205 protein-coding genes, 7 tRNA genes, 3 rRNA genes and 10 pseudogenes (1 of these 225 cut by a window edge) are annotated in these 208,688 nt (G+C 34.9%); 104 read left to right on the forward strand and 121 right to left on the reverse strand.

Translation table 11 applies throughout. The features are described 5' to 3' along the window. Positions 1-173 carry the final stretch of a tRNA (adenosine(37)-N6)-threonylcarbamoyltransferase complex dimerization subunit type 1 TsaB gene (gene tsaB / locus QUS22_RS00630; protein WP_289513071.1) on the forward strand. The gene continues 445 nt to the left of window position 1, outside the view, so the window shows 173 of its 618 coding nt (coding positions 446-618); its start codon lies off the left edge, out of view; it ends in the stop codon at positions 171-173. Between the two features lie 7 nt (positions 174-180). On the opposite strand, the gene QUS22_RS00635 is transcribed toward tsaB, so the two are convergent. Continuing rightward, positions 181-801: a hypothetical protein gene (locus QUS22_RS00635; protein ID WP_289513265.1), complete on the reverse strand. Its 621-nt coding sequence runs from the start codon at positions 799-801 to the stop codon at positions 181-183. A gap of 274 nt (positions 802-1,075) precedes the next feature. Between QUS22_RS00635 and QUS22_RS00640 the strand changes: the two are divergent. Together QUS22_RS00640 and odhB are read left to right on the forward strand one after the other, a co-directional pair. Then, positions 1,076-1,786 (forward strand): annotated as a pseudogene (locus QUS22_RS00640) (class II aldolase/adducin family protein). Between the two features lie 586 nt (positions 1,787-2,372). Next, entirely contained in the window at positions 2,373-3,554 is a 1,182-nt protein-coding gene (gene odhB, locus QUS22_RS00645; RefSeq protein ID WP_289513072.1) for a 2-oxoglutarate dehydrogenase complex dihydrolipoyllysine-residue succinyltransferase, read from the forward strand. A 1,232-nt stretch (positions 3,555-4,786) separates the two neighbouring features. Here the strand turns inward: odhB and QUS22_RS00650 are convergent. After that, entirely contained in the window at positions 4,787-4,963 is a 177-nt protein-coding gene (locus QUS22_RS00650; RefSeq protein ID WP_289513073.1) for a hypothetical protein, read from the reverse strand. Between the two features lie 448 nt (positions 4,964-5,411). Beyond that, entirely contained in the window at positions 5,412-5,723 is a 312-nt protein-coding gene (locus QUS22_RS00655) for a hypothetical protein (RefSeq protein WP_289513074.1), read from the reverse strand. Between the two features lie 737 nt (positions 5,724-6,460). On the opposite strand from QUS22_RS00655, the gene secA reads away from it, so the two are divergent. Beyond that, on the forward strand, positions 6,461-9,121 hold the full coding sequence (gene secA / locus QUS22_RS00660; RefSeq protein WP_289513075.1) for a preprotein translocase subunit SecA: 2,661 nt from the start codon (positions 6,461-6,463) through the stop codon (positions 9,119-9,121). A 456-nt stretch (positions 9,122-9,577) separates the two neighbouring features. On the opposite strand, the gene QUS22_RS00665 is transcribed toward secA, so the two are convergent. Then, entirely contained in the window at positions 9,578-10,573 is a 996-nt protein-coding gene (locus QUS22_RS00665; protein WP_289513076.1) for a ribonucleotide-diphosphate reductase subunit beta, read from the reverse strand. A gap of 131 nt (positions 10,574-10,704) precedes the next feature. Between QUS22_RS00665 and QUS22_RS00670 the strand changes: the two genes are divergently transcribed. Then, positions 10,705-11,043: an outer membrane protein assembly factor BamE gene (locus QUS22_RS00670; protein WP_289513077.1), complete on the forward strand. Its 339-nt coding sequence runs from the start codon at positions 10,705-10,707 to the stop codon at positions 11,041-11,043. A gap of 645 nt (positions 11,044-11,688) precedes the next feature. Here QUS22_RS00670 and QUS22_RS00675 read toward each other — a convergent pair. After that, on the reverse strand, positions 11,689-12,339 hold the full coding sequence (locus QUS22_RS00675) for a hypothetical protein (protein ID WP_289513078.1): 651 nt from the start codon (positions 12,337-12,339) through the stop codon (positions 11,689-11,691). A gap of 815 nt (positions 12,340-13,154) precedes the next feature. Beyond that, complete coding sequence (locus QUS22_RS00680; RefSeq protein WP_289513079.1) at positions 13,155-16,145, reverse strand: phosphoribosylformylglycinamidine synthase subunit PurL; 2,991 nt, start codon at positions 16,143-16,145, stop codon at positions 13,155-13,157. A 107-nt stretch (positions 16,146-16,252) separates the two neighbouring features. On the opposite strand from QUS22_RS00680, the gene QUS22_RS00685 reads away from it, so the two are divergent. The 17 genes from QUS22_RS00685 (at position 16,253) to ruvC (ending at position 28,886) form a co-directional block, all read left to right on the forward strand. After that, positions 16,253-19,000 carry a PD-(D/E)XK nuclease family protein gene (locus QUS22_RS00685; protein WP_289513266.1) on the forward strand — a complete coding sequence of 916 codons (2,748 nt, stop codon included), beginning with the start codon at positions 16,253-16,255 and terminating at the stop codon, positions 18,998-19,000. Positions 19,001-19,649: 649 nt separating this feature from the next. Beyond that, positions 19,650-21,074 carry an Asp-tRNA(Asn)/Glu-tRNA(Gln) amidotransferase subunit GatB gene (gatB, locus tag QUS22_RS00690; protein WP_289513080.1) on the forward strand — a complete coding sequence of 475 codons (1,425 nt, stop codon included), beginning with the start codon at positions 19,650-19,652 and terminating at the stop codon, positions 21,072-21,074. Positions 21,075-21,475: 401 nt separating this feature from the next. Continuing rightward, positions 21,476-21,784, forward strand: coding sequence for a hypothetical protein (locus QUS22_RS00695; RefSeq protein WP_289513081.1), 309 nt, complete (start codon positions 21,476-21,478; stop codon positions 21,782-21,784). Between the two features lie 96 nt (positions 21,785-21,880). After that, complete coding sequence (locus tag QUS22_RS00700) at positions 21,881-22,060, forward strand: hypothetical protein (protein WP_289513082.1); 180 nt, start codon at positions 21,881-21,883, stop codon at positions 22,058-22,060. Between the two features lie 60 nt (positions 22,061-22,120). Then, entirely contained in the window at positions 22,121-22,336 is a 216-nt protein-coding gene (locus QUS22_RS00705) for a hypothetical protein (protein ID WP_289513083.1), read from the forward strand. A gap of 366 nt (positions 22,337-22,702) precedes the next feature. Further along, entirely contained in the window at positions 22,703-22,987 is a 285-nt protein-coding gene (locus tag QUS22_RS00710) for a hypothetical protein (RefSeq protein WP_289513084.1), read from the forward strand. A 205-nt stretch (positions 22,988-23,192) separates the two neighbouring features. Beyond that, complete coding sequence (locus QUS22_RS00715; RefSeq protein ID WP_289513085.1) at positions 23,193-23,642, forward strand: ankyrin repeat domain-containing protein; 450 nt, start codon at positions 23,193-23,195, stop codon at positions 23,640-23,642. After that, a complete protein-coding gene (locus QUS22_RS00720) occupies positions 23,633-23,935 on the forward strand; it encodes an ankyrin repeat domain-containing protein (RefSeq protein WP_353477710.1) in 303 nt (100 codons plus the stop codon). Before QUS22_RS00715 ends, QUS22_RS00720 begins: the two co-directional genes overlap by 10 nt. Continuing rightward, a complete protein-coding gene (locus QUS22_RS05475) occupies positions 23,929-24,042 on the forward strand; it encodes a hypothetical protein (protein WP_353477711.1) in 114 nt (37 codons plus the stop codon). Before QUS22_RS00720 ends, QUS22_RS05475 begins: the two co-directional genes overlap by 7 nt. Before the next feature lie 117 nt (positions 24,043-24,159). Next, positions 24,160-24,462 (forward strand): 50S ribosomal protein L21, encoded by a 303-nt coding sequence (gene rplU, locus QUS22_RS00725; RefSeq protein ID WP_289513087.1) that lies wholly within the window; start codon positions 24,160-24,162, stop codon positions 24,460-24,462. 10 nt (positions 24,463-24,472) lie between these two features. Continuing rightward, positions 24,473-24,742, forward strand: a complete 270-nt coding sequence (rpmA, locus tag QUS22_RS00730; RefSeq protein ID WP_289513088.1) for a 50S ribosomal protein L27 — start codon at positions 24,473-24,475, stop codon at positions 24,740-24,742. 9 nt (positions 24,743-24,751) lie between these two features. After that, positions 24,752-24,828: transfer RNA gene (locus tag QUS22_RS00735), tRNA-Ile, on the forward strand. A 62-nt stretch (positions 24,829-24,890) separates the two neighbouring features. Further along, positions 24,891-26,063, forward strand: a complete 1,173-nt coding sequence (gene metK, locus QUS22_RS00740; RefSeq protein ID WP_289513089.1) for a methionine adenosyltransferase — start codon at positions 24,891-24,893, stop codon at positions 26,061-26,063. 190 nt (positions 26,064-26,253) lie between these two features. Next, positions 26,254-26,733, forward strand: coding sequence for a thiaminase II/PqqC family protein (locus QUS22_RS00745; protein WP_289513090.1), 480 nt, complete (start codon positions 26,254-26,256; stop codon positions 26,731-26,733). A gap of 181 nt (positions 26,734-26,914) precedes the next feature. Further along, positions 26,915-27,571: a thiaminase II/PqqC family protein gene (locus QUS22_RS00750; RefSeq protein WP_289513091.1), complete on the forward strand. Its 657-nt coding sequence runs from the start codon at positions 26,915-26,917 to the stop codon at positions 27,569-27,571. Between the two features lie 7 nt (positions 27,572-27,578). Continuing rightward, the gene (locus QUS22_RS00755; RefSeq protein ID WP_289513092.1) at positions 27,579-28,397 is read left to right on the forward strand and encodes a cytochrome c oxidase subunit 3; all 819 of its coding nucleotides are present in this window, start codon (positions 27,579-27,581) and stop codon (positions 28,395-28,397) included. After that, on the forward strand, positions 28,398-28,886 hold the full coding sequence (gene ruvC / locus QUS22_RS00760; RefSeq protein ID WP_289513093.1) for a crossover junction endodeoxyribonuclease RuvC: 489 nt from the start codon (positions 28,398-28,400) through the stop codon (positions 28,884-28,886). A 118-nt stretch (positions 28,887-29,004) separates the two neighbouring features. On the opposite strand, the pseudogene QUS22_RS00765 reads toward ruvC, so the two are convergent. The 3 genes and pseudogenes from QUS22_RS00765 to QUS22_RS00775 form a co-directional block, all read right to left on the reverse strand. Then, positions 29,005-30,196 (reverse strand): annotated as a pseudogene (locus tag QUS22_RS00765) (IS4 family transposase). A gap of 1,159 nt (positions 30,197-31,355) precedes the next feature. After that, positions 31,356-31,553, reverse strand: a complete 198-nt coding sequence (locus tag QUS22_RS00770; protein WP_289513094.1) for a hypothetical protein — start codon at positions 31,551-31,553, stop codon at positions 31,356-31,358. 26 nt (positions 31,554-31,579) lie between these two features. After that, positions 31,580-32,029: pseudogene (locus QUS22_RS00775) on the reverse strand (ankyrin repeat domain-containing protein); the annotation flags it as partial. A gap of 306 nt (positions 32,030-32,335) precedes the next feature. Between QUS22_RS00775 and QUS22_RS00780 the strand changes: the two are divergent. Continuing rightward, entirely contained in the window at positions 32,336-33,358 is a 1,023-nt protein-coding gene (locus QUS22_RS00780; RefSeq protein ID WP_289513095.1) for an NAD(P)/FAD-dependent oxidoreductase, read from the forward strand. 305 nt (positions 33,359-33,663) lie between these two features. Here the strand turns inward: QUS22_RS00780 and QUS22_RS00785 are convergent, their stop codons facing one another. Then, complete coding sequence (locus QUS22_RS00785; RefSeq protein ID WP_289513096.1) at positions 33,664-33,813, reverse strand: JAB domain-containing protein; 150 nt, start codon at positions 33,811-33,813, stop codon at positions 33,664-33,666. Positions 33,814-33,908: 95 nt separating this feature from the next. Further along, positions 33,909-34,115, reverse strand: a complete 207-nt coding sequence (locus QUS22_RS00790) for a hypothetical protein (RefSeq protein WP_289513097.1) — start codon at positions 34,113-34,115, stop codon at positions 33,909-33,911. A gap of 363 nt (positions 34,116-34,478) precedes the next feature. Here QUS22_RS00790 and secG point away from each other — a divergent pair, with 363 nt between their 5' ends. The 4 genes from secG (at position 34,479) to dcd (ending at position 38,247) form a co-directional block, all read left to right on the forward strand. Then, the gene (secG, locus tag QUS22_RS00795) at positions 34,479-34,799 is read left to right on the forward strand and encodes a preprotein translocase subunit SecG (RefSeq protein WP_353477712.1); all 321 of its coding nucleotides are present in this window, start codon (positions 34,479-34,481) and stop codon (positions 34,797-34,799) included. Beyond that, positions 34,799-36,403, forward strand: coding sequence for a CTP synthase (locus tag QUS22_RS00800; RefSeq protein WP_289513099.1), 1,605 nt, complete (start codon positions 34,799-34,801; stop codon positions 36,401-36,403). Before secG ends, QUS22_RS00800 begins: the two co-directional genes overlap by 1 nt. A 41-nt stretch (positions 36,404-36,444) precedes the next feature. After that, entirely contained in the window at positions 36,445-36,861 is a 417-nt protein-coding gene (locus QUS22_RS00805) for a nucleoside deaminase (RefSeq protein ID WP_289513267.1), read from the forward strand. 828 nt (positions 36,862-37,689) lie between these two features. Continuing rightward, positions 37,690-38,247 carry a dCTP deaminase gene (gene dcd, locus QUS22_RS00810; protein ID WP_289513100.1) on the forward strand — a complete coding sequence of 186 codons (558 nt, stop codon included), beginning with the start codon at positions 37,690-37,692 and terminating at the stop codon, positions 38,245-38,247. 539 nt (positions 38,248-38,786) lie between these two features. Here dcd and pheT read toward each other — a convergent pair. From pheT to QUS22_RS00825, 4 genes are all read right to left on the reverse strand, one after another. Further along, positions 38,787-41,120, reverse strand: a complete 2,334-nt coding sequence (pheT, locus tag QUS22_RS00815; protein WP_289513101.1) for a phenylalanine--tRNA ligase subunit beta — start codon at positions 41,118-41,120, stop codon at positions 38,787-38,789. 192 nt (positions 41,121-41,312) lie between these two features. Further along, positions 41,313-41,447: a type II toxin-antitoxin system RelE family toxin gene (locus QUS22_RS05480; protein WP_353477713.1), complete on the reverse strand. Its 135-nt coding sequence runs from the start codon at positions 41,445-41,447 to the stop codon at positions 41,313-41,315. A 72-nt stretch (positions 41,448-41,519) separates the two neighbouring features. After that, a complete protein-coding gene (locus QUS22_RS00820) occupies positions 41,520-41,690 on the reverse strand; it encodes a hypothetical protein (protein WP_289513102.1) in 171 nt (56 codons plus the stop codon). A gap of 307 nt (positions 41,691-41,997) precedes the next feature. Further along, complete coding sequence (locus QUS22_RS00825; RefSeq protein ID WP_353477714.1) at positions 41,998-43,104, reverse strand: D-alanyl-D-alanine carboxypeptidase family protein; 1,107 nt, start codon at positions 43,102-43,104, stop codon at positions 41,998-42,000. 577 nt (positions 43,105-43,681) lie between these two features. Between QUS22_RS00825 and QUS22_RS00830 the strand changes: the two are divergent. After that, positions 43,682-44,193 (forward strand): annotated as a pseudogene (locus tag QUS22_RS00830) (gamma carbonic anhydrase family protein). 16 nt (positions 44,194-44,209) lie between these two features. Here the strand turns inward: QUS22_RS00830 and QUS22_RS00835 are convergent. From QUS22_RS00835 to QUS22_RS00845, 3 genes and pseudogenes are all read right to left on the reverse strand, one after another. Continuing rightward, a pseudogene (locus QUS22_RS00835) lies at positions 44,210-45,112 on the reverse strand (Rpn family recombination-promoting nuclease/putative transposase). A 54-nt stretch (positions 45,113-45,166) separates the two neighbouring features. Continuing rightward, entirely contained in the window at positions 45,167-45,343 is a 177-nt protein-coding gene (locus tag QUS22_RS00840) for a hypothetical protein (RefSeq protein ID WP_289513104.1), read from the reverse strand. A 1,125-nt stretch (positions 45,344-46,468) separates the two neighbouring features. Continuing rightward, positions 46,469-46,705 (reverse strand): hypothetical protein, encoded by a 237-nt coding sequence (locus QUS22_RS00845; protein WP_289513105.1) that lies wholly within the window; start codon positions 46,703-46,705, stop codon positions 46,469-46,471. A gap of 252 nt (positions 46,706-46,957) precedes the next feature. Between QUS22_RS00845 and QUS22_RS00850 the strand changes: the two genes are divergently transcribed. The 11 genes and pseudogenes from QUS22_RS00850 (at position 46,958) to ubiH (ending at position 57,640) form a co-directional block, all read left to right on the forward strand. Continuing rightward, positions 46,958-49,495, forward strand: a complete 2,538-nt coding sequence (locus QUS22_RS00850) for a valine--tRNA ligase (RefSeq protein WP_289513106.1) — start codon at positions 46,958-46,960, stop codon at positions 49,493-49,495. Between the two features lie 357 nt (positions 49,496-49,852). After that, positions 49,853-50,137 carry a hypothetical protein gene (locus QUS22_RS00855; RefSeq protein WP_289513107.1) on the forward strand — a complete coding sequence of 95 codons (285 nt, stop codon included), beginning with the start codon at positions 49,853-49,855 and terminating at the stop codon, positions 50,135-50,137. A 163-nt stretch (positions 50,138-50,300) separates the two neighbouring features. Continuing rightward, positions 50,301-50,468: a hypothetical protein gene (locus QUS22_RS00860; protein WP_289513108.1), complete on the forward strand. Its 168-nt coding sequence runs from the start codon at positions 50,301-50,303 to the stop codon at positions 50,466-50,468. Between the two features lie 526 nt (positions 50,469-50,994). Next, positions 50,995-51,150 (forward strand): hypothetical protein, encoded by a 156-nt coding sequence (locus tag QUS22_RS00865; protein ID WP_289513109.1) that lies wholly within the window; start codon positions 50,995-50,997, stop codon positions 51,148-51,150. A 185-nt stretch (positions 51,151-51,335) separates the two neighbouring features. Further along, positions 51,336-52,574, forward strand: a complete 1,239-nt coding sequence (locus QUS22_RS00870; protein WP_289513110.1) for a hypothetical protein — start codon at positions 51,336-51,338, stop codon at positions 52,572-52,574. A gap of 149 nt (positions 52,575-52,723) precedes the next feature. Then, complete coding sequence (gene pyrF, locus QUS22_RS00875) at positions 52,724-53,401, forward strand: orotidine-5'-phosphate decarboxylase (protein ID WP_289513111.1); 678 nt, start codon at positions 52,724-52,726, stop codon at positions 53,399-53,401. 510 nt (positions 53,402-53,911) lie between these two features. Beyond that, complete coding sequence (locus QUS22_RS00880; RefSeq protein ID WP_289513112.1) at positions 53,912-54,220, forward strand: hypothetical protein; 309 nt, start codon at positions 53,912-53,914, stop codon at positions 54,218-54,220. After that, positions 54,180-54,614: pseudogene (locus QUS22_RS00885) on the forward strand (phage major capsid protein). The gene QUS22_RS00880 and the pseudogene QUS22_RS00885 overlap by 41 nt, the downstream one beginning before the upstream one ends. A 76-nt stretch (positions 54,615-54,690) precedes the next feature. Then, a complete protein-coding gene (locus tag QUS22_RS00890; protein ID WP_289513113.1) occupies positions 54,691-54,843 on the forward strand; it encodes a hypothetical protein in 153 nt (50 codons plus the stop codon). Positions 54,844-55,405: 562 nt separating this feature from the next. Next, positions 55,406-56,422, forward strand: a complete 1,017-nt coding sequence (locus QUS22_RS00895; RefSeq protein ID WP_289513268.1) for an Mrp/NBP35 family ATP-binding protein — start codon at positions 55,406-55,408, stop codon at positions 56,420-56,422. 60 nt (positions 56,423-56,482) lie between these two features. Next, the gene (gene ubiH, locus QUS22_RS00900) at positions 56,483-57,640 is read left to right on the forward strand and encodes a 2-octaprenyl-6-methoxyphenyl hydroxylase (protein ID WP_289513114.1); all 1,158 of its coding nucleotides are present in this window, start codon (positions 56,483-56,485) and stop codon (positions 57,638-57,640) included. A gap of 21 nt (positions 57,641-57,661) precedes the next feature. Here the strand turns inward: ubiH and QUS22_RS00905 are convergent, their stop codons facing one another. The 3 genes from QUS22_RS00905 to QUS22_RS00915 all read right to left on the reverse strand — a co-directional run bounded on the left by QUS22_RS00905 (position 57,662) and on the right by QUS22_RS00915 (position 58,758). Continuing rightward, positions 57,662-57,871, reverse strand: coding sequence for a hypothetical protein (locus QUS22_RS00905; protein ID WP_289513115.1), 210 nt, complete (start codon positions 57,869-57,871; stop codon positions 57,662-57,664). A 21-nt stretch (positions 57,872-57,892) separates the two neighbouring features. Beyond that, positions 57,893-58,204, reverse strand: coding sequence for a hypothetical protein (locus QUS22_RS00910; protein ID WP_289513116.1), 312 nt, complete (start codon positions 58,202-58,204; stop codon positions 57,893-57,895). Between the two features lie 359 nt (positions 58,205-58,563). After that, positions 58,564-58,758 (reverse strand): hypothetical protein, encoded by a 195-nt coding sequence (locus tag QUS22_RS00915; protein ID WP_289513117.1) that lies wholly within the window; start codon positions 58,756-58,758, stop codon positions 58,564-58,566. A 191-nt stretch (positions 58,759-58,949) separates the two neighbouring features. Here QUS22_RS00915 and glpX point away from each other — a divergent pair, with 191 nt between their 5' ends. Next, positions 58,950-59,879 carry a class II fructose-bisphosphatase gene (gene glpX, locus QUS22_RS00920; RefSeq protein ID WP_410543813.1) on the forward strand — a complete coding sequence of 310 codons (930 nt, stop codon included), beginning with the start codon at positions 58,950-58,952 and terminating at the stop codon, positions 59,877-59,879. A gap of 219 nt (positions 59,880-60,098) precedes the next feature. Continuing rightward, positions 60,099-60,695, forward strand: a complete 597-nt coding sequence (locus QUS22_RS00925; protein ID WP_289513118.1) for a hypothetical protein — start codon at positions 60,099-60,101, stop codon at positions 60,693-60,695. A 157-nt stretch (positions 60,696-60,852) separates the two neighbouring features. On the opposite strand, the gene ychF is transcribed toward QUS22_RS00925, so the two are convergent. Continuing rightward, on the reverse strand, positions 60,853-61,947 hold the full coding sequence (gene ychF / locus QUS22_RS00930; protein WP_289513119.1) for a redox-regulated ATPase YchF: 1,095 nt from the start codon (positions 61,945-61,947) through the stop codon (positions 60,853-60,855). Between the two features lie 100 nt (positions 61,948-62,047). Here ychF and QUS22_RS00935 point away from each other — a divergent pair, with 100 nt between their 5' ends. Further along, positions 62,048-62,263 carry a hypothetical protein gene (locus QUS22_RS00935; protein ID WP_289513120.1) on the forward strand — a complete coding sequence of 72 codons (216 nt, stop codon included), beginning with the start codon at positions 62,048-62,050 and terminating at the stop codon, positions 62,261-62,263. 792 nt (positions 62,264-63,055) lie between these two features. Beyond that, positions 63,056-64,231 carry a CCA tRNA nucleotidyltransferase gene (locus QUS22_RS00940; protein ID WP_289513121.1) on the forward strand — a complete coding sequence of 392 codons (1,176 nt, stop codon included), beginning with the start codon at positions 63,056-63,058 and terminating at the stop codon, positions 64,229-64,231. Here QUS22_RS00940 and QUS22_RS00945 read toward each other — a convergent pair. Next, complete coding sequence (locus QUS22_RS00945; protein WP_289513122.1) at positions 64,215-65,690, reverse strand: hypothetical protein; 1,476 nt, start codon at positions 65,688-65,690, stop codon at positions 64,215-64,217. The genes QUS22_RS00940 and QUS22_RS00945 overlap by 17 nt on opposite strands. A 1,130-nt stretch (positions 65,691-66,820) precedes the next feature. Here QUS22_RS00945 and gap point away from each other — a divergent pair. The 3 genes from gap (at position 66,821) to QUS22_RS00960 (ending at position 69,749) form a co-directional block, all read left to right on the forward strand. Next, on the forward strand, positions 66,821-67,861 hold the full coding sequence (gap, locus tag QUS22_RS00950; RefSeq protein WP_289513123.1) for a type I glyceraldehyde-3-phosphate dehydrogenase: 1,041 nt from the start codon (positions 66,821-66,823) through the stop codon (positions 67,859-67,861). After that, the gene (gene tatC, locus QUS22_RS00955; RefSeq protein WP_289513124.1) at positions 67,858-68,616 is read left to right on the forward strand and encodes a twin-arginine translocase subunit TatC; all 759 of its coding nucleotides are present in this window, start codon (positions 67,858-67,860) and stop codon (positions 68,614-68,616) included. Before gap ends, tatC begins: the two co-directional genes overlap by 4 nt. A 920-nt stretch (positions 68,617-69,536) precedes the next feature. Beyond that, on the forward strand, positions 69,537-69,749 hold the full coding sequence (locus QUS22_RS00960; RefSeq protein WP_289513125.1) for a hypothetical protein: 213 nt from the start codon (positions 69,537-69,539) through the stop codon (positions 69,747-69,749). A 1,434-nt stretch (positions 69,750-71,183) separates the two neighbouring features. Here QUS22_RS00960 and QUS22_RS00965 read toward each other — a convergent pair. The 6 genes from QUS22_RS00965 to QUS22_RS00990 form a co-directional block, all read right to left on the reverse strand. Then, positions 71,184-74,129: a YhdP family protein gene (locus tag QUS22_RS00965; protein WP_289513126.1), complete on the reverse strand. Its 2,946-nt coding sequence runs from the start codon at positions 74,127-74,129 to the stop codon at positions 71,184-71,186. Further along, entirely contained in the window at positions 74,122-74,559 is a 438-nt protein-coding gene (gene rnhA / locus QUS22_RS00970) for a ribonuclease HI (protein ID WP_289513127.1), read from the reverse strand. Before rnhA ends, QUS22_RS00965 begins: the two co-directional genes overlap by 8 nt. Before the next feature lie 192 nt (positions 74,560-74,751). Further along, the gene (locus QUS22_RS00975; protein ID WP_289513128.1) at positions 74,752-75,639 is read right to left on the reverse strand and encodes a heme o synthase; all 888 of its coding nucleotides are present in this window, start codon (positions 75,637-75,639) and stop codon (positions 74,752-74,754) included. A gap of 1 nt (position 75,640) precedes the next feature. Continuing rightward, positions 75,641-77,191, reverse strand: a complete 1,551-nt coding sequence (ctaD, locus tag QUS22_RS00980) for a cytochrome c oxidase subunit I (RefSeq protein WP_289513129.1) — start codon at positions 77,189-77,191, stop codon at positions 75,641-75,643. 15 nt (positions 77,192-77,206) lie between these two features. Further along, positions 77,207-77,971: a cytochrome c oxidase subunit II gene (coxB, locus tag QUS22_RS00985; RefSeq protein ID WP_289513130.1), complete on the reverse strand. Its 765-nt coding sequence runs from the start codon at positions 77,969-77,971 to the stop codon at positions 77,207-77,209. A gap of 531 nt (positions 77,972-78,502) precedes the next feature. Then, positions 78,503-79,948 carry an HlyD family type I secretion periplasmic adaptor subunit gene (locus tag QUS22_RS00990; RefSeq protein ID WP_289513270.1) on the reverse strand — a complete coding sequence of 482 codons (1,446 nt, stop codon included), beginning with the start codon at positions 79,946-79,948 and terminating at the stop codon, positions 78,503-78,505. Between the two features lie 304 nt (positions 79,949-80,252). Between QUS22_RS00990 and fabG the strand changes: the two genes are divergently transcribed. Beyond that, a complete protein-coding gene (fabG, locus tag QUS22_RS00995; RefSeq protein WP_289513131.1) occupies positions 80,253-80,987 on the forward strand; it encodes a 3-oxoacyl-[acyl-carrier-protein] reductase in 735 nt (244 codons plus the stop codon). 99 nt (positions 80,988-81,086) lie between these two features. Then, on the forward strand, positions 81,087-81,434 hold the full coding sequence (locus QUS22_RS01000) for a TrbC/VirB2 family protein (protein ID WP_289513132.1): 348 nt from the start codon (positions 81,087-81,089) through the stop codon (positions 81,432-81,434). Between the two features lie 13 nt (positions 81,435-81,447). On the opposite strand, the gene QUS22_RS01005 is transcribed toward QUS22_RS01000, so the two are convergent. The 8 genes and pseudogenes from QUS22_RS01005 to QUS22_RS01040 form a co-directional block, all read right to left on the reverse strand. Continuing rightward, positions 81,448-82,740 carry a M48 family metalloprotease gene (locus QUS22_RS01005; protein ID WP_289513133.1) on the reverse strand — a complete coding sequence of 431 codons (1,293 nt, stop codon included), beginning with the start codon at positions 82,738-82,740 and terminating at the stop codon, positions 81,448-81,450. Positions 82,741-82,802: 62 nt separating this feature from the next. Continuing rightward, positions 82,803-83,465, reverse strand: a complete 663-nt coding sequence (gene ribB / locus QUS22_RS01010; protein WP_289513134.1) for a 3,4-dihydroxy-2-butanone-4-phosphate synthase — start codon at positions 83,463-83,465, stop codon at positions 82,803-82,805. Between the two features lie 3 nt (positions 83,466-83,468). Beyond that, positions 83,469-83,963, reverse strand: coding sequence for a transcription elongation factor GreA (gene greA / locus QUS22_RS01015; RefSeq protein WP_289513135.1), 495 nt, complete (start codon positions 83,961-83,963; stop codon positions 83,469-83,471). 9 nt (positions 83,964-83,972) lie between these two features. After that, entirely contained in the window at positions 83,973-85,514 is a 1,542-nt protein-coding gene (gene atpA / locus QUS22_RS01020) for a F0F1 ATP synthase subunit alpha (RefSeq protein ID WP_289513136.1), read from the reverse strand. Then, positions 85,511-86,071: an ATP synthase F1 subunit delta gene (gene atpH, locus QUS22_RS01025; RefSeq protein WP_289513137.1), complete on the reverse strand. Its 561-nt coding sequence runs from the start codon at positions 86,069-86,071 to the stop codon at positions 85,511-85,513. Before atpH ends, atpA begins: the two co-directional genes overlap by 4 nt. A 438-nt stretch (positions 86,072-86,509) precedes the next feature. After that, a pseudogene (locus tag QUS22_RS01030) lies at positions 86,510-86,803 on the reverse strand (TrbC/VirB2 family protein); the annotation flags it as partial. Between the two features lie 364 nt (positions 86,804-87,167). After that, positions 87,168-88,286 carry a molecular chaperone DnaJ gene (dnaJ, locus tag QUS22_RS01035; protein WP_289513138.1) on the reverse strand — a complete coding sequence of 373 codons (1,119 nt, stop codon included), beginning with the start codon at positions 88,284-88,286 and terminating at the stop codon, positions 87,168-87,170. Positions 88,287-88,369: 83 nt separating this feature from the next. After that, a tRNA-Arg gene (locus QUS22_RS01040) sits at positions 88,370-88,444 on the reverse strand. Between the two features lie 190 nt (positions 88,445-88,634). On the opposite strand from QUS22_RS01040, the gene QUS22_RS01045 reads away from it, so the two are divergent. From QUS22_RS01045 to QUS22_RS01055, 3 genes are all read left to right on the forward strand, one after another. After that, complete coding sequence (locus QUS22_RS01045; RefSeq protein ID WP_410543817.1) at positions 88,635-88,931, forward strand: TrbC/VirB2 family protein; 297 nt, start codon at positions 88,635-88,637, stop codon at positions 88,929-88,931. 116 nt (positions 88,932-89,047) lie between these two features. Beyond that, positions 89,048-89,374, forward strand: a complete 327-nt coding sequence (locus tag QUS22_RS01050; protein WP_289513139.1) for a TrbC/VirB2 family protein — start codon at positions 89,048-89,050, stop codon at positions 89,372-89,374. A 164-nt stretch (positions 89,375-89,538) separates the two neighbouring features. Further along, on the forward strand, positions 89,539-89,835 hold the full coding sequence (locus QUS22_RS01055; protein WP_410543814.1) for a TrbC/VirB2 family protein: 297 nt from the start codon (positions 89,539-89,541) through the stop codon (positions 89,833-89,835). A 646-nt stretch (positions 89,836-90,481) separates the two neighbouring features. Here QUS22_RS01055 and ygfZ read toward each other — a convergent pair. Next, entirely contained in the window at positions 90,482-91,279 is a 798-nt protein-coding gene (gene ygfZ / locus QUS22_RS01060) for a CAF17-like 4Fe-4S cluster assembly/insertion protein YgfZ (protein ID WP_289513140.1), read from the reverse strand. Between the two features lie 153 nt (positions 91,280-91,432). Between ygfZ and QUS22_RS01065 the strand changes: the two genes are divergently transcribed. Continuing rightward, entirely contained in the window at positions 91,433-91,714 is a 282-nt protein-coding gene (locus QUS22_RS01065; RefSeq protein WP_289513273.1) for a co-chaperone GroES, read from the forward strand. Positions 91,715-91,814: 100 nt separating this feature from the next. Then, positions 91,815-93,467 (forward strand): chaperonin GroEL, encoded by a 1,653-nt coding sequence (gene groL, locus QUS22_RS01070; protein ID WP_289513141.1) that lies wholly within the window; start codon positions 91,815-91,817, stop codon positions 93,465-93,467. A gap of 263 nt (positions 93,468-93,730) precedes the next feature. On the opposite strand, the gene QUS22_RS01075 is transcribed toward groL, so the two are convergent. Next, positions 93,731-94,069, reverse strand: coding sequence for a hypothetical protein (locus tag QUS22_RS01075; RefSeq protein ID WP_289513142.1), 339 nt, complete (start codon positions 94,067-94,069; stop codon positions 93,731-93,733). A gap of 437 nt (positions 94,070-94,506) precedes the next feature. Between QUS22_RS01075 and QUS22_RS01080 the strand changes: the two genes are divergently transcribed. After that, positions 94,507-95,778 carry an MFS transporter gene (locus tag QUS22_RS01080; protein ID WP_289513143.1) on the forward strand — a complete coding sequence of 424 codons (1,272 nt, stop codon included), beginning with the start codon at positions 94,507-94,509 and terminating at the stop codon, positions 95,776-95,778. A 512-nt stretch (positions 95,779-96,290) separates the two neighbouring features. Here QUS22_RS01080 and QUS22_RS01085 read toward each other — a convergent pair. The 32 genes from QUS22_RS01085 to carA form a co-directional block, all read right to left on the reverse strand. Next, positions 96,291-97,751, reverse strand: a complete 1,461-nt coding sequence (locus QUS22_RS01085) for a TrkH family potassium uptake protein (protein WP_289513144.1) — start codon at positions 97,749-97,751, stop codon at positions 96,291-96,293. Between the two features lie 27 nt (positions 97,752-97,778). Then, positions 97,779-98,795 carry a substrate-binding domain-containing protein gene (locus QUS22_RS01090; protein ID WP_289513274.1) on the reverse strand — a complete coding sequence of 339 codons (1,017 nt, stop codon included), beginning with the start codon at positions 98,793-98,795 and terminating at the stop codon, positions 97,779-97,781. A 593-nt stretch (positions 98,796-99,388) separates the two neighbouring features. Continuing rightward, positions 99,389-99,829, reverse strand: a complete 441-nt coding sequence (gene rplQ, locus QUS22_RS01095; protein ID WP_289513145.1) for a 50S ribosomal protein L17 — start codon at positions 99,827-99,829, stop codon at positions 99,389-99,391. A gap of 7 nt (positions 99,830-99,836) precedes the next feature. Further along, positions 99,837-100,904, reverse strand: a complete 1,068-nt coding sequence (locus tag QUS22_RS01100) for a DNA-directed RNA polymerase subunit alpha (RefSeq protein WP_289513146.1) — start codon at positions 100,902-100,904, stop codon at positions 99,837-99,839. A 21-nt stretch (positions 100,905-100,925) separates the two neighbouring features. Further along, positions 100,926-101,312 (reverse strand): 30S ribosomal protein S11, encoded by a 387-nt coding sequence (gene rpsK / locus QUS22_RS01105; RefSeq protein WP_289513147.1) that lies wholly within the window; start codon positions 101,310-101,312, stop codon positions 100,926-100,928. Positions 101,313-101,336: 24 nt separating this feature from the next. Next, on the reverse strand, positions 101,337-101,705 hold the full coding sequence (gene rpsM, locus QUS22_RS01110; protein WP_289513148.1) for a 30S ribosomal protein S13: 369 nt from the start codon (positions 101,703-101,705) through the stop codon (positions 101,337-101,339). Between the two features lie 59 nt (positions 101,706-101,764). Then, positions 101,765-102,415: an adenylate kinase family protein gene (locus tag QUS22_RS01115; protein ID WP_289513149.1), complete on the reverse strand. Its 651-nt coding sequence runs from the start codon at positions 102,413-102,415 to the stop codon at positions 101,765-101,767. Then, entirely contained in the window at positions 102,412-103,740 is a 1,329-nt protein-coding gene (gene secY / locus QUS22_RS01120; protein ID WP_289513150.1) for a preprotein translocase subunit SecY, read from the reverse strand. Before secY ends, QUS22_RS01115 begins: the two co-directional genes overlap by 4 nt. Positions 103,741-103,743: 3 nt before the next feature. After that, entirely contained in the window at positions 103,744-104,214 is a 471-nt protein-coding gene (rplO, locus tag QUS22_RS01125) for a 50S ribosomal protein L15 (RefSeq protein ID WP_289513151.1), read from the reverse strand. A gap of 2 nt (positions 104,215-104,216) precedes the next feature. Then, positions 104,217-104,729 (reverse strand): 30S ribosomal protein S5, encoded by a 513-nt coding sequence (gene rpsE, locus QUS22_RS01130; protein ID WP_289513152.1) that lies wholly within the window; start codon positions 104,727-104,729, stop codon positions 104,217-104,219. A 12-nt stretch (positions 104,730-104,741) separates the two neighbouring features. Further along, positions 104,742-105,113, reverse strand: a complete 372-nt coding sequence (gene rplR / locus QUS22_RS01135) for a 50S ribosomal protein L18 (protein ID WP_289513153.1) — start codon at positions 105,111-105,113, stop codon at positions 104,742-104,744. Between the two features lie 5 nt (positions 105,114-105,118). Beyond that, positions 105,119-105,664 carry a 50S ribosomal protein L6 gene (rplF, locus tag QUS22_RS01140; protein WP_289513154.1) on the reverse strand — a complete coding sequence of 182 codons (546 nt, stop codon included), beginning with the start codon at positions 105,662-105,664 and terminating at the stop codon, positions 105,119-105,121. A gap of 16 nt (positions 105,665-105,680) precedes the next feature. Continuing rightward, the gene (gene rpsH / locus QUS22_RS01145; RefSeq protein WP_289513155.1) at positions 105,681-106,076 is read right to left on the reverse strand and encodes a 30S ribosomal protein S8; all 396 of its coding nucleotides are present in this window, start codon (positions 106,074-106,076) and stop codon (positions 105,681-105,683) included. A gap of 20 nt (positions 106,077-106,096) precedes the next feature. Continuing rightward, a complete protein-coding gene (rpsN, locus tag QUS22_RS01150; RefSeq protein ID WP_289513156.1) occupies positions 106,097-106,405 on the reverse strand; it encodes a 30S ribosomal protein S14 in 309 nt (102 codons plus the stop codon). Between the two features lie 16 nt (positions 106,406-106,421). Continuing rightward, the gene (rplE, locus tag QUS22_RS01155; RefSeq protein WP_289513157.1) at positions 106,422-106,955 is read right to left on the reverse strand and encodes a 50S ribosomal protein L5; all 534 of its coding nucleotides are present in this window, start codon (positions 106,953-106,955) and stop codon (positions 106,422-106,424) included. A gap of 6 nt (positions 106,956-106,961) precedes the next feature. Continuing rightward, a complete protein-coding gene (gene rplX, locus QUS22_RS01160) occupies positions 106,962-107,279 on the reverse strand; it encodes a 50S ribosomal protein L24 (protein ID WP_289513158.1) in 318 nt (105 codons plus the stop codon). Next, positions 107,279-107,638: a 50S ribosomal protein L14 gene (gene rplN, locus QUS22_RS01165; RefSeq protein WP_289513159.1), complete on the reverse strand. Its 360-nt coding sequence runs from the start codon at positions 107,636-107,638 to the stop codon at positions 107,279-107,281. Before rplN ends, rplX begins: the two co-directional genes overlap by 1 nt. Positions 107,639-107,647: 9 nt before the next feature. Continuing rightward, the gene (gene rpsQ / locus QUS22_RS01170; protein WP_289513160.1) at positions 107,648-107,881 is read right to left on the reverse strand and encodes a 30S ribosomal protein S17; all 234 of its coding nucleotides are present in this window, start codon (positions 107,879-107,881) and stop codon (positions 107,648-107,650) included. After that, complete coding sequence (gene rpmC, locus QUS22_RS01175; RefSeq protein WP_289513161.1) at positions 107,874-108,077, reverse strand: 50S ribosomal protein L29; 204 nt, start codon at positions 108,075-108,077, stop codon at positions 107,874-107,876. Before rpmC ends, rpsQ begins: the two co-directional genes overlap by 8 nt. Before the next feature lie 11 nt (positions 108,078-108,088). Then, positions 108,089-108,502 carry a 50S ribosomal protein L16 gene (rplP, locus tag QUS22_RS01180; protein ID WP_289513162.1) on the reverse strand — a complete coding sequence of 138 codons (414 nt, stop codon included), beginning with the start codon at positions 108,500-108,502 and terminating at the stop codon, positions 108,089-108,091. Between the two features lie 11 nt (positions 108,503-108,513). Next, entirely contained in the window at positions 108,514-109,134 is a 621-nt protein-coding gene (gene rpsC / locus QUS22_RS01185) for a 30S ribosomal protein S3 (protein WP_289513163.1), read from the reverse strand. Between the two features lie 38 nt (positions 109,135-109,172). Then, positions 109,173-109,523 carry a 50S ribosomal protein L22 gene (gene rplV, locus QUS22_RS01190; RefSeq protein WP_289513164.1) on the reverse strand — a complete coding sequence of 117 codons (351 nt, stop codon included), beginning with the start codon at positions 109,521-109,523 and terminating at the stop codon, positions 109,173-109,175. Between the two features lie 5 nt (positions 109,524-109,528). Continuing rightward, complete coding sequence (gene rpsS / locus QUS22_RS01195; protein ID WP_289513165.1) at positions 109,529-109,813, reverse strand: 30S ribosomal protein S19; 285 nt, start codon at positions 109,811-109,813, stop codon at positions 109,529-109,531. A gap of 3 nt (positions 109,814-109,816) precedes the next feature. Next, positions 109,817-110,641, reverse strand: a complete 825-nt coding sequence (rplB, locus tag QUS22_RS01200) for a 50S ribosomal protein L2 (RefSeq protein ID WP_289513166.1) — start codon at positions 110,639-110,641, stop codon at positions 109,817-109,819. 1 nt (position 110,642) lies between these two features. After that, on the reverse strand, positions 110,643-110,930 hold the full coding sequence (locus QUS22_RS01205; RefSeq protein WP_289513167.1) for a 50S ribosomal protein L23: 288 nt from the start codon (positions 110,928-110,930) through the stop codon (positions 110,643-110,645). After that, entirely contained in the window at positions 110,927-111,541 is a 615-nt protein-coding gene (rplD, locus tag QUS22_RS01210) for a 50S ribosomal protein L4 (protein WP_289513168.1), read from the reverse strand. Before rplD ends, QUS22_RS01205 begins: the two co-directional genes overlap by 4 nt. A gap of 2 nt (positions 111,542-111,543) precedes the next feature. Continuing rightward, positions 111,544-112,269, reverse strand: coding sequence for a 50S ribosomal protein L3 (rplC, locus tag QUS22_RS01215; RefSeq protein ID WP_289513169.1), 726 nt, complete (start codon positions 112,267-112,269; stop codon positions 111,544-111,546). 9 nt (positions 112,270-112,278) lie between these two features. Next, the gene (rpsJ, locus tag QUS22_RS01220; RefSeq protein WP_289513275.1) at positions 112,279-112,620 is read right to left on the reverse strand and encodes a 30S ribosomal protein S10; all 342 of its coding nucleotides are present in this window, start codon (positions 112,618-112,620) and stop codon (positions 112,279-112,281) included. A 13-nt stretch (positions 112,621-112,633) separates the two neighbouring features. Then, entirely contained in the window at positions 112,634-113,809 is a 1,176-nt protein-coding gene (gene tuf / locus QUS22_RS01225; protein ID WP_289513170.1) for an elongation factor Tu, read from the reverse strand. A 78-nt stretch (positions 113,810-113,887) separates the two neighbouring features. After that, a tRNA-Gly gene (locus tag QUS22_RS01230) sits at positions 113,888-113,959 on the reverse strand. Between the two features lie 4 nt (positions 113,960-113,963). Beyond that, positions 113,964-114,045, reverse strand: a tRNA-Tyr gene (locus QUS22_RS01235). A 114-nt stretch (positions 114,046-114,159) separates the two neighbouring features. Then, the gene (gene carA, locus QUS22_RS01240; protein ID WP_289513171.1) at positions 114,160-115,302 is read right to left on the reverse strand and encodes a glutamine-hydrolyzing carbamoyl-phosphate synthase small subunit; all 1,143 of its coding nucleotides are present in this window, start codon (positions 115,300-115,302) and stop codon (positions 114,160-114,162) included. 218 nt (positions 115,303-115,520) lie between these two features. Between carA and QUS22_RS01245 the strand changes: the two genes are divergently transcribed. Next, entirely contained in the window at positions 115,521-116,018 is a 498-nt protein-coding gene (locus tag QUS22_RS01245) for a hypothetical protein (protein WP_289513172.1), read from the forward strand. 90 nt (positions 116,019-116,108) lie between these two features. Here QUS22_RS01245 and fmt read toward each other — a convergent pair whose 3' ends face one another. From fmt to QUS22_RS05490, 8 genes are all read right to left on the reverse strand, one after another. Continuing rightward, entirely contained in the window at positions 116,109-117,017 is a 909-nt protein-coding gene (gene fmt / locus QUS22_RS01250) for a methionyl-tRNA formyltransferase (RefSeq protein ID WP_289513173.1), read from the reverse strand. A 27-nt stretch (positions 117,018-117,044) separates the two neighbouring features. After that, positions 117,045-117,410, reverse strand: a complete 366-nt coding sequence (rplT, locus tag QUS22_RS01255) for a 50S ribosomal protein L20 (protein ID WP_289513174.1) — start codon at positions 117,408-117,410, stop codon at positions 117,045-117,047. A 20-nt stretch (positions 117,411-117,430) separates the two neighbouring features. Further along, on the reverse strand, positions 117,431-117,637 hold the full coding sequence (rpmI, locus tag QUS22_RS01260) for a 50S ribosomal protein L35 (RefSeq protein WP_174133090.1): 207 nt from the start codon (positions 117,635-117,637) through the stop codon (positions 117,431-117,433). A gap of 95 nt (positions 117,638-117,732) precedes the next feature. Continuing rightward, positions 117,733-118,176, reverse strand: a complete 444-nt coding sequence (locus tag QUS22_RS01265) for a PAS domain-containing protein (RefSeq protein WP_353477716.1) — start codon at positions 118,174-118,176, stop codon at positions 117,733-117,735. Between the two features lie 209 nt (positions 118,177-118,385). Beyond that, positions 118,386-118,703 carry a MerR family transcriptional regulator gene (locus QUS22_RS01270; protein ID WP_289513176.1) on the reverse strand — a complete coding sequence of 106 codons (318 nt, stop codon included), beginning with the start codon at positions 118,701-118,703 and terminating at the stop codon, positions 118,386-118,388. Continuing rightward, positions 118,700-119,008, reverse strand: coding sequence for an integration host factor subunit alpha (locus tag QUS22_RS01275; protein ID WP_289513177.1), 309 nt, complete (start codon positions 119,006-119,008; stop codon positions 118,700-118,702). The genes QUS22_RS01270 and QUS22_RS01275 overlap by 4 nt, the downstream gene beginning before the upstream one ends. Positions 119,009-119,468: 460 nt before the next feature. After that, the gene (locus tag QUS22_RS01280) at positions 119,469-119,651 is read right to left on the reverse strand and encodes a hypothetical protein (RefSeq protein WP_289513178.1); all 183 of its coding nucleotides are present in this window, start codon (positions 119,649-119,651) and stop codon (positions 119,469-119,471) included. A 303-nt stretch (positions 119,652-119,954) separates the two neighbouring features. Further along, positions 119,955-120,251, reverse strand: coding sequence for an MFS transporter (locus QUS22_RS05490; RefSeq protein ID WP_353477705.1), 297 nt, complete (start codon positions 120,249-120,251; stop codon positions 119,955-119,957). Between the two features lie 487 nt (positions 120,252-120,738). On the opposite strand from QUS22_RS05490, the gene QUS22_RS01285 reads away from it, so the two are divergent. Then, positions 120,739-121,050, forward strand: coding sequence for a hypothetical protein (locus QUS22_RS01285; protein ID WP_289513179.1), 312 nt, complete (start codon positions 120,739-120,741; stop codon positions 121,048-121,050). 801 nt (positions 121,051-121,851) lie between these two features. Here QUS22_RS01285 and QUS22_RS01290 read toward each other — a convergent pair. Further along, positions 121,852-122,652 carry a uracil-DNA glycosylase gene (locus tag QUS22_RS01290; RefSeq protein ID WP_289513180.1) on the reverse strand — a complete coding sequence of 267 codons (801 nt, stop codon included), beginning with the start codon at positions 122,650-122,652 and terminating at the stop codon, positions 121,852-121,854. Further along, entirely contained in the window at positions 122,642-123,181 is a 540-nt protein-coding gene (def, locus tag QUS22_RS01295) for a peptide deformylase (protein ID WP_289513181.1), read from the reverse strand. Before def ends, QUS22_RS01290 begins: the two co-directional genes overlap by 11 nt. 139 nt (positions 123,182-123,320) lie before the next feature. On the opposite strand from def, the gene ftsA reads away from it, so the two are divergent. The 4 genes from ftsA (at position 123,321) to QUS22_RS01315 (ending at position 128,687) form a co-directional block, all read left to right on the forward strand. Next, positions 123,321-124,559 carry a cell division protein FtsA gene (ftsA, locus tag QUS22_RS01300; protein WP_289513182.1) on the forward strand — a complete coding sequence of 413 codons (1,239 nt, stop codon included), beginning with the start codon at positions 123,321-123,323 and terminating at the stop codon, positions 124,557-124,559. Positions 124,560-124,851: 292 nt separating this feature from the next. Beyond that, the gene (map, locus tag QUS22_RS01305; protein ID WP_289513276.1) at positions 124,852-125,634 is read left to right on the forward strand and encodes a type I methionyl aminopeptidase; all 783 of its coding nucleotides are present in this window, start codon (positions 124,852-124,854) and stop codon (positions 125,632-125,634) included. 842 nt (positions 125,635-126,476) lie between these two features. Next, a complete protein-coding gene (locus QUS22_RS01310) occupies positions 126,477-127,649 on the forward strand; it encodes an NADH-quinone oxidoreductase subunit D (protein WP_289513183.1) in 1,173 nt (390 codons plus the stop codon). A gap of 714 nt (positions 127,650-128,363) precedes the next feature. Then, a complete protein-coding gene (locus tag QUS22_RS01315) occupies positions 128,364-128,687 on the forward strand; it encodes a hypothetical protein (protein ID WP_289513184.1) in 324 nt (107 codons plus the stop codon). Between the two features lie 138 nt (positions 128,688-128,825). Here QUS22_RS01315 and guaB read toward each other — a convergent pair whose 3' ends face one another. Next, the gene (gene guaB / locus QUS22_RS01320; RefSeq protein ID WP_289513185.1) at positions 128,826-130,280 is read right to left on the reverse strand and encodes an IMP dehydrogenase; all 1,455 of its coding nucleotides are present in this window, start codon (positions 130,278-130,280) and stop codon (positions 128,826-128,828) included. A gap of 251 nt (positions 130,281-130,531) precedes the next feature. On the opposite strand from guaB, the gene QUS22_RS01325 reads away from it, so the two are divergent. The 5 genes from QUS22_RS01325 to QUS22_RS01345 all read left to right on the forward strand — a co-directional run bounded on the left by QUS22_RS01325 (position 130,532) and on the right by QUS22_RS01345 (position 133,182). Further along, on the forward strand, positions 130,532-131,413 hold the full coding sequence (locus QUS22_RS01325; RefSeq protein ID WP_289513186.1) for a tetratricopeptide repeat protein: 882 nt from the start codon (positions 130,532-130,534) through the stop codon (positions 131,411-131,413). Positions 131,414-131,751: 338 nt separating this feature from the next. Next, positions 131,752-132,036, forward strand: coding sequence for a hypothetical protein (locus QUS22_RS01330; protein ID WP_289513187.1), 285 nt, complete (start codon positions 131,752-131,754; stop codon positions 132,034-132,036). Next, a complete protein-coding gene (locus QUS22_RS01335; RefSeq protein WP_289513188.1) occupies positions 132,008-132,397 on the forward strand; it encodes a hypothetical protein in 390 nt (129 codons plus the stop codon). The genes QUS22_RS01330 and QUS22_RS01335 overlap by 29 nt, the downstream gene beginning before the upstream one ends. Positions 132,398-132,684: 287 nt before the next feature. Then, positions 132,685-132,879: a hypothetical protein gene (locus tag QUS22_RS01340; RefSeq protein WP_289513189.1), complete on the forward strand. Its 195-nt coding sequence runs from the start codon at positions 132,685-132,687 to the stop codon at positions 132,877-132,879. A 229-nt stretch (positions 132,880-133,108) separates the two neighbouring features. Then, a tRNA-Pro gene (locus tag QUS22_RS01345) sits at positions 133,109-133,182 on the forward strand. Between the two features lie 757 nt (positions 133,183-133,939). Here QUS22_RS01345 and QUS22_RS01350 read toward each other — a convergent pair. Both QUS22_RS01350 and polA read right to left on the reverse strand, forming a co-directional pair. Further along, on the reverse strand, positions 133,940-134,992 hold the full coding sequence (locus tag QUS22_RS01350; RefSeq protein WP_289513190.1) for a hypothetical protein: 1,053 nt from the start codon (positions 134,990-134,992) through the stop codon (positions 133,940-133,942). A gap of 50 nt (positions 134,993-135,042) precedes the next feature. Then, the gene (gene polA / locus QUS22_RS01355) at positions 135,043-137,628 is read right to left on the reverse strand and encodes a DNA polymerase I (RefSeq protein WP_289513191.1); all 2,586 of its coding nucleotides are present in this window, start codon (positions 137,626-137,628) and stop codon (positions 135,043-135,045) included. A gap of 169 nt (positions 137,629-137,797) precedes the next feature. Here polA and QUS22_RS01360 point away from each other — a divergent pair, with 169 nt between their 5' ends. Beyond that, on the forward strand, positions 137,798-137,965 hold the full coding sequence (locus QUS22_RS01360) for a hypothetical protein (protein WP_289513192.1): 168 nt from the start codon (positions 137,798-137,800) through the stop codon (positions 137,963-137,965). Positions 137,966-137,984: 19 nt separating this feature from the next. Then, positions 137,985-138,137, forward strand: a complete 153-nt coding sequence (locus QUS22_RS01365; protein ID WP_289513193.1) for a hypothetical protein — start codon at positions 137,985-137,987, stop codon at positions 138,135-138,137. Positions 138,138-139,811: 1,674 nt separating this feature from the next. On the opposite strand, the gene hslU is transcribed toward QUS22_RS01365, so the two are convergent. Together hslU and hslV are read right to left on the reverse strand one after the other, a co-directional pair. Continuing rightward, positions 139,812-141,302, reverse strand: coding sequence for an ATP-dependent protease ATPase subunit HslU (hslU, locus tag QUS22_RS01370; RefSeq protein ID WP_289513194.1), 1,491 nt, complete (start codon positions 141,300-141,302; stop codon positions 139,812-139,814). A 1-nt stretch (position 141,303) separates the two neighbouring features. Then, a complete protein-coding gene (gene hslV / locus QUS22_RS01375; RefSeq protein WP_289513195.1) occupies positions 141,304-141,858 on the reverse strand; it encodes an ATP-dependent protease subunit HslV in 555 nt (184 codons plus the stop codon). Between the two features lie 105 nt (positions 141,859-141,963). Here hslV and gshA point away from each other — a divergent pair, with 105 nt between their 5' ends. After that, positions 141,964-143,124, forward strand: a complete 1,161-nt coding sequence (gene gshA, locus QUS22_RS01380) for a glutamate--cysteine ligase (RefSeq protein ID WP_289513196.1) — start codon at positions 141,964-141,966, stop codon at positions 143,122-143,124. Positions 143,125-143,135: 11 nt separating this feature from the next. Here gshA and QUS22_RS01385 read toward each other — a convergent pair whose 3' ends face one another. The 4 genes from QUS22_RS01385 to QUS22_RS01400 form a co-directional block, all read right to left on the reverse strand. Beyond that, positions 143,136-143,987, reverse strand: coding sequence for a hypothetical protein (locus QUS22_RS01385; protein WP_289513197.1), 852 nt, complete (start codon positions 143,985-143,987; stop codon positions 143,136-143,138). Between the two features lie 82 nt (positions 143,988-144,069). Then, a complete protein-coding gene (gene hemH, locus QUS22_RS01390) occupies positions 144,070-145,053 on the reverse strand; it encodes a ferrochelatase (protein WP_289513198.1) in 984 nt (327 codons plus the stop codon). Then, positions 145,050-145,445 (reverse strand): hypothetical protein, encoded by a 396-nt coding sequence (locus QUS22_RS01395; protein ID WP_289513199.1) that lies wholly within the window; start codon positions 145,443-145,445, stop codon positions 145,050-145,052. The genes hemH and QUS22_RS01395 overlap by 4 nt, the downstream gene beginning before the upstream one ends. Next, on the reverse strand, positions 145,438-145,725 hold the full coding sequence (locus QUS22_RS01400; RefSeq protein WP_289513200.1) for a hypothetical protein: 288 nt from the start codon (positions 145,723-145,725) through the stop codon (positions 145,438-145,440). The genes QUS22_RS01395 and QUS22_RS01400 overlap by 8 nt, the downstream gene beginning before the upstream one ends. A 232-nt stretch (positions 145,726-145,957) precedes the next feature. Between QUS22_RS01400 and ndk the strand changes: the two genes are divergently transcribed. Continuing rightward, complete coding sequence (gene ndk / locus QUS22_RS01405; RefSeq protein WP_289513201.1) at positions 145,958-146,377, forward strand: nucleoside-diphosphate kinase; 420 nt, start codon at positions 145,958-145,960, stop codon at positions 146,375-146,377. 61 nt (positions 146,378-146,438) lie between these two features. Here the strand turns inward: ndk and QUS22_RS01410 are convergent, their stop codons facing one another. Then, positions 146,439-147,320, reverse strand: coding sequence for a zinc ABC transporter substrate-binding protein (locus QUS22_RS01410; protein ID WP_289513202.1), 882 nt, complete (start codon positions 147,318-147,320; stop codon positions 146,439-146,441). On the opposite strand from QUS22_RS01410, the gene QUS22_RS01415 reads away from it, so the two are divergent. The 5 genes from QUS22_RS01415 (at position 147,312) to uvrB (ending at position 154,167) form a co-directional block, all read left to right on the forward strand. After that, complete coding sequence (locus QUS22_RS01415) at positions 147,312-148,052, forward strand: metal ABC transporter ATP-binding protein (RefSeq protein ID WP_289513203.1); 741 nt, start codon at positions 147,312-147,314, stop codon at positions 148,050-148,052. The genes QUS22_RS01410 and QUS22_RS01415 overlap by 9 nt on opposite strands. Further along, positions 148,049-149,482, forward strand: a complete 1,434-nt coding sequence (ubiB, locus tag QUS22_RS01420; RefSeq protein ID WP_289513204.1) for a 2-polyprenylphenol 6-hydroxylase — start codon at positions 148,049-148,051, stop codon at positions 149,480-149,482. Before QUS22_RS01415 ends, ubiB begins: the two co-directional genes overlap by 4 nt. Positions 149,483-150,105: 623 nt before the next feature. Beyond that, entirely contained in the window at positions 150,106-151,338 is a 1,233-nt protein-coding gene (locus tag QUS22_RS01425; protein ID WP_289513205.1) for a cytochrome b, read from the forward strand. After that, the gene (locus QUS22_RS01430; RefSeq protein ID WP_289513206.1) at positions 151,338-152,102 is read left to right on the forward strand and encodes a cytochrome c1; all 765 of its coding nucleotides are present in this window, start codon (positions 151,338-151,340) and stop codon (positions 152,100-152,102) included. Before QUS22_RS01425 ends, QUS22_RS01430 begins: the two co-directional genes overlap by 1 nt. 94 nt (positions 152,103-152,196) lie before the next feature. Further along, the gene (gene uvrB / locus QUS22_RS01435; RefSeq protein WP_289513207.1) at positions 152,197-154,167 is read left to right on the forward strand and encodes an excinuclease ABC subunit UvrB; all 1,971 of its coding nucleotides are present in this window, start codon (positions 152,197-152,199) and stop codon (positions 154,165-154,167) included. A 12-nt stretch (positions 154,168-154,179) separates the two neighbouring features. Here uvrB and tnpC read toward each other — a convergent pair. From tnpC to QUS22_RS01455, 4 genes and pseudogenes are all read right to left on the reverse strand, one after another. Next, positions 154,180-155,580: pseudogene (tnpC, locus tag QUS22_RS01440) on the reverse strand (IS66 family transposase). A gap of 212 nt (positions 155,581-155,792) precedes the next feature. Next, a complete protein-coding gene (gene ruvX / locus QUS22_RS01445; protein ID WP_289513277.1) occupies positions 155,793-156,260 on the reverse strand; it encodes a Holliday junction resolvase RuvX in 468 nt (155 codons plus the stop codon). Further along, entirely contained in the window at positions 156,260-158,044 is a 1,785-nt protein-coding gene (locus tag QUS22_RS01450; RefSeq protein ID WP_289513208.1) for a ribonucleoside-diphosphate reductase subunit alpha, read from the reverse strand. The genes ruvX and QUS22_RS01450 overlap by 1 nt, the downstream gene beginning before the upstream one ends. A 56-nt stretch (positions 158,045-158,100) precedes the next feature. Next, positions 158,101-159,174 (reverse strand): methyltransferase, encoded by a 1,074-nt coding sequence (locus tag QUS22_RS01455; RefSeq protein WP_289513209.1) that lies wholly within the window; start codon positions 159,172-159,174, stop codon positions 158,101-158,103. A 349-nt stretch (positions 159,175-159,523) separates the two neighbouring features. On the opposite strand from QUS22_RS01455, the gene QUS22_RS01460 reads away from it, so the two are divergent. After that, positions 159,524-162,315: ribosomal RNA gene (locus tag QUS22_RS01460) — 23S ribosomal RNA — on the forward strand. A 66-nt stretch (positions 162,316-162,381) separates the two neighbouring features. Beyond that, a 5S ribosomal RNA gene (rrf, locus tag QUS22_RS01465) occupies positions 162,382-162,488 on the forward strand. A 14-nt stretch (positions 162,489-162,502) separates the two neighbouring features. Here rrf and QUS22_RS01470 read toward each other — a convergent pair. The 3 genes from QUS22_RS01470 to rpmH all read right to left on the reverse strand — a co-directional run bounded on the left by QUS22_RS01470 (position 162,503) and on the right by rpmH (position 163,348). Next, positions 162,503-162,775, reverse strand: coding sequence for a hypothetical protein (locus QUS22_RS01470; protein ID WP_289513210.1), 273 nt, complete (start codon positions 162,773-162,775; stop codon positions 162,503-162,505). A gap of 86 nt (positions 162,776-162,861) precedes the next feature. Beyond that, positions 162,862-163,206 (reverse strand): ribonuclease P protein component, encoded by a 345-nt coding sequence (rnpA, locus tag QUS22_RS01475; RefSeq protein WP_289513278.1) that lies wholly within the window; start codon positions 163,204-163,206, stop codon positions 162,862-162,864. Between the two features lie 7 nt (positions 163,207-163,213). Beyond that, positions 163,214-163,348 (reverse strand): 50S ribosomal protein L34, encoded by a 135-nt coding sequence (rpmH, locus tag QUS22_RS01480; RefSeq protein WP_289513211.1) that lies wholly within the window; start codon positions 163,346-163,348, stop codon positions 163,214-163,216. Positions 163,349-163,473: 125 nt separating this feature from the next. Here rpmH and pstC point away from each other — a divergent pair, with 125 nt between their 5' ends. The 5 genes from pstC (at position 163,474) to QUS22_RS01505 (ending at position 167,535) form a co-directional block, all read left to right on the forward strand. Further along, positions 163,474-164,574, forward strand: a complete 1,101-nt coding sequence (gene pstC / locus QUS22_RS01485) for a phosphate ABC transporter permease subunit PstC (RefSeq protein ID WP_289513212.1) — start codon at positions 163,474-163,476, stop codon at positions 164,572-164,574. Between the two features lie 109 nt (positions 164,575-164,683). Then, entirely contained in the window at positions 164,684-166,126 is a 1,443-nt protein-coding gene (gene atpD / locus QUS22_RS01490) for a F0F1 ATP synthase subunit beta (RefSeq protein ID WP_289513213.1), read from the forward strand. Between the two features lie 5 nt (positions 166,127-166,131). Continuing rightward, a complete protein-coding gene (locus QUS22_RS01495) occupies positions 166,132-166,464 on the forward strand; it encodes a F0F1 ATP synthase subunit epsilon (RefSeq protein ID WP_289513214.1) in 333 nt (110 codons plus the stop codon). A 26-nt stretch (positions 166,465-166,490) separates the two neighbouring features. Continuing rightward, positions 166,491-167,135, forward strand: a complete 645-nt coding sequence (fsa, locus tag QUS22_RS01500) for a fructose-6-phosphate aldolase (RefSeq protein ID WP_289513215.1) — start codon at positions 166,491-166,493, stop codon at positions 167,133-167,135. Positions 167,136-167,322: 187 nt separating this feature from the next. Next, positions 167,323-167,535 carry a hypothetical protein gene (locus QUS22_RS01505; RefSeq protein ID WP_289513216.1) on the forward strand — a complete coding sequence of 71 codons (213 nt, stop codon included), beginning with the start codon at positions 167,323-167,325 and terminating at the stop codon, positions 167,533-167,535. 253 nt (positions 167,536-167,788) lie between these two features. On the opposite strand, the gene QUS22_RS01510 is transcribed toward QUS22_RS01505, so the two are convergent. From QUS22_RS01510 to QUS22_RS05605, 9 genes and pseudogenes are all read right to left on the reverse strand, one after another. Continuing rightward, a complete protein-coding gene (locus QUS22_RS01510) occupies positions 167,789-169,525 on the reverse strand; it encodes a hypothetical protein (protein ID WP_289513217.1) in 1,737 nt (578 codons plus the stop codon). 63 nt (positions 169,526-169,588) lie between these two features. Further along, on the reverse strand, positions 169,589-169,792 hold the full coding sequence (locus QUS22_RS01515; protein WP_289513218.1) for a hypothetical protein: 204 nt from the start codon (positions 169,790-169,792) through the stop codon (positions 169,589-169,591). 208 nt (positions 169,793-170,000) lie between these two features. Continuing rightward, positions 170,001-171,365: a reticulon family protein gene (locus QUS22_RS01520; RefSeq protein ID WP_289513219.1), complete on the reverse strand. Its 1,365-nt coding sequence runs from the start codon at positions 171,363-171,365 to the stop codon at positions 170,001-170,003. Positions 171,366-171,465: 100 nt separating this feature from the next. After that, positions 171,466-171,657 (reverse strand): hypothetical protein, encoded by a 192-nt coding sequence (locus QUS22_RS01525; protein WP_289513220.1) that lies wholly within the window; start codon positions 171,655-171,657, stop codon positions 171,466-171,468. Between the two features lie 182 nt (positions 171,658-171,839). Then, a complete protein-coding gene (locus QUS22_RS01530) occupies positions 171,840-172,049 on the reverse strand; it encodes a hypothetical protein (protein WP_289513221.1) in 210 nt (69 codons plus the stop codon). 72 nt (positions 172,050-172,121) lie between these two features. Next, on the reverse strand, positions 172,122-172,259 hold the full coding sequence (locus tag QUS22_RS01535) for a hypothetical protein (protein WP_289513222.1): 138 nt from the start codon (positions 172,257-172,259) through the stop codon (positions 172,122-172,124). Positions 172,260-172,303: 44 nt separating this feature from the next. Continuing rightward, positions 172,304-172,699 carry a hypothetical protein gene (locus QUS22_RS01540; RefSeq protein ID WP_289513223.1) on the reverse strand — a complete coding sequence of 132 codons (396 nt, stop codon included), beginning with the start codon at positions 172,697-172,699 and terminating at the stop codon, positions 172,304-172,306. A gap of 242 nt (positions 172,700-172,941) precedes the next feature. Then, the gene (locus QUS22_RS01545; protein WP_289513224.1) at positions 172,942-173,661 is read right to left on the reverse strand and encodes an ankyrin repeat domain-containing protein; all 720 of its coding nucleotides are present in this window, start codon (positions 173,659-173,661) and stop codon (positions 172,942-172,944) included. Positions 173,662-173,702: 41 nt separating this feature from the next. Next, positions 173,703-174,787 (reverse strand): annotated as a pseudogene (locus QUS22_RS05605) (phage terminase large subunit); the annotation flags it as partial. A gap of 115 nt (positions 174,788-174,902) precedes the next feature. On the opposite strand from QUS22_RS05605, the pseudogene QUS22_RS05645 reads away from it, so the two are divergent. Then, positions 174,903-175,891: pseudogene (locus QUS22_RS05645) on the forward strand (alpha/beta hydrolase family protein). 127 nt (positions 175,892-176,018) lie between these two features. Here QUS22_RS05645 and QUS22_RS01565 read toward each other — a convergent pair. The 4 genes from QUS22_RS01565 to QUS22_RS01580 all read right to left on the reverse strand — a co-directional run bounded on the left by QUS22_RS01565 (position 176,019) and on the right by QUS22_RS01580 (position 179,718). Next, complete coding sequence (locus QUS22_RS01565; RefSeq protein ID WP_289513228.1) at positions 176,019-177,506, reverse strand: DegQ family serine endoprotease; 1,488 nt, start codon at positions 177,504-177,506, stop codon at positions 176,019-176,021. A gap of 3 nt (positions 177,507-177,509) precedes the next feature. After that, the gene (gene hflC, locus QUS22_RS01570) at positions 177,510-178,382 is read right to left on the reverse strand and encodes a protease modulator HflC (RefSeq protein ID WP_289513229.1); all 873 of its coding nucleotides are present in this window, start codon (positions 178,380-178,382) and stop codon (positions 177,510-177,512) included. Positions 178,383-178,384: 2 nt separating this feature from the next. Next, entirely contained in the window at positions 178,385-179,422 is a 1,038-nt protein-coding gene (gene hflK / locus QUS22_RS01575) for an FtsH protease activity modulator HflK (protein ID WP_289513230.1), read from the reverse strand. 83 nt (positions 179,423-179,505) lie between these two features. Further along, complete coding sequence (locus QUS22_RS01580) at positions 179,506-179,718, reverse strand: hypothetical protein (protein WP_289513231.1); 213 nt, start codon at positions 179,716-179,718, stop codon at positions 179,506-179,508. Positions 179,719-179,876: 158 nt separating this feature from the next. Between QUS22_RS01580 and QUS22_RS01585 the strand changes: the two genes are divergently transcribed. From QUS22_RS01585 to QUS22_RS01600, 4 genes are all read left to right on the forward strand, one after another. Continuing rightward, positions 179,877-181,277: an actin-bundling T4SS effector WalE1 family protein gene (locus tag QUS22_RS01585; protein ID WP_289513232.1), complete on the forward strand. Its 1,401-nt coding sequence runs from the start codon at positions 179,877-179,879 to the stop codon at positions 181,275-181,277. Positions 181,278-181,472: 195 nt separating this feature from the next. Beyond that, positions 181,473-181,808, forward strand: coding sequence for a divalent-cation tolerance protein CutA (cutA, locus tag QUS22_RS01590; RefSeq protein WP_289513233.1), 336 nt, complete (start codon positions 181,473-181,475; stop codon positions 181,806-181,808). After that, positions 181,799-181,873 (forward strand) — tRNA-Gln (locus QUS22_RS01595). The genes cutA and QUS22_RS01595 overlap by 10 nt, the downstream gene beginning before the upstream one ends. A gap of 18 nt (positions 181,874-181,891) precedes the next feature. Then, the gene (locus QUS22_RS01600; protein WP_353477706.1) at positions 181,892-182,482 is read left to right on the forward strand and encodes a hypothetical protein; all 591 of its coding nucleotides are present in this window, start codon (positions 181,892-181,894) and stop codon (positions 182,480-182,482) included. Here the strand turns inward: QUS22_RS01600 and QUS22_RS01605 are convergent. After that, the gene (locus QUS22_RS01605) at positions 182,479-182,790 is read right to left on the reverse strand and encodes a hypothetical protein (RefSeq protein WP_289513235.1); all 312 of its coding nucleotides are present in this window, start codon (positions 182,788-182,790) and stop codon (positions 182,479-182,481) included. The genes QUS22_RS01600 and QUS22_RS01605 overlap by 4 nt on opposite strands. 901 nt (positions 182,791-183,691) lie before the next feature. On the opposite strand from QUS22_RS01605, the gene QUS22_RS01610 reads away from it, so the two are divergent. The 11 genes from QUS22_RS01610 to QUS22_RS01660 all read left to right on the forward strand — a co-directional run bounded on the left by QUS22_RS01610 (position 183,692) and on the right by QUS22_RS01660 (position 193,424). Next, complete coding sequence (locus tag QUS22_RS01610; protein ID WP_289513236.1) at positions 183,692-184,018, forward strand: hypothetical protein; 327 nt, start codon at positions 183,692-183,694, stop codon at positions 184,016-184,018. 533 nt (positions 184,019-184,551) lie between these two features. Next, positions 184,552-184,716, forward strand: coding sequence for a hypothetical protein (locus tag QUS22_RS01615; RefSeq protein WP_289513237.1), 165 nt, complete (start codon positions 184,552-184,554; stop codon positions 184,714-184,716). Between the two features lie 126 nt (positions 184,717-184,842). After that, positions 184,843-185,010, forward strand: coding sequence for a hypothetical protein (locus QUS22_RS01620; RefSeq protein ID WP_289513238.1), 168 nt, complete (start codon positions 184,843-184,845; stop codon positions 185,008-185,010). Between the two features lie 733 nt (positions 185,011-185,743). Continuing rightward, positions 185,744-185,896 carry a hypothetical protein gene (locus QUS22_RS01625; protein WP_289513279.1) on the forward strand — a complete coding sequence of 51 codons (153 nt, stop codon included), beginning with the start codon at positions 185,744-185,746 and terminating at the stop codon, positions 185,894-185,896. An 85-nt stretch (positions 185,897-185,981) separates the two neighbouring features. Next, on the forward strand, positions 185,982-186,554 hold the full coding sequence (locus QUS22_RS01630) for a recombinase zinc ribbon domain-containing protein (RefSeq protein WP_289513239.1): 573 nt from the start codon (positions 185,982-185,984) through the stop codon (positions 186,552-186,554). A gap of 285 nt (positions 186,555-186,839) precedes the next feature. Beyond that, entirely contained in the window at positions 186,840-190,175 is a 3,336-nt protein-coding gene (dnaE, locus tag QUS22_RS01635; RefSeq protein ID WP_289513240.1) for a DNA polymerase III subunit alpha, read from the forward strand. A 48-nt stretch (positions 190,176-190,223) separates the two neighbouring features. After that, a complete protein-coding gene (rpsF, locus tag QUS22_RS01640) occupies positions 190,224-191,006 on the forward strand; it encodes a 30S ribosomal protein S6 (RefSeq protein WP_353477717.1) in 783 nt (260 codons plus the stop codon). Then, the gene (rpsR, locus tag QUS22_RS01645) at positions 191,006-191,281 is read left to right on the forward strand and encodes a 30S ribosomal protein S18 (RefSeq protein ID WP_289513242.1); all 276 of its coding nucleotides are present in this window, start codon (positions 191,006-191,008) and stop codon (positions 191,279-191,281) included. The genes rpsF and rpsR overlap by 1 nt, the downstream gene beginning before the upstream one ends. A gap of 7 nt (positions 191,282-191,288) precedes the next feature. Continuing rightward, positions 191,289-191,831, forward strand: coding sequence for a 50S ribosomal protein L9 (rplI, locus tag QUS22_RS01650; protein ID WP_289513243.1), 543 nt, complete (start codon positions 191,289-191,291; stop codon positions 191,829-191,831). A gap of 225 nt (positions 191,832-192,056) precedes the next feature. Next, positions 192,057-193,349, forward strand: coding sequence for an adenylosuccinate lyase (purB, locus tag QUS22_RS01655; RefSeq protein ID WP_289513280.1), 1,293 nt, complete (start codon positions 192,057-192,059; stop codon positions 193,347-193,349). Then, a tRNA-Met gene (locus QUS22_RS01660) sits at positions 193,349-193,424 on the forward strand. The genes purB and QUS22_RS01660 overlap by 1 nt, the downstream gene beginning before the upstream one ends. A 1,029-nt stretch (positions 193,425-194,453) precedes the next feature. On the opposite strand, the gene QUS22_RS01665 is transcribed toward QUS22_RS01660, so the two are convergent. The 4 genes from QUS22_RS01665 to rpmG all read right to left on the reverse strand — a co-directional run bounded on the left by QUS22_RS01665 (position 194,454) and on the right by rpmG (position 196,011). Then, positions 194,454-194,618 carry a hypothetical protein gene (locus QUS22_RS01665; protein ID WP_289513244.1) on the reverse strand — a complete coding sequence of 55 codons (165 nt, stop codon included), beginning with the start codon at positions 194,616-194,618 and terminating at the stop codon, positions 194,454-194,456. Positions 194,619-194,728: 110 nt separating this feature from the next. Continuing rightward, positions 194,729-194,884 carry a hypothetical protein gene (locus tag QUS22_RS01670; RefSeq protein ID WP_289513245.1) on the reverse strand — a complete coding sequence of 52 codons (156 nt, stop codon included), beginning with the start codon at positions 194,882-194,884 and terminating at the stop codon, positions 194,729-194,731. Positions 194,885-195,509: 625 nt separating this feature from the next. Beyond that, on the reverse strand, positions 195,510-195,785 hold the full coding sequence (locus QUS22_RS01675; RefSeq protein WP_289513246.1) for an XRE family transcriptional regulator: 276 nt from the start codon (positions 195,783-195,785) through the stop codon (positions 195,510-195,512). Between the two features lie 25 nt (positions 195,786-195,810). Continuing rightward, positions 195,811-196,011: a 50S ribosomal protein L33 gene (gene rpmG, locus QUS22_RS01680; protein WP_289513247.1), complete on the reverse strand. Its 201-nt coding sequence runs from the start codon at positions 196,009-196,011 to the stop codon at positions 195,811-195,813. Between the two features lie 162 nt (positions 196,012-196,173). On the opposite strand from rpmG, the gene QUS22_RS01685 reads away from it, so the two are divergent. The 5 genes from QUS22_RS01685 (at position 196,174) to QUS22_RS01705 (ending at position 202,961) form a co-directional block, all read left to right on the forward strand. Beyond that, entirely contained in the window at positions 196,174-197,949 is a 1,776-nt protein-coding gene (locus QUS22_RS01685; protein ID WP_289513248.1) for an Rne/Rng family ribonuclease, read from the forward strand. An 83-nt stretch (positions 197,950-198,032) separates the two neighbouring features. Further along, positions 198,033-199,955 (forward strand): molecular chaperone DnaK, encoded by a 1,923-nt coding sequence (gene dnaK / locus QUS22_RS01690; RefSeq protein WP_289513249.1) that lies wholly within the window; start codon positions 198,033-198,035, stop codon positions 199,953-199,955. Positions 199,956-200,055: 100 nt separating this feature from the next. Continuing rightward, positions 200,056-200,340, forward strand: a complete 285-nt coding sequence (locus tag QUS22_RS01695) for a BolA family protein (protein ID WP_289513250.1) — start codon at positions 200,056-200,058, stop codon at positions 200,338-200,340. A 7-nt stretch (positions 200,341-200,347) separates the two neighbouring features. After that, positions 200,348-201,589, forward strand: a complete 1,242-nt coding sequence (gene metC / locus QUS22_RS01700; protein WP_289513251.1) for a cystathionine beta-lyase — start codon at positions 200,348-200,350, stop codon at positions 201,587-201,589. Then, positions 201,564-202,961 (forward strand): Mur ligase family protein, encoded by a 1,398-nt coding sequence (locus QUS22_RS01705; RefSeq protein WP_289513252.1) that lies wholly within the window; start codon positions 201,564-201,566, stop codon positions 202,959-202,961. The genes metC and QUS22_RS01705 overlap by 26 nt, the downstream gene beginning before the upstream one ends. Before the next feature lie 157 nt (positions 202,962-203,118). Here the strand turns inward: QUS22_RS01705 and QUS22_RS01710 are convergent, their stop codons facing one another. The 4 genes from QUS22_RS01710 to rlmB form a co-directional block, all read right to left on the reverse strand. Beyond that, on the reverse strand, positions 203,119-203,241 hold the full coding sequence (locus QUS22_RS01710) for a hypothetical protein (RefSeq protein WP_289513253.1): 123 nt from the start codon (positions 203,239-203,241) through the stop codon (positions 203,119-203,121). Positions 203,242-203,719: 478 nt separating this feature from the next. Beyond that, a complete protein-coding gene (locus QUS22_RS01715) occupies positions 203,720-204,256 on the reverse strand; it encodes a cytochrome c oxidase assembly protein (protein ID WP_289513254.1) in 537 nt (178 codons plus the stop codon). Continuing rightward, the gene (locus QUS22_RS01720; RefSeq protein ID WP_289513255.1) at positions 204,257-204,970 is read right to left on the reverse strand and encodes a Bax inhibitor-1/YccA family protein; all 714 of its coding nucleotides are present in this window, start codon (positions 204,968-204,970) and stop codon (positions 204,257-204,259) included. 94 nt (positions 204,971-205,064) lie between these two features. Then, positions 205,065-205,820 (reverse strand): 23S rRNA (guanosine(2251)-2'-O)-methyltransferase RlmB, encoded by a 756-nt coding sequence (rlmB, locus tag QUS22_RS01725; protein ID WP_289513256.1) that lies wholly within the window; start codon positions 205,818-205,820, stop codon positions 205,065-205,067. A 92-nt stretch (positions 205,821-205,912) separates the two neighbouring features. Here rlmB and QUS22_RS01730 point away from each other — a divergent pair, with 92 nt between their 5' ends. Next, entirely contained in the window at positions 205,913-206,425 is a 513-nt protein-coding gene (locus tag QUS22_RS01730; RefSeq protein ID WP_289513257.1) for a Smr/MutS family protein, read from the forward strand. A gap of 596 nt (positions 206,426-207,021) precedes the next feature. Here the strand turns inward: QUS22_RS01730 and QUS22_RS01735 are convergent. Next, positions 207,022-207,564 carry a DNA polymerase III subunit delta gene (locus QUS22_RS01735; protein ID WP_289513258.1) on the reverse strand — a complete coding sequence of 181 codons (543 nt, stop codon included), beginning with the start codon at positions 207,562-207,564 and terminating at the stop codon, positions 207,022-207,024. A 221-nt stretch (positions 207,565-207,785) separates the two neighbouring features. Between QUS22_RS01735 and QUS22_RS01740 the strand changes: the two genes are divergently transcribed. After that, positions 207,786-208,688, forward strand: a 16S ribosomal RNA gene (locus tag QUS22_RS01740); the annotation flags it as partial.

The raw sequence follows: 208,688 nt of genomic DNA on the forward strand, positions 1-208,688 counted from the left end.
AGTGTCTGAACACTGGAACAACAAGAAATGATTGCATTACATACATGGATTGCAATTTACCAGAACTAAATGCTAGCCATGCAGGGCTATTAGTCCGTCATAGACTAGAAAATAAACAAAAATTAAATGACGTTGAAGCTCTATATTTAAGTGAGCCTCAGTATATAAAATAATTATAGATTATTCTTTTTCGTAAACACCATTAACTGGACTAAATTTATACATTTGACTTGTTATTTCTTCGGCTACTTCTTTTATGCTCATGTTTGAATTTTCTATCTCTATAGCTCTTGGTGGTATAAATAAATTATAAGCTCTAAATTTTTCTATAATGCTACTTACGTTATTAAACTTTCTATTTTCCCTTTGCCTTTTTAGTTTAATGCGCTTTTGTAAAGTAGGTAAACAACACTTGAGCACTATGGGAATAATTTTTGTACCCATTCTTCTACCGAGCTCTACTACTGAGTTATACATCTTTATGTTGTAGTCATTATTTTTCATCAACTCATCGATAAATATATAATTTTTTGAGTGAATAGGATAAGCTTCTATTACCTGAAGCATAATTTGTGCAACGTTGTATATTCCATCTTGTACTTCTTCAGGGATTGGGTCATGTTCAAAAACTTTGTTATATATAGAGCGAACTTGAGTGTTATTAGAAAAGTTGTTGTTTACAATCAGTGCGTCTATCATATTGGATAATTCTATTGCTGTAGAAAGCTTACCACTTCCTGAAAAGCCGATAATATATACGAAAAATCCTGTTATCTGTTCCTTTGTGTTAAAGTTTATCATATTATTTATAATGTTGAAATCTATATTCATAATAACATGAAACTTAAGCTTTAAAACATTTGAAACATTATATAGAAAATTATTTTAATGATTAAGGTATTATGTAATTTAGAAACATAAACTCCATATAGGCTATATAGGTTGTGTAATAGCGAATTATTTACTAAGAATTAACAGCTCCTTTTCCTGATTTACCTCACTTCAAACTAAAATTACTAGTTTACTATGAGTCTTTTTTCTTGTATAAGCCTTTAGCAGGTCTTAGTTAGAAATTGTGTTGCTGAAAAAGAGCGAGGTAAAAAGGGACTTAGTCTACGCCTATCAGGTTTTGTCTTACCTTAAATTGGATGATTGTACATATGCTCACCTATCGGTGCACTCTGAGGATAAAAAGTCGTTTTATATTTATCCATTTGGTATTCGCTTTAATGAAGTGAACGAAAATTCATTAATAAAAGTATCGCTTGATGGAAATGTAATTGAGGGCAAAGAATATTAATATAATAAAATGGGTTATATAATCCACGGCTTTATTTATAAAGCAAGAAAAGATATTCAAGCAATTTTCCACCTACATACACCTTCTATTGTGGCAGTTTCCTCTCTCAAAGAGGGGCTACTTCCAACGAGTCAATGGGCACTACACTTTTATAATACAATATCTTACCATGATTATAACTCTCTGGCACTTGATGATGGAGAAGGAGAGAGATTAATAGCTGATCTGAAAGAAAATTTTGTGATGTTAATGCGCAATCATGGATCTATAACGTGTGGTCGGACTATACAAGAAGCAATGTTTTATACATATCACTTAAAAAAAGCATGCAAAACTCGATGTTTAACTTTAGCGATGAATAGGGAGTTATCAATTCCAAGTAAAGAAATTTGCTCAAAAGCCTTAAAGGATCTTTTGTCTTTCGAAAGTAATCTTGGTCAGAGAGATTGGCACGCATGGGTTAGGCTACTTAAAAGTAAGTTATAAAGGATTTTTCACACTACCATCTGTCATCCAAGTATGTAACACTGGGATCTAGATCAAACTTCAGCGTCATGCGCTGAAATGACACCTTACTGTCTAGTTCATGAATTGCTTTAGCTATAAATATTTAAGAAATTTACTAAATAGAAAAAAAAGGCAAAGAACCCCACTAATAGCGAGTTTTAACCTTCTAATACTTTAAATTGGCGCTGTAATAATTTGTTGACGCTTAATTTAAGCGCGATTTGGTTGAATGTAGAAAAAATTTAAAAGATACGCAGCCCCAATAATTTGATGTAATCCGCCAAAAAATACTTTAAGTTTTTTACTGAATTTTTTCATTGAACCCGCGCGGATCAAAAACAAGTTCTTAGTCAGAAACACTCTATGCCATGACAAGTGGGCTGGCAAAATTTGTCAAGTAATTTTTGTAGCTCTTATGGCCTAGCGTTACGTGCTGGAATGACATTTGGGAGTATGTTACCCGTTTTTTGCTTCTAAATGATAAAAGATCTAATAAATTTATTAGTTTATTATATGTTTCTTTTCATGTATAAAATTATAGCAAGTTTGTACGAAAGGTCGTTTTATGAGCAAAATTATAGAAATTAGAGCACCAAAAACTCTTGGTGGTGAATCGGTCACAGAAGGTATAGTGAAAATAAAGAAAAATATTGGTGAAGCAGTAAAAGTAGATGACTTGATTTTTGAGATTGAAACTGACAAAACAGCACTCGAATTAGCTGCAGAAGCTTCAGGACAAATAACTGAATTTTTCGTAAAGGAAGATGATGTAATAAGTCCTGATCAATTGTTAGCAAAACTTTCCACAGGGGAAGTAAAAGAGGAAGCGAAAAAAGAAGATAAAGGCGAAAGTTCTACTAAAAAAGACGCTCCGTCAGCCCGCAAAATTATGGAAGAAAATGCCATCAGTGCTGAAAGTGTCAAGGGAACTGGTATGGGGAATAGAATAACAAAAGCAGATGTGATAGGCCATACAAGCAAAAATCCAAGCGCTGAACAACCTGTTATAAAGCGATATGAACTGCCAAAAAGTACAGCAAGTGGAGAGCGAAAGGAAGAACGAGTAAAAATGAGCAAAATAAGGCAAGTGATTGCTGCTCGTTTGAAGGCGTCGCAAAACACTGCTGCAATACTGACCACGTTCAATGAAATTGACATGAAAAATATCATGGATCTTAGGGCAAAATATAAGGAAACTTTCGAAAAGAAATATGGGATAAAGCTTGGTTTCATGTCGTTTTTTATAAAGGCAGCGGTGCAAGCATTGAAAGAGATCTCTGAAATTAATGCTGAAATCTCAGGCGAAGAAATCATATATAAACATTACTATGACATAGGAGTTGCTGTTGGCACTGATAAAGGCCTTGTTGTACCAGTTATTCAGAGTGCCGATCAGATGTCATTTGCGGAAATCGAGTTAACTTTAGTTGCTCTTGGCAAAAAAGCCCGAGAAGGCAAGTTACAAGTATCAGAAATGGAAGGTGCAACATTCACTATTTCAAACGGCGGAGTATACGGTTCACTTCTTTCCACTCCGATAATAAACCCTCCGCAATCTGGAATACTTGGAATGCATTCAATACAAAATAGGCCAGTTGCTGTAGGTAATACAGTGGAAATCAGACCTATGATGTACATTGCTCTCTCTTACGACCACAGAATAGTTGACGGCAAAGGAGCAGTAACTTTCCTTGTTAAAATAAAAAATTACATAGAAGATCCAAACAGATTAGTTTTGGAAGTGTAAAAAGTGAGTTGCTGTCAGTCTAGTATTGCTAAGAACCTAAATATCATCCAGTTCTGCCAGCAATTTAGCAGCTTCATGATGATCAGAACTGTAATGTTTTTTAAAAGATAGGTAAAGACTGTTCAAACAACTTCTTTTTTTTTCTTATGATCACCTAAGTACCCATGGTGATAACTAGGCTTGTCAGTGTAATAGCAACTTTGAAATGATCAGGGCCATAATGTTTTTTGAAAACAGGTAAAATACGTTCAAACAACTTTTTTTTCTTAGGGTTACCTATAAGTGACACCGATGCTTGTTAGTAGTGTAGCAACTAGAAAAGAATCAGAGCTATAATGCTTTTAAAGACAGGTAAGTCCTGTTCAAGTCATTCCTTTTGTTTCTTATGATCATCTAAACTCCTATAAACGCCACCTAGGTTTACTAGTATTATAGCAATTGTAGAATGACCAAAACCATAATGCTTCTCTTGAATTGCTAAAGCTGCTCAAGCAGCTCCTTGCGTCTTCTAGAATTACTAAAGTCATAGTACCCATTATACACTCATATTAACAAATCTACAAGATAAGTTTTCTCTATTGTTTGCTTTTCTGAAGGTTCCAAAGGTTTTTCTTCTAACCCAATTATCTATATGTGATAGAAATGCTTCTAAACGCGGCGATAACTGTCGTTTCTTAGCATAACCTTCTAATTTTCACTGCCGTGAGAAAAACTCTCTTGTAATAGTTGAAAAACAGTTTCTATGTCTTCTTTAATTTTTCCACCTTCCTCTGACTTTAGCCTAATGACATCTTGTACTAAACAGTGAGTAAAAATACTATCTCACTCTGCTCATTGGATACTAGCATAGAATATGCTTAATAATATAGATAATACTTCTTCAAAAGGTTTTTCCTCAGAATTGTTTTCTACAATTTCGAGAAATATTCTGAGCAAATCTTTAGAAAGATCATTATTTAAATATGTACAAGCTACTAACAATTTGCTTGCTAGTTTAGACTCATTATAAATTGCGTCCATTGTGATATCCTAAGTAATAAACACAGATTAATGATTAAAATCCTTAGGCAGTGTTTTATGAAATAATAAATAAAGCTTCCTCTCCGCATAAATTTCTAAGTACCGTAAGATAGTTATTTTATTTCCTTTATGTAAGCGCAAGCCTAAGCCAAAGCCAGAGGTAATTTACCTAATTTTTCTGCTAGTACATCTATATTTGACCTATCACTTTCTTAAATCTGACCCAAAATTTTTTTTATGTATGATTCTGATTCTGGAGAAGTAAAAACGTCTACAACTATACTTCCTTGTGGCCATTCAGTATTACGAGATGTAACTATTATTTTACCACCTTTTGCAGGTCTGAGCTTAGAAATGACTTCATAATTTGGTATATTATCATAAATCAATAACCACCTTCAAGTTTAGAATCTTCTAGCCAGCTTCTCACATAACAAGCTTGCTGTGCAGCGGGATTTTGTCTTCATCGCAAATAATATTTAATGTCCTCCCTAACTTAACATACTCACTGATTAGCTGATCCTCATCTTTCGCACTCAACCAACATATTCACTTATATTTTTCCCCATGTTTTGAATAAAATCTAACACCGACTGCGTTTTACCTACTCCGCCTAAACCCTGCAAAGTAACTAATATGACTAGCTCGTTTTCTGTTTTTAGACGATCTAATATTTTTTCATTGAGATATTCTCGTTCAATGAAATTTCCACTAGCTATTTTAAGTGGAATGTTCCACTATTCAAACAGATCTTCTCTAGGTTTTAGACTGTAAAGATGTTCCATAGCTTCCTTTAAAATAATCGTTTTTTCTTATTAGGTAAGGAACTTTACTACCCTATTTTGCCTGCCATTTTTCTACCTTGTCATATATACAGACAAAAACCTTATCAATATCTTCTTTTCCTGATATTTTATATATATTCCCTATTTCTTTCTTAATTTCTTTCTTAAGAATATTATCTAATTCTGAATGATTAGGTTGATTAACTACAAACCTTAGTCTAAGTAAAAAATCTTCTATTTCACTTTCACTACCGCAACTGAAGTATTTTTTCAGCTCAGTATGATTTCTTACTTTATAGCACGTTCCTTTTCGACGTTCATAAATATTTAAAGTTTTGTCATCTGTTAACTTTGACTCTTCCAAATACTATTCCAATGTTTCTACGCTGCCCTCTTTTCTGTAACTTTTTTTAAGTTCACATTAACATTAGTATGAACGTTAAGTATAATACCACTATTCTGAAACTCAGTGCTTTGCTTAATCTTAAGATCAGATTCAAAAAAATATTTGTTTAACCCGAAATCTTCTTCCTGTTACTTTCTATCGTTTCCATCAATAAACAAATCTTCAAAAGTAATACTTGCTAATGAACTATGGTTATTACGGTGCTTAGCTTGAACTAAGATAGTTCTCGATTTATTTCCTGATCTTTACATTAAAAACAAATATTATCAAAGGCCCCAAAACCTTTTATGTTTGATGCTAACCAAAAGTCAATTTTACTACTTAACCCACGAAGTAGTTACAAAATTAGTAATTTTACTTCATACTTACAACCATGATCACCTGTTGATGCACTATCTCTCTTCTTAAATGAAAAATTGCTAAGTACTTCAGACTGTTTATTTTCTACTTTCATAATCCACTAAAGACTACAAGTAACTTCATTCTATAAAAAGCTAAAGTCTACCAAACACCTAAAATAATGCAATATAGTCTTTACATGTTGATAGAAGGGCTTCAAAAATTAGGAATTGCTTAGCAAACTCTTAATTCTTGGTTTAAATAAGACTTTCCAAAGATTTTCTAAATCTAATATATCATTGCTGCGGGCTGTGTTTATTAATATAATCTAAAATTAAGTCGATATTACTTAATTTATGCCAGATTCTATTTTAGCTTTAACAGCTGTCCTTATATTCTTCATTTTCACATTGTCGCTTCTTTTTATAAAAAGGACATTTGGATCTACAAATAAGAAGATAATAAAGTCCTTCAGAAAAATTGCTCAGCAAATAAATGCGCTAGAGCAAGATATGCAGAGCTTATCTGATGAGGAGCTTGCTGGTAAGACTGAGGAATTTAAACGGGAATTGAAGAACGGAAAAACACTAAATGACCTTCTCATACCTGCATTTGCAGTTGTGCGCGAGGCATCGCGAAGATTTCTTGGTATGAGACACTTCGACGTTCAGTTGATCGGTGGAATGGTGCTTCACAATGGTATGATATCAGAAATGAAGACAGGAGAAGGAAAGACACTTGTTGCAACTTTAGCTGCATATCTTAATTCTTTGGAAGGAAAAGGCGTGCACGTCGTAACTGTTAACGACTACCTTGCAAAACGGGACACAGAATGGATGAGCAAGTTATATAATTCTCTTGGGATTTCTGTTGCATTCATTACGAATGATTTAACAGATAAAGAGAGGAAAGAGGCTTATAGTGCAGATATCTTGTATTCAACAAACAATGAACTAGCTTTTGATTACTTGAGAGACAATATGAAATTTTCTCGAGAAGATATGGTTCAGAGAGGCTTTAATTACGCAATAGTAGACGAAGTAGACTCCATATTGATTGATGAAGCGCGTACTCCGCTTATTATTTCTGGTCCAGTTGAAGAGAACAATCAAATATATAAGCACATAAATAGAATAGTTACTAAATTAGTTGGTTCTGATTATGAAGTAGATGAAAAGAGTAGGGCGGTATTCCTTACTGAAGATGGTATTTCACGAGTGGAGGAACTACTCAGGTCATATAATCTCATTCCTGAAAATTCTTCTCTCTATGATACCACCAACATGGTAATGACTCACTATATAGACCAGGCGTTACGTGCGCATAAGCTTTTTACTGCTGATAAAGATTATATAGTAAAGAATGGCAAGGTAATAATTATCGATGAGTTTACTGGACGTATGATGGAGGGCAGGAGATATTCTGATGGCCTTCACCAGGCACTTGAAGCAAAGGAGAATCTTGAAATTCAGCGTGAAAATCAAACTTTGGCATCGGTCACATTTCAGAACTACTTTCGTATGTACAATAAACTTTCTGGTATGACGGGAACAGCAGCAACAGAGGCGGAAGAATTTCGCGATATATATAAACTAAATGTAGTGAAAATACCAACCAACGTGCCTGTAAAAAGAATAGATCTTGATGACGAAATTTATGGTACAGAAAAAGAAAAATTTAATGCTGTGTTAAAGTTTATAGAAGAATGCCACAAACGCCTTCAACCGGTCCTGGTTGGCACGGTAAGCATTGAAAACTCTGAGAAACTTTCTGTGCTTTTACGAAACAATTCTCTTAAGCACTCAGTGCTAAACGCTCGTTATCATGAACAAGAGGCATATATAATAGCACAAGCTGGAGTGCCAGGCAATATCACCATAGCAACCAACATGGCAGGGCGTGGAACTGATATTCAGCTTGGTGGAAACGCTGAAATGATTGCAAAGGTAGAACTAAAGAAGATCAAGAATGACGATGAAAGAGAGAGAAAATACCAAGAAATAGTCGAGAGGGTAAAAAAAGATAAGGAAATTGCTATAAAAGCTGGTGGTTTGTGCGTTATTGGAACAGAAAGACACGAAAGCAGGAGGATAGATGATCAATTACGTGGCCGTTCTAGCCGTCAGGGTGATCCTGGGCTTTCTAAGTTCTTTTTATCTCTTGAAGATGATTTAATGAGAATATTTGGCTCCGATAGAATGAGAAGTTTTTTACAAAGAGTGGGGCTAAAGAACAACGAAGCTATTCATCATCCATGGATCAATAAAGCACTTGAGAAGGCACAAAAGAAAGTTGAAGCTCGAAATTATGATGTGCGAAAGTCTTTACTTAAGTTTGATGATGTAATCAATAACCAACGTAAAGTTATTTTTGAACAGAGAAATCATATCTTAGGCAATGCAATCAATGATTTGTTTGAAGTATATAGTGAAGTAAATGAGGGCATAGTAGAAAGTATAGTACAAAGTGGTTATTATGAAGATTATGTTGAAGATATTGCCAAAGAATTCCATACGAGGTATGGGATAACACTCAATAGAGAAAACTTGGCAAAGTTTTTGAACAAACAAGAAGCTTTGGATTATATAAATAGTGATATACAGGGGTTTTTTGCCGAGAAAGAAAAATATTTCAATAGTCAACAAACTACAAATTTATGGAATATAATAGTGAAGCAAGTGATGATTATGACACTTGATCATTTATGGAGGGAACACCTTTCAATTCTTGAAAGTTTAAGGCAAAGCATAAATTTGCGTGCCATGGGACAAAAAGACCCGCTGAATGAATTTAAACGCGAGGCCTTCTTGATGTTTGAGTCAATGCTTGAGAAGTGGAAAGAACTTACCATTCACCGCCTAGCGCACTTTAAGTTGGCAGATGACCAAGAAATAGGCAATAGGTTACACCCTACTAAAAAGGACAATTTTCCCAAAGTTTCAAGAAACGACAAGTGCCCTTGTAACTCTGGGAAGAAGTACAAACACTGCCACGGAGCAGTTATTGTGGTAAATTAGCATCAGTGGTCTGTGCATGCTGATACTTAGCCTAACCTCACTTAACTCGCTGTCTAATAAGCGCTCTGGTTTTATTCGCTGAGAAGGTCCAGGTTCTTCCTCTGGTGGTTTCGTTGGTTTATTAAGTATGTACTTCTTAACTCTTTTGGCTCACTTAACTGCGATACCTACTCCAATTGCATCTACAATTGAAAATGATAGTGCTGTAATTCCTATTATTGCTGCTATTTCCATAATCATTAAATAATTTAAACTAAACACTTTGCTCCTTTTATACTTACAGCTTTTTTAGGTTTATCTTGTATCCTGAATTTATATAAGCAGCCTATATACTATAAATAGTATGTCAATCGATTTATTTTACAGAACTGGTGTCTTCAGCTTAGCATTATTTACTTAGATTCCAGATACTAGTACAAGCTACTTGGATGACAGTATGTAACACAAGGAGTCTAATTAGCGCTCTTTATTGTCAGTATCGTTTTCAGCAAAAGCTTCTTCCCATGTGCCTTGAGTTGCTGCACGGCTATATTCAGTTACTCTATTTTCAAAGAAATTCGTATGCTCTACGCCATTTAGTATTTCATCAAGCCACTGAAGGGGATTATTATTAATATTATATATGGGTTTCAGACCCAATTGCGTTAACCGTCTATTTGCTATGTAGCGTATATAATTGCGGACTTCTTCCGCAGACAGCCCTTCAACGTCTCCTAAATCAAAAGCGAGCTTTATGAATTCATCTTCAAGTCCAACAATAGTGCGACATGCAGAGTATAATTCCTCTTTGAACTCATCATTCCAAATTTCATTATTCTCTTTAATAAAAGTATTAAATAAATTAATAATTGAATTGGTATGCAAGGTTTCGTCACGTGCTGACCAAGCGATTATTTGTCCCATGCCTTTCATTTTTCCAAAGCGTTGGAAGTTGAGCAGAATTGCAAATGATGCAAATAACTGCAGCCCTTCAGTGAAGGCACCAAATACTGCTAAAGTTTTAGCTACGTGTTTTTTATCGTGTTTTTTACTTTCCTCAAATTCCAACATGTATTCATACTTCTTTCTCATAGCATCATACTTCAAAAATGCTTGATACTCACTTTCTGGCATGCCAATTGTATCCAAAAGATAAGAGTAAGCTGCGATATGTATGGTTTCCATGTTAGAAAAGCTTGCAAGCATCATACATATTTCTGTTGGTTTAAGTATATTTGAATAATGTCTCATGTAGCAGTTGTTTACTTCAATGTCTGCTTGAGTGAAGAACCTAAAAATCTGAGTCAGTAAATTTTTTTCCATATTTGAAAGCTTAGTTTTCCAATCTTTTACATCGTCAGCAAGTGGAACTTCTTCAGGTATCCAATGTATCCTCTGTTGCTGTAGCCACGCATCATATGCCCAAGGGTAATGAAAGGGTTTATATATTGGATCTGCTTCTAACAATGACATATGATACCTATTATTTCCTGAAGTAAATACAATATTAAGCGATATCAAAAATCAGTCAATTTAACTTTTGAAAAATTTGACTACAGGTAGTTTATTAGTGTATCGTAATTTCACAACGATTTATCAAAGAGATGCGAGCATTAATATTCCCTGTTTTACTATTTTTAATAACCTGCACACACACTATTCACAATCACGGAGCTCCGGGCATTAGTGTTAAATTGTGGAGCAAGGTAAAAGTAGGTGACGATAAAGAAAAAGTGGTTCACATTTTAGGGTCACCAACATTAATATCTAAATTTGATGAAAATGTTTGGTATTATATCTCATATAAAATTAAACAATCTAATTTCTTAGGAAAAAGAAAATATAGCAGTAAGTCTCTGCAGGTTTCATTCGATCAGGACGCTAAAGTTACAAGTATAAAAGAAGTTGATGTTTCAGAAAGATCTTTAGCTGTTATTGATTGAAAATCCGCTGACTATAGAGTTTTTTTATTAGTCGGCCCTTCTTTGTCATCCAAATAGCTTAACTGCTTGGATCTAGCTTTCCATATCGAAAATGTTCATTGTAACATAAGGCCATTTATTTCAGAAAATATTATATTGCTTGACAAATTTTGCCAGCTTCACTGCCATAGCGTTAAGGGTTTTTATAACTCTAAAATTTGTTTTTGATCTGCAGGTTCAATGACAAAATTCAGTAAAAAACTTAGGATATTTTTTAGCCGATTACATCAAATTATTGGGGCTGCATGTCTTTTAAATCTTTTCTACGTTCAGCCAAACCGCGCTTAAATTAAGCGTTAGCACATTATTACAGCGCTAGTTCAAAGTATTAGAGGCAAAGCCTCGCTACCCGGGGTTTCTTTACCTTTTTTTTCTATTTAGTAAATTTCTTAATGTTTAGATTGGTTGCAATTAGAGAGATGTCATGCAAGTAACTAGCAATGTTCTTTTTTCCGGATTCGAGTGTCAAGCGCTGGAATGATGCCGTCATAATTGAACAAGTGTAGGCTACTTGGATGACGCTGCCATAAAGAAACCAGTATCAGCTACTTGAATAGGATAATGCTTAGATGACAGAAAATAATGTAAGCAGTCTGTTGTAAGATTTTACCTATTTAAAATAAAGTCTAATGTCACTTCACGCCAAATGTGATAATATTCAATGGGTAAGCCGTTTATTGGGCTACATTTATATGCTGCACGCATTGCGCTGTCTGCTATTGACCTGAAAAGTGGATTATTTTTATAGGAACTACTGTCCACTACATCAGCCATAACTATTTCACCTTGATTGGATAATAATAAGTTAATTTTTATACTAAAATTTTCTTTGTAAGCTATGCTTTCAGGAATGCTCCAACATTTTGTAAGCTTGTTTCTTATAGAATTAATAATTTCTGCTACAACTAACTCGTTCTTTTTACCTTCAACACTCTTTTCACTTTTTATTTCATTTTTTGTTTCTCTAGGCTTTACAGCCTCCCTCAGTTTTTTTTCTACACTTTTTTTTCTTCTTGGAATTGGGGTAAACTCTTCACTTTTGTCGGTTTCTATCATTTCAATGATTTGCCTTATTTGTGCTGTTCGTTTCATAACAGCAGTATTAAATTGTTCAATTGACTTTTTTTTTCTTTGTGGTGTAGGGATAAATTCTGTTACTGACGTATCGTTTGTTTGAGCTTTGGTTGAAGGCAATGAAAAAAGCAGAACACAGCATAAGGATAAGAAAAAAACATAGTTAAAACAGAGAAAACGCATGTGTTAAAACCTACTTTACTGGTTTAAAGCTAATATTATGCATAAAGTCAATATATTTCGGTCAATTTAAAGCAACTCCTACGAAATGCCCTGCCAATGAAGTAAGCAAGAGAACTTAATATGTAAAATTATTGCGACTGATTTGAATTTACTCAATAGTCAGCACTAGCAAATCTGGCTATTGTAGTTTCAAAAATGCTGAATTACTATCAGAAGCAGATTACGCAAAAAGCTTAATTTTCTTTTTACCCAACAGGATAAATATGCTGATGTAAGTAAGCGGATGCTTGATATTGATGCATAAGAAAATTTAAAAGCTAAATTTCTAGTATATATTGATAGACATTTGCTTACAGAGAATTTGCATAGTAATCCAATACATACAACGGCACTATCAATTACTGATGCTATGATTAAAGTAATGAAATTTGTTATATGAAAGTCGAGCTTAGACTTCAATTTTTCAAAAATAATTATGCTTGAGAGAAGAGATAATAAAATTGCTGAATATGAAGCCAGTATCATCACACTAAAACTTTGCCATTTTAAAATACAGCATAACACTGTACACATTATTAAACCGTGCGAAGCTTTTTCTTTACCATAAAATTAACCATTGAATTTACAACTAAAGCAGCTCCCGTAAACAAGGAAGAATATATCATCAATTTACTTGAATTGTTGAGTAAAAAAAGACTAATAAACAAAGAGAATCGATAAAATAAACATAGTAATCTATCCAGAAGCAATAACATACATTTATTCTAAACAGACGTTACAATATAGTAAAAGAGTTATTTAACATAATCGAAAAATTATTTTAAACTGGCATAGCTGTTCCCTAAGTCTTTCAGATCTACTTTTAAGATATCCTTTATGTTTAAAACTTTCTCCTCTGTAACTTTGCCGATACATGAGAAAACTATATCTTTAAACAATTCTTCAAATCTTTGCTGATTTTGTTGGGCAACTGTTACTAATATTCTACTTTGGGATTCAGAAAACATTATTATCTTATTTATTACATCTCTGTTATACATTTCCTCTATTGGCACTAGTGAAAGATCGATTTCAGCACCGAAATCTCCCGCAATTAGCGATTTTGCCAGAGCAATAACCAGACCTCCAAGATTTAGTGCAATTGCAGAGGCAACTATGCCATCTTTTATTGCACGATTGTAACGCTCATACAACTTCTTGGCGCTCTTTGCGTCAACTTTTGGTACATTGTTATTGCCTATTCCACTGTATAATTGATATTCAGATCTACCAAGTTCGTCGTAGGTTGTACCAAGCACGTATATTAAGTCTCCTGGCATTTTCACATCAAGAGACACCGCATCTTCAATATTTTCTATAATGCCAATTGCTGAAATCAGTAGTGAAGGCGGTGCAGATATCATCACTTTCTTTCCATCTTCATCATATCCCTTAAAGTCATTAAACATACTGTCTTTTCCAGATATGAATGGTGTTTTAAATGCAGTTGCAAAGTCATAACAAGCTTCTGCAGCTCTTTTTAGTTGCCACAGCCTTTCTGGATTATAAACGTCACACCAGCAAAAATTATCGAGCAATGCTAGATGATCTATATTTCCTCCTATAGCTACATAGTTACGTATTGCAGTATCAATTGCGCATGCTGCCATATGATAAGTGTCAATTTCTCCATAACTTGAGCCAAACCCTAGCGATTTTACAATACCTTTGTTTGAGGAAAGAACTGGTCTTGAGACAATAGCTTCGCTGCACACTCTTCCCTTGCCCTGCAATGGTTTTAGCACTGACGATCCTTGAACTTCATGGTCGTATTGCACCACTATGAACTCTTTGCTGCAAATGTTTGGTCTACTCAGCATCTCTTTTAGTTTAACTTCTAGACTTAGTGTTATTCCAGCGTTGTTCGTTGGAATAACAGTAGCCTCCTTAGGCAACGGCTTTGTCTTTAAATGCATTTTGGGATTACCGTCATGCAAAAACTCAGTTTCCATATCCATTATTACCATTCCTTTAGAACGTTGAACAACAGCTCTACCACTTTCATTAAACTCTCCAATTACGCTGACCTCCACATCGTGTTTTTTCATGATTTGCTGAAACATAGGTAGATTTTCTTCTGGTACTGCTAAAGTCATCCTCTCTTGTGATTCTGATATCCATATTTCCCATGGAGCCATGCCATCGTTTTTAAGTAGAACCTTGCTTAAATCAACCTCGAATCCATCCTTTCCCATTTCGCCGATAGATGATGATAGCCCACCTGCTCCGTTGTCTGTTATTGCGTTATAAAGACCAAGGTCTCTTGCTTCTATGACGGCATTGGATAATTTTTTTTGTGTTACAGGGTCACCAATTTGTACAACTGTTGAAGGGCTATTCCCCGACAGCGCTTCTGAAGAAAATGTTGCACCGTGAATCCCGTCTTTTCCAACTCTTCCACCGATAATTACAATCTTATCGCCGTTTTTGGGCTTTTTGATGTGTGAAGGTGCATTATTTATACTGCGCGGAATAATTCCAACACTTCCGACAAAGACCAACGGCTTTCCACAAAATCTATCGTCAAAATATACCGATCCAAGTTGTGTTGGAATGCCAGAGCAATTGCCAGCAACATTAACACCATGAATCACTTCTTCCATTATATATTTTGGTGGTAAAATCTCATCAGTACGCTCCTTATCCTTATAAAATTTACCTTTTGCTCCTTTGGCAAAGCAAAAATAATAGGTATTCATTATAGGCTCCGCACCTTTACCAAAACCCACTATATCACGATTAACTCCAAGCACTCCAGTCATTGCTCCACCAAACGGATCAAGAGCTGAAGGACTATTATGAGTTTCAACTTTATCGACAATCAAATAATCGTCATCGAAGATTATTCCTCCTGCATTGTCGGAGAAAACTGATACGCATATGTTAGAATTTATCTCACGCGTTGCACGCTTAATGTAATGTGCATACAGGCCGTCTTCTATTTCATCAATGGGAGAACAGAAGATGTTGTGTTTGCAATGTTCAGACCAAGTTTGCGCTAGGGACTCAAGTTCAATGTCGTATGGGTTTCTACCAAGTTTATTGAAGTAACCCTTTATAGCTTTCATTGCTGTGAGAGAGAGGCCTAAAGCGCCATTACCATCGATTCCATCTCCGCTGATCTTTTCAAGCTCTTGGTCACTCACGTTGAGGTTGACAAGCTTAGCAGCTAGTGTTATTTCAGTGGTTTTTTCTGCCATCCTAGTGTTTCTTGTCATCCAAGTAATTGACATTGGGATCCATTCTTTTTTTTTCTGGTCACGCGCTGGAATGACATCTTGTAATTTACCGTGATGCCTCCAATAGCAATTGCCGTTTTCTTTATAAATAAGTGTGCAATACTCAGTGACAGGATTGAATTCTCGTTTTATATCATCTTCGGTCGGTGTGCTTCCTTTACCCAAGATCAGTTTTGAACTTCTTGCTTTGATATAAACATTTTCGTCAATGTGGCCTTTGCTTATTAAATACTCTCTAACAATCTGTTTTGCTGTATTACCTACATTATCGGTCATGCTAGGCAAGAAACTTATCTCCAAGCCCCACTTAGCTTGTGGTTCTATGAAATCATATTGAACTTCTTCGATGCCTTCATCGTAGAAATAATAACGGCAGTCTTGTATGGTTCCATTATAAAATAGCCTACAAATTTCTTCATGTAATTCTGATGGTAATTCTTTGCTTATGTCAATCGAATAAACATTGACTAGCCATCTGCGACCAACTTGCTCACATTTGTTTAGAACTTCTATTCTGATGCTTATCATGTAATATTGTGAAAGATTTTAATATATAATAGCATAAGAAACTGTGAGCACATTTATATTTTGAATAATTTCTGTACAATAAAGCATCTTATTAATTGTCATTTTTTGTGGGAAGAGTTTTTACCATTAATGTGGATGAATCCTTTTTCGATGTGCTGGTTCAGCATATATTTTACGAATATGAAAAAGAAAAAATTTCCGAAATAAAAATCATACTTCCTTGCAAAAGCGATGTAATAGCATTGCTAAGTGCATTTAAGAATTATAACGCTAAAAAATGCGTAGTTTTGCCAGAGATAGTTTTACTAGAAAACATTGATGAGGAAGATTTAATATTAAATCTTGATAGGGTTAAAGTTATCAAGCCAATAAAAAAAACACTACTATTGATTCAATTCATATTGGAGTGGAATAAAAAAAATAACGACAATTTTCCCATAGATTTAGCTTATAGCCTGCCATTACTACTTCAATGTACCCAAATAACAGATTATTATCAATTTGATGAGCATTCTAAAAAAATAGAGAATTTCATAAACTTACTTATTGAAACTTGGAGTAATACTTTAAAGGATTTAGGAGTGGTGGATATATTACAACATAAAAATGACTACATAAACAATATGATAGTTTCCTTACAAAAGGATCAGCATATAATCTTTGTTGGAATTGGGAAGGGTGAAATCTATAAATTATTGATTAAAGCTATATATGAATTACCGTTTGGAAAAATAATTTTACCTAATTTGAATTTGAAAATTAAAGAGAAAGATTGGAAATCACTTGATAAAAAGCACTATCAATATTGTCTGAAAGATCTACTAGATTACTTAAGCATAAGCAGAGAGGGTGTGAGCTTCTTACTGGAAGCACTCCCTTGCATCATTCCAACGCGTGACGTTAGAATCTGTGATCAGAGGACTGAGATAGCAGAGAAGCCTGCAGAATATCTAGATTGCATCTTTGATACAACTGCTGATCTAAGCAAAGTTAGTAATGGATACATAGGGAACATTGAGGTCATCACTTGTAATTCTACGGAGGAAGAAGCACAAGTGATATCATTAATTATAGAGAATGAAGGTTATGAAAACGTTTCTTTGGTTGTCTTTGATAAATTACTTGCAACTCGTATTGCATATTTATCAAGGTACACATCGGAAAACTATTCTTATATAACACTTCTGCTTTATAGTATAGAAGCTTTGACCTCCAATTGGAATAGTGTGGCATTACTTTCGCTACTTAAACATAGGCTGGTAACTTTTGGTTACACTCAAGAAAAGTACACTCGGATTTTATCTGAGTTCGAGATAGAAGTATTACGTAACTTTAATACAAACGGTCTTAAAGATATTATAAGTGCTACTAATACTTATAAAAAACTAAAATATAAAGAGGATATATTAGTCATTATCAATAAGTTAGAAGCTATATTTAACCCTTTACTTAATTGTATGAATTGCTCTATTTCTGATGTGGTAGCAGCTCATTTGCAGTGCATTAATGTGCTTTCTAATGTAAATTTTTCAGAGCTGAATAATGAAGTAGGTAATTTTGCCTATAATTTTTTGAATGCATGTGAGGGTATAGAAATTAAGTGTTCCTTAGAGTTATATAGCCAAATCCTGACCTCATTTTTAAAGAAAGAGTTTTTTTCTGTAGCAAGTGACTTGAATAGATTCAGTTTATATCACAATAAAGTTGTAATAATCGCCGGATTTAATGAAACACCAAGTTTTCAAAGCCCTTTTTTGAATGCACTAACAAGAGAAAAATTCAACCTTCCTTCTATAGAAGAGGAGCAGGGGTATTTTTTGTATACTCTGCGCAATTTGTTTGGTGCAAGCAAAGTTTATATTACAAGATCGCTGAGCAATAGGAAGCCAATTCTATTACAGCGTTTGGAGATTCTATTACAGGAATCAAAATACCCTTATCGCGATTGGCTGAGAATATTGAATACGCCTGAAAGTGTTGCTCCATGTACTCAGCCTATGCCAAAACCTCGAGCTGAAGTCAGAGAAGAAAAAATGCAGGTGATATCTTGCACTGCAGTAGAAAAACTGATTCGTAACCCTTACTCATTTTACGTTGAATATATACTAGGTCTTAGACAGTTAAGAGACTTAAATTTCAAACCATCGATATTAGAGTTTGGCACTATGGTGCACAACATTCTTGAGAGATATTTGCGCGACAGAAAGTCACCGATGAATATCGCACGAGAAGTGTTCTCAACTAACCAGTTTAATTTTTCAAATATGTGGTGGGTAAGGCTGGAAATGGTAATTCAATCTTTTGTCGAATTTGATAAAGCTAGAAACAATCACGTTGAGTTGGAAAAGAGCTTTTCCTATCCAATATCTCATGTTGGTGCCATTCCAGCGCGTGACGCTAGAATCTATATTTCTCGTGATGGTAGATTTCAGAGTCAAAGCACTGGGATGACAGAAAAGTTACGAGAAATTTTACTGACAGCAAGATGTGATAGAGTTGAATATCTGCCAGATGGGCAAATAGCAATTATAGACTATAAGCTTGGTTCACTACCTTCTCATGAGGAAGTTATGTCAGGATTTTTTCCACAATTAATTTTACAAGCTTTAGCAGTGGAATACACAACCAAAAGGGAAGTTTCAGAACTTGCTTATTGGAAATTTGACTATGATAAAATGAAAGTTATTCCTTTGAAGGATTATAGACAAAAAATGCATGAATTTCAAAATGATCTGCCAGATTTTCTGTCTAGTTATTTGAAGGATACCACTCCCTTTATTGCCTCTCCGTATCTCAATAAATTCCTGAGATTTAACAGCTATAAACAATTAGAAAGGGTAGGGGAGTGGTTGTAAAATTTAGCTATAATTTATCAGATAAGTTGTAATAATTGAGACTTAATCTGATATAGTGAGTAGTGTCATCTAAGTAGCCTTTTCTTCCTACCGTCCAGGTAGCGTGACACTTATTAACTATAAAATTTAAGAAAATATTTAAAAAACTTACCAGATAGGAAAAAAGGCAAAAGAAGCACCAGGTAGCGATTTTTGACCCTCTAATACTTTAAATTGGCGCTATAATAATTTGCTGACGCTCAGTTTAAGCGCGGTTTGGCTGAACGTAGAAAAGATTTAAAAGATATGCAGCCCCAATAATTTGATGTAATCTGCAAAAAAAATACCTTAAGTTTTTTACTGAACTTTTTCATTGAACCCGCGCAGATCACAAACAAGTTCTGGAGTCAGAAATACCCTTAATGCCATGATAATGAAGTTATTAAAATTTGTCGAGTAGTTTTTGTAGCTCTCATAGCTTAGCGTCACGCATTGATTGCTTACTATATAATATCGTAATAATATCGTACAATGTTCATGCAATTGTTGCGGTATGATGATCTTAAATCATAGGTTAAAAAATTAAGATAAAAATATAAAAACATGAGTTTTGTTTTGACTTTTTGTGTTAATTTTGCAGAATGTTGAGATTATTACTTGAATCGAATACATGACAAAAGAGGATTGGGAAGCGGTAATTGGACTTGAGGTGCACGCTCAAGTTTCTTCTAAGGCAAAGCTATTTTCTAGTTCATCAACTGAGTTTGGTGCTGAACATAACACTCAAGTCTCTCTAGTTGATGCAGCAATGCCAGGTACACTACCAATACTAAATTACTATTGTATAGAGCAGGCAATACGCACCGGTCTTGCGCTTTCAGCAGAAATTAACAAGAGCTCTTATTTTGACCGGAAAAATTATTTTTATCCTGATTTACCGCAAGGTTATCAAATAACTCAGTTCTTTGAGCCGATAGTTAAAAACGGCAAAGTATTTATCAACAATAATGAAAAGGAAATAAGAATCGCGAGGATTCATTTAGAGCAGGATGCGGGGAAGAGCATTCACGAAGAAAGTAAAACTTACGTGGATTTAAATCGTGTAGGGGTTGCTTTAATGGAAATTGTTTCGGAGCCGGATTTTAGGTCATCTCAAGAAGTTGCTGAATTCATGAAAAAATTGAGGCAGATTTTGCTTTATATTGGATCATGTGATGGTGATATGAAAAAGGGATCACTTCGTTGTGATGCAAATGTTTCTGTCCACCCAAAAGGCAGTAGCGTATTTGGCACTCGTTGTGAAATAAAAAACCTAAATTCAATACGTTATCTCATGCAAGCTATAGATTATGAAATACAAAGACAAATTGAAATTCTCGAAAATGGAGGGAAAATAAGTCAAGACACCTTATTATTTGATGTTGCTTTGGGAAAAACAAAAGTGATGCGAAACAAAGAGAATGCAAGCGACTATAGATATTTTCCTGAACCTGATTTGCTGCCTGTTGAGATAAGCCAGGACAAAATTGATTCTGTTAAATCATCTTTGCCTGAGTTGCCAGAACAGAAAAAGCTGCGATACATTGAAAAATTGGGTATCAACAAATATGATGCAGATGTCATCACTTCCGATAAAGCAATTGCTGATTATTTTGAAGAATTGGTAAAAAAGCACGATTCAAAGCTCGCTGTTACTTGGCTAACTGTGGAACTTTTCGGTCGTTTGAATAAAGCAGGTATTGATATTGTGAGTTCTCCAATAAAGGCAAACGCCTTATCCGAGCTCCTCAATTTTATCGTTTATGGAACAATCTCTGCTAAGCTTGGCAAACAAGTTTTTGATATTATGTTTGAAACTGGTAAATCAGCATCTCTAATTATAGAAGAGCAGAACCTGAGGCAAATAACCGATAAGGGTCAAATATCAGAAATTATTGACAAAATCATCAATAGCAATCAGGATAAGGTTCAAGAGTACAAAAGCGGCAAAACAAAATTATACGGATTCTTCGTCGGTGAAGTTATGAAATTTACAAAAGGAAAAGCCAGTCCTGATGTCGTGAATTCGATTTTGAGTGAAAAATTGAGTAGTTAGCTGCGCTTTTTTATTTGCATTGGTAGCATATCTCGTAGATATTTTCAGATCTACGCCAAGATAGCTATATATCAGGGCATATACGTTTATTACTTTTTTAGCATTTTCGGCACCGTCTTTAAAATTATGTGAGGTTGAGGATGCTTAAAAGATCGTCCTACTCGGCGGTTAAATGAACCTTTCCTAGTATTATGTACCAGGTGGAATGGATAATGCTGCTTCTCAAATGTGCAGTAGATAGGGAGTATTCTTTTTATCTATTCATAGAGAAGAAGTTAGCTAAAGATTTTGATGACATCGTTCTTTGTCATGAACAAGACTGGAAAATAATACATAGACTCATACAAAACCAAGCACAAGAAAGGTAGAAACAAAAAGATCAGAATAGGTGAATTATTAACGTGAAAAAGGATGGTGCATTTGGCTTGATAAAATATCTAATTTCTTATTTAAAGATCAAAAGTAACGGAGAGTTTAAGGGTGAAATAGAGGATTTTGTTATTGTTACAAATGCTGACTTTGATTCCAAGGATTTGATATCGCATCCGGGCAGAAAACTAAGAATGATGTTGAGTGGAAAGAATAAAGGAAAAGAAGTTTCAGTGATAAGGATAGACACAAAAGATGAGTTTCTGTATATAGGTAATGGTGCAGATATAAATTTGATAGTAGTATTATCCCATACTTGCAGGAAAATAAGGATTTTATAAAACATGAGATAGGTAGAGAAGTCAGCAATGAAGAAATAGAAGACTTTTTAAATAAATTAGTATTTGCAGTCAATTTGCCAAGTAAAACCGAACTGTATGAAATCATTAAGAGAATTTTGCAAGGAATTCAGCAATACCGATGTGGAACACTTCTGCAGTCATTACCAGGATAAAGCGCTGACTTTGATGAAGAAAGAAGAAGAGGAATCTCTATCATACAAGCAAGCGAAAGCCTTACTGGAAAAAATAAGAGAGGAAATTTTAGGAGCAGTATAGTTGAAATAATAGAGCCAGTGGCATCTTTTACTGGAAGAAGCAGTGAATTAAAAGCCATAAATGATGCACTATAAAGGAATATGGTCAGGCAAGCAGATTAGTGGTCTTGGGGGGATAGGTAAGAGTGAGTTGGCTAGAAAATATGCTTACAAATACGGAAAAGATTATTATGGTAATGTTATCTGGATCAATGCTAAAAACTTTGAGTATATAACAAATTCTTTCTTTGGGTTAGCTAAAGACAAGAAAGTAGGCATTTTTCCTAAAGATAAATAGGAAAGAGACAAGATAATAGAAACTCTTGTTAAAGGAATATATGCTTTCTTTGCAAGAAGGGGAGGAAAAAGCCTGTTCATTTTTAATAATGTTGAGGGATATGAGGACATTAAAAGTTTTTTACCTTCATGCTTACACCATAAACATAAAAAACCTTATGTTCTAATTACTTCTCGTAATAAAGATTGGAGAATAGCAGAAGACGAGGGAAAAATAAAAACAATACAGCTAGGTGTATTCAAAGAATACGTAGGCTGTCAGGTTTGTCAAGAGTGCCTCAAATATAAGAGATAATTTACAAGATAAAGAAACAAAAAAAACTAACAGAGGAATTACAATATTTCCCACTAGCTTTGGGACAAGCAGTTGCATACATATAATGAAAGCAATATTGTATTAAGTTGTAGAGGCAAAGAAAGAGTTGAAGTTAGTGACTATCTGAAAAGATATGAAAAAGAAGCGGAGAAACTGCTCGACTTTGAGTCCAAATATAAAAGTGATCGCTATACTGAAACAACATTCATAACTTGGAAAATTACAATTGACACTATAGTAAAAAGAGAATGTGGGCCAGAAGCATTGAAGATTCTAGAAGTAATAACTTATCTTTCTCCTGACAATATTCGTATAGGAGAAATTTTTTCAAGTTGATAGCAGAAGATAAGGAAAAGCCATAGGAGGCTGTTGAGCTACTCGATAGATATTCAATGATTGACTTAAAAGAAGGAGTAGCAAACATTCACAGACTAGTGTAAAAAGTAACTGAGTTGAATTTACAAAAGGAAGACCGGGCAGAAGAAGTTCTTAGAAAAGCTCTAGAATTGATAAACAGTGATTATATAGCAATTGTCATATTGTGACTATTTGGAAATATGCAAGTAAATATGATAAGTTGATTGATGATTTTTATTTTCTTCCTATTTATAGTGAACAAAAATATACGCCATTACATTTACTTGCTGAGAGTGGTGACTACGAAGCAGTGAAGATCCTATTAATACATATAGAAGAAAGATACACAAGTAGACTGAGCAAGGTTGTTAATACTGAAGACGGAGATGGCTATACCCCCTTACACCTTGCTGCTTATAGCGGGAAATTAGGTGTGGTCAAATGTCTTACCAGTAAAGGTGCTGATGTTAATGTTAAGGATAAATACGGTAATACTCCATTGCATATGGCTGTTGAAGGTGGAAAGCTGGCTATAATAGAACATCTTATTAGAAATGGTGCTGATGTTAATGTTGAAACAAGTATGATGAGACTCCACTATGTACTGCTATTCGGAGTAGAAAACTGGAAATAGTGAAATATTTCTTTTATAAAGGTGCCGACATCGATAAATATAACGGTACTCTATTACATTTAGCTGTTTGTAGTAGAAAACCTGATATAGTAAAGTATCTTATAAGCAAAGGGGTCAATGTTAATGCTAAATACCATAAAATGCCATTACATCTAGCTGCTTCACGTGGACTAGGTAGGGCAATATTTTCTATTCAAAAAGGCGGCAATATTAATACTAAGAGTAAAAATGACAACACTGCACTACACTTAGCTGCCGTAATGGGAAAAGTTGCTGTAGCAAAATACTGCTAACACACAACGTAGATGTAAATGCTAAGAATAATGAAGGAATGACAGCATTGCATCATACTGCTAAATATAATCACCAAAGGGCTTGTGGAGTTATTTTTAGCTCATGATGCAGTTCATGTGCCTATTGAAGGCGTCAGATGCAGCTTGAGAGGAAAATTATTTACCTTGACATCATATATGACGTCCTTTACGATTAAAGTTAACAATAAAAGTGTATATTTGTTATGTTTGCGGTGATTGAAATAGGTGGAAAGCAGTATCTAGTAAAAAAAGGTAGTGTAATAAAAGTAGAAAAACTAGAAGCTGAGGAAGGAAAGGAGATAGAGATTGATAAGATAGTTTGCCTTTCAAACAACGGTTTATCTTATTCACCTAATGCTACTGTTAAAGCTAAAGTGCTTGAGCAATGTAGAGGGAAGAAAATTTTAATTTTTAAAAAGAAGAGAAGAAAAAATTATCGTAGAAAAACTGGTCATAGACAGTATATAACTGTTCTTCGTATCAATGAAATTAATCTTCAAAAATAAGAGGTAAGATATGGCAACCAAAAAATCAGGTGGTAGTTCATGTAATGGTAGAGACTCCGCAGGTCGTAGGTTAGGGGTAAAAAGGAACGGGAAAGTTATTCCTGGTAATATAATTGTCCGTCAAAGGGGGACAAAATTTCATCCTGGAAGGAATGTTGGTATAGGTAAGGATCATACGATCTTTGCTAAAATAGAAGGTTGGGTCAAATTTAGAAAGTCGGCAAATAAAAAGATTTTTATTGATATCTTGCCTGCAGCTAATGTACAAGCTTCAGCTTAAACAAATCAGGGGTCTGTAGCTCAGGTGGTTAGAGCGCACGCCTGATAAGCGTGAGGTCGGAGGTTCAACTCTTCCCAGACCCACCATTTTGTTCGTTCAGACTTTTTTCTATAGCAACTTTGATATTATGTATAAGCAAACTTAACGCATGAGTTTAAATAAAAATTTAATAACCAGTGAATCAGTTGCAGCCGGTCATCCAGATAAAGTTGCAGATCAAATTTCAGATGCAATACTTGACGAATACCTTTTTACTGACTCTTTCTCACGAACTGCAATAGAGACTTTAGTTACCAAAGATAATGTTATCGTAGCGGGAGAAGTGTTCGGGCCTAACATCGAAAATGGCAAAATTGAAAATACTGTAAGGGATACAATAAAAGATATTGGTTACGAGCACGATGGATTCCACTGGAGAAAAGTGAAAGTAAATATATTACTGCATGAGCAATCAAATGATATTGCTATAGGGGTGGATAAAGGTGCTGGGGATCAGGGCATAATGTATGGCTATGCAACAACAGAAACAGAGAGCCTCATGCCGGCGCCCATTTTTTATGCGCACTTGATTTTGAAAAATATCATGAGTGTAGTTAAAGAAGCAAAACTTGGTCCTGATGCAAAATCGCAAATTACTTTGGCATATGAGCATAACCTTCCAGTACGTGCTGAAAGTATTATCGTTTCAATACAGCACCCTGAAGATCTGGATCAATTAAAAGTAAAGGAAATTATTTATCCTTATATAGTTTCATCTTTACCTAAAGGGTGGATGTGTTCTGAGGAGAATCTCCTGGTCAATCCAACTGGTAGGTTTATTATTGGTGGACCAGTTGGTGATTGTGGGTTAACTGGACGAAAAATTATGGTTGATAATTACGGAGGTTACATTCCACACGGTGGAGGGGCGTTTTCTGGAAAAGACGCAACAAAGGTTGACAGATCTGCAGCTTATATGGCAAGATATCTTGCTAAAAATATTGTTTTTGCAGGTTTGGCCGAGCGCTGTCTTGTACAGCTTTCCTATGCAATTGGTGTATCAAAACCTACTTCATTCTACATTGATACGTTTGGTACAAATATGGTAGATGAAAGAAAGATCAAAAAGCTTATCGAAAATAACGTAGATTTATCAACTAAAGGTATCATCAAGCGTTTACTACTTAACCGTCCTATATATAAACGTACAGCCTGTTATGGACACTTTGGTAAAAAATCAGAAGAAGATGGTGGATTTTCTTGGGAAAACATAGATTTATCTGGTGCTCTTTGTAGAGAATTTAATATGGAAAACAGCAGAAAAATTTCTTTGGGTTGCTAATTTTTGATTTTATAGCTCAATACTGATATACTAACTCACATAGTAATTATACTACATTAATAACAATCTCTATACTTACAAGGTTTGCAAAGTGTGTAACAGAGCAAAAGAATAATTCTACAATATAGTTACAAGAGAATCATCTGACCTTATTGGTAGAATAAAAGAACATTCTTTTAATATTGAGTCAATGAACAATACGCTAGATTATGAAAAATTTAAATTTTGCCTTCAACAAGATTTTTTGTATGTAGCGGATTGCAATCGCGCCTTATTGATTATTGCGGCTAAAGCTAATGATACTGAGATAATGGGTAAATTAACTTGTGTAGCCGTTGGCACTTTTGCTATACAAAATTACTATAGAGAACATTTTATAGATTGTTATTTATCCGGCAACCACAAAAAGTCAAGGTCTTGCTCTGCTTTTACTGACTTCTTCATGCGTGTTGCATATCATAACTCTGTTGCTGAAGCTTTAGCAGCATCTTACCCATGTTTTTATATATATCAAATCGCTGTTTGTCACCTTGTAAAAGGTAACACTAACCCTAACAACAGATATCAGAAATGGATAGATTTTTTTGGTACTGACATGACAAATAACATAATTGATGATATAATTAAAATTATGAATAAGCTATATAAAAAATACAGCGAAGATGAATGAAAAATTTTGTTGGAATTCTTTCGTAATGGATTAGAGCTTGAACCGGCGCTCTGGGATGAGGTGTATTATTCTAATATCTCAAAATTAAGGAATGTTAGCAGTGAATCATTCATGTTAACTTAATTTTATTGGTACTGTAATGTTCAGTAGTATAATTAGGAACTGTTATGGGTCAAACCTTTTGAGGTGTATAGTTAATCACCCTTTTAATGTTGAATTGATAAACGACACTTTAAACATAGAGAGTTTTAAGTTCTATATCCAGCGGGACGCATTATTTTTAGACGACTATGTTCGCACCACATTAATTACCGTATCTAGAATGAAAGATTATGATAACATAATCCTACTTACTAAAGTGGCACAATGGTCAATAGCTGCCAATAAGTTTTTATATAACCGCTACTTTACTACATACAGTGTAAGACATGGAAAGAAATCTCCTGTGTGTTTCAACTTTACCAACTTTCTGTTATCTATTTCATATAGTGCTACTTATGAAGCTATAACAGTTTTGTATTCTTGCATGTTTATATACAAGACTGTCATTGATGATATGAAAAGGGGGTTCAAGAAAAATAACAGATATAAAGATTGGTTTAATTTTTATAGCAGTTATTCAATAGAGTCTAGATGCGACATCTTGGAAAATATTGTTCATGAGTATTGCAAAAGGGTAGGGGGAAATGAAACGAGCAGAATGCTTGAATTATTTAGAATAAGTGCACAATTTGAGCTAGACTTTTGGAACAACACATATTATTTTCTAAAATGCAATCAAGTTTCTAGGAACATTGACAATTTTAAGCTAGTTTGTATGCTTAATACTTATCTCTGAAGATGGTATGAAAAGTAAAGAACATGATTTTCATTTGGTAGACCCAAGTCCTTGGCCAATTGCTGTATCAGCAGCAATCCTTATTCTTGCACTTGGGTTAGTTGGCATGCTCCATAAACAAATTTCTGGAATATTTGGTCTGGTTTTAGGAACCTCTGCAGTACTGTGGATGTTGTTTTATTGGTGGAAAGATGTAATAAAAGAAGCAATTTATGATAGATGCCATACTGCCATTGTTAAGCATGGACTCAAGTGTGCAATGTACTTGTTTATCCTTTCAGAGGTTGTATTTTTTATAGTGTTTTTTTGTTCATTCTTTAAAGCCTGGCTCAATCCGGTTTTTTTATTTGAAGCGTTTTCTCCTACAAAGAGAATTGAATGGCCTCCTGAAGGCATTTTGCCTCCTAATCCATGGTCGTTACCGTTCATGAATACGTTAGTATTATTACTTTCTAGTACAACAATTACCTCAGCACATCATTTTTTGCTCGAAGACGATAAGAAAAGCATGATCAAAATGCTGTCCATGACTATACTACTTGGAATATTTTTTGTAATAGTGCAAGCAATAGAATATCATGAAGCAAGTTTTTCTTTACAAGAAGCGGGAATCTATGCATCCAATTTTTATATGATTACTGGTTTTCACTGTGCACACGTTATAATAGGAATAATATTCGTGTCAGTGTGTTTGTTTAGAGCACAAAAAGATCAATTTACATCTCAGGATCATTTGTGCTTTGAATTTGCTTCTTGGTATTGGCACTTTGTAGATATAGTCTGGATATTCTTGTTTGTATTCCTTTATTGGCTAAGTGTTTTTTAAGTGGTTAAAATAATAGGTCTCGATCCGGGAATAAGTAAAACTGGGTGGGCTATTATCGATCTGAATGAAAAAAATAATATCGAGTTTCTAGGAAGTGGCACTATATCAACTGACAGTAAGCTTAATACAGGTGAACGCCTGCATATAATTTTTGAGCAATTAAAGAAAGTAATTTCTCTGTATTCTCCAGACGAAGCTGCAGTGGAAAAGATTTTTGTTAATAAGAATCCGAAGTCTTCGCTAACTTTAGGGTATGCAAGGGGAGTTGTAGTTTTAGCGTTAAAAATAACAGAGCTAACTATAAATGAATACGACGCAAACTATATAAAAAAAAGCATCACCGGAAATGGCCATGCTGGTAAGAGTCAGATTATATCCATTGTGAAACAGATAATTAAAAATTTAAATATAAAATGTCACCATGCTGCTGATGCTCTTGCTGTAGCAATTTGTCATGCTTATACAAAAGATTCTTGCTTTGTAGGGTAGTTTTCATGTAAGATGTAGTCAAAAATCTCTGGGTTCCAGCGTCCAACTGTACACACGTTGTAGTTTGATAGCAATCTTGTATCCGTGTTCAGCCAACAGCGTCAACTTAAGGGCCTCCTTAGCAAACTCTCTTAAAGACATGATGGCGTTTGGGCTTATCTACCTTGTTGCAGCTATATAATCGCCCTTGGTCGGACCTTACACGTATACTTGTTATATCAAAAAGGGCTTGAAAGCTTGTTGGCGAACAATTTCCAACAAACACTTGATAGAGTTTCTGCCTCATTACACCAAATAAAACTGAAAAAATTAAACGATACTCAGTAATTTTATCTGGGTTCTAAGGCACTTGAGCATCACACATGTAAAGCGATAATATTACACATGACTAAATTCGCCCAAAATTCTTGTAATGTAGTCTCTAAATTTATTCCAGAAAAATTTCCTAATTCTGCACCTATTTTGAGTTGTTTATAACACTCCTCTATATTCCATCTTAATACATAAGCTTTGCTAATAGCTTCCAAAGTAAATTTTTCTCGGTCAAGAAGTGAGATAATCAATACTTCTGTTTCTCCACTGGAGAACGTGAGCACTATAACTCTTACTCTTTGTCCTTTTATTTTATTTTCTAGCTTTTTGTTTTCTAGTATAAAATCAAAATCTCATTCTCCAGACAAAATTTGTTCCCATAGCTTGCTATAATTTCTTGTTTGCAAGAGAAAAATAAAATCTACTTCCAAATCATAATGCTGCTGAATGAATTTTACTGAAGGATAACCACGATCGTAGATAAATAATAATCTATCTTGATTTAATGAACGCATTTGAGTGACAACTTCGGGTAATTGCTCTTCCGCCAACGTTTGTTCACCTACATTCCAAGCCGCAAGGCGAACATGGCCAAACTCGGATACAATTTCCTCAGAGCTGGGTAGTCTTATACCATAACCATCTGCTGCAACAAGTCTGTAACCTCTCCAAGCTCCATACTCGGGTTCATCTTGATAGGCTGTTTGGATGCTTAGCTCCAGTAATTCTTTGAACCCTGTGTGATAAATCTTATATCTTGCTTTAGAAAAAGCTTACTTTGATGGCGGAACTTTACTAGTCAATGGATCCATAAGTTCACATTCTATTCCTAAACTTTTTTTAACTAACTTTAAAATCATAGAAAATACTATCGTAAAAGGAAGTTTTCTTGTTCGCGTGCAACTGTTTTTTCCAACACAATGGATTTTCTGAAAAGTTTTCGAGTATATTATATTTTCAATTCGTAGAATAAGATTTTTCCTTTTTGCATGTTTCACCTAAAAAGGACACATTTTTAACTTCTTTGTCAAAAGAAAAATAGAAACAAAAGTGCTGTTTATTGCAGCTTTTGGATAATTTAATGGTAAAAATTTTAGAGAGAAATTTTATGTACAATCACTGACATTTTCCCTTAAGTTGACTCCATTGGCTGAACGCTTATCAACTAATCTAAACTATAAACATTGAGAAATTCACTAAGTGAGAAAAAGGCAAAAAAACCCGCAGTAGCTAGTTATTAACTCTTTATTTTAAAATTTGACGTTGGGTAATGTCTTGAACGCTTTATAAGCGCTTTTCATCTCGCATAAGTAAAAACCTAGAAATTTTATAAAGACATAAGGTGCACATAGTGCAAAAAATTAAACAATAATACGCCAAATACAAGTTTTCTTGTCCTTCTAATTTGCTCAGATTGAGAAGTTAGATAATAGCCCTAGTCCTGTATGGTAATGAGGTAGGTGAGGTTTGTCAAGGAGCTTTTTTATTTAATTCTTAGCTCCATTTCTATGGCTTAAAAAAATCTGGATTCTGGTATTATGCGCTAGAATTCAGAAGAAAAGAAATATGGATCTGAGTGTCAAGCTACTTGGATGACAGAGCTCCATTAAGGAAGTTTGTAGTAACTTCTATTCAGCCTTTTTATAGAACCTGAGGACACCTTAGCACTTGGACCATCAGACTTAAAGCCGGAATCATACTCTCTATTGAAGTTAGAAGATGTTGTTGTTTTCAAACATCTTAATCCTTCCTTTATGCTATTTGCTGATGCCTGATTAGAAAAAAAACAGAACCATGAGCTTTATTGAGGCAGGGATTAGATATGATATTTTTAGGCATTCTTTCTCAACTCCTTGCTTGAAGAGTTTGTTATGGCGTTTTTACGTTGGTATGACTACCGTTTAACTTTCCTCTATTTTGAAGAGCAGTAGTACATTGTTGTTGATGAGGATGAAGAGTATCGCAATTTTTAAATATCTTCATTCTTTTCTTTACGCTATTTACTGACACTTGATTAGTAGAAGAACCAGAATCATACGCCTTGTTGAAGCTAGGGTTAGACGTTTTATTTTCAGGCCTCTTTTTTACAGGAGGAGCTTGAAGTCTTGTTTGTAAATTAGCAGGCTTTGGCGATATTGATGGCTTCTCTATATTTGGCTAGCAGCTTGACAAAGCTACAATTTTGGAATCTTGTTGGCCTGGGTCATTATCAAATCTGTAACCACTGTCAGGAATACCGCTTCCTTTTTTACTGTCCGATTGAGGATTTGAAAGTGTTTGGTGTTCACTTTTGTCATTATCCCAATTCCAAGTGTCATCACTATTAATACTCAATACACTATCACTACAACTCATATGAACGTTATCATCATGTAACTCATCTATATTTTCGTAAATATGCTCTTGATTATATTATGATCACAATCTCCATATTCCCTTTCACGTAATGTTTCTTCTATCTTTTTGCAGAAAGATACATATCCGTTCTTATTTTTCTGATCTTCCATAACGCTTTGTGGTAAGTTATACTCTACCCTACCAAGTTCTGTTCCTGCTTTTAATAAGAAGTCAATAATCAGTAAGTCATCTCCACAAGAAAACCTTCTATAGAAATCTCCAGTTAAAGATGAATTCTTCTCATCAACCGAAAAATTTTTAATTACAAACGTCAATGGAGTTTTTCCATGTTGATCTTTTGAATTGACATCAATTTTATATTTAATAAATAACCTTACCATTTCTTGATTGGAATTTTTTGCAGCATGATGTAATACGGTATTGACTTCTTTATCACGTATTTGACCTATATCGAATGAATTAGATACTTTTTTAAGTAGGCTAAGCGACTTTTTACGATTTTTGCTTTATTGTTTGCTGTAGCTTTGACTATTAGATTATTCTTAATACTCATGACATTTATTTCACTATTAATTAGTAGAGTTAGTATATTATTGTAATTACATAAAAATTTATTTCTTCTTTAACCTGTGGCTTTGCCTAGTACAAAACAAAGAAAATCTACTAGACTGGGAAGAAGAACGCTAACTCATATGTTTCCCAATTTTTTTCAAATAATACTCTACATAAATTGACTTTGTTAACAAAACCAACTAATCTCTAAATAAATTACTACCTGAATGGAAAGCATTGAAACTGACATAGTAATAATAGGTGCAGGGCCTGTTGGAATATTTACTGCTTTTCAAGCAGGGATGCTTGATATGAGATGTCGTATAATAGATATTTTGAATCAAGCGGGGGGGCAATGCACTGCTCTTTATCCAGAAAAACCGATATACGATATACCTGGTTATCCTGTGATTACTGCTCAAAAACTAATTGAACGATTAATGGAGCAGGCTTCGCCATTTGAGCCTGTTTACCATTTAAGTCAAAGAGTAGAAAAAATTGCGGACAACGGCGATCAAAGCTTTACTGTAATAACAAGTACAGGTATAGAGGTGAAATGCAAAGCTGTTATCATTGCCGCAGGTAATGGAGTGTTTGAACCTAACCGCCCACCTCTTGGTGGTATATTAGAGTATGAAAATAAATCTGTATTTTATAGCGTAAATAAAATTTCTGATTTTCAGGATAGAACCATAGTTATTGCAGGAGGGGGAAATTCTGCAGCTGATTGGACCATAGAACTTTCTAGAATTGCAAAGAAAATTTATATGATACATCGAAGAAAAGAATTTCGTTGCACTCCTGAAACTAGAAACAAGTTAGAATCACTTGAAAGCAACGGGAAAATAGAGCTTGTAGTGCCATATCAATTACACGAACTAGCCGGAAATAATGGGCGATTAAGCGCAGTGATAGTAAAAAACATTGTCTCTAAGGAAGAAAAAGAAATACCTGCTGATTTTTTACTGCCATTTTTTGGGTTGTCGATGAATCTGGGTCCAATAAGCAATTGGAACATACAGCTAGAGCATAGCCACATAGTTGTTGACCCTACTACACTTAAAACCAGTAGAAATAGGATATATGCAATCGGAGATATAGCTACTTATTCAGGCAAACTAAAGTTGATATTAAATGGTTTTGCTGAAAGCGCCATGGCTTGTTATGACATATACAAAGTCATCTATAATTCCCCAGTCAACTTTCAATATTCAACTTCAAAGGGAATTAAGGGGAAAGAAAGTGAGTAAAATAGCCCGAAGTCATGTCGCCCGTAGGTATCTATTTTCGAAGGCAGTTCGTTAATCACCTCAAACATAAAGGTATCTGCAAGTAGAAACGAAAAACTACTTGACAAAGTACAAACAGCCTCATTACCCTCTGGCAGAGGGGCTGGGGCGCTTGTCAAGTAGCTTTTTACAGCACAACTATCTACTTTAATTTTAATGTTGTTTTTTTCTACCACACCACTGCTAGCAGAATAACGATAATCTAAGTTACTATAGCTATTAAAAGCTTTTACAACAATCTGTTTTCCTTGAAACTAAAATAGCTATTAAATGTAATAAATGTGGTCTATTAATTCTATTTCTACACCCTTACAAGTCTCTGTTAGTTGCCTGGTGAGAGATATAACGCTATTTGAATGTTGCGTATCTCTGCCTGGATGGTTGTGAGATATTACAATGGATGTTGAACCAACCAAAAGAGCACGCTTGATGATTTCTCTAACATAAAGAGGTGTTTAATCTATTGTACCAATATTTTGTAGGTCTTCCGCTATTACACAATATTTTTTATTTATGTAGATGACGCAAAATTTTCCTTGTTGAGGCTTACTATACTTATTCTTAAATAATCAAGCAGTTTTTTACAGTTATTGATTATAAGCAGGTCCTTTATTTCCTCTCTTGCAGAAGGAACAAAAGCTTGTTTTACACAAAAGATGGCAGATATAGCCGCATTGTTAACTCCATCACTACTTTGTAGTGTTTCTAAAATCATCAATAAAAACTTTATTCAAGCTGCCAAATTCTCTATCAGACTCCTTACCACCGGCTTTACATCAATTCTACTATATGCTGAATACAAAATGTGCTCCAAAATTTCATAATCTAGTAGCGATTATCTATTATCTGAAATAATTTTCTCTCTTAGGCGCTTTCTATGCCCCTTTTGTAATCTTTCACCACTAATAAATTGTTTGCTGTGTATCTCCTATAATAAGAAATTAGATCCTTAAGTAAAATACTTAATAAAACTCTTTATCACTCCTGCGTGTGACTCTAGCTACTTGAGTGACAGGTATTTATAAAAACTTGACTTATGTACTTTACGCTCCTAAAATCCTTATTTTCAGCCCTACTTATAATGTCAGTAATGATACTAAGTGTATTTCAAATAATATTGGTTGCTATGCTAGTAATTTTAGTACTCTTACAGCCTCCTGGGAGTAGTTCACTAAGTGGTTTTAGCAGCTCGCAACAGGGGCTCAATTCAATGATTCCAGTCAAATCTTCTGCAAAGCAGCTTAGCAAAATAACGGCTATAGTTGCCGGATTGTTTATTATGAATACACTGCTATTATCAGGACTGTGTTCAAAAGACGTATATAAAAAGTCAATTGCAGAGAAAATTGCATCAGAAAAAAAACAAAAAAACAAATCTATTTCTGTCCCCTTTGAAGATTAATGAAAGAAGCTAAATTTATCTTTGTAACAGGTGGGGTTGTTTCATCACTTGGCAAGGGTTTAGTTGCTTCAAGTGTAGGCGCTCTTCTTCAAGCTCATGGCTTTAAGGTCCGCATCAGAAAACTTGACCCATATCTGAATATTGATCCTGGAACAATGAGCCCAACTCAGCACGGGGAGGTATTCGTTACCGAAGATGGTGCAGAAACTGATTTAGATCTTGGGCATTATGAACGTTTTACTGGAATTAAAGCAACCAAAGACGACAATATAACAACTGGTAAAGTATATCATGAGTTATTGAAGAAAGAGAGGCGCGGTGATTATTTGGGCAAAACTGTACAAGTCATTCCTCATGTGACAGATTTGGTCAAGTTGTTTATTTTTAATGGTACGGAAGGTTTAGATTTCGTAATATGTGAAATAGGTGGAACTGTAGGCGATATTGAAAGCCAACCGTTTTTAGAAGCCGTGCGTCAAATTAGCTATAAGCTTGGAAAACAAAGAGTTATCCTTATCCACCTGACTTTAATACCATATCTTACTGCAGCGCAAGAACTAAAGACAAAACCAACACAGCATTCAGTCCGAGAGTTAAATTCCGCGGGGTTACAACCAAATATTATATTGTGTCGTAGTGAGAAGGGAGTTTTCAACAATCAAAGAGGGAAAATAGCCAACCTCTGTAATGTTTCTTTACCTAATGTAATATCTGCTCCTGATGTGAGCCATATATATGAATTACCAGTCCTATATAATCAATGTGGACTTGGCACACAAATTTTGGAACATTTTCACTTAAATAAGCCAAAACCAAGCCTAACTGAGTGGGATCAAATAGTACACTCTATGAGACACCCAACACAGGAAGTCACTGTATCTATAGTAGGAAAATATACTGAATTTCCTGATGCTTATAAATCACTGGTTGAAGCATTAAACCATGGTGCAATTAGTAATAAGGCTAAGATAAAAATAAACTGGGTTAACTCAAGGGAAAAGAGTGGAGAACCTATCGACAAAAAACTCATAGAAGAGAAATTACAGAATTCTCATGCAATCCTTGTTCCAGGCGGATTTGGTGATGATGGAGTAGAGGGTAAAATATCGGCAATAAGTTACGCTCGCATGCACAATATCCCATTTTTCGGAATATGTCTTGGTATGCAGCTTGCGGTTGTTGAATTTGCTTGCAACGTCATTAAGCTTGAAGATGTACACTCTGAAGAATTTTGTACCTGTAAACATCCAATCATTAAACTAGCTGGTGGTAAAAACTTTGATCTTGGTGGTACTATGAGACTTGGAGCATATAGATGTAATATAAGCCCAGGTTCCAAAATGGCAGGTGCGTATAGTGATATTACTATCTCGGAAAGGCATAGACATAGATACGTAATTAATTTAGATTATAAAGATGATTTAGAAAAAAATGGGTTGATATGCATTGGTATATCAGAAGATGGAACGTGTATAGAAGCAATAGAGCTAGAGAATCACCCATGGTTTATCGGTGTGCAATTTCACCCAGAATTTCAATCAAAGCCGTTTTCTCCTCATCCTCTTTTTGTATCGTTTATTAAAGCAGCAGTTAATAAAATATAAAAAAAGAAGATTGACAGAGAAAAGTGTTTAAATATCGATACATGGAGCTTGCCATAGAGCAAGCAAAACTCGCTCAGAAAAACGATGAAGTTCCCATAGGGGCTGTAATAGTTAGTGAAAGCAATATCATTTCCTTTTCACACAACACATCCAATGATCCAACTGCACATGCAGAGATGTTAGTGATCAGACAAGCATGTGAATTGCTATCAACTTCAGCGCTTTATAACTCTGATATATATGTAACATTAGAGCCGTGTCCGATGTGCGCTCAAGCTATCTCCCTTGCAAGAATTAAACGGGTATACTTTGGAGCTTATAATCTAAAAGGTGGAGGAATCGAAAACGGTGCTAAGATATTTCAATTTTGCAGCCATATCCCTGAAGTTTACGGTGGAATATTAGAAACAGAATGCGCTTCTTTGCTAACGGATTTTTTTGAGAAACTAAGAGACTAATTAAATCTACCAATTATCGTTAGACTTCCCTGTCATTCTAACTCGTGATGCACAAAAGATGTCATCTAAGTGGCCTAACTACTTGTATCTAGCTTTCCACGCAACCTCATCAAAAATGTTTATTTTAATATAAGACCATTTATTTCAGAAAATATTATATAAAAAGTTACTTGACAAGCTTCACCAGTCCCCTTAACCATGGCGTTGGGGTTATTTTATTTAACTTCCCAATATGTGCAGATTAAAACGGCAAGAAAACTTGTGCTTGGTGTGCTATTGTTTAATTTTTTCACTACTTGCACCCAATGTCTTTATAAATCTTACCTAGGCTTCTAGGTTTTTTCCTATATAAGCTGAAACGCGCTTATAAAGCATTCAAGACATCATCCAACGTCAAATTTTAAAATAAAGAGTTAATAACTAGCTACTGCGGGTTTTCTTTGTCTTTTTTTTCTGCTTAGTAAATTTCTTAAACATTTAAACTAAGGTTAGTTGCAGTTTAAAAGCAGCTAAATTGTAGTGTTTAGGACTTAAAAAAGCCAATACTGAAGATAGATATTAACCGGGGCTTCTTTGGCCTTGTTTTTACTTAGTAAATTTCTTAATGCTTATAGCTTAGGTTAGTTGCAGTTTTAAGGGTCCGAAAGAGGTGTCATCCCAGTATCTGAGCACTGAAATGACACCCTTCTGGCAGGCTCGAATCATAATTTCATACAGTTGTGTGTCGGCTACTTGGATGACAAAAATTGCTAATAATCCAACACTATAGTTTACATTTAAATTTTATTTTATATTATTGTAAGTATTACGTAACCTTAAGAGACAATTATGGCGGTTATGCCAGATAAATGGATAAAAGAAAAAGCTGAAAACTTTGGGATGATAGAGCCTTTTGTGGATAACAAAAGTAGTAAAGGTGTTATATCTTTTGGACTATCATCTTATGGGTATGATGCAAGAGTAGATAGTAAATTCAAGATTTTTACTAATGTCAATTCGGCTATAGTAGACCCTAAGAATTTTTCCGAGAATAGTTTTATAGATAAGGAAACAGATGTATGCATAATACCACCAAATAGTTTTATACTTGCAAGTACAGTTGAATATTTCCGTATACCAAGGGATGTACTGGTTATCTGTGTTGGTAAATCAACTTATGCAAGGTGTGGGATTATAGTAAACGTTACACCCTTAGAGCCTGGGTGGGAAGGTCATGTTACACTCGAATTTTCAAACACTACTCCACTTCCTGCAAAAATTTACTCTAACGAAGGGGCATGCCAATTTTTATTTTTAAGTGGTGAGAGCGAGTGTGAAAAATCATACGATGATATGAAAGGAAAATATATGAAACAGTATGGTATTACCTTGCCTCTGGTAAAATAACCATTGTTATTATATCATTAATATACCATATTTTTTCCTGTTTTCTAGCCCAAGTTTTTACTTCCGCACTTTCTTCATCTTTAATTATCATAAACTTGTAGCATATGGTTTGCTGTGTGCATCTTCTTAATAAAAACTTTAATTATTTATTATAAATGGCTGAATCTCTTGATTATTTCTTTGCTAAAAAGAAATGTTCAAAAAATCATGTTATACTACATAGTATATAAGAATCTAGATTTTCGAGCTGAGCGAAGTTGCCTAAGCTGGGAAATGGACCAGGAAAGATGGTTTTATAAATATATACTATTTATTATAGTAACTGTTCTTAGTGATACATGTAGCCTACATCTTGCTGCGATATTATAATTATCTTCTGTAAAGTTTAAAAGTTATAATACTCGAGAATATGGTTGAATAATCACCAGTAAAGGTGCGTAATTGTCAGTTTTTTAAGACACTCTAGAGCTGTTATCCTTTCCAAAATTTTCTATCCATTCTTTCTTAATCCACTATCTTAAACGCATACATCACTTTAGCTATACCCTCAAAGTCCCTCCGGTATTTTCATATACTAGATTAATTATAGCACTTGATTCTTTTTGGATTTTCTCTTCAGTTAAAGAGTGAGTTGGAGAGCAGAAAGTAACTGATAATGCTATAGACATCTTACTCGGCTCCATATTATTTTCATGATATACATCAAATACTAAAACTTCTGTGATGAGCTCTGAGCTTTTTTTTAATATATTGATTATCTTACCCGCTTCTATATCCTTATTTACAATAAACGCAAAATCGCGCTTTACACTTTGATATTTATAATCGATAAATTTTTTTCTACCTACAGGTAAATTTTCAATATTCTCTAGTATTACTTCAAAGCCTACAACTTTTTGCTTGATATCAAAAAAATCCAGTATACTCGGATGCAGTTCTCCAAAATAACCCACTATTTTACCTTTAAAAGAGAAGGTGCCTGATTTCCCTGTGTGGTAATATTTTTTTTCTGCTCTCTCTATCATTAAATCATCACAACAGACGTTAAAAAACTCCAAAGTTGCCACAAAATCAGCCTTTGCGTCAAAAACATCTATTTTCCTATCGGTGTTATAATGGTTTCGCGGCAAATTCTTTCCTGACCTAACTCCACTTAAAACATACTTAGGTTGATTGAGACTATCGTAAACTGGTCCAATTTCAAAAATTGCAAGATCAAGCGTTCCATAGGCAATATTATCTGCAGTGACTTGCAATAAATTTGGGATGATACTTGGCCTCATTATATTGAAATTGCTATTGAATGGATTATCAATGGTAAATAGCTTATCTAAGTAGCCAAGTTTTTCAGCTGTTGATTCACTCATAAATGACCAAGTGAGCACTTCGTGAAATCCTCTACTTGTCATCAAAATGCGCAGGTCATCATGCGTGCTGGTTTCTACCGTAACATTGCTTGTTAGTGGTTCTTCTTTTATTTTATCGTATCCATATATTCTTACTACCTCTTCAACTAGATCAGCAGGTATGGTGATATCTGGTTTCCAGCTTGGTACCTGTACATTCCAATTACTTTCAGTTCTTTTATCAATGCTGAACCCTAGTTTTGTTAAAATATCGAACGTCTCATCAGGCGATACAGGCACACTTCCAAAATTGCTTGCATCCTGGCAATCAAAGTTTACCTTAATATCAGCCCTATCCAAATTGCCAGCAGACACTACACTTGAGGCTTCTCCACCACATAAGTCTAAAATCATCCAAGCCGCAAGGCTTAGCCCATCAAGGGTAAACCCAGGATCAACTGAACGTGCAAATCTGTAGCTAGAGTCTGTGGAAATCCTCAGCTGTCTTGAAGATTTAGTAATAGAGATAGGATCAAACCAAGCAGACTCCAAAAAGATATCAGTGGTTTCAAGGGTACATTTACTGCACTTACCACCTATAATTCCAGCAATTGCATAAATATTTTTATCATCAGAAATAACGCTTATGTCTTTGTTTAGTAAGTATTCTTTACCATTCAAATCAGTAAATTTTTCTCCGTTGTTTGCTTTACGTACTACGAGCTCTCCTTCTATTTTTTTTGCATCATATGCGTGCATTGGGCGGCTAAAAGATATCAAAACGTAATTAGTAACATCAACTATTGCAGAAATGGAACGCATCCCTATCGATTCCAATTTATCCTTCAACCATTTTGGGCTCTCTTTATTTTTTACATTGGCAATGTATACTCCACTGATAAAACTTTCACTGTCGGTGACTTTAACATCAATTGGTGGTTCTATAGAATAGGTAAATTGTGGAACGCTTAAAGCCTTCAATGTTCCAATTCCAGTTGCTGCCAAATCTCGAGCTATTCCGTAAACGCCTAGGCAATCTCCGCGGTTTGGAGTAACATTTATATCAATCACAGGGTCACAATTGAAAAATTTATCTCCTACTTTATAATCATCAGGAAGCTCGATGATTCCTTCACTTTCCTCTTGAATCAATGCAAGTTCAGAAGCAGAGCAGAGCATTCCTTCACTTAGCACTCCTCGTATTTTTGTGGCCTTAATTGTAAAATCACTTTCCGGTAATGTGCTACCAGAAGATGCAAGTACAGTCTTCATACCTTCCCTAACGTTGTTTGCTCCACAGACTATCTGCAGAGTTTTACTTCCGTCACCTACTTTGCATAGCTTTAATCTATCAGCATTTGGATGAGACACGACTTCTAATACTTTCACAACAACAAACCCAGTCAATTTGGCATTGTTAATCACATCTTCTACTTCCAGCCCTATATGGCTTAACTTATCAGTAATTTCTTCTAAACTAGCATTGGTTTCTAAGTGCTCTAATAACCAGGATAACGTGAATTTCATCTACCTTTAAGGATATACTAAAGAAATTATTTTAGTATAAAATCTGGTGATTTTAAAGCTTATGATTTATTTATAATTAATTTTCTCTATCATACCTCCATACATCCAATCTTTATGTCTTTTTAAATTCTTCAATAAAGAAAGTGGGTTTAGTGGGTTTATAGAAACATATATTATTTATAGTAGATGTTTTTAACAATGCTTATAACTATCTTTCCTATGCCTTACTGCAGTAATGAGTACTGTATAATCTCGAGCATTTATTTGATGAATTATACAGTAATCACCAATACGCAACCTGAAATATCCTCTAAATCTGCCAGTAATGACTTTCTAATTTAGTGGAGTTAATTCTAAGGTGCTCTTATAATGCTTTATTTCCACTTGATATTTTCGTGATCAACATCTCCATTTGACGTCTTCATAATCAACTGTCTCTGCACCTGGAGTGTTACGCTTAATAGAAAGCTCAGCTAGTGCAATGTCTTCTCCATGTTCAATTGTTTCCTGTATGAACTCCTCTGCGAGCTCTTGAATGAACTGGTCTTTCACTTTTAGCCAAGCGAGCAAGATCACCTAAAGTTTCTTTACTGAGAGCTATGTTAATTCCTAAGTTAGCCATATGCTTTACTAAAGTCTACCACTATAGACATTTTACTACATCTTTTTTAATTTTTAAATAAAAAAAGTAGTTTATATATTAAAAATATATAGAAGAATTTTATTCTTTATGATATTACAAGAGGTGATTAAAAATAAAGAAGTTACGCCGGCAGCTGGATACTGAAGGAGGAATAATAAACGATATCAGCTCCATTATAATTTACAGTGCATTACAATTCGTGTCTAACTTTTTGGTATAGTGCTTTATTTAAACTTAAAACAACATCCTAAAAAACTTTTCTACGTAATTTAATTCCTGCACATCATTCACTGCATAAAGTGGTTCAGTTTGCTGCTCAACACCTGGTATTTCTATAAAAATTTTGCCCACTTCTTGCCCTTTTTTAATTGGTGCAGGTATCATATCTTTATATTCAACATGTACCTTAATTTTGCCATGCAAATTACGGTTGTAAGTTATGGTAACATCGTTTGCAACTGTGACGGGTACTTTCCTATCTTTTCCATATAGAACATTTATTTCCTCGACTACACTATCTTTAGCGAATATTTTCTTGGTATAGAAATGATTTAAGGAATATTGTATCAGTCTTTTTGCTTCTTCTATTCGCTCTTTCTCGGTATTTAAACCATTTACAACAGCAAAAATTCTCCTATCATTTCGTTTTGCAGATACTACAATCCCGTAACCACCAGCGTTTGTATAGCCGGTTTTTAATCCGTCAACCCCGATATCGTGGAAAAGTAGAAGATTTTTACTTTTTTGTAAAATGCCATTGTGTGTCAGATATTGTTCAGAAAATAAATTGTAATATTCAGGAAAATCGGTGAAAATCCTTTTTGCTAGTCTTACTAAATCTTTTGCACTCATAAAATGATTCTCATCCGGCCACCCACTCGAGTTGACAAAATGACTGTTGTTTAGATTCAATTCTTGTGCAACTTCGTTCATTTCAATCACAAAATTCTCTTCTGATCCCGCAATGCCCTCAGCTAGTGTTATGCAGGCATCGTTACCTGAAACTGTTATGATTCCTTCGAGTAATTCTTTCACCGTAACAGATTGACCTTCCTTCAAAAACATAGAAGAGCCCTTCCTTTCCCATGCTTTTCTATTTACTCGAAATTTATCTTCCATGTTTATTATTCCAGCTTTTAAATAATCGAAGGCTACATATAAGGTCATTAATTTGCTCATTGAAGAAGGAACAATTCTTTCATCGGAATTGTGCTCAAAAATGAACGAGTTTGAGGCTAAATCTAAAACTATTGCTTGCTTTGCTTTGGTTCTAAATTGATATGAATATGAAGAAAAAGGAAGTGAAAAAACTAACAGTAGAATTACCAATTTGCCCAATATGTCCATAGTTTTAAGTTTATAGTGCACTAATTAATAGTATAATTTTACAGGAGCATTTCAATAGATCTCTTGCGTAGTTTTTGGCAGCGTGTTGGATTCAATAAAAACGAAAAAAGTTGCTTGACAAGCTTTAACAACTGCATTACCTTGACATCAAGGGTATTTTCTAGCGGGTTACATCAAATTATTGGGGCTGCATATCTTTTAAACTCTTTCACATTCAGCCAAATCGTGCTTAAACTAAGCGTCAGTGAATTATTGCAGCGCCAATCTAAAGTATTAGAGGGTCAAAAATCGCTACTCGAGGTTTCTTTGTCTTTTTTTTTATTTAGTAAGTTTATTAACATTTAGATTAGTTTCAATTTAAGAGAGGTGTCATGCAAGTAGCTGACACCATCCTTTCTCCTCAATTCCAGTGTCTGGGCACTGGGATGACAGAAGAGGAGCACTGAGATGACAAGGTGGAGTATTTTTGGGTATCATCCAAGTCATTTGACACTGAAATCTAAGAAAATATTTCTTGTTTAGTAAGAAAATCTTACTTAAGTTGTATAACGCATAAAACCGCAGGCTCAATATGTACTACATTTTAAAATACAAAAACTATGAACCAAAAATAGATGAAAGTGCTTTTATCGCAGGTGGTTCACATATCATAGGCAGAGTTGAAATAGGAAGGAATGCGAGCATCTGGTTTTGCGTGATCAGAGGAGACGTTGGATCAATCAAAATAGGTGATGAAACGAATATCCAAGATGGAACGGTAATTCATGTGGATCGAAATCCAGATGGTGATACAATTATTGGCAATATGGTAACAGTAGGCCATTTTTGTGTGTTGCACGCATGCACGTTACATGATAGAGCATTCATTGGTATGGGCTCTCTGTGGTGGATCATGCGGTTGTGGAATCTGAAGCTATGGTAGCTGCTGGCTCACTAGTCACACATGGAAAAGTGATAAAAAGTAGAGAAATATGGGCTGGTAGGCCAACAAAATTCTTCAAAAAGATGCCGAATGAAGAAGTTAAGCATATTACACAATCAGCACAAAATTATGCCCTGCTAATAAAGGAATATAAAAATTGAAAGCATACGCGTTATGCTATTCAACTTGATCCTGCAACTCTTTGATTTCACTAATGGAAAGGCCAGTAAGCTTGATAACAGTGTTGACATCAACATGACCAGCATTGCTTTTGCAACTTCAATTTTTCATTCTTCTCTACCTTCTTTCTTACCTTTCTCTTCACCAATTTTGATGCCTTTTTCAGTGGCATCATCAAGTTTTTGAGCGAGGACAGCCTTTTCATCACTAATACACTTTACCTCTTGTTCATAGACAATAAATTCTTTTTCTGACCAGTTGAATCTATTTAGCTCTTCATATGCCTTTTTGATTAGGACATCACTACTTATTATTTTTTCCAATTCTTTTTCACTGGGTTCATCTGCATTCTTGAAGAAGTAGGTCCATTTTTCAATTATATTTTCTAACTGATCTTCCTTAGTCTTGGAAAATTTAGGTAACTCAATAAACGCAAAATAAAAATCTTTTAAATCATATACATTAGTATCTTCATCGTAAATAGTATGCTTTGATTTATATTCAGGCTTACCAGGGAAGAGAATACAATCTGCTATAGCGATTAAGATAATCTCTTTAAGATCCTGACATTGCTGATTTTTGTCAGCCTGCCTTGAGTAGGCTTTGGCAGCGTAGCATTGAGCACGTCTTGCAAAGTCTTTTGTTTTAGCAACCTGCATCTCGATTATCATTTGCACCCCATTTCCATCTCTACATAGGACATCAACAATACTTTATTCTAGAGGAAATTTCAGCATCCATAATAGTACTGAGGAACTCAATTTCTTTTATTTCATCCTTGCCAGCAAATCTCAAGATCTCGTTGAGAAAGTAAATAAGAATATCTTTATTTTTTTCAGTACTAAAGATGCGCCTGAAGGCTACATAATTTTTTGAATCTAGAAATTTAGAAAAAACTATAATAGATTCACTTAAAAAGTGTTAATAATTATACACTATTATTCGATTACTCGGCTATATTTTTAGCTCTAAACAAACTGTATCAAGCCGCTTTACAACATGCCCTATGTTCCTTGCCTCTTTTGCTTTATTAACTTCAGTACTAGGTTTTAATGCTAGATATGTAACACCACTCACTGCTAATGCAGATGCTACTGCTATACCAACTATTACCCAAATATCTAATCTCACTGTACATTCAAGTGCAGTAAATGCTCCCAACCAAGTAGCGAGACCCCATACCAACAGTAGCAGTTACCGTGCTCCATTGCCTCGTTTTGGTTGCACAATTGCTTTGTTTTTAGTTTCTAATTCAACTTTTTCACTCTCTAACTGCTTAACTTTAGCCTTTTGATCTTCCAAGTCTGCCTTTAACTTCTCAACATCGGCATTTGGTTGTTGTTATCTTAGTTGTGCTATTTCGTCAGCTTTAACTTGCAGCTGTTACTATAAATCTGCAAATTCCTTATTGAATTTACTTGCATTTAGTATATTATCTTTTAACTCTTCCTTAATCAACTTGACAATTTCACCCACATCTTTATTTTGACCAGTCTCTATTATAGATTTTATTTTGTCTTGTAGCTGTGTATAAAGTTGCTCTTTATTTTTTATACTTCTAATAAAGTATTTTCTATTATTTTGTTCTTTAAATTTTCATCATAGAAAGTCTTGACTTTGTCTGCTAACCTTGATCTATTGATTCAGTTAGGCCTTTTATTTTTTTACTTAACTCGTCAGTAAATAAACTATCAATTGCAGTACCAATTTTCTGATGTTCACCTGTTAAAAACAGTCTAGTTCAGTTTGTAAGCTTGCTCTTTCCTGCTCAGTTTCCTTCCTTTTGAGCTTCTAATTCTTCTTTTTCCTTCTCTAGCTGCTGAACTTTAGTATTTAACTCGTTTTTTCAGCTTCTAATTTTGTTTTTGCTGCCTCAGTTTCCTTCTTTGCAGTTTCTAATGCTGTTTTTGCCAGCTCAGCTTCAGTCAACTTAGCTTGTAGTTTTGCTTCTTTACTATCTAACTCCTCCTTCTTTGTAGCTTCTAATTGTGTTTTTAACGTCTCATCAGGATTTTGACTATCTTTTAATGTTGTATTCTTGCGTTAACTGGTCAACTTTAGCAATCAGTTGTGCTATTAACTGCTGCTGTAAACCCTAAACTTCTTGTGTATTTTGTTCTGCATTTTCGCGCTGCTTGTTTCCCGTCTTAGTAGGAGCTCCTGACCTTAAAGATGCAAAACTTGGTGAAGAACTTTTTAATGAAACGCTTCCTAATAGACCTTCTAGACATTTTTAACCTGATGATTCTTCCCCACTTAGTGATGCTCCCATACTTTTTTTTCTATGGGAGTAAGCTGTACTGTACGTTTTGCTTGCTGATTAGTAAGTTCAAGCATATTTTTTATGCCTGCTTTATTAGTAACAGAAGGTTTGTCCCCTTGTTTAATTAAGGGTATGACACGTTTATCTATTTCAATATATAACTCTTTATCATCTATATCTGTCTTAAAACTCCTACTATGATTTATACAATTCAATTTTTTTAGAATCATTTATAGTAACCCTTACTTTATTACCCTTAATCAACTCTAATTCAGTTCTTATAGTCTCTGATGGTGACATAAAAAACCCTAAACATAAAGCTATTACATAACACCTTTAAGAATTAAGGTCAAGTAATATTTTACATAAAATTATAGAGAATTTATGCTCACAAACAAATTTTGGCGGTATTTATAACAAATATTAAAATTGCCGTATTTGCTTAATTGTGCTAGCTTAAAGTTTAAAATTGAAAAATATTTATGCTAGAAGAAAAATACAGTTTTCAAGCAATTGAGAAAAAATACAACATATTATGGGAAGGCAGTAAAGTTTATAAATGGAGCGGTGAAAGGGATAACACTTTTGCTATAGATACACCTCCGCCAACAATATCAGGGAAACTGCATATCGGCCATATATTTAGCTATTGTCATACAGACTTTATTGCAAGGTTTCAGCGCATGCTCGGGAAAGATGTCTTTTATCCAATTGGATTTGATGATAATGGGCTTCCTACTGAAAGATTGGTTGAGCAGACCTACAAAACCCGTGCAAAAGAAGTTGGCAGAGAAAAATTCATAGAGATGTGCAATGAAGTTATTGAAAAATCAAAGCAGGAATTCAAGGAATTATTTAAATCAGTCGGCATTAGTTATGACTGGAGTTTAGAATATCACACGATCAGCAAGGAAACTGTGACACTTTCTCAAATGTCGTTTATTGATCTGTACAATAAAGGGTATGCATATAGAAAAATGCAGCCCATCCTTTGGGATCCAGTTGATAAGACGGCAATTGCGCAAGCAGAAATAGAAGACAAAGTTTTTGAGTCATTTTTAAATACGATAGTTTTTTCCGCTGAGGAAAATGAGCAGATCAAAATTGCAACTACGCGACCTGAGTTACTTCCAGCATGCGTCGCAGTTTTTTGCCACCCAGAGGATGCGCGCTATAGCCACTTAATTGGAAAAACAGCTACAGTAGCAATAACAGAGACGAAAGTTCCAATAATAGCCGATGATAAGGTAAAAATAGACAAGGGCACCGGGCTTGTTATGTGCTGTACATTCGGTGATGAGCTCGACATATATTGGCAGCAAAAGCATAACTTGCCGATGAAAATTATTATCGATCAAGATGGGAGGATAAACCTACATGATGTCATTCCAGTGCGTGATCAAGAAACAAAAGAATGGATCCCAGTGTCGGGCTACTTGGATGAAACCGTAGGAGCTACTTGGATGACAAGTAGTGTACTAAACGAAATAAATGGATTGAAGGTCACAGCAGCAAGAAAGAGAATAATCGAAATTCTAACCAAAAAGGGACTTTTGATAGAAAGGACTAGCATTTCTCATTCTGTTAAATGTGCAGAAAGATCTGGTGCGCTACTTGAAATATTGCCTACTTATCAATGGTTTATCAAGACCTTAGAGCAAAAACCTCAAGTATTAGATAAAGTTAGAGAATGCAATTGGCACCCAAGCAATATGCGTAAACGTATGGAAGTGTGGATAGAAGGACTAAATTGGGATTGGTGCGTCTCAAGACAGCGCTATTTTGGTGTGCCGTTTCCAGTATGGTATTCAAAACGTAAAGGAGAAGAGGGCCAAATCATTCTAGCTGAAGTAAAGGACTTACCTATAGATCCGTTGAAAGATTTGCCAAAAGGATATAGTAAAGAAGAGGTTACCCCAGATCAAGATGTAATGGATACTTGGGCCACAAGTGCGATCACTCCTCAGCTAAGTGCACTGGCAGTAAATAGTGAGTTTCACTTGCCAGGTCAACGTTATAATGCGATATTTCCTGCAGACCTGCGCAGTCAGAGCCATGAAATAATAAGAACTTGGGCTTTTTATACAATTTTGAAGGCACATTATCATGCGAACTCCCTGCCGTGGAAAAACATCATGATCAGTGGTTGGTGTTTAGCTGATGATAAAAAAAAGATGAGTAAATCAAAGGGTAACGTCATTACTCCTCAAGTAATACTTGATACTTATGGAGCTGATGTAGTGCGCTATTGGGCAGCAAATTCAAGGCTTGCAGTTGATACAGTCTATTCTGAAAACATATTCAGAATTGGCAAGCGCCTCGTTACAAAACTTTGGAATGCCAGCAAGTTTGTTTCCATGTTTATGGAGAAGCATCAAGCAGTAAGCATAAATTCCATCAGTGAGACAATGGATAAGTGGATATTGTCTAAGCTATACAAAGTTATAGAAAAAGCAACGAATAAGCTGTTGCAATTTGAATACTGCGAAGCTTTGGGTGAGGTAGAGGAATTTTTTTGGAAGGATTTTTGTGATAACTACTTGGAGTTGGCAAAAAAACGCGCATACGGAAATACAGTCAGCAGTGAAGCAAACACGAGTGCGAAGCAGAGTTTGACATATGCATTAAATATTATTTTGCGTCTATTTGCGCCTTTCTTGCCGTATATTACGGAAGAGGTATACCACCAGTTATATAGTCGTAATTCTGTGCACAATCAAAGCAATTGGCCAAATAAGGAAAAACTTATTTATGACAAACACTCTGAAGAAATGGGGGACAATTTCGTGCAGATATTAAACCTCGTGAGGAAAATGAAAGCGGATAATAATGTATCAGTTAAGCATTTGATAAAAAAATTAGTGATAAAAGCAAACGTACAAAAGGATAAGTTGAATCAATCTGCGCAGAATGATCTTCAAACGGTTTGCAATGCTGAAATAATACAGTGGAGTGAGGATGCACAAGCAGAATTTGTAACTGAAAATGGGAAATTTGTTGTAGATGTAAATTTATATTGATTTTTATATAAAATTAGCTTGACTCCCTTTAACATTCATACTACTATAACAATAATTCTACTCATGAGGGAAAATAGTAGGACATATATATAATAAAGCTAAAGCTTCGTATCTTATAGCTGGTGCTTTTGCTACTTTAGCATTAATTGCATCTGGAACCCTTACTGTAGCTCCTTATATTGGATTCTTATCTCCTATGGTCTTTAATATAGCTCTTCCTGCTGCCTTGAGTTTATCTATACTATCCGTTTTGGTGCTAGTGCTTTCATATAAGATGATTATTAATAATAAGAAAGTAGAGCTTGAGAAAAATAATTTGCTGCAAAAGAGCAGGAGTTAGCTGCTCAAACACAAGAATTGGAAGGTGAGCGTAAAGAAAAAGAGCAATTAGAAAAACTGTTAAGAGAAAAAGCTGAAAAATTAACTCAAGAAAAGCAAGCTTTAGAAAGCAGGATTGAAGAAGGGTTAAATAGGAAAGTAGGTCAGTTAAAAAAACAGCTAACTGATGCACAACAAAAAGATAATGCTACAAAAGAGTTAAGTGATAAAGATAATGAAATCCAAAAATTAAAAAGTCAGGTGTGTGCTCTTAATGATGAGAAAGAAGGGTTACTTAGTAAAAATGCAAAATTGAATATGTAAGTTAGGCCTGTTAAAGTGAAAAGAACAATTTTCTTCACTATACTGAAGAGTTACGTGATGAAAATACTAGACTTAATGAAGAAAAAGGTAGTTTACAAGAAAATTATATGAGACGAAGAAAGAACTAAGCAAATTAAACCATGCTGTGTTGGAAATAAAAGGATTGGCAACGAAGTTACAAAAAAGAAAAGGAAGAGTAAGACAATTCGGACTGGAATTTCAAGAGAAAAAGGAAAGAATAAAACAATTAGCAACGCAGTTAAGAGAAAAAGATTGGGAAATTTCTTTTCTAGAGGATAGGTTAAGAGATTCAAAGGAAAGAGAAGGATAATTAAGAAGAAAGTTAAACGATAAAGCACAGGAAGCAAAAAGATTAGCTACAGAATTAGAAGACTCGGTAACAGGGATCGTGGTAAGATTAACAAGTTAAAAAAATGTTTGAGTCAAAAAAACAAGAAAATAAATGAGTTGGAAAATAACGAAAACGTGATGAGGATGAATACGAGAAGTTAAGTGAGCAACTAGAGTGGATAAAGAAGAAGTTAGCTAATAAAAAACAGCAGTTTGAAGGAAAATTAGATGAAAGGGAGAAAAAGGTGTGAGAAGTAGTGCAAATAACATTTGAAACCGAGTTATGGAAACTAAGTTACATTCAAGATGCAGTACAAGGAGCAGTTCGTTTATTTACGGACAAGGTAATGAGAAATCTGCATATGACAAGCAGTAAACATTAACCAAAATTTGAAGAAACAGGTGAAAATAAGTTCGTTAATGGACAAACTTTCTCGAAACCAAAACCACCTTAAACATTCACACCTAAGAAACCAGAAAAAGCTCTTACTGGGGAATGTGCTGATATGCCTATATTTCCAATTGCAGAACCCACTGAAATAAATGCAATAAATAATTCAACTTCGAATGAATTAGGCCAAAGTGCACTTGAGTCGCAAGATCAACGAAAGTCTCCTAAAAAGCGGGATAAAGAAAATTTAGGGCCACGAAAAAGTCCCTGATATAAGTATTGACAATGCTAATCTATCGCTTCTTGCAGATATGAAAAACAGAGCGTACAAGTAGAACTTGCAACTGAAAATGGAAAGTGTAGGCGCAGAATTATAATAAGTGCTATTTTTAGGGGAAATTAGCTTGACCTAACCTAATTTTTGCCTTACCTTTGCTAAGGTTTGCTTGGAGGGATATGAACAATCTATTGAACAAAGCTAATGCGTCTTATCTTATAGCTAGCTCCTTGGCTACTCTTACATTAATTTTATCTTTGGTGCTTGCTGTAACTTCTAACGTACCTATTCTTCTCATTCTTACTTTGGCTATATTGTCTGCTTTGGTGGCCACGCTTTCACGTAGAATAATTAGGAATAATAGGGAAATGGAAACTGATAAAGATAAATTTGCTAAAAAAGCACTGGAGTTGGAAAATAAAATAACTTTAGCAAAAGAAGCTGGAAAAATTGCAATTAGACAAGTGGAGAAATTAAAGAATCAATTGCATAAATTAACGCAAAAGAAGCAAGGGTTGGAAAGGGAAATCGAAAGTTTAAATAGGGAAATAGATCGGTTAAAGAAACAACAAACAGATGCACAGCAAGAATTAGTGGAAAAATTAAAGAATCAATTGCATAAATTAACGCAAGAGAAGCAAGGGTTGGAAAGAGAAATCGAAAGTTCAAATAGGGAAATAGATCGGTTAAAGAAACAACAAACAGATGCACAGCAAGAATTAGTGGGGAAATTAAAGAATCAATTGCATAAATTAACGCAAGAGAAGCAAGGGTTGGAAAGGGAAATCGAAAGTTTAAATAGGGAAATAGATCGGTTAAAGAAACAACAAACAGATGCACAGCAAGAATTAAATGATGCTTCAAGAAAGTTAAATTACAAAGAAAATCAAATCCAAAAATTATACAAGGAAATAAAATTGCTAGAAGAATTGCTAAAAGAACCAGATAATCTACAAAGCGAGGTTAAAAGACTCACTGAAGAAAATAAAAATCTATCTAGAGAATTAAGAGAGAAATTGAAAGAGTTAGATAATTGCAATGATCTCCTCAAAAATCAGTATGCTGAGCTAGAAGAGATAATGAAAGGTTATGATAATAAGGAAAAAAATTTGTACAATTTACTTCTAGAAGAATCAAGTGAAAAGATAATCTATAAGGAAGCTTTGCAGAAGAAGAAAAAAGAAGAAATAGGTTTTATAAAAAAGACGATAGAATATGTGACAAGCAAAGTAGAAGAATTGTTAAAAGGAAGTGAAGAAATCAGACATGTTGATAAACAAGCAATATTACAAGCAATTATAAAAACACGTTCTTTATTGGAAAAACACGTCTTGCTCTATTTAACAGATGAAACTTCACGTGAAGAAGGAGATCCTGGATATAGAAGTATGTGTTCTACCCCGGAGAGATCTATGTGATAGACATCAAGCGGTATATACAAAATTTAAGTTAAATCTAGTTAATGCCTTATGGGTAAAGAATTCTTGCGGCCTTTCTGGGGGAAGAAGTTGCAAGATGCAATAATTGTTCTTACAGTCTACGCAAAGATTATGCAAGGAGGTATACAATGAACCCAATAGTATGTGCACTAGACACACAAGATTTGAATAAAGTCATATCTTTGGCTGATGTTCTACGTTATAAGGTTGGCATGATAAAGCTGGGGTTAGAGTTTTTTGCTGCTCATGGTCCTTCTGGGGTGAGAGAAGTTGCAAGGTGCGGTATACCAATTTTTTTAGATCTGAAATTGCATGATATTCCAAACACTGTAGCTAAAACAGTTGAAGCAATAAAGGTTTTAGGTGTTGAAATATTAACTTTACATATCAGCGGTGGAACAAAAATGCTTGAAGAAGCTCTAAATGTGATGCAAGGCACAAAAATGCAACTGATAGGAGTGACTATGCTCACTAGTATGAGTAATGATGATTTGAACGAACTTGGAGTAGCAAGAGAGGTAAAATCGCAGGTAATTTTACTTGCAAAGCTTGCAAAAAAAATTGGGATGCGTGGGATAGTCTGCTCTGCATTGGAAGCTCAAGAAGTGCGCAAAGAGTGCGGTAAAGACTTTAAGATTATTACTCCAGGAATTCGCATAGACCCAGGTCGGGATGACCAAAAAAGGACAGCAACACCAAAAGAAGCAATAAGTTCAGGAGCAGATTATATCGTAGTTGGTAGGCCGATTACAAAAAGTGAAAATCCTGCAAACAGTGCAGAGTTAATATTGAAATCGCTTACTTGATCGAGAATGAAAAGGAAATTAAAAAAGTGTTTGACATAAAAAACAGACATTATATAGTATTATTATCTTTCATATTTTTCCTCACTTAACTAAGTTAAGTGTATAGTTTAATGTAATGTGTGGTGCTATTCAAGTGGCACCACATGGTTATCTAGTCCATCTTCTCAAAAGATAAACAAATGATATCATCCAAGTAGTGTGATGCTCTAATGTACAAACATTGCAATTTGTAGGCAATTTGTGCATAGCAGGTGGTGCCATTCGAGCACGTGACGTACAACTGTACGAACATTGCGATTCGAGCCTGCCAGGAGAGTGTTAGCTACTTGCATAACATCATTTATTGTGCAAATTACCTTGTCAAAACAAATGTTTACACAGTTGTGTGCGTGATGTTGGAATCTAGATCTTTTCCTATAGTCAAGCTATAAGATAACATAAAGGGGAAACACTTATGGGTATCATTCCTATCTTATTTCCATTTTAATTTCACCTTAAAAGGAGGCTGTTATGTCACTTACCGACATTGCTTACCATATTAATGAATTAGTTTCATCATGGGAGCAATTTAAAATAATAAACGATCGCAGACTAAAAGAAATTGAGAGCAAAGGACGCGCTAATTCTGCAAAAATTGAGCATTTATACAAAGTAAATAGTGATATTGATAATTGCAAAGATCACTTGGATTTAAGTGAAACCGCAATTCAACGTCAAGAAGTAGGTACAGATTTTAGTACAAGCAATAAATATTTTTCTGATTATAATCCGCAAGGGAATGGAAAGCGGTTTATCGCACAAGACTCTAAGTGGAGATAATGCTGATATTGGAGGATATTTAATTACTCTGCATATTGTAAAACGCATAAACAAGCGTGTAACTGATTCGTCTCCAATCCTACAAATACGTTCTAATCAAAGAATCTCTACTGAGACATTGGATTATATTGTAGAAGATTATGACCGCGCTGATGCGGGTTGAGTGGTGAAACAGTAGGATGATAAAGATGGTGGCAGTAAATCTAAGTATGATTTTGCAAAAGACACAGATATGCCTAAAATTCAAAAGATTTCCATCACAACTTACGAGTTATACGTTCAACCTCAAATATCACAAAAGCTACATGATGATGCGTTTGTTGATGTTGAGAGCTTGCTGGTAAAAAAGATTGCCGAGACTTTTAGTAAGGAAGAAAATGAAGCCCTCATTTAAGGTGAGGGCACTTTTCAACCCAAAGGGATTTTAGCTTATGAAGACGGAAACAGTTATAATAAAATAGAGCAAGTTAATGCTGACAAACTTAGATAGTGATGCGATAATGATGTTGTATTACTCTATGGATAAATATTATTTCAAAAATGCATCGTTTTTGATAAATATAAGTACGTTGAAAGACACTAGGCTGCTTAAGCCTCAACAGGTCAATATCTTTGACAACTAAGTTTATTGCTTGCAGTTCAAGATACTTTAATATGAATACTAGTATATCAACCTACGATATGCCACCTGCACCAAACAAGCTGCCGTTAATTGCAATAGCGGATTTTAAACAAGCCTATAAGATCGTATAAGGTAAAGGGACGAGAATACTGAGAGACCCTTATACAAATAAACCTTATTTTAGATTCTTTATCACTAAGCGTGTCAGCAGAGAGGTTGAGAATACCAGCGCTATTAAATTGTTAAAGATTACAAGCTCAAGTAAGTATTAAAACTTCCATAGCATCATTCAAAACCATAGACTTCTTGCACAACCATATAAAAAACATCAGTGTCATTTCAGCGTCTAAATACTGGAATGACACTTTGCGTTTGAGACAAAACCTGATATAATATTTAAAACATCGCTTTTAGAACAAATGTTCGTACAGTTGTGTGTCGGAGCATTGTGGTAACACCCTTCTTGTTGGAGATTGCCCTCAAACAACACCATTTGTACAGTTATATGTAACGCATTGGATGGTATCAAAGAGTACTCAAATAACGGTTATATTAGAGATTTAATGATCAACGAAGAAGTCATAAGAGAGAGCTTGAGAGAAGTCATAGAACAAAAAAGTGGTAAAGATGTAGTCGCTCTTGGCATAGTATCATCAATAATTATTAAAGGTAGAGACGTTGGCTTTGCACTTGAAATTTCTAATGACACGCAAGCAAATGAAGAATTAAGAAGAAATTGTGAGCAAGCTGTTAAGGCTATACCAGGGGTAGGGAAGGTGACTGTGGTTGCCACTAGCCGAAAACAAGCTGGACAACAAAGAGCTAAATCGTGCATCGAAGGAGTAAAAAATACAATCGTTGTTGCCTCTGGTAAAGGGGGTGTTGGTAAATCCACAGTTGCACTAAACCTCGCTCTCTCGTTAGCAAAATTAAAACACAAAGTTGCACTAGTTGATGCAGATATATATGGTCCTTCAATTCCTAAAATGCTTGACGCTGAAAAGTCAAAACTAAAAATACAGGATGGTAAAGCAATGCCTGTAGAGAAGTATGGGCTGCATACTATTTCGATCGGCTATTTTATCGATAAAGATCGTGCAGCAATATGGCGTGGGCCTATGATCACAAAGGCGCTTTATAATCTACTAATGGGAACAAGATGGTCTAATATAGAATATTTGATAATTGACACGCCACCTGGAACTGGCGATGTGCATTTAAGTCTGATGGAAAATTTTAACTTAACTGGAGCGATAATAGTTTCAACACCACAAGAGCTTGCCTTGGTTGATGCACGCAAGATTTATGATATGTTTACAAAACTCAACGTATCGATTATCGGTATTGTAGAAAACATGAGCTATTTTATTCAAGATAACTCAAAAATATACATATTTGGAAAAAATGGCGCAAAAAAAATGTCCGAAGAGCTAGGAGTCAAACTCTTGGGCAAAGTTCCTCTAGATCCACAGATATGTCACGCTTCAGATTGTGGAAATCCTCTAATGCTAAGCAAAGATTTAGCAGGGGCTTATGAAGACATTGCTAAAGATGTTAGGTCTTTTGCATACAGTCTGTAAAGACAGTTTAAACTATTTTCAAAATAGATAAAATGTAATTTTAGGATTAGCGTAAATAAAATGAATTACGATGTAATCATTTCAGGTGGCGGGTTACTTGGGCTTATTACTGCAATTGGCCTCAGTAATGACTCTGTATCCGTAGCTGTGATTGAAAAAAATAATCTACCGCACGTAATTGATGACAATCGAGCATTTGCTATTTCTCAAGGGTCGAAAAAAATACTAGAAAAGTTAGGGATTTGGCAATTTGTAGAGAGTGAGGCTGAGCCTATATTTGATATATGCATATTAGATGGAAATAGTCCGATTACTGTACATTATAATCATAAAATGGTTGGTGCTGAACCAATGGGTTATATTATCAACAACGTTATTATATGGAACGCGATCAATAATAATTTTTTGAGTAAGCTAAATATATACTTTCCACGTTCATACAAGACAATTGCTTGTGATTCAGGGTGTGTGGAAGTTACTCTCGACAATAATCAGCAATCAATATCATCGCTACTTATCTGTGCTGAAGGCAAAAACTCTAAGTTACCAGAGTTGTTTTCTATGCCGGTAATGAAATTTGATTATAGACAAAGTAGCATAGTATTTAATGTAGAACATGAACTGCACCACCAAAACTTAGCTGTAGAGTGGTTTTTCCCTGGTGGGCCACTTGCAATTTTACCGATGAAAGGTGGTTATGCCTCTTCAATAGTTTGGACGGAAAGATCTGAAATTTCGAAAATGCTAATGAACCTACCTGAAGAGGAGTTTATCATAGAGCTCAAAAAAAGGTTTGGTTCTTATTTTGGGGAAATTAAATTAGAGGGTGAAAGAAAATCTTATCCTTTGAGCTTTGCTTTTGCAAAAAGGTTGCATAAAAGTAGAGTTTTACTTATCGGCGATGCAGCACATTCAATTCATCCAGTTGCAGGTCAAGGGCTTAATCTTGGAATTAGAGATGTAGAGAGTGTTATAAGGCAAATAACTGCTGCAAGAGCATCTGGTGTTGATATTGGCAGTAGTTACTTGTTAAAGAAAATTTCACGTGACAGATACTTTGATAATTTTACGATGGCACTTGCAACCGATGGATTAGATAGGATATTTTCCAATAGAATATTCTGCACTAAAGCGCTAAGGAATTTTGGCTTGATTGTAGTTGAAAATTCAGATTTCCTTAAAAAATACCTCATCCGACACGCTATGGGGCTTAGGTAAGCTATTGTTTTAGTTTGAAATTCAAAAATCTTGAGGTGTCATTTCAGGTGCCAGCGTTGAACTTACGTGTTCAACTTTATTCTCTCTCATCCCTCTATAGCTTGGTAATGTAGAATTTTTCATGTGTAATCCGGCAGCTATTACAACCAAAGCAGCTACAATACCACAAACTACTGCACCAGCCACAGATGCAACCATCACAGCAGCAGTGATTAATAATTCTGTGACCAATAACTCCAACGGCATCTTCTGTTAATGAAGTGTGAAAGTTATTCTTGTTTTCTTTATATTTAGTATCTTGTGTATTTGGTAGAGAAAATTGAGAATTTGTGAAGCCATTAGCTTTACTATAACCCTTGGCATGGCAGTTTTGCCAGAATTTATTTCTTTTGTTGATAAAGGTGCTGATTTATTACCAACACCTCCGTTGCTTTTTACGCTTAGTGTAGTAATAACCTGTTTCTCTTGATCATTCTGTATTAACACTGTCGCTACTACAGAATTATTTTCTGTAACAGCAGTACAGAATGCATCATCCTTCAACTGTTGATACAATATGTACAATTCACTTTCAAGATCTAGTTTTGATTGTTCTATATTAATATAGCAATAATTTGCTTTTTTTAATTATTTCTAAAAGACTTCTTATGCCAGCTTCTGGTATACCCGTCATATAGCCCAAAAGTAGCTTAACCCTTGCCACATTACAATCCATAGCGGCGTCACTCAGAGCCTTAACTTTTTCTTGTTAGGTAAATTTCTTATTATCTAAGAGTATCCCCATAACGTCAGTTTGTTCATTGTGAGCGGTTGCATTTAAAGCTTCTAGTATTTTTACATGATTCACGTAATCTAAAAATAACTCAAACTCTTGAACATCGCTTTAAATAATAGCGCTATTTAAAGCGCTAAGTTCTTCTTCTTCACAAATTTTTACTACCTAAAAGTACCCTTAAAACGTCAGCTTGCTTTGTTATTGAAGCGTGATCCAATAAAGTATTGGAAGCGATACCCTCGATATTGATTTTAATACCTGACTTCACAAGCAATTTAACAGCTCTTAGAAATATGTCACAATCGTTTAAAGTATCATCCTTTCTTAAACGGATAATATCCATAAATACACCACCTTACTTTAGCTTCTTGACAATTCCCCCTACCTTTTTATAAGCTAAATTATCAGTCATGTCAGACCTTACCACTATTGCTACATGCCTGTTATATCAATTTCCCTGCAATCAGTCAAAGAATCTTGCAGTTTCAAATGGCATGATATATATTAAATGCATTATTTGTAATTCTTGAGCGAATGATAGAAGATTTAGCCTATAAGTTAGTTAAAGTAACCGAATCTGCAGCACTTGCTGCATATAAATTAGCTGGTTCAGGTGATGAAAAAAAAGCTGATCAAGTTTCAGTTGATGCAATGCGGATGGTGCTAAATTCCATGGAAGTAAATGGTACAATTGTAATTGGTGAAGGTGAGAGAGATAAGGCACCGATGCTATATATCGGGGAGAAGGTTGGCACAGGAAGTGGCCCTGAGATTGACATTGCCGTTGACCCGCTCGAAGGCACCACAATCTGTGCTCATTATAAACAGGGGGCAATGTCTGTTCTTGCCGCAGCAAAAAGAGGTAATTTTTTACACGCACCTGATGTTTATATGGAAAAAATAGCAGTAGGAAAAAACCTTCCAGAAGGTGTAGTTTCATTAAAAAATAGTATTGAGAAGAATCTAGAAAATCTAGCCAAGGCAAAAAAATGTAAAGCAAGTGATCTCACGGTAACTATACTTAACCGTAAAACGCATAATGAACTAATAGAGAAAATCAGAAAGTTAGGGGCGAGAATTAAACTAATAGATGATGGCGATATTGCTGCTGTAGTCTCACTAATCAATGGCAATCATGACATGTACATCGGTATCGGGGGAGCACCAGAGGGAGTGCTTGCAGCTGCAGCACTAAGCTCGATAGGCGCGCAAATGGAGGGAAGATTAGTACTTGACACGGATCAGTTAAGAGAAAGGGCAAAAAATTTGAATATCCATGATCCAGAAAAAATCTACACCGTAAAAGACATGGCAGGAGGTGAATCAGTGTTTATTGCAACCGGGGTAACAAGTGGAGAACTTATGGATGGAGTTAAATTTAGTCATAACACCTATTCAACTAGTTCATTAATAATTCTACCTAATAAGCTGATAAAGTTGCAAACAACACAGAACTTAAGTTAATTTCCTTAATTTTAGCATACCAAAACATATTATCAGATTTTGATAATTTTTAGATCTTGTGAAGAATCAATGTGATGGTCCTCAAGATGTTATAAATTATAATGGAGGTAAAGAGGCGAATCCTTTTGATAAAATAGCAAAATATTATGGAAGAAATAAAAACGTCTTCCTTTTTATTCTATGTTGCTGGATAAGGAACAATCAGAAAAGGTGATCGATATGATAAATAAGAAGTGCGATGTCCAGGCTAAGGAGAAGTTTGTAGAGAGGATGAATACATATTTAGATAGAATTAGCACAGGGAAACGTAATGCAAAGGAGTTTTTAGGTAGTGATCTAGCTGCTTTCTTCAACGGGTATCATGTGCCATGTCCAGGACACGATCGCAATATTCATAAAAATCTTAATATCAACATTACTAAACCTAAGCAGGATTTAGAAACTAGCAGTTTTTTCAGCAGAACGACTGAAAGAATTAAAGAAGAGAAAAGCGAGGTAAAAAGAGTAAAAATATATAGTAATAATAAAAGAATATTAACAATTGAGAAGAATGATAAGCAACAGAGGAATTACTCTTTTACAAAAGAAGCAACATGTAAACTTGAAATTAGTTGGAGTACAAAAGATGAGCCGGAACAAGGCGCTAATTGTACAGTTGTTTTAAATATAAATTCTGGTCCAATTAGTATTGGAAAGTCAATTATTGGTGGTAAAGATGTTGAACCAAAGAAAATTTTAGAATTAGCTATGAAAAATGAGGCTGTGCTCATAGAGGGTAAAGCTTTACATGAAAGCTTCAGCAGAAAGTTTAATTAAGCAAACGCCATGTGAAAAGAAGAGTACAGGTCACGCAAGAATATCGTTGTATCTATTTCTGGCGCACATAGTTTTCTCTTCACGTAGGAACGACTGTAGGAGGGGTTTCTTCTCTTCAGCAAAAAGCTTTTTAGCTAAGAAGAGGTAGGTTAGTCTGTTACACATTAAACCTAAAGTGCATTATATCGCCATCTTGTACAATGTAATCCTTGCTTTCGAAGCGAATTTTGCCTGCATCTTTGCAATCTGATTTGCTTTTATATTTTACGTAATCGTCAAAGCTTATTGTTTCTGCTCTTATAAAGCCTTTTTCAAAATCAGTGTGAACCACACCTGCTGCTTTGTCAGCTGTTGACCTTATCTTTATTGGCCATGCACGTGCCTCTTTTGGCCCCACAGTAAAGAAAGTTATCATACTCAGCACTTCATACATAATACGCACTACTCCATCAAGTCCTGACTCTTTCAAGCCAAATTCTGACAAAAAGCTCTGCTTTTCTTCTTCACTATCAAGATTTGCTATATCTGCTTCAAGTTTTGCTGAAATACAGTAAAATTTACTCCTGTTTTCTTTTGCCATTTTTTCTACCTTTTTAGACAGTTCATTTCCAGTTATGATGTGTGTATCTTCAACATTACAGACATACACAACAGGTTTTGTTGTCAATAATTGAAGTGGCTTCATTTCGACTTTGTCCATATTTCCTAAACTTCTTGCAGGTCGACCCAATTTTAGGGTAGCTAAAACCTCCTGCATTAAATCAAGCTGTCTTTTTAGCTCTTTACCACCTTGCTTTGCTTTCTTTTCTAGTTGAGGTAACCTTTTTTCTATGTTATCAATATCAGCTAGGATTAATTCCATTTCTACCACTTCAGCATCTGATATTGGATCTATTTTGTTGTGCACATGGCTGATATTGCCATCCGTAAAGCATCTGAGCAAATGAATGATAGCATCAACTTCTCTGATATGACTCAAAAACTTATTACCGAGCCCTTCACCTTTGCTTGCGCCCTTTACCAGACCTGCAATATCTACAACTTCTAATTGGCTGTAGATTACCTTCTCTGAACCGGCAATTGCTGCGATTTGTTTTAAACGCTGATCTCTTATTGGCACTTTGCCGATATTTGGCTCGATTGTGCAGAAAGGGTAATTTGCAGCTTCTGCTGCACTTGATTGTGTAAGCGCATTAAATAAGGTTGATTTTCCTATGTTTGGTAATCCAACTATGCCACAGTTAAAGCTCATATTTACTATGTCAAACTAATAATTATTGCATGATTTAAAAGTTTTTGCTACACTTAACTAGTTACTTATTAACAATTTTGTTAGTACAATAGTATATAGCTTGAATAAGGTAAGAATTATGATTACTGTGCCTAGAAAATGGGAATTACCAAGTGATTTCCATAATGTTAAAGTTGGAATAAAAAGGTTCAAGGTCCCAATGCAAGAAGTAACTTCTTCAAATAGTAATCCTTACCCTGACAATTTCTATATAGGGAAAGCGATAGCTGATGGAAGCTGTTTTTTTGACTCATTCAGGCAAGGTTTAAAGCAGTAAAAGGGAATAAAAAAGTCACTGTAGAACAATTAAGAAATGTTTGTAAGGGATTTGCGCAAAATGACCCGCCAGAATGGTTTATAAGTGGAATTGCTAATAATTATAATAACAATGGCCAGCGCTACAGTGAGATTTGTAGATGCTTATACAGTAAACATTATGCGTAATGAAAGGTAGGGTGATCCTGACATTGAAGGCAGGGTACTTTGCAAAAAGTATGGTGTAAAATTGCATATTGTTGAAAAACATGGTGAAGTGTGGGGTAATTAAATTGTAAATGAGTCAAAGTCTAAGTCTGTAAATGATGTAAACTATGATGTCAATACCATACATATAATAAACGAAGGCCATGCTCATTTTAAACCATTGCTTAATAAAAATAAAAGTTTAGCGAAACAACTACAAGATGAAGCTAAACTTAAATAAGAAGACTTTCTATTAGCAAAAAAACTTCAAATAGAAGAGATTTTAGAATATTGTAATATTTCAAAAGACAGCCCTGAGAGAGCAAAGGGTGAAGAGAGATTTGATAAGTTATTGGCAAAAAATGCTGTGGAAAAATTAGTGATGTTGTAGGGCAGTGCGTTAGTGTATAAAACAAAACATTCAACGCTCTAAAAAGCAAAATTCTTTACCAAGCTATGGTATAGAAGAACCAAGAGTAATAACACCTCATCAACAGCAACAAATACCTGTAAAATAAATGTCATAGCCCTATATATTTTTATGTATGTCTTTTTTCAAAGATGTTTGCATTTCATATAATATGATTTGCAGTCAGTGCTAATCTAAATGCAAGTTGATCATGAGACTAGTTTAATCATTGATGCCGTAGAGAAATTTGGTGGTGAGGCAAGGCTTGTTGGCGGGTGTGTAAGGGACTCAATCTTGCAGAGCGATGTTCACGATATTGATTTAGCCACTAATCTGCTGCCTGACCAAGTAATTAAAGCTCTAAAACTCCATAATATAAAAGCTATTCCAACCGGCTTAAAACATGGAACTATTACTGCGGTGTCAAATCATAGACTCTTTGAGATCACAACTCTAAGGCATGATATTAAATCTGACGGGAGACATGCGAAGGTAGAATTTACCAATAATTGGCAAGCTGATGCTTCAAGGCGTGACTTTACATTTAACGCTCTATACGCAGACAAACATGGACATATATACGACTACTTTGGTGGCACTCAAGACTTAAAAGCGAGAAGGTTAACCTTTATAGGCAACGCTGAAGATAGAATTAAAGAAGACTATTTGCGCATTTTAAGAGCGTTTCGTTTTCATGCAAAAATATGTGTCGGGGATTTGAGTGATGAAATATTGAACGCATGCAAAAAGCATTCGCATATGATCCAAAACCTTTCTGGAGAGAGAATAAGAGACGAAATGTTTAAATTGCTGGAGTGCGATGATCCTGTTCCAACACTTAAGAACATGCAAAAATCTGATGTGTTACAAAAAGTTATTCCAAAAGAGGTAAAATGTGAAATTCTGTCTTCGTCACTTCTTTTCGGGACTGATGCACTAGTAAAATTAGCGTTACTCCTTAGAACTACCGAAAAAAATGACAGACTAAGTTTCGGAGAATACGTAAGCGAGTTTTTACGTTTTTCGAACAAGCAAAAGAAAAAGCTATTATTTTTACTATCCAATAATATCAAAACAGAACTTTCAGAAAAAGAGCAAAAAAAATACATATCTTTGTTTGGTAAGGAATTATATTGTGATTTGGTCAAAATTTGTGGTGTTGAATTTGGAATAAATGTTGATGGATACATTTCATTTACTAAGATATTTAACATTCCGAAATTTCCTTTATCCGGTGATGATTTGATAAATATAGGTTATCAGCCAGGAAAAAGTTTAGGTAGAAACTTAGAGTTGCTAAAACAATATTGGGAAGATAGCTCATACACTTTAACAAAAGAGGAATTGTTACTTTATGCTAAAAATTTGTTTTAACTGCTCTCTGACTGTTCACTAAATGTATTCTTGCAGTGCTGCTAGTGCAACTCATAAAAGAGTTGGGTGTGCTGTTTGTCTTTTCTAGTAATGAAAATTTATTGCCTATACTTTTTGCTAGCTTTTGGATACCACTTGAACCTAAAGATTTTGTCTCAGTTTCCATTGACTTTTCCAGAGCATTTTTAGGCAAAAAATCTATAAAAGACAGCACAAATTTTTCATTATATAGGTCATTTGCATACTTCTCAATGAAGTTTACTTTTTTTTCAGCAGTCAAAATAGAGGCTTCGAAAAAGATATCTTCCATGTCGTCTTTAAGTTTTACAAAGGATTCCTTAAGTTCTTTATTTATAGGTCTCAATTCTCCATTTTGCTCCTCTAAGAAGTCAATTTCCAATAGTAGCTCTTCTATCTGATGTTCTTGACCAATATAGAACAGGGTTAATGCTTCTTGTCCCCAGTTTACTTTCTCTAGTTGTTTTTTCAATTTCTCAACTTCAACTAATTGAGCAGCTAATTTGTTTGCGCTTAACTTTAAATTTTGATCTAATTCTTTATTTAACTCTATTAAACTACTTATTTTCTTAACTTTTTTCCCCACTTCTGCTTTATATTCTGCAAGTTGCAATTTTAATTGCTCCTTTTCTATTGTCACCTCAGATTTTCCCTCCTTAAGCTCTTCATTTTTAGACCTCAATTTCCCACTTTCCCCCTTTAGGAAGACGCTTTGTAAGCATTTAAGTTTCTGAATTGCATCCTCCAGTTTCTCCTTTAATTCTTCAACATCATCTTCGTATACCTCACAGTAATCATCCCAAACTAATTCACTTTCACTGTATACTTCAATATCAGAGGGATCTTTATTAGTGAATTCACTACTTATTTCAGAGCAAATTTCTTCATCTTCGCTCGTTGTTGCGCTCCCTTTTTCTGCAACTTCAGATTCTAAATCAACCTCAATATTTTTATCTATTGTTTCAACACAATCGTTCTGCATTGTCATATCTTGACAAACTACTCCATCGGTCTGAACTCCTCCATTTCTGCTCATTACTCTAGTTTGACTCTCTTTTTCTGCAACTTCGGGTTTTAAATCAACCTCAATATTTTTATCTATTGTTTCAACACAATCGCTCTGCATTGTCATATCTTGACAAACTACTCCATCGGTCTGAACTCCTCCATTTTTGCTCATTACTCTAGTTTGACTCTCTTTTTCTGCAACTTCGGGTTTTAAATTAGTTTGAACACTTCCATTCACTGCCTTAAAACCGTCAGTCTGAATTCCACTATTTCTAGTAACTTTATAATAATACAAAATATTTTCTGCCCATTTGTTCCACCTCTTTAGTAACATTCGTCCAATTGTTTTTAGGTACAACCAAGCAAATACAGTGAACCAGCTGTATTTTCTTTCTTCTTTTTTAACATCATTTTTATTGTCAGTGCTAAGCATAAAACAGCTCCATTTTTTAAACTCTAAAAACCTTCTTCAGACCAAAATTGAATTTTATTAACAATCACCAAAAGTAGCAATCAAATTATACGTACTAGTGTAAAATAATGTTAATACAGACATCAAGTTTAACTTAAGCATTTTTAATGTTAAGTAAGTATTTATATTTATGGCAAAATTTTGCATGTATAATGAACTTTAATTTGCCTCTTCTATTGCTCTTGTTAACGTCTCTTGTTCATGTGCTGACTCTTTACATTAACTACCTAGGCAGCTAAACTTGCGGAAAAAGTAACCAAGCTGATCTCCCATAGTTCAAAATGCTGCCTATAAGTTCACTTGGATCATACTGCCAGAGGAGCTTTATTTTATTTTTATTCAGATTTTCTTTAAACGCTCCAGGTAAGATATCAGGCCATTTTGTTCATCAACTATGTTAAAAACGCCTTGCATAGCCAGAAAAAACGCCGTTTTCTTCTACACTTTTTATTGACAACAACAAACAGAAACTTGCTATTCATAATCTCCTTGTAGATCATAATGTCGAAAGTTCCATTTCAAACAATTTGCAATGCACTGCGACACTAATACATGCAGTACTCTAGAAAAGGGAAGCACTTTTTTAGTTGCAAAATGATACAGATACTATAAAAGCAACAAAGATCTCAGTTCCCCTTTCTTGTCATTCCAGTGCTTCTCTTCTATCATCCTAGCATATAATGCACAACTGTACGAACATTATGATTCGAGCCTGCCGGCAGGGTATTATTCAAGTAGCTGAAACTGGGATGACATCGTCCTATTTCCTATATCCCAGTTTCAGCTACTTGGATGACATCTCTCTCAAACTCTTAAAACTGCAATCAATCTAAATACTAAGAAATTTACCAAATAGGAAAAAAGGCAAACAAAACACCAGGTAGTGAGTTTGACCCTCTAATACTTTAAATTGGCGCTGTAATAATGTGCTGACGCTTAGTTTAAGCTTGACTTGGCTGAATGTAGAAAAAATTTAAAAGACATGCAGCCCTAATAATTTGATGTAATTTGCATAAAATACCTTAAGTTTTTTACTGAACTTTTGAAATATCGAGTAATATTCTCTATAATTAAACTTTTTAGATGAAGAGATGAAAATTCGTGTAGGAATTAATGGCCTTGGCAGAATAGGCAGAAGTGTATTGCGTGCTATTTTTGAAGTAGAAAAATATGGTGAACAAATAGAAGTCGTAGCTGTAAATGGGTCACTCAGTGCTGAGCAGCACGCACATTTGATTAAGTATGATTCTGTTCATGGCAAATTTAATGGTGATATTGATTTTAACGAGCCTGAGAATTGGATTTTTATAAATGGCAGAAAGCTTTTTTTATATAGAGAACGGAGCCCTGAAAATATCCCTTGGAATGTCGATGTAGTACTCGAATGCACTGGCGCGTTCAACAAACGTGCAGAAGCAATGAGGCATAAAGCAGAGAAAATAATCGTCTCTGCTCCAGTTGTAGATAGCGATGTAACTATAGTTTATGGTGTAAATAACGATATGCTCAAAAAAGAGTATAAGGTGATATCAGCAGGTTCTTGTACTACTAATTGCCTTGCTCCGATTGTAAAAGTTCTACACTCTAATTTAGGTATAAAAAGCGGTTTTATGACTACTATACACGCCTATACAAACGATCAAAATGTTCTTGATAGTAATCATAAGGACTTACGCAGAGCAAGGGCTTGCGGATTATCTATGGTGCCAACTACAACTGGAGCAGCAAAAACAATTGGTTCTGTCATTCCTGAATTAAAAGGAAAGCTAGATGGTACTGCAGTCAGAGTTCCTGTTAGCAATGTTTCTATGGTCGACTTTACATTTACTACCAATAAAAAGGCAACGGCTGAAGAAATAAATGAAATGTTTAAAGATGCAGCTCTCTCCACATCATTCCAGCGCGTGACGCTGGAATCTAATTGGATAGCAAAAAACCCTTCTGTACTTTCTGTATGCAAGGAACCTTTAGTTTCAATAGACTTTGTGCACAACCCTTACAGTGCGATTGTGGATTTAGCCGGTACATATGTCACAGGTGATATCTATAGAGTTGCAGCATGGTACGATAACGAATGGGCTTTTTCACTGAGAATGTTAGACATAACATTATTGTGTTATAATAGAGTATGAACAGCAATCCATACAAATACGCTTCATTTTATGAGCATTTCGCAGAGCTAAGAAGAAGGGTTATTTCTTGCTTTCTATTTTTTTGCATTGCTTTTGGTTTTTGTTACTACTTTAAAGAAAGTATATATCGTTTTTTACTTGCACCTCTAATAGATATTACAAAAGATAGTGATGGCTTTTCTTTAATCTATACAGACTTAACAGAAGCGTTTTTTGTATATCTCCGAGTTGCATTAATGAGCGCACTTTTGTTCTCTTTTCCCGTGTTTGCATGGCAATTCTATATGTTTTTAGCACCTGGATTATATAAAAGTGAAAGGGCAGTGTTGTTACCATACTTAATTGCAACACCAGTTTTGTTTATAACGGGAGGCGCTGTAGTTTATTACTACATATTTCCTTTGGCCTGGAAGTTTTTTATTGCTTTTGAACATAGCAGCAAATCTTTCGGTATACCAATAGAGTTTATGCCGTCAGTTAGCGAATATTTAGACCTTGTTCTTCAATTCATGTTTGCGTTTGGCACTGCATTTCAAATTTCAGTCATACTCACGTTAATGGTTAAAGTCGGGTTACTTACCGCGCAAAGTTTATCAAATAAACGCAAAATTGCAATAGTGATAATTTTTATTATTGCTGCAATCTTAACTCCACCTGATGTACTAAGCCAAATAGGGCTTGCTGTACCAATGTTGATTTTATACGAACTATCCATCCTAGTGTGTAGATATATTGAAAAGAAGACAAAGGCTTAGATAATTAAAGTTACACGGACAGAGCATTTAAAGAACAAGTTTAATGAGCTGCTGAAGAAGAACGACTCTATAAATAACATTTCTTGCTCAAGCACGAGCACCTTTTTCTTGTTTGAGTATGTGAGTGACCTATAGTACCTTATGGTTTCTTGACTTTTTTGCTGAAATTATACGTAATACTTCAACTTAAGCTCTTATGAAGGTATTATATGTTAGGTTTAACAGAAGAACAAGAGAATTTGTATAATCGGTTAAAAAAGCAATAGGAGACCATGAAGATGTCGCTTGCTGTCTTAGCTACATTTCTTAATGACCAGAAAAGCATTAAAGCTGTTTTAGATGCGGCTGCTAATGAGAGGAATATATTATACAAAAGGTTCTTATTACACAGTTTCCAAAAAACAAAGCAAAAACTACTAATAAACCAATAATGATTGGTGGTGTTGTGGTGTTATAGCTGCGTTGGCAGTCGGTGGTAGATGTGCTTTGCCGCTAACGTTGGATTACCAACATTGCCTATATTTGACATAGCTGTAGCTACCGAGTTGGCAGTTGGATTGTTGCTGGTGGTATTACATATACAATATCAAAACCTAGTAATAAACTAGAAGAACACAGAACAAGGCTATCACTCTGACAGTATAAAGCATTACAGTTAAAATAAGTAGGAGGAAGAAGGAAAGACAATCTTCTTTCTTTTCTCAACCACTTCAAAGGTACTAATTTTCTTATTTAAACATAATTGGGGTTATTCACAGCATTAATATTTCCCTCTAAGTGCTAACCTGAAGGTTCGGCAAGTTGCGGGTTGAAAGGTGGGTTTCTTAATATCGAAAATTACATAACATATATTATGGAAATAAAGTAAAGATATTCAATTTGACTAGCACTGGAAAAGTAATTATACTGTTGTACAACTGATGGTGGTAATATATGATAGACCTTATAAATTTTTTCACGAAAATAATTTCTTCGAGGAAGGCATTAATTACACTATTTGTATAGATGGTAATTGCGTGGACGTTACCGGAAAACTTATCACACATTGTTATGTATCTGACGTTCCACATTTTCGTGAATACACCCTTTCTAGTAATGCGATAAGGAAAGAATCCGTATCTTTTGACTCGTAATGCTTAACAATAACTAAGTATTGGGCTACTGAAGTGCTTACCTTGTGACATACAAGGTAAATGAAAACAGTGGTTGATTGTTTGACTGTAAGGATAAGATAACATTTAAGGCAAGCTATGCAAATTCATCGTCATCTCAACAGGCCATTACTGTTAGTACTCAAAAAAAATAAGCAGTGAGGGCATGCCTAGGCCCAAAGTTTGCTACCCTGTTGAACAGGTACAATAGGATTACATATAATATAAGATAACAGAGCCATAGGTTCTCCTTCAGTAGCATCAGCAGATGACTACGAGTAGTTTATAAGTCTGAAATATAAGTTAATGAATTATTACAATTTTTACTAGGATAATAATATAGCAAAGATTTAATAGTGAGATGCGAGGAATGAGAAAAACAAAAATCATCATGGCTGCGTAAAAGATGGCACTTGCGGGCAATCTATACAAAGTTGTGAAGTTGGTAATACAGACATTTCTTTTTTTGATAATAACAGAAACTTAATTACCAAAGTGCCCATACTGTCAAAATATTCTTGTAAGAAATACGGAAATCGATTGTACAAAGAAGCCGAGTCAAAGCAGTTCCATTGTTCTCCGACTAATATATACGATATATTGCCTAACAGCTTTACCGTTAAGTACCAATATATAAATTGTACTGTAAAATACGATAACTTATCTGAGCAGGAACAAGATCAAATAGAAACGGACATTAAAACCGCCTAGAGGCATTTAAAGAAAAGTTTTACTTGGAAAAACAGCAACTTAAATTACGATATAACAGCTTATATTTTCAACAACAGAAACGATTATACAAAGTATAATGACTTTTTAGGTATAAACGAGGATGGTGGTCGTGGTTATATTACAAGAGGAGTAACAGATTGTCAGAATATTCTAACATATAAACAAAATTCCATGGATTTTGTTCTAGGCCATGAGCTAGATCACATATTTCAATTACGTTTTTCACCACCAGCAACAACCCAAACCTTGAATCTTGTTGATACTGAACTCATAGCAAATGTCATTGGACGAGAGGTGGAAGAAAAAAACCATAAAGCCATGCTTTAACAAAACAGAGTCGTACTTACAAAAAAGCCACATGAAATAGACAACACAAGTCCAGAGCAAAAACACACAGGCTCAAAAGAAGAACAAAGTAAGGTAGAAGAGGAAAACAGTAGCCAGCAAGACACTCAGCAACCCAGTAGCCTTGGCCATCCAATATTATTTCCAAGTATTCAGCTACATTATTGATTCTATTTCATCACTTTTCTCCTGGTTATTTGGATCTAAAGAGGAAGATCCTAATCAACAACCTGATCGAAAATCCGGTAATAATCTTTCTTTATTTGAGTTTGATGCTAATGAGTTAGGTCGCGATGTTAGGTCAAATAACCACTTATTAGACAATCATAATCATTTTTTCTATCTAAATTTCTTTTTCACACCGCCTTTTAAGCTGCTGATGATAGCTTCGTTAGTTTTAGTCATAGCGTGATCAAACACTCCCAATAATCTTTTCAACAGGCTTGGGGTTAGCGAAGAAATAGGATTAACAGATACGTTACTACTTTTGTCATCACCATTTGCTTTGTAGTCTATTGAAATAATTCCCCTACTTTTTCCACCAGTAAGAAGTTTTCCAATTATAGGAATTTTTAACAAAGATTTATTAATTGAGTACGCTGGTATTACTTGTCCTTCAACTTGGAATTTATAATCCTTGATATCAAGCTTGCCAATAGTGCTAATACCTAACTCCGCCCCTTCAAGCCAAGACTCTTCAATTTCAACAGTACCATCTTTGTATGAAAAAGGCGCATAGCATCTATAAAAGTATACACCTTCGTTTTTTATGGCATTTACGATACCTGGCAGTGAAGACATCGATAACAAGGTAGTAAGTAGTGGAGCATCTTTGATGTAGAAATTGCTAATAGATAACTTACCATAGTGTTCTCCACTTTCTCTCTGAGGAGATAGATAAAAAGACAATTTGCCGTTTTTGATTGATTTACTAATGCCTAAAGAACGCAAAAGCATACCTGAATTATCTGCATACATTTCGAGCCCTATTCCACTGTATTCTGCTAGCATATTACTGTTATCTTCCAAAAACTGTCCTGTAAATTGACTTCCATTGCAATCACCTTTAGTACAGATTATATTGAGCTTGGCATTTTTGATAACAACGCCTTCTCTCATAATTACATTGTCAACATTCATACTAACTTCTATGTCACTGTTTAACCCATTACTATTTTTACCAAGTAAACCCAAAATGTCACCCAAGTTAACTTTCTCACCATAAATAGTTATAATATTTTTTCCCTTGCCTAATTTAATTTCTATACTAAAATCATTATCAGGTAATTTAAAGTTGCTGGAATTCAAATATAAAGCTCCGTTTTCTACTTTTCCGCCAAATTTTATATCTAAGTCGCCCCCTACAACATCTAACTTGTCTATCAACAATTCACCAGCTCCTTTTAACCTTGTAGAAAACAAAATTTTATTGTGATCTTCAAAATGATTTTTCCACCCTAAGTAGCTTGAACGTGACTCAAGCTCTGATAAATCTATACTACCATTAACATACCCTGTTTTATCTTGATTTATCAGTGATTCTATATTTGCGTTGACGTAGCCATCATCAAGTTTTAGTATTTGAGCAGGTAAATCTCCGGTTAAATTCCAGGTAAAACCCTCATTTTTGTTGCTACTTTTTAGGTCAAATAACAGTTGTGTATTATTCACCATACCACTGCCATTTAAATCAAAAAAGTCTCTACCAAAATCAATCTTAATGTCGTATTTACCAAGACTTGCACCATAGATAACTAGGTCGTCAATTTCAGAATGAAAATTCGCTGAAAAATCTACTTTTTTGTCATCAGCATTTAAGTTAAAAATGCGAAAACTGAATACAGATTTTGCTATTCCACCTATCTTGTCCCTTGTAGTCTTAATTATATCATCCAGCTTAAACTTTATAGGCTCATATAAACCGTATGCATCACTTACAGCCTGACCATTAATGATTAGAATTGAATCTTCCTTATCGAGAGAGTTCATTTCAATATCACCGCCGTCAATAGTGAAATTCTGAAACTTAGCGTTATTCACAGTAATTTTGAGATTGTTGTTCCTGAGAATTAAATCACCATTTAATTCCTTTACTTGTTCAAAATCTTCATCAAATCTGACGCTGCCGTTTTCTATATCAGCAACAATCACAATGTCTGATAGATCATTATTAATTAAGCTGTTGATTTTACCGTTGAAACTTATAACTGTATTTACAATATCTCCATCAATATTATTACAATACCAGTTTTTAAATTCACTGTTCACTATACCATCTGGTATATAAGTACACAAATCTTTTGCAGCAAATTTACTAACATTAACTCTAAGCAGAGCATTATTTGTACTAAAGTTCATTTTGCCCATCAAAGAGAGATATGCACCGTTTAGGTTGAAGTGAAAGTTTTTTACACTAATGATTCCATCGCTATATGTTAAATTTACATTCACATTAGTCATAGCCAAGCTTTTATCCGAATGATTCTCTGTATTTAATACATATATATTCCCATCCACAACTTCATCTTTTCCATTAATTCTCATTGAAAAGTTTCCTTTGAATCCTATATCTTTACCCAAATTGTAATTTTTAACTAGCGTGGAAAACTCGCTAAATGGTTCCAATTTTAGGTTATAAAACGTTCCATGCATATTTAGCAAATTGTTGTGATTTTTTATTGTAATAGATAAATCACCCAAAACCCCTTTTTCATCTTTTGTATAAACATGAACATCCAAAATATTGGAATCTTCCCCCTTCCCTACGTATAGTTTGTCAATAAAAAATTCACCTTCCGTACTTTTGCTGATGGCAATGTTAATAATTTCAATTTTTGAACCTGCATTTAAGTCAAAAAAGAATTCCCTTACTACTTTCAAGGAATTTGTCAGATTAAAGTTGACTGCTTTAAAGTCAGTTTTTTCCTTGTTGATACACACATACACATTATCAGCTGAAACTTGAGAGAATTTTATATTAGCTTTAAGCAAGGAACTGAACTTAAAATGCACAAAAAGGTTAGGAATTTTTATAGAAAAATCAGGATGTGCTATTTTTAAGCCTGTAACGACTAGATACGGATCTTTGCCATTTTTCTGCCAAACAATTGAGGCATTTTCCATATTGACACCTGAGTTGGCAAACACTCTCGATATTTTATTCTTTACGCAAAAATTGATATAACTAATATTAATTTCTAAAGGACTCTCGCCTTTAAAAAAAATAAAGGAGCAAAATGTAAACAATAAAACTGTAGAAAATAATATAGTGATTTTTTTAAGCATCGATTATTGCTTTTTTTGCTAAACTATCAGCCTCCTCATTGTATTTATCGCCATCATGTGCTTTAACCCACTTCCAGTTAATCTCATGCTGTGAGGCAACATTATCCAATTCTTTCCATAATGTCATGTTTTTTACTGATTTTTTGTTACTTGTTTTCCAACCGTTCATTTTCCACGTATTTATCCATTTCGTTATGCCATATTTTACATAGAGGCTATCCGTATATAAATTAATATTACAAGAAAATTTTAATGCCTTCAGTCCATTGATCACTGCTGTTAACTCCATTTTATTGTTTGTAGTATTTTCCTCTCTACCATAAACATCCTTTCTATAATTTTGAAATAATACAATTGCTGCCCATCCTCCTATTCCAGGGTTACCAGAACACGCTCCGTCTACGTATATTGTCACTTCCTTTTTATCCATCTTTAACTGTACGAATTGATAAAGTATATAATTGCTTTTATGAAAGGACAATTTTAACTAAACCTATAGGTACAAAGGCAGTTTAAGCCACACCTTTAAATTTTATTATAGAAATACAGAAAAACGTAATAACGAGCACTACTAGAAGGAAAAATAAAAAATAGTTTTTATGTTTCTGCTGTGCTTTCATAGCTAAAAAAAATCAATGGAACAAAAAGTAATACTAGTAAACAGAAAAAACAGATAAGAAATTGAATAAGAAAACATTTTTTTCTGCGAGCTGTGATTCTTGAGCCTCGTAACAGATACGGCATACCAAATAAAAACACAACCTTCAAGGATTGCTATACTTAAGTATAGTAGAGCCTTTTTCAAGAATAGAGCTGGAAGCAAGCTAGTTAACACCAGCAGCACACTATAAATTAATATATATTTTCTTGTCTTTTCTGCGCCATACACAACATTAAACATTGGAATCGATGCTTTTGCGTAGTCCTCAGATTTATTTAAGGATAGAGCCCAAAAATGCGGTGGAGTCCACATAAAAATTATTAAGAATAGAATAAAACTTTCCCAGCTTACAGAGTTAGTCACAGCTGCCCAGCCAATCATTGGAGAAAAAGCACCTGATGCGCCACCGATAACGATGTTTTGCGGAGTGCGTCTTTTGAGCCAAATCGTATATATGAAGACGTAAAATAATATACTAATTGCAAGCAAAACAGCAGAAATATAGTTCACCGCTATTGCCATGATAAATACCGACAATACTCCAAGAGTTACACCAAATTCAAGCGCACTTTCTGCAGAGACTCTACCTGAAGGTATAGGACGATTTTTTGTCCTTTTCATGAGCAAGTCTATGTCTCTATCATACCACATATTTATGGCACCTGCAGACCCTGAACCAAGAGCAATACATATAACAGATACCAGCGCCAGAAAGGGATGCATGCTACCTGGTGCAGCAACTACTCCAGCAACTGCAGTAAATACTACAAGGTACATTATCCTTGGCTTCAGCAAACGCCAGAAATCCAATATTGTTGATTCAACATTTAACGAAGCATTTGTATACATTCTACTTTATCACTGGTGGTTTTTCGAAAGTATGAAAAGGTGGTGGTGCAGATATTGTCCACTCCAAGGTATCACCTCCCCAAGGATTATTTTCAGCTTTCTTGCCCCATTTGAAGAGATGTATAACTATAAAAACAAAAAACATAACTGAAATAAAAGACATGTATGAACCAACTGAGGATACATAATTCCAAGGAATGAACGCATCAGGATAATCGGGTATACGCCTTGGCATACCAGCTAATCCCAGAAAATGCTGAGGTAAGAAAGTGATATTAGTGCTAATAAAAGTGAGCCAAAAGTGTATTTTGCCTAGGTACTCATTGTATTGCTTACCCGACATTTTACTTATCCAATAATAAAAGCCAGCAAAGGCTCCAAACAATGCAGCCAGCGACATAACATAATGAAAGTGAGCAACAACATAATAGGTGTCGTGCAAAAGCTTATCTATTCCACCATGGGACAGAATTATCCCTGTTATACCGCCGCCAACAAACATGAAAATAAAACCTAATGCAAATAGCATAGGGGTTTTAAGCTCAACCGCTCCACCCCACATAGTTGCAATCCAGCTAAAGACTTTTACACCAGTTATAACACCAATGAAAATTGTGGTAGTGCTAAAAAATACAGCAGCATCTTCACTAAGCCCAACAGTAAACATATGGTGAGCCCAAACCATAAAGCCAAATACTGCTATTCCTATCATTGCATAAACCATTCCCATATAACCAAATACAGGCCTATGAGAAAAAGTTGACACGACTTGGCTTATGATGCCAAATGCAGGGAAAATAATTATGTAAACTTCCGGATGACCAAAAAACCAAAACAGATGTTGAAATAATACAGGATCACCCCCGCCAGCAGGATCAAAAAAGGAAGTACCAATATTGCGATCAGTAAGCAGCATAGTTATAGCACCAGCGAGTACCGGCAAAGCGACAATTAGCATAAACGACGTTAATAAAACAGACCAAACAAATAGTGGCATTTTAGTTAATGACATGCCTTTTGCACGCATATTAAATATGGTAACTATAAAGTTAATCGCTCCAACAATTGATGATATACCGGCAATATGGAGAGCAAGTATGGCAAGATCAACTCCTGCACTTGGGTGAGACATAATTTGCGACAAAGGTGGGTATAAAGTCCATCCTGTTCCAGGGCCTTCACCAGCAAATACTGAGAGGATAAGCAAAGTAAAAGATGACACTAACAACCAAAAACTTAGATTATTCATACGAGGAAATGCCATGTCTGGTGCGCCAATCATGAGAGGCACAAACCAATTACCAAATCCCCCCATTAGGGCTGGCATTATCATAAAAAATACCATTATTACCGCATGCCCTGTAACCATTACGTTATATAATTGATAGTTACTGTTGACGATATTAATGTGCATTAGCTGAGTGCGAATAACTACCGATAATAATCCACCAATAATTCCAGCTAATATGGAGAAAATAATGTACAGCGTCCCTATGTCTTTGTGATTAGTAGAAAATAGCCAACGTCTTATACCTTTTGGTACATTACCCATACTTATACTCCAAATTTAACTCACTAACTTTTTATTTTCGATCCACTTATTGAAGTCTTCTCTACTTACTGCCTCAACAACAATTGGCATAAATCCGTGACCCTGACCACATAATTCATAGCACTGCCCGTAATAAATACCTGGCTTTTTGACATTAAACCATGCTTCATTTAGTCTACCTGGTATTGCATCAATTTTTATACCGAAAGCTGGTATTCCCCAACTGTGTATTACATCCCCTGCTGTTACTTGCAAACGAACGTTAGTATTGATGGGTAAAACAACGTTATTATCAACAGAGAATAGTTTCAAATCTCCTTCGATAAAGTCATCTTTTCCCTTGAGATAGCTATCAAACGATACACCTTGATATTCTGGGTATTGATAACTCCAATACCATTGATGACCAATAACTTTTAGTGTTAAATCAAACTTTGGCACCTTTTCCTGTAGCTTAAGTAGTTCAGCATTTTTAAAGGCCAATACCCCAACAATAATCGTTGGTATAACAAACCAGACAATTTCTAAAAGGATATTATGACTAGTTTTACTTATATTCTTCACTTTACTCTTGCGAAAGCGAAATATTACATAAGCAAGCAGTGCCCACACGAAAAGCATTATTACAATCATCACACTCATTACAAATGAATGTGACTTAACTACAATCTCCATTATTTCAGTTGCAGGAGCAGGAAATCCAAATTGCCAAGAAGCAGGAGCAGAAGCAACTGATATATTCGAGTAAAATATTATCAATAATGTAAATAACTTCACCATACTTTTTATTTGTTTTCTGTAAAACTAGTGACACGCTGTATAATAGTATATATAAGCTTACTATGCAAATAGAGATTAGTGATGGTTAATAATTTTTTAGTATTCGATAGGTATAATAATAAGTACTAACTCGAGGAAAAAAGCATTTACATAAATCTATTTTAAGTTAAGTATTTACTTTAAGTAAATTCTATAATAAGTTTAATAGTGTCTGTTACTGCTAATAACCCTCTAGCCTCACACCTAAAAGCAGTAACAGACACTATCAAGCTTTATGACAAATCTATTCATCTGTAAATAAAAGGCCTGCCTTTATTATATAATAAACTACAATTTATTAACTAACTTTTAATATCCGTAGCAGCATACATAATTTATTGGAGTGTTGAAGCACTTGAAACTTGAAGTAAATGCACCTCAGCTTTCCGTAAAAGAAAGTTGAATTATTAGGCTCGGTAAACAAAATTTTTAGAAAAGTCAATAAAATCTTAGCACCACTACAAAAAAAATCTACTTACTTTAACAAGTTAGCTACCTTTCTATAAAAGACCTATCAACTGTTGCTATTATAGGTGTGAACAAGAATGATAGGAGAGTACGGGATTGAGTAACTATATACACTTCTGCCGGCATACCAGGGTATAGGTATACATTTTTGAACTGAGCAAGCTCTGACTTTGGTATTACCACACGTACTGAGTAATAACGTCCTAATCTTGGATCGTCGAGAGCATCAGGAGAAATATGGCTTACTATACCATTAATTAAGCTTAAACGACGTGCACTGTAAGCACTTAACCGGACTTTAACCTTAAACCCTTCTAATCCGTCAATAGAGACCACATTGCTATCTTTTTTTTGTGCTGTCAGTATCTCCTCTATATTTCTAGTCTGAATTTTAGCGTCTATTATTAAATCATCATTAGATGGTACTACGCTCATAATCGGAACTCCAGATTGTATCACACCACCTTCAGTATGGTACCTTATATCTGTAACTATCCCGTCCTGAGGCGATCTAATTACTGTGCGTGCTAATGCATCCTCTGCAACCATTAACCTCTCTCTTAAGTCAGCAATAGATGTACTAACTTCCTTAAATTCAGTATTCGCTCTTTCTTGAGAATCATTTCTCACGTTTATAATTTCTAATTCGTTCTCTCCAATCTTTTGCTGTACTTGAGATATTGCAGCACGATAATGACCAACTCGACCTTCAATTTCAGCAAATTGCTTTTCCAAAGCCAAAATATGTGGCTTGCCTATGTGGCCGCTATTAAAAAGCTGTCTCTTTGTTTCTAATTCCTCAGTTATTAAGTCATATTGTTTGAGAGCTGCATCCAGTTGAGAATTCAGCCCTACTAACTCATCATTTAACTGCTTTATGCGCTGTTGCAGTATGTCAGTTTTTCCTAATATACTCTTGCGTTGGGAATCAAATAATTTTACCTGATTTTTCATGACTTTGTTTGCAAGCTCATTGTTGAATAATTCTTTTATCTCGTTAGGAAATTCAATTGTGTCTAAATCTCCCCTAATAGCAATAAGTCTTGCTTCAGTTGCCAAAAGTGATAAGAGCTTTTCTTTGATTATACTCAAATTTGCCTTCTCGTTAACATCGCTTAACAAAACTAAAGGCTCATCTTTCTTAACTGCTTGGCCATCTTTGACCAAAATTTTACTTATTATCCCCCCGCCTAAGTGTTGAACTATTTTTCTATTCGAAGATACGATAACTTCTCCACTTGCATGCACTGCCCCATCAATTGGAGCTACAGCTGACCAAATACCACCTATTCCAAAAAAGATAAGTATTACTATCAGACCAAAAGATAGTGGTCCCCATGTTACTCTAAGGACCTCATTCACGTTATCGCTTTCACGTTTTAAAATAAAACTGATCATCGCATCAATCAATGCAAACGTTTTATCTAAAAATTTTAGATACTTCTTCTTTTTATTTTTTGTTCCTTGCATGTTTATATCATTACTTTGGCCAAGCAGACCTGTCAAAGGGAATCCAGCGCTAAGTTTTTTAACTTACTTATCATATATTATTGTGAACTTGCGTTAACGTTAAGATAACACACAAAAAAGAAGAATCCATGGCTTAAGTGCTTCACTTAAACTGTAGAACGCCAGAATAAACTATTTAGTAACAATTTCGCTATATTTTGATCTGGCTTAAGCTTTGATAAATATCCAAATTACTTGTGTCATGTGAAGGATCTATTGCCAACTAGTCAATGTTCTGTTAATAATCAGATAAAATGAGGTTATTATGTTTCAACTAGAAGGCAGAAAATTCCTGGTTACTGGTGCATCAGGTGGAATAGGGCAAGCAATTGTGGAAGTTATGTATAAAGCTAGAGCAACCTTATGTATTTCCGGCACAAGAAAAGAAGCCCTTGAAAGAATTGCTAAACAGCATGAAAAGAATATGTATGTACTTCCTTGTGACTTATTAAATACTGAAGAAGTAAATCAGCTAGTAAATAGAGCAAATGAGTTGATGGAAGGCTTTGATGGGCTAGTATGCAATGCAGGCATTACGCAAGATGGCTTATTGCTAAGAATGACAGATGAAGCATGGCACAAAGTGATTGATATTAACTTGAGCTCTACATTTAAGCTCAATAGAGAAGCATGTAAGAAACTAGTTAAGAATAATTGGGGAAGAATTGTAAACATTTCTTCAATAGTAGGGTTAACAGGGAATGCTGGGCAGGTAAATTATGCAGCATCAAAAGCTGGAATAATAGCCATGAGTAAATCTATAGCAAAAGAAGTTGCAAGCCACAATATAACGGTAAATTGCATTGCTCCTGGGTTTATAAATACTAAGATGACTGAAGTTTTAACCGAAAAACAAAAGAAAAAAATACTAGATAATATTCCAATGAAAAGAATGGGCACGGGAGAAGAAGTAGCAGCAGGAGTCCTATTTTTAGCAAGTGATGAAGCAAAATACGTAACAGGGCATGTTCTGAACATTAACGGAGGTTTATTTATGTAGTAGGACCTTGCTTGTGGACAAAATATAAGCTTTACTGTAAAATAAGTATATGTAAATTAAAATTATTTTTTACGCTGGTTTATTATTTAGAGGCAAGAAATGAGTCTTATAGTAAAAAAGTTTCTTAGTGTTTTGTGTGCAGTGCTACTTTTTTCTTTCTCAGGTTACGCAGCTGGAACTGGTAGTGTTAACATGGATGATACAGCTCAAGTAATATGCAATATTATCGGGTATATTTGGGGAATAGGTGGTCCACTCATGACGGTAGTAATAATTGGTGCATCTTTACTTGCAATATTTGGCAGAATGCCTTGGCCAGCTCTCTTTGCTTTAGGTATGTTTTGTGGTGTATTTTTTGGCGCTAAAACGATTATAATGAACGTTATACCTAATATGAGTGATAACGTAAAAGTTATGTTAGAAAAGTGTGGAACACAAAACCCGTAAGAGTGATAGTACACTAAAATACTTTTTGTTGTTCATTAAATTGCTTCATATCTTCAATTTGCAACAAGTAGGGGCTGTCTTTTGGTAAAGTTTTAACAGCTAGTTCAGCATATTTCACAAATTGCTTCAAATTACCTTCAATACAAGCCTTTTTTGTTAAAGAAAAATAATGCATTGCCATATCAGCATTACGTTTATACGCTATGCTTAAATACTTCCAGACGAAGGCATCATTTGGTTCTACACTCACAATTTGCTCCAGGTAAAAAATTGCCTCCTTTACATCACCGTGTAATAATAAAGTATGAGATAACGCAAGTTTTACTAAATAACTGTTCTTCTCAGATAAATACTTAAGCGATTCTTCATACGTTTTTATTGCTTCTCTTAGATTGCCAGCTTTATACAGCATTTCTGCTTTTAATTCATATAAGTATGGATCATTACGTGACTTTTGAACCAGTGAATCAACTATAGCAATTGCCTCTTTTATCTTCCCTTGTCTATAGTGAACTATAGCACTTACATATTCAGAATTACCCGCATATTTATTGGATAACACACGGATAGAAGAAAAGAAAGAATCTAGCTTTGTAACCATACGTTTAAACCTTAGTAATTTATCTGCAAGGATTGGTTTTATATTGTTTTTAACCTTATAATTCTGTACAGTAAATATGCGCTTATCACTAAATGGATGAGTACGGAAATAACCTTCCGTATTTTCATGCTCAATACTTTTGAAATAGTTAAAAACCTCTTTCATACCTGAATTATCATAACCAGATTCATCAAGGTATCTTAAAGCATAGCTATCTGCTACACTTTCTTGCTCTTGAGAATAGTTAAAAAACAACCTTGAGCTGAGTGCTACACCACTCAGCAAAATTGCACTGGCAACCTGGGGATTAATGATAATAGTAGAAACCAACCCTACCACGTAACTGATCATTGCTATTGATTGAAAATAGCCTATAGCACCGCTCATCTGCAATATATGACCAGCAGATATATGAGCAATTTCATGTGCTAATATGCCAAGCAAAACGTAAGGCTCAGTTGAATATTGCAAGAGCCCTAAGTGAATGAAAATACTATTATTAATCACGAAAGCATTAATAGAATTATCATTAATTATGAAAACTTTTATTCGGTCACCACCAATACCCGCAGCAGAAAATAAGGGCTGTGCTAATTCTTTCACCATTGCCTCTACTTCACTATCTCTAATAACGTTAACAGAGTAAGCGCTATTACAGTATGCAAAAAAGAACAGTAAGGTAAAAAACTTAGCAATTTTAGACATGAAAATCCTGCGCTTGTATAAATTTTAGAAATTTTATATTTTAACACTTAAATTATACAAATTTATAAATGCTGGTTTGATTTTTTAACGTAGCTAATAAGTTTATCGATGGTAGTTAACCTAATCTTATGCTGTTCGGCAAATTTGAGCAACTGAGGTAAGCGCATCATAGAACCGTCGTCGTTCACTAATTCACACCCTACAGCTGCGTGATTAAGGCCGACTAACTTTGCTATTTCAACACTTGCTTCAGTATGACCGTTGCGTGCTAAAACTCCACCATCGTTTGCAATAATGGGAAAAACATGACCAGGAGTAATAATATCGTCTTTAGTGCTCCTCTCGTCAATAGCAGTAAGTATCGTACGTGTTCTATCATGAGCAGAAACACCTGTTGTAATACTATAACGTGCATCAATCGATGTGGTAAATGCAGTGTGGGGAGTAAGCTTTTCATCTACATTACTTCTTCTCATAAACTCAAGACCCAGCCTACTCATATGAAGTCTTGTCATAGCTAAAAATACAATGCCAGTACCATACCTAACCATGAAAGCTATATGTTCTGGTTCTATTTTTTCAGCTAAGATAATCAAATCACCTTCATTTTCTCTATTTTCATTATCGACTAAAATAAATAATTTACCAGAACGAGCATCCTCTAACACATCTCCCACAGAAGAAATACCAGATAGGCTAGTTGATGCATAGGTACCCTGTACCATAATTTACTTAAATTCAATCTTAACTATTTTATACAACTTCTCTCCACTTGGCACTACCACTTCCACATATTCGCCAACTTTTTTTCCGATTAAAGCACTGCCCAAAGGTGAACTAGTAGATATCAACTGCTGTGAGACATTAGCTTCATATTCACTTACAATTTTATAAACATATTCTACTTCACTGCCGTCATCATTTAACATACTCAATGTCACGGTTGCACCAAACATTACTGAGTCGCCGGACAAACTTTTCACTTCTATTACTTCTGCATGTGAGAGCTTGTTTTCTAACTCCATTATACGGCCTTCAATAAAACCTAACCTTTCTCGTGCAGCATGATACTCTGCATTTTCGGATAAATCGCCTTGATCACGCGCATCAGCAATAGCTTGTATAACGGAAGGTTTTTCTTCCTTTAACCTTTCAAGCTCGGCGTGCATATGTTCCAAACCTCCCCTTGTTATAGGAAACTTCTTAATAATGAATGAAGCCATAACCACTACCTAAACGCAATTAAATTGAGTAACAAAACTACTCACAATGTTAAAAACATCATCTTTTATACCATCACTCATGCTATTTGACAACTTTTTTAAAGTTCCAGGGTGCACAGTATGGAAATAGTTGATAAGATCATATTCGAATTTATTGATGTCACTTATTTGTACTTTGCTTAACTGATCATACAGATTGGAAAAAATGTACATCAGCACTACTTGTTCTTCTATTAACATAGGTGAGTGCTGTTTTTGCTTTAATAGCTCAATAAGATATTTACCTTTATTTAATGATAATTGGACACTAGCATCAAGATCAGAACCAAATTTTGCAAAATCCTCTAATTCTCTATACTGAGCTAAGCTTAGCTTTATAGAACCAGCGACTTTTTTCACAGATTTCAATTGTGCAGCAGAGCCGACTCGCGAAACTGATAAACCTATATTCACTGCAGGGCGAAATCCTTTATGAAATAATTCAGACTCAAGAAAGATTTGCCCATCGGTAATTGAGATCACGTTAGTTGGAACATATGCAGATACATCACCAGCCTGAGTTTCAATAATTGGCAAAGCAGTTAGAGACCCCTGCCCTTTTTCATCAGACATTTTGGCAGCCCTTTCAAGCAAACGAGAATGTACATAGAATATATCACCAGGATAAGCTTCGCGGCCAGGAGGACGCCTAAGTAGCAAGGACATCTGCCTATATGCTACAGCATGCTTAGATAAATCATCGTACACTACCAAGCAATGCATTCCATTATCACGGAAAAATTCTCCAATAGTGCAACCAGCGTAAGGTGCTAGAAATTGCATGGGTGCACAGTCAGATGCACTAGCAACAACTACAGTTGTATACTTTAATGCTCCACTCTCTTTTAGCTTATTTACCACTTTTGCCACTGTTGAAATTCTTTGTCCAATAGCAACATAAACGCAGTAAACTTTTTGATTTTCATCCGATTCGTCGTTAATTTTCCTTTGATTAATGATAGTGTCAAGCGCAACAGTAGTTTTACCAATTTGTCTATCACCAATAATTAATTCACGCTGTCCTCTACCTATTGGAATTAGTAGATCTATAATCTTAATTCCCGTTTGCAGAGGCTCATGTACAGATTTACGATCAATAATGCCTGGTGCTTTAGACTCTATGTCCATTCTATTCTTAGTTCTAATTTCCCCACCGTTATCCATAGGGTGGCCCAACGCATTTACAACTCTTCCCAGCAATTCATGCCCTACAGGTACCCGCATAACGTCACCACTGCATCTTACAGTATGCCCTTCTTTCACGTCACGATCATTACCAAGCACCACTATTCCAGCTGTATCATGATCTAAATCAAGAACTATTCCTTCTACACCACTTTCAAAAAATATCTTCTCACCGAATTTTGCTTTTTCAAGCCCGTAAACCAATGCAACACCGTCAGCCACTGAAATCACTTCACCTATACTTTCTCGCTTTATAGGATTATCAAACGCCTTGACCTTTTCTCTTATTATGTTTACTACCTCAGAAGCATTCATACTGTTTTTCATACACAATTCCTTATTTTCAATATTTCCATTTTACTCAAATCAACCATTCTATCTAAGTAACTTTTCAGTGAAGCATCGATCAAATTAAAGCCATATTTCACCACAAAACCACCTAGTACGGAAGGGTCAACCACATTATTTACTTTTATTATTTTACCAAGAAAGCTCAAAGATTCAGTAATTATTTTTATATCGGATTCCTTTAAAGTCTTTGCTGACTTTATAGTAATTTCCAATTCATTTTCATTTTCTCTTACAAGATTCAAGAATTTTTCTAATATAAGAATTAGTAAACTAGAGCGCCTGTTTGCAAGTACAACCATAATAAATTTCACTAAGCTCTCACTTAAATTTTTATTTATAGAAAGTATCGCTTCTTTTTTACGCTCAAGAGAAGTAATAGGATGAGATAGGTATGTAAAAATATCACGTTGATCTTTAAAAAAAGCCAACAAAAACTCTACTTCTTTTCTTATAATACCCAGCTTATTTTCTGAGATGTAAAACAGCGCCCTAGCATAAGACGAAATTAAATTATTGTATTGGGTCCTTTTCATATTAAATTACCTAATATAGCTCACACGAACTGCTCTATTGCTTGACCACAAGATCCAGCCTAAAAGGCTAGGTTCCAGCTGGCTTTGTTGCATGATAACTAAAAAAACTTAGTGGTTACTGACAAAATTCATTATAAAACAGCCATTTAGCTGTCAAAGGGAAATATGCCAAAAATAATGAGAGTCAGTAATCTAAGTTAAGTATAACAAATCTCTTGAAAAAGAGTGAAGTATTTTTCGTTTTACCAACAACGCAATCGAAAACTGGTATAAAATAGTCCAAAAATGCAGGGCTATTGATAGTGACAGAGTTGCAATATACCAAAACAATGAACTCTGTCGTTCAATTGCAATTATAGTTGTATCTGGTAAAAGCAATTTATTGGCAAAAGAATTTATCTTTTTTCGTCTACTCCACATTCGTCTATAGTAGAAACCTATACCACTAATTAATCTTGTCACGATAGCTTTCGTACCAAAAAACACAGCACAAAATACACCAAGTGCAAAAAGAGCTGGCCAAGGCATTCTGCCAAATATTGCAAGCAAAGCTGCACCTATTATCACTATGGTCATAAGAGGACTACCCATTCCCCAAACGTATTTAATGATATTGCATATTACTTTAGTGGTTGCATCAAGATCATTATCAGCAGCACTGCTCATATGAGAAAAGGAAGTAAATAGTATCATGAGAAAAACACTAAAAACTTTCCTAATTGTAGGGTTCATTCCTATACCTTAAACTTAGACATTGCAATTATATGTAAAATAGTATAACTTTTAATAAAACTAGCATAAAAATCAAGTAAGCTTACGTAGCAATTTTGAGAGCAATCTTCACCAAGAATGGTACTATCCAAGTAGCCGACACACAACTGTATGAACATTGTGATATGATACAATGTTACATAGTAAACAATGTCATTCCAGTGCCAGTTATTTGGATGACACGTTAATTGATTTATAGCAATTCTCCCACTGCAACACGGAAAGATACAAGTTCGTGCAGTTGTGCACTAACTACTAAGGTAATAGAGGTTAATTTAGAAATCTAATAATAATTAACTGCTTTTAATATCATTTAGTAAATTTCTTATTTTTTTTTTACTTTACTAAAGAACCCTTCAGATTGCTGTTGCATATTTGCATTTTCCTCTTCCTCAAGCACTTTTAATAGCTCAATTTGCTTTTTAGTCAAATTCTTTGGATTTAAAGTCTCAACTATCACCTGTACATACAAATCACCGAGAGCGTGTGAGTTCATATACGGCATACCTCTTTCCCTGCAACGTAGTTTGGTACCAGTTTGAGTACCTTCAGGAACTTTTACTTTTATTTTAGCCCCATCAATTGACTGGACATCAATTTCACCACCAAGAACTGCTAATGTCATTCTTATAGGCACTTTACAATGTAAATCTGCTTTATTTCGAGTAAAGATTTTATGTGGAGCGATTTTAACGTACACATATAGATCTCCACTTTTTCCACCTCTTGCTCCCACTTCTCCTTTACCACTTACCCTTACCTTAGCACCTTCTTCTATACCCCTCGGAATTGAAACTGATATATTTACTTCACCTCTTCTGCGTCCATTTCCACCGCATTTTTTGCATTTATTTTGTATTATTTCTCCTTCCCCATAACACGTAACACAAGTTCTTTCGATTGTAAAAAAGCCCTGCTGGGTCCTGATCCTACCGCTTCCTTGGCATGTGTGGCACTGAACTGGCTTAATTGCTCCTTCGCTACCTGTACCTTGACATGTGTCACATTTTACATTTGTGACATAATGTATAGGCGCTTGTATTCCTTTAAAAGCGTCTTCTAAAGCAATTTCAAGATCATAATGTAAGTCTGCCCCAGGCACTCCCATTGTGTTCCTTTTGGGTTTTGATCTACTTGAGCTACCAAACCCTCCACCAAAAAAGTCGTTGAATATGTCACTAAAATCCCCTGCAGAACTAAAACCTTGGCTAAAATCAAATCCACTACCTTCATGCCCGTAACTATCATAACCTGCTCTTTTCTCAGAATCAGACAGAACCTCATATGCAGCTGTTATTTCTTTAAACCTTTCCTCTGCTTCTTTATTACCAGGATTTCTATCTGGGTGGTACTTCAACGCTAATTTTTTATATGCTTTCTTTATCTCATCAATACTGGCATTTCTATCTACTCCCAGCAACTCATAGTAGTCTTTTTTATTCATATAATAGTTCAGTACTTAACCTTTAAAGATAGGTATTTTATACATTAATTTCAAGTGTGGCCCCTGTATATTTAAAAAATGGATGCACCCTGAGCGACTTGAACGCCCGACCTTTTGATCCGTAGTCAAATGCTCTAATCCAACTGAGCTAAGGGTGCCTTTCATAAAAGGAACTTTAGCAGATTTTATAACTTGTTTCAATTAGTTTGGCTAAATAAAATAGGGCACTACAAACCAAAAGCTAAATTGATAGCATGATAAATTTACCAATGTTCTTAACTTAAATTTAATACAGGCTAAGGATAATCTGGCATAAAATAAAAATAATTGGAGGCATAGTGAAAAAAAATTCTTCTATTTATAGCTTTAATTCTCTCTTGTGCACTTGATACAAATGCTGCAAGTAAGACTTCTCCCACCCCAGCAAACAATGAAACATCAACAGTAATATGCAAAATAATAGACTATACTCACAGCTTGGGTGGACCTATGATCATGATAGTGATAACAGGTGCAGCTTTGCTTGCAATATTTAGCAGAATGCTGTGGCCAGCACTTTTTGTGCTTGATGCATTTACTGCTGTGTTCTTCGTAGCCCCTGCAGTTGTAAAAGCAATAAAACAAGATACAATGGTATGCAGATAGAGCCTTCCAGTAATTCTACAGACCTCAAAAAATTTTAAGTAAGTGGTACTTCTAGTATTATTTACTTAAATTTAATCAAAGTGAAGTAGAATAAAACAAAAGTTATTGGAGGTATAATGAAAAAATTTCTTCTACTTGTGGCTTTGATCTTTTCCTTTGCGTTTGATGCGAGTGCTACTAATGGTAACCGTACTTTCACTTCTTACACTTCAACAGTTGATCCAACATCAACAGTAATATGCAATATAATAAAATATACTCAAGGTCTAGGCGGGCCAATGATCACGATAGTGATAATTGGTGCGGCTTTGCTTGCGATATTCGGTAGAATGCCATGGCCAGCACTTTTTGCACTCGGTGCATTTACTGCTGTGTTTTTCGGAGCTCCTGCAGTTGTAAAAGCGATAGCACCAGGTAAAGTAGAAGCATGTCCCACTTCGTAGGAGTGTACTAGCCTTCCTTTAAAGGATCTACAAATCAAAGGTACTAAAAGCTTTGAAAAAAGTTAGGTAAATGATGCTTTTTGCATCATTTACTCAAACCTAATAAAAGTGAAGCAGCATAAAATAGAAATCATTGGAGGTGTAATGAAAAAATTCTTCTATTTGTGGCTTTAATTCTCTCCTTTGCGTTCGACGCAAATGCTGCTGTTGATCAAACATCAAAAGTGATATGCAGTATAATAGGCTATACTCAAGGCTTAGGTGGACCGATGGTTACAATAGTAATAATAGGTGCAGCATTGCTTGCGATATTTGGTAGAATGCCGTGGCCTGCGCTTTTTGCACTCGGTGCATTTACTGCTGTGTTTTTTGGTGTTCCTGCAGTTGTAAAGGCAATAACAGGACAAGAGGCATGCTGCTCTACTGGTCAAACATGGGATTCATCAACCAAGAACATGTAAAACACCATAAGTGCTACAGCTTGAAAAAAACACCAGCTAAATGGCTCTTCTTATAAAGAGCACCATAACTGTATGAACTTGTGACTTGAGAGCAGTCTCTGCTAGTAGGATAGCATCCTAGTACATCCTACGATGTTATCCAAGCATCCCCTATGATGTCATCCCAGTCTCAGCTACTTGGATTACACCTTCCTGGCAGGCTTGAATCACAATGCTCGTATAGTTGTATGTCAAGCGCTGGAGTGAACCCTATATGTTGTGTTTAACAAAAACAAATGCTCGTATTTGGCTTCATGTTAGCTATAAACACTAAGAAATTTACCAAATAAAAAAAAGCAAAGGAAACCCCGTGGCTAGCTAGTTATTCACTATCATTTTATAAGTTGGCGTTTTTAATGTCTTTAAGCGCCTAAACAAGTGCGTTTACAGCACTAGCTGGTAGTAGACAACAATGTAAAGGCATGAGGTGCACATAGTGCAAAAAATTAAACATGACACACCAAATATACTAAGTTTTTTTGTCATTTAATCTGTACAAAGAAGATAATAATTAGCTTCAGTACCATGATTAAGGGGAACGGTGAGAGTTTATCAAGGAGTTTCTTCATTTCTACATAAGGCTTTAATTATGACCTCTTACAACGTCCTAACGTACAGAGATTCTAACCCCTTCAGCATATAAATTTGTATGACTTTTTCCAGTATGAAGTAATGCAAGTCCAATATTGTCTACACTAGAGCGCAGTTCTCCTATTTCCTCATCACTTTCATTTGTTACTTTAGTACCAATATTTGGAAGCGCATTATCCCCCTCAACAAGATGAAGCTTTTTTCTAAATATTTCTTGTCTGCTCATTCGATTTACAACTTCCTGACCTATATAACACCCTTTGTAAAGGCTTATACCGTTTACCTTATCGATTAAACATTGCAGCGGAAATGACGAATTTTGCACCATATCTTTCGTTCCATCTGGAACAAGGTTTTGAATTCTAACTTTTTCATACTGAGTAAAATCCCCAACCGGTTCTTTTATTTCACCCTTAAGTATGACCCTCATTCCCAAAGATTTGTGCCTTGGGTCTTGAAAAATAACTTGTGACTCACTACTACACTTCGTTGACTTAGTATCAAACAAAACTCCAACCTTATATAGTGCACTAACGTCTTTGATCTCCACTCTCAAATAAGTTTTAAGCAAACATAGTTTCTCAATTATTTGCTGTAGGTGCATATTTTCACACTCTAAGAAAATATATTTATTATATTCAACAAGAAAGAAGTCATATAGATATTTTCCCTGAGGGCTAAGTAATAAAGAGTAAATAGCATTTTGGCTATCCAACTTATTAATATCATTCGTTATAATACCCTGCAGGAAATTCCTTGTATCTGGCCCATATAAAGCTATTATACCACGACTTGGTAATGGTATATAATTCATAAAATTTCTGTCAATAAACCCAAACTTTATTATATAACATCATATACATTTCGTCTTCTTATATTTTAAGAATTTTAGCCCTTGAAATCTAATTTACAAGTGCATATATAAACTTATAGGTTAATTTGTTGATGAGGAAAACAAATGTCAAGTATAAACTTAAGTGTATTAGATGATAGTGTTCTAATTAAGCCTATCAGTGAAGAAAAGCAGGGTGGAATTGTGCTCCCATCAAGTGCTGAAAAGAAACCTACTAAAGGTGAAGTTATAGCAACTGGTGAAGGTTCACGCAACTCAAGTGGCGGACGCATAGCTTTAACTGTAAAAGCTGGCGATAAAGTATTTTATCGCCAATGGGCTGGTACGGAGATAGAGCACGGTGATGAAAAGTTTATCGTAATGAAAGAGTCCGATATACTTGCTGTTGTCAAGTAGCAGCCTTTATTTTTACTAAACTAAACAAAGCACAGTATAGTGCATTGTAAGCGATTTTATTATAATTTTCTAAGTTTTTTATTAACAAGAGGTGACAAAAATGACTAATATAGTAGTGTCAGGCGAGCAGTTGCAGGAAGCTTTTCGTGAAGTTGCAGTAATAGTAGACTCAACGGTAGCAGTAACTGCAGGGCCTAGAGGAAAAACAGTAGGGATTAACAAGCCTTACGGAGCACCAGAAATTACAAAAGATGGTTACAAAGTGATGAAGGGTATCAAGCCTGAGAAACCACTGAATGCTGCAATAACAAGCATCTTTGCTCAAAGTTGTTCTCAATGTAACGACAAAGTTGGTGACGGTACAACAACGTGCTCAATACTAACTAGCAATATGATAGTGGAGGCCTCAAAATCAATTGCTGCCGGAAACGATCGTGTCAGCATTAAAAATGGAATGCAGAAGGCAAAGGATGTAGTATTAAAGGAAATTACATCAATGTCGCGAACAATTTCTTTGGAGAAAATAGATGAAGTAGCGCAAGTTGCAATAATTTCTGCAAACGGTGATAGGGGTATTGGTAATAGCATTGCTGATGCTGTTAAAAAGGTTGGAAAAGAGGGTGTAATTACTGTTGAAGAAAGTAAGGGTTCAAAAGAATTAGAAGTTGAACTTACTACCGGTATGCAGTTTGACCGTGGGTACCTCTCTCCATACTTTATCACAAACAATGAAAAAATGATTGTGGAGCTTGATGATCCATATATATTAATTACCGAAAAAAAACTCAACATTATCCAACCTTTGCTTCCTATTCTTGAAGCTGTTGTTAAGTCTGGTAAGCCTTTACTTATTATTGCAGAAGATATTGAAGGCGAAGCATTAAGTACTTTGGTTATCAATAAGTTGCGGGGTGGTTTAAAAGTTGCTGCAGTCAAAGCTCCAGGTTTTGGTGATAGAAGAAAAGAGATGCTTGAAGATATAGCAGTTTTAACTGGTGCTAAGTACGTCATAAAAGACGAGCTTGGAATCAAGATGGAAGATCTCACTCTTGAAGACCTTGGTACTGCTAAAAATGTTAAAATCACTAAAGACAATACCACGGTTGTCAGCGAAAATAGCAACTCTGACAGAGTGAAAGCTAGAATCGAGCAGATTAAATCTCAAATTGAAACTTCAACTTCTGACTATGATAAAGAAAAGCTAAGAGAGCGTTTAGCAAAATTATCAGGTGGTGTTGCTGTGCTCAAGGTTGGTGGAGCAACTGAAGTAGAAGTTAAAGAGCGTAGAGATAGAGTTGAGGATGCATTGCATGCAACAAGAGCTGCAATTGAAGAAGGTATAGTTCCAGGTGGTGGAGTTGCACTGCTTTATGCTTCATCTGTTCTTGATAAACTAAAGGGTAGAGGCGACGAAGAACAGATAGGTATAAATATTATCAAGAAAGTCCTCAGTGCTCCTATCAAGAGATTAGTTAAAAATGCTGGTCTTGAGTCTGCTGTCATAATTGATCATTTGATTAAGCAGAATGATAAAGAGCTTATATATAACGTTGAGGCTATGAATTACGCTAACGCATTTACTGCCGGCGTTATTGACCCAGCGAAGGTGGTTCGTATCGCCTTTGAAACGGCGATATCTGTTGCAAGTGTGCTAATCACTACTGAATCAATGATAGTTGATGTACCAAACAAAGAAGAAAACGCTTCATCTCCTATGGGTGCAGGCGGCATAGGTGGAATGAACGGATTCTAAGTATGAAACCTTGGGGCAAGAAATTTACTTGCTCCACGGTGCTCCAAGGGTATCATTTCAGCACTTAGACACTGGAATCCAGGAATTTTATTAAGTTAGTGAGTATAAAAGTAGTTGTTTTATGTTAAAATACAACGTTTTTGGTGATCATGGAAAGGCTGGGTACCAGTGTCAGCCACTTGGATAGTACCGTTTGTTGCACGAATCGCTCTAGCAAAACAAATGTTCGTACAGTTATGTGTCTGAGCGCTGGGATGGCGCCTTTATATTTGAGACAAAAGAGGTACTTTCTCCTCATTATTTTCAGCAATTTTTTCTTCTTTTGCTCCATCCATTGACGGTTCAACAGATTCTTCTTTTGGTTGCGTTATTTTACCTGCTATGTACTCCTTAGCTTGCTTAGCGAGTGTGATTACGATAGCTACTACAATTGCAGTTGAAATCATAAGTGCTAATGTGTTTATTTCCACCATGGATAAAGACTCCGGTGCTGCTGATAAAGATGTTAAGGAATCTACTTTACATATTGAAAAAGCACCACTCGTAGCAATATAAACCGCATCTACAACGTTTCCAATAAACAGCAAAGGGGTAAAGAACAAGAACTGATAGTCGTCGGGCTGTTGAGTTAACCTTTTCCATATTATTGAAAAAATGTAAGCTGCTGTTAATGGTATTATGGAAATAGCGTCAACGATACCACCTACTATACCTACTATTAGAGGTGATGGGATAGTAAGGCTTAAAAAAGGTTAATATAATAAGCGGGAGAGATATAATTGATAGTATCATAGAAATTACACCTATTGTTTTCAGGATAGATAGAAACCCTTTTGAATCTAAGAGTTTTTTAATTCCTTTAAATAACATAAAGAGAATACCTATAAATAGGCTATATTCATTATAACTTTGCCCATAATTTTAATAACATTTTAATTATCACATACCATAACAAAAAAGTCAAATCCATGCGCTCAGGTTGCAGCTTTACTAGATTATAAAAACTGGCTAAAATAGGCAACCATTTACAAATTGATTAGTGTACAATCAGCAAACAAGGGCGTTGATATCAGCTATTCTCTGCAGGATTGCAATATGGTATGACTACATACTCTTTACTGATTTGGCTAATATAATCAGCAGAGAGTTTTGTTTTGCGCAAGATATTTACAGTAACATACTGCAATTATTTGGGATTATAGGGCTGGGTGCAATGATAAGGCCATCTGGTGCATTCATATTTGGTCACGTTGGTGATAAGTATGGGAGAAGGATAGCACTAATAACTACCGTCTTGCTTATAATGATACCATCTAGTCTAGTTGCATTTGTTCCATGTTACAACCAAATAGGCATAACTTCTACTGTGTTGCTTATTGCGATTCATATAACACAAGGAATTGCACTTGGCGGTGAACAAGGAAGTTCTGTTTATCTCATAGAGCATTTATCTAATAGAAAAGATAGCTTAGGAATGTTTTTTGGAATGATGGGTTTTGGTCGTTCCATTGGTGTACTGCTTTCTGCGGTAATAATAATTATCTGCAAAAAAACTACTGATTTTAACGCTTGGGGTTGGAGACTGCCGTTTACTTTTTCAGCCGTTTTAGGATTAATTAGTGTATACAGTGTATATACATTGAGAGAAACTCCAGCATATGAAGAAAATCGAAAACAAAGAAATTTATCTAATCTACCAATAATAGAACTTATAAAGCATCACAAAAGAGCTCTTATACTTGCTATTTTAATAGCTATACCTGTTAATGTTGCTGTTGGGTTTACTGTATTTCTTCGAACAATTGCAAAAGAAATAGTATCGGTTGAAACGTATTTAATAACATATGTCAATGAAGCTGTGTTGATTATAACTAGTATATTGATGCCGATATCTTCAGTAGCATTTGGAATGTTGGCTGACAAAGTGGGGAAGGAGCGCATTGCAATCTTATTTATAGTAATTACAATGGTACTGTGTTGTCCTGTGTTATCTGTTGCGTATTATTATAAAAATTACCTTATGATTACGTTGAGCATAATGGTTCTTTCTATAATAGAAAGAGGTATAGTTCCCATAGGAATAGTCACATCTGAACTTTTTCCCACCAATGTTAGATTTAGTGGAGTGAGTTTATCACGCAACATCTCTTTTGCTTTGCATGGGGGATTTACTCCTATGGTATGCATTTGGATTACTACAACATTTCCTCAAGTAAATTTTGCAGCTGGGCTTTATATAATCTTTTGTTTATTGGTCAGTCTGGTGGCAATATCACAAATAAAACCACAAGACAAAAACTTTGATTGGTAAAAATCCTCGATTTTCTCTTGTATGATTTGATAGTGATCTTCACCGGGGAAATGTGTCCATTCCAGTGCCACGCGCTGGTTTCTTACCCAGTTCATGAATTGCCTTAGCTACAAACATTAAGAAATTTACTAAATAAAAAAAGAAGCCCCGTGGTGTGAGTTTTGACCCTCTAATACTTTAAATTGGCACCGCAATAATATGCTGACCTTTGTTTAAGCACGATTTGTCTGAATGTAGAAAAAATTTAAAAGACATGCAACCCTAACAATTTGATGTAACCCGCCAAAAAATACCCGAGTTTTTTATTGAATTTCGTCATTGAACCCGCACGGATCAAAAATAAGTTTTGAGTCATAAATACCCCTAATATCATAATTAGGGAGCTGCTAAAATTTGCTAAGGAATTTTTAGTTCTGTTTTTGTGGCTAAAAAAATCCGAATACCAATCAGCCAATTGGGTGATATCGCTTAGGCTATGTTCCTTTACCCCAGCTCAGTCCACTCCGATTAAGCTATTTTCTTCTGTTAAATAAGAACAAGCTGCCTATACAAAAATAGATTGGCAATATTTCAAGTCTGCCAAGCAGCATTAAAAACGACAGAAATAGCTTTACTTCGTTACTAAAAGAAGAATAATTACCTGAAGGTCCTATTAAGTTACTGAATCCTGGACCAGAGTTTGTTAGCGTTGCAGAAACTGAGCTAATGCTAGTTACAAAGTCTGTGTTACTTAAGTAAGACATCACTATTGATGATATAGCGAACGTTAATATGTAAATTGCAAAAAACGTAAAGACAGAGCGAACTTCATCATTTTCTAGGGTCTTATCATTAAATTTTACTCTATTATCTGCATCAGGGTTAAGTAAAAGATGAAAGTGATTTCCTATAGATCTCAGAAAAACAATTAAACGGAAGACTTTGATTCCACCACTTGCAGAACCACCACATCCACCAACAAAGGTTAGAAAAAAAGCTAAGACTGAAATAAAACTCCAATCTACGTAATTGCACACCACATAGCCAGTTGACGTGATAAAAGAAGTGATGGTAAATGTGCTGTCTATAAATGACAATGATATTCCTAAATTAACATTTTTATACAAACAAAAATAAGCAAATAAAGATGAGACAATAACTATTCTAACAAAGTAAAAGACCTGTTCATCATGGTAAATATATAATCGTCCTATAATTCTTAAATAGCTAAGAAAAGGCAGAGAACCCAAGATCATAAAGATGATCGTGATGGCTTTCAATATGGGATCATTATAGTGCCCTATGGAATCGTTATAGTTAGCAAATCCACCAGTTGATACAGCAGACATCCCGTGACATATTGCGTCAAATAATGGCATACCAGCCAAATAATAGAAAAATATGCATAGCAAAATTAAGCCATAATATATTGCAGTAGCATGAATCATTACACTTCGTGTGTTTGGTAATCTTCTTTTTGTAGCATCTGAATATTCAGAATAAAGTAAATTATTTAGACTCAGAACCTTAAGCATAGGAAAAACCGCAATTCCTACAGTGATTATACCAAAACCTCCTATGCCGTGCAGCATTGCTCTCCATAGCAGTATTCCTGGAGATTGCTTTTCGACATCACTAAATACAGTTGCTCCTGTTGTTGTAAGGCCAGATACCGTTTCAAACAATGCATCAACATAGCTCAGATTATCAAGGTAGAATGGAATAGCTGCAAATAGAGATAAAGCAACCCAGGTACAACTAGTAATCGCAAAAATAGCGGGCATTCCATGCAATCTAATTAGTCTACCTAATAAAATAAAAGTTGCGCCAGATGTAGAGGTAATTATGAACCCAGCTAGAAAATTTTTCCATTCGTAGCTCAGACACTTATTAGTAATAGCAGGAATGACCATTATTAAGCTAAATAACAATAAGAATACTCCAACAATAAATACAACTGAGCGGAAAGTTTGCAAGTGGTGATGATTTTCCATAGAGGTACCTTCTAGAAAAAAAAGATATTACGCTATATCATAAATTTTTTCTGCAACTTTCTTTATATTCTCATCTGAAAGCCGGATTAGACCGAGCCTAGATAGATATCCATCTTTAGTACTGATCGAATCTACAACTTCTCTAATGAATTCTCTTAATCCATCAACGGTATTCAAGTGTTCTTTCTTTATGTAAAGATATAGAGGCCTTGCTAATGTATATTCGCCCGACGATATATTTTCATAAGTTGGCTCAATCCCTGCAATTGTGCTTCCCTGTATTTTATCTTGGTTCCTCATTAAAAAGCTAAAACTAAATACCCCTAAGGCATTTTTGTTACTTTTCAATTTTTGTATTATTATGTTTTCATTAATACCAACTTCTATATACCTTCCATCATCCCTTATACTACTACAAGCTTTCTTTCTTTCTTCTGAATCCTTATAATTCTCTTTGAAAATTCCTGAATTCATACATGAGTATTGATCAAGCATAATAGAATTAATCACAGTTTCGTACGTGCCCATATTTTGATGTGGACCATAAATTTCAATTTCTGTTTCTGGTAAAACCTGATTTATATCAGACCAAAACTTCTTATTATTTTTTACTAGCTCACCATCTTCTTGGGAATATAAGGATAAAGCTTCAAATAAATCCTTTTTTGTAAAATCAAATCTATGGCTTTGGTTCGAATTTGCGACTACTACTCCATCATAGCCAATAATAACTTCCACCACTTCATTAACTTTATTCCTTTTACATAGCTCTCTCTCTGCATCTTTTATAGGACGAGATGAAGTGGCGATATCTGGCGTGTTTTCCCCCATTCCTGAACAAAACATTTTGAACCCTGGCCCACTTCCTATTGATTCCACAACTGGGGTCCTAAAGGAGAACACACGACTGAAGTCTTCAGCTATAAACGAGATAAAAGGAAAAACAGTTGAAGATCCAACAATTGTGATATATTTCCTTGCATCAGCGTTTGGCAGTGGCATAAACACTGTGAATATAAAAATCAAGAAGAAGGCTCTAAGCATCATTTTCGTTAAGAACATAAATCTATAATTATTATAATAAAAGACCAAACTAGCAAAGCCCTAATTTTTTTCTCTTGCATTACCTCCTATCATCTAAGCAGCGTGACACACAACTGCACGAACAGTGAGATTTGCAGGCAATTTGCGTGGCAGATGGCGTCACGTACCAGAACAACAACTTAAGGTATAACTTATAATTGGAAAATTTAGTCATAAATCTATTTTAGTAAATCTAAATTACTTTAGCCGTCACTCTTCAATTCAAGCATTTTTTATATAGACAGGTCCTTTCTTTAGAGAAAGAAAACATAAATCATACCTGACTGAATAATCTAAAAAAATAAGGTTTTTACTTAGAAAACATTTGGAGTAATTTACAATAGACTGACATTGAAGAGAAGATAGCGGTATCTTTTTTCCAAGTAGACTGCTCTAACTTCCATAAAAATCAGCTCTTTTTTTTAGATACAATTAAGCCAATTTCATCAAACTTACAACGATAACGGTGCTTTATAACATAATACCACTTCAGCTTAAAATATATTAAAATCAATAACTCACCAAAACAACCTATCATCAGAAAATGATAACAATTAACTTTTTGTAACTACTTTATTTCCTTCTCCGCTTCTTTTTTTACTTTTACTATAGACCTTACCCTTTGCTGCAATATCCCTATCAACTAGTTCTACCACTGCCATTAAAGCACAATCACCCTTTCGAGCGCCAAATCTTATTATTCTAGAATACCCACCATTACGACCATGATAACGACTAGCTAAAACATTCAATAATTTATCAACTGCTAACTCATTGTTATGAAGGCGTGAAAGTAAAAGCCTTCTACCATGCAAAGTATTTTTATTTTTAGCAACTGTAATAAATTTTTCTACATATGGACGAAGTTCTTTAGCTTTCGGTAAAGTAGTTATAATTTGCTCATGGTTAATTAATGAAATAGATAGATTCTTCAACATCGATAACCTATGCTCAGTGCAACGAGACAGTTTACGCTTTTTTATTACATGTTTCATATATCACCTAATCTTCATCAGTATGTTGTCTAGCCAATGCATCTATATCCTTAGGCGGCCAACCCGGGACATCCATACCTAAAGATAAGCCCAAATTACTCAAAACCGCTTTAATCTCATTCAAAGACTTCCTACCAAAATTGGCAGTTCTTAACATTTCACTCTCTGTTCTCTGCACAAGATCACCTATATAAGTAATATTCTCATTTTTCAAGCAATTATGTGACCTAACAGACAACTCCATTTCATCCACTTTACGCAATAAAACAGGGTCGTAACACAAATTTCTATAACCACTAGACGAAGAAATATGTGATTTTTTATAACCTGCATCAGAATTAATAAAAGGCTGAAGTTGCTCCTGCAATATCCTTGCAGCAGAATCAACAGCTTGACTTGGAGAAATTGTACCATCAGTCTCAACTGACAATATCAACTTATCCTTATCAGTAACTTGACCAACACGACTATTCTCCACCTTATATGAAACTCTGTTGACAGGACTATACAGAGCATTAACCGGAATGAAACCAATTAAGTCCTGCTCATTCATAAGCTTCAAAAACTCGTTTTCTTTAGATTTAATAACAGGAAGGTAGCCTTTTCCGCTAGCTACATATATAGTCATGTTGAGCTCTACATTCTGCCCTAGCGTACATATCAGTAAATCCTTATTAACAATAAAGCACTGATCATCAGTCTCTATCATACCAGCCAATACCTGACAAGGTCCTTTAGCACTCAAATTTAAGCATTTACTGGAAGTGCCATTCAATTTACACCTCAACATACCCATATTTAGTACTATATCAGTTACATCTTCCCTTACTCCTTGAACTGAAGTAAACTCATGAGTTACGCCTGCGATTTTTATTCCATAAACAGCACTACCTACAAGAGAAGATAACATCACACGCCTTAATGCATTACCTAACGTTAAAGCAAAACCACTCTCCAATGGCTCTAGTACTATATCACCTTTTCTATTTGAGTCACCTGGCACCACTTTAATTGAATTAGGTCTAGTCAACTTACCTAAATTGCCAAAAATAGAAACACTGTCATTATGATACATAAAATAACCTTTTCAAATATCCTATACTCTTCTTTTTTTCCTTAACCTACACCCATTATGAGGAATCGCAGTCTTGTCTGCAATTGAGGTTACTGTTAACCGACAGCCTTGAAGCGCTTTGACTGCAGCTTCAGCACCAAAACCAGGACCACGAATTATTATAGAAACAACTTTCATACCAAATTTCTCTACCGCAACTTTTGCAGCAGATTCTGAAGCCTTACCTGCAGCATAAGGCGTGGATTTTCTTGAACCTGAAAAACCATGCGCACCTACAGAAGTTTGGTATAAAGTGTTACCCTGGACATCAGTTACATTTATAAAAGTATTATTAAAAGTTGCGCGAATATGAATAACTCCAGTAACAAACTTTTTTGTACTTTTACCCACTGTTCTGGTCTTTTTCATTAAAACTCGCAATAACAATAAATTTTATTTCCTTCCAGCAATAGGCAACCAAGATCTACCTTTACGAGTTTTAGCATTGGTATGAGTTCTTTGTCCTCTCACAGGTAAACCTTTTCTGTGTCTTACCCCTCTATAGCATCCCATTTCCACTAAAGACTTTATATTCATAGCCACTTCTTTTCTAAGCTCACCCTCTATATTATAATTTTGCCTAATGAAACTGCTGACCTTTTCTATGTCTTTATCCCGCAATTCTGAAACACGCTTACCCTTATCAATTTCACAAGTACGGCAAATTGAGTTTGCAGTAGCAATACCTATACCATATATATAAGTTAATGCAAAAGGAACACATTTCTTTACTGGAACATTTACACCTGCAATACGTGCCACTGGTACTACGATACTTTATTAATAATAACTCTTAAGTTATACCATAAAATAACTTAGGGTCAAACTAAATTGCAAGAAATTTTGCTTTCAATCTCTTGCTTTACCTGAACAACATCAAGGTTAGCGTTAACCGTTAATAATCTGTCTTTATAATATTCACGTAAACTCTTTATTTGGATGTAGTACTCACTTATCCTTCTATGAATTGCAGACAAGTCAGAATCATCAATTCTCCTCTCTAGTCTTGCGCTTTTACATTTCATACAAACAAGATTATCATCATTTTTGAAAGAAGTTGCACTGTACACACCCTTACAGTCCAAGCACACAAGACGATTCTTTAACCTATCAATAGCAATCTTATCATCAAGCTGTAACTCAATAATAATATTCACATCTCTATTATACTTCTCTCGCAAAATTCTAGTTAAGAAAAGAGCTTGATTTAAATTTCTCGGGAAACCATCTAACAAAAAATTATCATCTACCAATGTAAGCTGGTCACGTAACAACTCACATATAACTTCATCTTGAATCAAATTACCAGATTCTACGGTATCTTTTATTTTTTTACCTAACTCGCCACCGCTAGATATAATATTTCTCAATAAATCCCCTACTGAAATTAACTTTAAGTTATACTTTGCTATTAATAGGTTTGATTGAGTACCTTTACCAGAGCCAGGAGGACCAAAAATTGTAATAATCATCTTAATTTCCTCGCCTTAGACTCATATTTCTTTATCCAGCTACCGTACCTATTTGAAAAGATATAGGATTGTATTTGCATAATAGTATCAGTAATAACGTTCACTATAATCAATAAGCTTGTTCCACCAAAAATAAATGGTATATCATAATAATATCTTATAATTTCAGGTACGGCACATATAACTACCAAATATGCAGAACCGATAAACGTTAATTTAAAAACTATATCTTGAAGGTAATCAGAAGTGTGTTTCCCAGGTCTTCTACCAGGTATAAAGCCACCATTCTTTTTAAGAAAATCAGCATTTTCTTCTGGGTTAAATATAAAATTAGTATAGAAAAAGTTGAAAAATACTATAAGTGCTAAGTAAGCTATAATATAAATTACTTTGTTTGCCATGAAGTAATTTAAAATAAAATCAGAAAAAACATGTCCCTTATAAAAATTTGCAATTGAAATAGGCGTCAGCAAAATTGAATTGGCAAAAATAGTTGGTATTACCCCAGATAAATTAATCTTTAATGGGATATAAGTAAAATCGTCATTATATAACTTTTTAAACTGCTTTTTAGGATATTGAACAATGACTTTTCTATAAGAAGACTCTATAAAAATAATCAAAAGTAACAGTAAAAAAAACAACGCAAAAATAAAAAGGATAATAAATAACGATATGCTACCGTTTTTATTTAACGTTAACAGGGATGAAAAAGCACTATGTAGCTCTGATATTATGCCTGTAAAAATGATCAACGAGATGCCATTACCTACACCACTAGCGCTGATTTGCTCACCAAGCCATATTAGAAACATCGTTCCACCTAAAAGGCTAAAGACTCCTACTGTACGAAACATAACACCAGGCCCAATCACAACCAATGTTCCTTCTCTATTCATTTTTTCTAACCCAATTAAAATAGTAATTGATTGAAATACACAAAATACTATGGTCATATAACGTATGTAAGAATTCATCTTTCGACGTCCTAATTCTCCATCATTTTTAACTTCATTCATTCCTTTGATGGCAGAAGATAATAACTGCATAACTATAGATGCAACTATATATGGCATAACACTTAGTGCTAGGATCGTCATCCTAGCCAATGCACCACCAGAAAATAAATTAAATACCCCAAAAACACCAGGACCTTCTTTAGGGAAGATATCATTAATTATACTAAGATTAATTCCAGGAATAGGCACATAAGTGCCCAAACGATAACAAATCAAAGCGATTAGCGTAAAAAATACGCGCTTTAACAAATCACCTTTATACAATAATGCAGGATCCAAGCTATTAAATACAGACTTGTTACTCATTATTTATGATAGTATTTTTACGCTACCACCAACTGAAGCTACAGATTTTTTTGCAGCTTCTGATGTAAAGTCAACATGAAACACACATTTTTCATTCAGCTTACCCTTATTAAGAAGCTTGATTCTATCCTTGACAGACTTTATAAAACCTAATTTATACAGCATTTCTTTGTCTATAACAGAGTTTTTTACTATTTTTTTAGCTTCCATTAAGCGCTGCACATCACCAACATTAATTATGGAGCATATATTTCTGCGTACAGGATTAAAACCCCTTTTAGGTAAACGAGTATATATAGACTGTTGCCCACCTTCAAACCCATTTATGGAAATACCACTCCTAGCCTTCTGTCCTTTATGTCCCCTACCAGATGTTTTGCCTTTGCCACAACCGATACCCCTACCTAGCAACTTAGGCTTCTTTTTTTTTGATAATTTAGTAAATATAGAGCTTAACTTTATAGTACTATTCATACCTACCTATTTCCAACTATCTCGCTAATCTTTTTGCCCTTTTTACTCGCCACTTGACGAGGAGATAACATATTGTCAAAAGCCTTAAACACTGCACATATAACGTTATGAGGATTATTTGACCTAGTAGACTTCGCTACTACATCTTTTATGCCTAGCACTTCAAAAACCGATCTAATCGCTCCACCAGCAATAATACCTGTTCCAGCTCTGGCCGCTCTTAAAACTATTTCACCAGAGCAAAACTTAGCTTTAATATCATGATGCAAAGTTCTACCTTCATGCAAATACACCCTAATCATCGACTTTTTTGCAGCATTTACAGCTTTTATTCTCGCTTCAGCAACTTCTGCATGCTTGCCCATTCCACATCCTACCCTACCCTTCGCATCTCCAACAACAACCAAAATTGAAAATGCAAACCTTCTACCACCTTTGGTAACTGTCGTTACTCTTCGTACTGAAACTAAAAGCTCCGATAAATCATCATTATTTTGTAAATTCTTTATAGTCATATTCAAACCCTTCTAAAACTTAAACCCAGAGCTTCGTAAAGCTTCAGCAAACTGAGAAACCAACCCTGTATACTTATATGCTCCACGATCAAACACCAACTCTTGTTCTAACTTCATATAAGATAGACGTTCAACCATTAAAGAAGAAACCTGTTTTATAGTTTCAGCGTTGACCTTTCCTTTACATACATCCCTAATTTTAGCATCCAAAGTAGACGCAGAAGCGAGAGTTACTCCTTTTTCGTCATTGATTAACTGAGCGTAAAAATGTCTATTAGATTTAAATATGGATACACGCAAACGCTTAACTCCATTAAGGAGCTTCTTTCTACTACGTAACTTCCTTTTTTCAAAATTACTTAAAAAATTATATAACCTTCTCATCTTAATTACTTCTTTTTACTTACAACTTTACGCAACATAAATTTACCTTGTATAACAATACCCTTACCTTTATAAGGGTCATATTTTCTAATCTTGCATATATCAGATGCTACCACATAGACTTTTTGCTTGTCCATACCACTAACCACTAAGTGAGTTGGTTTTACACACTTAATTTCAACATCTTTAGGCACCTTATACTTAACACTATGACTATAACCAAGATACAAAGTCAAATACTTATCATAACACTCAGCTTTATATCCAACACCATTAATCTCAAGATCAACAGAAAAACCATTAACCATACCATTAATGATATTGTTAATATTACTTCTATAAGTGCCCCATATGGGTTTTATTTTACCATAATTGTCTTTACTTTGATCAACGGAAAGCAACAACTGATTATCAACAACATTGCACACAACATTACTGCATAGCCTAAGCTCTTTTTCCGCCTTAGCGCTTTTTATTAACACCTTACCATCGCTGTACTCAACTGAAACACCAACAGGAATATTGATGGGCGCAGCACCTATACGAGACATAAATTCCTCCAATCACCTAAAACACACGACACAAAATTTCCCCACCAACTTTCAACTTGTGTGCATTGTAGTCTGTCATCACTCCTTTTGACGTAGACATAATAAAAATACCAAGCCCATTATACGCTTTAGCAATATCCTTGCATTGAGAATAACGACGACAACCAGGTTTTGATACTCTAACTATATCTCTAATTACAGGCAACTTCTTATAATACTTCAATCTTACAACAAAAGACGGTACATTACCTACAATTTCCTTTTGGTAATCAAGGATATATCCTTCATCCTTTAAGATCTTCAGTATAGCAGAATTCACTTTAGAAAAAAAAACTCTTGTTGTTCTATGCATTGCCAATTGAGCATTACGTATCCTTGTTAAAAAATCACCAATACTATCAGATAACGCCACAATATACTCCTTATATCATATTACCAACTAGACTTTGTAACTCCCGGAATTTTCCCAAAAGAACATAAATCACGCAAAACAATCCTACATAAACCAAACTTTCTATATACTCCTCTTGGCCTTCCAGTTAAAGCACACCTGTTTCTAACTCTGGTTCGAGAAGAATCTCTAGGCAACTTTTTAATTAACTTATTTTGAGCCGCAAACCTCTCACCAATAGGTATACTTTTATCATTCATTATAGATTTTAATTTTTCCCTTTTCTCTCTATGTTGATCGCACAATCTTACCCTACGAAGATTTTTTTGTATCATAGATTTTTTTGCCATATACCTCTTCTCTTAATTAATCAAAAAAGGGAAATTTAAAAGCTAGCAATAACTCTTTTGCTTCCTTATCACTAATTGCACTTGTTACAATATTAACATCCATACCTCTAATCTTACTTATTTTATTGCAATCTATTTCTAAAAATGAGACATGCTCCTTTATACCAAAGGAAAAATTACCATTACCATCAAATTGCTTTACACTAAACCCCCTGAAATCTTTTTCTCTTGGTAAAGCAATATATATCAACCTTTCTAAAAACTCATACATTTTATCTTTACGCAAAGTTACTTTACAACCGACTGTAGCACCTTTTCTAATCTTGAAGCCAGAAATAGATTTTTTTGCAGACATTGACACAGGCTTTTGCCCTGCAATTAAATGCAGGTCATTAAGCGGCTCATTGATTGCTTTGCTATCCGTGGCAGCATCTCCAACACCCATGTTAACACACACCTTGATAAGTTTAGGCACTTGCATTATGTTTTTGTAATTAAACTTATCCTTTAAGGATTCTACTACCCTATCCCTGTACAATTCCTTAAACATATTAATCTAGTCTATTACTTCGCCAGAAACTTTTGCAAAACGTACTTTTTTGCCATCTATAACCTTAAACCCTACTTTAGTTGGAGCTTTATACTTAGGGTCTAATATTGCAACGTTAGATATATCAATAGCTAATTCTTTATTTAATATACCACCACTACTACCAGCTTTTGGCTTAGTATGCTTCTTATTCACATTTACCCCAGAAACAACAACCTTTTTCTTAGCACCACACGTTACAACTCTGATTACTTTACCAATTTTTCCACAATCTTTACCAGTTAAAACTATAACGTCATCAGCACTTCTTATTTTCGCACTCATTACAAAACCTCTACAGCTAATGACATTAGCTTCATAAAAGAACCAGATGGCAACTTTTTTACTGGACCAAATACTCGAGTACCAAGCGGTTCACCTTGATTATTAACTAAAACTACAGCATTGCTAGAAAAACGAATCACAGAGTTGTCAGATTTTCTAATTCGATTTTTCACTCTAACAACAACTGCTCTATACACTTTTCCCCTTTCAACCTTCCCCTTTGGGTTGATAGTCTTAATAGACACAATAATTATATCACCTATGGATGCAGCCTTCCTACCACCTAATAAGCCAATACAAAGCACTTCACGCGCACCAGAATTATCAGCCACTTCTAATAATGAATTTTTCTGAATCATATAAATACCCTATTCAACTCGAACCACAACCCATTTTTTAGTAGCAGAAATAGGCTTGTGCTCTTGTATAAAAACCCTATCTCCTTCTTTGCAACTATTATTTTCATCGTGCGCTGTGTACTTTTTGTATCTCTTTATAACTTTTTTGTACAGTTTATCCTTATATACTCGCAACACTGAAACCTTAACAGTTTTATCGCACTCAGCCTTAGTTACAACACCACAAAAAACTTTCTTAGGCATTCCTTTCCTCTATTTTTCTTTCACTTAATACAGTCAAAACACGAGCTATACTCTTTCTTATCAAGGCAAAACGCGAAATATTATTACACTGACCCAACCTCTTTTGAAAAACCAAATTAACAAACTCTTTTCTCAAATTTACAAGAATTTCACGCAATTCCTGCGAGGATTTCAATCTAATATCAGCTATATCCATTGTAACTCCATTTAACTATGATTAGATACAAATTTACATTTTATAGGAAGTTTAGCAATTGCCTTCTCAAGCGCCAATTTTGCTAAATGTATGGAAACATCACTGCTAATTTCAAACAACACCTTACCAGGCTTAGCTTTAAACACCCAAAATTCAACACTACCTTTTCCTTTACCCATCCGTACATCTGCCGGTTTTTTACTAACAGGAGTATCAGGAAAAATTCTTATCCACACTTTACCAGAACGTTTTAACGTCCTAGATATTACACGTCTCACAGTCTCAATATGCTTAGACTGAACCCTACCTGCTTCTATAGCTTTTAAGCCATAACCCCCAAAAGATAGTGTGCTACCACCTTTCGTATTACCCTTAATTCGCCCTTTAAACATCTTTCTATACTTACTCTTTTTGGGAACAAACATTTCAATACACCTTAACTAACAATATAAACCCAAACCTTAACTCCTATAATACCATATATAGTTTTTGCTTCACAAAAAGCATAATCTATATTAGCACGTAAAGTATGCAAAGGCAAACGACCTTCTTTATACCATTCAGTACGAGCTATCTCAGCTCCACCAAGACGTCCAGAACAACTTACCTTAATACCCCCACCTCCCATTCTCAAACAACTTTGAATAGCTTTTTTCATCGCTCTTCTAAATGAAACACGTTTTTCCAACTGTTGTGCTATGCTGTTTGATATTAAAGTTGCATCTATCTCGGATCTTTTTATTCCTACTATATTCACCTCTACATTATTTTTTACTTTCTCAGCTATTTTTTGTTTTACCTTCTCAATATCCAAACCTTTTTTACCTATTATCACCCCAGGCCTAGAAGAATGTATCGTTACAGACACCAGATCAACTTTACGCTCTATAATTATTTTGGAAAGACCAGCATGCTTAAAAGACTCATTTATGTAACTGCGAATAGATAAATCCTGATGCAATTTCTCTTTGTAATCTTTATTAGCATACCAAATAGAATCCCAAGTATTAGTATTTATTTTCAACCTAAATCCTATAGGATTAACCTTTTGCCCCATATTTTACACATCCCTCACTAATTTTATACTCTTACAAATCACACAATTTCCTCTAACTTTATAGTCATACTACTATAACGCTTGCTAACTCTATTAGCCCTACCCATAGCTTTTGGATATACCTTACGCAAAGTAAAAGACTTGCCTATCAAAATTTCCTTTATATACAGATTATCGACATCCAACCCATAATTGTACTGAGCATTAGCAACTGCAGAATTTAACACTTTTCCTATAAGGGCAGCAGCCTTCTTTTCACAAAACCTCAACTGCACAGTAGCAAAAGAAACCTTCTTATCGCGTACTAAACTGGCAACCAAGTTTAACTTACGAGGAGTTGATTTTAAAGCCCTAGAACTAGCTTTAATTACTACATTCTTGTTTTTCATATCAATTACCTTCTTGCTGCCTTTTTATCGCCACTATGCCCAGTAAATTTACGAGTAGGTGAAAATTCACCAAATTTATGACCTATCATATTCTGATCATTCACATTAACAGGTATATAATCTTTACCATTATAAACAGCAAATTTTAAACCCAAACAATTAGGAAGAATTACAGAACCCCTGGAATGAATTTTTATCACCTTATTAATAGAACCCTCCTTTAAAGCTCTATTCACCAACCTTAGCACAGAAGGATGGCAAAAAGGTGGCTTCCACACAGACCTACTCATAAACTAACCTTTCAATTGTTTTATATACTTGTCACTAAATTTATTTTTCTTCCGAGTTTTCTTTCCTTTTGTTGAAACACCCCAAGGAGTAACAGGATGACGTCCACCAGAAGTCTTGCCTTCTCCACCCCCATGAGGATGATCCACTGGGTTCATAGCAACCCCACGAACAGTAGGCCTCACTCCCAACCATCTACTTCTTCCTGCCTTACCCAATTTTCTATTTTTACGATCAGGATTAGAAACTACACCAATAGTAGCCTTGCAAGAAGATAAAATCAACCTAACTTGACCAGACCTCAATCGTAATAAAACATAGTTGCCATCACGACCAACAATTTGTGCATAACAACCAGCAGCTCGAGCAATTACAGCACCATTACCTGGCTTTAACTCAACACCATGAACAAAAGAACCAACAGGTATACACTTCAATGGTAAACAATTGCCTGGCAATATATCAGAATCATCACCTGACATCACAATATCACCAGGCTTTATATTTTGTGGAGCCAATATATAAGATTTAGCATTATCACTCTTATATGATATTAACGCTAAAAAACCACCCCTATTTGGATCATACTCTATTTTTTCAACTATGCCCTGATCATTTCTGTTACGTTTAAAATCTATAATTCTATACTTCTTTTTGTGACCACCACCCTTATGACGAGTTGTAACTCTACCACAATTATTTCTCCCACCACTGGACTTTTTACCAAACGTAAGAGACTTTTCTGGCTTACCTATTGATAAACCAACTTTACTCACTAACACAGTTCCACGAGAGGACGGAGTGACAGGATTAAGAAATTTTATACCCATATTAAACACTCATTATATCTAATTTTTGACCATCCACTAAAGAGAAATAAACTTTCTTTTTTTGCTTTTCATAGCCATTCACACCTCTAAAGCGCCTACGTTTAAGTTTAACTCTAACAACATTTATAGAGGAAACATTGACATTAAATAGAAACTCTATTGCCGACTTTATTTTATGCTTATTTACATTTACGCAAACATACAAAGAATATTTATTAAACTTCTCCCTCAAAAAAGAGACTTTTTCTGTAATGATAGGATATTTTATTATATTATTATACTTAATCATAACAATCTACCTTCGAGATGTTTTAAAGCGTCGCTTGTCAACATTATGCATTCGTGATTTAATATATCAAAGACATTCAACCCAATAGGCTTGATCAAATTCACATGATGTAGATTTCTAGTAGCACGTAGCAACCCATCTCCATAATCACCAACTATCAAAAAGGAAGAAAATTTAAAGTTTCTAATATATTCACACATTTCATATGTTTTTTTCACATCAACATTCAAATTATCAAGAATAATTACTTGATTATTAAAATATTTTAGAGATAAAGCAATTTTTAAACCAAGTTTGCGTACTTTCTTATTAAGAGAATAGGCATGACTTCTAACAACAGGACCAAAAATAACTCCACCACCTCTAAATTGAGGAGACCGCAAGCTCCCTTGTCTTGCCCTACCAGTGCGTTTCTGACTATAAGGCTTAGCTGTTGTGCCAGAAACATCACTGATGCCTTTTGTTTTATGAGCACCAGCCCTTCTTTTTGCTAACTGCCACCTAACTATATCATGCAAAACACTCAATTTTTGCTCAACAGAAAATATCATAGGACTAAGATGAGCAATACCTACACTATCATTAGACAGATTAACTAATTTACATTCCATAACTAATTTACCAAACCACTAGCATCACCATCATTTGCATCTAACAGCAGACTTACTGGAAAAGGAACATCTTTATGTAAAGACTTTTTAACTGCATCCCTTACAAAAACATAAGAATTTCTAAACCCAGGAACATTATTGCCTTTTACAGCTATTATATTATTTTCATGATCGATAGATAATATCTTCATATTCTGTACAGTTACCCTACTACTACCTAAATGACCAGCCATTTTTTTTCCCTTAAATACCCTACCAGGATCCTGACATTGACCAGTAGAACCTTGTGACCTATGAGCAATAGAAACACCATGAGATGCCCTAAGCCCACTAAAATTATGTCGTTTTATCACACCAGCAAACCCCTTACCTACAGAATAACCTGTAATATCAAGATATTGACCAACCACAAAATGATTAATACCCACTCTTTTACCACACTCTATTCCTGAGAGATCACTTAATCTACTTTCATATAATTTACATCTACTACTTATTCCTCTCTCCTTTAAATACTCTAACTGCGGCTTTGCAATATTTTTAAAATCTCCAGTACCTAAAATAACTGAATTATAACCACACTTACCTTGCTCTTTTATATCAAGAACATAAGTTTCATCGAGATACAATAAAGTCACAGCCACGCGACCATTATTAGAGTATACAGCAGTGTGACCAATATTTATCATTAATAAACCAATTCTTTTTAGCGAATTTATCCTCTTCATTCTCCTCTCCTAAACTTTAACTTTCTTGATTTTTGAATCAACCTCTACTCCAGGAAGAGGAGAAGGGAAAGATGAACTTCCAAGCATTTGCATTATAGTAGGAGTGGGATTATACAAAACAATCAAACGTTTAGAAATCCTCTGTTCAAGTTGTTCACGAGATTTTTTATCAACGTGAGGAGATTTATTAACATTAAATTTAAAATTCCTTCTCGGTAATGCAACCGGACCAGATAACCTTGCACCAGAATGCTTTAATTTATCCTTAAATTCACGCACAAACTTTCTAATATACTCCTCTAATCTTGAACAATCAAAAGCTTCAATTTTAATATGTATCTCTTGCTCAATCTTAGTCACCAACTTACTCCAAAATTTCGGAAACGACACCAGAACCAACAGTTTTACCACCTTCTCTTATTGCAAAACGTAATCCCTTATCCATCGCTATCGATGCCTGTAATTCCACTTCTATACTTACATTATCTCCTGGCATTACCATCTCCTTTCCTTCCAGCAATTTTATACTCCCCGTTACATCTGTAGTTCTTATATAAAATTGTGGCTGATAATTCACAAAAAATGGTGTGTGCCTCCCTCCTTCTTCTTTCTTCAATATATACACCTCAGCCTTAAATTTCTTATGTGGCGTTATCGTTCCTGGCTTTGCTAATACTTGCCCCCTTTCCACTTCTTCTCTTTTTGTTCCCCTAAGTAATACCCCTATATTGAGTCCTGCACTTCCCTTATCCAGCATCTTCTTAAACATTTCAACACCAGTACATATCGTCTTTTGTGTCGCTTTTAGACCTATTATCTCCACCTCTTCACCTGTTTTTATTTCTCCCTTTTCTATTCTTCCTGTTACTACCGTTCCACGCCCCGATATTGAAAATACATCTTCAATTGGCATTAAAAATGGCAAATCCACAGGCCTTGGCTGATCTGGCACATACTCATCTAATGCTTTCATCAATTTATCCATTGACTTTTTACCATATTCACTATTCTCATCCCCTTCCAACGCCTTCAATGCTGAACCCACGATAACTGGTACCTCATCTCCAGGAAAGCCATACTTAGTTAACAATTCTCTAACTTCCATCTCCACCAAACTCATCATATCGTGATCAGCAACGTCGGCTTTATTTATATATACTACTACATGCTTAACACCAACTTGTTTTGCGAGTAGTATATGTTCTCTTGTCTGTGGCATTGGCCCATCAACTCCAGACACTACCAGTACTGCTGCATCCATCTGCGCTGCACCTACTATCATATTCTTCACATAGTCAGCATGTCCAGGACAATCAACATGTGCATAATGCCTCTTTTCCGTCTGATATTCAACGTGCGCCGTTGCTATTGTTATCCCTCTTTTCCTCTCTTCAGGTGCTTTGTCTATTTGATCGTATGCTACAAAACTTCCATAATATTTCGTTATCGCCGCTGTCAACGTCGTCTTCCCATGATCCACATGCCCTATTGTCCCTACATTCACATGTGGCTTCCCAAATGCTTCTACTATTTGTGTCATAATTTAAACTTTTCCACCTAAAATATAAATACATAAATAAATAATATGTTGATTTTATAAAAATACAACAAAAAAAAGAGCGGATAGTGGGATTCGAACCCACTTCACTAGCTTGGAAGGCTAGAGCTTTACCAATTAAGCTATACCCGCACAATGGAGGAGGTAGGATTCGAACCTACGTACGCAATGCGGACAGATTTACAGTCTGTTACCTTTAACCACTCAGTCACTCCTCCACAAAAACTTGTTAAGAGAGCACTACCCAAATACCTTATCTTAAGCTTTTATTATATTTAATGCTAAATATCTAAAACTAAAAAATCAAGCAATAAAACTTTATCTGACTAAAATCATGCAGACTTTTTTTTATACAACTCAATATTGTTAATAAAGTGCCTAAATAGATAATGTGAATCGTGCGTACCCGGCGCTTTCTCTGGGTGATATTGCACAGAAAAGACCGGGTAATTCTTCATCATTATTCCCTCTATACTATTGTCAAATAGAGAAATGTGAGTAATCTTGACATTACTTGGAAGAGAAGCTGAATCAACAAAAAAACCATGATTTTGGCTTGTGATCTCAACTTTTCCGCTACTTACATTGTAAACTGGGTGGTTACTTCCTCGGTGACCAGTATGCATCTTGATGGTTTTTGCCCCTAAAGTGATCGCAAGTAACTGATGACCCATGCATATGCCGAGAATTGGTATTTTGGATTTTATAACAACTTCTATCTCTGGCATTATACTCTCTCCTATTTCCTGTGGATCACCAGGACCATTTGAAAGCACTATACCATCCGGATCCATGTTTAATATTTTTTGAGCACAACCTCTCTCTGGCTTAATCAATTCGATTGCACAACCAAGCTCTATTAAGCGTGTAACTATACTAGCCTTTACACCGAAATCAACCGCCACAACTTTGTATTTTGCATTAGGATCGTTTTTAAAGTTATTATTTAAGCTGACTTTATTTATTATTCTTATTCCCCTTTTAGGGTTGTATTTATTTAGTTCACCCAATAGATCCTCTATTACCCGTGTGGCTTGATCATTATAGATTCCAGTGTCACACGCTAGAGGGCAGGTTAATGAACATATTATTCCATTTTGAGATCCATATTTTCTCAAATGTCTCGTCAAAGCTCTAGTATCAACTCCTGATATTCCAACTACATCATTTTTCTCTAACCAGTCATTTAAACTAATATATGAAGAAGGATGAGATGCAGGAGAAAGTTCACGCATAATTACACCACTTGCAAAAATTTTCTCTCCTTCATTATCTTTGTTATTTATCCCAATGCTACCAATATGAGGGAAAGTGAACGTTATAATTTGATCAGCAAAAGAAGGGTCAGTTATAGTATGCTGGTAGCCAGTTGTGCTAGTGGTAAAACAGACTTCACCTATACACTTGCCCTTTTTACCTACCGACTTTCCCAAAAAGCATTTGCCATCTTGTAAAACTAAAACCGCGTTTTGCACTTAAATTCTCTCCAATTGATTCAAAACGATATATAAGAGTTTTAAATGATACAATAAGTTAGAAAACCTCTTTCTAAAATTTTAAACCTAATCGTGAATTAGTAAAGAACAACATGAAAAACACTTTTTAATACACTCTTTTGCATAAAATATATCTTGGTTACTTTTGCACTTCATGTTAAATTAAATAGCTTATTAAGCAGAATGGGGAAGTTGTAATGCCTGATAATAAAAATCAATCTAAAGAAATAAATATCAAATTGCTTGCTATAGGGGCTGGTTTGCTATTATTCGTAATGATGCAGCCGTCGATTTTTCTTTTAGCAAAAATAGCTATAGGGCTAATTATGGTCTCAGTTGCAACAATAGCGATAAAAATTGCCTTAAAAACAATACTGAATGTTTTAGAAAACAAGCAGGCAGATCAAGCCCAAGCAGCGCAACAAACGACACAAAATAAAATTATAAACCTAGCTATTGGGCTAATGTCCATATTTGCAGCAGGGCTATCGATGCTAATTATAGCGAAAACCGGTTTAACCACAGCATGTACAGCTGTAGCTGCTTTAGTTCTATATGAATATGCTAAAGATGTAGCGACAGGTAAAGCCATAAACGACAAATTGGATAAGATAGTTGGGGATATAACTAATTTTGTTGTTGGCAATATTGAAAGACTTGTTCCTCCACAAAGCCGCCAGAACAGCCTGAATTAACAACTAACTTTGTGTACTGTTAATTAAGCGGGCTGCATTGCTCATCTGTGTTTCTGTTATTACTATAAGCTAATTATGTAAGGGTTATATTTATTCTATAAACTTTTTTACTGTACTGAATTTTAAGCCACGAACAAAATCTTCAACACTACAAGGACTTCTTCCTTCCATTTGTACAACTTTGGGAATTAAAGTGCCACTTCCCAAACTTATGTGCATATTATCATTAATAATCTTACCTCCTGCTGAAGTTAAAGAAACATTTGCTTCAAAATCAGCATCAAGTATTCTGACGCGTTTATTCTCTATCTTGACAAACGCCTTAGGATAAAATGCTTTAACTTTCCTATAAGCAACTTCACAAACATCACTCGCATAAATTTTATAGTCTTCCACTTTATTAGCGTAGCATGCATTATCATCGTTTTGTTCTAAGGGAACGTGTTTTTCAATTTTATTTAACACTTCCATCAATAAATCACTGCCTAGTTCAGACAATTTATCATGCAATGTCTTGTAATTGTCATTTTTTTCAATCATAAATTTTTTCTGTTTTAAAATGGGACCAGAATCCAAACCTTCATTCAATTGCATAATGCTAACCCCAGTTTCTTGGTCTCCTGCTAAAATTGCATGCTGTATAGGAGCTGCACCGCGCCATCTAGGTAACAGTGAAGGATGAACATTAATACAACCATACTTTGGAATATTCAAGATTTCTTTTGGAATTATTAATCCATATGCAGCAACGACTGCAATATCTGATTTAAAATTTTTAAACTTTTCTTGCTCTACCAAAGATTTTAGAGAAGTAGGAGTGCGTACCTTTATACCATTTTCTTCAGCAACCATATGTATTGGAGATTTTGTTAGTTTTTGTCCACGCCCTGAAGGTTTTGGAGCCTTGGTATATACTACTATTATCTCATTTTTCGACTTTAATAACAAGTTTAGTACACCAACAGCAAATTCCGGTGACCCCATGAAAATTACTCTCATGCCGCTAAATATCTTTGCTTAAGAAAATCAAGAATTTTCTGCTAATTTACTGCTTACAGTTTCTACTAATTTTGCGAAATCATCTTTATAATTAACAGCCATTTCAGCAAGAACTTTTCTATTTAAATTAACTCCGGCAAGTGTGAGGCCATGTATAAACCTACCATAAGTAAGCCCATGTCCTCTTACTGCTGCGTTAATACGTATTATCCACAGGCTACGAAAATCGCGCTTGCGATTTCTCCTGTCTCTGTAAGCATATTGTAATGCTTTTTCAACCCTTTGTAGCGCAATCCTGTAACAATTTTTTGCACGTCCTCTGTAGCCCTTTGCTAACTTTAATATTTTTTTGTGACGAGCGTGAGTAGTAACGCCGCGCTTTACTCTAGCCATTTTATTTTACCTCCATTTTGTTAAATACCATAAGGCATGTAAAGCTTAACTATACGCGAGTCAGATTTACCAAGAATTGTCGTACCGCGCTGATTGCGAATATTAGATTTGCTCCTCTTTACCATACCATGCCTTTTACCTGATTGAGTAGAAATGACTTTGCCCTTAGCTGTAAGATTAAAGCGCTTTTTAACAGAAGATTTGGTTTTCAATTTCATTTTCTTCATATCTCGAATAAACTATAAGTAATTTTACCGAAGAATCAAATAGCATTCAACCTAAAGTTGCAACACAACCACAATATGTAATTTAAAATTGTATATCAAAGGAGCTTAAATGTAATGACTCCCAATATATGCGTTATACTTTTTTTATTCCCAAGTGGCAACAATATTTGCCTCATTTTAACACTTTCACTTTCTTCCTCTTCATTGATTGGACACTTGCTATCTACTACAGTATCGAGTTTATCAATAACTGCATCTATTTTATATAGTTGTAAAAATGGTGCATCAATTGCATATTTATTATCAATACACATGTTTTTTTCAAAACCATAAAACTCAAAGGCCTTTTCTCCTGCATTTTCACAAATATAACTTTGATCATTAACCTCAATAATAAAACAATGCTGCCATGATGCCATTATTTCTGCAGTATCTATTTCGTGCCTTTCTGGCCAGTCTCTGTCTGGTCCTTTTACGTCGCTCCAATGCTGGGTCACTATATTTGCTATTCTTCTTTCTTTGCCTGTATAAACTTCCATTCTAACATCCACATACAAAACTAAGTTGAATCTACTGTGAATGTATTGATTTTTTCTTACCAAAAGGTGCGCATTACGGTTATTATGCACTTAGTGTGATAGTTTCTTTAACTGTTTCTTAACGTGAGTTCGCACTTTCTTGGTTAGCTTTCCAGCTATATGAACACAATTTACATACATTTGCACTGCGCTTATGATTGTTTGTTACTTTACTCACTATTTATTTTGCTAATTAAATAGTCTCTTAAGTCAGTAAGTTCTTGCAATAAATCCTTTGAATCGCGATTGATTTTTACATCATTATCAAGTTCTTTCTGTACTCCTTTTATTGTATATCCTTTATCATATAACATGTACTTTATTTTCTTTATGACCTCTATACACTTATGATCATATAGCCTTCTTCCCTTGAGTTTTATGGGCTTAATTTGATGAAATTGACTTTCCCAAAATCTTAAAACGTGCTGCTCTAAGTGCAACTCCTCAGCTACTTCTCCGATCGTGTAGAGTAATTTTTCTTTATTCATTGATTATTTATTAACTTTTTTATCACTTTTGAAGGTCTAAAAGAAACTGAATTTCTTGCCTGAATTACCACTTTTTTTGACGTGTTTGGTATATTCCCTGGCCTTTCCTTCTTTTTTTTAATCAAGAATGTGCCAAATGACGATATTTTTACTATTCCATCCTTTACTAAACTTGCCTTTATCTCATCCAATATATCATCTATTATTACAGCGGAGTCTTCTTTTGATAATCCAATTTCTTGATTGATATCTTCGGCTATTGTTGCCTTAGTTACTGTTATACCCTTTGTTATAACGTAATCCATAATTTGGTCAGTATTCAACATGTGAATATAATATAACAATCAACTCAAGGTTCAAGCTACTTATTTGGAGTATGTCTCTTTTGTAGCATAGTTTAAAATACTAGTGGCTGCTAACATTGTGAATATCGCAAGAGGTGCCATTTTATGATCTGAAAAAAGTGCCAAAATTGATACTATAATACCGCTCATGATAAATATAAATCCGTTGATAATAGATGACGATGTACTGATATATTTCCGCTTCACAATTTCACTGCAACAGTAAAATTAAGCATATGCCCTCCCACAAAAAACCTGAACATTAACATATAAAAGTATATGATGTGAACTGTTAAATGGCTGAATAACAAAATAATAATCGAAGTGCCTTTCAGCTGAGCAAAAGCAGAGGTTACATGTTTTCTATTTTCTCTAGGTTAGAGATTTGATCTGCAATTGTAGCACCAACTGCAAAGCCAAACTACAATATTGCAGTTCCTACACCTGACTCCATTGCATTGAGTTCTGAGTTGCTCAGTAGCCTTATAGCCAACAAGGTGTTAAGTGCCAGAAATGTTCCAAAAGTAATAGCACCCACCATTGAAGTTATCCAGATATCTCTTAATTTTAGCATTGTTAATACCGAGTATATTAATGTTTTCATAGAGCTTTTTATTAAGTTTTTTTCTAAACTGCTTTCTAAAAGCGTGTTTGGATAAAAAAACATAAGTGCAAACATCAACACACCAAATAATATTATGCATACAATCAGATTTTTCTAACCTGCACCTTTGGCAAGTAAGCTAGAGAAAAATATTTAAATTACCAGTGCATAAAAACTTGAAATCGTTTGCACTAGTGAAAACATCAGTCCAAAATTGGGTAAGAGGAAAACAGATGCTGCTTATATGAGCAGCACCAATAAAAACGAACGATGTTCTGGTTGCAATCAACACTTGCGACAGAATTAAATGGGCAAAGTTGTTACTATTAATATGACAAAAAACCCAAGGATCATAGTTGATACTGAGAAAGAATAAAATTTTTTACTAGAAAAAACATTAAACATTTTCCCATTAAAAAACTGTGAGATGGCGAAAGTCCAAGTATATACTGAATTAGCTAGTGCAATCTGCGTGATTGTGAGTCTCAGTTCTTTTTCGAGATCTACACTTATAAAGGTGTAAATTATCTCCATGTTGCTAAATATAACAACCAAGTTACTGATCAACCAAAAGAACCAAGCTTTAGCTTTGCTTTCCATAAGATTTATTTTTACAAGTAATTTATTAATAATTTAACGCTAAGTTTCTTTTAAAACCATAACTCTCTGGCAGAACTTAAGTATTACTCTTTTGAATGAAAATATTGATTAACATAAGTCAATATTTCATGTCTTAATGTTTTACGTATTTGTTCTAACATAGAACCAAAAGAAAATTAAAAAATTTTAAGAAGTAAATTGACTACTAAACACTTTGTTATACATAATTATTTAGTTTATTAATATTAAGAGATGGTGTGTATATAAATAGTATAAAGGTTTAGAAGTATTAAAAGAGATAATAAGTAAGTTTACTAAATGCTCCAACTGGAATGATCACATGCATGAAATTGGCAATTATCCAGCTATATCAGAATACAACACAGAAATAGACTTAATAGTGCTAGAGAAAAGAATACGCAAATTTGTTAATAACGATGATAATATTTAAGGAAAAGAAGCATTAAAGTATAAGAACTGTACCATCATGCTACCTCTAACGTTACTAGAACCAAATCAATTCGTAGAAAATTTGAAAAAACTAGAAAAAAGAATATCTAATGTCATTAAAGGCCTTAACAACTACAATGATCTCGTACGTGAAGTACAATATCCTGCTATTCATGGCTCCAATAATGATTTTATACAACTAACAAAAATAGCGGGTGGGTTGTCTGCTGCAGCAGGTTTTGAGTTTGTAGATAAGGAAAAGTTGCCCGACACATCTCTAGAAGTTCAAAGTACATCAAGAGTAGGAATACTTAGCTGGTTGGGTTCTTCTTCTTATTTATGTATATAAAGTGATACTCTTTTCATACTCTATTTTGAACTGAACGAAGAATATCACAACTTGAGTCGGTAGATAAGAATAAAGACCTTGTTGATAGCTAGAGTTGGTACATGTATCAAGTAAACTGTACGATGTTTCCATCTGTAATGGTGCTGGCAACAGCCTGGGCTTTAGAGCGTGATCTATGAAAACAGTGTTAAGTACTGGCATGATACTAATGGTTGATTTCACATTGGACTTCTTGCTTCACCTCTTGTCAAGCGCTTCTTTCTTGTTATCCCAGTGCGTGATATACAACTATACGAACGTTGTGATTCAAGCCTACTAGGAGGATGTTATCTAAGTAGCTGATACTGGAATGACACCATCATAAAGTGAACCAGTGTTGTGTTTGACACCTCTCTTGGACTCTTAAACTGCGATTAATCTAAATATTAAGAAGTTTACTAAATGGAGAAAAAAGGTAAAGGAACACCGAGTAGCGAATTTTGACCATCTAATACTTTAAATTGGTGCTGTAATAATGTGTTGACGCTTAGTTTAAGCGCTATTTGGCTGAATGTAGAAAAAATTTAAAAGACATGCAGCCTTAATGACCTGATGTAACCTGCCAAAAAACACCTGAGCTTTTTATTGAATTTTGTCATTAAACCTTCAGGTCAAAAACAAGTTTTGAGTCAAAAATAACTCTAGCCCCATGGTGAGGAAGCTGGGGAGATTTGTCAAGTAGTTTTTTTATTTAGTCTATTTTTATTGCCAGCCAGCTACTTGAATAACACAAATGGTAATTTACATTGCTCTATTGCATTACTAAACGTTTGTGCAGTTATGGGTATTATCGAGGTACTCCCTGATTTGCTTCAGATCTTCCCAAGCTAAAAGTTTTTGCGCTGGTTGACGAAGTAGGTAGGCTGGGTGAAATATAGCAGCTGTGGTAATTGAACGAGATAAATATTGGTTAGTATACGTGTGAAATCTGCCACGCAAAGTTGATATAGTTTTTGTGTTATCAAGAAGGCTATAACATGCAATTCCCCCAACCAAAATTAAAATCTTCGGTGAAATGAGTGCAATATGCTTTTCGACAAATGGCCTGCACATGTCAAGCTCTAGGTCGGTTGGTTTTCTGTTACCTGGTGGGCGCCAAAATACAGTATTGCTTATGTATACTTTAGTGCGATCAAGATTGATTGCATTTAACATTTTATTGAGCAACATCCCGCTCGCACCACAAAATGGTATACCTTGCAGGTCTTCATTTGCTCCTGGAGCTTCACCAACAAGCATAATCTTTGCATTTGGATTACCATTGGAAAAAACAGTATTAGTTGCAGTTTTTTTTATTTCGCAACCTTCAAATGATCTAACCACACTTCTTAGTTCATCTACACTAACACATTTACTTGCAAGTTTTCTTGCTTCAATTATCCAATCACTTGGAAACATGGATTGCTGCTCTTTTTTTTGGACTTCAGCTTGAATGGCAGGAGACTGTATAGGATTGTTATCTTTCACTTTTTCTACTTTTTTTTCCTCTTCATCTTCTGTTAGCGTACAATCAATGCCCTCTTCATGGTAAAATTTTAATAATTCTAGATCTTCATCGCTCATATTGCCTCTTAACCTTTTGTGCTTTCTTCATAGCCATATCATACTTCAATTTAGACAAATGTCTAATGTATAATATACCATTTAAATGATCTAGCTCATGCTGAACACATCTTGCAAGCCAACCACTGGCTTTTAGAGTCTGTTCTTCGTTATTTAAGTTTCTATATTTCACAGTTAAATACTTTGGGCGCTTGATTTCATGACTTTGCTCTGGAATTGAAAGGCACCCTTCTTTGAGAATTACTTGTTCATCGGATAATTCTATAATTTCAGGGTTAGTTATACAAAATTTGCCAGTTGATTCATATCCTGCTGGTCCACCTTCAGTATCCTTTAATTGAACATCCATGACAAAAACTCTTTTCAGTACTCCAATTTGCACTGCGGCAAGGCCAAGACCTTTTGCATCATACATGGTTTCGAACATGTCGTTTACTAATTCTTTAATTTTATCGTTTATATCTGTTACTTCGCTGGCGCGTGTGGTTAATCTTTCATCGGGAGCAATTACAATCGGTAATCTAGACATAAAATTATAATTCTATGTTTTATTTTTTCCTTTGTCCAGTATTTGGGGTATATTAGAATGTTGCTGTATTTTAATAATAGAAATATAAATTATTAAAGAAAGCTACAATTTAAATCAAATTGTGTAACAAGGTCAATTAATGTACTCTGCAGTAATAGTAAAACCAAAGAGAAACGTTTTTGCTGTTCTAGATATAGGTACAACAAAGATTATTTGTCTAGTTGTTAAGATCAGTAGCAATTTCAGCTATAAGATAACAGGAACAGGTTATAAAATTGCAGAAGGTGTAAACGGTGGATCAATAACTGATGTAAAACATGCAAATTACTCTATTTCGTCAACTGTAGGTTTAGCCGAGCAAGTATCAGAGGAAATTATAGACCAAGTATATGTTAATATAGCTGGATGTGGCATCTCATCTTTTTATGTCCATAATGAAATCATTGCAGCCAATCGTGAAATTTCTGATCGGGATATAAAAAGTGTAGTCTTTCAAACGTTTGAGAAATATATTGAAGGAAATGTTATCATTCACAATATACCACTAAAATATCACTTGGATGACATGACTGATATAAAAGAGGTCAGTGGATTGTATGGAAAAAGATTATCTACTGATGTTAATGTTGTCACTGCTTCGCGTCCAGCACTTACCAACATTGAGAATTGCATAACTAATAATAGTGGAATAAATATGGCTGGTTGCATCGCATCTTCATATTCTGCGGGTCTTGCCTGTCTAAGTGAAGATGAAAAAGAGCTTGGAACTGCTATTGTTGATATAGGGGGTGGGTGTACTGCAATTGGAATTTTCAAGAGAGGTAAACTCATGTATGCAAACAGCATTCCAATTGGTGGTGTCCATATCACTCGAGATATTGCTTATGGACTGTGTACTAGCATAGAACATGCAGAACGCATAAAAGTACTATATGGTAGCACTATTGTGACCTCAGTGGATGAGAATGAATATATTACAGTGCAAAATAATGAAAATGACGAACAGGCTCAAGTACCTAAGTCTGAACTTGTTGACATTATAAGACCAAGGGTCGAGGAGATACTTGAACTGGTCAAAGAGCAATTTCGGGAGCAGAAAGACCCAATTAATAAAGTAGTTATCACAGGTGGCACTAGTCGGCTGTCAAGCATGAAAGAGATTGCAGGCTATATATTCAATAAACAAGTTCGTATTGGGTGCCCTGAATCATGCAATGGTCTTGATGGCGAATATGATAAAAATCCTGTATTTTCTGCTTCCATAGGCTCTATCAAGCTAATAATTGAAACTTTTTATAAAAATAGTTCTGGTATGTTAGGGCAGGATGGTAAAATAAGTAAATTGTACCATTGGGTTAAATCGAAAGTTACAGTTTAGACTTTTGTTTTTTCTTATTATACAAGTAGTTGATACTGGGGTGGTACTTTCCCTGGTAGGCTCGAATCACAACTTCCATACACTACCATACGCGTTAAGTTAAGAAGATACCGCTTCTTAACTTGACACATATAGATGTGTGTCACGCATTGGCTTTTTGGTGGAAATACGTTTCAATAATTGTACAGTTATATGCTTAACACTAGGGCATGGGACTTACTTTGGTAACAGATAGGCTATAAACAGAACTGTTATTTTGTATAAAAATGTCTATAGTAATTATATGGAAAGTATAAACATAACTATACATTCACAAAAAGACTTTGAGTTTATGCGCAAAGCTGGCAGGTTAGCAGCTGAAACTCTTGATTTCATTACACCGCACGTAGAGGTGGGAGTGACAACTAACGAGTTAAATGATCTATGTCATGACTTTATAATCAAGGCAGGTGCAATTCCAGCGCCACTTAACTATAAAGGATACCCAAAGTCAATTTGCACCTCGAAAAATGCTGTTGTGTGTCATGGCATTCCTGATGATAAGCTACTTAAGGATGGAGACATTGTAAATATAGATGTCACGGTAATTTTAGACGGCTGGCATGGTGATACAAGCCGTATGTTTTGGGCTGGTAAACCATCGATAAAAGCAAAACGCTTATGTGATGCTACTTATGGTGCATTGATGGAAGCGATAAAACAAGTTAAGCCTGGTAATAAATTAAATGAAATAGGGCTTGCTATAGAAAAATACATTGAAGATTTTGGATATTCTATCGTGCGCAATTATTGTGGACATGGTATAGGAAAAGTCTTTCATGCCCCACCAAATGTACTACATTTTTATGATAAAGATGAAAATCTTGTCTTAAAGGAAGGTATGTTTTTTACAATAGAACCAATGGTCAACGCTGGAAAACATGAAACTCTGCTCAGTAAACTAGACGGTTGGACAGTAACAACACGTGACCTTTCACTTTCTGCACAATTTGAGCATACGCTTGGGGTAACAAAGGATGGTGTTGAAATATTCACATTATCGCCTAAGGAATGGCATTTTCCACCTTATAATTAAGCTACTTTACTTTGCAAATATTGCTGGTTAAGAAATAAGTCAGCAACCATAGGGTGTCCAACCATACGAACATTATGATTTGAAAACAGCGAGACAAAATAGAACTAAAAATTATTTGACAACCCTCGTCAGCCCCCTTTTAATGAAAGTAAAGCTAATTATTAATATTTTTTGTACAGATTAAATGACAAAAAAAACTTAGTATGCCTGACATGTCATGTTTAATTTTTGCACTATGTGCACCTCATGTTTTTATACGTTGTTATCTACATTGCCAGCTAGTGCTGTAAGTTGCACTTGTTTAGGCGCTTAAAGGCATTAAAAAACGCCAACTGATAAAATCATAGTGAATAACTAGTTAACATGGGATTTTTTTGTCTTTTTTTCTATTTAGTAAATTTCTTAAGTATTTATAGCTAAGGTTAGTTGCAGTTTAAGAATCCAAGAGGGGAGTTATGCAAGTAGCTGACACTGGAATCCAGGAATTTTATAAAGTTTGGTGAGTACAAAAGTAGCTGTTTTATGTTAAAATACAACGTTTTTATGATTATGGAAAGATTAGCTGACAGTGTCAGCTACTTGCATAACTCCCCCCTGGCAGGCTCTAATCACAATGTTCGTACAGTTGTATGTCAGCTACTTGGATGACATCATAGAAGCGCTGGGATGACAACTTAAATTACTCAGCATAACCATAAATTCAATTCGTTAATCCACATTAGGCCAGCTATAATTAGCTTTTGCTGTACCTTAGATACCACTATGCCTTCAGCATTTTAGGTTTCTAATTGACTTTCAACGTACTTGGGTCTATACAATTTTAATACCTTAAGCTATTAGACATGCCAGATCTAAAGACAATGATGTTAAATTTTGGACCTCAGCATCCGGCAGCACATGGGGTGTTGCGTCTTGTTTTAGAGATGGATGGTGAAGTGATCGAGAGGGCTGATCCTCACATTGGGCTTTTGCACCGCGGTACTGAAAAATTAATAGAACATAAAACGTATCTTCAGGCCTTGCCTTATTTTGATCGCCTCGATTATGTATCACCAATGTCGCAAGAGCACGCGTATTCACTATGTGTGGAGAAATTGTTGCAATGCGAAGTTCCAGTTAGAGCAAAATATTTGCGTGTCTTGTTTTGTGAACTCACAAGGATACTAAATCATCTACTGAATGTCTCTTCTCAAGCACTTGATGTTGGGGCGATGACTCCTCTTTTATGGCTCTTTGAAGAGAGAGAAAAAATATTGGAATTCTATGAGAGGGCTTCAGGTGCAAGGTTTCATGCGGCCTACATTAGGCCAGGTGGAGTTGCAGCAGATGTTCCAGAAGGTTTGATTGAGGATATTGCAAAATTTATGGATCAATTTCCAAAATATATAGATGATGTTGATGGGCTTTTAACAGAAAATAGAGTATGGAAGCAACGCACTGTAGGAATCAGTGAAATATCAATTAAGCAGGCGCTTGATTGGGGCTTTAGTGGACCAATGCTGCGCGCTGCTGGGCTTGCTTGGGATTTGCGAAAAAGCCAGCCATATGAGATATATGATCAGCTAGATTTTGATATACCGGTCGGCAAAAATGGTGACTGTTATGACCGTTATTTAGTGAGGATGGAAGAAATTAGGCAGTCCATTAGCTTGGTAAAGCAGTGTATAAAGAAAATGCCTGAAGGGCCGGTAAAAACTGAAGATAGAAAAATTTCTCCACCGCCAAGAGCAGAGATGAAAAAATCTATGGAGGCTCTCATTCACCATTTTAAGCTCTATTCTGAAGGATATCATGTATCAGAAGGTGAGGCTTATGCTGCAGTTGAGGCACCGAAAGGCGAGTTTGGAGTGTATATAGTTTCAGATGGTACTAATAGACCCTATAGATGCCGAATAAGAGCACCTGGTTTTGCACATTTACAAGCCTTAGATTTTATGGCAAAAGGGCACATGCTTGCTGACATTGCCGCAATTATTGGCTCACTTGATATAGTTTTTGGTGAGATTGATAGGTAAATTTTTAGCTATAGTTAACTACAAGCAAAGTTAATGATTCTGTTTCCTACATTTTCTTCCCTCTCCAACTCAGAATTTGAGTTCAGAGGATCTGATTTGATGGACATGTTGAACAAAAAGTAAAGAGTTTAGCAGTTTTTACTAAAGATTGTATTAATTTTTTAACTATATCCTTGACTTTTAGCAGAGTTTGTTATATTATTAATAAATAATATGATTAAAGTAAGGAAGGTCGTATGACTTTACTTCAAACTATTCGTAATATAAGCAAAAAAAGAACCAAATTAAAAAATTACAGGATTTCCTTAATGAGCAAAAAGAAATAGTAATTGACGAGAAAGTATTTAAATCAGTTTTATCAAAAGAATTTAATGTAGTAAGAAGCGGAATAATATACCTTATTTTGTACCATTGTATTAAATGTGGTATTGCAAGGTATGAAGTAGGAGATAAATTGTCATTTGAAAATCTAATAAATATTTTAGATAAAGCGATACATAGGTTTATTCCTCCTGAGGATTTTCACAGATTGATAAACTTTCAAGATCAAAGTGGGAATACATTATTGCATCAATGAGACTAAGGTAATAACCACCCTCCTCAAATATGGAGCAAATCCTTTGATAAAAAACGCAAATGGTGAAATTCCATTAGATTTAGCTAAAAAAGAAGTAGTGGATCTAGCTACAGAAGAAAAAACAAGAGAGATACTTATTGAAAGTATGGAAAAACAAGCTAACTCGAAGAAGTGGAGCGCTGTATATAATAGTTTATTTGGTATTATACCAGACGTTTTTCTTGGTGTTGGACTGGGTGTGTGGTGCTTTAGCAGATCCTTCGATGGCTATTATGTTAGGCACAGCAGCAGCATTAGCTCTTGTTGCTGGAATAGCTGCTGGATTGACTATATATTTCTTGAGTCAAGACCATGAACAAGCTAAAGCGATAGAAAGTGTTATTAGTGCTATTTTTAAATTATTTTCTGTTAATGGGGCTACACTTGTAGTAGTGGAAAATGGGAACAATCTACCTCACTAAGTCTGCTCTTTCATCATATGGCTTGGAAGCTATAGGATCTGTATTTTATAAAACCCAGGTTCCAACGTAATGCGCTGGCATGATATTGAATAAAGAGATCTACTCTGAACCAGCTGATAAATTGGACGTTTAATAAGCTTAATTTGGAACTTCTTGCGTAATGATTATATCGTGAGCATGGCTCTCTCTTAACCCTGATGCAGTGATAGTAACAAATTTGCAGTTTTTTTTCATCTCTTCTATACTCCTATTACCTGTATATCCCATTGCAGCTTGCAATCCGCCAATTAATTGATGTATTACACCTGAAGCTGGGCCTTTAAATGGAACTCTCCCTTCCACTCCTTGTGGAACTAATTTTAGTTTTGAGTCTTTATCTTGAAAATAACGGTTGGCAGAACCTCGTTTCATTGCACCGATAGAACCCATTCCTCGATAGCCTTTGTATGCTCTGCCCTTATACATGATAATCTCACCTGGGCTTTCGTCAGTGCCAGCAAAAAGTGAACCTATCATCACAGAGTCAGCACCAGCTGCAATAGCTTTTGCAACATCTCCTGAGTATTTTATTCCACCATCAGCAATCAACCTTACTTTTCTTGTTTTAAATGTTTCTGCAACATTTTGAATTGCAGAAAATTGTGGTACACCAACACCTGTAACTATTCTGGTCGTGCAGATTGACCCAGGTCCTATGCCAACCTTCACTGCATCAACACCTGCATCAATCAATGCTTCAGCAGCTTCTTTTGTGGCAATGTTGCCACCTACTAGCTGCACGCTTGGATACATCGCTTTTATTTCTCTAATGGTATTAATAACGTTTTCGGAATGACCGTGAGCGGTGTCTACAATAATCACATCAATTTCTTCTCCAATTAAAGCTTCAGACCTTTCTATGCCATCCTTTTTGCCAGTGCCAACCGCAGCAGCAACTCTAAGTCGTCCTTTACTGTCTTTACATGAATTTGGGTATCTATTGTATTTTTCAATGTCTTTAACTGTAATTAAGCCTATGCAACTGGAATTTTCATCTACGACCAGAAGCTTCTCTATTCTATTTTCATGCAGCAATTTCATTGCTGAGGCACTATCTACTTCCTGCTCCCGTACTGTAATTAACTTGTCCTTTGTCATCACTTCAGAGACTTTCACACTCATGTTCTGGTCTTCAATGAACCTTACATCTCGATTAGTTAAAATTCCAACTAACTTGCGTTGATCAACTACAGGAATGCCAGAATAATTATGCTCTTTCATTAATGAAATTGCTTCTGCAACCGTTTTATTTGGAGAAATCGTAATTGGGTTATACACAATCCAGCTTTCATATTTTTTTACCCTTCTGACTTCTGAAACTTGTTCATCTATTGATAAGTTTTTATGTATGCAACCTATTCCACCATGTTGGGCAATAGTGATTGCAAAGTCTGACTCGGTAACAGTATCCATTGCAGAGGATATGAGAGGAATGTTGAGTTCTATATTGTTTGTCAAATAAGTTTTTGTATCTGCATCACAAGGCAATATATTAGAGTGAGCTGGCAAAAGTAGTATATCGTCAAATGAATAACAAGCTTCCATTTTTTCCATAGGCTTTACTTAAAGCTTATACGCCAATTGATTGAATTGCAATAGGGCTTTGCAAAATTGGCAGGTGAAGTTTTGTTGCATAGTTTTAGTTGAATAGGAAAGCTGCCAGAAATATATACATTCTATTGCTAGGATAAGCACTTTAATTATGCATATGATGCGAAATGAAGCCAGTGTACATGTTCAATCTTAGTTAATAATATCTTTATTATTATATGAGATAGCTAAATCAGCATTTATAAACTTATACTATGTGCAACGTAATTCAGGAGATTAAGACTTACTGGTTACGTACCGGAATTATACCAATTCGTGGCTCCAATGCTACAACACTTAGATCTATATTTATCAGTATGTTAATTTATTCCATAGTTTTATTAAGTTTTTTTACTACTTATGCTAACGAAGATCTGGAGATACGAAAAGCCTTTGATAACGTTGCTAAATATATGAAAGCTGATGAAAAATATAAAGACTTTGAAGTTGTTGAAAAAAAAAGTGGCAAGTTTAATATCAAAGTTGCACAGAGCTCTAGCAAGAATTTTAACGCGCACTCTATTTTAAAAAGTGCAAAAGATTCCTTTGAATCTAGGAATAATAAGGCAGCTATTTCTCTTCTTAATCAAGTCATCGCAAAATTTCCTTATCATAAAAATGCTTTGATTGGATTAGGAAATATCTATTACGTTAACAAAGAATATGAAAAAGCTATAGAAGTCTATACAAGACTGCTAAAAGAACACCCCAGTGACTCTTATATATTAGAAAATTTTCTGACGATAGTCTCACAATATAACCCTGATCTGGCGTTAAGTGAAATGTTGAAGTTGTATGATATACGCAAAAATTATGCTCCTTTACTGGCAAACCTAGGTCTGATCTGTATGAAAAAGAAGAATTATACAAAGGCTAAGGAGTACATGATAACTGCAATATCTTATGATCAAAACAATATTTTTTATGTCTATAACCTAGCTGTCATTCTAGATAAACTTTCAGATTTTAAAAATGCTGCAACATTCTACTTAAAGCTGTTGAACATGGCAGCGAACTCGAAGAACATAAGTGAAAAAATACCCATACATAAGGTGGAAAAAAGACTGAAATTCATAAAACTTCACAAGCACACTTAATAACTTCATAAAGTTTGTCCCCTAATATTATTTCAGCTGCCCGAATCTTGTTTATTTTAGAAATGAGACCTAAGCTGCTATCCAACTGGCCAGAACACCACCGGATTTAAGAAAGAGTCAATCACTGTAAGATAACATATTCTTAAGAATAGGAACAGTGAGGGATAATCAATGGATATCAAAAGTAACTTATTAATTCGAGCTACAAAATATAATAACAAGAGAGTTGTGAAGTTTACTCTAGGTCTATTTAATGAATTAGATAAACTCTTTTTGTCCGTTAGAAAAAGGAACCTTTACACAATAAGAAGGATAATCATCACTTAAATGATGCACTTGTGTTTGCTATAGAAAATCTTGGTTACGACATAGTAGAATTACTTGTCAAGTCGAGAGCTGATGTCAAATTATTAGATAAAAACAATAAGAATACTATAACACATGCTGTGGAAAAATTAGCCACCTCAAAAGGTTTATCATTAGACCTATCAAAAAGCTTACCAGAGGAAATAATTTCTCACCCTATGAGAAAATTTTTGTTGGAAAGAGGTTCTGAGTATTATAGTACAGACAGCATGGATATTGAAGGGAAATATGCTTCATCAATACGGAGAAATATATGACGTTCTTTCTTTACAATCAGAGCCTATTTATGAAGAAATACCTGCTCAGAACACTAGGGAGCAATTTGTATATGATGAACTTATTTATGCTGAAATAGATGGTTTTGGAGATGATGATTCACTAAGTAGCGTTTACTTTAGCATAAAAGAGCTTAGAGCACAGAGAAAGCCGGTTGATCCACTGCACATATGTGCCAAAGTAGATCTTGGTGCAAAAAGGAAAGCAAAAGAGCAGGCAGTAACACCCTCTCAGCAACTTGTACTCAACGATGAGCATATTTATGAGGAAATAGATCATTTTAGAGAGAGTAACAATTCACTTGGCAGTGGTTATTTTAGTATAGAAGAGTGTGCAGCATAGCAAAAGGCTATATATGAGGAAATCTCAGATGAAATAGAGCATAAGACCCACTCTACGTTAGCACAGGAGGTGTAAAGCACAGGGGAGAGTCAATTGCTTTATTAAAGTATGAACCTATATATGCCACAGTAGATCTTCATGCAAAAAGATTAGAAAGGAAAGCAAAATCTATAAAAGCTGATTCTGGTACTTACCACCGACTAGTAAAAGATAGAGAAAATCAATGGTAAGAAAAAATAAATGAACGCAAATCAGAAGCTAATGCAACAATAGGTCGAAAAGAGAAATTGCAGACTAATTCTAGAAGAGCTGTTGATGCCAATGTAGAAAGAATAAAACAGAAATATGAGTCAGGTTATGATTCTGGCTATGATTCTGATACAAAAATAGAACAATCAAGAGTAGAACATGGATTATCTATAACTCCCAGCTCTAAAGTAAACTCAGTTGATGTCGAATATGGAATAATAGGAGGTTGTTGATATAAAATTCACTGATGTATCACTTTAACTGTATGGTTTATGGAGGTGTGATAGTAGAAAATGTGAGCAGGAAACTTAATACAAACTGTTGTTCTAGCTCGTGCTGCTCTATTGCTGAAAGGATTGTGAGCAAGCTCTTTTAAGAGATGTCATGTAATAAAAATCATCATTTGACAAATAAATGAACCTTGCATTCAATCTTAGTTATTGATATTTTAAATAAGGGGACCGGGGCGTAGCGCAGTCTGGTAGCGCATTTGGTTTGGGACCAAAGGGTCGGGAGTTCAAATCTCTCCGCCCCGATTCTTTACACTAATTTTAGTATGCCTTAAAACCCTTCCAATATCCTGCATTAGCCAGCTATACATACGGCCTTTTGTGCCTTATTATCTGTATTTTTTATTTTCTTTTTACGATAATATTAGTTTAAGCATATCATGACAGCACTTCTAGCTGCTGAGAGTCATAACTGTACGAGCATTGCGACTTGGGCTTACTAGGAGGTGTCATTTAAGTAGCTGACTGGCAATAGAAATTGAATTAAATAAAAAAACTACTTGACAAGCCTAGATGTCTCACTTCACCATGATAGTGAAGCTATTATTTAACTTCCTAATCGGTGCAAATTAAAAAGACAAGAAAGCTTGTATTTGGCGTGCTAATGTTTAATTTTTTGCACTATGTGCACCGTATGTCTTTATAAAACTAGGGTTTTGGCCTATACAAGCTGAAACACGCTTATAAAGCGTGCAAAACATCATCCAAATGTCAAATTTTAAAATAAAGAGTAGAATAACTAGCTACCACGGGATTTTTCTGTCTTTTTTTCTGCTTGGTAAATTTCTTTAATACTTAGATTAGTTTCAGTTTAAGAGTCCAATAGAGGTGTTATCCCAGCGTCTGGGTACTGGCCTTCTGGTAGACAATATTCGTGCAGTTATGCACTAGCTTACTTGCATGACAATACTTTTGCTTCAATACTTGCACATTAACTACGCCCTTGAAGATGGACAAAATGTGCCTATTGGAATTGGTCAACCAACACTCAAAGTTGATGCAATTACGGTAGGCGTGAGTTATAATTTAGTGGTAATGTACTGGTTTTTTCTTCTTTTTGTCGTCGTTTATCTTCTTCTTTCTTTCGGAAAGATTCTTGATTTTCCTTAACTTGCTCAGGCACATTGGGCCGCTTTTCAGCAGGTTGATTATCTCTTCCAGCTCCCTTAACTGGAGTTTTTAGAATTGCACTAATTTTACTACTAATTTCACTACCCCATTCTTTCTCCTTTTCAGTATCAGGGTTGTACAAAGTACCTTTTTTGTTATTTGAAAAAAGAACCTCAAATCCTCCTTTTATGGCGAATATTTCACCAATAACAGCAGCAACTATCACAAGTGTAGTAGGACCAAAAATTAATATTGAAGTAATGGAAAAAGAAATAGGAAGAAGAATCTTACGTAAGAATGTTGTTACTATTTCTTCATCACTAAGTGGTGGTTTATCCTCTTCTTTTTTATCTTTACCTAAGAATGGTATTTTTTCTTTTAGCCCATTTATAAAGTAGCTAGAAATGTTTTTAGGATCTCCCTTTATTCCCAACGGCCACCCAGCAAATTTTATGAGTGAATCTTTAGCTTCTGTACCACGTATATCATTTACACACTCATCAACCACTTCTTTTATTTTATTATTCTCTAAATTCTCCTTGCTAGCTAAATTTTTTTCTCTAATTTTCTCAAATACGTAAATTAAAAACTGAAGGAAATTTTCTTCACTTAGTGACTTTATTTTTTGATTAACATCGTTGAATATCTTTCCTCTATTCTCAAGTACAAAAGTAAAAATTTTCTTTTCATTTTCATTCTGTAACCAAGCTAAATGCTTCTCTAATTTCTCTTTTTCTTGCTCTGAAAGTTTTTCTTGCAGTTTCTTTGCTATTTCTTCAATCTCCTGCTGTATTTGCTTCTCTGGATTTTTTAAAGTATCTAGAAAAGCACGATAGATTAACTGATGTTCCTCTTTTTCAAAGACTTTCTCATCTTTGTTAGTTGCCTGAGTGGATGGCTCTAAAGGTTTCGGATTCTTTGTTCGTGGAGTTAGTATTCCTTTCATAACTGACTTGCTCACATTTACTACACTTTAATTGTAGCATATTTTTCATATTAGCTCAAATGGCTTATACTCTTAGAGTATGCGGCGTTTAAATTATAATTAAGAAAATTTGAGCCCCAATTGTCACTAATTTTTACTTCTACTTCAAGTGGTATAGAGATTTTTACAGCATTTTCCATTGTGTCTTTTATAAGTTTTGCTGTTTCTTGTACCTTGTCGTCCTCTACTTCAACCAGTAGTTCATCGTGAACTTGGAGGATTATTTTACCTGCTTTTAACTGATCAAAAAGTTGAATCATCGCACATTTTATTATATCAGCAGCAGTTCCTTGCACGGGTGCGTTTATAGCTGCCCTTTCTGCGAATTGTCTTAGGTAAGGAATTGTATTGTTTATGTCTTTTACAAAGCATCTTCTGCCAAACAAAGTTTCTACATAACCATGCTGTCTTGCGATAGACACTGCTTTTTCCATATAGACCTTTATTTCTGGATAACAGGAAAAATAATAGTCAATGTATTCAGCAGCTTCTTGAATGGTAATTTTAAACTTCCTTGCAAGGCCAAACGGGCTAATGCCATATATGATCCCAAAATTAATGGATTTTGCTTTTTGCCTTAGTTGTTTATCTACATCTGCACCTTCTTGCACTCCAAAAATTTGCCTTGCAGTGATATTATGAATATCTTGTCCATTTGCTAAAGCTTCCTTAAATGCTGCAACATTTGCAATATGTGCCAATATTCTCAATTCTATTTGTGAATAATCTGCAGAAATTATCTTGTATCCTTTCGGTGCAATAAAAGCTTGTCTAATGAGATTTCCTTCTTTACTCCTGATAGGAATATTCTGCAAGTTAGGTTTGCTGGAGCTAAGCCTGCCTGTTGCAGTTGTTGAAAAGCTTGTGTGTAATTTACCATCGAGAGGGTTAACCCGCTTTGTTAGTGCATCAGTATATGTACCCTTTAGCTTGCTTAAGTGTCGCCAATCTAAAATTTTACTTGCAATCTCAGCTCCTTCTATTTCAAGTTTCTCTAATACTTCAGAGTTTGTGCTATACGATCCAGATTTTGACTTTTTCTTCTTGTTGAGCCCCATCTTATTAAATAAAACATCACTTAATTGTTTTGGCGAAGCAATATTAAATCTTTCTCCTGCCAGGTCATATATATCATCCTCAAGTGCAGCAATTAGCTGTTGAAATTTATCAGATAATTCTTGCAGTTTATGAATATTTAGCAATATTCCATTTTTTTCCATGTTAAGTATTACTTTAGTAAGCGGCTTATCGAAGCGCTCGTAAATTGTGAAAAGCTTTTCCTGAAATAATCTTTGTGCCAGCTTTTCATGGATCACTATTAAAGTTTTTGCCGAGAAAATCTCTACATATCCACTCAAATTGGATGCAATTATGTTTGGAATGCTATGGTCATGTTTTCCTGTGTCAAGGCTATATGACATTGTCATCAAGTCATCAACTGAGCCTAGCACTTTTTCTATTGTAGGGAATGTTTTTCTGATCTTTCTAATATCATGTATTATTTTAAGCACTCCATTTGAAAGTAAAGTTGAATTAATGGTAATAAGTGCATCTTGTAAGTAGTTTTGATCTATGTAGAAAATGTTATTTTCATTGTAGGATAAGGAGATTTTGTTTAATATATCGTTTTCACAGTGGCAATAGATTGCAATTTTGCCTTCATATCTGCAGTGCTCTAAAAATTTTTCTAATTCTTCACTACTATGTTCTGTTTTTTCTTTTGTGCTAGGTCCATTATAAGAAAAGAGCTTTTCTACTTTGCCTATCAATGAATTAAATTCATACTTCTTTAAAAAGGATAACAATTTCTCCATATTTGGAGAAAGGACTTCATATTTGGTAACATCGTGCTGGAGGCCCACTTTCTTGCATAGTGATAAAAGTTCTCTTGAAATTAACGCTTTTTCTTTATGTTCGGTAAGAATATTACGTATTCTCGTTTGCTCGATGTTGTTGATATTTGCTATAATGTTGTCCAACGAATCAAATTCATCTAGCAGTTTAGCTGCAGTTTTTGGACCTATTCCTGGAACGCCAGGAATGTTATCAGATGAATCTCCAGTTAGAGAAAGTAAGTCGAGAAGCTTATTTGAGCTTACACCAAATTTTTCTATTACTTGTTTTTCATCTATATATATATTTTTAATAGGATCAAATATTAGAATGTTGTAATTCAAAAGCTGAAACAAATCTTTATCTGGCGAGACTATTACCACTTTAAAGTCTTGGTGGCTGGAGTATTTTGTAGCTAGTGTTGTAATTATGTCATCTGCTTCATAGCCTTCAATTTCTTCGTAGCTGAGATTAAAAGCTTCTGCTGCTTCTCTTAGTATTGCAAACTGCGGAATTAGATCCTCAGGGGGTGTTACTCTGTTTGCTTTGTATTCAGGATATAAATCATGCCTGAAATTTTTTTTACCGGAGTCAAATGCTATGGTTAAGTAATCTGAGTGGGCAATGTACTTAAGAATCATATTCAGAAAACCATATACACCACCTATTGACATACCAGTTGTGGTAATTAGATTAGGTAAGACGTAATAAGCTCTGAAAAGGAAGCTGTAACCATCAATGATTGTGAAAGTTTTTTCTTTCATTGTAGATATTTGTGTGTGCTTTTAATGGTCCATTATTTAGCTGCGAAAATCAAGTCTTTGTTTTCTGCTTTTGAGTGTTGTAAGAAATTTTACCGAAAATAGTATTCATGCATAGTTAATAGTTACTATTTAAAGTTAAGTTATGTCGCTAATAAATTGAGAGCTTAAAATGAATAAAAAGACCGGAAAACCAAAAGGATCAAAATCATCGAACCAAATTGCAAAAACAAGGCGTAAACTCAGCAAGTCAGATATTAGTAACTCAGTTATTCCTGACTATGCTTCAGTGGATAGTGAAGTGGTTCCAATAAAGTTAGACCAAGAGCTAAACAAATAACCGAATCTCTAAAAGTGAAATGTTGTCTGATCGAGTAACACCAACAGCTTCAGTAACAAAAGATGACCCTCGGTCAAAATTGGCAAGTAATAGAAAATTGCTTGTCCAGGGAGAATTGAAAAAGATCAACACTCTTACAGCACAAAATGATTTTACTGTATTGAAAAAGTAATCTCCTCAGTTAAAGGGCAATCCCAAGCAAACTCAGAAAGAGGTTGAGCGGATTTGTCAGTCTTGATGATCAGATTAAAACTCTACAGAATAGACAAAATGACCTGCGGTAGAAGCTCGCTAGCATTGGGCAGCAGAGTAAATCATTTATATGATAAAGTCAATTAAGCATAGCGCTAAAGAAAGGAAGCAAAATTCTCAATTAAACGGAATAATAATGATTAAATGAAGAATTGAGCTTAATAGGAAATTTGAAAACTACAAGAGATTAGGAATTTTAGTTTTGTAAGTAGATCTCTTAGCATAAGTAACCCTAATAATAAATATTTGGAGGGAATAGATAAAATAGTACGAGAGCATTCTCAACAGTATGGACATTAAGTATGCAATAACCGCGATGATTTTTTGAATTCGAAATCTTTTATATATAGGTCTCTTCGGGAAATTATAGATAGAATTAATTCTACATATGAGGATAAGTAAATCTTGCTCAGATATGACGCATATCAAGTTAAAGCTTTACTTCAAATTGGTAACATAAAAGGAAAGGAAGATAAAAAAAGCGCTAGAGGAGATATATAAAGACTTAAAGAACAAAATGAGTAAAAGTAGAAAAAGCTTTGACTCAAAAAATGATCAATATATTCGTAAACTGAGAGAGAATTGAAGCACGCTGCCTGATCCAATGTTGGAAGTATCTATAGCAAGCAGTACAACAATCTCAAAGTCTTGAGGATATCGGGAAGAAAATCTTACAATTTTATATAAAATTATAAAATAATGGCTATAGCTAGTGCAGACCGTTTTTTCCGTTCTATGGTCTAGTCCATGACTTTACAAATATTTGCTTTATAGATAATTCATACAGCAAGTGGTATCATACAAGTGGTTGGCACTGACATCCAGAAATTTAATTGTAAGTAAGCATGCTGAACTGGCGAGCATTGGAAAGAAAGTGCGGCACTTTAAGGTGTTACTAGATAGAATATCGTCGTTGTTGTGGTGCTACTCTTGACTTGTTAAGCTCGCTCTGTGTTTTTAGCTTTTCTACGGCACTAATAAGGCTTAATTCCTTACCATCAATTTTGATTTTGACATTTATGTTTTTTTAAAATCTTCATCACTTGATTTATTACCCACTATTTTAATAGTGTCATTACTATCGGAGGTTAATGAAACGCTACATTTTCTTCCATTGATATACCACTTGAATTGCAACTCGCCTTCTTATAAGGAAGACTTAGTTAAGTCATAATATCTAATTTTTTTACCATCTTCATTATTGGCAAATAAACACTTATAATTTTCCCGTTATCACCCAATATTGAAAAATCAGTGATTTTGTTATTTTTACAGAATTTGTTATTTAAAATTTTACTTATTTCAATATCTTTACTCTTATCTTTCAGTATTATTCACGCGTGGAGACTAATATTATTGTTCCGGTGACTTTGATAAATTAATACGTGGTGAATAATAGTGTCATCTTGAATACATTTGCAAAACTCTATTTTAGCTTTTTCCCCTAATTCAATATATTCTTTGGGAAAGACCTTTTGCATCAAAGAGTTCATCATTATCAGACGTACCCTGATTTGCGCTAACATGTTTTTTGTTCTATTAACATACCTATATTCCAATTACATGGAAAAGTATTAATATGCTAATCATTTTATCAAAGTATGAACTTAGATAAATCTAGTTGTTTTGAGATCGATTCAAGCTTATCTTTTACATATTTGCCGTCTATAATAAATTTTTCACCATTTTTCTCAGAAGCGATAAAACTTATTTCGTCCAAAAGCTTCTCCATTACAGTATGTAGCCTTCTTGCACCTATATTCTCCACTTGCCTGTTAACTGTAAACGCTATTTCAGCTATGGTTTTAATGCCATCATCGGTAAATTCAAGCACCACGTTCTCTGTTTTCATTAGAGCTATGTACTGCTTCAACAGACTAGATTCTGGTTCCTTTAATATTCTTATTAAATCCTCTTGAGTAAGTGCCTTAAGCTCTACTCTGATTGGTAATCTGCCTTGCAACTCTGGTAAAAGATCGGATGGTTTAGATTGATGAAAGGCACCAGATGCAATAAATAATATATAATCTGTTTTTACGTGACCATACTTAGTTGAAACGGTTGTTCCTTCAAGCAGTGGTAATAAATCACGTTGTACTCCTTCTCTATTTACCTCACCTTTTATCTCTGTACGTGCTGCAATTTTATCTATTTCATCTAAAAATACTATGCCTTCATTGCTAACAAGATCAAGGGCTTCTTTGATTATCTTATCTTCATCCATTAACCTTTCACTTTCTTCATTAATTAATATTTCACGTGCTTCTTTTACCTTAACCGTAATGGTTTTTGTTTTTTTGCCTCCATTAAACATTTTACCCATTAGCTCTGTTACATTTACTATGCCAACTTGCCCGCCTGGCATACCTGGTATATCGAAAGCTGGTAACATACTCTTACTTTCTCTGACATTAATAGAAACTTCTCCGTCTTCGAACTCTTTATTTCTCAATTTTTCTCTAAAAACCTTTTTACTTTCTTCGGTTGCATTTTCACCGACCATAGAATTGACTATTATCTTCTCAGCCGAATTTAAGGCTTTTTTAGCTAAGGCCTTGCGGGCTTTCTCTTTAACTAAAACTATTGCTGCATCGACCAAATCGCGTATTATTGAGTCAACATCACGCCCAACATATCCTATCTCTGTAAATTTCGTTGCTTCAACTTTTATAAATGGTGCGCCTGCGAGCTTTGCTAAACGGCGAGCTATTTCAGTTTTGCCAACTCCTGTGTGACCAATCATCAATATATTTTTAGGTATGATTTCATCGCGTAAAGGAAGAGCAATTTTATTGCGGCGCCAACGATTTCTAAGTGCAATAGCAACTGCACGCTTTGCATCATCTTGCCCAATTATGAACCTATCCAATTCTTTAACTATCTTTTGTGGCGGCAGATCATCTAATAAAATTTGTGTACTGTTATTAACTTGAGCACTGCTGCTGATTGAATCACAGTTGCTTTTAGTACCTTTATAGAGGTCATTTTTTTTATTGTAGGTATTACTACCACAAGACTGCCCTTCTGAAAGGGTCTTAAGTTGATTGGAGAAATTAGTGCATAAAGTTTTATGTTCAGAAGACATGTTACCCCTCTATCTTTTCAATGACTACATTATGATTTGTGTAAACACATATATCGGCTGCTATTTTCATAGCCCTTTTTGCAACTTCCTTTATTGGCATTCCTTTAACGTCAATTAAAGCCCTTGCTGCAGATAGAGCAAAATTTCCCCCAGAGCCAATAGCTGCAATTCCATCTTCAGGTTCAAGAACGTCACCTGTTCCCGTAATTACTAACGAAATAGATTGATCTGCAACTATCATCATAGCCTCCAATTTTCTCAAATATTTATCCATTCTCCAATCTTTTGCAAGTTCAACACATGCTCTCATTAATTGTCCTGGGTGTTTATCAAGTTTTGATTCCAGTCTTTCAAAGAGAGTAAATGCGTCAGCTGTTGCTCCAGCGAACCCAGCAATTACGGAATCACCAGAAAGGCGTCTGACTTTTTTTGCTCCAGATTTTAGAACGGTGTGGCCTAGTGAAACCTGCCCATCACCTATTACTACTACACTTTTGTCTCTTCTAATTGACAGTATGGTAGTTCCATACATTTTGCTGTTATCCTGTTGAGTCATTTTTCTGTCACTTTAAATAGTAATTGCATTATACTGTAACCGTTAGTTAAATATGTTCAATTATAGCTTATATATAGTACTTTCCTTATAACATTTAAAGTGTAGATGCAAAATATAATTCATCCAAATTTGGAAAAAAGTGTAAATAATTGGTTTGGGGCAAAGTTTAACAGTCTTAAGCTGCCATTTTATAGCTCTGTAGATCTTAGAAACTCCGGTTATAAAATTGCCCCGATAGACGCCAATTTATTTCCTTCAGGATTCAATAATCTAAGTGAGGTATCGAAAACAACAGCAGCAAAACTAATAAAAAACTACTTTGAGAAAAAACGATATAAAAAAATTCTTATAATACCGGAGAACTATACACGAAATAAAATGTATATAGAAAACGTGTTTACTATAGAGACAGTACTGCGGCTAGCAGGTTTTGAAACTAAAATTGGTCTCTTTTATAACGAAGCCTCTAATTTAGTAGAGTCATATGAAACTATTGTGAAAGAAGACTCTCTGCTAAAGACAACTTCAGGGCTTGTACCCGACGTTATTATACTTAATAGAGATATGACAAGCCACATTCCAGACGCGTTAGAAAATATAAAACAAGAGATAGTACCGAGCCCATTATATGGTTGGCACAGTAGGCAGAAATTTCAATATTTTAAAATCTATCAAGAGTTAGTGTCCGAATTTTGTGGCGAATTTAAAGTAGACCCGTGGCTTATTTTTGCATTTACAGAGAGCTGTAAAGGAGTTTATTTTGATGATAATTCATCGCTAGAAACAGTGGCAACTAAAGTTGACCATGTGATATCTCTAGTGCAAAAAAAATATGAGGAATATAAAATAAAAACTCAACCTTATGTTTTTATCAAAGCAAGCAATGGAACGTACGGAATGGGCATTATAACGGCAACAAGTGGAGAGGAAATATTAAACCTCAATAAAAAAAAGCGTCATAAAATGAAAAAGATAAAGGAGGGAATGAAAATCAATAATGTTATTATACAAGAAGGTGTACCGACAATCGATGTGTTTGAGCGCAGTCCTGCAGAGCCGCTAATATACTATGTAGGAAATACACCGACGTGCTATTTATATCGGTATAATAGCAGGAAAGATGTATATTCTAGTTTGAATTCCACTGATTGTGAATTTTATGATATAAGCCAGGCTGTGGAAGGTAAAACTTTATCACTTTGGAGTATGATTAGCAAATTGGCGGTGTTAGCGTTAGCGGTAGAAATGAAGTCTTTTCATCTCTAGTTCCTATCTCTCTACACCCTGCAGCCATTGGGCAGATCATGATTGCTCCGTTCATGATGATTATGATCAACACCATAAAGATCAGTGGAAGGATCATTATTGATAGGTTGGTGAAACAGCTTGTCAAGCTGGAATGCCAGAAATACTGCGTTATATATTATTCCAACTGTTTCGCTTAAATTGAAATTGTAGATTACACCATTACTCAAGTTTATCGGTATGGTTGCAATGTCTACCCTTTTTAATATGAAGTTTAACAAACTTAACAATAAGGCTAATGTGCTAATAATTAGCGCCTTCTTACATTTAGCAAGTTCCTTTTTGCATTCTGTGAATTCATTAGTTCCCTTTTTATCTTGGTATTTCTTATGTGCATCTTGATATTTTTTGTATGTATAGTAATAGCTTATATGTTCTGAAATGAATAGGAATAAGATTGTTGATGTTAAGTGAATATAGCTTATTAAATTTGCATTCTCTCTAGTTAAGAAATGGATGACTTTTAGCATTATTAGCGCTTCTATAGTGCTACTTGCAAGATTAGCTGATTTGCTCACAATTTTTGCTAATTCTTTTTTACCATTAGAACCTCTATAGTCCTTGATTAGGTCGTGTAAAGTAAATGCTAAATGAGCAATGTATAGAATAGATGTCGGAAACTTTATTAGCTGAGCAACATTCTGTATAAGGTAGATGTTGAATCTATTATTGTCAATAAACTCACAGCAAAATTGTAGTGAAATCTTACACAATAGAGCTATCAAACCTGTTGTGATACAAATTATCTTTCTGATATCATGATTGTGAGTGTCGTGTACCCTTTGTGCGAACGTGTTTGGTTTCTTTTTGAGATTATTTAGCATAAATAGCTAATAAAATAATAATTTCTCATTATTCTACCATGTAAAACCTTAAAAGAAAAGAAAAGCACTATAAATCAGGGCCTTAAGGATAATTTATACATAAATCGGCTAGGCATTTTATAAATAAAGGATTGGTGCTGAGAGTTGGTATACGAAAGTAATATCCATCCTTGATAATTGCTTTATACTCCATATCAAGTTCCACAAGTGTTTCTGAATGCTCAGAAACAAAAGATATAGGTGATAAAACCACAGGTACACAGTCAGCTTTTGCGCGTGATAATTCACTTTCAGTGCTTGGCTCTAGCCATTTTACAGGGCCAATCTTGCTCTGATAGCATATTGACCAGTCAAGGTTTTGAATATTTAATTTTTTTACTATTAATTTTACTGTTTCTTCTATCTGTATGGCATAAGGGTCGCCTTTTTTAATAATACTAAGAGGCAGGCTGTGGGCTGAAAATAAGACTCTTGGCTTACCAACTTTGGTAGCTAACTTATAATACTTAGCTATCAAGTTAGTGTGAGCTTCAATAAAGTTTTGGTTCTCATAATAATGTTCAATTATTTTTGTATTGCATTTTAGATCGAGTTTTTTGGCATTTTTTTGCCAATTTTCGATGGATGATAAAGTTGTGGTAGTTGAATATTGAGGGTACAGCGGTAGCAGAATTACTTCATCAGGATCAAACTGCTTTACACTTTTAACAACTTCGTTAGCAAAAGGATGCCAATAACGCATACAGGTGAAAACTTTAATGAGTTTTGGTGTCATCCTAGTGTCCAGATACTTGAACCTAGGAAGAAGAGTTCTATTGAGCTCTTGCTCAAGCTCTTCGGCTTGTATTTTTGTGTTTTCCATAATTGGTGATTTGCCTCCAATTTGCTCATATATTTTTTGTGCAGTATTTTCTCGTTTTGCAGATATAAACTTCGCTAAAAGAAATCGAAAAGGGTTTGGTAACCCTATTATTCTTTTGTCGTAAAAGAGATTAAATAAAAAAGGACGAACTGCGTGCAACGAATCAGGCCCACCAAGATTAAACAAGACAATTGCTTTTTTCACCTACCGCCACAGCAAGTTATTTTTGGGGTGCCTATAAGCTCAGCTACAGGTTTATCGAGTATAGATATAGGCACTAAATTTCTTACACTAGCATACAATAAGTGGCAAGATTTCTGCAAGTTACTCTTGGTAGACGTAAAGCTTCTATCAAAAACCACATCAACACAAAAATTTGGCACTGCTTCAAGGAGTTCAACAGCAGCTAAAGATAGCATTATACTACTTTGTAGAGCCTTTAGATGAGTATTTAGAGGAAAAAGTAAGATTGCAAGAAAAGATAGTCTACTTGCCTCATTTAGCAATTGTTTTTGGTTAGGTGAATTATATTCAATGTGTTTTCTGTTTTGATCGAAGATGGGATATTTTATAATATCTTTACTCAAATTATTCATCTATTTCTTTTCTACTATAGCTGGTGATTTTTTCCGTTGATTTCTCGCGTAGATGAAAGGCCCTCACAAAGAAACATGTAGCAATCATTAAGACAGTATATACAAGTACACACTGCATGAGACTTATGCTGCTTGCCTTGGCTAGCAACGCAAAATAAACAAGCAGTGGTATAATTATCATTTCAAGAAATGGAAGAGCATTTTTCTTTATTGCAAAAACAGCACCTACTTTTGATTTTGTATTATCACGTGAGCTATAATCTAACCAGCTGAAAAACACCAAAATATAAGTTAAAAACCCTTTTATTCCACAAAAATTTTATAATTTCAAGTCATTGGCTAATTTTTTAGTAGTAGACTCAACCTGTTCATTAATTTTCTCATAACAGTTATCCATATAATACCTCTTCGATGGTTTATTCTGATAATATAAGTAAAAAACTACTTTTGTTAAGTAAAAATTCGCAATAAAATAAATCTATAAACATATGATCTGAGTATAAGGAAATAATATGGCAATTGAGAGGACACTTTCGATACTAAAACCTGACGCAACAAAAAGTAATATTACAGGTAATATAAACTCATATATCGAAAAATCTAGACTAAGAATTATAGCGCAAAAAATGATGTTACTGACAAAAAAGCAAGCAGAGCTGTTTTATGAAATTCATAAAGATAGGCCTTTTTTTGGGGAGTTAGTGGAATTTATGACTTCTGGTCCTGTGGTAGTTCAAGTGTTGGTTGGTGAAAATGCGATAAGTAAATACAGGCAAATCATGGGGGCTACAGATCCAAAGCAGGCAGATAAAGGTACAATCAGAGGTGATTTTGCTGATGACATTAGTGAAAACAAAGTTCACGGCTCGGATAGCCCAGAAAATGCTCGTAGAGAAATAGCTTTCTTTTTTGCTGAATGTGAATTGATATAGCTTCAGATTTACTAAAATAGATATATAGCCACATTTTGCTATAACTTTTGCTTAAAGGTTATTATCCAACAAAGCAAGATTTGAAATTTTGTGTGATGCTGTTGATTATAGCGAGATATGCGTCTTTTCCAGGTTCTATATTTAATCCAATAGGGTCAAGAATTACCATTTTTGAGTCATTAGAAAGGGCTTTGGGTTTTATGTTATCTTCTTGTGAAGGAGAAAATATACATTTAATGTTTTCTTCCTTCATTGTCTTTTTTAGTTTCATTAAACTTCTCATACCTACGTAAACATCCTCTCCTATAGATAGGATGGCACTTGGGTGGTTTAAACCAAAATATTTTTCAAAATATTGATAGGCATCATGCGTGACAATGTATTTTTGATTTTTAAAGTCATTCAATTCTTTTGCAATTTTCTCTTCTTCTTGGCCTATTCTTTCTACGGCTTTTATTGCATTGTGGTTGTACCGAGAGGCATTCTCCTTATCTATACTGGATAGTATTGCACTTATAGAGAATATCATGCTCTTTGCGTTTTCGGGGCTCAGCCAGATGTGCAGGTCTTTTTCTTCTTGAGTATGAATGATTTGCCTGAAAAATGAATGTGGTCGAGCAGGAAGTAGATTGACTGTTTTTGATAACTGTACAAGTTCTTTATTGTTTTTAGCAAAAGCTTTAACAAATGTTTCTAGGTTATCATCAACGTAAAATATGATGTCACTTGATTCCAAATTACCTGCATCAGATGGCTTTAATGCATGATCGTGTACAGATGTTATGCAGGCAAGCAAGTGTGGTTTTAAAATTCCATCTGTAACAGAAGCTACAAGTGAGTGTAGGGGCTTTATTGTGGCTACAATTTTTAAATTGGATGAAAGAGCAGTACTGTGGTATAGTGTGAACAAAAGTAATAGAAAAGAAGCCAGTAAATGTCTCATGAAAATATTGAGAGAAATTTAAATTCTGTCAAAAAGTTAAATAATGTCAATACTAGCCTACTAAAAGTAGAGAACCTTGCTCTTGCGTATGATAATAAAAAGGTTCTCGACGGTGTCAATATATTAGTAAAAAGAGGAGATATAGTTACTATACTTGGTCCAAATGGTGGAGGTAAAACATCTTTAATGAAAGTAGTTGCTGGTATAAATAGGGACTATTCCGGTAGTGTCGTGTTTACTGGCGATATAAAAATTGGTTATATGCCACAAAATTTTAGCATTAGTAATTTGATGCCGATAACGGTTGAATATTTCCTTTTAAATAGCTTCTCAAAAAAATTGAAAAAAAATCAATCAACTGTTACAGAGGTGGTAGAATTAGTTGGTATTGGCAACGTTTTAAAGAATCAGGTGTCGGAAATTTCTGCAGGGCAAACGCAATTATTGTTGCTTGCACGTTGTTTAATTGCAGAGCCTGACTTGATTATTCTGGATGAACCGGTTAGTGCGATGGACATTAATGTTCGGGCTAAATTTTATGATATTATGGGCAAAATGGCAAAAAAACGATCAATTTCAGTTCTTATGACATCTCATGATCTGAATTCCATTGTATCATGTTCGGATTATATAATTTGTATAAATCGTACTATCTATTGCCAAGGGAAGCCTGATAAAATTATGGAAAATAAGACTTTAAGCGAGATATTTAGCAGTTACATAGCAAAATGATTCAAAATATTCTGCGCCTTCTGTATATAATTGCAGTGCTAACTCGTTACAGCATATCACCTTATTTACTTGCTCCATCAAGGCAGTCGATAAATAAAATACGAGGCTATAAATTGAAGTGCGCTCTTGAAAAATTAGGTCCAGTGTTTATTAAATTTGGGCAATCTATTTCATCACGTACTGATATTTTAAATGAGGATATAACAAGTAACTTATTGTTAATCTGTGATAGAGTTCCATCCTTTTCATACAAGATAGCAGTTAGGACTATAGAAAGCGAGTTTAATTGTAAATTAAGCGACATTTTTTCAAGCTTTTCTAAAGAGCCAATTGCAGCAGCGTCAATTTCTCAGGTTCATAAGGCAGTTACGACTGGGGGTAAGGAAGTTGCTGTAAAGGTTTTAAGGCCAAATATTGAGAAAACGTTCTCAAAGGATATAAAAATGCTTTTCTGGTTTGCAGGGATTATAGAAAGATTTAGTGAACAATCAAGGAGACTAAAACCGATCGAGTTAGTTGAAACTTTTGCTGAAATTTGTCGATTAGAATTAGATCTACGTTTTGAAGCTGCTCATTCTTCGGAACTAAAGGAGAATACAAAAAACGACAGAGGTTTTTACGTACCTGAAGTGGACTGGAGTCGAACTTCAAAGAAAGTTTTAACATTAGAGTGGATAGAGGCAACACCGATATACGAAGTTGAGAAGCTAAATGATCATAAGCAAATAGCTGTCAATCTTATAGAATCGTTTTGCAATCAAATATACAGAGATTGTTTCTTTCATGCGGATATGCACCCTGGAAATCTAATAGTCGATAGTCACAATAATATTATCGCTTTAGATTGTGGAATTATGGGTAGAATAGACCGCGAGACGTGCTACTATGTGGTAGAGATATTGAAGGGTTTTTTAAATCGGGATTATGATTACGTTGCAAAAGTGCACTTTAGAGCTGGCTATGTTTCACCACAACATAAAAATTTTGTTGCAGCATGCAGGGCGATAGGTGAACCTATTATAGGACAGCCTATACAAAAGATTTCTTTTGCTAGTTTACTTGCTCAATTGTTCAAAATAACTGGTGACTTTGATATGAGAGTTCAAACACAATTGTTGTTACTTCAGAAAACTATGATTTTGTTAGAGGGAACATGTAGAAAAGTCTACCCAGAAGTCAATATGTGGAAAGTGGTTGAAGCATGGACAAAGAATCAACGCAAAAATAAAATAGATTATAGGGGAAAAATAAAAAGTTCTTACCCCGTAAAAACAATTCAAGAAATATTTAGCCTTGTAGAGAAATTAAACCTAATAGCTGATCAGAAACTAGAGAGCATTAAAATTAAGAATAGATCAAAAGGAAAAATCTACTTTTTTTTACTGTGGTTTATAATTGTTACATTGATCATCAAGTTTTTAACTTTCTGATAAGTATCATTTTTTACGTTGCTATAGCTAAAGTAAATAGGATTTACCTTTCTGCATAGTTGTACGAATATTGCAATTTGTGTGGCAGGTGGTGTCATTCTAGTGCTTTGACACTGGATCCATTCTTTTTTTCCTGGTCACGCACTATCAAGTAGATGTAAATAACAAAAGTTGATTGGTTTAATTTTTAACTAAATGAAAAAAAAAGGCAAAAGAAACTACGAATAGCGAGTTTTGACCCTCTAATACTTTAAATTGACTCTGTAATAATGTGCTGACGCTTAGTTTAAGCACTATTTGGCTGAATGTAGAAAGAATTTAAAAAACATGCAGCCCCAATAATGTAATGCAATCCACCAAAAAATACTCTGAGTTTTTTACTAAATTTTGTAATTGAGCCTGCACCTCAAAAACAAGTTTTGAATCTAAAATACCCTTAGCGCTAAGGTAATGTGGCTGACGAAGTTTGTCAAGCAATCTTTTCGTTCTTAATAACGGCTTGTATTGTTTTCAAATCATAAGCATTGTATGAAAAGCCTGATTTCTTAATTTAAAGTTTTTATTGTTTATGTTTGATAAGCTGCTACAATAGACAAATTAAAGGGTAGAGAAGACTTTAAGTTATGCAAGATGATACTAAAAAAAAAACAACGATAGAAGAAGAAAAAGGCATATCAGGTTGGATAGAATATAGATTACCTGTATCTTCTTTTCTAAAACATATTGCTTCTTACCAAGTGCCAAAAAACTTAAATTATGCTTGGAATTTTGGTTCTTTGGCTGGTATAGCGCTAATTTTACAGATAATAACAGGTATATTCCTTGCTATGCACTACACTCCACATGTTGATCATGCATTTAACAGCGTGGAGCGTATAATGCGTGACGTGAATTATGGATGGCTAATACGCTACACTCATGCTGTCGGAGCTTCGCTCTTCTTTATGGTGGTTTATGTTCATATAATGCGCGGATTATATTATGGGTCTTATAAAAGACCGCGAGAAATGGTGTGGTTTATCGGCATATTTATATTTTTTGCAATGATGGCAACTGCCTTTATGGGGTATGTTCTTCCTTGGGGACAGATGAGTTTTTGGGGTGCAACGGTCATAACCAATTTATTTTCAGCCATACCTTTAGTTGGCAATAAGATAGTTATATGGTTATGGGGCGGTTTCTCTGTTGATAACCCAACGCTCAATCGTTTTTTTGCTCTGCACTATCTTCTGCCTTTTGTTATTATTGCTTTAGCCGTGCTACATGTTATTGCTCTACATAGATTTGGCTCTGGTAACCCAAGTGGGGTAGAAGTGAAATCAGATAAAGATACCATTCCACTCTATCCTTATTATGTAGTAAAGGATTGCATAACATTTGGTCTGTTTTTTATAGTTTTGTTTGTATTTGTTTTTTATGCCCCCAATTATCTTGGACATCCGGATAATTATATAGAGGCTGATTCCATGGTTACTCCTGAGCATATAGTGCCAGAGTGGTATTTTTTACCTTTTTATGCAATGTTACGTTCAATTCCAGATAAACTTACAGGTGTACTGACCATGTTTGGGTCTATTTTAGTATGGTTTCTGTTACCCTGGCTTGATAAGTCAAAAATCAAAAGTGGTGCTTATCGTCCATTGTTTAAGAAATTTTTTTGGGTTTTTGCAGTAAATTTTGCATTTCTTGCTTGGCTTGGGGGACAGGAGGTTAAGGAGCCTTACATTACTCTCAGCAGGCTTTCCACCCTTTACTACTTTGCATACTTCGTGATAGTTTTACCATTGCTTAGAAAGTATGAAAAGTCAGAAGGACTACCAAAAACCATAAGTGATTCTGTGCCGGAGATGAAATAATGCTGATAAGAAATGTGTTAGCTATATTTTACACGTTACTTCTATCTAATTTTGTATATGCAGAAGAATTCAAACCATTACCAAACAAGAAAGTAGATTGGATGTTTAACGGAATTACCGGGTCTTTCGATAGAGAGTCAATTCAGCGTGGCTATAAAGTGTATAAGGAGGTCTGTGCTGCTTGTCATTCAATGAATAGAGTGGCGTTTCGTAATTTGCGAGATGTCGGTTTTTCCGAAGAAGATGTAAAACAAATTGCAGCATCTTATCAAGTTAAAGATGGTCCAAATGATCTAGGTGAAATGTTCGATAGGCCTGGAATACCTTCAGACTATTTTATTGCACCTTTTGATACGAAAGAAGCAGCTGCGGCAAGTAATAATAGTGTAGTTCCACCAGACTTGTCGTTAATTGTCAAAGCAAGGCACGATGGTGCAAATTATGTCTATTCACTGCTGACAGGCTATCAAAACGGCGAGCACGATGAAAATAATTTATATTTTAATCCATATTTTTCAGCAGGTAAGCTAGCTATGGCACCGCCGCTTTCTGAAGGAATGGTAGAATATGGCGGTACAAGGCAAGCCACGGTTGAAAACATGGCATATGATGTGGTAAATTTTTTACAGTGGGCAGCAGAGCCAGAACTAGAGAGACGACACAAGCTTGGGTTTAAAGTAGTGTCCTATTTCATAATCTTAACGGTATTTTTTGTGTTAACTAACAACAGGATTTGGAACGGACTCTATAAAAAGAAGAAATAGAGTTTTGTATGTCTATTGACACTCATTTTCATACCTTATTTACACTAACAAATATATTATATAATAGTAAATATATTATGAAAACATAGGAATTATGGAATTTCAAATAGTTACACATTTTCAACCAGCTGGAGATCAACCACAAGCAATCGATAGTTTAGTTGCAGGACTCAACAGCAACAAAAAAGATCAGGTTTTACTTGGAGTTACTGGCTCTGGAAAGACTTTTACTATGGCAAATGTTATTGCAAGAACAAATAGGCCTGCTTTAATTATGGCACACAATAAAACCTTGGCGGCACAGCTTTATGAGGAGATGAGAGGGTTTTTCCCCTATAATTCTGTCGGATACTTCATTTCTTATTATGATTATTATCAGCCTGAAGCTTACTCGCCACAAACTGATACTTATATTGAAAAGGACTCTGTAATCAACGAAAGAATTGACATGCTGCGTTGTTCTGTTGTTTGCTCTCTTTTGGAGCGCAGGGACATAATTGTGGTTGCCAGTGTTTCCTGTATATATGGTCTTGGTTCGCCTGAAAGCTATATTAATATGACTATATCCTTAAGTGTTGGAGATAAAATTTGTGTTAATAGTTTCCTGAGTAATTTAGCTGATCTCCAATACAAGCGCTCTGATATCAGATTTGAGAGAGGATATTTCAGAGTGCGCGGCGATATTATCGACATATTTCCTGCCTATTATGAGAACAAAGCTTGGCGCTTATCGTTGTTTGGCAATGAAATAGAAAAAATTTCTGAGATTGATGCTATGACTGGTAATATTATCAAACACATATATAAGATTACCATTTTTCCAAACAGCTATCACATAACCACGCGTGAGGCTCTGTTACAGGCAATTCAGTTGATCAAAGAAGAACTGCATGAACGCTTGGATTATTACTATTCACAGAACAAAATTGTTGAAGCAAAGCGCCTTGAACAGCGCACCAACTTTGATATCGAAATGATGCTAGCAACAGGAACGTGTAAGGGTATAGAAAATTATTCGCGTTATCTCTACTGCATGGAAGCTGGGGATGCACCGCCTACTTTGTTTGAGTATTTACCCGAAGATGTAATTTTATTTGTCGATGAGAGTCATGTTACCGTTCCTCAGATTGGTGCAATGTATATTGGTAATGAGGCGCGTAAAGAAAAATTGGTAGACCACGGATTTAGGCTCCCTTCTGCTTTTGATAATCGTCCATTGAAATTTGAAGAGTGGGAGAAAGTGAAGCCGCAAACCATTTACATTTCCGCAACTCCAGGAAAGTATGAGTTAGCAAAGACTAATAATGTATTCATAGAACAAGTTATTCGTCCAACGGGACTCATAGATCCAATCTGTATTATAAAGCCAACAGAGACTCAAGTTGATGATGTGATTCATGAAGCGCAAGTGACTATAAAGAGAGGGTTTTGTGTTCTTATTACCACATTGACGAAAAAAATGGCTGAAAAGCTAGCTGAACATATGAGTGAGTTAAGTATGAAGGTGAATTACCTGCATTCAGATATTGGTGCGCTGGAGAGAATTGACATTATATGCAAACTAAGATCGAAAGAAATTAACGTCCTAGTTGGTGTTAACTTATTGCGGGAAGGTCTTGATATTCCAGAGTGTGGCTTAGTTGCAATTTTGGATGCTGATAAAGAAGGATTTTTGCGATCGGAAACTTCACTCATTCAAACAATAGGTCGTGCTGCACGCAATGCCGAAGGTAGGGTAGTTTTATATGCAGATAAAATAACCGGTTCTTTAGATCGTGCATTGAAAGAAACAGAAAGAAGAAGAAAGAAACAACAAGAATATAATACACTACATAATATTACACCAAAAACTATAACAAAGGTTATATCAAATACTCTACAAGACAAAATAGTGGCTGAGGAAAACATCGATATTAGTAATGTTAATTTAAAGGATTTAAAGAAGCAGATGTTAAAACATGCTAAGAATCTAGAGTTTGAAGATGCAGCAAAAATAAGAAATATTATTGAAAGATTTAATAATGCATATTATAATGCACATAGATCAAAACGTAAGTCACTTTAGGTAAACAGTGATTTAATCATTATTGAAATAGTGTATCCGTTCAGCTAAGCGGTGTGAAAGACAAGAGATTAGGAGGTTGTGAAAAGGATTTAGCCCCTTTTGTTTCCATGTTAAGTATAACGAAATTATTCGCTCGAGGAATGTATTTCTTTGCTTTGATTATGTAAAATATGAGTTTTTGCACTGAATAACATAGTGATGTATTTGTTGTTCAGCATGATTGTTTGTCAGTGGAATGTTTTTTAGATCATTCAAAAAATTCCACATCATTCTTTCAGATTTCAAAATATTTTTCCAACTCGAGATGCTCTAACTGCTTCAGGTAAGCGGGATATCTTCATCAGGTAATACCGTGTACGTTTTCGCGATTTTCTGGCACGTTTGGCAAATCTTAAAATACCTATCTCATTTTTTAGTAAAGCTTTTTTTGGTACAAATAATTCAGTGGCTACTTTTCTTAAGTAATAGCCCGGAACTTTGACTTTAATATTACAACTATGTGCTAACCTTTCAAAGTCTCGTGTCAAATGAGCCAAGCAGATTTGCCTTTTTTTATCAGCAAAGTAATTTGTATGCTGCATGCCTGTCAGTTACTCCAAGCTATTACGGTTGCAACATACAATATTTTTTAAAACTTTCATTCCTCTTGACTCTGTCAACTTTATAAAACTTGCCGTATTGCTTGCAAACACCCAGCACCAAGTGAGCTTACCATTATTGTAATGGGCTAAGTTTTGTTGATATGCAAAACTTCACTTCTCCTTATTTTTTGTTTGATTTGTTCATACGTTTTTTTACATTTTGATGTAACTCTATACTCACTGTTGGTATGCTCCCAACACTTATGCCCGAATTAAAAATTTCATTTGTGATGCCAGCCACTTCACGCTTTGAATCTTTGTAAAACCCACTTAATGCTGCAATTACTGACTTAACTCTTGGACCAAACGCACCTGAAGTAACGCCTTCTGGTTACTTGCTGCTTCTTCTTTTTCCGCATTGCCTACAGTATCCTTGCTCCAGTTAGTATTCTACTACATAGTGCTTCATTTCTGATAGATCTACTTTCTAATAGATGTATGATTTCTCATATATTGCAATCTCTCCTCCGTGTTCGCAAGCAGGTGACAACTTTATCTTATCACCTTATCTGCGTTCATTTTAGCCCGATAATTACCATTGTGTCTGACTTGACTACCAACACTCCTTCGCTTTTTGGCTTGTCCTTTTTTATTTTGTATAGCTCTCTCGAGCTGGGCAGAGATGGATTTTTGCATTTAACCCAAGCCTCTCCTTTAATTCAGCGTTTTCTATTTTTAAAGCCCTATTTTATGCTTTTAAGTTTTTTACCTTGCTTCCAACTTTTCTATTTTTTTGCTGTAAATTTTTGCAGAGTTCTTCTAGATCGATCATGTCACCTCACTTTTATTCTATGATTATCTTTTTAGATTACCTTGTCTATATTATTTGCCTACCCTGCTGAACGGATACGCGATCTTTACCAAAAAGGATGTTATCCAGGTAGCAGGCATTGAGATAACATCGGTGGTTGATATCTTGTATTTGCTCTGCTGCAGTGTAGGAAGTTCGTACAATTGTACGTCACTTGTTGAGCTGATGAATAGCTATTTGATTGCATTCATCTTGTTTAACGTGCGTTGTAAAATAATACATGCAGAAATTTTATCATCTATTTTTTTCGATTTTTTGATTGATACTCCAGCAATCTTTAGTATGTGAGTTGCAATAAATGTTGATAAGCTTTCATCTTGCAAATATATATTCACTTTATATTTTTTTATCATTCTATTTGCAAATTGGATTATAGTTTCACACCATTCACTTTTTTGTCCATCTATTTCCAGTGGTAGCCCTATTACTATTGACCCAGCTTCGTTTTCTTTAAATATTCTATTCAGATACCCTAAATCTTTGCTTATATTTTTTCTGTTGTACGCGCTATGAGCTGTAGCTATGAGCTGCATTCTATCACTGAATGCTATGCCTATTCGCTTTTCTCCCATGTCGAGGCACATTATGCGCTTGTCTTTTGGGATGGATTTTAGAAATTTATTAGGATTTTTGTGTAGCATCATTGACATGACAAGCATTCATCATAATCGATATCTGTTTTTTGCTGCAATATTCCACTTTTTTTAAATATGTCATGTGAAACCTTGTCAGCTCTCTGGATTGACTGTGATCTACAGTAATATAAGCTCTTCAGGCCTTTTTTCCAAGCAAGCATATGTATTTTGTGCAAATAACGTTTGTGTATGTTAGGAGGTAGAAACAAGTTAACTGATTGAGATTGGCAAATGTAAGGTGTTCTATCACTTGCGTGTTCTATAATCCACCTTTGATCAAGTTCATACGCTGTTTTAAATGTTAATTTTTCGTGCTCGCTAAGGAAATCTAAGTGCTGTACAGAACCTTCATTTGTCGAGATTGAGGACCATACTTTATCGTTGTCTTGATTTTTTTTTGCTAATAGTTTTTGCAAAAATTTGTTTCGCACTACAAATGAGCCTGTTAGTGTCTTTTGTGTGAATACATTTGCTGCATATGGTTCTATCCCAGGTGAAGTATTGCCTGCAATAATGGAAATTGAAGCAGTTGGAGCAATAGCAAGCTTGTGTGTAAATCTGTCCATTAGGTTGACTTCTTTAGAGTCAAGACATGCTCCCTTTTCATCCGCTAATTTTTTAGAGACCATATCTGCTTGCTCGCGTAGATACTTGAATATTTTTTTATTCCACTGTTGTGCTATTACTGATTCAAAAGGAACCATTTTACTTTGTAAAAATGAGTGAAAACCCATCACACCAAGACCGATACTACGCTCTCTTATTGCAGAATATTTTGCTCGTTGTATTTCGCCTGGTGCTTTATTTATGAAATCCTCTAATACATTGTCAAGGAAACGCATTATATCTTCTATGAAAAGCTCATTATCTTTCCATTCTTTATAATATTCAAGATTCACTGATGATAAACAACAGACAGCAGTGCGTGGTTTGTTTAGATGATCATAACCCGTAGTTAGAGTGATTTCACTGCACAGATTTGACATTTTAATGTCTAAATTGAGTCTTTTGTAAGACTCTGGCTTATTGTTATTCGTTGAATCAAGGAAGATAATGTAAGGCTCTCCAGTCTCAATTCTTGCGGTTAATATTTTGATCCATATATCACGTGCTTTGACAGTTGAAATAACTTTGTTGTTGTGGGGGCTAATTAAATCCCATTCTTGGTCATTTTCAACAGCTTGCATGAATTTATCATTTACTGTTATGGCGTGATGTATATTTAATGCTTTGCGATTTGGGTCACCCCCTGTTGGCTTGCGTATATCAAGAAACTCTTCTATCTCCGGATGGGATACAGGAAGATAGACTGCTGAACTTCCTCTTCTTAAGGACCCTTGGCTGATTGCAAGCGTTAGAGCATTTTGCACCACAATAAATGGTACAATTCCTGATGTTTTGCCCCCACCTTTTACACTTTCACCAATTGAACGTAGATTTCCCCAATAACTACCTATTCCTCCTCCACGTGCAGCAAGCCAGACATTTTCGTTCCATAAATCAACTATTCCCTGCAAACTGTCTTCGGTTTCGTTAAGAAAGCAAGAGATAGGCAGTCCTCTATTGGTGCCACCATTACTGAGTATTGGTGTTGAGGGCATGAACCACAAGTTGCTCATGTAGTCATAAAGACGCTGTGCATGCTCTTTATTATCAGAATAGTGGCTTGCAATACGTATGAAGAGGTCTTGATAACTTTCATTTTCTATCAAATACCTATCTGATAAGACTGCTTTTCCAAAGGCGGTCAATTTACCGTTTTTTTCGTGATTAACAGTAATGTTACTCATAAATTCCTCTTTAATGTTTAGTTGTATATAGACATTGCTTTGAGTAATAGTGATCTTTAAGTTAAGCTTTTCGATTTTTCTTGTGGATGCTGTAGTGCAAACAAGATACCATCAACCTGACTTCCATATATTTTACAGTAACTCATGTAACTTATTTGCATATTGATTTCTTTTGCAACGTGTTGGACATAACTTTCTGAGTGACGAAAACAGTCTCCTTTATTTACAAATTCAATGCCTTTACCTTCCTTTCTTCTTATTAAGCATATTATCACTCCTTTTTTACTTGTAGATCTTTTCGCTAATTCCAATTCTGCTTGAAAGTCATGTAGATAATGTAACACTTCGGCAAGAATTATAACGTCATACAGGTGGTTTCTTTCTTGTTTAAGGAAATCCGTCATTTCCATGTGTATTAACTCATTATAAACAGTTTTACCCTTTATAAAGCATCCTCTAGCAATGTTTAGCATTCTGTTTGAGATGTCAACTCCTGTTATGGAGATTCCAATATTGTGTATTTTTAAGAAATGACCACATATTCCAGTTCCACAACCAAGATCAAGTATGTTGAGTGTAGAAGTGGAATTATTAAAGATTTCTGTAATTACCATGTGTATAAGTTCGTGTCCTCTATACTGTTTAGCGATTAACCAATGCTCAACAAAGTATTCACCGGTGTAGTCAAAATATTGTTTTATGAGATTTGTGGGCAGTTTCGTAATGGATGCTGGATCTATCATTTTTTTTATGTAGTAGGATGCTTCTTCATAATTACTGTTTAGTTTTAGTGTCCTTGTAAAATAGGTGTAAGCTTTGCTAGTATTTTCCATTGCAAAATGACATCTTCCAATATTATACCAAATTATAGGTAATTTGGGATACAATATGCTGATTAACCAAAATCGTAATTTTGCATCTGATATGTTACCTTTATAGAAGTGATATAACCCGATTTCAATATTGGTGTTTAATAGATTTTTGGACTTTTCAAAAAATATTGTTATTTCCTTATAGAGAGCATTGTATTTGTTTACAGCGAACTGCTTGACTTTCTTAATATGAAACATACCGATTAACTTGAAAATAAAACTTAAAATAACATTTATAAAGGATGAATTGCTTTTCATATCTTAAAATACTCTTGATGTTTACTATCATTTTTGAATGTGCTGGATTTTTAAAGTATTTCATATTATGGAATATTTTTTTCATTAGCTTTTTATTGTTTATAATACTGCTTTAAAATTTACCTAGATTATAAATTTTACCTACTTAGGATTACAAGTATATTATTATTGTTGCCAACGTAAGTAAATATTTTGTGTAAAAAAACGTTGACATATCGCTTGTTGCTTTCTAACATATAGAAAGTTAATTTAGTTTTTAGATGTTTGACAAGTTTTATGGTAGAGATTAATTTAATCTCAATTCAATTTTAATAGTATTTAACTCTGCATATTCTACATATAGTTGAGTAAATAAATTATTTAAGAGCACTTGATGGATGCCTTGGCGTTAAGAGGCGATGAAGGACGTGGCAGGCTGCGATAAGCTGTGGGGAATTGTCAACAAGTTTTGATCCGCAGATTTCCGAATGGGGGAACCTAACTAGCTAAGCTAGTTATTGCATATTAAATTAGTATGTAAAGCAAACTTGGTGAACTGAAATATCTAAGTAACCAAAGGAAAAGAAATCAACTGAGATTCTGTTAGTAGTGACGAGCGAAAGCGGAAAAGGCTAGTGGTTTAAAAATAAGAATTAGAATACTCTGGAAATGGTAACCGTAGAAGGTGATAGTCCTGTATAAGTAGAAAGTTTTTAAATCTTTGAGTAGGGCGGGGCACGTGAAACCCTGTTTGAATGTGGGGGGACCATCCTCCAAGCCTAAATACTCCTTAACGAACGATAGTGAACAAGTACCGTGAGGGAAAGGTGAAAAGAACCCCGGGAGGGGAGTGAAATAGAACCTGAAATCGAGTGCTTACAAACAGTTGGAGCTCTATGTTTTTCTACAAGGTTAATCTTGTGATTGATTTACATTAGAGTGACAGCGTACCTTTTGCATAATGGGTCAGCGAGTTAATCTATAAAGCAAGCTTAAGCCGTTAGGTGTAGGCATAGCGAAAGCAAGTCTGAATAGGGCGTTTTAGTTTTATGGATTAGACCCGAAACCAAGTGATCTAGTCATGACCAGATTGAAGGTGTGGTAAGACACACTGGAGGATCGAACCAGTTAATGTTGCAACATTATTGGATGAGTTGTGATTAGGGGTGAAAGGCCAATCAAACTTGGAAATAGCTGGTTCTCCGCGAAATCTATTTAGGTAGAGCGTTGTATGTATATTGTTGGGGGTAGAGCACTGGATAGACTAGGGGGACTCACCGTCTTACCAAATCTAACTAAACTCCGAATACCAATGATTAATTGTGCAATAGACACACTGCGGGTGCTAAGTCCGTAGTGAAAAGGGAAACAACCCAGATCACTATCTAAGGTCCCAAAATTGCAGCTAAGTGGGGAAGGAAGTAGAAAAATCATTACAGCTAGGAGGTTGGCTTGGAAGCAGCCATCCTTTAAAGAAAGCGTAACAGCTCACTTGTCTAAATAAGTTTTTCTGCGCTGAAAATGTACCGGGGCTGAAGCTGTATACCGAAGATGCGGGTGCTTATTGATTTCAATCAATAGGTGCGGTAGCGGAGCGTTCTGTAAGTCTGTGAAGGTAGTTTGTAAAGACTGCTGGAGATATCAGAAGTGAAAATGCTGACATAAGTAGCGTAAAAGAGTGTGAAAAACACTCTCACCAAAAATCTAAGGTTTCCTACGTTAAGTTAATCTGCGTAGGGTTAGTCGGTTCCTAAGGTGAGTCCGTAAAGGAGTAGTCGATGGCAATCAGGTTAATATTCCTGAACCTCTTAAGTGTGACGGGTTTTGTATTTGTATAGGTCTTATTGGATTGATCTATGCTTAAAAGGAGCCCCAGGAAATAGCACTTATATTTATTGAGGCCGTACCGTAAACCGACACTGGTGGATGAGTAGAGTATACTAAGGTGTTGAAAGAATGATGTTGAAGGAACTTGGCAAATTATACCTGTAACTTCGGGAGAAGGGTAACCTGCTTTTAGGTAACTATTAGTAGGTGGCACAGAATAGGGAGTAGCGACTGTTTACTAAAAACACAGGACTCTGCAAACACGTAAGTGGAAGTATAGGGTCTGACGCCTGCCCGGTGCTGGAAGGTTAATAAGAAGGGTGTAAGCTCTAATTTGAAGCCCCAGTAAACGGCGGCCGTAACACTGACGGTCCTAAGGTAGCGAAATTCCTTGTCGGGTAAGTTCCGACCCGCACGAATGGCGTAACGATTTCTCCACTGTCTCCAACATCAATTCAGCGAAATTGAATTCCCCGTGCAGATGCGGGGTACCCGCGGTTAGACGAAGAGACCCCGTGCACCTTTACTATAGCTTTACATTGCTATTAAGAGTGTGATGTGCAGGATAGGTGGGAGGCTTTGAAGTTATGGCGCTAGCTGTAATGGAGCCATCCTTGAGATACCACCCTTTACACTTTTGATATCTAACTATGCTTCATTATCTGAAGCTAGGACATTGTATGGTGGGTAGTTTGACTGGGGCGGTCGCCTCCTAAAAAGTAACGGAGGCGTGCGAAGGTAAGCTAGAGCTGGTCGGAAATCAGCTTGATAGTATAATGGCATAAGCTTGCCTGACTGCGAGGCTGACAAGCCAAGCAGAGACGAAAGTCGGTCATAGTGATCCGGTGATTCTGTATGGAAGGGTCATCGCTCAACGGATAAAAGGTACGCCGGGGATAACAGGCTGATGGTGTTCAAGCGTTCATAGCGACGACACCGTTTGGCACCTCGATGTCGACTCATCACATCCTGGGGCTGGAGAAGGTCCCAAGGGTTCGGCTGTTCGCCGATTAAAGTGATACGTGAGTTGGGTTTAGAACGTCGTGAGACAGTTCGGTTTCTATCTGCCGTGGGTGAAGGAAATTTGAGAAGATCTAACTCTAGTACGAGAGGACCGAGATGGATATACCTCTGGTGTACCAGTTGTTATGCCAATAGCATCGCTGGGTAGCTATGTATAGATGGGATAATCGCTGAAAGCATATAAGCAAGAAACCCTCTTCAAAAAGATTTCCCAATTAAGGCCGTGGGAGACTACCACGTTGATAGGCTAGGTGTGGAAGCATGGTAACATGTGAAGCTAACTAGTACTAATAGCCTGATTGATTTATTTGCTTTCTATATGTGCATATGCAGTGTTAAATATTTTATTGAATTTGTAGAATTAAAGGTTTTTATTGACTTGGTGGCTATAGCAAAAATGAAACACCCGATCCCATCCCGAACTCGGAAGTGAAACTTTTTAGCGCTGATGGTACTTGAAAAGGGAGAGTAGGTCGCTGCCAAGTTTATAAAAATTTCTTTAGGAGCGTTGCTTATCTTTTCCTATACCTCGGTTGTTTTTTATGTTATCTAATACTGTTCCTACCTTTTTTTCATATGATAAATCCTTTTCTAAAGAAAAACTTTTGATTTTTGATAGTGTTGCATTATCTCCCACCTTGTTTAATAATTTTTGTTGCTGCTGAAATGCTGACTTCCAATCTGTCCCTTTTTCTTTTCCTTTAGAGGGGAATAAAGGCCCATATAGCTCACCAAAGCTTGTATTATTTACTTCGTTTGTGTATTCCACCATTTACCACATCTATTGACTATCTTTAAAAATTTTACTTATGTTATCATAAATAATATAGTTGTAAACACCTTGATTGAGATTTTTTTTTATTTTATTTTTTTTAGGCAAATATTTAGATCTTGCTGTAAGTTTTTATAACTTGCTTGCATAATATTTTTATGAGTTACTATTATGTAATAGTACCCCACGTTATTTATGCCTAAAATGCTAAATCTAGCAAGCGCTCGTAATCGTCTTTTGATTTTATTTCTCTTTGTTGCTTTTCCAGCTTTTTTACTAATAACCAGACCTATTCTAATGGTGTCAATATACTTTTCTGGCTCTCTCTCTTTTATAGCAAGTAATGATATGTAAAGCCCGCGGTAAAAAAGATTATCGAATGCTAACTTGTTTTTAAAAGCGAATGAAAAATCTTTTTTTTTATGCTTGATAACTTAACTATGCACATAATCTTTTGCACCCTAATGAGCGACGCCTGTTAAGGATTTTTCTTCCAGCTCTTGTTTCCATACGTGAACGAAAGCCATGCCTGCGTTTTCTTATCAAATTTTTTGATTGAAATGTTCTCTTCATCGTTTTTATAAATATAATTGGTTATTTTAGTTTATTTTAATTTATTGTCAAATGGTGGTTGCATTATATATATTAGATACTCCTAAAGTTGTATTCTCGTAAAATAAGATTCTATATATGAATAGATGAATTCGTTGGCAATAATCCTTTCCATACCTACGCTACTAATTCTTTTATTTTGTTTTAACAAGTTTCAGCAAGTGAATAAGGTTAAATCTTACTTATATCTTAGTTGTGTGTGGATGTTAACTTGGTTGTTAATACTCTGTAACAATTGTTTTTTAACTTCCATTTTTATAGCATTACTTTTTTTCATGTTTGCTTTTATCTTTAAAGGTAAAAGAAACAAGATAATCAAATTTTCACTATTTGTGGCTCTGGCCGTATCGTTTTTTATTACTTTATTTATAATGCTATCTATTCTTAGCCAATCTATTAATTTTTTTAAAGAAGTAGCTATTTCAGAATTCTTGTTTTGCTTGAAATGGAGCCATAATGTGGTAACTATCAATGAAGAAAAGATAGGATGTTTCGGTATAACCCCGCTTTTGGTTGGTACATTAGTTATAACTATTGTAGCAATGTTAGTTGCTGTTCCGCTTGGTTTATTTTCTGCGATATATATTAGTGAATATGTAAGTGGGAAAGTGCGTTATATTGTTAATACAACTTTGCAAGTTTTATCTGCTATTCCTACGGTTGTATATGGGTATTTCTCAGTTGTATTTTTATCTTCCTCTGTGAAACAGATAGCGAATTTTTTTGGTTTAAACATACACTCAGAGAGCGCCTTGGTTGCTGGTTTATCGATTGGGATAATGATTCTTCCTTTTATTATTTCTTTATTAGAAGATGCAATCAGATCTGTTCCAAAGAGCTTGCGTTATGGCTTTATGGCGTTGGGAGCAACCCCAGCGGAAACTATATGGCACATAACAATACCTTATGCAATGCCTACAATTTTAAGTGCAATTTTATTATCAATTTCAAGAGTAATAGGTGAAACAATGATTGTGCTGATGGCTGTAGGAATCAACTCAAACTTGACTTTTAACCCTCTTAATTCAGTCACTACTATTACTGTACAGATTGCTACATTACTTATCGGGGATCAGGATTTCAATAGTGTGCAAACTCTTGCTGCTTATGCGCTTAGTTTAGTGCTATTTATTATTACTTGGTTGTTAAATGGGTTTGCATTGTTTATAATAAAGCATAATGAGTGAACGTTTTAATGTTGCAAGATTTCTATTAATAATATAAGATTTATTTTCTTTAGAAGTTCTTTATGAGCTTTTTTATGAGATTATAAAGTTAGGTGATAGAAGTAAAAAGATGAACATAGGTAGAGCAGTTAAGGTAACTCAAGCAGTTGTTGATTTAAAATTTGAAGGTGAACTACCTCAAATATTTAATGCTTTAAAAAGCAGACTAAAATATAAGGGCAGGGAGTTAGTTTTGGAGGTTTCACAGCATATAGGTGATAATATAGTCCGTTGTATTGCTATGGATAGCACAAATGGTGTATCAAGAGATGATGAATTTGTTGATACAGGTGCACCGATATTAGTTCCGGTTGGGCGTTCAACTTTAGGGAGGATTTTTAATGTTGTTGGAGACCTTATAGATGAATGTGGCCCGCTGAAAGGAAAGTATGATTTTAAATCTATACATAGAACACCTCCAAGTTTTGCTGAGCAGAAAGTACAGGAAGAGGTTTTAGTTACAGGAATAAAAGTTATAGATCTTCTTGCCCCTTACCTTAAAGGAGGAAAAATTGGCTTATTTGGTGGAGCAGGTGTTGGTAAAACAGTTCTAATAATGGAATTGATTAACAATATAGCAAAAGCTCATAAAGGATTTTCCGTGTTTGCTGGAGTGGGGGAGAGAACGCGTGAAGGTAATGACCTTTATCACGAGATGGTTACCTCAAATGTAATAAATATAAATGAGCACGAAAAGTCTCAAGCTGTTTTGGTTTATGGTCAGATGAATGAGCCTCCTGGAGCACGGGCTAGAGTTGCTTTAACAGCGCTAACTATGGCAGAGTATTTTCGTGATTGTGAAAACCAAGATGTTCTATTTTTTGTGGACAATATCTTCCGTTTTACACAAGCTGGTTCTGAAGTTTCTGCTTTACTCGGAAGAATACCTTCAGCTGTTGGTTATCAACCAACCCTTGCAACTGACATGGGTGCAATGCAAGAAAGAATAGCTTCAACTACTTCTGGTTCTATTACTTCTGTGCAAGCTATATATGTTCCTGCGGATGACTTGACTGATCCAGCTCCTGCAACTACATTTTCTCATCTTGATGCAACCACAGTATTGTCAAGGCAAATAGCTGAAATGGGAGTATATCCTGCTGTTGATCCGCTTGATTCAACTTCTCAGTCTTTATCCGCTGAAATCATTGGTGAAGAACATTATGGAGTAGCTTCTGAGGTGAAACGTATATTGCAAACTTATAAATCATTGCAAGATATTATTGCCATACTTGGTATGGATGAACTATCTGATGAAGATAAAATTATTGTTGATAGGGCCCGTAAAATTCAGAAGTTTCTTTCTCAACCTTTTCACGTTGCAGAAGTATTTACTGGCATGCCAGGCAAATTTGTTTCACTTTCTGATACTATTTCTAGTTTTAAAGGGATTGTTGAAGGCAAATACGATCATTTGCCAGAGGCTGCCTTTTATATGGTAGGAAATATAGATGAGGCAATAAAAAAGGCTGAATTAATAGAGGCTGAAACTAAAGTTGGAACTAAAAATTAAAGATTATGAATACCTTCAAAGTGCAATTTTTCTCTCCTGATAATCAAATTATATTCAATAAAGTAATTTCTCTCTCGGTAAGTGGGCTAGAAGGGGAGATTATGGTTTTAGCTCACCATTCTCCTTATTTAATTTATTTATTACCTGGTATAATTACTGTTAAAGTAAATAATCGAAAGAGAGAGAAAGTTGTGATTAGTGGTGGTATATTAGAAGTTGTGAGTAATGATTGTAGCTTTATGACAAGTCAAGTTCAGGTTTTTGATTGTGCAATTCATGATGAGGAATCGTTTAAAAGTAAGGGGATTAATATGAGATTAAATTATCTTAATCAGTAAGTTTTTATTATGTGTTATTATAGAGTATGGATATTTTTCTTGATAGCGTTGATTTAAATGAAATTAAAGAGCTAAAAGAATTCATTGATGGTATAACGACCAATCCTTCTTTAATAGCAAGGTCAGGGCGTAAAGATAAATACGAAGATTTAGTAAGTGAGATATGCTCTATTATAAAAGGGCCTGTTAGTGTTGAGGTTGTTGCAGATAATTATGAGGAAATGGTTAAAGAAGGCATTAAATTAGCGAAAATAGCTAGTAATATCGTAGTCAAGTTGCCTCTTACACACGAAGGATTAATTTCTTGTAAAAAGTTGTGGACAGAGCATGAAATACCTGTTAACGTTACATTATGTTTTTCTCCTGGGCAAGCACTGTTTGCCGCTAAGGCCGGTGCTTGTTTCATTTCCCCTTTTGTAGGACGTCTTGATGATGTGAGCTATGATGGTTTATCACTAATAGAAGATATATGCATTATATATTCTAATTACGGCTTTGATACTAAAGTTCTTGTTGCATCAGTGAGAAGTCCAGCGCATGTGATAAAAGCTGCAAGGCTCGGTGCTGATTCAATTACTGTACCAGCAAAAGTACTTGAACAATTGCTCAATCATCCACTTACTGACCAGGGGCTTGCAATATTTGAAAAAGACTGGGGTGCAAAACAGTAAACGTTTACAGAAGTTTACTAAGTAAAAAAGGTAAGGAAAATCCGTAGTAGTTAGTTATTTACTATCTATTTTAAACTATATATGATTTTTTGTAACGCTAGCTAATAATAAGCGCAATTCAAGACATGTTCTAAGCGGTGCGAGAGACGGAAGCTGAAAAACAAAACTTTCAGAAGATATTCTCAGCGTGAAAACGACCACAGAACAGACACCATTTTCCGCTTTTGTAGCAGAAACTGCTATCAATACTGGAACTACTATAACTTACACTAAATCGTGCAATGCAACAATTGTAAAACATCAAAATACTACCCCTAGAATTGATAATACTGGAGCTATCTCAACTAATACCAAACTATATGAAAATATCAATAAAGTAGTGAAGATCTTGATGAAATAGGACGACACCACCCGATACACGAAAACAGCAAAGAAGCTCAAAAGGGTACCATATGCTTCTAATTCCTTTTTAGCCGAAATGAAACTGTGTTTTGATAGCGGATCTGCTGGTGCTAAGCTCGAAAAAAGTAGAAAAGACGGAGCAACTTGATGTTAAATACAGTGAAACTAACACCAACACCTTCAGGGTAAGGGATTTTATCCCCTGCTCTGATTGAGTGGTTAAGGTATACAAGAAGAAAAAGGTCAGGTAATTATTGATAAACCTGCTTATTTTCTTTATTGGCTTTTTGACGCTTTCGCACAGCCTCATCAACATAACGAAAGGGTCTAACATTTTTAGGAATTGCTCCTTTAGAATGTTGTTGTATAACCTGAATAACACGTATTTCTGAAAGTTTGTTACATGACCCAGAAGGTCTGTGACTTCGGGTCGGCCAACTTTTACACAGCATGTATGACGATAAACTAGATTTTAATGGACTTATAGGAGTTACATCACTATTGATTGAAAGCGCCAAATTATCCACCTCAGCATTAGAAGAACCTGTAGCTTGTAAAGCAACACCACTACCATTGCTAGGTGGTTGATAGGGAACATGAACTTGTATTTTATAAGTACCATGTTCTTTCAGAGATTTACTCTCAGATTTATTACTAACTCTATCCTCATCAAACTTTGCTTTAAAATGCTCACTGCTACTTTTTTCTAGATTACCTTCACCAAATATTAAAGAAAGAGACCCCTCACAAGCTACTTGCTTACTTTCAGCATTTACCGCAGCCATGCCTGTGGATAGCTGTGATTGATGAATTGAACCTACATTATTTTGCAGGAGGAACAGAAGCCCTGACTCACGCCTGGGAGATTCCAACTGTGTAGGTATCATTTCTTTAGGCAATGGTAACTGCGACAATGGCTGAAAACGAAACTCAGGGCCAATGGACAATTCATGTTTTTTATTGATTACAGAGTTTTCTATAATTTTTGTTATCACACAGTAAGAAATTTCTGAATTAGAAAAGTCTATACCGTATATTGCATTGTTTCCATTTACTGACAATTCTGCTTGAGTTCTACCACTAGTATCGTTAAGTATAATATTATTAAATGCACTATTTATAGTACGTGCTTCTTCCTTTGTCATAAATCTAATTCCCTTATGACCTTGTATAACAGGTATGAGAACTGAGGCTTCTTTTCTATTTAAAGGGGAAGCACAAATAAACCCATCTATTACCACCCCAGTTAATTGATCAATAGACTCTATTATCATGTTTTTAAATAACTTCACCTTATAATCAACACTATTACTAACCCCAAGGTCCATACCTATAAGCCATGCAACATATTGTGTTATACTATCAATAAAACGAACATCATCTAAAACATTTCTTATATATATACCATTACCTTTAACTTTTAAAAGCTTCTTAGGAACATTCTTATACCTTTTTTTTACTTTTAATGAAAACTCTCTCTCAAATTGCTTACGTAATTTTGAACTGGGAAACTCATCATGGCACAAATATTTCTCCTTGTTAAATGCTACAGTTTCGCTACTAATCTTCATGCCTTCCAGGACATCTTTTTTAAGTGAAGAAGCTAAGTGAGACTTCAAATTATGAATTACACCTGTGTCTATTGGTGTTACAAACTTAAACCCACGATACTCATCCCCAAGCAACTCTCCTTTATTGAGGCTAAATGGAAAAGATTCAACATCAAAAATTAGCTTAGCTGTGTTTAATACTGCTTCATCTGTACTTTCTTCTTTAATGCAGTAAAACTCACCTATTATTTTCCTCTTTATATCTCTCAGGTATTCTACACACTGATACTCATCAATACCTTTATCGAATGAGACTGTAATATAGTTCTTTCCACCTCTGTCTTCCAACTTGAAATTAGTTTCAACTGTGTCACGAGCATAATTATATACATTAAAAACACTCACCAACGCTCTTAATGTTTCTTTTATATCAGTCATACCAAACCCCTGTCTTTAAATTACAACCACTACTTTTTCTTACTGTTACTAGTTCTACTAGAACTACCTACTTACAGAACCACTAGGATTATCTTTCTCTTTCTGCTCAGATTGACGTTTTCTTTCTCGTATTCTCTTCGCTGTATCACTATGATCATCAAACCTCGCTCCTTTAACAGCTAGCACTTGTCCACCACCTTCACCTTTGTTTTGAAGATCCCACTCTTTTTCCCCCTTGAACTTTTCTTTATCATTACTCCCGTGCATTTTAACCACCTGTAAGAATATTACTTAATCAGTATATCAAAAGCAAATTATAGTGTAAACACTTTTTTTATATTTTTTTAGTCTTATTCACCTTTCTTATACTCCAGCGTCACGCGCTGGAATGATACCCTTCTTTTGTCATACCAATACCCATAGAACATGACCCCAACTTCCTTTCCCTGTTATACAAGTAAGCTAACGCTGAGATCTATCTACCTAACGATGGTGCCCTTTCTGTTGATTGACATACTGTAATTTCTACATTATTAAGTTCGTTTGTTGGCTGGGCACTACTCATAGGGCTTTGTTGAAGTTCATGTTCAGAACCTTTCAAATTAGTAAAATCGTATTCATAACCAGCAACAGAACTTTTAACAGACTGTTTTGGAGCTACTCTGTTAGGAATAGAGCTTTGAGCCGGTTGATTTGAAGCTTGCTTATAGATATCACTGCTATCTTGGTTTCCCTTTCTTGCCCATCTAGCACTGCATCCATAAGAAGTCCGATTTTCTGTCGATCCCTCTGTATTCGCTGCAGATTGCTCTAGAGCAGATGGACACATAGCAATAAATTCCGTTGATTTTTCTTGTTCATTTTCTTTAACTGCTTTTGTTTCTTTTAGCTCACGATTCTCTCTATTCATATCATATTTGTATACAGAATGAATCATATTTTTTAGAAAATTTGATAAAAGATCAAGCTGTGGTTTAGTCAGAGGGATTGGCCTAGCAATTCCAGATGAAAAGTCAAAAAGGGAAATTTGCACAATGGGCCGAGCTCTTTCTCTTTCATCTACCTTTATTCTTATATATTCACAAACTTCTTTAGTTGCTTCTTTTTCTTTTGTTGATGTTTCTTTTGCTTTTTTGTCAACTTCTTTAGTTGTTCCTGTTTTTATCGCAACTGTCAGGTCGATTTCAAAGAATGTTGCTAGAGCCGTAAGAATCCAACCAACCGCAAACGTTTGCAATTTTAATTTAAGATCGTGTAAGGCTGCTAATCTTTTTAATATTTCTATTTTCTTTTCTTCGGGTAGATCACCATCGAATAACCTTTCTTCTAATTTTTTTATCTCTTTAATAATTTTTTCATTGAGGCTTAAATCTTTTGAAAATACCTTATTGATTAATCCTTTAACTTTATAATATAAAAATCTGATTATTGAAGCAAGCCAGCTTTTTTCCTTCCTCTCCTTTATCATATTAAAGATTTTTGGATCTACATCTACATCAAACTCATTAAAAAGAGGTTTTAAGAATTTAAACAGCTCTTGTAACAAGGTATCTATTCCACTTGTAAAGTAATCTTCCTCTTCTTTGATTGGAAGCTCTACACCAGATAATACATTTCTAAAATCTTCTTCGTTATTCTGCTCTACCTGAGAGAATATGCCATCAACATGACCACAAGCTTCGCGCTCCAACTTAAGCCGCTTAAGTGCAGATTTTTTCGCGATTTCCTCGACAGCACCTTTAAGCTCATTCAGTTTTTCTTCTGCAGATAAATCCTGCTCCCTGATCTTAACTTTGAAGATTGAGCTGTCGTTGTTACCGTTAAAAGGATTTTCAATCATATTTATTCCTTTCTATTATCAAACTGTATAATTTAATTTTATGGCACTAAACATTTAATAAATGTTAATATTAAAGGAGTCAATAAAATTATTTACTTTTTTAGCTATAGCTATTATAGCATGCATTATTAAATATTTTGATAATATCTTTTATTTTTGTTGCTTCTTCAAATTCTAAATTGTCAGCATGTTTTAACATCTGCTTTTTCGAATCGTTTAAATCATTCCTACTAAAATTGATTTTTTTCTTACCCATTACTTTATCTTGTAAAGTATTTGATATAGACTGCATTATAGCTTTGAGTATGATATTATGTAACAGTATTATACTATTTTTGTTTCTTTCTTCAAAACCTATCCATGAAACTCTATATTGAGCAACTTTGAGTTTATGCTTCTTGCTGTTGTGTAGGAGAAGATAAAGATATACTACCTAATAAGAGTTTACTGGTGAGCTCATTGCTTCAGTACGCATCAATTTTCCAGATCTAGTAAAAACCCTTGTTTTATGGCTTCTTTAACTAACAACCCTCCAAATTGGCAATTTTTTCTTATTTCCTCATTACAACTGTTTAATTTTTTCCACTTCTCTTGATCTCTTACCTCTACCTTTACTATATCTTTATTTCCCTTATCATGGTATAACTTAACTTCTAACTCTTTCTCACCAATATAGAAAGTCAACGCTATATCATTACCGTCCGCAAGTTCCGTATAATTGCTTATACCATTTTCATTATAATTTCTACCTCACTTTTACCGAGCTTTAATTATATTCCTTCCATATCCCTCTTCTCTCTGAGTTATCCCTAAATTTCTTGCCCCATCTGTAATTTTTGCAACATGTATTGTGCTGTCCTCTGAATATTCTAAGTAAAAAGTAGAGCTATCCATTCTTGCCTCTTGTACCTTACCAGTAGCTGCATTTTTAGCGATTTTCATGAATTTAAGAGTACGATTCGATAAACTAGGCAAACTTGTTTCATATTAGCTTTGTGACCTTTAAATTCTTCTAGTGCGTCAATTATGCACATGCTGTTTATGTTGTATAACACCGCTACTTGCGATACCAATTTACATACTATACCACTAGCAACTTCTATATCTTTTTCGGTTTTATGCTTCTTTTTTAAGTCGCTAGTTCTTTTTATTACATAATCTGCAAAACAGTATTTACTTTCATGCGTCTTTCCATATAGCTTCCCTTGATGAGGAAGATTAAGCCTTATTCTAGATTTTATAGCTTCATTTACAACTTGCTCCAGTTCGTTCATACTTTGAGCTCCATTTACTTCCTCTAGAAGTGGCTTCAATTTCTGTTGCTCGTGTAGCATTAAATTATCCCACAGAGTTGCTAAATTTGGGCAGATGTTCTTTTCTCTCTAATCCTTTGTAGTTAATCGCCCCCACTGCTAGCAGAAATCTTTCTGCTTCTTTATGAAAAATCTCATCTTTCAATTCTCTAACAGATTGAGGAATCCATGACCTTCCTTTATTATCATGAAGGTTTAAAACCCTTCTTAAATTTTGAGTATCATTGTGTTAATTTAATAGCTTTTTTAACTCAGTAAGGCCATTATCTTTTATTTAAGGCCCTGTATAACTTTTCTTCCAAACTCTTTTGTTTGTCAATTAGAAGCAACCTTTTAACATTGTAGTTATGATTACCAATTGCAACTTCTAGTGGGATTTCTTCTTGTTCATCAGGTGTATTGAGAGCTCCTTTTTCTAGGAGTAAATCTACACTTTTACCACAACCGGAATAAGCAGCATAGTGCAAAGGTGTTTTTTCTCTATTGTCCTTTTTATTGATTTCAGCCCCAGCCTCCGAGAGTAAATCCATAAGCTTTTCTACTGCTGGATCATTTATACTTGATACCAAATGCAGTGCTGTTAACCTAGATTCTCCTCTCTCAAGATTAAGGACAGTTTTTAGATAATCATTACCATGATTCTTCTGAAATAACCCTTTCAGTCTTGTAATATATCCATCTACAATAGGATGACTGCTGTCACTAAAATATGGAAGATCTTTAAGAATCATTAACATCTCTTCATTCAACTTCTTTTGATCTGGTGTGGAAGTATGTACGTCAGCAAACCATATACATATTAAATTATCAAATGTATCTTTTCCAACAACATCAATTAAAGGGCAATCACTACGAGGTAGCAATGAATATTTAAGCAATTCATACTCATCATCAACTGGTCTTTTTTCCTGTTGTGTTTTTTCTGCTTTCTCCCGATGCTTGAATTCTTTATCTTTGATTAATCTAACTGAGCACTTTAACATTCTAAAACTTCTACTTTCCGATAAAGAATCTGCTCCTTTGTTAAATAGGATTTATTGCCTACTTTTGTACAGGTGGTGCAGGCGCTGAAGTCGTTAGTGTCACTTGTTGAAACTGCAGTGTCCCAGCTTTGAGTTATATGTGAGAGATTATCAGGGAAATTTTTATAGCGCTACAGCCACTCTCGTTTGATTATACCATTTGAAAGTAGTAGAGGATTCTGTTGGTATTGCGCAGCAAAAGCATAGCTCCCAAGTTCGGCTTTTATCATCTCAACTTCTTTTTTTCCTCCATCTAGGGGTATAGCAACTGACCTTCCTTTCTTAGGTATAAAACTTGCAGATGTAGTGTGTGATGCTGTAATCCAGCTTTTATTGTTGGTATACTCATCCGTAGTTACTCGGATGACAGGAACAGGGGGCACTGGCTTTTTGGTTGAATAAATAACCTCCTTATTTTCATATATCATTGGTAAATAAGCGTGATGCCATATATTTTTTGGTTTGGAAAGAAGATGCCCAGTTAAGTCTTCCAGGTGTAGCCTGTGCATCACAAGAACAATTGCTCCTTTTTTTCTGTCGTTTGGCTTGGTTACTAAGTCCTAAGTCTGATCAAACCAGTTTGTGGCACGCTTTCGAAAAGTTTCACTCAAAGCTTGAGTAGGACTTAGTGGATCATCAACGATGATGAAATCTCTACCTTCACTGATTAATGTTCCTTCAACTGATGTTGTGATCCTATATTCTCTCTGCACTGTTTGAAATTTGTATTTAGTGTTCTGGTCTTTAGGTAGTTCTACTTCCAGAAATAGCTCTCTATACTAACTGGTTGCATTACACACCTTGTATAGAGTGAGTGCTTTTCGCTAAGCTGCCGAGAATAACTTGCAACTATTATTCTTACAGTTGGTTGATTTCCCAGTATCCATGCAGGCCACGCAACGCTCACGCATATCGACTTCATTGAATGGGGAGGCATGTTGAATATTATTTGCCTCACTTTGCCAACATTTGCTGCCTCTAGCCTATCTGCTACGACTTTTATATATTGATAGTCATTATATTCACACTCCGGCACCACCGTTTGAAAGCATAACTTGATGAATCTTGGAAAGTTTATTTTGTTCATAAGGATTAATTTTTTAAAGTTTTATATATTGTTAAATTAATGCGATGAGGATTAGGACGTGACAGCAATGGAAAGAGTGAAAACTAAAGAAGAATTTGTAAAAACTTAAAATGGGATGAAAATCAAGATAATTACGCTTCCTGATAAAAATATAGACTAGAATAATGATCAAAGTGAAAAATATCTGGTATATTTTATTGGCGGGAATAGGGCGTAAAAGTCTAGCAAAGATTATTTCTAGGTTGTGATTGGGCTAAAGAGTAGGGTATCACTGTACATCTCTTTAATTATCCTGGGCTTGGGTTAAGTAAAAACAGTTCATTAATACGTAGTAATAGAGTTAAATCTGGTATTGCAGTTGTAACTAACTTATTAGAAAAGGGAATAAAACTAGATGGTATTATATTATTCAGAGACTGCGTAAGTAGGCATGTAGTTGCGGAAATTCGTAAAAATTTTAAAGGTAGAGATATAAATTTGTAGTGTATTGTTAGCAATGCTACTAGTTTTCTCAGACAAGCATCTCTTTATTATTTTGAGTTCATAGCGAAATTAAAAATTTTTCTTGCTCCGATAATCAAGCTAGTATTAAGGATTTTTGGTTTTCATTGGAAAACACATAAAATCGTAAATTCAATTGCTCCTTATACGATGTACTTTAACCGAGAGGAAGACAAAACAATTAAACAAGCAGCTCAGCTTGCAACAAAAGTAGAAAAAATAGAATGAAATAGTAGAGAAAAAGATTACCAAAAAAAAAGAGGTCTTTGAAGGCTTTGAAGAGAGTGAAAAGTTTTTCAAATAACATGCAACGTTAAGAGAAAGCAGTGAATGCATTGATCCTGAAAAAGCTGATAAAGATATATACATACTACCAATTACATGTTTAAAATCTTCCAACGAAACTTGATATGCTTTTCCTAAGTTAATTAGTTTATACGTTCAGAAGGTAGATAAATATTTTGCTAAACATGGCTCACTAAACAATGGAGAGAAAGTTGAGGAGTTTAAAAAAATAAGTTGTATGAAGGTTTTTCTAGCTGTGCAAGTTCAGAGAATTTCTCGCATGATCGTAATATGAAAGACCATTCGGGATTGTTCTAGCACATAACGTTGGGACCTAGGAAAAAAAGGGAGCATGGATCCCAATGTTGAGCACTGAAATAACAGTAGGCAACGCAACAAGCTCAATGTTAGAAGTATATACCGCAACAGCAAAAGCTAGAACAGGTTATTTCTTCAATCTTATTGAAGTAAAAAACTGATTTCCATTGCGGTAAATAAGCAACATTATTGAATCTTTACCTTTTTTCTTTACTGCTAAATTAACTTGTTTTTGAAAATCATCAGTGTTTTCTATATCAACTTCGTCTAGTTGGATGATGATGTCTCCTTTTTTAATGCCACGCAGTGTAGCATTACTGTTAATATCTACGTTGGTAACTATTACACCTTTTGTAGGTGCGTCGTTTTGAATTTCTTTTGATTCTTTCGGCAGATTTGAAACAGTTAGACCAGTTATATAATCAGATGTTGATTTGTTTTTTTCTTGGCTACTATCTTGGTTGTCGATTGCAGATTCTGCAATGATGACCTTAATGTTAACTTCTTTGCCTTTTCTAAGTAATTTAATTTGTACTTTTTTCTCAGGCTCAGTTCTTGAAACCATTTGAAGTAATTGTGTCATTCTATCGATTTTTTTACCATCAAACTCTAATAATATATCACCTACTTTAATACCACCTTTTTCTGCGGGACTGTTCTTTACTATGTCTGCGACCAATGCACCTCTTGTATCTTTTAAGCCTAAAGACTCAGCAAATTCTCTTGTTATAGACTGGGCTTGCACGCCAAGCCAACCATGTTTTATTTTTTTACCACTTTTTAATATGTCAATAATTGATACAGCTAGATTAGACGGTATGGCAAAGCCTATACCCACATTACCGCCAGACTCAGATGGGGAATAAATAGCGGTATTAATACCTATAACTTTTCCATTTAAATCAAATAATGGCCCTCCGGAGTTGCCTCTATTAATTGCAGCATCAGTTTGGATAAACTCATTCGTGGTACCAATACTAATATCCCTTGACCTTGCAGATATAATTCCTGTACTTACAGAGCCACCCAAACCAAATGGGTTGCCTATTGCCATAACCGTATCGCCAACCCTTGCTTTATCAGAATCACCAAATGTTACAAAAGAAAGATCTTTGTCAGCTTTGATCTTAAGCACGGCAAGATCAGTTTTTGCGTCATAGCCCAAGACTTCTGCTTTGAAATAAGTGTTATCGTTCATAGTGACTGTAATATCTTGGGCGTTTTTAATAACATGATGATTAGTTACTATAGTTCCACTTTTATCTATAATAAACCCAGACCCAAGCAGTATCACCTCTCTGTTAATACTAGGACTCCTGTCCATAAAAAACTGATCAAAGTGCTCAAAAAACTCTCTAAAACCATCAAAAAAGTCATTTCGTGGTATAGGTGAAACTCTAGTTCTGTTGCTATTTTCTTGCTTAATAATTTGCTCACTAGAAATATTTACAACTGCAGGGATGAGTTCTTCAACTAGGTCAGCAAGACCATGATTAGAATTGCATGTGGGAGTACTAGTATCTGCAGCCTTTTTTGTACCCCAGTCAAACATATTGGCATACAAAGAAAATGAAATCAAAAAACATGCAAATATAGATAAAACCTTGCTTTTCATAAGCTATTTCCATCCCTTATTCATAATATTCAAGAAACTATTATTTGGTGAAAGTATAAATTTGGTGTTATTTCCAGCGAACGATTTACTGTAAGCGCTCATAGAGCGATAAAAATTAAAAAACTCTTTATCAACCTTAAACGCCTCGTTATAAATTCTGGTTGCTTCAGCATAACCACGGCCTCTTATTTCATAGGCTTCCTTTACTGCACTAGCAATGATTTCCCTTTTTAGTTTATCAGCTTTTGATCTAATTTCCTGCCCTACTTGCTCTCCTTCTGCTCTGATTTCCTTTGCTTCTTTTTCTCTTTCAGTTTGCATACGGAGGAATATTGCAGAACTATTTTCTTCTGGTAAGTCTGCTCTCTTAATCCTTACATCTATTATTTCTATACCAAATTTTCCAGCTTCAGAGTAAACTCCACGTTGGATTAATTGCATGACTTCTGACCTTTTTTCATTCAATAAACTAATTAATGAAAATCTTCCTATATTTTCTCTTATGTGAGCTTCCATGATTGGATATAGTCTTCTCACTAACCTTGATTCATTTCTCACAGTTTGGTAAAAAGTGACAGGATCGATTATTTTATATTTTGCATAGGCATCTACTATGATACGTTTTTGATCTGCAGTTATCACTTCTCTTGGAGTTTTATCAGGACTTAAATCTAAAACTCTCTTATCAAGAAATTCTACGTTATTTATAAATGGCAACTTAAAATATAAACCGCTTTTCCTAATATCTCTTACGACTTTACCCAATTGTATGACTATTGCTTGCTTTGTTTCTTGCACAACAAATATTGAGCTAGATAGAACGATCAACAGAATAGCAAATACAGAAGCAAACGCAATTTTAATATTACTATACATGACTATTTCTCCAAATTTGTAAGAGGTAGATAAGAAAACATACCTTTCAGGTCATCAGTTACAACAACTTTATCTACTTTATTAAGAATATTTTCCATAGTTTCAAGATAAAGACGATTCTTGACGAGAGAAGGATTTTGCTTGTATTCTTCATAGAGGGACAAAAAGCGATTTGCATTACCTTTTGCTTCATTTGTTATTTCATTTTCATATGCCTCTGCATCTAGTTTTATCTTTATTGCCTCACCTCTTGCTCGAGGTATAATATCATTGCTATAAGCATATGCTTCGTTTATGGTACGCTCTTTATCTGCGCGAGCACTTTGTACATCTCTAAATGAACTAATTACTTTTTCTGGTGGGTCTATTTTTTTCATTTGGACAGATAGAATTTCTATGCCCATTTGGTATCCATCAAGAATCTGTTGCAGTAAAGTTCTAGTGTCTCTGGAAATTTCAGCTCTGCCTTGACCTTCGAGTCCAAAAGAGATCGTGTTTTTACCTATTATCTCCCTCATGGCACTCTCGGCAGCATTTTTGACACTAAAGCCAGGTTTATAATCTCGCACTTTGAATAAGTAATCTTTAGCATCTCTAACGCGCCATTGGACCTCAAAATTAACATTAACTATGTTCTCATCTCCAGTAAGCATCACACCTTCACCGCGATCTGTATCTTGCCCATAGGAGCTACTTACCCCAATTTCTTCACGATTTACTTCTTTAACATTCACTTTAAAAACCTTACCAATAGGGTAGGGGAAGTGATAGCGCAAACCAGGTGTTTCTGTGTTAGAATATTTGCCAAAAGTAAGTTCTATACCTTCCTCACTCGGATGGACAATATAGAAGCCAGTACAAGCATAGATGAACAAAATAATAAAAATGATTAAATAAGGTTTTTTGCCGCTATTTCTTGTTAAACCAGTGAAGAAATACCTTACCTCAGATATAACTTTACTTAAAATATCTTCATTATTAGGAGCTTTATTCCTTATTGGTTTCTTGCCCAGATTCCAAGGATTATTCTCATCAAGCATAATGATTAATTCTATAATTAATGCGCTAATATTACTTCATTTAGTAGGAAAATGCAAATACAAATTACTATTTTATTTACGAGTTAATTGTTAAGATGGAAGACATGCTCATACACTTCCTTTTCTCTATGTAGTATTGTTGACTCTATGGAATTCTCTGGCTTTTTTTTAAATTCTTTGTTGTCGTTTTTTAGGTGCACTACGTTTTCATGCAGGTAAGAATAGTGATAAGATAACAAAACTATTGTTAAAACTGCAATGATTAAGAGAAGGAGTGCCCTTTTTGTACATCTCATAAATTAGCTAAAGAGCCTTTAACCTAATTCTCCACGCTTTCAAAAAACACGTCAAGCAAAATTATTCGAAAATGAATGAACGTTGATAGTCATGTTAACACTAACTTAAGAAATGAAAATGTACAATACAATATATTTAATTAATAGTGAGGTTTAAAATGTTAACAAATACAGATTCAAGTCCTAAACAAAGTTCTACTTTTGTTAAAACTTTGCAGGGTAAACTTAAAGATATAAAAAATTTCTCTAACTGGTCTGAGAAAGAGCAAATGGTTGCAGTAAGTGTAGCGGGTACGATATTTGGTGCAGCATTTCCATTTTTGGTGATTCTTTTTCCAGCTGCAGCAACAGGTGCAGTAGTTGCCCTTACTCTATTTTTTGCTTTTGAGGCAGTGAAATATACATTCAAAGGGCTCAAATGGTCAGCAGAAAAAACAGTTGAAGGGGCAAGATATACTGCAGGCAAAATTAGAGATAGTTATGAATATTCAGTAGATTCACTGAAAAAAGGTGCTGACTTTGTAAGTGAAAAAGCAAAGGAAAAAACAAGCGGTATACTTAGTACAGCAGCAAATAAGTTATATAGGGCAGCTGGTAAGGAAAATTATTTAGATAAGATCAAAAGATTTACTCCAGAGGAGCTTAAGAAAATTGATGAAATAAGAAACGATATGAAAGAAATTTTTGCTGACAAAGGAAATAATTCTGGGTTAGTAGAAGATATACTTTCTGAAATATCGTCAAAAATTGATTCAAAAATGGCAGAAGAAGCAAAATCTGGATGTGTAGAGTATGCTTCTAAGTGGAAAATACAGAAAAAATTCGTTAACAATTTAAATAAGAAAAGTTTGCATAGCTTGTTAACACAAAGGTCATTGCCTGATGGTAGTTATTTCATCGACAGTATTTTCTCTGAACATTATGATGAAATTAAGGAAGTTATTGCAAAATGCAAAGAAAATCACGCTCTCAAAGGAGAGCTTAAAATGCGTTGTAACATGTTTGGGGCAGGTGATACAAAATCTAGTAGGTCTTTATTCTCTCCGCAAAGCTCCGAAAGCAGCTTATCAGGAAGCGGTTCATCACTGAATTGTAACAGTACTGATAGTAGTACAGCTGGATTGTTAGGTACTGAGGAGAATAAAGAAGTAAAAACAACTACTTCACTTTGGAATAAATCGTTATCACTTTTCAAAGTTGGCAAGAAGTCCGAAAAAACTTCTGAAGTTAAATATCAAACTTTTGAATCAGACACAGTGCCACCTGCAACAGTAAATCCTAACCATCTTAGAGGAAGTAATTTATATAGTAGCTTAAGTAGTGGTTCTTCTCAGCTTAAGGAAATTGCTCCACCACAGGTAACTAAAAGTCTATCTTTTGATAGTGCAGTAGGCTTATCTAGTCCTTCTACACCAAATGAACAAGATCCTATTCTAAAAGAATTGGATAGAGGGCTTGATGAGGCTCTTAATAATCTAGAGCATGAGATACCACAACTGCTTTCTTCAGTAATAACTGAACCTGGAGCTACACAAACAACTGTGAGAATTATAGAGTAAACAAAACTACTCACTTTCTCCAAAAGGACGTTACTCAATGAGTAACGTCCTTTTTTGTTTTAAACTATGATAGAAAAATCCTAGATTCTGGCGTCACGCGCTGGAACGACAAGGTTCCGAAAAAAGTCTCATCTATTTTCTCTTGATGAATAAATCTTAGTGGAGTATAGTAGCAGTACGCTTATGTGGATTCTAATGAGTGGTTTAGTTTTAGTTTATACAACTTTTTCAAATTTAAAGGAAGCTAAAGCTATTTCTGAAGAATTGTTAAGCGAAAAATTAATTGTATGCGTAAATATATTTCCTGAGGTAAATTCTCTGTATTTATGGGAAGGTGAAATTAATAATAGTTGTGAAGTAGCTGCAATCATGAAAAGCAGAAACGATCAAGTTGATAAAATTATAGAAAAAATCGAGGCAACGCATTCTTATGATCAGCCAGCTATTGTGGTAGTACCCATGGAAAAAGCAAATGAATCTTTTACTAATTGGGTTAATAGTGTTGTTGATGTGAATAGTATTGGGGTGTAGCCAAGTGGTAAGGCAGCGGTTTTTGATACCGCCACCCGAAGGTTCGAGTCCTTCCACCCCAGCCATATTGAGTAAGGTGTAAAATGATATCACTTTTCTATAAATTAAGGTTATTTAATTATATACTAGGCAGCTTAAAGGATATAGCTCTAAAACTATTTCTTTTCACAGTGTATCTTTATACATCTAGCATTATGCTCATGTTTCTCAGCAATGGTTTTTGGTATGCTGTAGAATGTGGCTCTTTCAAAAATGCATTTTACCATTTGTTTCAATATTGCAAGTGGTATTATGATAACAGAGATGATCTCGGTTATGGAATTTCTGTTCGAATGTTAGTAGCATTCCTTGCTCCGCATTTTCTCTATAAATTATTTCTTAGCAAAGGCTGGAAGTCTTTTTTAAAGGAAAGAATAATACAGTTACTCAGGTTCATAATCACAGGCAAAAAGAGCAGTAAAGTATGTCACAATGGTAAATCAAATGATTATAGTTATAGTAGTAGGAACGGCTATGGCGATGGCAGTTGTTATGGTCACAATGGCGAGCATTATGATCAAGATGCAAGACAGAAAGTGGCCATAATAAAGCAGCTGTTAGTTAAAGATATAGAGGAAATTATAGATAAAAGGCTAAATGATATCTTTTTCAGTGGAAGGAGCAGATCTCATTAAGTATGTACAGAGGCCTCATCTGATTTAGTAAAACTTTTTAAAATTGGCTGTATTTTATTTTTTACATATACCGGGCCACAATCAGCCAGTATACATGTGTACGCGAAATCTCGACTAAACTCTAATAACCAAGAAATTGCTTTGCATTTTTCTACCAAGCTTTCTGTTTTTTTACAGTTACTTGCTGTATCAATCATTGCCTGCGCTATTACTGATTTCCACAGCATATAATACCTTTGTATATCGTCTGACATACTATTTGTTTCGTAATGGTTGAAAAATTCTTTGAAATTGAAGTTATTTAACATAACGTACCTCTTAAGATTGAAAGTTCAGATTTGAAGTAATTTGAGTTTATAGCTTATATAGCTAGCAAGGACCGCTTCTATTATTCTATGGCCTTAACCTTTGGTGTATAAGCGTTGCAATTTATAGGTAGTTTTCATAGCAGATGGTGTCATTCCAACGCTCCTTTGTTTTCATCTAAATAGCCTTTTATGATGTCATCCTAGTGCATGATACCTCTCTAATTGCAACTAATCTTAAGCATTAAGAAATTTATTATATGAAAAAAAGGCAAAAGAAACCACGGGTAGCAAGTTTTGGCCCTCTAATACTTTAAACTAACGCTATAATAATTTGCTAACGCTTAATTTAAGTGCGATTTGTCTGAATGTAGAAAAGATTTAAAAGATGTGCAACCCTAATAATTTGATGTGATCCGCCAAAAAATACTTTAAGTTTTTTACTGATTTTGTTATTGGACCCACGCGGATCAAAAAAAATTTAGAGTCATAAAAACCCTTGTTGTTATTATATTCAGTACAATGATGCAAAAAATAATTTCATAGAATTCAGTAGGGTTATTCCTAGAGAATCACTAATCTACAGAAGACCAAGTTCCATTAATGCTGTTTCAGCGTATTTGTTCAGGGAAACAGCAGAAAATGATTAAGCAGCAAAATTGTTAAAATAAAGCTGCCAAATACGGCGTAATGTGGTTAATTTTTTAACACCTTACTCAATTTGAGACAAAAATGGATCACTTAAAGTCCTTTTGTTTATCTCTCAACCATTTTTTGCCTCTCCGCTAGGCAGATACTAACTGCTTTACTATTTCAACTATAATAACTAAGTCGACAAATTTTAGGAGAAATATAATGAAAATATTAAAAAAATAAGGAAGGCTATTGTCAAAAAATTTAAAAGTTGGAGTGGTACTACTGCTTCAAGAGAAATGGCTATGCAGGACCAGGCATTTCTAATGGTAGGAAACTTTCAGCAGGACCAGAAAAATCTTTAGAAGATGTTCCTAACATAGAAACAACCATGAAACAGCAAACTCTTTCTCCTACTGCTACAGCAGATGTAGCCATTAATATCGAAACCACCATAGCTGAACTGTGCGAAAATGGTGATATAACAACAATAGAAGATCAAGCTACTTCATCACTGCTCATAGATGAATCGCTAAACGCCTCTGATAGCCTCTCTTTAGCTGAAATAAAGTCATGTAATGCTGTAGAAGATAAATAATCAACAAAAATAACGCAGCAAAGGCAAGCAACCTTGGCTAGTTTTGTTGGTATAGCGTTATTAGTGGCTAGTGTTGCGTTGTACATCCTGAAAATACACGTTATAGCGGTAGTTGGTAGGATTGTTTGGGTTAGCGTGTATGAGTTTAGCGTTGTACAGTATTTTAAGGTTTAAGGCCAAATACGAAGTTCGAAAAAGTAGAAAGTGTAGAGCAGCCTGATGTTAACTCTCTTTCCAGCCCAACTACGCTTTAATCACCGTTTGATATTACAATTGCGTTTTCGAAACTAATATATTGATATCCTTACCACTATTGATAACAAATAGATATTTAAAAATTGACTTGACTCTTTAAAAAAGTTATGATTTTGTGCCAATACTATTAAAAAATAGTAATAAATATTTAAAAGTATTCTATTATTAATTAGTGAAGATTTTTTAACAAAAATAACAATAATCGTAGAGAATCAAGCAGTAATATATTAGCACGACTACTATTAAAGACTACCAAGTAGCTAAAACAACATTGCGAATTGCTCTCTAGTGAAAAGAGACAAAACCTTTATGAAGTGGTGGTGAAGGAAAGGCATAGAAACTTAGAAATTAACCATGTGAGAAAGCTGAATGAAATAGCTGCTATTATAGAACATTGTAACAAAGATGAAGACAAGAAGGAGGAAAGCGAGTTTATTGATTAAAATGTATAAGGTATTAGTATGATGGGGCACCCTCATCGAAAGAACTAGCCATGGATATACCACTATGAGCAAGGGGACCATATCACTACAACAAAAAGACTATATGCTATAGCAGAAGCATTATTAGTGAATATAAAAACTCTACTGCCAAAAATTAGTGAGCTAATAAAAAGAGGCAATGTTGAAGTTGAAAGAAGTGATGAGGATAGAGAAGAAGAAAATGGATTATTAGGCTTAGTGAGAGAGTTTAACAAAACTGAGGGTGAAGAAATACGTGATAAATTTATTCATTGATTATGTCTGTATCTGAAAAAATACAGATTGGCAAAGAAAAAGATAGAAAAATGGGGAAAATAGGAGTGGTAAAGAATTTACTAGAGGTAGGCTTCCCAACTCATGTAATCTACCAGGTGACTGGTCTACAGGATCTTAAAATTAACAGCATGCTTAAAAAAGCATAGGCATCAAATTAGAGAGGCCATTACTTAATGTTTAAATAATCATTCCTGCTATTTTCTGACGTGTATGGCTTAATGAATACCTCCAAAAATTTTGTTTGGAAAGCGCATCAATTTTTTGTTTAATAATTCCAGTTGACTTTATGAATGGACTACTACATATCCTAAAACTTTCGTCTTTTGCGCAAGTCTGAGCTACTAATTCCATCTATAAGAGTAAACGGAGAGTCTAGTTTTCCCGCTACACAATCTGGTTGTTTAATAGTTCCAGCTGACTCTATAGATATACTACCGTTTCATTCAGGACCTCCACCTTTTACAGCTTATAGAACACTTTTTCCTCCTAAAAAGCAGCTTTCTTCTAAACTTGATTGATCTTTTAGTTTATTAAACTTTTCCTGATACTCTTCATCAAGCTCTACTTTTTGATAGAGAAAAGATAAAATTTGAAATAAATGAAGAGGAAGCAAAAATAGTAAGGCAAATATTAGTGTGGATAAGACAAGAAAGAATTAAGTATAAGGGAAGTTATAAGTAGACTAAGAGATAGATTAGTTAGAACAAGAACTATAAAGGAGGTTCTGCGTCTAATAGTAATTTGGCAGATGTTAAGAAATCCAGCGTATAAGGGACAAGCAGCGTTTAGTAAATTAAAAAGGGTAAAAAGAAGAGGAAAAAATAAACAAAAGATTTCTATCTGTCGTACAGATGAAGATAGTTGATTTATATACCCATACCAAAGATAGTTGATGAAGGATTATTTAATAAAGTACAAAAGCAGCTGGATAAAAATAGAAAAAAGCAAGAATGCAGAGAAGGAAAGGAATAAATCTACTGCAAGGTCTAGTTGGATGTCAAAATTGTGAATATGCGTATAGTGGTGTGCACCATAGGGGTGAGGAAAGAACATATAGCTATTATTGCTGTAGTAGTGCCATACGTATTACTGATGGTGAGGAGAAATGTAACAATAAATTGGTTCGTATAGATATGTTAGAAAAAGCTATATGGGAAGAAGTGGAAAGTTTACTAAAAAACTCAGAGATAATAGAAAAGGAGTACCAACAAAGAATTTCAGAAAATAAAAGTGATGAATCATTAGATAAAAAGTTTGCAAGGGGAAAAGAACAAATAAAACAAGGTATGGAAGAATTAATGAGCGATTCTTATAGTAAAGAAAATGCAGGTGAGAAGCAGTATATAAGTAAGGAAGCATTTAAACAGACAATGAAAAAAATGAAGGAACGTTTAAAAGGAATGGAAGAGGAGAAAAAGAAGGTAACTGATCAAAAGGCAGTAGAGAAGGGAATAAATCCTATTATAAGTAGCATAAAGAATTTCTATTCTAGTGTAAAACCGAACTTAGAACAGCTAGATTAAAAAACTAAACTTGGCATTATTAAAGCATTGATAGAACAAATAGACATAGGTTGTGACCAAGTGTAAATAGGACCTCAGATCAAAGAACCAGCTAAAGATGGAAAGATTTTTAATTTGTATCATTGTACTACTCCTTATAATAAGGAGGCTGGCAAAATTTGTCAGGTAATTTTTTTTGTATTTTATGTTGGAATTGATAAACCTTGAATAAGCCTTTGTTTTCATAAAATTATATCCTCATGAGCAAATTAATGTTATCCTTTTATACTGATTTAAAGTTTTTTTATGTTCATACACTTGCGTGTTCACAGTGTTTATTCACTGCTTGAGAGTTCGGTTAAAATTGAGGAGCTGATAAGTCTTTGTTTGCAGAATAAAATGCCGGCTGTTGCAATTACTGATTCAGGTAACTTATTTGGCTCACTTGAATTTGCAGAATATGCAGCAAGTAGGGGGATACAGTTAATAATAGGATGCAATATTATAGTTCGGCATTCAGAGCAAAATTTACCTATATTGTTGCTCGCAAAAAATGAGCAAGGATACACTAATTTAGTAACTTTGGTGAGTGAGTCTTTTAGAAAACGCAAAAATAGCAGCGATATTCCTTATGTTGATTTTGAAGAGCTATTGAATTTAAGAACAGGTCTAATTGTTCTAACCGGTGGATATGATGGAATATTGGCTCAGCTGTTATTGAGGCAAGATAAAGAGACAGTTGAAAAACTGCTTTCAGCATTTGATGGTCATTTGTATGTTGAGTTACAGCGTCATGGGTTAAAGAAAGAATCGGAACTTGAAGAAACCTTAATAGACTTTGCTTACCAGCACAATATACCACTTGTTGCAACGAACGATGTGTTTTTTTCAAATAGATCTGACTATGAAGTCTATGACATATTAACGTGCATATCGGAAGGAAGTTATGCTCTTGGGAATAATAGAAAGAAGCTAACTACTGAACATTATTTTAAATCTGTGGCAGAAATGGCAGGACTGTTTAGCGATATTCCCGAAGCAGTTAATAACACCTTAGTAATAGCTAGGCGGTGCTCTTACATGCCAAGAAGTAGGCAGCCTATTTTGCCCAAATTTCCTTGTCGAGAGGGCAAAACTGAGAATGAAGAGCTAAGGGAACAGGCAATTGCAGGGTTGGAATCCCGCATTGAGAATGAAACAGACATAGACCTTAAACAATACTATGATCGGCTGAATTACGAACTGAGTGTGATAACTTCAATGAATTACTCCGGGTATTTCATGATAGTTTCTGACTTTATTCGCTGGAGCAAGGCAAATGGCATTCCAGTTGGTCCAGGAAGAGGTTCTGGTGCTGGATCAATTGTTGCTTGGGTATTGCAGATTACAGATCTTGACCCCATAAAATTTGGCCTGATCTTTGAAAGGTTTTTAAATCCTGATCGTATATCGATGCCTGACTTTGATATTGATTTCTGTCAGGAAAAAAGAGACCTGGTGATTAATTACGTTCAGAAAAAATACGGTTATGTTGCTCAAATAATCACTTTTGGAAAATTGCAGGCAAGGGCAGTGCTGCGTGATGTTGGAAGGGTATTGCAGATGCCTTACTCTCAGGTAGATAAGATATCTAAAATGGTTCCGTTCAACCCAGTAAACCCTGTAACTTTATCACAAGCGATAGAGTTTGATCAAAACTTACAGAAAGAACGGGATAGTGATGAAGTAATTGCAAGACTCCTTAATATCTCTCTTAAGCTTGAAGGAATATATCGTCACATTTCAACTCATGCTGCTGGAATTGTGATATGTGATCAAAAATTAGAAAATTTTGTTCCTGTTTATTATGATCCAAATTCGGCTCTGCCAATCACTCAATACAGTATGAAATATGTGGAGAAAGCTGGGCTGATAAAGTTTGATTTTCTTGGGCTTGGTACACTAACGCTAATTGATCATGTATGTCGCTTAATTAATCGTGATAGAAAAAGGATTGATATTTCTTCAGTTTCCTTGAATGACCACAAAACCTATGAAATGCTCTCAAGAGGTGATTCGATCGGAGTGTTCCAACTTGAAAGTTCAGGCATGAGAGAAACTTTAATCAAATTAAAACCAGACTGCATTGAGGATATTATTGCCTTAATCTCTCTTTATCGTCCAGGGCCTATGGATAACATTCCAACTTATATTGCAAGAAAGCATGGGCTTGAAAGGCCAGATTATATTCATCCATTGCTTGAAGGGATATTAAAAGAAACATTCGGAGTAATAATCTATCAAGAACAGGTAATGGAAATAGCGCGTATTCTTTCTGGGTATAGCCTTGCAGAAGCAGATTTACTCAGACGTGCTATGGGTAAGAAAATCAAAGAAGAGATGGATAAACAACGTGAACTTTTCATTCAAGGGGCAACGAAAAATGGTGTTAATTATGATAGGGCAAGTTATATTTTTGACCTTGTTGCAAAATTTGCTGGTTATGGATTTAATAAATCTCACGCAGCTGCATATGCGGTGATATCTTATCAAACAGCTTACCTTAAGGCTAACTATCCGTTAGAATTTTTCACAGCTTTGATGAACCTGAATATCGATGATAGAGACAAACTGAATTTATTCTATCATGCTGCAAAATTCAATGGAGTTTCTATTCTTTCACCTGATGTAAGAAGGTCTAAAGCTGAATTTTCAATAGAGGATGAACACATACGTTACGGCATTGCTGCTTTGCGTAATGTTGGTTTTTCTATAGCAGAAGGAATAGTGAACGCACGTTCAAGCGCTTATAGGGACGTATGGGAATTCATTCAAAATTCGGGTAATATAATAAATAAAAGGGCACTTGAAAGTCTAATTAAATCCGGAGCATGTGATAGTGTGCATCAAAACAGAAAACAGTTATATGAATCAATAGACACACTTATTTGCTTTGCAAATAAAAATAGGCAGGATAGAGAATCAAGGCAGGCTGTTTTGTTTGGTAATCTTGATGTTTTAAAGCCGAAACTTGAGGATGTGGAAGATTTTAGTGAAGAGGAGAAATTAGAGCATGAGTTATTTTCACTAGGGTTTTATTTAACTAATCATCCGCTTGAAAAATTTAGAACTCTTTTGAAAAAATTAAATATTGGGTTTATCGGAGAGGGTAGAACGACAAAAACTGCAGGTGTAATATTAAATGTGCGTATGAGAACCTCGGATCGTGGAAGATTTGTTATACTCACGCTTTCTGATCCACATAATGTTTCTGAAATAGCATTCTACAATAATGAAATAATAGAGGAGAAAAGAAGTTTATTTTCACCAGGAACATTTGTGATAATTGATCTTGAAGCCTCGGGGAATACGACAAGATTAGCGGGCAAGGACATATCTGAATTTACAGAAAGGATCACTTCTGTAATGAGGAGATTAGTTTTAACTGGGTGTGCGGATTCGCAAAAAACCGCTATGGAATTGAATTCGGTATTGAAAAGTAAAGGCAGGACCAAAATAATGTTGGAACTTCTTCTTGAAAAGCATAAGGTAAGTATCTTATTACCAGGTGCATATTCAATCACCCCTCAAGTTATTTATGAGATATCTAATTTAAGTTGGATTAAAGGTATAGAAATTGATACAAATAGCTTGCTTATATAAAAAAGCTTTATATAATGAGATATTTAGTCGGTGTTAAAGGAAAATATAGTGAATCTTTATGAGTTTACTTTTATAGCACAGCAAGGCTTATTGCAGCAGGAGGTAGAGGAGATAACCCAGGAGCTAGCTGTTTTATTGAGGAGCATTAAAGCAGATGTTATATTTCAGCAGATCAAGGGTATTCTGAAAGAAGGGAATGGTAAACTTGCAAAGCAAGAATTGGAAATGCGATCTAAAGCCATTCAAGAAAGTTTAGTTGATTGTTCTAATTTCTTAGAAAGCTTTGTAGAGATTTTATGGGTTGAATTGGAAGAAGATCTTTCAAATTTAAAAGAAGTGAAGTTAAAAGTTGACAAAAAGTTGAGAGATGAACTAAAAGGTTTAGGAATAACACAAGGTTTTGTAAAGCTTCCAGAAGGTGGTAAACAGATTGCTAAGAGTATATTTATTCGCAGTGTAGTAAGTGCTTTAAAAGGAAGTATTTCAGAGCATCTAATAAAGATTTTTCAGGGGGCTTTAAAAGATTTTGAAATAACAAACCAAAGTCGATTGAGTAGAGCGTGGGAGGTACTTTTAGAAAGTGTTGAAGCTTCAGGGTTGATAAAATATGAATATTGGGGTCTATTGGATTTTGCGTATCCAATAAATAAGGTGAAGAGCGGTCATTATTGTATGATGTGCGTAGTTTCTACTTCAAGCATTATGGATGAATTTGTACGTAGAGTAAAACTTAATGAGAACATTATTCGCCACCTGTCTGTGCGGGTTAATAAGTTTTTTGAAGGTAACCATCATATGATGAATAAACAAGTTGAGGAGCAAAGTGCATAATGACAAAAAAACGAAATAATTTTAATGTTTCTTACGTGTCTGTGAATAATAGGGCTGGGTTTAGGCGTTCTAGAGTTTGCCCTCTTGCTACTTCTCAGGATGAAGATATAGATTATAAGAATACGGATTTATTATCTAGATTTACCTCTGACTATGGTAGAATATTACCTAGAAGATTAACAGGTGTGTGTGCAAAAAAGCAAAGGAAATTGCGTTTAGCAATCATAAGGGCACGTTTTTTAGCTCTTGTTCCTTACTGCACTAAAAAAGTTTAGGTAATTTATGTTGGTAATTTTAAAAGAAAATATAAGAACTCTTGGTAAATTGGGTGACATTGTGAAAGTGAAGCCTGGTTACGCACGTAATTATCTTTTTCCACAAAAGAAAGCAATGAAAGCTACTAAGGAGAGTATAGCAAAGCTGGAGAAGCAGCGTTCCTTCTTAGAAGAGGAGAATATAGGAAAATTAAATTTGGCGAAAAAGCTAGCAGCGTCTCTTGCTGGTAAATTTGTGGTATTGGTAAAGCAAGCTTCTGAGGATGGTAGAATTTTTGGTTCTGTAACTGCAAGAGAAGTTGCAAGGTCTTTGTCGCAAGAGTGTGAAATTAATCACCGTAGAATATCTTTCGGTGGAATAAAGATAAGAAATTTAGGTGAGTATCAAGTGAATATAGAATTCCACAGTGAAGTGGTAGTACCAATCACTGTACATGTTGTTAGGTCAGAAACAGATGTACATGAGTTGAGGCAGGTAAAATTGCAAAGCCAAAAGTCACAACAGCAAAATGGTCAGGCTACAAAGCAAGAAGGTGCAAACAACAAGTAGCAGCATCTATCGATGTTATGTAAGTAGCTGATGCTGAAATCCAGAAAGTCTGATTATTATATCTATAGATGAGTATACGAACTTAGAAGCATAAGTGTTTATATCAAATTATATGATGAAATTACATAGTGAAACTGAGTTTCAGTGTCAAGTTTCTCAGGTGATACCAACTACCACTGAAATTAAGAAGAAATGGATGCTAAAAAACAAAACGGAGATTATTTAATGATTCCTCGTTATAGCCGTAAAGAGATGTCTTCTGTCTGGAAAGAAAACAACAAGTTTAATATATGGCTAAAAATAGAAAAATTAGCGTGCGAGGCTCAGGCAAAGTTAAAAGTGATTCCAAACGATGTTGCTGAAAAGCTTTCTGGTGCTATTGAATTTGATATTGGACGTATCTATGAGATCGAGTCCACTGTAAAACACGATGTTATAGCTTTTCTAACGTATGTTGCTGAAAAAGTGGAAGTTGATGTTCGTTATCTCCATTACGGGATGACAAGTTCTGACGTGTTAGACACATGTCTTGCTGTGCAGCTGAAAGAGTCTTGTGATATTTTGCTCAAGAACTTAAAAAATTTACTTGCAGCATTGAAGAAAAAAGCTGAGGACTATAAGGATATTGTGTGTGTTGGACGCAGTCATGGAATGCACGCAGAGCCAACAACACTTGGGTTAAAATTTGCCAGGTTTTACGCAGAGTTTAAACGCAGCTACCAAAGGCTAACCAACGCACAAAGAGAAGTCGCAACCTGTAAAATATCAGGTGCAGTAGGAAACTTTGCAAATATTGATCCATTTGTTGAGGAGTATGTGGCGGAAGAAATGGGACTTATACCTGAAACTGTATCATCTCAAGTTATCCCTCGTGATAGACATGCCATGTTCTTTTCAGTTTTAGGGGTGATTGCAAGCTCAATGGAAAATGTTGCTATTGAAATTCGTCATTTGCAAAGAACTGAAATTGGAGAAATTTCCGAATATTTTTCCATTGGGCAAAAGGGGAGTTCTGCTATGCCGCACAAGTGTAATCCTATTCTGAGTGAAAATCTAACCGGACTCTCGCGTTTAATACGAAGTTATATATTTCCTGCATTAGAAAATGTTGCATTGTGGCACGAGCGAGATATATCACATTCGTCTGTGGAAAGATGTATTGTTCCTGATGCTTGCATAGTGATGGATTTTGCTTTAGTGCGATTGACAGATTTGATAGATAAATTAGTGATTGATAAGGAAAACATTGAAAAGAACTTAAATTCTTCAAAAGGTTTAATTTTCTCACAGCGTGTATTGCTTGAATTAGTGCATAGTGGTTTAACAAGGGAAGAGGCGTATAGAATTGTTCAAAGCAATGCAATGAAAGTGAAACAAGACAACAGTGATTTTCTGTCCGAATTGAAGCAAGATAAATCCTTGCTTGAAGTTATTGACTCAGAAAAACTTGAATCTTTGTTTGATTTGAAGTATTATGAGAAACATATAGACCATATATATAGCAAGGTTTTTAATTAGGCTGGGTAGCTCAGTTGGTAGAGCAGGAGGATCATAATCTCTTGGTTGTGGGTTCAAGTCCCTCCTCAGCCACCAGTTAACCTTCTCAGAAAAAGCTACATTACCAATCCCAAGAAAGTGGGTCATTTAGGATTTCAAAAGAAGGTCAGGATATTACTTTCTCTAACAGCTCCTTGAAAAATTGGATCAAGTGTTGAAAACTATGTTCTTCTGTTGTATTCCCTTTAGGTTTATCAATTTAATATGATCCAAAGTAAGGACTACGGAATTTTATTTCTTTATCTACACTCAAGAGATTTACTTTAGTATATCCTTCTATTAAATTTCCAATGCAAGCAAGTTGAAAAATATGCCTTATCTTTTCACTCATTAACCTTTATTATGGAAAATATTTTGTGGTTTTAACCTATAACAGTTAAGAAAAAGCTAATTGATCTTAGTTGTTAGAAGTGGATGTGATACAAATAAATATTGCTTGGTTAGAAAAGTGCAAGCAATTGTGGAAAATTGTGAGTGAAAACTTAACTCTAGCCTACAAATGATCATTTTCTCAACTTAGTGATAGTAATTCATATCATCTGAGTAGGTTCGCTTATTCATGATCGATTACTAGAATCATTTATTTCACCATTGCAGAACATGTGGTCCTATTTTACTTTCTTTGTGCAGCTGATTTGTACAAGTTTGCTACATGAAAGTAGATGCAGTACCTGGTTTTTTGCATCATTTGATATTATAATAATCTCAGTTAACTTTATAAGCACATCAACATTTTTTTCAAAACTTTCGTCTTCTATAGCTTGCAGAACGCTTTTTCCTCCCAAGAAATAGTTTTCTTCTAAACTTTTTCTCTTACCTTTTAACTTGTTAAGCCTTGCTTCTTTTTTCTCATCAATCTCTACTTTTATTTTAGTATTTCTTCCTTATCGGAACTTAGATAAATACTAATCTTTCCCTACCTCGTCAGTAATAAAAGACATTTCAATTCTACCTTTTTCAACATTTGTGTAATTTTTCTTTTCTCCTGTGTTATCGACTTCTACTAAACTCCCCCTAAGTAAAATATGTGACGTTTTAAACCTAATCCTTTTGCCCTTGGGTTATCTACAATTTTTGTAACCTCAATACAATATCATGCGAATATCTTATATAAAAGTATATGTTATCTACTTCTGTGTATAAAACTTCATCTTGAGTATTACCATTTATAATAACTTCATATGCTAAGCTTTTTAGCTCGTTATCAATTTTTACGTTTTTCAGAAACATCACTACTGGACTTAAGGATTAAACGCAGTAATTTACTATCAAGAGAATTATATTTTACTCTTCCGCCTCTTTATAGTAAACTATCTATGATACCGTATATAATGTCTTCATCATTCTTTAATACATCCTTCTAAATATTTCTTTGTTATATCCCGTATTTGCTCTAAAGCATTGCTTGTGTTTTTTATTGGTGCACTAGATAGCTCTGCATGAAATCTGTTAATTAAACTTTTCTCACTTCTAGTTAATGGAAGACCTAGCTTCATTAAAGCTGAACCTTTTAGATAATAACAATCGTTTTTTTCCTCTTTGACTACTGCAAGTGTTAGAACTTCTAGTTGTTGATTACTGCTATATTCAAATTTAGAGTTTATATCACTTGATCCGTTATTTGCGGGTTTCTTACTTGCAGGATCATTTGTTGTAATTCACTCCAAATTTTGGTCCTTTTCTGTATTCAGAAAAATATGCCCCTCACCTAAATAAAAGTATAATTTTCTTACCGCAATTACCATTGAAAAGGAAGTAAAGCTAACTTTGTTAAGTACCTCTGGCTTTAGCTATGCAGTTAAATTTCCCTAGCTATGGGAAGTTTTTATCTACCATGCAATAACATTTTATGTAATGCAACATGTTTTTCATAAAAAAAATAATCATTATGGATATCAGCAATATAGACTGAGTTCAGCAAAATAGTCAAGAAGGCCGAATTGTGCAGCTGTAAGTGTGTTTCATTTTTATGAGAAATATGCTCATGCAGTATTCTGTATGTTTAATTTATTATTAGTAGTCTAAAAAAATCATTAAGTATGAATCCTATGGAATTCATAGATACTATTAGTAGTATATAGCTATAAATTAAGGCTAATAAGGAGCCTTATCAGATGTGTATTATGTAGGTTGAGAATTATACTTTATTCTCATATTTACATCTTGATCCAGTGCAACTAATAAGTTAAGCAAATATTGCAAGGAGAATCCTTCAATTTTTGACTTATTAATTTGAGATACTTTAGGTTGATCAATCCTTAGAGCAGTTGCTGCTTTTTTTTGTGTTCTATATCTCTTATTTATTAGTTGTGCAACAACCTTTATTAACTTCAGTTTTGTATCTTTTATATCACCCAACTCTATCACTATGGGATAGCTTAATTGTAAATTTTGCATAATGATAAACTTCCTTATAAAAAAATTACTTTAATTTTTCTTCTTTAAATAATACGTGCCTCCTAACTACCGGATCATACTTTCTAAACTCTAGTTTTCTAGTAAGCTTTTTTGGGTTACGCTTTTTTACATAAAAATAACCTGTAGGTTTTTCTTCACCAGTGCTTGTTTTCTTGGTTGCGCTGCTAACTAACTTAACAAGCAAAGAAGCATTTTTTTTTGCCATACATAATTAATAATATAAATTCTGTGTGAGTTTATTATACAAGACGCTAAAAGTCAATCACTTTATATACTGAGGCAATGTAAATTGCAAAATTCTTGACAATCAGCAGTGTATTGAATAGCATAAAGTTAATTTCAGAATAAAAAAGCTAACGGTAAGTAAGTGGCAAATAGTGGTAAAAGATTACTCTTAATAGAGAATTCTATCTGCTCTGATGAGGTGAGGGTTGCTTTATCAGTCAATAATAAGGTTGTAGAATTTGAACAGGAATTTAAGGAAAAGAAACAATTAAGGGGTAATATATACGTTGCTTATGTAAAGCGTATAGAGCCTTCTTTGCAAGCTGTATTTATTGAATATGGGAAGAATAAGCAAGGTTTTTTATCTTTTTCTGAGATATCTCCAGATTACTTTAATATTCCAGAAAAAGAAAAGGAAACTTTTTTCGAGAACTACTCAAATGTTGATTGTACAGAGGAGGGTGAAGATGTATCAGCAAGTATTTCTTCGGATTCTACGATTAGTAAAAATGTTACTGAATCCAGTAATGGTTTTGTAAGAGAGGTATCTTTATACAAGAGGTACAAATTACAAGACGTTATTTCGATCAATCAAAAAATGTTGGTTCAACTAACTAAGGAGGAACGAGGCAATAAAGGGGCTTCATTTACAACTTACATAACTTTAGTGGGTAGGTACTGTGTTTTCATGCTAAATTCCATGAGTAAAGGCGGAATATCTCGCAGAATTGAAGATGTTAGTGTCAGAAAGCAGTTAAAGGATATACTAAATTCAATAGACTTACCAAAAAGGTCGGGTTTGATAATAAGAACTGTTGGTTCAGGAAAAAGTAAAAAAGAAATTGAGCAGGATTACAGTTATTTATCTTCGTTGTGGCGGAATATTCAAGAAAATGCCTCCTCTGTAAATGCTCCATCGTTGATTTATAACGAAGCAGACCTAATTATGAGATCTATTCGTGATTTTTGTAGCAATGGTGTGGAGATTATAGTGTCTGGGAAAGAAGCATTTGAAGCAGTAAGACGATATGCTAGGAATGCGTTAAAAGGTAGTAAGTTGCGTTATAGATTGTATAAAGGTTTTGTTCCTATCTTTACTTACTACGGAATCGAGGATCAAATTTCTGAATTGTATAGCAATAGGGTGAAATTGCCTTCTGGTGGATCTTTGATAATAACTTTAACTGAGGCGTTTGTTTCAATAGATGTAAACTCAGGAAAAATGACAGGGGAAGATAGTATAGAAGAAACAGCTTATAGAACCAATATGGAAGCAGTACCTGAGATATCAAGGCAGGTGAATTTAAGGGGCTTATCGGGATTAATAGTGGTTGATTTTATTGATATGTTGAGGTATCAGTATTGTAGAGCTGTTGAGTCTGCTATTAGGCAAGCGTTTAAGGATGATAAAGCTAGAGTTCAATTTAGCTACATAAATGGCTTTGGTTTGATGGTGTTTTCAAGGCAGAGAATTAAACCAAACATACAGGAGATTAACACTACAGAATGTTTACACTGTAAAGGGATTGGAAGGGTAAAATCAGATGAGGTAATTGTTGCGTCAATATTAAGGGACTTACAACATGTTGCTAGTAAGAATCGGAATAGATCATTTGACTTGATAGCGCATAGTGCGATTATAGCACATCTTTTTAATAATAAGCGCAGCACAGTTTCTACAATTGAAAAAGAGTTCAATATTAGATTAGATGTGAGTGCTGATAACAATTTAGATGTAGGTACGTTCATTTTAAAACGAGGTGATGACGTTGATTTGAATGATTATAAGCCGTTACAAAATTCTGGTTACAAAATTGAATGTGGCAACAATGAAAAAGCTGATAATTCAGGTGGGTTACAAAGTAGCTTTTGGTTAACTAGATGGCTTTCACGCATTTTGAGCTCTGATACCAGCTAGAAATCCTAGATGGGGCTTGTAATTAATGAGCCCTATACTTATATATTCTTATATCAAATAACATTTATAAGGGAGTATTCATTATGGGAAGAGCAATAGGTATAGATCTTGGGACAACAAATTCTTGTGTTGCAATAATGCAGGGCAAGGATACAAAGGTAATAGAAAATAAAGAAGGAGCAAGAACTACCCCGTCTGTTGTTGCATTTACTTCATCAGGAGAAAGATTGATTGGTGCTCCAGCGAAAAGACAAGCAACCACAAATGCAAGTAATACTTTTTTTGCTACTAAGAGGTTAATAGGCCGTCAATATAGTGATCCTGAGATGAAAAACCTAAATGTGCCTTATAAAGTATTTGCAGCAAAAAATGGTGATGCATGGGTTAAAACAACAGATGATAAAGAATACTCTCCTAGTCAAATTGGTGCATTCATACTACAAAGTATGAAAGAAGCAGCGGAAGCTTATCTTGGAGAAGAGGTAAAGGATGCTGTAATAACGGTGCCAGCATATTTCAACGATTGTCAACGTCAAGCAACAAAAGATGCAGGGAAAATTGCCGGGTTGAATGTTCTCAGGATAGTTAATGAACCAACTGCTGCAGCGCTTGCTTATGGTCTTGATAAGAAGCATGGGCACACAATAGTAGTATATGACCTTGGTGGTGGTACATTTGACGTTTCGATACTTGAAATAGGTGACGGAGTTTTTGAGGTGAAAGCTACGAATGGTGATACTCATCTTGGGGGTGAAGACTTTGATAATGCAGTAGTGGGTTATTTATTGGATGAATTTAAAAAAAGTAATGGTATTTACTTAAAGAATGATCCAATGGCTATGCAAAGGATAAAAGAAGCTGCGGAAAAGGCAAAAATCGAGTTGTCAAGCGCAATGGAAACGGAAATAAATTTGCCATTTATTACAGCTGATGCGAGTGGTCCAAAACACTTAAATATGAAATTAACAAGGGCAAAACTTGAAAGCTTAGTAAATGATTTAATCGAAAGGACCATGGCTCCTTGCAAAAAGGCTCTTGAAGATGCTGGTTTGTCTGCTAGTCAGATTGGTGAAGTGGTGCTTGTTGGTGGTATGACTCGTATGCCAAAGGTGATAGATAAAGTTAAAGAATTCTTTGGCAAAGACCCACACAGAGGAGTGAATCCTGATGAAGTTGTAGCAATTGGGGCTGCAATACAAGCAGGAATCGTTCAAGGTGATGTAAGAGATGTATTATTACTTGACGTGACTCCACTTTCTCTTGGCATTGAAACTTTAGGAGGAGTGTTTACTTCACTTATTGAGCGTAATACTACCATTCCTACTAAAAAATCTCAGGTGTTTTCAACTGCAGAAGATAACCAAACCGCTGTTACTATTAAGGTATATCAAGGTGAAAGAAAATTAGCAGTTGACAATAAACTGCTTGGTCAATTTAGTTTGGAAGGGATACCACCTGCCCCTCGTGGGGTTCCTCAGATTGAAGTTACATTCGATATAGATGCAAATGGAATAGTGCATGTTTCTGCAAAAGATAAAGCTACTGGAAAAGAGCAGAAAATACGTATTAAGTCTTCGAGTGGTTTGTCTGAGAATGAAATAAATCGCATGGTGAAAGAGGCCGAAGAGAAAGCACAAGAGGATGAGAAGCGCAAGAAATTTATTGAAGTCAAGAACCAGGCAGATAACTTAGTTCACTCTACAGAAAAGTCTCTGAAAGAGTATGGTAATAAAGTTTCACCAGAAGATAAATCTGCTATAGAAAATGCAGTTAATGAGCTCAAGGAAGCTAGTAAATCTGATGACATTAATGATGCTGATTCAATACAACAGAAAGTTACTAGTCTTTCTCAATTATCTATGAAGCTTGGGGAGGCTATGTACAAAGAATCTCAACAACAACAGGGGGGAGGGGACTCTACCAATTCGGTTACAACAAATAGTGAAGAAGAAAAAGTGGTAGATTCTGATTATCGGGACATAGGTAATAAAGAAAAGGATAAATAGGGGTATGTTTCAGTTTCATTCCGGCGTGTGACGCTGGAACACAGAAAAAAAAGAAAAATGGACCCGAGTAGTCACGCTACTTGGATGACAGAGGCTATGTATGGATATTGTTAAGACGATAGAAGAGAAAATACGCAGTTCAATAGATGTAATTGATATTAATATCATCGATGAATCTGTAAAGCATGCAGATCATTATTTTTCTTCATCTTCAATGCTACCTTCACATATCGAACTAGTATTGATATCTGATGACTTTGTCGGAATGAACACTCTAAGGAGACACAAGTTGATTTATGAGTTATTAAAAAATGAAATAGAGCTAATACACGCAATTTCTCTTCACTTGTATACTCAAAGTGAATACAATTTAAAGAATAAATAATAGCAGTGTGAAAGAAGAATCTTTGTTAATTAAAGCAGGAAGAAAATTTAATGACTATAAAGGTTCTATGAACCCACCAGTTTATCATTCTTCTACCATATTATTTCCAACTTACAGGAACTACTTAGATGCTGCAAATGGGGAGAGTATATATGATGTAATCAATGATGGTGTTGCAAGGGATTACAGTTATAGTAATGTTGGTACTCCCACTGTTCATTATCTTTCAAATGCGCTTGCTGAGGTTGAAGGTAGGGGGCAAGCATTAATTTATCCTTCCGGATTGTTTGCACTTACTTTTGCTATTCTAACTTTCGCTAAGGCAGGTTCGCATGTTCTGATTCAAGATAATAGTTATTATCGGCTTAAGAGGTTTGCTGAAAGTGAGCTACTAAAAAGGGGAGTAGGAGTAACTTTTTATGATCCAACACAAGATATAGCTAGTCTAATTCGGAGTAACACTTCATTGATAATGATTGAGACTCCCGGTTCTGTGACATTTGAAATTTCAAATATAGAACATATAGTAAAAGTTGCCAAGGAACATGGAATCGTAACAGTTTGTGACAATTCATGGTCCACTCCTTTGTTATTTAAGCCGCTTGATTGTGGAGTCGATGTTGCGTTGTATGCGGTTACAAAATATCTAGCTGGTCACTCAGATTTATTAATGGGGGCCATTGTTGCTGAAGGTGAAATTTTTAAGTTGCTTTATGAGGGCTACAAGAATTACGGAGTTACTGTTCAATCACATGACTGTTATCTTGCACACAGAGGGCTTAGGACATTGCACGCGCGCATGAAGAGGCATCAAAGCACAGCAATAAGAGTGGCAAGGTGGCTGGAAAAACATTCGAGAGTAGAAAAAGTCTTATATCCAGCACTTCCTTCCCATCCTCAACACAAATTATGGAAAAATTACTTCAAAGGTGCAAGTGGTGTATTTAGTATAGTGCTGAATAAAAAATATTCATGTGAAGAACTAAGCCGCATGGTTGATCACATGAAAATTTTTAATATTGGAGCTTCTTGGGGAGGATGTGATAGTTTAATATTACCAATGGATCGTAAATCTATGTCAAGGTCTGTAATGAGCTTAGGTTATAATGGGAGTTTCGTACGAATATTTTGTGGGTTAGAAGATCCTGGAGATTTAATCTCTGATTTAGATGCTGCTTTAGCAAGGCTACCATGTTTGGAATCTCAAGATGATAATGTAGAACGTGAGACTAAAAGAGTTACTGCATGACATTGTTGATGTTAACTTTGATATTGAAATCAAAGGCGTTACGTGTAATCCCAAGAGGGTCAAGAGAGGTTATCTTTTAGTTTGTTTGTCAGAGGCAGGTAAGAGATGCGTGAACAACATAAAAGCTTCAGCAATAATAGCAAGTTTTACAGGGCATGACGCTGAAATCCATGCCTTCCACCCAAATCCTCAAAAAGTGTATAGCAAAATAGTCAGCAGGTTTTATCAATTCAAACAACCGAAATATGTTGCTGCTGTAACGGGCACGAATGGTAAGACTTCAGTAGTAGAATTTTGTCGCCAGATTTGGCGAAACTCTGGCTATGATGCTGCATCTATTGGGACGCTTGGAACATGTATAAATAATGAAAGGAAAGATAATAATAGACTTACCACTCCGGATGCAGATGACCTTTATGCAACATTACGTGATATAAATAATAAAAACATAGAGCACTTAGCATTGGAAGCTTCAAGTCATGGAATTGATCAATATAGAATCCATGGACTCGGGCTAAATGCTGCAGCCTTTACTAATTTCTCGCATGATCATTTGGATTATCATAAGAATGTCAATGAGTATTTTGAAGCTAAAAAAAGATTGTTTTACGAGGTACTACCCACAGGAGAAACAGTAATTTTAAATGTGGATGTAGATGAATACTACGCGTTGCTCAAGGTAGCTGAAAAACGTGGTAACAAAGTTATAACCTATGGAAGAAAAGGCTCTGACATTACTTTATTGAAGCAAACACCAAAGCCAAATGGTCAACACCTTACAATTAAAATTAGTGATGAAATTTATTGCATGTTTTTTCCAGTTTTGGGGCAATTTCAAGCATATAATTTGCTGTGTGCAATCGGTGTAATTATTTCATCTGGAGTGGATTATCGGGAGATTTGTATAGATAAACTCGTTTCTCCACCGGGAAGAATGGAAAAAGTAAAACCTTTTACAGTTGTAGATTACGCTCACACTCCAAGTGCACTTAAGCAGGCTCTGTTGTCTTTAAAATGGCACTTGAACAAAAAAATAATCTTAGTTTTCGGTTGTGGTGGAGATCGTGATCAGACAAAACGTGCAGGAATGGGTAAAATAGCACAAATGTATGCTGATAGAGTGGTAGTTACAGATGATAATCCGCGTGATGAAGATCCGGCAGAAATTCGTCGTGATATTTTACTGCATTGTCCTGATGCACTAGAGATAGGAAATAGAAAAGAGGCTATAGAGAAGTGTATGAATATGGCATATAATGAGGGTATGATTCTGCTGGTTGCAGGAAAAGGACATGAAAGATACCAAATCATGAGCGGCCAAACTTTTGAATTCAGTGATGTTGAGGTTATAAGAAATAAAGTCATGCCTTAAAACTGATTTTCACAATGCACTTCTTGCATTGCCTCCTGTTATTCCAGTGCGTGACGCTAGAATCCAGAAAAAAATAGATCCAAGTAGTCGAGCTACTTTGATGACACCGAAGAGAGGGCTACTGGTTTTTTATGTAAATAATGGTTATGCAAGAAATCTAATCATTCATCATTCTTGCAAGTGAGAGCACTCTTATTTCTCTTGCACCAGAATTTAAAATTTCTTGAAAGTAAGGCTTAATAGTTGCTCCGGTTGTTACCATGTCATCGACCAATATCACGATTTTGTCTTTGATAATTTTTTTTGTTGCTTATTTTAAAAGCTTTCTTGAAATTTTCTTCACACTGTTTAAGTGAAAGACCAGCTTGAGACATGGTATGGCGAAGACATCTTGTTGCAAATGGTGTGTAAAATAAGTTGGACAGCTTATAATTCATTTCGCGTAGACTTTTACATAATTTAAATTATCAAAAAGCTTAAAATTTATAATCATGTTTTTACTATGTCGGTCATAGGTAAAAACTGACTTTAGTACTTTGAAAGGTGGGGGACTGGTAATGCACTTACTGCACGTATAGATGTTATTTGAAATTACTGAGCCATAAACATTGCAGTAATGTTTGGTTAAAAAGTTGATTTTTTGTTACACTCAACACACAAATCATAGTTTTTACCAATTATGCACTCACAACTTACGCATACGTTTGGAAATAAGAAACCTATGGCTTTTTTCAGTAGTGAAAGACTCGCGTTTCCTACTATTTAAGCTTAAAAAATGTATATGATAGTGTTATTTCACTTAAATCTTTTGTGCTATTATCCAACATTATCATGGGGTCTATGTAAAAGGATACGGGCATAGCTGCTTTTTGTTTCGGTAGCAACATTTGTTCTTCAAAGCAAAAGCATGCAACTTTATTGAAATATTTGCCTGCTTTGAAAGGTGTGACATTATATACTGCCATTCCAAACGAGGGCTGATCAGATAGATTTTTTGCGTAATAAAAAGCTAAACTTTGCTTTCCTATCTTTGTATCGATATAATTAGCTTCTGGGTTAAATTCCCATGGTAAGTCCGGCATTACATCAGTGTTAAAATAAACTCTAATTTTTTGGTTAGTTATATTTACCGCTGTGTTGGTTACCTTTCTCGTTGTGCCACCATATCCAGTAGCTTTACAGAAAATGCTATATAGTGGTACCGATGCATATGCAAGACACAGCATCAATACCACTAAAGATACCAAAAAGAAAACTATAGAACTTTTACTGTTTCCCTTTAAGAAGAAGAACATCTAATCTCTATTGTTGAGCAACCTAAGTAAATGCTTGAATATAATAATAAAGTCAAAATAAAGAGTAGTTGCGCCAAGTATTGCCCACTTAGTGGCTGCAACTTCCGAACCATCATTATACCTATAATAAATGTCTTTAATTTGCTGAGCATCGCATGCAGTCAGCAAGGTAAATACTATTACTGATATAAACGATATTGCAAAATAGAGTGCACTGCTTCTGAGGAATAAATTTACTATAAGTGCAATAACTAACCCCCAGGCTCCCATAATCAAGAAAGATCCCATGCTGGTTAGGTCTTTTTTTGTAGTGTTGCCATATAAAGCCATAGAACCAAACATGATTGATGTAATGAAAAATGCTCTTGCTATGTTCTCTGCGGTATAAATTATAAAGATATAGGATAGAGAAAGCCCCATTAAAGTTGAAAATAAGAAAAACATAGCCACTGTAGATTGAGCGCTTAGATTTTGTATTCTATAATACATATAGAATACTAATGCAAATGGAGATAACATTACTACAAGCGACAGAATGGGATTAGAATAGATTACCTGAAACAGGCCGGAAAATACCGTTAGGAACGCAACAAGCCCTGTGATGCCTAAAGCTAAAGCCATATAATTATATACTTTAGTTAGATAACTTCTAAGCCCAGCACTATAGTAAACGCCTTGCGAGCGAATGTCCTGTTCATTTCTTGTGTAAGACATAATGTAACTCCTTTTATCCCTTGATAGCCTATTATAATACAAAACTGCATTTTTATCAAGTAGAAAATCATTTTTTATTGCAATTGACGTGCAATTATTTTTGTTTTATGTAGATGGAGTATAGTCCTATTGCTGCTGCATTTGAAACATTTAGGCTGTCAATTGCGTTTGACATTGGAATTTTTAAAAGGTAATCACAGTTTTCTTTAACTAGTCTGCGTATCCCTTTCTCTTCAGAACCAAAAATAATTATTATTTTTTTTCCAAAGCTCTTTATTTCATCTATGCTCTCTTTAGCATTGCAATCAAATCCGTAACACCAGTAGCCGAATTTTTTTAAATACTCCGTAGTTTTTACTATATTTGTAACGTGTATTAGCGGGACAATATCTAATGCTCCACTTGCAGTTTTTGCGATAGATGTATTTTCGCTCGGTGAATGGTGATATGGTAAAACCAATGCGTCGACATTAAAACAAGCTGAAGTTCTTAAAATTGATCCAATATTGTGCGTATCAGTGATTTGATCTAAAATGACTATAATAGAGCTGTCGCTTGCGCTTTCAACTATTTCTTCGATGCTTAAGTTATAAAAGATAGGGGCAACTTTTAGAGCAATTCCTTGATGGTTAACACTTTTAGGTAAAACATCGTTAAATATTTTGTTTTCTACAAATTGAACTTGAATGCTCTTACTATCTACACATTGCCTAATTTCTTTTTCATGTTCCCTATAGAAATTTTCTGTTACTAACAGTTCTATACACCGCCTATTTTTGTTCTTCAGTGCTGATATGCAAGTGTGCTTTCCATATAGCCAAAAATTCTCATTAGTTTTTGGTGATTTCATAGTATTATTGAAGATCGGATTTTTGTAAAATAAGCAACATTTTACAATGTTTAGGTATTGTTGTAAAATTATACAATTTAATTGATGCGTTTATGTCAGACGATGAGTTAGATTGGCAAAAAAATGTTAAGCCAATAAAATGTGGAAGGGTTACTTTAAAAGTTGATCATGAAGTAGGTATAAAATCTGTGGGTGATAAATGTACTTTTGACTTACGAGAAAATTTTCTCAGTACCAACAGTGTTAGCTTATCATTTTGTCTTGACTATAATACAAAATCAAAAGTTGATAGGGGTAAATATTTTATAAGCGATAAGCTTGACCTACATGGCTATAATATAGAAGATGCTTACCATAAGTTGATAGATTTTATTACTAGAAATTATCGAGCAGGGAATAGGTGCTTGTTGGTAATTACTGGGCAAGGTAATGCAATAAGTAAAACAGGCACTATAAAGAATAATTTAAATAAATGGTTAAATGATATTAAAGTTCAGCATATGATTTTATATCACCAACAAGCTACAAAAAAACATGGTTATAAAGGGGCTTTTTATGTTTTGTTGAGAAGAAATAAAGGCTTTAGGCCCCTAAACTTGCCTTAGCTGCTACTTAAGTTTCAAGCATTCTTGAATAAAAGCAGAAAAAAGGTAATTTAGCTGCTTTTAAATTGCTTTAGTTATAAGTATTAAGAAATTATTAAATATATAAAAAGGCAAAAGAAGCCACGTGGTTGGCTAGTTATTTATATTTACTTTCAAACATGACGTTTTTTTATTTTAAACGTTTAATAACCGCGACTTAGCTGTTTTTTAATTGCAATTAACCTTAGCTTTAATACTTAAGAAACTTACCAAGTAGAAAAAAACAAGAAAACCCTTGTAGCTGATTATTCTACTCTTTATTTGAAAATTTGACGTTGGGTAATGTCTTGAACGCTTTATAAGTGCGTTTCAATTTGTATAGGTAAAAACCTAGAATTTTATGAAGACATACGGTACACATAGTGTAAAAAATTAAACAATAGTACACCAAATACAAGTTTTCTTGTTGTTTTAACCTGCTTAGATTGGGGAAGTTAAATAATAGTTTCGATGCTATGATAAGAAAGCTAATGAAGTTTGTCAAGCGACTTTGTTCGTTTCTATCAGCTGCCTGAAACGTTGTTATCGCGCTGTCAAATTTTTATGCAAGCAGTCTTTTAACTCCCATATATCTGGAGTAATTCTTGCGCATTAGCCTTTATTAAAATGGGACATTTTCTGTCATTTAATAGTGAGCGCAATATTTCAAGTGCACCTTTAATGTCATTATTATGTATCTTTACTATAGCAATAGCTTCTTGGCTTGAATAGGGATACACTGTGCTTGATTCTAAGTTATTAATTTTATCTTCATTTATTTTTCCACCTTGGTTAAGCAAATTCATTACTTCTAAATATTGTGCTAATTCACGCAAAACATTAGGAACATCTTTATTGTTTACCATATTACTATAAATAGATATTGTATCTGTTAGCGTTGAATTTGAGATATGGTTAAATGCACTTTCAAAGTGTGCAAGATACTTCCAATTTAAGTCTATTTCTTCTAGTAGCTTATTATCTTTCTTGGAAAATAACACTGTATAGAACTTATTGCCTGCGATTGTAGATTGTTTTACATTATTAATGTTGCGTAATGAGTATAATATTATGCCAATTAGCACTGGTGCTAATGCAATTAGAAAGATGTATTTCTTCATACTAATATTCTCAATAGATATACATTTATATATTAATGTCTTTTGATTTGCAAAAATATATTGACATAGTGATTAGATCGAATAATAATGTTTCTAAAGTTGTTTGAATAGTTGGAGATTACAGTATTTCTAAAGTAGAAATAAAGACAGCAGTATAAAGCTAAATTATTTTTTCGTCGGATTTATCCGATGTACCCTCAGCCTTTTATAGGTTGAAGTCTAAATTTGAGAGTTTGATCCTGGCTCAGAATGAACGCTGGCGGCAGGCCTAACACATGCAAGTCGAACGGAGTTATATTGTAGCTTGCTATAGTATAGCTTAGTGGCAGACGGGTGAGTAATGTATAGGAATCTACCTAGTAGTACGGAATAATTGTTGGAAACGGCAACTAATGCCGTATACGCCCTACGGGGGAAAAATTTATTGCTATTAGATGAGCCTATATTAGATTAGCTAGTTGGTAGGGTAATGGCCTACCAAGGCAATGATCTATAGCTGATCTGAGAGGATGATCAGCCACACTGGAACTGAGATACGGTCCAGACTCCTACGGGAGGCAGCAGTGGGGAATATTGGACAATGGGCGGAAGCCTGATCCAGCCATGCCGCATGAGTGAAGAAGGCTTTTGGGTTGTAAAGCTCTTTTAGTGGGAAAGATAATGACGGTACTCACAGAAGAAGTCCTGGCTAACTCCGTGCCAGCAGCCGCGGTAATACGGAGAGGGCTAGCGTTATTCGGAATTATTGGGCGTAAAGAGCGCGTAGGCTGGTTAGTAAGTTAAAAGTGAAATCCCAAGGCTTAACTTTGGAATTGCTTTTAAAACTGCTAATCTAGAGATTGAAAGAGGATAGAGGAATTCCTAGTGTAGAGGTGAAATTCGTAAATATTAGGAGGAACACCAGTGGCGAAGGCGTCTATCTGGTTCAAATCTGACGCTGATGCGCGAAGGCGTGGGGAGCAAACAGGATTAGATACCCTGGTAGTCCACGCTGTAAACGATGAATGCTAAATATGGGAAGGTTACTTTCTGTATTACAGCTAACGCGTTAAGCATTCCGCCTGGGGACTACGGTCGCAAGATTAAAACTCAAAGGAATTGACGGGGACCCGCACAAGCGGTGG

This window comes from Wolbachia pipientis, from assembly GCF_030373985.1.
Classification (GTDB): domain Bacteria; phylum Pseudomonadota; class Alphaproteobacteria; order Rickettsiales; family Anaplasmataceae; genus Wolbachia; species Wolbachia pipientis_D.

Bases quoted from the DNA above. Each gene is read 5' to 3' on its own strand.
- QUS22_RS01350 (WP_289513190.1), bottom strand. From the start codon at position 134,992: ATGAAAGGAATACTAACTCCACGAACAAAGAATCCGAAACCTTTAGAG.
- atpD (WP_289513213.1), top strand. From the start codon at position 164,684: ATGAACATAGGTAGAGCAGTTAAGGTAACTCAAGCAGTTGTTGATTTA.
- QUS22_RS00890 (WP_289513113.1), top strand. From the start codon at position 54,691: ATGCTGACAAACTTAGATAGTGATGCGATAATGATGTTGTATTACTCT.
- rlmB (WP_289513256.1), bottom strand. From the start codon at position 205,820: ATGAAATCACCAAAAACTAATGAGAATTTTTGGCTATATGGAAAGCAC.
- QUS22_RS00755 (WP_289513092.1), top strand. From the start codon at position 27,579: ATGAAAAGTAAAGAACATGATTTTCATTTGGTAGACCCAAGTCCTTGG.
- QUS22_RS05490 (WP_353477705.1), bottom strand. From the start codon at position 120,251: ATGGAAAGCAAAGCTAAAGCTTGGTTCTTTTGGTTGATCAGTAACTTG.
- ygfZ (WP_289513140.1), bottom strand. From the start codon at position 91,279: ATGAATTATATACCATTACCAAGTCGTGGTATAATAGCTTTATATGGG.
- rplT (WP_289513174.1), bottom strand. From the start codon at position 117,410: ATGGCTAGAGTAAAGCGCGGCGTTACTACTCACGCTCGTCACAAAAAA.
- QUS22_RS00845 (WP_289513105.1), bottom strand. From the start codon at position 46,705: ATGATTCTAAAAAAATTGAATTGTATAAATCATAGTAGGAGTTTTAAG.
- QUS22_RS00925 (WP_289513118.1), top strand. From the start codon at position 60,099: ATGATAAATAAGAAGTGCGATGTCCAGGCTAAGGAGAAGTTTGTAGAG.
- QUS22_RS01430 (WP_289513206.1), top strand. From the start codon at position 151,338: ATGCTGATAAGAAATGTGTTAGCTATATTTTACACGTTACTTCTATCT.
- QUS22_RS01410 (WP_289513202.1), bottom strand. From the start codon at position 147,320: ATGAGACATTTACTGGCTTCTTTTCTATTACTTTTGTTCACACTATAC.
- QUS22_RS01540 (WP_289513223.1), bottom strand. From the start codon at position 172,699: ATGCTACACGAGCAACAGAAATTGAAGCCACTTCTAGAGGAAGTAAAT.
- QUS22_RS01495 (WP_289513214.1), top strand. From the start codon at position 166,132: ATGAATACCTTCAAAGTGCAATTTTTCTCTCCTGATAATCAAATTATA.
- QUS22_RS01000 (WP_289513132.1), top strand. From the start codon at position 81,087: ATGAGTCTTATAGTAAAAAAGTTTCTTAGTGTTTTGTGTGCAGTGCTA.
- ubiH (WP_289513114.1), top strand. From the start codon at position 56,483: ATGAATTACGATGTAATCATTTCAGGTGGCGGGTTACTTGGGCTTATT.
- rplN (WP_289513159.1), bottom strand. From the start codon at position 107,638: ATGATTCAGAAAAATTCATTATTAGAAGTGGCTGATAATTCTGGTGCG.
- QUS22_RS00945 (WP_289513122.1), bottom strand. From the start codon at position 65,690: ATGCTTAGCACTGACAATAAAAATGATGTTAAAAAAGAAGAAAGAAAA.
- QUS22_RS01535 (WP_289513222.1), bottom strand. From the start codon at position 172,259: ATGGATAGCTCTACTTTTTACTTAGAATATTCAGAGGACAGCACAATA.
- rplP (WP_289513162.1), bottom strand. From the start codon at position 108,502: ATGTTTGTTCCCAAAAAGAGTAAGTATAGAAAGATGTTTAAAGGGCGA.
- rpmC (WP_289513161.1), bottom strand. From the start codon at position 108,077: ATGGATATAGCTGATATTAGATTGAAATCCTCGCAGGAATTGCGTGAA.
- QUS22_RS01310 (WP_289513183.1), top strand. From the start codon at position 126,477: ATGCCAGATCTAAAGACAATGATGTTAAATTTTGGACCTCAGCATCCG.
- rplO (WP_289513151.1), bottom strand. From the start codon at position 104,214: ATGAATAGTACTATAAAGTTAAGCTCTATATTTACTAAATTATCAAAA.
- dnaE (WP_289513240.1), top strand. From the start codon at position 186,840: ATGTTCATACACTTGCGTGTTCACAGTGTTTATTCACTGCTTGAGAGT.
- QUS22_RS00975 (WP_289513128.1), bottom strand. From the start codon at position 75,639: ATGTATACAAATGCTTCGTTAAATGTTGAATCAACAATATTGGATTTC.
- greA (WP_289513135.1), bottom strand. From the start codon at position 83,963: ATGGCTTCATTCATTATTAAGAAGTTTCCTATAACAAGGGGAGGTTTG.
- QUS22_RS01005 (WP_289513133.1), bottom strand. From the start codon at position 82,740: ATGTCTAAAATTGCTAAGTTTTTTACCTTACTGTTCTTTTTTGCATAC.
- QUS22_RS00965 (WP_289513126.1), bottom strand. From the start codon at position 74,129: ATGCTTAAAAAAATCACTATATTATTTTCTACAGTTTTATTGTTTACA.
- dnaK (WP_289513249.1), top strand. From the start codon at position 198,033: ATGGGAAGAGCAATAGGTATAGATCTTGGGACAACAAATTCTTGTGTT.
- QUS22_RS01325 (WP_289513186.1), top strand. From the start codon at position 130,532: ATGTGCAACGTAATTCAGGAGATTAAGACTTACTGGTTACGTACCGGA.
- rnhA (WP_289513127.1), bottom strand. From the start codon at position 74,559: ATGGATAAAAAGGAAGTGACAATATACGTAGACGGAGCGTGTTCTGGT.
- rplV (WP_289513164.1), bottom strand. From the start codon at position 109,523: ATGAAAAACAAGAATGTAGTAATTAAAGCTAGTTCTAGGGCTTTAAAA.
- QUS22_RS00960 (WP_289513125.1), top strand. From the start codon at position 69,537: ATGGTGGTAATATATGATAGACCTTATAAATTTTTTCACGAAAATAAT.
- polA (WP_289513191.1), bottom strand. From the start codon at position 137,628: ATGAAAGAAAAAACTTTCACAATCATTGATGGTTACAGCTTCCTTTTC.
- QUS22_RS01665 (WP_289513244.1), bottom strand. From the start codon at position 194,618: ATGTTTCTGAAAAACGTAAAAATTGATAACGAGCTAAAAAGCTTAGCA.
- QUS22_RS01385 (WP_289513197.1), bottom strand. From the start codon at position 143,987: ATGCTAAATAATCTCAAAAAGAAACCAAACACGTTCGCACAAAGGGTA.
- rplX (WP_289513158.1), bottom strand. From the start codon at position 107,279: ATGAGTGCGAAAATAAGAAGTGCTGATGACGTTATAGTTTTAACTGGT.
- secY (WP_289513150.1), bottom strand. From the start codon at position 103,740: ATGAGTAACAAGTCTGTATTTAATAGCTTGGATCCTGCATTATTGTAT.
- QUS22_RS01600 (WP_353477706.1), top strand. From the start codon at position 181,892: ATGATATCACTTTTCTATAAATTAAGGTTATTTAATTATATACTAGGC.
- QUS22_RS00880 (WP_289513112.1), top strand. From the start codon at position 53,912: ATGTCACTTACCGACATTGCTTACCATATTAATGAATTAGTTTCATCA.
- fmt (WP_289513173.1), bottom strand. From the start codon at position 117,017: ATGAGAGTAATTTTCATGGGGTCACCGGAATTTGCTGTTGGTGTACTA.
- QUS22_RS00770 (WP_289513094.1), bottom strand. From the start codon at position 31,553: ATGAGTTGTAGTGATAGTGTATTGAGTATTAATAGTGATGACACTTGG.
- secA (WP_289513075.1), top strand. From the start codon at position 6,461: ATGCCAGATTCTATTTTAGCTTTAACAGCTGTCCTTATATTCTTCATT.
- rpsQ (WP_289513160.1), bottom strand. From the start codon at position 107,881: ATGCCTAAGAAAGTTTTTTGTGGTGTTGTAACTAAGGCTGAGTGCGAT.
- ubiB (WP_289513204.1), top strand. From the start codon at position 148,049: ATGATTCAAAATATTCTGCGCCTTCTGTATATAATTGCAGTGCTAACT.
- rpsS (WP_289513165.1), bottom strand. From the start codon at position 109,813: ATGAGTAGGTCTGTGTGGAAGCCACCTTTTTGCCATCCTTCTGTGCTA.
- rpmI (WP_174133090.1), bottom strand. From the start codon at position 117,637: ATGAAGAAAATGAAATTGAAAACCAAATCTTCTGTTAAAAAGCGCTTT.
- fsa (WP_289513215.1), top strand. From the start codon at position 166,491: ATGGATATTTTTCTTGATAGCGTTGATTTAAATGAAATTAAAGAGCTA.
- odhB (WP_289513072.1), top strand. From the start codon at position 2,373: ATGAGCAAAATTATAGAAATTAGAGCACCAAAAACTCTTGGTGGTGAA.
- QUS22_RS00780 (WP_289513095.1), top strand. From the start codon at position 32,336: ATGGAAAGCATTGAAACTGACATAGTAATAATAGGTGCAGGGCCTGTT.
- hslU (WP_289513194.1), bottom strand. From the start codon at position 141,302: ATGTCTTCTGAACATAAAACTTTATGCACTAATTTCTCCAATCAACTT.
- tatC (WP_289513124.1), top strand. From the start codon at position 67,858: ATGAACAGCAATCCATACAAATACGCTTCATTTTATGAGCATTTCGCA.
- pstC (WP_289513212.1), top strand. From the start codon at position 163,474: ATGAATTCGTTGGCAATAATCCTTTCCATACCTACGCTACTAATTCTT.
- rpmA (WP_289513088.1), top strand. From the start codon at position 24,473: ATGGCAACCAAAAAATCAGGTGGTAGTTCATGTAATGGTAGAGACTCC.
- hflC (WP_289513229.1), bottom strand. From the start codon at position 178,382: ATGTATAGTAATATTAAAATTGCGTTTGCTTCTGTATTTGCTATTCTG.
- rplU (WP_289513087.1), top strand. From the start codon at position 24,160: ATGTTTGCGGTGATTGAAATAGGTGGAAAGCAGTATCTAGTAAAAAAA.
- QUS22_RS01415 (WP_289513203.1), top strand. From the start codon at position 147,312: ATGTCTCATGAAAATATTGAGAGAAATTTAAATTCTGTCAAAAAGTTA.
- QUS22_RS01670 (WP_289513245.1), bottom strand. From the start codon at position 194,884: ATGAAGCTAGGTCTTCCATTAACTAGAAGTGAGAAAAGTTTAATTAAC.
- QUS22_RS01425 (WP_289513205.1), top strand. From the start codon at position 150,106: ATGCAAGATGATACTAAAAAAAAAACAACGATAGAAGAAGAAAAAGGC.
- QUS22_RS00805 (WP_289513267.1), top strand. From the start codon at position 36,445: ATGGAGCTTGCCATAGAGCAAGCAAAACTCGCTCAGAAAAACGATGAA.
- QUS22_RS01245 (WP_289513172.1), top strand. From the start codon at position 115,521: ATGCCTGATAATAAAAATCAATCTAAAGAAATAAATATCAAATTGCTT.
- coxB (WP_289513130.1), bottom strand. From the start codon at position 77,971: ATGGTGAAGTTATTTACATTATTGATAATATTTTACTCGAATATATCA.
- rplD (WP_289513168.1), bottom strand. From the start codon at position 111,541: ATGGAATGTAAATTAGTTAATCTGTCTAATGATAGTGTAGGTATTGCT.
- rplB (WP_289513166.1), bottom strand. From the start codon at position 110,641: ATGGGTATAAAATTTCTTAATCCTGTCACTCCGTCCTCTCGTGGAACT.
- QUS22_RS01050 (WP_289513139.1), top strand. From the start codon at position 89,048: ATGAAAAAATTTCTTCTACTTGTGGCTTTGATCTTTTCCTTTGCGTTT.
- glpX (WP_410543813.1), top strand. From the start codon at position 58,950: ATGATAGAAGATTTAGCCTATAAGTTAGTTAAAGTAACCGAATCTGCA.
- dcd (WP_289513100.1), top strand. From the start codon at position 37,690: ATGGCGGTTATGCCAGATAAATGGATAAAAGAAAAAGCTGAAAACTTT.
- QUS22_RS00870 (WP_289513110.1), top strand. From the start codon at position 51,336: ATGAACAATCTATTGAACAAAGCTAATGCGTCTTATCTTATAGCTAGC.
- QUS22_RS01100 (WP_289513146.1), bottom strand. From the start codon at position 100,904: ATGTATCATAATGACAGTGTTTCTATTTTTGGCAATTTAGGTAAGTTG.
- QUS22_RS00865 (WP_289513109.1), top strand. From the start codon at position 50,995: ATGCCTATATTTCCAATTGCAGAACCCACTGAAATAAATGCAATAAAT.
- hflK (WP_289513230.1), bottom strand. From the start codon at position 179,422: ATGCTTGATGAGAATAATCCTTGGAATCTGGGCAAGAAACCAATAAGG.
- QUS22_RS01585 (WP_289513232.1), top strand. From the start codon at position 179,877: ATGTTAACAAATACAGATTCAAGTCCTAAACAAAGTTCTACTTTTGTT.
- QUS22_RS01520 (WP_289513219.1), bottom strand. From the start codon at position 171,365: ATGATTGAAAATCCTTTTAACGGTAACAACGACAGCTCAATCTTCAAA.
- QUS22_RS01525 (WP_289513220.1), bottom strand. From the start codon at position 171,657: ATGCAGTCTATATCAAATACTTTACAAGATAAAGTAATGGGTAAGAAA.
- rpsR (WP_289513242.1), top strand. From the start codon at position 191,006: ATGACAAAAAAACGAAATAATTTTAATGTTTCTTACGTGTCTGTGAAT.
- rpmG (WP_289513247.1), bottom strand. From the start codon at position 196,011: ATGGCAAAAAAAAATGCTTCTTTGCTTGTTAAGTTAGTTAGCAGCGCA.
- QUS22_RS01565 (WP_289513228.1), bottom strand. From the start codon at position 177,506: ATGAAAAGCAAGGTTTTATCTATATTTGCATGTTTTTTGATTTCATTT.
- QUS22_RS01360 (WP_289513192.1), top strand. From the start codon at position 137,798: ATGAATAAAAAGACCGGAAAACCAAAAGGATCAAAATCATCGAACCAA.
- QUS22_RS00665 (WP_289513076.1), bottom strand. From the start codon at position 10,573: ATGTCATTGTTAGAAGCAGATCCAATATATAAACCCTTTCATTACCCT.
- QUS22_RS00940 (WP_289513121.1), top strand. From the start codon at position 63,056: ATGCAAGTTGATCATGAGACTAGTTTAATCATTGATGCCGTAGAGAAA.
- QUS22_RS01545 (WP_289513224.1), bottom strand. From the start codon at position 173,661: ATGTTAAAGTGCTCAGTTAGATTAATCAAAGATAAAGAATTCAAGCAT.
- rplQ (WP_289513145.1), bottom strand. From the start codon at position 99,829: ATGAAACATGTAATAAAAAAGCGTAAACTGTCTCGTTGCACTGAGCAT.
- pyrF (WP_289513111.1), top strand. From the start codon at position 52,724: ATGAACCCAATAGTATGTGCACTAGACACACAAGATTTGAATAAAGTC.
- ftsA (WP_289513182.1), top strand. From the start codon at position 123,321: ATGTACTCTGCAGTAATAGTAAAACCAAAGAGAAACGTTTTTGCTGTT.
- uvrB (WP_289513207.1), top strand. From the start codon at position 152,197: ATGGAATTTCAAATAGTTACACATTTTCAACCAGCTGGAGATCAACCA.
- QUS22_RS00675 (WP_289513078.1), bottom strand. From the start codon at position 12,339: ATGCGTTTTCTCTGTTTTAACTATGTTTTTTTCTTATCCTTATGCTGT.
- QUS22_RS00990 (WP_289513270.1), bottom strand. From the start codon at position 79,948: ATGCAAGGAACAAAAAATAAAAAGAAGAAGTATCTAAAATTTTTAGAT.
- gap (WP_289513123.1), top strand. From the start codon at position 66,821: ATGAAAATTCGTGTAGGAATTAATGGCCTTGGCAGAATAGGCAGAAGT.
- QUS22_RS01335 (WP_289513188.1), top strand. From the start codon at position 132,008: ATGCTTCATCAATACGGAGAAATATATGACGTTCTTTCTTTACAATCA.
- fabG (WP_289513131.1), top strand. From the start codon at position 80,253: ATGTTTCAACTAGAAGGCAGAAAATTCCTGGTTACTGGTGCATCAGGT.
- QUS22_RS01275 (WP_289513177.1), bottom strand. From the start codon at position 119,008: ATGGATTACGTTATAACAAAGGGTATAACAGTAACTAAGGCAACAATA.
- QUS22_RS01735 (WP_289513258.1), bottom strand. From the start codon at position 207,564: ATGAAGAAATACATCTTTCTAATTGCATTAGCACCAGTGCTAATTGGC.
- groL (WP_289513141.1), top strand. From the start codon at position 91,815: ATGACTAATATAGTAGTGTCAGGCGAGCAGTTGCAGGAAGCTTTTCGT.
- QUS22_RS01455 (WP_289513209.1), bottom strand. From the start codon at position 159,174: ATGAAAAGCAATTCATCCTTTATAAATGTTATTTTAAGTTTTATTTTC.
- QUS22_RS00700 (WP_289513082.1), top strand. From the start codon at position 21,881: ATGAAATCATTAAGAGAATTTTGCAAGGAATTCAGCAATACCGATGTG.
- QUS22_RS01285 (WP_289513179.1), top strand. From the start codon at position 120,739: ATGCTACCTCTAACGTTACTAGAACCAAATCAATTCGTAGAAAATTTG.
- rpmH (WP_289513211.1), bottom strand. From the start codon at position 163,348: ATGAAGAGAACATTTCAATCAAAAAATTTGATAAGAAAACGCAGGCAT.
- QUS22_RS01270 (WP_289513176.1), bottom strand. From the start codon at position 118,703: ATGAATAAAGAAAAATTACTCTACACGATCGGAGAAGTAGCTGAGGAG.
- QUS22_RS00670 (WP_289513077.1), top strand. From the start codon at position 10,705: ATGCGAGCATTAATATTCCCTGTTTTACTATTTTTAATAACCTGCACA.
- metK (WP_289513089.1), top strand. From the start codon at position 24,891: ATGAGTTTAAATAAAAATTTAATAACCAGTGAATCAGTTGCAGCCGGT.
- QUS22_RS01675 (WP_289513246.1), bottom strand. From the start codon at position 195,785: ATGCAAAATTTACAATTAAGCTATCCCATAGTGATAGAGTTGGGTGAT.
- QUS22_RS01470 (WP_289513210.1), bottom strand. From the start codon at position 162,775: ATGGTGGAATACACAAACGAAGTAAATAATACAAGCTTTGGTGAGCTA.
- guaB (WP_289513185.1), bottom strand. From the start codon at position 130,280: ATGGAAAAAATGGAAGCTTGTTATTCATTTGACGATATACTACTTTTG.
- ribB (WP_289513134.1), bottom strand. From the start codon at position 83,465: ATGGTACAGGGTACCTATGCATCAACTAGCCTATCTGGTATTTCTTCT.
- QUS22_RS01115 (WP_289513149.1), bottom strand. From the start codon at position 102,415: ATGATTATTACAATTTTTGGTCCTCCTGGCTCTGGTAAAGGTACTCAA.
- QUS22_RS00635 (WP_289513265.1), bottom strand. From the start codon at position 801: ATGATAAACTTTAACACAAAGGAACAGATAACAGGATTTTTCGTATAT.
- rpsK (WP_289513147.1), bottom strand. From the start codon at position 101,312: ATGAAAAAGACCAGAACAGTGGGTAAAAGTACAAAAAAGTTTGTTACT.
- QUS22_RS00800 (WP_289513099.1), top strand. From the start codon at position 34,799: ATGAAAGAAGCTAAATTTATCTTTGTAACAGGTGGGGTTGTTTCATCA.
- def (WP_289513181.1), bottom strand. From the start codon at position 123,181: ATGTCTAGATTACCGATTGTAATTGCTCCCGATGAAAGATTAACCACA.
- QUS22_RS01365 (WP_289513193.1), top strand. From the start codon at position 137,985: ATGTTGTCTGATCGAGTAACACCAACAGCTTCAGTAACAAAAGATGAC.
- secG (WP_353477712.1), top strand. From the start codon at position 34,479: ATGTCAGTAATGATACTAAGTGTATTTCAAATAATATTGGTTGCTATG.
- QUS22_RS00680 (WP_289513079.1), bottom strand. From the start codon at position 16,145: ATGATAAGCATCAGAATAGAAGTTCTAAACAAATGTGAGCAAGTTGGT.
- gshA (WP_289513196.1), top strand. From the start codon at position 141,964: ATGCAAAATATAATTCATCCAAATTTGGAAAAAAGTGTAAATAATTGG.
- rplI (WP_289513243.1), top strand. From the start codon at position 191,289: ATGTTGGTAATTTTAAAAGAAAATATAAGAACTCTTGGTAAATTGGGT.
- purB (WP_289513280.1), top strand. From the start codon at position 192,057: ATGATTCCTCGTTATAGCCGTAAAGAGATGTCTTCTGTCTGGAAAGAA.
- tuf (WP_289513170.1), bottom strand. From the start codon at position 113,809: ATGACACAAATAGTAGAAGCATTTGGGAAGCCACATGTGAATGTAGGG.
- QUS22_RS01715 (WP_289513254.1), bottom strand. From the start codon at position 204,256: ATGTTCTTCTTCTTAAAGGGAAACAGTAAAAGTTCTATAGTTTTCTTT.
- rplF (WP_289513154.1), bottom strand. From the start codon at position 105,664: ATGTCTCGTATAGGTGCTGCGCCCATCAATATTCCTGTTGGTGTTTCA.
- QUS22_RS01580 (WP_289513231.1), bottom strand. From the start codon at position 179,718: ATGAGATGTACAAAAAGGGCACTCCTTCTCTTAATCATTGCAGTTTTA.
- QUS22_RS00915 (WP_289513117.1), bottom strand. From the start codon at position 58,758: ATGGATATTATCCGTTTAAGAAAGGATGATACTTTAAACGATTGTGAC.
- rplC (WP_289513169.1), bottom strand. From the start codon at position 112,269: ATGAAGAGGATAAATTCGCTAAAAAGAATTGGTTTATTAATGATAAAT.
- atpA (WP_289513136.1), bottom strand. From the start codon at position 85,514: ATGAAAAACAGTATGAATGCTTCTGAGGTAGTAAACATAATAAGAGAA.
- dnaJ (WP_289513138.1), bottom strand. From the start codon at position 88,286: ATGAATAAAAAAGACTACTATGAGTTGCTGGGAGTAGATAGAAATGCC.
- ctaD (WP_289513129.1), bottom strand. From the start codon at position 77,191: ATGGGTAATGTACCAAAAGGTATAAGACGTTGGCTATTTTCTACTAAT.
- ychF (WP_289513119.1), bottom strand. From the start codon at position 61,947: ATGAGCTTTAACTGTGGCATAGTTGGATTACCAAACATAGGAAAATCA.
- QUS22_RS01695 (WP_289513250.1), top strand. From the start codon at position 200,056: ATGGATATTGTTAAGACGATAGAAGAGAAAATACGCAGTTCAATAGAT.
- rpsE (WP_289513152.1), bottom strand. From the start codon at position 104,729: ATGACTATAAAGAATTTACAAAATAATGATGATTTATCGGAGCTTTTA.
- QUS22_RS01510 (WP_289513217.1), bottom strand. From the start codon at position 169,525: ATGACTGATATAAAAGAAACATTAAGAGCGTTGGTGAGTGTTTTTAAT.
- QUS22_RS00850 (WP_289513106.1), top strand. From the start codon at position 46,958: ATGCTAGAAGAAAAATACAGTTTTCAAGCAATTGAGAAAAAATACAAC.
- cutA (WP_289513233.1), top strand. From the start codon at position 181,473: ATGAGTGGTTTAGTTTTAGTTTATACAACTTTTTCAAATTTAAAGGAA.
- hslV (WP_289513195.1), bottom strand. From the start codon at position 141,858: ATGACTCAACAGGATAACAGCAAAATGTATGGAACTACCATACTGTCA.
- QUS22_RS01515 (WP_289513218.1), bottom strand. From the start codon at position 169,792: ATGCACGGGAGTAATGATAAAGAAAAGTTCAAGGGGGAAAAAGAGTGG.
- QUS22_RS01265 (WP_353477716.1), bottom strand. From the start codon at position 118,176: ATGGAAGTTTATACAGGCAAAGAAAGAAGAATAGCAAATATAGTGACC.
- atpH (WP_289513137.1), bottom strand. From the start codon at position 86,071: ATGAAAAGGACCCAATACAATAATTTAATTTCGTCTTATGCTAGGGCG.
- rpsC (WP_289513163.1), bottom strand. From the start codon at position 109,134: ATGGGGCAAAAGGTTAATCCTATAGGATTTAGGTTGAAAATAAATACT.
- QUS22_RS00745 (WP_289513090.1), top strand. From the start codon at position 26,254: ATGAACAATACGCTAGATTATGAAAAATTTAAATTTTGCCTTCAACAA.
- ndk (WP_289513201.1), top strand. From the start codon at position 145,958: ATGGCAATTGAGAGGACACTTTCGATACTAAAACCTGACGCAACAAAA.
- rpsN (WP_289513156.1), bottom strand. From the start codon at position 106,405: ATGGCAAAAAAATCTATGATACAAAAAAATCTTCGTAGGGTAAGATTG.
- QUS22_RS01450 (WP_289513208.1), bottom strand. From the start codon at position 158,044: ATGAGTAACATTACTGTTAATCACGAAAAAAACGGTAAATTGACCGCC.
- rplR (WP_289513153.1), bottom strand. From the start codon at position 105,113: ATGAGAAGGTTATATAATTTTTTAAGTAATTTTGAAAAAAGGAAGTTA.
- QUS22_RS01630 (WP_289513239.1), top strand. From the start codon at position 185,982: ATGCAGAGAAGGAAAGGAATAAATCTACTGCAAGGTCTAGTTGGATGT.
- QUS22_RS01205 (WP_289513167.1), bottom strand. From the start codon at position 110,930: ATGATTAAGTATAATAATATAATAAAATATCCTATCATTACAGAAAAA.
- QUS22_RS01730 (WP_289513257.1), top strand. From the start codon at position 205,913: ATGTCAGACGATGAGTTAGATTGGCAAAAAAATGTTAAGCCAATAAAA.
- rplE (WP_289513157.1), bottom strand. From the start codon at position 106,955: ATGTTTAAGGAATTGTACAGGGATAGGGTAGTAGAATCCTTAAAGGAT.
- QUS22_RS01290 (WP_289513180.1), bottom strand. From the start codon at position 122,652: ATGAGCGATGAAGATCTAGAATTATTAAAATTTTACCATGAAGAGGGC.
- QUS22_RS00895 (WP_289513268.1), top strand. From the start codon at position 55,406: ATGATCAACGAAGAAGTCATAAGAGAGAGCTTGAGAGAAGTCATAGAA.
- gatB (WP_289513080.1), top strand. From the start codon at position 19,650: ATGACAAAAGAGGATTGGGAAGCGGTAATTGGACTTGAGGTGCACGCT.
- pheT (WP_289513101.1), bottom strand. From the start codon at position 41,120: ATGAAATTCACGTTATCCTGGTTATTAGAGCACTTAGAAACCAATGCT.
- QUS22_RS01605 (WP_289513235.1), bottom strand. From the start codon at position 182,790: ATGTTAAATAACTTCAATTTCAAAGAATTTTTCAACCATTACGAAACA.
- ruvX (WP_289513277.1), bottom strand. From the start codon at position 156,260: ATGCTACACAAAAATCCTAATAAATTTCTAAAATCCATCCCAAAAGAC.
- QUS22_RS00705 (WP_289513083.1), top strand. From the start codon at position 22,121: ATGATGCACTATAAAGGAATATGGTCAGGCAAGCAGATTAGTGGTCTT.
- QUS22_RS01720 (WP_289513255.1), bottom strand. From the start codon at position 204,970: ATGTCTTACACAAGAAATGAACAGGACATTCGCTCGCAAGGCGTTTAC.
- QUS22_RS01085 (WP_289513144.1), bottom strand. From the start codon at position 97,751: ATGGAAAATCATCACCACTTGCAAACTTTCCGCTCAGTTGTATTTATT.
- QUS22_RS01280 (WP_289513178.1), bottom strand. From the start codon at position 119,651: ATGAAAACATTAATATACTCGGTATTAACAATGCTAAAATTAAGAGAT.
- QUS22_RS01090 (WP_289513274.1), bottom strand. From the start codon at position 98,795: ATGCTTAGAGCCTTCTTCTTGATTTTTATATTCACAGTGTTTATGCCA.
- QUS22_RS01395 (WP_289513199.1), bottom strand. From the start codon at position 145,445: ATGAATAATTTGAGTAAAGATATTATAAAATATCCCATCTTCGATCAA.